The organism is Fusibacter sp. JL298sf-3 (genome assembly GCF_053842995.1).
On the sequence record NZ_CM132608.1, the window covers coordinates 2,070,283 to 2,300,968 of the forward strand.

At 46.9% G+C, this 230,686-nt stretch carries 205 protein-coding genes, 3 tRNA genes, 9 rRNA genes, 1 other RNA gene, 2 pseudogenes, 1 riboswitch and 3 other annotated features (1 of these 224 cut by a window edge); of the genes and pseudogenes, 112 read left to right on the forward strand and 108 right to left on the reverse strand.

Features of this window, described 5'->3' with window-relative positions; translation table 11 throughout:
• The 25 genes from mreB to rho form a co-directional block, all read right to left on the reverse strand.
• On the reverse strand, positions 1 to 404 hold the start of the coding sequence (mreB, locus tag ACR6HW_RS09860) for a rod shape-determining protein (RefSeq protein WP_455727564.1). Its footprint begins 622 nt before the window's first position; 404 of the gene's 1,026 nt are visible here — the first part of the coding sequence; its start codon is at positions 402 to 404; its stop codon lies beyond the left edge, outside the window.
• A 34-nt stretch (positions 405 to 438) separates the two neighbouring features.
• Complete coding sequence (gene murA, locus ACR6HW_RS09865) at positions 439 to 1,701, reverse strand: UDP-N-acetylglucosamine 1-carboxyvinyltransferase (RefSeq protein WP_455727565.1); 1,263 nt, start codon at positions 1,699 to 1,701, stop codon at positions 439 to 441.
• Positions 1,702 to 2,110: 409 nt separating this feature from the next.
• The gene (locus tag ACR6HW_RS09870) at positions 2,111 to 2,524 is read right to left on the reverse strand and encodes a F0F1 ATP synthase subunit epsilon (RefSeq protein ID WP_455727566.1); all 414 of its coding nucleotides are present in this window, start codon (positions 2,522 to 2,524) and stop codon (positions 2,111 to 2,113) included.
• Between the two features lie 14 nt (positions 2,525 to 2,538).
• The gene (gene atpD / locus ACR6HW_RS09875) at positions 2,539 to 3,942 is read right to left on the reverse strand and encodes a F0F1 ATP synthase subunit beta (protein WP_455727567.1); all 1,404 of its coding nucleotides are present in this window, start codon (positions 3,940 to 3,942) and stop codon (positions 2,539 to 2,541) included.
• A 40-nt stretch (positions 3,943 to 3,982) separates the two neighbouring features.
• The gene (gene atpG, locus ACR6HW_RS09880) at positions 3,983 to 4,849 is read right to left on the reverse strand and encodes an ATP synthase F1 subunit gamma (protein ID WP_455727568.1); all 867 of its coding nucleotides are present in this window, start codon (positions 4,847 to 4,849) and stop codon (positions 3,983 to 3,985) included.
• A gap of 22 nt (positions 4,850 to 4,871) precedes the next feature.
• Positions 4,872 to 6,383, reverse strand: a complete 1,512-nt coding sequence (gene atpA / locus ACR6HW_RS09885) for a F0F1 ATP synthase subunit alpha (RefSeq protein WP_455727569.1) — start codon at positions 6,381 to 6,383, stop codon at positions 4,872 to 4,874.
• 18 nt (positions 6,384 to 6,401) lie between these two features.
• On the reverse strand, positions 6,402 to 6,944 hold the full coding sequence (locus ACR6HW_RS09890; RefSeq protein WP_455727570.1) for a F0F1 ATP synthase subunit delta: 543 nt from the start codon (positions 6,942 to 6,944) through the stop codon (positions 6,402 to 6,404).
• Entirely contained in the window at positions 6,932 to 7,465 is a 534-nt protein-coding gene (atpF, locus tag ACR6HW_RS09895) for a F0F1 ATP synthase subunit B (protein ID WP_455727571.1), read from the reverse strand. The genes ACR6HW_RS09890 and atpF overlap by 13 nt, the downstream gene beginning before the upstream one ends.
• Positions 7,466 to 7,511: 46 nt before the next feature.
• On the reverse strand, positions 7,512 to 7,772 hold the full coding sequence (gene atpE, locus ACR6HW_RS09900) for an ATP synthase F0 subunit C (protein WP_455727572.1): 261 nt from the start codon (positions 7,770 to 7,772) through the stop codon (positions 7,512 to 7,514).
• A 49-nt stretch (positions 7,773 to 7,821) separates the two neighbouring features.
• Positions 7,822 to 8,370, reverse strand: coding sequence for an ATP synthase F0 subunit C (gene atpE / locus ACR6HW_RS09905; RefSeq protein ID WP_455727573.1), 549 nt, complete (start codon positions 8,368 to 8,370; stop codon positions 7,822 to 7,824).
• A gap of 24 nt (positions 8,371 to 8,394) precedes the next feature.
• A complete protein-coding gene (gene atpB / locus ACR6HW_RS09910) occupies positions 8,395 to 9,087 on the reverse strand; it encodes a F0F1 ATP synthase subunit A (protein WP_455727574.1) in 693 nt (230 codons plus the stop codon).
• Positions 9,088 to 9,112: 25 nt separating this feature from the next.
• Entirely contained in the window at positions 9,113 to 9,532 is a 420-nt protein-coding gene (locus ACR6HW_RS09915) for an ATP synthase subunit I (RefSeq protein ID WP_455727575.1), read from the reverse strand.
• A gap of 46 nt (positions 9,533 to 9,578) precedes the next feature.
• Positions 9,579 to 9,881 (reverse strand): AtpZ/AtpI family protein, encoded by a 303-nt coding sequence (locus ACR6HW_RS09920; RefSeq protein WP_455727576.1) that lies wholly within the window; start codon positions 9,879 to 9,881, stop codon positions 9,579 to 9,581.
• Between the two features lie 94 nt (positions 9,882 to 9,975).
• Complete coding sequence (wecB, locus tag ACR6HW_RS09925; RefSeq protein WP_455727577.1) at positions 9,976 to 11,085, reverse strand: non-hydrolyzing UDP-N-acetylglucosamine 2-epimerase; 1,110 nt, start codon at positions 11,083 to 11,085, stop codon at positions 9,976 to 9,978.
• Between the two features lie 3 nt (positions 11,086 to 11,088).
• Positions 11,089 to 12,114, reverse strand: a complete 1,026-nt coding sequence (locus ACR6HW_RS09930) for an MraY family glycosyltransferase (protein WP_455727578.1) — start codon at positions 12,112 to 12,114, stop codon at positions 11,089 to 11,091.
• Positions 12,115 to 12,127: 13 nt separating this feature from the next.
• Complete coding sequence (gene upp / locus ACR6HW_RS09935) at positions 12,128 to 12,757, reverse strand: uracil phosphoribosyltransferase (RefSeq protein ID WP_455727579.1); 630 nt, start codon at positions 12,755 to 12,757, stop codon at positions 12,128 to 12,130.
• A 10-nt stretch (positions 12,758 to 12,767) separates the two neighbouring features.
• Positions 12,768 to 13,214, reverse strand: a complete 447-nt coding sequence (gene rpiB / locus ACR6HW_RS09940) for a ribose 5-phosphate isomerase B (protein ID WP_455727580.1) — start codon at positions 13,212 to 13,214, stop codon at positions 12,768 to 12,770.
• A gap of 72 nt (positions 13,215 to 13,286) precedes the next feature.
• Positions 13,287 to 14,378 carry an L-threonylcarbamoyladenylate synthase gene (locus ACR6HW_RS09945; protein WP_455727581.1) on the reverse strand — a complete coding sequence of 364 codons (1,092 nt, stop codon included), beginning with the start codon at positions 14,376 to 14,378 and terminating at the stop codon, positions 13,287 to 13,289.
• Between the two features lie 68 nt (positions 14,379 to 14,446).
• On the reverse strand, positions 14,447 to 15,592 hold the full coding sequence (locus tag ACR6HW_RS09950) for a cation:proton antiporter (protein ID WP_455727582.1): 1,146 nt from the start codon (positions 15,590 to 15,592) through the stop codon (positions 14,447 to 14,449).
• A 100-nt stretch (positions 15,593 to 15,692) separates the two neighbouring features.
• A complete protein-coding gene (prfA, locus tag ACR6HW_RS09955) occupies positions 15,693 to 16,766 on the reverse strand; it encodes a peptide chain release factor 1 (RefSeq protein ID WP_455727583.1) in 1,074 nt (357 codons plus the stop codon).
• A gap of 11 nt (positions 16,767 to 16,777) precedes the next feature.
• Positions 16,778 to 17,629 (reverse strand): peptide chain release factor N(5)-glutamine methyltransferase, encoded by an 852-nt coding sequence (prmC, locus tag ACR6HW_RS09960; protein WP_455727584.1) that lies wholly within the window; start codon positions 17,627 to 17,629, stop codon positions 16,778 to 16,780.
• The gene (locus ACR6HW_RS09965; RefSeq protein WP_455727585.1) at positions 17,611 to 18,552 is read right to left on the reverse strand and encodes a DUF1385 domain-containing protein; all 942 of its coding nucleotides are present in this window, start codon (positions 18,550 to 18,552) and stop codon (positions 17,611 to 17,613) included. The genes prmC and ACR6HW_RS09965 overlap by 19 nt, the downstream gene beginning before the upstream one ends.
• Positions 18,553 to 18,563: 11 nt before the next feature.
• Complete coding sequence (locus tag ACR6HW_RS09970) at positions 18,564 to 19,157, reverse strand: thymidine kinase (protein WP_455727586.1); 594 nt, start codon at positions 19,155 to 19,157, stop codon at positions 18,564 to 18,566.
• Between the two features lie 200 nt (positions 19,158 to 19,357).
• A complete protein-coding gene (gene rpmE / locus ACR6HW_RS09975) occupies positions 19,358 to 19,558 on the reverse strand; it encodes a 50S ribosomal protein L31 (RefSeq protein ID WP_455727587.1) in 201 nt (66 codons plus the stop codon).
• A 137-nt stretch (positions 19,559 to 19,695) separates the two neighbouring features.
• Positions 19,696 to 21,051 (reverse strand): transcription termination factor Rho, encoded by a 1,356-nt coding sequence (gene rho, locus ACR6HW_RS09980; RefSeq protein WP_455727588.1) that lies wholly within the window; start codon positions 21,049 to 21,051, stop codon positions 19,696 to 19,698.
• A gap of 248 nt (positions 21,052 to 21,299) precedes the next feature.
• Between rho and ACR6HW_RS09985 the strand changes: the two genes are divergently transcribed.
• Positions 21,300 to 23,111: a transglutaminase domain-containing protein gene (locus ACR6HW_RS09985; protein WP_455727589.1), complete on the forward strand. Its 1,812-nt coding sequence runs from the start codon at positions 21,300 to 21,302 to the stop codon at positions 23,109 to 23,111.
• 50 nt (positions 23,112 to 23,161) lie between these two features.
• On the opposite strand, the gene kce is transcribed toward ACR6HW_RS09985, so the two are convergent.
• The 4 genes from kce to ACR6HW_RS10005 all read right to left on the reverse strand — a co-directional run bounded on the left by kce (position 23,162) and on the right by ACR6HW_RS10005 (position 28,332).
• Entirely contained in the window at positions 23,162 to 23,974 is an 813-nt protein-coding gene (gene kce / locus ACR6HW_RS09990) for a 3-keto-5-aminohexanoate cleavage enzyme (protein WP_455727590.1), read from the reverse strand.
• Positions 23,975 to 23,985: 11 nt separating this feature from the next.
• A complete protein-coding gene (kal, locus tag ACR6HW_RS09995) occupies positions 23,986 to 24,378 on the reverse strand; it encodes a 3-aminobutyryl-CoA ammonia lyase (RefSeq protein ID WP_455727591.1) in 393 nt (130 codons plus the stop codon).
• Between the two features lie 238 nt (positions 24,379 to 24,616).
• Positions 24,617 to 26,215 carry a CTP synthase gene (locus ACR6HW_RS10000; RefSeq protein WP_455727592.1) on the reverse strand — a complete coding sequence of 533 codons (1,599 nt, stop codon included), beginning with the start codon at positions 26,213 to 26,215 and terminating at the stop codon, positions 24,617 to 24,619.
• 212 nt (positions 26,216 to 26,427) lie between these two features.
• Positions 26,428 to 28,332 (reverse strand): S-layer homology domain-containing protein, encoded by a 1,905-nt coding sequence (locus ACR6HW_RS10005; RefSeq protein WP_455727593.1) that lies wholly within the window; start codon positions 28,330 to 28,332, stop codon positions 26,428 to 26,430.
• A 239-nt stretch (positions 28,333 to 28,571) separates the two neighbouring features.
• Here ACR6HW_RS10005 and ACR6HW_RS10010 point away from each other — a divergent pair, with 239 nt between their 5' ends.
• Genes ACR6HW_RS10010 through ACR6HW_RS10035 form a run of 6 tightly spaced genes read left to right on the forward strand, consistent with a single transcriptional unit; the run spans position 28,572 to position 35,313 of the window.
• Entirely contained in the window at positions 28,572 to 29,336 is a 765-nt protein-coding gene (locus ACR6HW_RS10010; RefSeq protein WP_455727594.1) for an alpha/beta fold hydrolase, read from the forward strand.
• Positions 29,333 to 30,931 carry a Mur ligase family protein gene (locus ACR6HW_RS10015; RefSeq protein ID WP_455727595.1) on the forward strand — a complete coding sequence of 533 codons (1,599 nt, stop codon included), beginning with the start codon at positions 29,333 to 29,335 and terminating at the stop codon, positions 30,929 to 30,931. The genes ACR6HW_RS10010 and ACR6HW_RS10015 overlap by 4 nt, the downstream gene beginning before the upstream one ends.
• Positions 30,932 to 30,941: 10 nt before the next feature.
• Positions 30,942 to 32,105 (forward strand): D-alanine--D-alanine ligase family protein, encoded by a 1,164-nt coding sequence (locus ACR6HW_RS10020; protein WP_455727596.1) that lies wholly within the window; start codon positions 30,942 to 30,944, stop codon positions 32,103 to 32,105.
• Positions 32,106 to 32,114: 9 nt separating this feature from the next.
• Positions 32,115 to 32,804, forward strand: coding sequence for a response regulator transcription factor (locus ACR6HW_RS10025; RefSeq protein ID WP_455727597.1), 690 nt, complete (start codon positions 32,115 to 32,117; stop codon positions 32,802 to 32,804).
• Positions 32,805 to 32,853: 49 nt separating this feature from the next.
• Positions 32,854 to 33,870: a sensor histidine kinase gene (locus ACR6HW_RS10030; RefSeq protein WP_455727598.1), complete on the forward strand. Its 1,017-nt coding sequence runs from the start codon at positions 32,854 to 32,856 to the stop codon at positions 33,868 to 33,870.
• A 15-nt stretch (positions 33,871 to 33,885) separates the two neighbouring features.
• Positions 33,886 to 35,313 carry an AMIN-like domain-containing (lipo)protein gene (locus ACR6HW_RS10035; RefSeq protein WP_455727599.1) on the forward strand — a complete coding sequence of 476 codons (1,428 nt, stop codon included), beginning with the start codon at positions 33,886 to 33,888 and terminating at the stop codon, positions 35,311 to 35,313.
• A gap of 147 nt (positions 35,314 to 35,460) precedes the next feature.
• Here the strand turns inward: ACR6HW_RS10035 and ACR6HW_RS10040 are convergent, their stop codons facing one another.
• The 8 genes from ACR6HW_RS10040 to ACR6HW_RS10075 all read right to left on the reverse strand — a co-directional run bounded on the left by ACR6HW_RS10040 (position 35,461) and on the right by ACR6HW_RS10075 (position 42,851).
• Positions 35,461 to 35,784 carry a hypothetical protein gene (locus ACR6HW_RS10040; RefSeq protein WP_455727600.1) on the reverse strand — a complete coding sequence of 108 codons (324 nt, stop codon included), beginning with the start codon at positions 35,782 to 35,784 and terminating at the stop codon, positions 35,461 to 35,463.
• A 180-nt stretch (positions 35,785 to 35,964) separates the two neighbouring features.
• Positions 35,965 to 36,984 carry an electron transfer flavoprotein subunit alpha/FixB family protein gene (locus ACR6HW_RS10045; RefSeq protein ID WP_455727601.1) on the reverse strand — a complete coding sequence of 340 codons (1,020 nt, stop codon included), beginning with the start codon at positions 36,982 to 36,984 and terminating at the stop codon, positions 35,965 to 35,967.
• A gap of 16 nt (positions 36,985 to 37,000) precedes the next feature.
• Positions 37,001 to 37,783 carry an electron transfer flavoprotein subunit beta/FixA family protein gene (locus ACR6HW_RS10050; protein WP_455727602.1) on the reverse strand — a complete coding sequence of 261 codons (783 nt, stop codon included), beginning with the start codon at positions 37,781 to 37,783 and terminating at the stop codon, positions 37,001 to 37,003.
• A gap of 14 nt (positions 37,784 to 37,797) precedes the next feature.
• Positions 37,798 to 38,940 (reverse strand): acyl-CoA dehydrogenase, encoded by a 1,143-nt coding sequence (locus ACR6HW_RS10055; RefSeq protein WP_455727603.1) that lies wholly within the window; start codon positions 38,938 to 38,940, stop codon positions 37,798 to 37,800.
• A gap of 180 nt (positions 38,941 to 39,120) precedes the next feature.
• Positions 39,121 to 39,516, reverse strand: coding sequence for a hypothetical protein (locus ACR6HW_RS10060; RefSeq protein WP_455727604.1), 396 nt, complete (start codon positions 39,514 to 39,516; stop codon positions 39,121 to 39,123).
• The gene (locus ACR6HW_RS10065) at positions 39,516 to 40,535 is read right to left on the reverse strand and encodes a substrate-binding domain-containing protein (RefSeq protein ID WP_455727605.1); all 1,020 of its coding nucleotides are present in this window, start codon (positions 40,533 to 40,535) and stop codon (positions 39,516 to 39,518) included. The genes ACR6HW_RS10060 and ACR6HW_RS10065 overlap by 1 nt, the downstream gene beginning before the upstream one ends.
• Positions 40,536 to 40,669: 134 nt before the next feature.
• Positions 40,670 to 41,179 (reverse strand): methyltransferase domain-containing protein, encoded by a 510-nt coding sequence (locus ACR6HW_RS10070; RefSeq protein WP_455727606.1) that lies wholly within the window; start codon positions 41,177 to 41,179, stop codon positions 40,670 to 40,672.
• Positions 41,180 to 41,435: 256 nt separating this feature from the next.
• A complete protein-coding gene (locus ACR6HW_RS10075; protein WP_455730851.1) occupies positions 41,436 to 42,851 on the reverse strand; it encodes an ISNCY family transposase in 1,416 nt (471 codons plus the stop codon).
• Positions 42,852 to 43,189: 338 nt separating this feature from the next.
• Here ACR6HW_RS10075 and ACR6HW_RS10080 point away from each other — a divergent pair, with 338 nt between their 5' ends.
• Complete coding sequence (locus ACR6HW_RS10080) at positions 43,190 to 44,200, forward strand: calcium/sodium antiporter (RefSeq protein WP_455727607.1); 1,011 nt, start codon at positions 43,190 to 43,192, stop codon at positions 44,198 to 44,200.
• A 76-nt stretch (positions 44,201 to 44,276) separates the two neighbouring features.
• Here ACR6HW_RS10080 and ACR6HW_RS10085 read toward each other — a convergent pair whose 3' ends face one another.
• On the reverse strand, positions 44,277 to 45,632 hold the full coding sequence (locus ACR6HW_RS10085; RefSeq protein ID WP_455727608.1) for an MATE family efflux transporter: 1,356 nt from the start codon (positions 45,630 to 45,632) through the stop codon (positions 44,277 to 44,279).
• 254 nt (positions 45,633 to 45,886) lie between these two features.
• Between ACR6HW_RS10085 and ACR6HW_RS10090 the strand changes: the two genes are divergently transcribed.
• Complete coding sequence (locus ACR6HW_RS10090) at positions 45,887 to 47,389, forward strand: CAP-associated domain-containing protein (RefSeq protein WP_455727609.1); 1,503 nt, start codon at positions 45,887 to 45,889, stop codon at positions 47,387 to 47,389.
• A gap of 80 nt (positions 47,390 to 47,469) precedes the next feature.
• Here ACR6HW_RS10090 and ACR6HW_RS10095 read toward each other — a convergent pair whose 3' ends face one another.
• A complete protein-coding gene (locus ACR6HW_RS10095; RefSeq protein WP_455727610.1) occupies positions 47,470 to 47,892 on the reverse strand; it encodes a Fur family transcriptional regulator in 423 nt (140 codons plus the stop codon).
• A gap of 10 nt (positions 47,893 to 47,902) precedes the next feature.
• Complete coding sequence (locus ACR6HW_RS10100; protein ID WP_455727611.1) at positions 47,903 to 48,778, reverse strand: DMT family transporter; 876 nt, start codon at positions 48,776 to 48,778, stop codon at positions 47,903 to 47,905.
• A 155-nt stretch (positions 48,779 to 48,933) separates the two neighbouring features.
• On the opposite strand from ACR6HW_RS10100, the gene ACR6HW_RS10105 reads away from it, so the two are divergent.
• A complete protein-coding gene (locus ACR6HW_RS10105; RefSeq protein ID WP_455727612.1) occupies positions 48,934 to 49,083 on the forward strand; it encodes a CDIF630_02480 family spore surface protein in 150 nt (49 codons plus the stop codon).
• A gap of 139 nt (positions 49,084 to 49,222) precedes the next feature.
• Here the strand turns inward: ACR6HW_RS10105 and trhA are convergent, their stop codons facing one another.
• Entirely contained in the window at positions 49,223 to 49,867 is a 645-nt protein-coding gene (gene trhA, locus ACR6HW_RS10110; protein WP_455727613.1) for a PAQR family membrane homeostasis protein TrhA, read from the reverse strand.
• Between the two features lie 132 nt (positions 49,868 to 49,999).
• Here trhA and ACR6HW_RS10115 point away from each other — a divergent pair, with 132 nt between their 5' ends.
• Positions 50,000 to 50,512 (forward strand): DUF1836 domain-containing protein, encoded by a 513-nt coding sequence (locus tag ACR6HW_RS10115; RefSeq protein ID WP_455727614.1) that lies wholly within the window; start codon positions 50,000 to 50,002, stop codon positions 50,510 to 50,512.
• Positions 50,513 to 50,615: 103 nt separating this feature from the next.
• Here ACR6HW_RS10115 and ACR6HW_RS10120 read toward each other — a convergent pair whose 3' ends face one another.
• The 8 genes from ACR6HW_RS10120 to ACR6HW_RS10155 all read right to left on the reverse strand — a co-directional run bounded on the left by ACR6HW_RS10120 (position 50,616) and on the right by ACR6HW_RS10155 (position 60,656).
• On the reverse strand, positions 50,616 to 52,376 hold the full coding sequence (locus tag ACR6HW_RS10120) for a serine hydrolase domain-containing protein (RefSeq protein ID WP_455727615.1): 1,761 nt from the start codon (positions 52,374 to 52,376) through the stop codon (positions 50,616 to 50,618).
• A 45-nt stretch (positions 52,377 to 52,421) separates the two neighbouring features.
• Entirely contained in the window at positions 52,422 to 53,225 is an 804-nt protein-coding gene (locus ACR6HW_RS10125; protein ID WP_455727616.1) for an MBL fold metallo-hydrolase, read from the reverse strand.
• 20 nt (positions 53,226 to 53,245) lie between these two features.
• Positions 53,246 to 54,091, reverse strand: coding sequence for a hypothetical protein (locus ACR6HW_RS10130; RefSeq protein WP_455727617.1), 846 nt, complete (start codon positions 54,089 to 54,091; stop codon positions 53,246 to 53,248).
• 16 nt (positions 54,092 to 54,107) lie between these two features.
• Positions 54,108 to 55,547, reverse strand: coding sequence for a hypothetical protein (locus ACR6HW_RS10135; protein ID WP_455727618.1), 1,440 nt, complete (start codon positions 55,545 to 55,547; stop codon positions 54,108 to 54,110).
• 10 nt (positions 55,548 to 55,557) lie between these two features.
• Positions 55,558 to 56,343: a hypothetical protein gene (locus ACR6HW_RS10140; protein ID WP_455727619.1), complete on the reverse strand. Its 786-nt coding sequence runs from the start codon at positions 56,341 to 56,343 to the stop codon at positions 55,558 to 55,560.
• A 117-nt stretch (positions 56,344 to 56,460) separates the two neighbouring features.
• Entirely contained in the window at positions 56,461 to 58,233 is a 1,773-nt protein-coding gene (locus ACR6HW_RS10145) for a sensor histidine kinase (protein ID WP_455727620.1), read from the reverse strand.
• Between the two features lie 12 nt (positions 58,234 to 58,245).
• On the reverse strand, positions 58,246 to 58,941 hold the full coding sequence (gene yycF / locus ACR6HW_RS10150) for a response regulator YycF (RefSeq protein ID WP_455727621.1): 696 nt from the start codon (positions 58,939 to 58,941) through the stop codon (positions 58,246 to 58,248).
• A gap of 104 nt (positions 58,942 to 59,045) precedes the next feature.
• Positions 59,046 to 60,656: a peptidoglycan DD-metalloendopeptidase family protein gene (locus tag ACR6HW_RS10155; RefSeq protein WP_455727622.1), complete on the reverse strand. Its 1,611-nt coding sequence runs from the start codon at positions 60,654 to 60,656 to the stop codon at positions 59,046 to 59,048.
• Between the two features lie 417 nt (positions 60,657 to 61,073).
• Between ACR6HW_RS10155 and ACR6HW_RS10160 the strand changes: the two genes are divergently transcribed.
• On the forward strand, positions 61,074 to 62,066 hold the full coding sequence (locus ACR6HW_RS10160; RefSeq protein WP_455727623.1) for a DnaD domain-containing protein: 993 nt from the start codon (positions 61,074 to 61,076) through the stop codon (positions 62,064 to 62,066).
• Between the two features lie 20 nt (positions 62,067 to 62,086).
• Entirely contained in the window at positions 62,087 to 63,064 is a 978-nt protein-coding gene (locus ACR6HW_RS10165) for an ATP-binding protein (protein ID WP_455727624.1), read from the forward strand.
• 61 nt (positions 63,065 to 63,125) lie between these two features.
• Here the strand turns inward: ACR6HW_RS10165 and ACR6HW_RS10170 are convergent, their stop codons facing one another.
• Positions 63,126 to 64,409, reverse strand: coding sequence for an adenylosuccinate synthase (locus ACR6HW_RS10170; RefSeq protein WP_455727625.1), 1,284 nt, complete (start codon positions 64,407 to 64,409; stop codon positions 63,126 to 63,128).
• Positions 64,410 to 64,531: 122 nt separating this feature from the next.
• Entirely contained in the window at positions 64,532 to 65,698 is a 1,167-nt protein-coding gene (locus tag ACR6HW_RS10175) for a class I SAM-dependent methyltransferase (RefSeq protein WP_455727626.1), read from the reverse strand.
• Positions 65,699 to 65,813: 115 nt separating this feature from the next.
• Between ACR6HW_RS10175 and ACR6HW_RS10180 the strand changes: the two genes are divergently transcribed.
• The gene (locus ACR6HW_RS10180) at positions 65,814 to 66,659 is read left to right on the forward strand and encodes a zinc dependent phospholipase C family protein (RefSeq protein ID WP_455727627.1); all 846 of its coding nucleotides are present in this window, start codon (positions 65,814 to 65,816) and stop codon (positions 66,657 to 66,659) included.
• A gap of 143 nt (positions 66,660 to 66,802) precedes the next feature.
• On the opposite strand, the gene ACR6HW_RS10185 is transcribed toward ACR6HW_RS10180, so the two are convergent.
• The 17 genes and pseudogenes from ACR6HW_RS10185 to ACR6HW_RS10265 all read right to left on the reverse strand — a co-directional run bounded on the left by ACR6HW_RS10185 (position 66,803) and on the right by ACR6HW_RS10265 (position 84,747).
• A complete protein-coding gene (locus tag ACR6HW_RS10185; protein ID WP_455727628.1) occupies positions 66,803 to 69,193 on the reverse strand; it encodes an ATP-dependent DNA helicase in 2,391 nt (796 codons plus the stop codon).
• A 128-nt stretch (positions 69,194 to 69,321) separates the two neighbouring features.
• Complete coding sequence (locus ACR6HW_RS10190; RefSeq protein WP_455727629.1) at positions 69,322 to 70,062, reverse strand: transglycosylase SLT domain-containing protein; 741 nt, start codon at positions 70,060 to 70,062, stop codon at positions 69,322 to 69,324.
• Positions 70,063 to 70,434: 372 nt separating this feature from the next.
• Positions 70,435 to 70,890 carry a hypothetical protein gene (locus tag ACR6HW_RS10195; protein WP_455727630.1) on the reverse strand — a complete coding sequence of 152 codons (456 nt, stop codon included), beginning with the start codon at positions 70,888 to 70,890 and terminating at the stop codon, positions 70,435 to 70,437.
• Positions 70,887 to 71,654: a hypothetical protein gene (locus tag ACR6HW_RS10200; RefSeq protein WP_455727631.1), complete on the reverse strand. Its 768-nt coding sequence runs from the start codon at positions 71,652 to 71,654 to the stop codon at positions 70,887 to 70,889. Before ACR6HW_RS10200 ends, ACR6HW_RS10195 begins: the two co-directional genes overlap by 4 nt.
• 9 nt (positions 71,655 to 71,663) lie before the next feature.
• Entirely contained in the window at positions 71,664 to 72,893 is a 1,230-nt protein-coding gene (locus ACR6HW_RS10205; RefSeq protein WP_455727632.1) for an ABC transporter permease subunit, read from the reverse strand.
• Entirely contained in the window at positions 72,890 to 73,675 is a 786-nt protein-coding gene (locus ACR6HW_RS10210) for an ABC transporter ATP-binding protein (protein WP_455727633.1), read from the reverse strand. Before ACR6HW_RS10210 ends, ACR6HW_RS10205 begins: the two co-directional genes overlap by 4 nt.
• A 158-nt stretch (positions 73,676 to 73,833) precedes the next feature.
• A complete protein-coding gene (gene tyrS, locus ACR6HW_RS10215) occupies positions 73,834 to 75,057 on the reverse strand; it encodes a tyrosine--tRNA ligase (protein WP_455727634.1) in 1,224 nt (407 codons plus the stop codon).
• A 70-nt stretch (positions 75,058 to 75,127) separates the two neighbouring features.
• Positions 75,128 to 75,334 (reverse strand) — a binding site (T-box leader).
• A 50-nt stretch (positions 75,335 to 75,384) separates the two neighbouring features.
• Positions 75,385 to 76,584, reverse strand: coding sequence for an HD-GYP domain-containing protein (locus tag ACR6HW_RS10220; protein WP_455727635.1), 1,200 nt, complete (start codon positions 76,582 to 76,584; stop codon positions 75,385 to 75,387).
• Between the two features lie 82 nt (positions 76,585 to 76,666).
• A complete protein-coding gene (locus ACR6HW_RS10225; RefSeq protein WP_455727636.1) occupies positions 76,667 to 77,545 on the reverse strand; it encodes a DegV family protein in 879 nt (292 codons plus the stop codon).
• A 33-nt stretch (positions 77,546 to 77,578) separates the two neighbouring features.
• Positions 77,579 to 78,142 (reverse strand): GNAT family N-acetyltransferase, encoded by a 564-nt coding sequence (locus tag ACR6HW_RS10230; protein WP_455727637.1) that lies wholly within the window; start codon positions 78,140 to 78,142, stop codon positions 77,579 to 77,581.
• Positions 78,142 to 79,011 carry a 16S rRNA (adenine(1518)-N(6)/adenine(1519)-N(6))-dimethyltransferase RsmA gene (rsmA, locus tag ACR6HW_RS10235; protein ID WP_455727638.1) on the reverse strand — a complete coding sequence of 290 codons (870 nt, stop codon included), beginning with the start codon at positions 79,009 to 79,011 and terminating at the stop codon, positions 78,142 to 78,144. Before rsmA ends, ACR6HW_RS10230 begins: the two co-directional genes overlap by 1 nt.
• On the reverse strand, positions 79,012 to 79,563 hold the full coding sequence (rnmV, locus tag ACR6HW_RS10240) for a ribonuclease M5 (RefSeq protein ID WP_455727639.1): 552 nt from the start codon (positions 79,561 to 79,563) through the stop codon (positions 79,012 to 79,014).
• On the reverse strand, positions 79,560 to 80,330 hold the full coding sequence (locus ACR6HW_RS10245) for a TatD family hydrolase (RefSeq protein ID WP_455727640.1): 771 nt from the start codon (positions 80,328 to 80,330) through the stop codon (positions 79,560 to 79,562). The genes rnmV and ACR6HW_RS10245 overlap by 4 nt, the downstream gene beginning before the upstream one ends.
• A 170-nt stretch (positions 80,331 to 80,500) precedes the next feature.
• A pseudogene (gene metG, locus ACR6HW_RS10250) lies at positions 80,501 to 82,441 on the reverse strand (methionine--tRNA ligase); the annotation flags it as partial.
• Positions 82,442 to 82,507: 66 nt separating this feature from the next.
• Positions 82,508 to 82,741: a binding site (T-box leader), on the reverse strand.
• 138 nt (positions 82,742 to 82,879) lie between these two features.
• Positions 82,880 to 83,197, reverse strand: coding sequence for a putative heavy metal-binding protein (locus ACR6HW_RS10255; protein WP_455727641.1), 318 nt, complete (start codon positions 83,195 to 83,197; stop codon positions 82,880 to 82,882).
• A gap of 59 nt (positions 83,198 to 83,256) precedes the next feature.
• A complete protein-coding gene (locus ACR6HW_RS10260) occupies positions 83,257 to 83,997 on the reverse strand; it encodes a hypothetical protein (RefSeq protein WP_455727642.1) in 741 nt (246 codons plus the stop codon).
• Between the two features lie 18 nt (positions 83,998 to 84,015).
• A complete protein-coding gene (locus tag ACR6HW_RS10265; RefSeq protein ID WP_455727643.1) occupies positions 84,016 to 84,747 on the reverse strand; it encodes a hypothetical protein in 732 nt (243 codons plus the stop codon).
• A gap of 308 nt (positions 84,748 to 85,055) precedes the next feature.
• Here ACR6HW_RS10265 and ACR6HW_RS10270 point away from each other — a divergent pair, with 308 nt between their 5' ends.
• The 19 genes from ACR6HW_RS10270 to ACR6HW_RS10360 all read left to right on the forward strand — a co-directional run bounded on the left by ACR6HW_RS10270 (position 85,056) and on the right by ACR6HW_RS10360 (position 101,395).
• Positions 85,056 to 85,862, forward strand: coding sequence for a response regulator transcription factor (locus tag ACR6HW_RS10270; RefSeq protein ID WP_455727644.1), 807 nt, complete (start codon positions 85,056 to 85,058; stop codon positions 85,860 to 85,862).
• 37 nt (positions 85,863 to 85,899) lie between these two features.
• Positions 85,900 to 86,087, forward strand: a riboswitch (cobalamin riboswitch).
• A gap of 116 nt (positions 86,088 to 86,203) precedes the next feature.
• Positions 86,204 to 86,563: a sirohydrochlorin chelatase gene (locus ACR6HW_RS10275; RefSeq protein ID WP_455727645.1), complete on the forward strand. Its 360-nt coding sequence runs from the start codon at positions 86,204 to 86,206 to the stop codon at positions 86,561 to 86,563.
• On the forward strand, positions 86,563 to 87,198 hold the full coding sequence (locus tag ACR6HW_RS10280; protein WP_455727646.1) for a precorrin-8X methylmutase: 636 nt from the start codon (positions 86,563 to 86,565) through the stop codon (positions 87,196 to 87,198). The genes ACR6HW_RS10275 and ACR6HW_RS10280 overlap by 1 nt, the downstream gene beginning before the upstream one ends.
• 1 nt (position 87,199) lies before the next feature.
• The gene (gene cbiD / locus ACR6HW_RS10285; RefSeq protein WP_455727647.1) at positions 87,200 to 88,297 is read left to right on the forward strand and encodes a cobalt-precorrin-5B (C(1))-methyltransferase CbiD; all 1,098 of its coding nucleotides are present in this window, start codon (positions 87,200 to 87,202) and stop codon (positions 88,295 to 88,297) included.
• The gene (gene cbiE, locus ACR6HW_RS10290; protein WP_455727648.1) at positions 88,294 to 88,917 is read left to right on the forward strand and encodes a precorrin-6y C5,15-methyltransferase (decarboxylating) subunit CbiE; all 624 of its coding nucleotides are present in this window, start codon (positions 88,294 to 88,296) and stop codon (positions 88,915 to 88,917) included. The genes cbiD and cbiE overlap by 4 nt, the downstream gene beginning before the upstream one ends.
• A complete protein-coding gene (gene cbiT / locus ACR6HW_RS10295) occupies positions 88,907 to 89,488 on the forward strand; it encodes a precorrin-6Y C5,15-methyltransferase (decarboxylating) subunit CbiT (protein ID WP_455727649.1) in 582 nt (193 codons plus the stop codon). Before cbiE ends, cbiT begins: the two co-directional genes overlap by 11 nt.
• 3 nt (positions 89,489 to 89,491) lie before the next feature.
• The gene (gene cobI, locus ACR6HW_RS10300; RefSeq protein WP_455727650.1) at positions 89,492 to 90,199 is read left to right on the forward strand and encodes a precorrin-2 C(20)-methyltransferase; all 708 of its coding nucleotides are present in this window, start codon (positions 89,492 to 89,494) and stop codon (positions 90,197 to 90,199) included.
• On the forward strand, positions 90,192 to 90,938 hold the full coding sequence (gene cobM, locus ACR6HW_RS10305) for a precorrin-4 C(11)-methyltransferase (protein ID WP_455727651.1): 747 nt from the start codon (positions 90,192 to 90,194) through the stop codon (positions 90,936 to 90,938). The genes cobI and cobM overlap by 8 nt, the downstream gene beginning before the upstream one ends.
• The gene (locus tag ACR6HW_RS10310; RefSeq protein ID WP_455727652.1) at positions 90,922 to 91,989 is read left to right on the forward strand and encodes a cobalt-precorrin 5A hydrolase; all 1,068 of its coding nucleotides are present in this window, start codon (positions 90,922 to 90,924) and stop codon (positions 91,987 to 91,989) included. Before cobM ends, ACR6HW_RS10310 begins: the two co-directional genes overlap by 17 nt.
• A complete protein-coding gene (gene cobJ / locus ACR6HW_RS10315) occupies positions 91,986 to 92,702 on the forward strand; it encodes a precorrin-3B C(17)-methyltransferase (RefSeq protein ID WP_455727653.1) in 717 nt (238 codons plus the stop codon). Before ACR6HW_RS10310 ends, cobJ begins: the two co-directional genes overlap by 4 nt.
• Entirely contained in the window at positions 92,699 to 93,472 is a 774-nt protein-coding gene (locus ACR6HW_RS10320) for a precorrin-6A/cobalt-precorrin-6A reductase (RefSeq protein WP_455727654.1), read from the forward strand. The genes cobJ and ACR6HW_RS10320 overlap by 4 nt, the downstream gene beginning before the upstream one ends.
• A gap of 1 nt (position 93,473) precedes the next feature.
• Positions 93,474 to 94,712: a glutamyl-tRNA reductase gene (hemA, locus tag ACR6HW_RS10325; RefSeq protein ID WP_455727655.1), complete on the forward strand. Its 1,239-nt coding sequence runs from the start codon at positions 93,474 to 93,476 to the stop codon at positions 94,710 to 94,712.
• On the forward strand, positions 94,702 to 95,301 hold the full coding sequence (locus ACR6HW_RS10330; RefSeq protein ID WP_455727656.1) for an NAD(P)-dependent oxidoreductase: 600 nt from the start codon (positions 94,702 to 94,704) through the stop codon (positions 95,299 to 95,301). Before hemA ends, ACR6HW_RS10330 begins: the two co-directional genes overlap by 11 nt.
• Entirely contained in the window at positions 95,288 to 97,705 is a 2,418-nt protein-coding gene (hemC, locus tag ACR6HW_RS10335) for a hydroxymethylbilane synthase (RefSeq protein ID WP_455727657.1), read from the forward strand. Before ACR6HW_RS10330 ends, hemC begins: the two co-directional genes overlap by 14 nt.
• Positions 97,692 to 98,666 (forward strand): porphobilinogen synthase, encoded by a 975-nt coding sequence (hemB, locus tag ACR6HW_RS10340; RefSeq protein ID WP_455727658.1) that lies wholly within the window; start codon positions 97,692 to 97,694, stop codon positions 98,664 to 98,666. Before hemC ends, hemB begins: the two co-directional genes overlap by 14 nt.
• The gene (hemL, locus tag ACR6HW_RS10345) at positions 98,656 to 99,957 is read left to right on the forward strand and encodes a glutamate-1-semialdehyde 2,1-aminomutase (RefSeq protein ID WP_455727659.1); all 1,302 of its coding nucleotides are present in this window, start codon (positions 98,656 to 98,658) and stop codon (positions 99,955 to 99,957) included. The genes hemB and hemL overlap by 11 nt, the downstream gene beginning before the upstream one ends.
• A gap of 75 nt (positions 99,958 to 100,032) precedes the next feature.
• Positions 100,033 to 100,416 (forward strand): YxiG family protein, encoded by a 384-nt coding sequence (locus ACR6HW_RS10350; protein WP_455727660.1) that lies wholly within the window; start codon positions 100,033 to 100,035, stop codon positions 100,414 to 100,416.
• A 154-nt stretch (positions 100,417 to 100,570) separates the two neighbouring features.
• Positions 100,571 to 101,056: a hypothetical protein gene (locus ACR6HW_RS10355; RefSeq protein ID WP_455727661.1), complete on the forward strand. Its 486-nt coding sequence runs from the start codon at positions 100,571 to 100,573 to the stop codon at positions 101,054 to 101,056.
• A 96-nt stretch (positions 101,057 to 101,152) separates the two neighbouring features.
• Positions 101,153 to 101,395 carry an AbrB/MazE/SpoVT family DNA-binding domain-containing protein gene (locus ACR6HW_RS10360; RefSeq protein WP_455727662.1) on the forward strand — a complete coding sequence of 81 codons (243 nt, stop codon included), beginning with the start codon at positions 101,153 to 101,155 and terminating at the stop codon, positions 101,393 to 101,395.
• 85 nt (positions 101,396 to 101,480) lie between these two features.
• Here the strand turns inward: ACR6HW_RS10360 and rsmI are convergent, their stop codons facing one another.
• From rsmI to murI, 12 genes are all read right to left on the reverse strand, one after another.
• On the reverse strand, positions 101,481 to 102,314 hold the full coding sequence (rsmI, locus tag ACR6HW_RS10365; RefSeq protein ID WP_455727663.1) for a 16S rRNA (cytidine(1402)-2'-O)-methyltransferase: 834 nt from the start codon (positions 102,312 to 102,314) through the stop codon (positions 101,481 to 101,483).
• A 10-nt stretch (positions 102,315 to 102,324) separates the two neighbouring features.
• Positions 102,325 to 103,107, reverse strand: a complete 783-nt coding sequence (locus ACR6HW_RS10370) for a tRNA1(Val) (adenine(37)-N6)-methyltransferase (RefSeq protein ID WP_455727664.1) — start codon at positions 103,105 to 103,107, stop codon at positions 102,325 to 102,327.
• Positions 103,108 to 104,013, reverse strand: coding sequence for a PSP1 domain-containing protein (locus tag ACR6HW_RS10375; RefSeq protein ID WP_455727665.1), 906 nt, complete (start codon positions 104,011 to 104,013; stop codon positions 103,108 to 103,110).
• A gap of 8 nt (positions 104,014 to 104,021) precedes the next feature.
• Positions 104,022 to 104,876, reverse strand: coding sequence for a DNA polymerase III subunit (locus ACR6HW_RS10380; RefSeq protein ID WP_455727666.1), 855 nt, complete (start codon positions 104,874 to 104,876; stop codon positions 104,022 to 104,024).
• Positions 104,877 to 104,884: 8 nt separating this feature from the next.
• Positions 104,885 to 105,208: a cyclic-di-AMP receptor gene (locus ACR6HW_RS10385; RefSeq protein WP_455727667.1), complete on the reverse strand. Its 324-nt coding sequence runs from the start codon at positions 105,206 to 105,208 to the stop codon at positions 104,885 to 104,887.
• 108 nt (positions 105,209 to 105,316) lie between these two features.
• Positions 105,317 to 105,877: a signal peptidase I gene (lepB, locus tag ACR6HW_RS10390; protein WP_455727668.1), complete on the reverse strand. Its 561-nt coding sequence runs from the start codon at positions 105,875 to 105,877 to the stop codon at positions 105,317 to 105,319.
• A gap of 58 nt (positions 105,878 to 105,935) precedes the next feature.
• The gene (gene lepB / locus ACR6HW_RS10395; protein WP_455727669.1) at positions 105,936 to 106,496 is read right to left on the reverse strand and encodes a signal peptidase I; all 561 of its coding nucleotides are present in this window, start codon (positions 106,494 to 106,496) and stop codon (positions 105,936 to 105,938) included.
• An 8-nt stretch (positions 106,497 to 106,504) separates the two neighbouring features.
• Positions 106,505 to 107,887 (reverse strand): aminotransferase class I/II-fold pyridoxal phosphate-dependent enzyme, encoded by a 1,383-nt coding sequence (locus ACR6HW_RS10400; RefSeq protein ID WP_455727670.1) that lies wholly within the window; start codon positions 107,885 to 107,887, stop codon positions 106,505 to 106,507.
• Positions 107,887 to 108,051, reverse strand: coding sequence for a hypothetical protein (locus tag ACR6HW_RS10405; protein WP_455727671.1), 165 nt, complete (start codon positions 108,049 to 108,051; stop codon positions 107,887 to 107,889). The genes ACR6HW_RS10400 and ACR6HW_RS10405 overlap by 1 nt, the downstream gene beginning before the upstream one ends.
• A 50-nt stretch (positions 108,052 to 108,101) precedes the next feature.
• Entirely contained in the window at positions 108,102 to 109,376 is a 1,275-nt protein-coding gene (gene serS, locus ACR6HW_RS10410; protein ID WP_455727672.1) for a serine--tRNA ligase, read from the reverse strand.
• 74 nt (positions 109,377 to 109,450) lie between these two features.
• Positions 109,451 to 109,646 (reverse strand) — a binding site (T-box leader).
• 33 nt (positions 109,647 to 109,679) lie between these two features.
• The gene (locus tag ACR6HW_RS10415; RefSeq protein WP_455727673.1) at positions 109,680 to 109,919 is read right to left on the reverse strand and encodes a hypothetical protein; all 240 of its coding nucleotides are present in this window, start codon (positions 109,917 to 109,919) and stop codon (positions 109,680 to 109,682) included.
• Positions 109,916 to 110,692 (reverse strand): glutamate racemase, encoded by a 777-nt coding sequence (gene murI, locus ACR6HW_RS10420; RefSeq protein ID WP_455727674.1) that lies wholly within the window; start codon positions 110,690 to 110,692, stop codon positions 109,916 to 109,918. Before murI ends, ACR6HW_RS10415 begins: the two co-directional genes overlap by 4 nt.
• Before the next feature lie 115 nt (positions 110,693 to 110,807).
• Here murI and ACR6HW_RS10425 point away from each other — a divergent pair, with 115 nt between their 5' ends.
• On the forward strand, positions 110,808 to 110,975 hold the full coding sequence (locus ACR6HW_RS10425) for a uracil-DNA glycosylase (RefSeq protein ID WP_455727675.1): 168 nt from the start codon (positions 110,808 to 110,810) through the stop codon (positions 110,973 to 110,975).
• 43 nt (positions 110,976 to 111,018) lie between these two features.
• Here ACR6HW_RS10425 and ACR6HW_RS10430 read toward each other — a convergent pair whose 3' ends face one another.
• The 3 genes from ACR6HW_RS10430 to ACR6HW_RS10440 form a co-directional block, all read right to left on the reverse strand.
• A complete protein-coding gene (locus ACR6HW_RS10430) occupies positions 111,019 to 112,047 on the reverse strand; it encodes a PTS transporter subunit IIC (protein WP_455727676.1) in 1,029 nt (342 codons plus the stop codon).
• A gap of 77 nt (positions 112,048 to 112,124) precedes the next feature.
• On the reverse strand, positions 112,125 to 112,634 hold the full coding sequence (locus ACR6HW_RS10435; protein WP_455727677.1) for a transcription repressor NadR: 510 nt from the start codon (positions 112,632 to 112,634) through the stop codon (positions 112,125 to 112,127).
• 9 nt (positions 112,635 to 112,643) lie between these two features.
• Positions 112,644 to 113,333 (reverse strand): GntR family transcriptional regulator, encoded by a 690-nt coding sequence (locus tag ACR6HW_RS10440; protein ID WP_455727678.1) that lies wholly within the window; start codon positions 113,331 to 113,333, stop codon positions 112,644 to 112,646.
• 167 nt (positions 113,334 to 113,500) lie between these two features.
• On the opposite strand from ACR6HW_RS10440, the gene ACR6HW_RS10445 reads away from it, so the two are divergent.
• Together ACR6HW_RS10445 and ACR6HW_RS10450 are read left to right on the forward strand one after the other, a co-directional pair.
• Positions 113,501 to 113,830 carry a DUF1904 family protein gene (locus ACR6HW_RS10445; RefSeq protein WP_455727679.1) on the forward strand — a complete coding sequence of 110 codons (330 nt, stop codon included), beginning with the start codon at positions 113,501 to 113,503 and terminating at the stop codon, positions 113,828 to 113,830.
• 16 nt (positions 113,831 to 113,846) lie between these two features.
• On the forward strand, positions 113,847 to 114,290 hold the full coding sequence (locus ACR6HW_RS10450; RefSeq protein WP_455727680.1) for a M48 family metallopeptidase: 444 nt from the start codon (positions 113,847 to 113,849) through the stop codon (positions 114,288 to 114,290).
• 65 nt (positions 114,291 to 114,355) lie between these two features.
• Here ACR6HW_RS10450 and rrf (ACR6HW_RS10455) read toward each other — a convergent pair.
• The 12 genes and pseudogenes from rrf (ACR6HW_RS10455) to ACR6HW_RS10510 all read right to left on the reverse strand — a co-directional run bounded on the left by rrf (ACR6HW_RS10455) (position 114,356) and on the right by ACR6HW_RS10510 (position 132,190).
• A 5S ribosomal RNA gene (rrf, locus tag ACR6HW_RS10455) occupies positions 114,356 to 114,472 on the reverse strand.
• 81 nt (positions 114,473 to 114,553) lie between these two features.
• Positions 114,554 to 117,467: ribosomal RNA gene (locus ACR6HW_RS10460) — 23S ribosomal RNA — on the reverse strand.
• 267 nt (positions 117,468 to 117,734) lie between these two features.
• Positions 117,735 to 117,810 (reverse strand) — tRNA-Ala (locus ACR6HW_RS10465).
• Between the two features lie 105 nt (positions 117,811 to 117,915).
• Positions 117,916 to 119,445 (reverse strand): 16S ribosomal RNA (locus ACR6HW_RS10470).
• A 290-nt stretch (positions 119,446 to 119,735) separates the two neighbouring features.
• Positions 119,736 to 119,852: ribosomal RNA gene (gene rrf / locus ACR6HW_RS10475) — 5S ribosomal RNA — on the reverse strand.
• 152 nt (positions 119,853 to 120,004) lie between these two features.
• Positions 120,005 to 122,919: ribosomal RNA gene (locus ACR6HW_RS10480) — 23S ribosomal RNA — on the reverse strand.
• A 288-nt stretch (positions 122,920 to 123,207) separates the two neighbouring features.
• Positions 123,208 to 124,737 (reverse strand): 16S ribosomal RNA (locus tag ACR6HW_RS10485).
• Together the 16S, 23S and 5S rRNA genes with 1 tRNA gene alongside form the textbook arrangement of a ribosomal RNA operon.
• 1,594 nt (positions 124,738 to 126,331) lie before the next feature.
• The gene (locus ACR6HW_RS10490) at positions 126,332 to 126,631 is read right to left on the reverse strand and encodes a hypothetical protein (protein ID WP_455727681.1); all 300 of its coding nucleotides are present in this window, start codon (positions 126,629 to 126,631) and stop codon (positions 126,332 to 126,334) included.
• Between the two features lie 356 nt (positions 126,632 to 126,987).
• Positions 126,988 to 127,139 (reverse strand): annotated as a pseudogene (locus tag ACR6HW_RS10495) (IS1380 family transposase); the annotation flags it as partial.
• 121 nt (positions 127,140 to 127,260) lie between these two features.
• A 5S ribosomal RNA gene (gene rrf, locus ACR6HW_RS10500) occupies positions 127,261 to 127,377 on the reverse strand.
• Between the two features lie 80 nt (positions 127,378 to 127,457).
• Positions 127,458 to 130,372 (reverse strand): 23S ribosomal RNA (locus tag ACR6HW_RS10505).
• A 288-nt stretch (positions 130,373 to 130,660) separates the two neighbouring features.
• Positions 130,661 to 132,190 (reverse strand): 16S ribosomal RNA (locus ACR6HW_RS10510).
• Positions 132,191 to 132,496: 306 nt separating this feature from the next.
• Here ACR6HW_RS10510 and trpS point away from each other — a divergent pair.
• Positions 132,497 to 133,483 carry a tryptophan--tRNA ligase gene (gene trpS, locus ACR6HW_RS10515; RefSeq protein ID WP_455727682.1) on the forward strand — a complete coding sequence of 329 codons (987 nt, stop codon included), beginning with the start codon at positions 132,497 to 132,499 and terminating at the stop codon, positions 133,481 to 133,483.
• A 70-nt stretch (positions 133,484 to 133,553) separates the two neighbouring features.
• Here trpS and ACR6HW_RS10520 read toward each other — a convergent pair whose 3' ends face one another.
• The 10 genes from ACR6HW_RS10520 to dnaA all read right to left on the reverse strand — a co-directional run bounded on the left by ACR6HW_RS10520 (position 133,554) and on the right by dnaA (position 146,567).
• Complete coding sequence (locus ACR6HW_RS10520) at positions 133,554 to 136,355, reverse strand: EAL domain-containing protein (protein WP_455727683.1); 2,802 nt, start codon at positions 136,353 to 136,355, stop codon at positions 133,554 to 133,556.
• A gap of 21 nt (positions 136,356 to 136,376) precedes the next feature.
• On the reverse strand, positions 136,377 to 137,180 hold the full coding sequence (locus ACR6HW_RS10525) for a SigB/SigF/SigG family RNA polymerase sigma factor (RefSeq protein ID WP_455727684.1): 804 nt from the start codon (positions 137,178 to 137,180) through the stop codon (positions 136,377 to 136,379).
• 29 nt (positions 137,181 to 137,209) lie between these two features.
• Positions 137,210 to 137,608: an ATP-binding protein gene (locus ACR6HW_RS10530; RefSeq protein ID WP_455727685.1), complete on the reverse strand. Its 399-nt coding sequence runs from the start codon at positions 137,606 to 137,608 to the stop codon at positions 137,210 to 137,212.
• Positions 137,609 to 137,632: 24 nt separating this feature from the next.
• Positions 137,633 to 137,947 (reverse strand): STAS domain-containing protein, encoded by a 315-nt coding sequence (locus ACR6HW_RS10535; protein WP_455727686.1) that lies wholly within the window; start codon positions 137,945 to 137,947, stop codon positions 137,633 to 137,635.
• A gap of 148 nt (positions 137,948 to 138,095) precedes the next feature.
• Positions 138,096 to 140,558 carry a DNA gyrase subunit A gene (gene gyrA / locus ACR6HW_RS10540; protein WP_455730878.1) on the reverse strand — a complete coding sequence of 821 codons (2,463 nt, stop codon included), beginning with the start codon at positions 140,556 to 140,558 and terminating at the stop codon, positions 138,096 to 138,098.
• A gap of 51 nt (positions 140,559 to 140,609) precedes the next feature.
• A complete protein-coding gene (gene gyrB / locus ACR6HW_RS10545) occupies positions 140,610 to 142,523 on the reverse strand; it encodes a DNA topoisomerase (ATP-hydrolyzing) subunit B (RefSeq protein WP_455727687.1) in 1,914 nt (637 codons plus the stop codon).
• Between the two features lie 11 nt (positions 142,524 to 142,534).
• On the reverse strand, positions 142,535 to 143,641 hold the full coding sequence (gene recF, locus ACR6HW_RS10550) for a DNA replication/repair protein RecF (protein ID WP_455727688.1): 1,107 nt from the start codon (positions 143,639 to 143,641) through the stop codon (positions 142,535 to 142,537).
• Positions 143,642 to 143,643: 2 nt separating this feature from the next.
• A complete protein-coding gene (locus ACR6HW_RS10555; RefSeq protein ID WP_455727689.1) occupies positions 143,644 to 143,889 on the reverse strand; it encodes an RNA-binding S4 domain-containing protein in 246 nt (81 codons plus the stop codon).
• A 13-nt stretch (positions 143,890 to 143,902) separates the two neighbouring features.
• Positions 143,903 to 145,009 (reverse strand): DNA polymerase III subunit beta, encoded by a 1,107-nt coding sequence (gene dnaN, locus ACR6HW_RS10560; protein WP_455727690.1) that lies wholly within the window; start codon positions 145,007 to 145,009, stop codon positions 143,903 to 143,905.
• 226 nt (positions 145,010 to 145,235) lie between these two features.
• Positions 145,236 to 146,567: a chromosomal replication initiator protein DnaA gene (gene dnaA / locus ACR6HW_RS10565; RefSeq protein WP_455727691.1), complete on the reverse strand. Its 1,332-nt coding sequence runs from the start codon at positions 146,565 to 146,567 to the stop codon at positions 145,236 to 145,238.
• 569 nt (positions 146,568 to 147,136) lie between these two features.
• Here dnaA and rpmH point away from each other — a divergent pair.
• The 43 genes from rpmH (at position 147,137) to rpsR (ending at position 180,594) form a co-directional block, all read left to right on the forward strand.
• Positions 147,137 to 147,271, forward strand: a complete 135-nt coding sequence (gene rpmH, locus ACR6HW_RS10570) for a 50S ribosomal protein L34 (RefSeq protein ID WP_455727692.1) — start codon at positions 147,137 to 147,139, stop codon at positions 147,269 to 147,271.
• A gap of 57 nt (positions 147,272 to 147,328) precedes the next feature.
• Positions 147,329 to 147,655: a ribonuclease P protein component gene (gene rnpA / locus ACR6HW_RS10575; protein ID WP_455727693.1), complete on the forward strand. Its 327-nt coding sequence runs from the start codon at positions 147,329 to 147,331 to the stop codon at positions 147,653 to 147,655.
• 57 nt (positions 147,656 to 147,712) lie between these two features.
• Positions 147,713 to 147,922: a membrane protein insertion efficiency factor YidD gene (gene yidD / locus ACR6HW_RS10580; RefSeq protein ID WP_455727694.1), complete on the forward strand. Its 210-nt coding sequence runs from the start codon at positions 147,713 to 147,715 to the stop codon at positions 147,920 to 147,922.
• 18 nt (positions 147,923 to 147,940) lie between these two features.
• Positions 147,941 to 148,666, forward strand: coding sequence for a YidC/Oxa1 family membrane protein insertase (locus tag ACR6HW_RS10585; RefSeq protein WP_455727695.1), 726 nt, complete (start codon positions 147,941 to 147,943; stop codon positions 148,664 to 148,666).
• A complete protein-coding gene (gene jag, locus ACR6HW_RS10590) occupies positions 148,663 to 149,298 on the forward strand; it encodes an RNA-binding cell elongation regulator Jag/EloR (RefSeq protein ID WP_455727696.1) in 636 nt (211 codons plus the stop codon). The genes ACR6HW_RS10585 and jag overlap by 4 nt, the downstream gene beginning before the upstream one ends.
• A 163-nt stretch (positions 149,299 to 149,461) precedes the next feature.
• Entirely contained in the window at positions 149,462 to 150,829 is a 1,368-nt protein-coding gene (gene mnmE, locus ACR6HW_RS10595; protein WP_455727697.1) for a tRNA uridine-5-carboxymethylaminomethyl(34) synthesis GTPase MnmE, read from the forward strand.
• 10 nt (positions 150,830 to 150,839) lie between these two features.
• Positions 150,840 to 152,732, forward strand: a complete 1,893-nt coding sequence (gene mnmG, locus ACR6HW_RS10600) for a tRNA uridine-5-carboxymethylaminomethyl(34) synthesis enzyme MnmG (RefSeq protein WP_455727698.1) — start codon at positions 150,840 to 150,842, stop codon at positions 152,730 to 152,732.
• The gene (gene rsmG / locus ACR6HW_RS10605) at positions 152,732 to 153,430 is read left to right on the forward strand and encodes a 16S rRNA (guanine(527)-N(7))-methyltransferase RsmG (protein ID WP_455727699.1); all 699 of its coding nucleotides are present in this window, start codon (positions 152,732 to 152,734) and stop codon (positions 153,428 to 153,430) included. The genes mnmG and rsmG overlap by 1 nt, the downstream gene beginning before the upstream one ends.
• A gap of 82 nt (positions 153,431 to 153,512) precedes the next feature.
• Positions 153,513 to 154,289, forward strand: coding sequence for a ParA family protein (locus ACR6HW_RS10610; protein ID WP_455727700.1), 777 nt, complete (start codon positions 153,513 to 153,515; stop codon positions 154,287 to 154,289).
• Positions 154,279 to 155,151 carry a ParB/RepB/Spo0J family partition protein gene (locus tag ACR6HW_RS10615; protein WP_455727701.1) on the forward strand — a complete coding sequence of 291 codons (873 nt, stop codon included), beginning with the start codon at positions 154,279 to 154,281 and terminating at the stop codon, positions 155,149 to 155,151. Before ACR6HW_RS10610 ends, ACR6HW_RS10615 begins: the two co-directional genes overlap by 11 nt.
• Before the next feature lie 171 nt (positions 155,152 to 155,322).
• On the forward strand, positions 155,323 to 156,222 hold the full coding sequence (locus ACR6HW_RS10620; RefSeq protein ID WP_455727702.1) for a diacylglycerol/lipid kinase family protein: 900 nt from the start codon (positions 155,323 to 155,325) through the stop codon (positions 156,220 to 156,222).
• Between the two features lie 154 nt (positions 156,223 to 156,376).
• A complete protein-coding gene (locus ACR6HW_RS10625) occupies positions 156,377 to 157,684 on the forward strand; it encodes a helix-turn-helix domain-containing protein (protein WP_455727703.1) in 1,308 nt (435 codons plus the stop codon).
• A gap of 432 nt (positions 157,685 to 158,116) precedes the next feature.
• Positions 158,117 to 158,569, forward strand: a complete 453-nt coding sequence (locus tag ACR6HW_RS10630; protein WP_455727704.1) for a hypothetical protein — start codon at positions 158,117 to 158,119, stop codon at positions 158,567 to 158,569.
• 4 nt (positions 158,570 to 158,573) lie between these two features.
• Positions 158,574 to 158,954 (forward strand): helix-turn-helix transcriptional regulator, encoded by a 381-nt coding sequence (locus ACR6HW_RS10635; RefSeq protein WP_455727705.1) that lies wholly within the window; start codon positions 158,574 to 158,576, stop codon positions 158,952 to 158,954.
• A gap of 11 nt (positions 158,955 to 158,965) precedes the next feature.
• Positions 158,966 to 159,730: a hypothetical protein gene (locus tag ACR6HW_RS10640; protein WP_455727706.1), complete on the forward strand. Its 765-nt coding sequence runs from the start codon at positions 158,966 to 158,968 to the stop codon at positions 159,728 to 159,730.
• Between the two features lie 13 nt (positions 159,731 to 159,743).
• A complete protein-coding gene (locus ACR6HW_RS10645; RefSeq protein WP_455727707.1) occupies positions 159,744 to 160,385 on the forward strand; it encodes an OmpA family protein in 642 nt (213 codons plus the stop codon).
• Between the two features lie 28 nt (positions 160,386 to 160,413).
• Positions 160,414 to 160,488, forward strand: a tRNA-Arg gene (locus tag ACR6HW_RS10650).
• A gap of 56 nt (positions 160,489 to 160,544) precedes the next feature.
• Positions 160,545 to 160,994: a nucleoside deaminase gene (locus ACR6HW_RS10655; protein ID WP_455727708.1), complete on the forward strand. Its 450-nt coding sequence runs from the start codon at positions 160,545 to 160,547 to the stop codon at positions 160,992 to 160,994.
• A 4-nt stretch (positions 160,995 to 160,998) separates the two neighbouring features.
• Positions 160,999 to 161,088: transfer RNA gene (locus ACR6HW_RS10660), tRNA-Ser, on the forward strand.
• Positions 161,089 to 161,099: 11 nt separating this feature from the next.
• An RNA gene (gene ffs / locus ACR6HW_RS10665) (signal recognition particle sRNA large type) lies at positions 161,100 to 161,363 on the forward strand.
• Between the two features lie 217 nt (positions 161,364 to 161,580).
• Complete coding sequence (locus ACR6HW_RS10670; protein ID WP_455727709.1) at positions 161,581 to 163,413, forward strand: HD domain-containing protein; 1,833 nt, start codon at positions 161,581 to 161,583, stop codon at positions 163,411 to 163,413.
• A complete protein-coding gene (locus tag ACR6HW_RS10675) occupies positions 163,410 to 165,203 on the forward strand; it encodes an HD-GYP domain-containing protein (RefSeq protein WP_455727710.1) in 1,794 nt (597 codons plus the stop codon). Before ACR6HW_RS10670 ends, ACR6HW_RS10675 begins: the two co-directional genes overlap by 4 nt.
• Entirely contained in the window at positions 165,181 to 166,857 is a 1,677-nt protein-coding gene (dnaX, locus tag ACR6HW_RS10680) for a DNA polymerase III subunit gamma/tau (RefSeq protein WP_455727711.1), read from the forward strand. Before ACR6HW_RS10675 ends, dnaX begins: the two co-directional genes overlap by 23 nt.
• Position 166,858: 1 nt before the next feature.
• The gene (locus tag ACR6HW_RS10685; protein WP_455727712.1) at positions 166,859 to 167,194 is read left to right on the forward strand and encodes a YbaB/EbfC family nucleoid-associated protein; all 336 of its coding nucleotides are present in this window, start codon (positions 166,859 to 166,861) and stop codon (positions 167,192 to 167,194) included.
• A 10-nt stretch (positions 167,195 to 167,204) separates the two neighbouring features.
• Positions 167,205 to 167,801 carry a recombination mediator RecR gene (gene recR, locus ACR6HW_RS10690; protein ID WP_455727713.1) on the forward strand — a complete coding sequence of 199 codons (597 nt, stop codon included), beginning with the start codon at positions 167,205 to 167,207 and terminating at the stop codon, positions 167,799 to 167,801.
• Between the two features lie 221 nt (positions 167,802 to 168,022).
• Entirely contained in the window at positions 168,023 to 169,135 is a 1,113-nt protein-coding gene (locus ACR6HW_RS10695) for a MinD/ParA family ATP-binding protein (RefSeq protein WP_455727714.1), read from the forward strand.
• Positions 169,132 to 170,292, forward strand: a complete 1,161-nt coding sequence (locus ACR6HW_RS10700; protein ID WP_455727715.1) for an ATPase, T2SS/T4P/T4SS family — start codon at positions 169,132 to 169,134, stop codon at positions 170,290 to 170,292. The genes ACR6HW_RS10695 and ACR6HW_RS10700 overlap by 4 nt, the downstream gene beginning before the upstream one ends.
• On the forward strand, positions 170,289 to 171,182 hold the full coding sequence (locus tag ACR6HW_RS10705) for a hypothetical protein (protein ID WP_455727716.1): 894 nt from the start codon (positions 170,289 to 170,291) through the stop codon (positions 171,180 to 171,182). Before ACR6HW_RS10700 ends, ACR6HW_RS10705 begins: the two co-directional genes overlap by 4 nt.
• 12 nt (positions 171,183 to 171,194) lie before the next feature.
• Positions 171,195 to 171,800 carry a hypothetical protein gene (locus ACR6HW_RS10710; protein ID WP_455727717.1) on the forward strand — a complete coding sequence of 202 codons (606 nt, stop codon included), beginning with the start codon at positions 171,195 to 171,197 and terminating at the stop codon, positions 171,798 to 171,800.
• 15 nt (positions 171,801 to 171,815) lie between these two features.
• Positions 171,816 to 172,049: a hypothetical protein gene (locus tag ACR6HW_RS10715; RefSeq protein WP_455727718.1), complete on the forward strand. Its 234-nt coding sequence runs from the start codon at positions 171,816 to 171,818 to the stop codon at positions 172,047 to 172,049.
• Positions 172,049 to 172,435 carry a hypothetical protein gene (locus ACR6HW_RS10720; protein ID WP_455727719.1) on the forward strand — a complete coding sequence of 129 codons (387 nt, stop codon included), beginning with the start codon at positions 172,049 to 172,051 and terminating at the stop codon, positions 172,433 to 172,435. Before ACR6HW_RS10715 ends, ACR6HW_RS10720 begins: the two co-directional genes overlap by 1 nt.
• Before the next feature lie 22 nt (positions 172,436 to 172,457).
• A complete protein-coding gene (locus ACR6HW_RS10725; RefSeq protein ID WP_455727720.1) occupies positions 172,458 to 172,871 on the forward strand; it encodes a hypothetical protein in 414 nt (137 codons plus the stop codon).
• A gap of 11 nt (positions 172,872 to 172,882) precedes the next feature.
• Positions 172,883 to 173,464, forward strand: coding sequence for a CpaB family protein (locus ACR6HW_RS10730; protein WP_455727721.1), 582 nt, complete (start codon positions 172,883 to 172,885; stop codon positions 173,462 to 173,464).
• A 70-nt stretch (positions 173,465 to 173,534) separates the two neighbouring features.
• The gene (locus ACR6HW_RS10735; RefSeq protein ID WP_455727722.1) at positions 173,535 to 175,064 is read left to right on the forward strand and encodes a response regulator; all 1,530 of its coding nucleotides are present in this window, start codon (positions 173,535 to 173,537) and stop codon (positions 175,062 to 175,064) included.
• 219 nt (positions 175,065 to 175,283) lie between these two features.
• Entirely contained in the window at positions 175,284 to 176,429 is a 1,146-nt protein-coding gene (locus tag ACR6HW_RS10740) for a THUMP domain-containing class I SAM-dependent RNA methyltransferase (RefSeq protein ID WP_455727723.1), read from the forward strand.
• A gap of 20 nt (positions 176,430 to 176,449) precedes the next feature.
• Positions 176,450 to 177,550 (forward strand): DUF5711 family protein, encoded by a 1,101-nt coding sequence (locus tag ACR6HW_RS10745; RefSeq protein WP_455727724.1) that lies wholly within the window; start codon positions 176,450 to 176,452, stop codon positions 177,548 to 177,550.
• 34 nt (positions 177,551 to 177,584) lie between these two features.
• On the forward strand, positions 177,585 to 178,304 hold the full coding sequence (locus ACR6HW_RS10750) for a CvpA family protein (protein ID WP_455727725.1): 720 nt from the start codon (positions 177,585 to 177,587) through the stop codon (positions 178,302 to 178,304).
• 83 nt (positions 178,305 to 178,387) lie between these two features.
• Complete coding sequence (gene yedF, locus ACR6HW_RS10755) at positions 178,388 to 178,987, forward strand: sulfurtransferase-like selenium metabolism protein YedF (protein WP_455727726.1); 600 nt, start codon at positions 178,388 to 178,390, stop codon at positions 178,985 to 178,987.
• Between the two features lie 12 nt (positions 178,988 to 178,999).
• Entirely contained in the window at positions 179,000 to 179,269 is a 270-nt protein-coding gene (locus ACR6HW_RS10760; protein WP_455727727.1) for a DUF3343 domain-containing protein, read from the forward strand.
• 2 nt (positions 179,270 to 179,271) lie between these two features.
• Complete coding sequence (locus ACR6HW_RS10765; RefSeq protein ID WP_455727728.1) at positions 179,272 to 179,478, forward strand: DUF951 domain-containing protein; 207 nt, start codon at positions 179,272 to 179,274, stop codon at positions 179,476 to 179,478.
• Positions 179,479 to 179,601: 123 nt separating this feature from the next.
• The gene (rpsF, locus tag ACR6HW_RS10770) at positions 179,602 to 179,889 is read left to right on the forward strand and encodes a 30S ribosomal protein S6 (RefSeq protein ID WP_455727729.1); all 288 of its coding nucleotides are present in this window, start codon (positions 179,602 to 179,604) and stop codon (positions 179,887 to 179,889) included.
• A gap of 19 nt (positions 179,890 to 179,908) precedes the next feature.
• Entirely contained in the window at positions 179,909 to 180,355 is a 447-nt protein-coding gene (locus ACR6HW_RS10775; RefSeq protein WP_455727730.1) for a single-stranded DNA-binding protein, read from the forward strand.
• 17 nt (positions 180,356 to 180,372) lie between these two features.
• A complete protein-coding gene (gene rpsR, locus ACR6HW_RS10780) occupies positions 180,373 to 180,594 on the forward strand; it encodes a 30S ribosomal protein S18 (protein ID WP_455727731.1) in 222 nt (73 codons plus the stop codon).
• A gap of 136 nt (positions 180,595 to 180,730) precedes the next feature.
• On the opposite strand, the gene ACR6HW_RS10785 is transcribed toward rpsR, so the two are convergent.
• Positions 180,731 to 181,201 (reverse strand): hypothetical protein, encoded by a 471-nt coding sequence (locus ACR6HW_RS10785; RefSeq protein ID WP_455727732.1) that lies wholly within the window; start codon positions 181,199 to 181,201, stop codon positions 180,731 to 180,733.
• A 381-nt stretch (positions 181,202 to 181,582) separates the two neighbouring features.
• On the opposite strand from ACR6HW_RS10785, the gene ACR6HW_RS10790 reads away from it, so the two are divergent.
• The 25 genes from ACR6HW_RS10790 to ACR6HW_RS10910 all read left to right on the forward strand — a co-directional run bounded on the left by ACR6HW_RS10790 (position 181,583) and on the right by ACR6HW_RS10910 (position 212,498).
• Positions 181,583 to 182,707: a hypothetical protein gene (locus ACR6HW_RS10790; protein WP_455727733.1), complete on the forward strand. Its 1,125-nt coding sequence runs from the start codon at positions 181,583 to 181,585 to the stop codon at positions 182,705 to 182,707.
• Between the two features lie 11 nt (positions 182,708 to 182,718).
• Positions 182,719 to 185,946: a DUF1533 domain-containing protein gene (locus ACR6HW_RS10795; RefSeq protein WP_455727734.1), complete on the forward strand. Its 3,228-nt coding sequence runs from the start codon at positions 182,719 to 182,721 to the stop codon at positions 185,944 to 185,946.
• A gap of 3 nt (positions 185,947 to 185,949) precedes the next feature.
• Positions 185,950 to 186,462 (forward strand): hemoblobin-interacting domain-containing protein, encoded by a 513-nt coding sequence (locus ACR6HW_RS10800; protein ID WP_455730879.1) that lies wholly within the window; start codon positions 185,950 to 185,952, stop codon positions 186,460 to 186,462.
• 196 nt (positions 186,463 to 186,658) lie between these two features.
• Entirely contained in the window at positions 186,659 to 187,642 is a 984-nt protein-coding gene (locus ACR6HW_RS10805; protein WP_455727735.1) for a DUF2232 domain-containing protein, read from the forward strand.
• Between the two features lie 4 nt (positions 187,643 to 187,646).
• Positions 187,647 to 189,638: a DHH family phosphoesterase gene (locus tag ACR6HW_RS10810; RefSeq protein ID WP_455727736.1), complete on the forward strand. Its 1,992-nt coding sequence runs from the start codon at positions 187,647 to 187,649 to the stop codon at positions 189,636 to 189,638.
• Positions 189,635 to 190,081, forward strand: coding sequence for a 50S ribosomal protein L9 (gene rplI / locus ACR6HW_RS10815; RefSeq protein ID WP_455727737.1), 447 nt, complete (start codon positions 189,635 to 189,637; stop codon positions 190,079 to 190,081). The genes ACR6HW_RS10810 and rplI overlap by 4 nt, the downstream gene beginning before the upstream one ends.
• Positions 190,082 to 190,167: 86 nt before the next feature.
• Positions 190,168 to 191,085 (forward strand): AAA family ATPase, encoded by a 918-nt coding sequence (locus ACR6HW_RS10820; protein WP_455727738.1) that lies wholly within the window; start codon positions 190,168 to 190,170, stop codon positions 191,083 to 191,085.
• A gap of 9 nt (positions 191,086 to 191,094) precedes the next feature.
• A complete protein-coding gene (locus tag ACR6HW_RS10825; RefSeq protein ID WP_455727739.1) occupies positions 191,095 to 192,222 on the forward strand; it encodes a DUF58 domain-containing protein in 1,128 nt (375 codons plus the stop codon).
• Positions 192,212 to 194,512 (forward strand): transglutaminase family protein, encoded by a 2,301-nt coding sequence (locus ACR6HW_RS10830; RefSeq protein ID WP_455727740.1) that lies wholly within the window; start codon positions 192,212 to 192,214, stop codon positions 194,510 to 194,512. Before ACR6HW_RS10825 ends, ACR6HW_RS10830 begins: the two co-directional genes overlap by 11 nt.
• Positions 194,513 to 194,571: 59 nt before the next feature.
• Positions 194,572 to 195,903 (forward strand): replicative DNA helicase, encoded by a 1,332-nt coding sequence (dnaB, locus tag ACR6HW_RS10835; RefSeq protein ID WP_455727741.1) that lies wholly within the window; start codon positions 194,572 to 194,574, stop codon positions 195,901 to 195,903.
• On the forward strand, positions 195,855 to 196,472 hold the full coding sequence (locus ACR6HW_RS10840) for a GNAT family N-acetyltransferase (RefSeq protein WP_455727742.1): 618 nt from the start codon (positions 195,855 to 195,857) through the stop codon (positions 196,470 to 196,472). The genes dnaB and ACR6HW_RS10840 overlap by 49 nt, the downstream gene beginning before the upstream one ends.
• Positions 196,473 to 196,881: 409 nt before the next feature.
• On the forward strand, positions 196,882 to 197,883 hold the full coding sequence (locus ACR6HW_RS10845; RefSeq protein ID WP_455727743.1) for a virulence RhuM family protein: 1,002 nt from the start codon (positions 196,882 to 196,884) through the stop codon (positions 197,881 to 197,883).
• A 309-nt stretch (positions 197,884 to 198,192) separates the two neighbouring features.
• Positions 198,193 to 199,095 (forward strand): 4-(cytidine 5'-diphospho)-2-C-methyl-D-erythritol kinase, encoded by a 903-nt coding sequence (gene ispE, locus ACR6HW_RS10850; protein WP_455727744.1) that lies wholly within the window; start codon positions 198,193 to 198,195, stop codon positions 199,093 to 199,095.
• 23 nt (positions 199,096 to 199,118) lie between these two features.
• Positions 199,119 to 199,784 carry a GntR family transcriptional regulator gene (locus tag ACR6HW_RS10855; RefSeq protein ID WP_455727745.1) on the forward strand — a complete coding sequence of 222 codons (666 nt, stop codon included), beginning with the start codon at positions 199,119 to 199,121 and terminating at the stop codon, positions 199,782 to 199,784.
• Positions 199,769 to 200,185 carry a YwiB family protein gene (locus ACR6HW_RS10860; protein ID WP_455727746.1) on the forward strand — a complete coding sequence of 139 codons (417 nt, stop codon included), beginning with the start codon at positions 199,769 to 199,771 and terminating at the stop codon, positions 200,183 to 200,185. The genes ACR6HW_RS10855 and ACR6HW_RS10860 overlap by 16 nt, the downstream gene beginning before the upstream one ends.
• Positions 200,186 to 200,187: 2 nt before the next feature.
• Positions 200,188 to 200,898, forward strand: a complete 711-nt coding sequence (locus tag ACR6HW_RS10865; RefSeq protein WP_455727747.1) for a GGDEF domain-containing protein — start codon at positions 200,188 to 200,190, stop codon at positions 200,896 to 200,898.
• A 75-nt stretch (positions 200,899 to 200,973) separates the two neighbouring features.
• Entirely contained in the window at positions 200,974 to 202,380 is a 1,407-nt protein-coding gene (locus tag ACR6HW_RS10870) for a sigma-54 interaction domain-containing protein (RefSeq protein WP_455727748.1), read from the forward strand.
• Positions 202,381 to 202,562: 182 nt separating this feature from the next.
• Complete coding sequence (kdd, locus tag ACR6HW_RS10875; protein WP_455727749.1) at positions 202,563 to 203,600, forward strand: L-erythro-3,5-diaminohexanoate dehydrogenase; 1,038 nt, start codon at positions 202,563 to 202,565, stop codon at positions 203,598 to 203,600.
• A 32-nt stretch (positions 203,601 to 203,632) separates the two neighbouring features.
• On the forward strand, positions 203,633 to 204,886 hold the full coding sequence (gene kamA / locus ACR6HW_RS10880) for a lysine 2,3-aminomutase (RefSeq protein WP_455727750.1): 1,254 nt from the start codon (positions 203,633 to 203,635) through the stop codon (positions 204,884 to 204,886).
• Positions 204,887 to 204,924: 38 nt separating this feature from the next.
• Complete coding sequence (gene kamB, locus ACR6HW_RS10885) at positions 204,925 to 205,950, forward strand: lysine 5,6-aminomutase reactivase subunit KamB (RefSeq protein WP_455727751.1); 1,026 nt, start codon at positions 204,925 to 204,927, stop codon at positions 205,948 to 205,950.
• A 2-nt stretch (positions 205,951 to 205,952) separates the two neighbouring features.
• Entirely contained in the window at positions 205,953 to 207,566 is a 1,614-nt protein-coding gene (gene kamC, locus ACR6HW_RS10890) for a lysine 5,6-aminomutase reactivase ATPase KamC (protein WP_455727752.1), read from the forward strand.
• A complete protein-coding gene (gene kamD, locus ACR6HW_RS10895) occupies positions 207,556 to 209,112 on the forward strand; it encodes a lysine 5,6-aminomutase subunit alpha (RefSeq protein WP_455727753.1) in 1,557 nt (518 codons plus the stop codon). Before kamC ends, kamD begins: the two co-directional genes overlap by 11 nt.
• Positions 209,112 to 209,867, forward strand: a complete 756-nt coding sequence (gene kamE, locus ACR6HW_RS10900) for a lysine 5,6-aminomutase subunit beta (protein ID WP_455727754.1) — start codon at positions 209,112 to 209,114, stop codon at positions 209,865 to 209,867. The genes kamD and kamE overlap by 1 nt, the downstream gene beginning before the upstream one ends.
• Before the next feature lie 20 nt (positions 209,868 to 209,887).
• Positions 209,888 to 211,081 (forward strand): methionine gamma-lyase, encoded by a 1,194-nt coding sequence (gene megL / locus ACR6HW_RS10905; protein WP_455727755.1) that lies wholly within the window; start codon positions 209,888 to 209,890, stop codon positions 211,079 to 211,081.
• 295 nt (positions 211,082 to 211,376) lie between these two features.
• Positions 211,377 to 212,498, forward strand: a complete 1,122-nt coding sequence (locus ACR6HW_RS10910; RefSeq protein WP_455727756.1) for a peptidylprolyl isomerase — start codon at positions 211,377 to 211,379, stop codon at positions 212,496 to 212,498.
• A 130-nt stretch (positions 212,499 to 212,628) separates the two neighbouring features.
• On the opposite strand, the gene ACR6HW_RS10915 is transcribed toward ACR6HW_RS10910, so the two are convergent.
• Positions 212,629 to 213,066: a MarR family winged helix-turn-helix transcriptional regulator gene (locus tag ACR6HW_RS10915; RefSeq protein WP_455727757.1), complete on the reverse strand. Its 438-nt coding sequence runs from the start codon at positions 213,064 to 213,066 to the stop codon at positions 212,629 to 212,631.
• A 138-nt stretch (positions 213,067 to 213,204) separates the two neighbouring features.
• Here ACR6HW_RS10915 and ACR6HW_RS10920 point away from each other — a divergent pair, with 138 nt between their 5' ends.
• Complete coding sequence (locus tag ACR6HW_RS10920; RefSeq protein WP_455727758.1) at positions 213,205 to 214,197, forward strand: YhdH/YhfP family quinone oxidoreductase; 993 nt, start codon at positions 213,205 to 213,207, stop codon at positions 214,195 to 214,197.
• Between the two features lie 379 nt (positions 214,198 to 214,576).
• Here the strand turns inward: ACR6HW_RS10920 and ACR6HW_RS10925 are convergent, their stop codons facing one another.
• The gene (locus tag ACR6HW_RS10925; RefSeq protein ID WP_455727759.1) at positions 214,577 to 215,356 is read right to left on the reverse strand and encodes a transposase; all 780 of its coding nucleotides are present in this window, start codon (positions 215,354 to 215,356) and stop codon (positions 214,577 to 214,579) included.
• A gap of 225 nt (positions 215,357 to 215,581) precedes the next feature.
• Here ACR6HW_RS10925 and ACR6HW_RS10930 point away from each other — a divergent pair, with 225 nt between their 5' ends.
• The 6 genes from ACR6HW_RS10930 to ACR6HW_RS10955 all read left to right on the forward strand — a co-directional run bounded on the left by ACR6HW_RS10930 (position 215,582) and on the right by ACR6HW_RS10955 (position 230,297).
• Positions 215,582 to 222,385, forward strand: a complete 6,804-nt coding sequence (locus ACR6HW_RS10930) for an IPT/TIG domain-containing protein (protein WP_455727760.1) — start codon at positions 215,582 to 215,584, stop codon at positions 222,383 to 222,385.
• Positions 222,386 to 222,404: 19 nt separating this feature from the next.
• Entirely contained in the window at positions 222,405 to 225,449 is a 3,045-nt protein-coding gene (locus ACR6HW_RS10935) for an S-layer homology domain-containing protein (protein WP_455727761.1), read from the forward strand.
• 20 nt (positions 225,450 to 225,469) lie between these two features.
• The gene (locus ACR6HW_RS10940; protein ID WP_455727762.1) at positions 225,470 to 227,017 is read left to right on the forward strand and encodes an S-layer homology domain-containing protein; all 1,548 of its coding nucleotides are present in this window, start codon (positions 225,470 to 225,472) and stop codon (positions 227,015 to 227,017) included.
• 164 nt (positions 227,018 to 227,181) lie between these two features.
• Positions 227,182 to 228,453, forward strand: a complete 1,272-nt coding sequence (locus ACR6HW_RS10945) for a DUF1576 domain-containing protein (protein WP_455727763.1) — start codon at positions 227,182 to 227,184, stop codon at positions 228,451 to 228,453.
• A 3-nt stretch (positions 228,454 to 228,456) separates the two neighbouring features.
• Positions 228,457 to 228,801 (forward strand): hypothetical protein, encoded by a 345-nt coding sequence (locus tag ACR6HW_RS10950; RefSeq protein ID WP_455727764.1) that lies wholly within the window; start codon positions 228,457 to 228,459, stop codon positions 228,799 to 228,801.
• Positions 228,802 to 228,887: 86 nt separating this feature from the next.
• A complete protein-coding gene (locus tag ACR6HW_RS10955; RefSeq protein WP_455727765.1) occupies positions 228,888 to 230,297 on the forward strand; it encodes a S41 family peptidase in 1,410 nt (469 codons plus the stop codon).
• Positions 230,298 to 230,686 lie beyond the last annotated feature (389 nt).

Below are 230,686 nucleotides of genomic sequence, written 5' to 3' on the forward strand. Positions count from 1 at the left end.
GCAATGGGCTCTTCAATCAGAAAAGTTTTACCGCCGCCGGCCTCCGTCGTCGCATCGACCACAGCGCGCTTTTCAACCTCTGTCACCCCGCTAGGGACGCAGATGATGATTTTGGGCTTAAAGAGTCTTCTTCTGCCGCAAGTCTTATTGATAAAATATCTGAGCATGCGCTCTGTCACATCGTAATCTGAAATAACGCCGTCTTTCAGCGGTCGAATTGCGACGATGTTCCCCGGGGTACGCCCGAGCATCTTTCGCGCTTCATTACCCACTGCTAAGACGCGGTCTGTATTTTTGTCGATGGCAACCACCGACGGCTCTCTCAATACAATGCCCTTGCCTTTTATATAAACCAGTACACTAGCTGTACCGAGGTCAATACCGATTTCAGCACCAAATCCCATGTTCACTCCATCCTTCCACGTCTACTATCGACGACTATTCGTCCACTCTCTCAATTCTCGCCCCCAGTGCGACGAGATCCTTTTCAATTTGAGGATACCCTCTGTCAATATGGTGAATTTCAGAAACTTCTGTTACACCTTCTGCTATAAGACCTGCAAGTACCAGTGCAGCGCCTGCTCTTAAATCTGTCGCTTTGACTTGAGCGCCTTGTAGGTAAGGAATGCCCTGTATCACGGCGCTGTGACCTTCAATTTTAATGTTGGCACCCATTCGGTTGATTTCTGCAACATGTCTAAAGCGGTTTTCAAAAACCGTTTCGTTGATAACGCTGGTACCTGAAGCCACCGAAAGGAGCGCCATAAATTGCGCTTGGGCATCTGTTGGAAAACCCGGGTACGGCAACGTCGTAATGTCGACAGACTTCAGTCGCCCGTTGCCGATGACGCGGATCACATCGTCCTCGTCTTCTACAGTTGCACCCATTTCTCTGAGTTTTGCCGCAATCGGCTTGATGTGACTCGACACCACGTTCTCTATGGTGATATCGCCTTGTGTCATCGCCGCTGCCACCATGTAAGTCGCTGTAATAATGCGATCGGGAATGGTCTGGTGTTTTGCCCCCGTCAAGCGTTCGACACCTTTGACGCGGATGGTATCGGTGCCTGCGCCTTTGACATTGGCACCCATTTCATTAAGGAAGTTCGCGAGGTCGATAATCTCAGGCTCTTTTGCCGCGTTTTGAATAAGTGTCGTGCCCTTGGCAAGCGTCGCAGCCATCATAATGTTCTCCGTCGCGCCGACACTTGGGAAATCGAGATAAATTTCCGCACCGGTCAAACCGTTGTCGGCTTTTGCTTCAATGTACCCGTGACCGAGGTTCACCTGTGCACCTAGTGCCTGGAAACCCTTCAAGTGAAGATCAATCGGTCTAGCGCCGATGGCACAGCCCCCGGGCATCGATACTTTTGCCACACCTTTTCTCGCTAAAAGCGGTCCAAGTACCACAAAAGACGCACGCATCTTTTGAATCAGTTCATAAGGCGCTTCACACGCCAGCGTCTCTGCCGGTTCTGTTCGAACCACTTCCCTTTCTTTGTCGTACTCTACTTTTAACCCAAGTGCCTCGAGCAATGTAATCATCACTTCGACATCCAACAATGCGGGCACACTTTCAATCGTACAAGACTCCTCAGACAATATAGAAGCGGCTAATAACTTTAGCACGGAATTTTTTGCACCGTTAACTCGGACAGTCCCTTTGAGCGGACCGCTTTTATGAACCAATAATTTTGACAAATCTTTATCCTCCATTCAAAACTGCTAAGCAACGCCCTCCGGCTTAGAGGCCTGTTGCTCAATTACAGAAATTGCTTAGAAACAATTTCCCCCTCGCGTATCTAAAATCTTAGTTGTATATCAGCAATTTCATTTCTTTAAGTATGATTTTGTAAACATGTTAAAACATCATTCTTTCTATATTATATAGAAAAAAAGCTTCATGTTCCACAACAAATTACAAATTTCAAAAGTTTTCGTAACGTTCCTCTTATAACATACACGAAAGTTTGAATTTTTCAAGCCCTAATGCATCTTTTTCACAAAAATGTCACATGGTCTGTACAGCTCCATAGGCACGATACACTGGTGACAAACACCTGATTAAAAAAAAAGAACGCCGCTTCCACAGGGGAATGGCGTTCTCCAATTACATTTTTAGTTCTCTCAAGCGAATGCGGTTAATCGCGCGCTCAAGCGCCGCTCTGGCTCTTAGCAAATCGACTTCTTTCGGGCTTTCTTTTCGAATGCGCTGTTCCGCACGTTCTTTGGCGCGAAGTGCACGCTCGAGATCGATTTCGTCAACCCATTCAGCTGAATCGACAATCACCTTGACCCCCGATTGGTCGACGGTGACAAAACCGGACGAACAAGCTGCCCACTTGAAGTTGCCGCTGTCGTCTTTTACGCGAAGGCTGCCGATTTTAAGGGGGGCTACAAGTGGTTCGTGGTCATATAAAATTCCCGTGTCGCCTTCTGTTGTCCGCACAATGACCATCGGTGTTTCATCGCTGTACATAACGCGGTCTGGCGTCACCACTTCGAGCATGAATTTTTTGCCCATCTGCGCACCTCCCCTTAAGCTTTCGATTTCTTATACTTTTCAACGACTTCATCAATGGTGCCGCAATATAAGAACATTTGCTCAGGGATATCGTCGTGCTGACCATCTAGAATTTCTCTAAAGCCTCTAATGGTCTCTTTTACAGGGACATAAACCCCAGGGAATCCCGTAAACTGCTCGGCAACCGTAAACGGCTGCGACAAGAATCTTTGAACTTTTCTCGCTCTGTTAACGACGCGTTTGTCTTCATCAGAGAGCTCATCCATACCGAGGATGGCGATAATATCTTGAAGTTCATTGTAACGTTGAAGAATTTCCTGAACGTCGCGAGCCACGGTGTAGTGATCTGTCCCGACGATGTCAGGTGTCAATATTCTCGATGAAGAATCCAGCGGGTCAACCGCAGGGTAAATCCCGAGTTCTGAAATCTTTCTCGACAAAACCGTGGTCGCATCGAGATGGGTAAACGTCGTAGCAGGTGCAGGGTCCGTCAAGTCATCCGCAGGGACGTAGACAGCTTGAACCGACGTAATCGAGCCCTTAGTCGTCGACGTGATGCGCTCTTGAAGTGCCCCCATGTCCGTTGCAAGTGTCGGCTGATAACCAACGGCACTTGGCATACGACCGAGGAGAGCAGAAACCTCAGAACCCGCCTGTGTAAATCTAAAGATGTTGTCGATGAACAACAACACGTCCTTGCCCTCTTGGTCGCGGAAATACTCCGACATCGTAAGACCGGTTAAGGCAACGCGCATTCTGGCCCCAGGCGGTTCGTTCATCTGACCGAAGACGAGCGTCGTCTTGTCGAGAACGCCGGATTCCATCATCTCGTGGTAGAGGTCATTCCCTTCACGTGTTCTCTCACCGACGCCGGCGAATACGGAAAGACCGCCGTGGTTGGTGGCGATGTTGTTGATTAATTCCTGAATGATTACGGTTTTACCGACACCGGCACCGCCGAAAAGACCGATTTTACCGCCCTTTGCATACGGTCCGATTAAGTCGATGACCTTGATGCCCGTCTCGAGCATCTCGGCAGAAGTGCCCTGCTCGGCAAAAGCCGGTGCAGGTCTGTGAATCGGCCAAAACTCGGTATCTTTTGAGTCAATTTGACCTTTTTCATCTATCGTTTCTCCAAGTACGTTGATGAGTCTGCCAAGTGTCGGCTTGCCCACCGGTACTGAAATTGGTGCGCCTGTGGATACAGCATCAATCCCTCTTACAAGACCATCTGTCGAACTCATCGCAACCGCTCTTACGGTATTGTTACCGATGTGTTGCATAACTTCTGAGACGACGTGGATGCCATTGTAATCGATTGTGATTGCATCGTAAATATTAGGCATTTCTCCGTCCTTAAACCTAATATCGAGTACAGGTCCAATGATTTGAACGATTTTACCAATCGCCTGATCCATACTCTTCACTCCTTTATCTAATCTTATCGTAAAGTTACGTTTATTTTAGTGCCTCAGCACCGCCAACAATTTCTGAAATTTCCTGAGTAATTGCCGCCTGTCGCGCTTGGTTAAACGACAGAACGAGCTCGTCGATGATGTCTTCTGCATTGTCCGTTGCACTTTCCATTGCAACACGTCGCGCCGCCTGTTCTGAGGCAGACGATTCAATTAAGCCGCCGTAAAGGGTACTTTCAACGTATTTGGGGATGATAAAGTGCAACACGGCCTCCGGAGACGGCTCGTAATTGACAAATTCAAAGACGTCCTCTTCCTTCGGCGCTCTATCCACCCTTGCAACAGGGAGCAATTGGAGTTCTGTCGCCACTTGTGAAATCGTACTGGCAAAACGCGTGTAAACAAATTTTACCGAATCGATTTCACCTTTTTCGAACAGCCCCAACACAATTTTTCTTATATCAACGGCGTGAATGTACTCAGGCTTTTCCGAGATGTACAGAAACTGGTCGACGACATCGCAGCCCATGCGCGTCATAACATCGTACGCTTTTCTACCGATTACCAAAAACTTAGGGGCTTTATAGGCCGCCGCAGACTCCAGCGCCTTTTTAATGGCGTTGGCGTTGTAGCCGCCGCAAAGACCTCTATCCGAAGTGATGACCACATAGAGCGGCTTTTCGTATGTCGCGTCTTCCGATGCCACATAGCGGGTCTTAATGCTCTTGTCTGCCCCCATCACATCTTGGACAGCTTCTCTAACGGTTTCAAAATAAGGCTTCGTAATGTCCATGCGATCTCTCGCACGTTTGAGTTTTGCCGTTGAGACCAGTTCCATGGCTTTGGTAATCTGCATCGTGCTGTTGACACTTTTAATCTTTCGCTTGATCTCGCGCGTACCGCCTGCCATCTTTAAGCCTCCTTAGCGGAAGTTACTCAACAGTAAACGTCTTTTTAAACGTCTCGATACCGTTCTTGAGCTTTTCTTCCATTTCTTCTGACAATTGCCCTGTTTCGACAATCGACTTGCCGATTTCAGGGTGATTTACATCTAAATAAGCCAACAATTCTTTTTCAAACAAACTGATGTTTTTGACTTCTACATCTGCCATATAGCGATTGACAATGGCGTAGATGCCCATAACCTGATGTTCCACAGGCATTGGCTTATATTGAGGTTGCTTAAGGATTTGCATTAGGCGCTCGCCGTGTTCAAGCGTCGCTTTGGTATCTTTATCGAGCTCGGAACCGAACTGGGCAAATGCCGCGAGTTCTCTGTACTGAGCGAGCTCCAGTTTAATCTTGCTGGCAACTTTCTTCATCGCCTTAATTTGAGCGGCGCCCCCTACACGAGATACGGAAATCCCCGGGTTGACCGCAGGTCTTTGACCGGCGAAAAAGAGTTCGGACTCTAGGTAAATCTGACCGTCTGTAATTGAGATGACATTGGTCGGGATATACGCCGATACGTCACCTGCTTGCGTTTCGATAATCGGAAGTGCCGTAATAGAGCCGGCGCCCAGTTTGTCACTGAGTTTTGCCGCGCGTTCGAGTAATCTACTGTGCAAGTAGAAGACGTCGCCCGGGTAAGCCTCACGTCCTGGAGGTCTTCTAAGTAGTAAGGACATCGCACGGTAAGCCACCGCATGCTTGGAAAGGTCATCGTAGACGATGAGAACGTGCTTTCCGGAATACATAAGTTCTTCAGCCATTGTAACACCTGAATAAGGTGCGATGTACTGGAGTGGTGCAGGATCAGACGCCGTCGCCGCTACAACTGATGTGTAACTCATAGCGCCGTTGTCTTCCAGCTGCTTGACGATTTGTGCAACCGTCGATTTCTTTTGTCCGATGGCAACGTAAATACAGTAGACATCGGTGTTCTTTTGATTGATAATCGTGTCGATGGCAATTGCCGTCTTTCCCGTTTGGCGGTCGCCGATAATCAGCTCCCTTTGTCCTCTCCCGATTGGAATCATGGAGTCAACCGCCTTAATCCCCGTTTGCAGCGGTTCGTGAACCGATTTACGGTCGATGACACCAGAGGCCACGCGCTCAATAGGTCTGAACTTGTCAGAGGCAATTGGCCCTTTACCGTCGAGGGGTTGCCCCAGCGAGTTCACGACGCGGCCGAAGATGTTCTCCCCTACAGGTACCTCCACGACGCGCTCTGTACGCTTGACGAGGTCGCCCTCTTTGATGTTTTCGTCGGAACCAAATAGAACGACACCAACACTGTCTTCTTCAAGGTTGAGTACCATACCGTATACTTCACCTGGGAACTCTAAGAGCTCCCCGGCCATACATTTTTGTAAACCATGCACTCTCGCGATACCATCGCCGACTTGAATAACCGTACCAGTATCTTCTACTTGGAGCTTAGACTCGTATTTCTTAATCTGCGACTTGATCACAGAACTAATTTCTTCAGGTCTTAGATTCATGTCTAACACGCTCCCATATTAAATAATTATTTGAGTTAAACTTTCGAGCATTGTCTCCAATTTGTATTTGATTGAACCGTCGATAACGCGATCCCCTAAAGTGACCACGACACCGCCTATCAAATCCTTGTTGATGACATTTTCAAGTGTCACTTCCTTGCCGCTGATGCGCGCCAACTTTTCTGACAGCTGTCCCATCTGTTCTGCCGATAGCGGCAGCACGGATTCCACTGTGGCGTCGATGCGGTTGTGATAAGCGTTAACCCGTTCGTCGTACGCTTTTTTAATCTGCAGGAGATCCGCTTCTCTGCGCTTGTCCACGATGATTTTAAGGAAGTTCATAAACGCCTCTGAAAACGTCCCTGAGAAAGTCTCGCTCAAGATTTGCTTCTTTTCTGTCATGCTGATTTTAGGCGTTTTAATCAGTTCAAAAAAATCGGCATTGGCTTCAAATGTCTTAGCTAAAAAGTCAAATTCTTCCTTTATAGCGGCGAGTTGGTCTGACTCAAGGGCCACTTCAAAAAGTGCTTCAGAATAAGTTTTGCTCACTAGTTCTGCCATTGCGTCTCACCCACTTCGTTGATGAATTTATCGATCAAATCTTTGTGACTGCTCTCGTCGAGATCTTTGTCGATCACTTTAGACGCCGCCATAACAGACAGTTCAGAGATTTGGTCTTTAAGCTCATTCACCGCTTTGATACGTTCTGTTTCAAGTTCGCGATGGGCGTGTAGCTTCATACTTTCAACATCGCTTTCAGCCGCTTTGATAATTTCAAATGCTCTATTTTCACCACGTTGAATGTGCGTTTTGATTAGTTCTTTTCCCTCTTCTTCGGCTTTGGCGAGCCTTGCTTCGTACTCTGCCTTAAACGCTTGAGCCTCTTCTTCCAGCTTTTCAGCCGAACTGATCTGATCCTTAATCTCTTTTTCGCGGTTTTCCATAAATGCCGTCACCGGCTTAAATAGAAAATGCTTTAAGATTAAGAACAAAATCAGCGTATTGGCCAGCTGCATTAGAAAAGTCCAATCGAGTGTTACGAGACCGAAACGAATGGTCGCCGCCGTATCGATTAAGCTCATTCTAAGCCTCCTTTCAAATTAGTATTGTCTAATTATCAACTTAGGCTTAAGTCAATGGCTTAACGAATAATAAGATGAGCGCGATAACGAGCGCGTAGATACCTGTCGTCTCGGCAACAGCCGCACCTAAAAGCATCGTTCTGACGATGTCACCTTGTGCCTCAGGTTGTCTACCGACACCCTCGGCGCCTTTACCTGCTGCGTATCCCTGACCAATACCAGGTCCGATACCAGCGATCATAGCGAGTCCAGCACCAATAGCTGATGCAGCAAGAATTAACGATTCCCCAGTGATCATATTTTCCATAATGTTATCCTCCTAATGTTCACTTAAAAATTAATTTTAGACGCCCAGACTATCTGCCAAGCGGGTTAACAAACATTAAAATCAGTGCAATAACCAGTGCATAAATGCCGGTGGTCTGAGCAACAGCCTGACCGACCAACATCGTTCTAACGATTGATTGTTGAAGCTTAGGTCTCTTGCCTATCGCCTCCGTACCTTTACCTGCAGCATAACCTTGACCAATTCCCGGGCCAATCCCTGCAATCATTGCGAGTCCGGCTCCTATTGCCCCCGCCATTATAACAATGGTGGGCCCGCTTAAATTGAGAAATGGTCGACCAAAAATCGTAATCAGGGCAACTACAAGTGCTAAAATGCCGGACGTCTCTGCAACTGCAGCGCCCAACAACATGACCATTGTCGTCTCTCTTTGATGTTTCGGGTTCCGCGCCACTGCTTCAGCGCCTTTACCCGCGGCATAACCTTGACCGATGCCGGGGCCAATCCCCGCAATCATCGCAAACCCCGCACCAATTGCTGAAGCGGCTAAAACGAGGTCCTTTGCATCAAATGTCATGAGCCAATCGAAGAAACGTACAATAAAATTACTTGTATCCATTAACTCACCCCTTTTTTAAACTTTCTATTCCATCGCACCTGCGATGAACACCATCGTGAGCATCGTAAAGATGAACGATTGTAACAGACCTGAAAACATGTCAAAGTATATGTGTAAAACAGAAGGAATACCTGCTTGTAAAATAGGAATGGTCATTCCTAGAAAAGCATTTGTGGCAGCGCCTAATGCACTATAAAGCAGTGACATAATAATCACACCCGCTACGATATTACCGAACAAACGGAAGCCGAGCGAAATTGGATTGGCCAGTTCGCCGATAATATTTAAGGGCAATAGAAATGGCATTGGTTCTAAAAAGCCTTTGGAGTAGCCGCCTAAACCCTTGGATTTAATCCCGAAGGTTTGCGTCAACACAAACGTCATAATGGAAAGACACATAGTGGTATTGAGATCTGCTGTCGGCGGTCTAAGCCCCAGCAATCCGATGATATTGGATATCCCAATAAACAGGATAATAGTCCCAATATACGGTGCCCAATAACTGTTGTGTGCACCCATGTTTTGCGACGTCAGGTTGTTGATGCTCTTTACCAGTGTTTCGACTACAAGCTGAAAGCCCTTGGCTTCCTTACGCAAGTTGCGCGTCGCCACAATGGAAAAGATCAAAAGCAGCCCCATGATCAGCCATGTAACGGTTACGGTTTCACTAATGGGGACATCCCCGATGTGAAACGCAACGCGCGGGCCAAACTCCATAGATCCCATTTTGGGTACTAGATGATCAACGCCCATCCGATTCATCCTCCTTTCTTCTTAAGATGTTTTTGAAGTATTGCTTGTCGTTAAAAAGATGTGTTGCATAAATAACCGGCTTTATAATAATGAGCCCCATAGCCGTCCCCAAGAGGTGGATATGTGGCGCACCGATTGACGCATAAAGTACGATGCCCATAATGGTAAAGCGCAGTAAATAGCGACTTGTCGCGTATTTCTGTGCTTTGTGCGGCGGCATCGTCACCGCTCGATTGAGAGTGATGCCGAGTTCTATAAAGAGAAGTGCGCTCACAATGGCGCCAAAGAATAGGCCCACTATCATGGGCTTCGGATTGTCTAATAGGATAAGGCATAGAACGGACAACAGCGCTGTGGCTATCAACATGCCTTTAAGTATTTTCTTTTGCGTTGTTCGAACTGTATTCATAAGGTACACACCTACACTTTATTACTTCAACTCAACGTCATAGACGTTATTCTTCCTCGTTATCTGCTTTGTCTTCTCTGATTTTTTTTTCGAACTCGCGGACATAGGTCTCGGGAGACTCTCGGTCTTCGTACTCTTTGGATTTTTGAAGGCCCAAGACATACAAGTTCCGAAAGGCCGCGCCAACGCCCAGAATTAGGGCAATTACCGTAGCAATCATACCGGTGCCGAGCTTCCTGTCGAGCCAAATCCCGATGAGCAAACTCCCTAAAATCGACACGAGCATCATGATGCCCACTTGAGATAGCAAAGCTAAATTTTGTAAAGAACTTTTCTTTTTACGCTTCATATTTGTACCCCTCATTCGCTTATTATATCATACTTTCTTTACTTTTAAACCGTTTCTTAAAAGCAAAAAAGGGTAAGCTATAAGCTATACCCTTCTAAAGTCCTAATTTAATTGCGTTGATAATTTGTTCACAGCTCGTCCCGTCTCCATAAGGGTTTACGGCTTCCGCCATCTGGCGATAAAACGCCTCGTCGGTCAACAGACGATGCGTGACGTCGTAAATCGTCGATTTTTCTACACCGGCAATAACCACCGTCCCCGCTTCAACAGCCTCAGGGCGCTCGGTTTCCGTTCTGAGAACCACCACCGGTTTACCCGATGCAGGTGCTTCTTCCTGAATACCGCCTGAATCCGTCATCACGAGGTATGACCTTGCGACGAGGTTGGTGAAATCCTTGTATCCCAGCGGCTCGATTAAATGCACGCGCTCCAAGTCGCCGAAGTGACGCTTGGCGAGATCGCGAATCACGGGATTGAGATGCATTGGAAACACGACTTCCACATCTTTATGTGTTTCGACGAGTTCAGCAACCGCCTCAAAAATCGCCGTCATCGGCGCCCCTTGATTTTCTCTTCTATGCGCCGTAAGCGGTATGACCTTCTTGCCCTTAAAATCAATTTGATTGAGCAGCGCTTCTTCAAAGACATAGTCTTCAGAAATAACAGAGAGTAGTGCATCGATAACCGTGTTCCCAGTCTTGTAGATGCAGTCGCGTGGTACCCCTTCGTTTAAGAGGTTCTCCACATTCCCTTCTGTCGCCGCAAAGTGCATACTCGCAAGTTTCGTCGCCAGTTGTCGGTTCACTTCCTCCGGAAATGGGCTGTAGATGTCGCCACTTCTCAGGCCCGCTTCGACGTGTCCTACAGGCACTTTGGCATAAAAAGCTGCCAACGCACCTGCAAAAGTCGTCGTCGTATCGCCGTGTACCAACACGAGATCCGGTTTTTCCTTTTCTATGACCGCTTTGACTTCCGTCAAAACACGTACCGTTATATCTGTAAGCGTCTGCCCATGTTTCATCAAAGCCAAATCGTAGTGTGGCTTTATCTGGAAGACTTCGAGCACTTGGTCGAGCATCTCGCGATGCTGTCCCGTTACGCAGACCACCGATGTCAACTCGGGGTCGCGCTCCAGTGCTATGACGAGAGGCGCCATTTTAATCGCCTCCGGTCGCGTTCCGAAAATCGACAGTACTTTTTTCATAATTTACTCCAATGTATCCTTCTTTTGAGTTAAGACAGCTCGATTAATCGGTATTAATACCACCACTGCCGCTAGTGCCAACAATATAGCCGCGGGAATCCAGTGCTTCTTCAAAAGTTCCACGGCACTGGCTCCTAAGAGTGCGCCGATGAGGTAAATGGATAAAACGGCCTTCTTTTGACCATAGCCTATAGAGAGGAAGCGATGGTGCAAGTGCCCCTTGTCTGCCTCCATAATAGGCTTGCCATTTAAAAGTCTTCTCAATATGGCAAATGCCGTATCGAAAATCGGCACGCCCAGCGCAAAAATCGGCACGATAACAGTCAACGCCGTCGCACCTTTCAGCGCCCCTTCAATAGAGACAGCGGCCAAGACCAATCCTAGAAACAGCGCCCCTGCGTCCCCCATGAAAATTTTAGCAGGGTTGAAGTTGTACGGCAAGAAACCAATGGAACTGCCTGCGAGAATAAGTGTAATCATCGCCGCGTCGTATCTGTGATTAATCAGCGCAATGTAGCTGAGCGTCACCGCTGCAATTGCAGAGATACCTGCTGCCAGGCCGTCTAAACCGTCTATTAAATTTACCGTGTTGGTCACGCCGACAATCCAAATAACGGATACCGGTATGGACAACGCCCCCAATATGATGTAACCCGAATCCCCAAAGAAGTTGGTAAAATACTTGATTTCATAACCTGAAAACACCAGCACCAACGCTGCTACAATTTGCATGAGCAGCTTGCTCTTGGCACCGAGTGGCTTCACGTCGTCGACCATCCCCGTGACGAGGACGATTAATCCCGCTGCCAAAAGCCCCAGCAGCTTGACCAATCCGATTTTAGAAAATAAGAACATGCTGATAAAAAAGCCGATGAACATTGCGAGACCGCCCCAAAGCGGTATCGGCTTCTTGTGTACGCGTCTTTCATCTTTTGGGACATCTATTGCACCAAATTTATGCGCCAACTTAATGACGAGCGGTGTTAATAGAAAGCTTATCAATCCAGCTATAATTGCAGGTATATACATAGAACACCTCTATCTATTTTGTACCGTAAAGTCTGTCCCCGGCATCTCCTAGTCCCGGAACGATATACGCGTGGTCGTTGAGTTTTTCATCGATGCCCGCAATGTAGATGTCTACATCGGGATGCGCTTTTTGTACAGCACCGATACCTTCTGGACAGCCAATTAAACAAACGAAACGAATATTGGAAGCCCCTTTGTCTTTAATAAACTGAATGGCCGCATTTGCCGAGCCTCCTGTGGCGAGCATTGGGTCTACGACAATCAGCTCTCTTTCACTGACATCTGTCGGCAGCTTACAGTAGTACTCTACCGGATCAAGTGTCTCAGGGTCTCTGTAAAGTCCCACGTGACCGACTTTTGCCGCAGGGAGAAGGTTGAGAAAACCGTCTACCATGCCGAGACCGGCTCTTAGAATCGGAACGATGCCCAATTTTCGACCGGCGAGCATTTTACACTTCGCCGTCATAATCGGCGTATCGATCTCCACTTCTTCCAGTGGTAAATCGCGCGTTACTTCGTAAGCGAGAAGCATTGATACTTCTTTTACGAGTTCTCTAAATTCTTTTGAACCGGTATTCTTGTCTCTGATTAAACTGAGTTTATGTTGAATCAACGGATGATCCATCTCATGTACTTTGCTCATTTGGGCCCCCTTATAAATTCTCTTGTTCAATAGCTCTGATTTTGTCAACGCGTCTTGCATGTCGGTCGCCTTCAAATTCTGAATCGAAGAATGCGTCGACGATTTTTAGTGCCAGTCCTTCACCTACGACGCGCTGCCCAAGTGCCACAATATTGGCATCGTTGTGCTTGCGCGCCATTTCGGCGCTGAACGTATCGCTTACAGGAGCCGCAATAATGCCTTTAACTTTGTTTGCCGCAATCGATATGCCCAATCCTGTACCACATACCAGTACGCCGAGTGTACAGTCGCCATCCACAATGGAATTTGCCACTTTTACAGCGTAGTCCGGGTAATCGCATGATGATTTATCAAATGGACCGAAGTCCACCACTTCATAGCCTCTCTGCTCAAGATGTGCTTTTACGGCCATTCTCAATTCATAGCCGCCGTGATCTGATCCTATCGCTACTTTCAAATTAACACCTCCGTCTTGTATAAAGCGCTTTTTTCCTTATACATTATAATGACTCAGGGGTTAAAAAGCAAATTAAATTTTGAAAACACGTCCCTCGCTGGCCTTGGACAACCGATTCATAATGGCACTTCCGATGCCCTCTTCGGACACCCCCCTTACATAGAGCTCGTCACAACCGTCCTCATCCGCTTCCCTGAGATGCTTAAAAAGGTGCTGCGCAAAAACCTCCGGCGCCTTTGCAGAACCTTCGTTGTAGAAGTGAACGCGCTCGCGCTCAGAATCGCCTAATGACCTTTCAAGAAGCTTCGACAAGAACGCCCAGTCCTGTTCAAAAGCCATGACGCCAACGGTATAGCCGGCGTTCACCGACTCGACCACACGGCGCTCAATTTCAGCAAGTACTTTTACCGTATCGCCTGTGAACACCGTTACCTGTGCCTCCGGTGCATAATGTCTGTACTTCATTCCCGGAGACTTGGCCACTGCCACTGAAGCGCTATTTGAGGCAATCGCCGGATCGACATCACAGCTGCCGACAACAGAGGCAATGTCCTTTTGTGTAACTTTTCCCGGCCTCAAAATCATCGGCGTTTCGCCTGTGACGTCTAAAACCGTGGACTCCAAACCATAGGAGACATCGCCCCCGTCGACGATACCGTCCACTCGCCCCATTAAGTCTTCAACTACATATTTGCCCACAGTGGGACTCGGCTTACCCGATAAATTCGCCGAAGGTGCGGCCACGGGGATTCCCGCCGTCTCAATAAGGGCTTTTGCAATGGGATGTGCCGGCATCCGAATGGCAACCGTGTCGAGTCCCCCAGTTACTTTAAGGGGTACATTTGACTTCTTTTTAAAGACCAGTGTCAAAGGCCCCGGCCAAAATGCTTCTATGAGTCGGTCTACATAAGGTTTCTTTTCAGCAATCAAGTCGTCGAGCATCGCCATCTCGACGATATGGACAATCAACGGGTTGTCGGAAGGTCTTCCCTTTGCCTCGTAAATAGCCGAAAGCGCCGTTTCATCCAACGCATACGCGCCGAGACCGTAGACAGTCTCAGTGGGAAAAGCCACCGTCTTCCCCGCTTTTAAAAGCTCAGCCGCTTCTGAAAGCTGCCCGCTGTCCAAAGCGGTTTTCATATCAAATACACGCGTTTGTTTCATTTTTCACCTCTACACTTCCAAAGTGTTTACCTTATAAAAAAAAGCAGTCGTAGAGACTGCTTACATGATTACGTGGTTTCTCTAAATGACCATTTTAGCACCGATGGTGTAATAAGCGTCGTCGCCAAGACCATCAGAATTGTGGCTGCCATATGTTTTTCATTTAAAATCGCCATTTGAAGACCTAAATTCGCAACGATGATTGCCACTTCAGCTCTCGGAACCATACCGATACCGATTTGAAGCGCTTCTCGGCTTTTGAAGCCCGTTAACTTTGCACCGAGGCCACAGCCCACCACTTTGCCCAGTGAACCGAGTACCAAGAGAATTGTACCGACACCAAGCGCTGTAGACGCTTCGAAAATGTCTATGTCCATGCCGATGCCCACGAAGAAAACCGGCGTAAAAAGAACCGATGCAATTTTGTTGATCTCATGTGAAACCTTGTGCTTATGCGATGTCATTGCAAAGATAACACCTGCAAAGTACGCGCCTGTTATCGCCGCTACACCGAACTCTTCCGACATAAACGCAAGCGAAAAACAAATGATAATCGCATACGTCACAATGGCTTCGTCAATGTCGGTATCCCCTTTGAACTTTTTAAAGAGTTTGATGAGCACGAAGCCCATGGCGTACAGTATCGCAAAAAAACCGATGATTTTTAAGAGGACAAACGCGATGGAACCCGATGCACCGGGTTTAACGGTACTCACGAGAAGTGTCAGCAAAATAATGCCGACGACGTCATCTATAATGGCAGCGCCGAGAATCATCAGGCCCTGCTTACTTCTCAAATGGTGTATTTCCCTCAGCGTTTGAACCGATATACTAACCGATGTCGCCGTCGATACAACCCCTAAGAACAGGGCTACAACAACGCTTTGATTGGGCACGAACAACATGAGCCCCCCAAAGACCAAAACCGCCGGAAAGACCACGCCCCCAAGCGCAATCATCGAGGATGAGCGTATAGACGCTATCAACTCCTTTACATCGGTTTCGAGTCCGGCCACAAACATAAGCAGCACCACACCGATTTGTCCGAACTCATGAATGATCTCTGTCTTTTCCATGAGCCCCATACCGAGTATGATGCCGACTATAATCTGCCCTAACACGACAGGTTGCTTTAGTTTTTTACTAATCATTCCGCCAAGGTGAGCCGCAAACAACACCATGGCAATTTCCAGTAAGAAAAATTCACTCGTCATAACTGCCCCCCCTATTTCTGCCAAAGCCACGGAAACAGTATACTCCTAAGCATCTTTTATTTCAAGTGTTTTCAGAATAAGTTTCTGAATTAAACTAATTTTAATATTCTTCTAATTGTTTTAAAGCTTCCGCCTGATAAAACGTCGTTAATTCATCAATGAGTTGAGTGATTTCACCGTCCATAAACTGGTCGAGCTTATAGAGTGTCACTGGAATACGGTGGTCGGTGATACGGCCTTGTGGGAAATTGTACGTTCTGATTTTAGCACTTCTGTCACCTGTGCCCACCTGAGAACGTCTTTGCTCGGCAATTTCTTCGTTTTGCTTGCTGAGTTCAATTTCGTAAAGACGCGCCTTGAGCACTTGCATCGCCTTTTCCTTGTTGCTCAGCTGCGATTTGCCGTCCTGACAGCTGACCACGAGTCCCGTCGGTAGATGGGTAATCCTAACTGCAGAGTCGGTGGTGTTAACACTCTGTCCGCCGTTACCCGATGAACGGAACACATCGACGCGCAAGTCGTTCTGCTTGATTTCCACTTCCACGTCATCGACTTCCGGAAGAACCGCCACTGTCGCTGTAGACGTGTGAATACGACCGCCGGATTCCGTCTGAGGAATTCTTTGTACGCGGTGGGTACCGCTTTCGTATTTCAATCTAGAATAGGCGCCTTCGCCTTTAATCATAACAGACGCTTCCTTAATGCCGCCCAAGCCGTTCTCATTGGTATTCATCAGTTCAACCTTCCAACGGTTGCGTTCTGCGAAGCGCGTGTACAATCTCAGGAGTTCTGCCGCAAAGAGACCGGCTTCGTCGCCACCTGCACCTGCACGCACTTCTAGGATAACGTTTCTCGAATCGTTGGGGTCTTTCGGTAAAAGCAATTTCTTAAGTTCAAGTTCGATGCCGTCGATAGAAGACTCCAAGTCGTGAAGTTCCATCTTTGCAAGCTCTCGCATTTCTTCGTCATCGCTCTCGCGAATCATTTCCTTCGCTTCATCGATACCCGTCTTCGTATTTTTGTAGAGCTTGTATTGCTCGACAATCGGCGTCATCTCCGAATGTTCTTTCATGTATTTTTGCCAGGTCTTCTGGTCGTTGATGACATTCGGATCCGAAAGCTTCAATCCGAGTTCTTCGTATTTTTCTTCTATAAAATCCAATCGATCAAACATAGTGTCCTCCATTAACCCTTTCTGCCCATAATAAATCTCTCAATCCCGTTCAAATCGGAAAACGTCGCCACATCGACATACGCGTTTTCACGCATCATCGCCGCAATTGCAGACGACTGATTATGCCCGGCTTCAAAGAGAAGAAAACCCCCGTCTTTTAAGTAACCTCGCGCCGCAGGTACAATGACCCTGTAGGCATCGAGGCCGTCTGCCCCGCCGTACAGCGCGAGATGCGGTTCGAAGCCGTCTACTTCGCGCTTTAAGTCGGCGGCATCGCCGACTTCAATATAAGGGGGGTTCGATACGACGATATCGTAACGCCTCTGCGGCACCGCGCTGAAGTAGTCGCTCAAAACAAACGACATTTTATCCGCGGCACCCAGTGTTTTGGCGTTGTGCTCAGCGACTTCAAGTGCCGCTGAACTCACATCTACCGCCGTGACGTGCTCGACGCCGGACGCCAGTGCAACGCTTACGCCAATGGCGCCGCTCCCCGCGCCCATATCCAGTGCCCTCACGTCGTTTCCAGTCATTTTGCTGTGCGCGATGTGCAGGACTTTTTCAACCAGTATTTCTGTCTCCGGTCTGGGAATCAACACCGCCGGTGTCACTTTAAAGTCGCGCCCATAGAAGCATTGATACCCTAATATATATTGTAGTGGCTCGTTTAAAAGTCGTCTTTGCAACAGCACTTCCACATCAGCGCGCCGGGCGCTCTCAATCGCAGTTTTTTGTCCCAGTACCCAACCGAGGGCGTCGAGGTTTAAAACGTGCATCAACAGCGCCCTTGCCTCCACTTCAGGACTTTCTGAAACAGCGCTTAAAGCCGCCGTCAACTCTTGCATCAACTCGTAACACTGCATACAGTCTGTTTCTCTTTTTCATCAAGGACTTCTAAAAAAGCCGCTATTGCCACCTCGAGCTGTGCGTCATCCGGTTCTTTAGTCGTCAGCTTTTGCATCATCAAGCCCGGTTTGCTCAGCCATTTCACCACAGCGTTGTCCGAACGCCCGGCCAGCTTAATCATCTCATAAGAAATACCGGCCACCAGCGGGAACAATAAAATCTTCATTCCGATTCGCATTAAAATGCTGTTCCAACTTAAAAAAGTGAATAAAATAATGCTGATAGCGAGGACAAAAAAGATGAAACTCGTTCCGCACCTCGGGTGTAGCGTTGTAAATTTCCTTGCGTTTTCAACGGTTACAGGCTGTCCACTCTCGTAGCAGTGGATGGTCTTGTGTTCTGCCCCATGGTATTGAAAAACCCGCTTGACGTCTTTCATTTGCCCGATAATGGCAATGTAAAGGAGAAAAACGCCAATTTTAACAACCCCTTCAACCGCACTTAAAAGCAAACGGCTGTCGGTGTAGTGTTTGAGAAACGACACGATGCCCGTCGGCAGAGCGCCAAAGAGCAACATGGCAAAGACAAAGGCAAAGACAATTGAAAAGCCCAGTAAGATGTCGTCAGCGCGTTTGCCGAAAACACGGTATAAAAATGCCTCAAACTTGCTTTTTTCAGCGCCTTCATCTTCCATATAAAATTCCGCAGAATACGTCAGGGCGCGAACCCCTACGATCATAGAACCTATCAGCGCAAAAATACCTCTGATAAAAGGCAGTTTGGAGAGTTTATTTTTCTCCAGTCTCAAAGGATTTTCTTCCTTAATTTCAATAACGCCGTCAGGCTTTCTAACGGCGATGGCTATTTTTTCTTTTCCGCGCATCATAACGCCTTCAATCAGCGCCTGACCGCCGATACTCGTCGGTTTGTATTCACTCATACGTCCACCTCTCAATGGCTTTGTGCAGCCTTCTTATATTCAAAATAACAGTTGGCACATAGTGATTCGTAGACGACTTCTCCGCCGTCAATCACGACTTGTTCACCCTCGAATACAAATTTCCCATTGATTTTTCTGCCGTTGAGTACCGCTTTTCGCCCACAGCGGCAAATGGTTTTAAGTTCTTCTAAACTGTGTGCCAATAGAAGCAGTCTTTCAGACCCTTCAAAGCCGCGCATGGCGAAATCGGTTCTCAAACCATAGCAAATCACCGGAATGTTCTTGATGACGGCAATTTCTAAAAATGCGTCGATGTGATCGGCTTTAAAGAACTGCACTTCATCCACCAATATGCAGTGAAGTGGTCCATTGTCGTCGACCCATCGTTCAATTTTCTTCATTATATTTTCCTCTGGTTTTACGACCATATCCACTGTTCTGTCAATCCCGAGACGCGAAACGACTTTATCGCCGCCCTTCGTGTCCGTATAGGGCTTCAAAACAATGGCGCGCATACCGCGTTCATGGTAATTGTGGACCACTTGCATCAAAGCCGTGGATTTACCGCAGTTCATAGCGCCATAACGAAAATAAAGTTTTGCCATCTTCCTCTCCCTCAAAAATAGTTAAAACGGTTCTCTCTATAGTATATCGAAATTTATTAGATATTTCACGAAAATCCTGTAACCTTTAAGAAAATGACACGCTTTTACATCTTTTTTTTCGCAAAATCTTTCATTTAATTTCGTCGTATTAAAAACAAAAAAGGTTAGGATTACCCCATCCTAACCTACGAATACAGAACTTATTTAAGATTGTATTTTTCCTTAAACTTCTCTGCTCTACCGCCTCTTTCAACGGATTTAGCCGTTCCAGTGAAGAACGGATGACATTCTGAACAGATTTCAATTCTGATTTCAGACTTTGTTGATCCGGTTTTGAACGTATTGCCACATGCGCAATGTACGTCTATATTCTCGTACTTTGGATGAATATCTTGTTTCATTGGGTTCACCTCACTTCTTTCTAATGTTTTATATTAACTTTTACAAAACACGTTAATCAAATTCAGCCTTATCATTATAACACGGCATTTTTGTTTTTTCAACTTTTTTTCTAAAATATTCTGTATTCAACATCGCACTAAGTGGACGGCATGTTTTTATTGAGTTGCAACACCAGCTCTTTGTTGTCTTTAGTTGTCAAGAGCGTGTCCATAAACTTTTCGATGATCTCCGCGTTGTTGTAGCGGTCAAATCCGCGCCTCAAACGCCTTACCGCCTCGAGTTCCTCGTCGTCAAAGAGGTACTCCTCCCTGCGCGTTCCCGACTTTCGTATATCTATAGAAGGGAAAATACGTTTTTCAGACAACTTCCTATCGAGGATGAGCTCCATATTCCCCGTGCCTTTGAACTCCTCAAAGATGACGTCGTCCATGCGACTGCCCGTTTCGATTAAAGCCGTGGCGAGAATGGTGAGTGACCCACCCTCTTCTATGTTGCGCGCGGCACCAAAAAAGCGCTTAGGCCGATGAAGTGCGTTGGGATCGAGACCACCTGAAAGCGTCTTGCCACTAGACGGTATGACGAGGTTGTAGGCCCTTGCCAATCGCGTAATGCTGTCGAGCAATACCACGACATCTTTCTTCTGTTCCACCAGTGCTTTGGCGCGACTCAGCACCATTTCAGCGACTTTTATATGATGCGACGGCAATTCGTCAAAAGTCGAATAGATGACATCTGCCGGAATGGAACGCTTCATGTCGGTTACTTCTTCCGGACGCTCGTCGATTAAGAGCACCATGAGCTCGACGTCCGGATAGTTCGTGGTTATCGCCTTTGCGATTTTCTGAAGTAAAATCGTCTTCCCCGACTTCGGTGGCGCCACAATAAGCCCCCTCTGCCCTTTTCCAATGGGCGACACGAAGTCGATGATACGCGTCGCATAATCGTTCTTATTGAGTTCCAACTTGAATCTCGACTTCGGGTAAAGGGGTGTCAGATCTTCAAAGCGCGGCCTTTCACCATTTGAAGTCGGCTTTTCACCGTTGATGGCACTGACGTAGAGCAAGGCATCAAACCGCTCCCCAGCACCGGCTTTTCGCGTTTTCCCCAACACCTTGTCCCCTGTGCGCATCTGAAATTTACGAATTTGGGAGGGCGAGACGTACACGTCTAGCTCACTTGAAAGGAAGTTTTCAAACCTTAAAAAACCATAGCCCTGCTCGATGATTTCCAGGACACCTTCTACCTCCTCGCTGTCATTTTTGCGCACTTTTGGCGCGTCGAGACTTCGAACGACTTCAGGTGGCTCACTGTTGTACGCTGTTTCAGACGCTGTCGCCTCTGGCTGTTTTTCAGCGGCTTTTGTAGCCACACTACCGGCAATCAAGTCGATAAGCGCATCTTTTTTATAGTGGGTCAAATTCTTAAACCCCATTGCCTTGGCGATTTCTCTTAAATCAGCTACTTTTTTCTGCCTTAAATCCGCTATCTCCATGTTCTCTGCTATGCCTGTGCTCCGTCGGCACAGCGCCTCCTTTCTCTGCGTATAGACAACTTAAACGTACGACCCTGTATGTAAGGCCGCTGATGGGTTCAATTTAATTTTATGTCATTGGGGGTTCGTTAAGAGTTTCAATTTCTTGAATTGATAAGATTATGTGATATCATGTGTATATGAAATGATAAACAATACCTGTGTTCATCATAACATATTTTACTAGAACAATCAAATAAGGTGATATTATGAAAAAAATTATACTTTTGTTGGTATGTACCGTGTTTTTCGCCATGCCGACCTTTGCTTTCGGCCCTCTTGCTCCAAGTATGGGGGAACCTCAACACAAAGTAACCTTTAACTTTTCAGACCGGCCCATTGCCTTTGAACACACGCCCTTTCTCCTAGGCGATCAGTTGATGGTGCCCGCCGTCGAGTTTATGGAGCAAATTAAAACCCAGTTGTACCGCGTAGAGAAAAAACAGATTTTGGCCTCATACAAAGACAATACCTTTATTAAGTACACCGAAGGCGACGCCTCCGCTTACCTCAACGGCAGTGAAAAGCGCCTTGCCGTCATCCCATTTAAGCACAAGGGCGTCCTCTACATCCCCTTTCAAGAGGCAGCAGAAGCTTTTGGCATCCACTACCGGTACGATGCAGACGAGAGCACCGTCTACGCCGATTTTAGAGATGCCGTTACCGCTTACCGCGTCTACAACAACGAGAATTACAAGAGCGTCCCCCTTCACGACCTCGGCATCAGTTTTTTTATTCCGAGTTCCTGGGACAAACTCAGTTCTTCAGCGCATCAATACGGACTCAAAAACGACTATCAAAACCACCACATCGAGTTGACCACCTTGTCTCTCGACGGCGGCTACACCCGCGCCATGCTCTTTAGCCGAATGAAAAGCGCCCTTGAACAGGAGGCCATTCAGGTCAAGGAAGTTCGCACTTACAAACCCGGTGATGTCGTCATCGACGCCATGCACTACACCACTGAGGGGCGCGCGTATACCGATCACCTCATCTATGTCATTTTAGAAGGCGACATCGGCTACATTTTTTCCGGGCATTTTAACGCCTCAGAGGCAGACCTGAAGCAGACGTTTGACACGGTGGCGAGTACTTTCCAGATCAACAGGATGAGCATCAACACTTCTCAAGAGCATTATGTGGAACTGGAACCTTTTTATAAAAACGGCCTTTCGATGAAAACCGCCCTTTATTCCAATATGCTGGTAGAGAACGAGTTGTCGCTCAGCGGTTCTGTTGAAAACGCGCAAATTAAAGGTCTCAAGGTCGGCGTGGAGCGATTAGGCGAACGCTTCGACTACTACCTCCCCGTTAAAGACGGTCAGTTTAAAGCGACGGTGTACATTCCTTTCGGCATTGGGAAACACAATCTCACTTTGGCAATAGACGCCGAATCCGACACGCAGGCGCCTGACAACACCTATACCAACGACCAGAAAGTCGACGTGGCGGTCAAACGCTTACACGCGCTATCAGAATACGTCGACGACGCGATTAAGCCGAGCTTTTCAGCTGACGACCCCAATGTCGCACTGAAATTCAGCGTGGTCAATACGGCGAGTACGCCGATAAAAGACATCTTGCCGTCTCGACATATCGACTACGACAAACCCGATGTGTACGCCACGTCAAATGGCCTGACCTACAACTTGTCCAGCGAGTACGCCAAAGCAAAAGCCATCTACACGTGGATCTACGAATCGTATGCACACATCGATTACAACGAAGACGAAGGCATAGCGTCTATGGAGGCTCTCGTGAAGCGCCGAAGCGGCAACGCACTGGAACTCAGTGCACTCAATGTAGGCCTCTTGCGCTCACTGGACATTCCCTCTCGAATTGTCCGAGGGGAAAACGCTTCTGAAACCGCGTTCTGGGTCGAGACCTATATCAACGGCAAATGGCTGATTTCAGATGTGGTTAAAGAGATAGAAAACAAAGACGGCACCCTTCGGTTTTTCAATGTCAATCGGGCGGAACACTACGCACAGTTTGAGACAACTGACATATTGCCGTTCTAATACCTTTAAAAAAGCCCAGTCGGTTCAAATCGACTGGGCTTTTCTCAACACTATTTTAATTTTAAAATCTCACGTGCTTCATCAGGCGTGGCCACTTCTCTGCCAAGCTCTTTCGCCAGACGCACCACGCGTTCGACGAGCTCCGCATTAGATGCCGCCAGACGGCCTTTAGAGTAGTAGATGTTGTCTTCGAAACCGACGCGTACATGACCGCCTAATACAATGGCCATCGCCGCAAGCGGCAGTTCTGCTCTGCCGATGCCCGCCACGGTCCACGTGCTGCCAGCCGGAAGCTGTTGCACCATGTACATAAGGTCTTCCGGTGTTCCCGGACACGCACCCGGTACCCCGAGTACAAAATCGTAATGCACCGGTTCAGCCACCAAACCCATTTTCACGAGTTTTTTGGCATTTTCAATCATACCGCGCTCAAACACTTCGATCTCAGGTTTTACACCAAGTTCTTTCATACGCGTTGCAAATTGAATCATATATTCTTGTGTATTCATAAACACATCGTCGCCGAAGTTACACGTCCCTGCACTCAGTGTGGCCATTTCTGGCTTGAGTTCAACCGGTTGAAGACGTTCTTCCGGCGTATGCCATGTGGCGCCACCTGTGGACGGCTGAAAAATCACATTGCACTTGGCTTCGACGGCTTCTTTTATCTGTCTGTAAACTTCTTTGTCCTGTGTCGGCTCGCCTTTTTCATCTCTGGCGTGAACGTGCACAATAGAGACGCCGGCTTCGTAACACGCGTGCGCCGCTTCGGCAATTTCATCTGGAGTAAGTGGCAAACTCGGTTGTTGCGCTCTCGTTACCTCAGCACCTGTTAGGGCCGCTGTAATAATCAACTTTTCCATCACTTGACCTCCTACTTCTCACCGCGTTGCTTGTCCTTAGGGACGACGCAAACGCCTTCTGCACGACAAACGACAATCGGTTCTTCTAAAACGTCACAAGCGGACTCGTTGATATCCGGTCTCGGTACAATCACCTTTCTCGCCTCAAAAACCATCTTTCGAGAAGAGTTCCCAACTTGGGTGATTTCACCAACGGCTTCAATGTAGTCGCCTGCATAAACCGGCGCCAAAAACTGAACGTTTTCGTAAGCTGCAAACAGACCCTCGTCGCCGTCTTGACGAATGAGAAGTTCTGTGGCAACGTCGCCAAATAGATTGAGCATTTTTGCACCGTCGACCAAATTCCCGCCGTAGTGCGCGTCATGCATGCTCATACGCATTCTAATCATTGCTTTTTGAGCCATTTTAAATCCCTCCGTGTAATTATTTTTTCCCTCTTACCCTTCTATTCTACACGATTCCGAGACGTATTAAAACCCCATAAACGATTTATCAGGCGCTAATTGATGATTTTGGAAATTTATTTCTGACACCACATTGTGCAACCGGTTATTCCCCCCTGGTTCCGTGCTGATAAAGTGCCTTTTTTATGGGGAAAAACAAAAAAAGAAGGGCTGTGCCCCTCTCTTTTATTTAAAAACACTATCTTTCGTTGGCCGCCGCCACGAACTCTCTAAACAGCGGATGCGAACGGGTCGGTCTCGACTTAAACTCCGGATGGTACTGTGCCGCCACAAACCACGGGTGTTCCGGCAATTCGATGACTTCTACCAAGCGCTCATCCGGCGAAAGACCACTGAACACAAAGCCGCTCTCTGAGAACGCCTTGCGGTACGCGTTGTTGAACTCGTAACGGTGTCGGTGTCTTTCGTAAATAAGCGGTTCCCCGTAGGCAGCAGCCGCTCTGGAGCCTTCGGCGAGTTTGCAAGGGTAAAGTCCCAAACGCATGGTACCGCCCATCTCCTCTACATCGTGCTGATCCGGCATTAGGTCGATTACCGGCGCACCGGTGTTTGGGTTCAACTCAGCGCTGTGAGCGCCTTCATAGCCGAGAACGTGTCGGGCGTACTCGATAACCGCCACCTGCATGCCCAAACAAATCCCCAAAAACGGGATCTTGTGAACGCGCGCATAGTGTGTCGCAAGGATTTTACCTTCGACACCGCGATCGCCAAAACCACCTGGCACCAAAATGCCTTGAGCGTCCTTTAGGCGTTCAGCGACATTTTCAGCCGTCAGTTCTTCAGAATGAACCCAGTCGATATCTACGGCGACGCCACGGTCGATGCCGGCGTGCTTCAGAGCTTCGGCAACAGATAAATACGAGTCTCGCAACTCGACATACTTGCCCACCAATGCAATTTTAACGCTTTTATCGAGGTTGTTTTCAATGTCTACAATGCGTTGCCAGTTGCCGAGTTCAGGCGTTTTGCAGTCTAAGTCGAAGTGTTCGCAAACCAGTCGCGGTAACCCCTCTGCTTCAAGTGCAAGGGGAATAGAGTAAAGTGTGTCGGCATCGAGATTTTCGATGACATTTTCCGGTGCCACATTACAGAAGAGCGCAATTTTATCCCGCATTTCCTGAGAAATTTTGTGCTCTGTGCGGCACACCAACAAATCGGGCTGAATGCCGATTTCTCTCAGTTCTCTAACCGAATGCTGTGTCGGCTTGGTCTTGACTTCACCGGCTTTTCCCAAAAACGGCAGAAGGGTTAGATGAATGTACATGACGTTTTCAGCGCCGACATCGTATTTCATCTGTCGAATAGCCTCTAAAAACGGCAGCGATTCAATATCGCCCACAGTGCCGCCGATTTCTGTGATGATGATGTCCGCACCTGTTTCTTTAGCAGAGATTTTAAGGCGCTCTTTAATTTCATTTGTAATATGGGGGATGACCTGCACGGTTGCGCCGAGATAGTCGCCCCTGCGTTCTTTCGTTAGAACCGACCAGTATATTTTGCCCGTTGTGACATTGCTGTACTTTGAGAGGTTGATGTCGATAAAGCGTTCGTAATGCCCCAAATCGAGGTCCGTTTCCGCCCCGTCGTCTGTTACGAAGACCTCGCCGTGCTGATAAGGGCTCATCGTCCCCGGATCGACGTTGATGTAGGGGTCAAACTTTTGAATGGTCACTTTGTACCCTCTCGCCTTTAACAGCTGACCTAACGACGCCGCTGTAATCCCTTTGCCAAGGGACGAAACGACACCGCCTGTAACAAAAATATACTTCGCGCTCATGCTTTACTCCTTTCGAAACGAGGGCCACCCTCTATCGGTATAACTGTGGAGCACACCTTCCCCACAACTCAAAAAAAGAGTGACAAGTCACCCCAAAAGGATGACTCAACACTCTTGTTCCTAAGGTTCAAGAAGCCACCCACATGGGTGTCACTCTTATATACGATTTAAAATACTTGAATAGTATATACAGCTTGAGCCTCTAAGTCAACTTATTTTTTTAAAGAAATTTTTGCCGCTTCGATAACGTCTGTGGTCAGCGTCTTGCCTTCGATTAAAAGGCGGTCGCCCACAGCGTAATCCGAAAGCTTCAAACCGGAATCCGTCTTAAAGACAATGGTCTTAATTTGACCGTCGTCATCGACCACCGTGAGGATACCTGCGCTTTCAAAGACTTGAGTTACCGTATAAACCGACGCTTCTTTGTCCACTTCTTTGATTTGGCCAAGCTGCACTTTATATACCCCGCTGAAGCCCGTGTAAACCGTAATGCCTTGGCTCAATCTCAAGTCGTAGATGCTGAGCTTCGGCTCACCCTCTTCATTGAGGAAAAGTGCTTTGTCTGAGACGGCAAATGTGCGCGCGCCCTTTTCTGTTTTAATAGAGATTTCCGGTTCTGCTTTAATGTGAATTCCTGTGAGCGTACCGAGAAGCGTCTCCTTTTTACCGGTGTTTTCAAGACGCGTCACCACGCCGTTTTGTAAGCGCACACTGACGATGGCATCTTTTGCAAAACCTTCTGAACGGTTGATAAGAGCGGCATTTTCTCCAATGTTATAGTTGTAGACAAAGCCGTTTTCCGTTACAAACGACAGGCGGCTGTCCTTGGTGTCGTCAAAGTCTTCTGTCATAATGCCCGACACTTCAAATTCGCCGGTGTATGCGACAACGCGCTTAATCGTATGACCGTCGTAGTAAACAAACACGCGGTCCCCCTCTTCAAGATCTTCTACTTTAGCAGGGGCTTCGTTGATGGTTACAATGGCGCCGTCATAAAGGCGCTTGTGATCAAATGTCTTGTCTTCAAGTCGCGTTCTGAACGATCTGAAACTCGGCTCAACAGTGAGTTCAGGGCCAATGTTTGAAAAAGTCCCTTCTACCACATCGTAAACTTTGTTTACTTCTACCTTCGTCACCAACCCGCTCTTAACGTAAACCGTCACATCAGACGCTTTTGCCACGTGGTTGATCCCCACTTCTTTTCCACCGAAGTAAACCGGCACGTGTTTCATGCTGAACACTTCGTTGCTGGAAGGGCCTTTAACCGTCATCGTGTTGTTGTCGGCATTGTAGGTTTGTACGCTGCCTTTAAACACGACGTCGCCCTTGTCGAGCGTCGTGTCTCCACTTGACGCCGTATCGTCTGAACCGTCATCGGCATCGTCGTCTGAATCGTCTTTGTCGTCGGCGTCGGCGTTTTTCTCAAACTCCGAAAGGGCATCGTAATACCCCTCTACAAACACGGCAAGTACAGCACGCGTCAACGGCATACTCGGGTTAAAATTTCCTTTGGTATCGCCCTTTGGCGATATAATCTCGTTTTCAATTAAAAAGTGTACGTATCTTCTGGCGCTGACGGGTACGGACTCAGCGTCTTTATACGACAACACCGCAATGCGGTTTAAATTTTCTTCTTTGTAAAAATTCAAAGCTCTACCGGCGAAGACACTCATGGTCACTTTGTTAATTTGCGTCAATTTGCCGTCTTTGACAAAAGTCTTTGCCTCTTCAGGTGTGATGACCCCATTTTCAATAGCGTAGGCCATTGCCGGGTAGACGTCGCTGCCATAAGGCGCCAACATCTTAGGAATGCCGATCTCCTCAAACATATCTTCGTAATGCGTTGTCAAAGTCCCCATGCTGAGGTCTTCTAGGTAACCGAGTTTTTCTGCTGCGCGGTAAAGCACCACCACAGCTTCTAAATGTGTAGCTTCTCCACCTGGCACGAATTTATCGCCTTCGTAAAGTGCCATTAAGTCCTCTTCCACAACCGATTCAATGGTCTCTTTTGCCCAGTAGTTTTCAGCGACGTCTTTCGCATCTGCAAACGTCGGCAATGCTGTTGAAAATGCAATGGTACCGGCTAATAAAACCGACATCATTTTCATATGCTTCATAAATGCCCCTCCATTTTCTAACTCACTATTCTATACAGGTTCAATTCGCGTCATTTTTCCCCATTATATCATGCCGACGTTTACTGTAGCATTACAATTTCTTTAAGTCCAAATAAGATTTAGACTATTGCTCAAATTACGTCAAATTACAATCCGGTGACGAGTGAATTTATGACTGCCGCACCGTGGATTATTATGATAAAATATAGGGTGAGAAAATATACGTTAAAGAGGTTGCTATGTCTAATTTTCAGTACAAAGATTTAAATATATGCTACAACCGCGTCGGCAGTGGCTCACCGGTTCTCTTGCTCCACGGATGGGGCACTAGCGGAGAGTCGTTTGCACCACTGATCGAGGGCTTAAAGCATACACACGATGTCATCTACTTGGACTTTCCGGGATTCGGCAACTCAGATGAGCCGAAAACGCCTTACAGTCTCGGCGATTATACGGATTTTACCGAAGCGTTTATAAAGGCGCTGGACTTAAAAGACCCCGTTTTAATCGGTCATTCATTTGGCGGCCGCGTCGCCATTAAACTCAGCGAACGCCTTGCCGTGACAAAGATGATTCTCATCAACAGCGCCGGTGTAAAGCCCGAGCGCCAAAAGAATTATTACCTGAAGGTCTACGGCTACAAATGTTTTCGGACACTGGCGCGTCTACCGCTGTTGTCTTGGCTTTTAAAAGAGCCGCTCGAGGCCTACAGAAGCCTCTACAGCAGTGCCGATTACAAAAGCGCTTCTCCAATAATGAAACAGGTGCTTTCAAAAGTCGTCAATGAAGACCTCACACCGCTCCTAAGCGGCATCAAGGCGTCGACGCTCCTCATTTGGGGCGATGAAGACACGAGTACACCGCTGTCAGACGCCAAGAAGATGGAGGCGCTCATACCGGATTCGGGCCTCGTTGTCTTCGAACAGACCGGCCATTTCGCTTATCTCGAACAAGCGGAGCGGACGCTTGCCGTCATCCAAAACTTTCTAGGAGGCTCACAATGATTATCAGCACCATCGTCATCGGCGTCGTCATGCTTATAACGCTGGCAAAAACCACGCTCGACGTACACAAACTACAGTTGAGCGGCTATTATATCGACCAGTACTTCAAGTGGTACAAAGAAAACCCGTCAAAATGGGTTCGCCCCTATGAGCTCCTGTTTTTCATCGGCGTTCTCCTCAGTACGTCACCGGTTCACCCGGCACTGCGCGTACTCGGCATCGCTCTCGTCGCGCTACACGGTTACTTTTTCAATTTAATAAAAGCCGCCGCCCCTGTGAAGAAGCCCCTTGTGTACACCCCCAGGGTCAAGCGCCTCCTTGTAACTTGCGGGGCGACGCTCATCGTTTCAGGTGCACTGGCATGTCTCTTTGCGCCGGCTGCAGCCGGTTTGCTCAGTGTCTTTATCTATGTGGCCAGCCCACTGTACATCGCACTGGCCAATGGTCTGAACAAACCTATTGAAGCGCGCGTCAACGCGTACTACATTAACGATGCAAAACGCCATCTGAAGGAGAACCCACACCTCACCGTGATTGGCATTACGGGAAGCTACGGTAAAACCAGCACCAAAAATGTCCTTTACGCGATGCTTTCTAAAGACTTCAACGTCTTAATGACGCCTGAGAGTTACAACACCACCATGGGAGTCACGCGCACCATTCGCTCGGATCTCAAGCCGATACACGACATCTTTATCGCCGAAATGGGGGCTAAAAAAACGGGCGATATCGCAGAGCTCTGTGACCTCACATCGCCGTCAATCGGTGTGATTACGTCCATTGGGCCCCAGCATCTCGACACGTTCAAAACGTTTGAAAACATCGTTAGGACTAAAGGGGAACTCTTTGCCCACCTCGAGCCCGGCGGGACGGCTTTTGTCAACGCCAGCGACCCCCACATTTTAAGTTTGCCCAAACGCGACGACCTCAGCTATGTACACTTTACCGCAGATAGCGATCTCGAAGGGTACGCAGTGACCCCCGACTACTCTATAGAAGCGGTCAGCGTCGGTGCAGGGGGATCGAGTTTCACACTGGTACATGCGCCGACGGACAAGCGGGTGCGCCTGTCCACCAAACTCCTCGGTCGACACAACCTGCTCAACATCGTCACCGGCGCCGCCATCGCTTTATCGCTCGGCATTAAAATGGAGCGTCTAAATACGCTCATCGCCGATCTCAAGCCGGTAAAGCACCGTCTTTCATCACGACGTGTGGGCGACACCTACACCGTATTAGACGATGCGTTCAACTCGAATCCGGTGGGCAGTAAAATGGCTCTGGAGGTGCTCAAGGCCTACGAGGGCAATAAGAAAATCGTCATCACGCCGGGAATGATTGAACTGGGCGATCGATTTTACGACCTCAACAAAGCGTTTGGCACGTACATCGCCGACAGTTGCGACTACGCGATATTGGTTGGTAAAAAACAGACAAAGCCTATTCAAGACGGCCTTTCGGAAAAACAGTTCCCGGATTCGAAGTGCTATATCGCCACATCGATTCACGACGCATTCGATCACCTCGCCACTGTTGTCGCGCAAGACGACGTGGTCCTCATAGAAAACGATTTACCGGATACTTTCAACGAATAAAGGAGCTATTATGATTCACATAGGCGTATTTTTCGGCGGCACGAGCGTCGAACACGAAGTTTCTGTTATTACAGCGCTTCAGGCAATTCATCAGCTCAAAAAAATGAACCGCTACAAAGTTGTGCCCATTTACATCTCCAAGCAGAACACTTGGTACACCGGAGATTATTTAATGGAAATCGAACATTTTAAGGATTTGAAAAAAGTCATCGATGCCACAACCCCCGTCCAACTGGTGAAAGGTGAAAAGCGCGCACAACTCGTGCACTTTAAAAAGAGCAGGGCAGAAGTTGTCGACGTCGTCGACCTCGTCTTTCCCATTATTCACGGCACCGGTGGCGAAGACGGAACGCTACAGGGCCTTATTGAACACTTAGAGCTCCCCTATGTGGGTTGCGGCGTCTTAGCCGCTGCCATGACCATGGACAAAATTGCATCCAAGCAATTTTTACGTTGCTCCGGTATCAATGTCGTCGACGGCGAATGGTTCTACAGCCATCACTGGCTCACCGACCAGTCCTCTATTTTAGAGGAACTCGAAGAAAAATTGTCCTATCCGATGATTGTCAAACCGGCGGATATCGGGTCCAGCGTCGGTATCAAATGTGCCAAAAATCGAGCGGAACTCGTGGAAGCCATTGATGACGCACGGGTTTTCTCTACGCGGGTTTTGGTCGAAAAAATGCTCTCCAAAATGCGGGAAATCAACATTGCCGTTCTCGGCGACAGCGAGAACATGCGCTTTTCCGTCTGTGAAGAGCCTATATCAGAAAGCGACTTCCTCACCTATGAGGACAAATACATGAGCCAAGGCACCGCCACTAAGGGAATGTCGGGCTCTAGACGACAGATTCCGGCAAACCTCGACCGGACGATGCAGAAAACCATCGAGCAGATGGCGGTTGAAGCCTTTATTGCATTGGACTGCGCCGGCGTGTCTCGAATCGATTTCATGATTGACGAACATACTCAGACCCCTTATGTCAACGAGTTCAATACGGTTCCGGGGTCGCTGTCGTTCTACCTTTGGGAAGCGTCCGGCGTCTCCTTTAAAGAGATGCTGGAAGAAATGATACAAGCGGCGTTTAGAACGTACAGACGCAAACAGCAATTGACGCGTTCCAACCATCTCAACTTATTATCCAGTACCGACTTAAAAGGTATTAAGAAATAGGAGGCCCATATGGCAACGGAGAAAATACTCATTGTAGAGGACGATTTACAAATTCAGACGCTTCTCAAGGACTATATCAACGCGTCGGGATATGTTGCAGTCACAGCTTCTGACGGTGAAGAAGCCCTTTATAAGTTTGAAAGTGAGAAGCCGACACTGGCGCTTCTCGACATCGTCATCCCCAAAATTGACGGGTTTGAGGTCTGCAGGAAAATTCGCAACGAGTCCAATATCCCCATTATTATGCTCAGCAGTAAGAAAGAAGATACGGACAAGATTTTGGCGCTGGGACTCGGTGCAGACGACTATGTGGAAAAGCCCTTTAGCCCACGTGTTCTCGTCGCGAAGATTCAATCTCACTTGAGACGTTCCAATGAACTCTCCGGAACCCCTGTGCACAATACACTCAGCATAAGGGGCCTCGAACTGGACATCACATCCAGAACAGTGACACTCAACGGCGAAGAAATCCCCTTTTCCGTTAAAGAGTTCGACATCTTGCACTATTTAATGGCCAACCGCAATCAGGCGCTTTCAAGAGAAAAGATTTTTGATGAAATATGGGGGTATAACGAGTACGGCGACATCAACACAGTCACAGTACACATGCGTAAAATTCGGGAAAAAATTGAAGAGAACCCGTCTGAACCGCATTTTATAGAAACGGTGTGGGGCATTGGCTACAAATTCAAAGGCTAAAAAAAGCCGCATATCGCTAAAGAACCGCATCCTATTTTTTCTCTTGAGTATGATTTTGTTTACCTCTGCGTTTATGCTGTACTTTATCATTGCCTACCGCATTGAGCTCATACAGTCCGACGCGGTGCTGAGCAGCCCACTGTTGCTGTTAAGTCTTTTAATTGTCGTCTTAATCCTGTTCTTTATGGGCATTATTCTCATCATCAACAAATACATTTTTTTGCCCATTAGCGAGATGAAGAAAGCCGCCGAACAGATTAAATCAGGCAACCTAAATTATGAAGTAAAAGGTTACGGCAACAACGAAGTCGCCGAGTTTTGTTTCGAGTTTGATCGCATGCGCCTGCGGCTGAGAGACACCATACTCGAGCAAAACGAAACTGAAAAACGCAGAAAACAACTGGTCGCTAGTATCAGTCACGATTTGAGGACGCCGCTCACCAGCATCAAAGGCTATGTAGAGGCTCTTCAAGACGGCATTGTCACCGACAAGGCCATGTACGACACGTATTTAAACACCATCAACGAAAAAACCGATTTGCTGAACCACTTAATCGACGACCTGTCTGTATACGCGAAAAAAGACGCCGGCGAATTTTCGCTGAACTTTGAACGGGTTCATACCGGCAAGACATTAAACAACTACCTCGACCACAAGATTTCAGAGTTTAGAAACAGTCCCATTCAGTTGGTGCTCAAGAAACCTTTTATTGCAACGTATATTTACGCCGACCCTTACAGACTGACTCAAATGCTCGAAAACCTCATTAGCAATGCCAAAAAATACACACACACCAAGATCGAGGTGGCCACCGAGGTTCAAAATTACCATTTAAAGATTCATATTCGAGACGATGGCGACGGTATTCCGCAAGATGTGCTTCAAAATATTTTTGACCCTTTCTTCATGGTCAATAAGAAGAAAGATCAACGAGACAAGCGTGGTACCGGATTGGGGCTTTCCATTGTCAAGCAACTTGCCGAAGCCCATAACGGCAGCATATCTGTCGAGAGCATCGTGGGCAAAGGTACTTGTTTCACACTCGACATCCCGTTAGATCGCTAGAGAAAGGAGTTTTTTATGAAATGTCCTAATTGCAGCTTCAACAATCCCTCTTCTGCGGAAATATGCAAAGTCTGCGGTTTTGAGCTGAAAGAAAAACCCATGCGTTCAAAGCCTGCCGCAGAACCACCGGCAAAGGAACCCCCTTCAAATGAAGTGACAGCTACTGAGTCTGCAACTGAGCACCCGCCGGAGTCTGTCCCAACGCCTGAGCCAGCGCCCACTTTTTCTGAAGGAGAGACTACAGGTGAAAGCGAGGTCACTGACGCCGTCAGTGCTCTCTTTGGGTCTGATGAAGCCTCACCGGAAACCTACGACATCAACCTCAATGAACGCCCGACATCTTCAAAGGACTATGAATCCTCGTATTCAAAGCCGGTGAGGGTTTTGGCCATGGTCGGGGCGGCAGCCGTTCTCGCCCTGTTCCTCGTCATCCTCGTCTGGCCTAAAATCTCAGACGGGTTGTTCGGTGACGACAGCGGTGAGATCGCCGGTGAAAATACGCCTGTAACCGACGCAGAAACGGAGAAACTCGAAGCCTTTTTCAACAGCTTCTTTAAAGATTTTTCAAATTACATCAACGATGGCGGCCTAAAAGTCGTCAACTATTTTACGGATGTTAGCGGCGCCATGGCAACATTGGAAACCTATGGTTCACTGGGAAAAGTCGTTTCATTTACACAGGACTCATTTGAATCGCTTCTCGCCTCCGATGAGAAAAAGACCTACGAAGTCAAGACGACTTTTTATCACGAAGCCGATGGCGAAGCACTTGAAACGCCTATTGTATGGACGTTTACACTAAAAGCGTCTGGGGAAACGTACAAAATCGAGCGCTATCAGACCGACTTTAAAACCTCCCAGCCGGCTTCCCCTGACGGAGAAGACACATCGGAAGACGATGGGGACAAAGACCCCGATGACGGATCTGAACCCCCTGCAGAAACTGAAGACAAAGACACTTCAGACCAAGATAAAGATAAAGACGATGACAAAGAACCCGAACCTGAAACAGAAGAACCTAAAGCGTTGCCTAGCGGTTACAAAACTTCCGGCGGCTTCTCAGGTGGCTCTGATGTCAGCGGTCTCGACATCGCTTCTATTCGATATGGAGACAATGGTGACTTTGAACGACTCGTCTTTGACTTTTCGGCAGTTGATGAAAGCGGAAACCGTACACCATCTGAAAAACCCGCCACGTACAGCGCCTCTGTTTCCGGAAACGGCAAGACGCTTACACTCACTGTCAATGGGATGAAAACACTCACTGCCACTTCGGGAAGTATCGATTTTAAAGGTGCTAAAACCGTTCAAAACGTCGCCCTCTCACATGATGCAGGGGCTCAAAAAGCGACGATTACCATTACGCTGAGCGGCGAAGGCGGCTTTAAGGTCTTTGCTTTAAAAGAGCCTGGAAAAGTGGTCGTGGACTACGTCCTCCCATAGTACGAAATTCCATCAAATTAAAAGCCTGTACAGACGTCATGAAGAATGACGTGTCTGTACAGGCTTTTTGTTTGGGCGAAGTGCCCAACACAAAAGCGCCCCCATATGGCCAAGCCAAATTGGAACGCTTTTTAAGCTTACTGCATTTTAAGTTAGAGCTTTTAACAATAAGATGACGAGCATCAGTGGGAGCAAGAGTACGGCTGCCCCGATCAAAATCCCGAGACCTCCGAAAAGCAATCCGATAACAGCGCCGATACTGCCAAACACAATGCCAATAGCGCCACCGATGGCGCCCATTACCACACCAATAATATGAAATGGCAACACGATTAAACCACCGAGTAACTTCGGTAAAAGAAATAAAATACCACCTACAATCAATAATTTAGGCAACATCTTTTCAAAAGAATAACCTTTATTGTACATTACGATTGCCATAATACCCATTACAATTAAAGCCAACGTCATAAGCAACCTCCTCTAGATACGATTTATTATAGTTACTATACCGCACTAAGAGTAAAACGCGATTAACCCATGATTAGAATTTGGTAAGGATTGCTCTCTAAAAAAGTCGGCTCCCAAGTGGGAGCCGACTCAAACTGCTGGCCAAAACTTGTATAGGTTGCGGCACAACAGCGGTGTTTATTAATCTTCAATTTGCTTTGAAGCGTTGATTTTTCTAATTTCTTCAAGTACCAGCGGCACGACTTTATCCACTTCGCCTACGACGCCGAGGTCAGCCACATCAAATATTTTTGCATTTTTATCTTTGTTAACTGCAATAATCAATTCCGCTTCTTCCATACCGGCAACGTGCTGAATCGCACCGGAAATACCACAGGCAAAGTACACATCCGGTCTAACCGTTTTACCCGTTTGGCCGACTTGTCTGTCGTGATCCATCCAGCCGCTGTCTACAGCTGCTCTTGAAGCCGATACAAGACCTTTGAGTTCATCAGAAAGATCGTAAAGTACTTTGAAGTTTTCCTTCGATCCGACGCCGCGGCCACCGGATACGAGAATAGACGCTTCTTGAATATTTTGCTTTTCACCAACTTCTTTCTCAAAAGAAATCACTTCGACGCATTGGCTGTTGCGCTCGAGTTTTAAGTCAAGTGTGACAATTTCACCGTTTCTCGCATCGTCACGCTCCATTTTTGTCATAACGCCCGGGCGAACTGTCGACATTTGCGGTCTGTGGTCTGGACACACAATGGTCGCCATAATGTTACCGCCAAATGCAGGACGCGTCATCATTAATTGTCTGTCTTCAGAAACTTCAAGCGACGTACAGTCTGCAGTCAATCCCGTTTGAACACGTGCAGACACTCTAGGCGCTAAATCGCGGCCGATTGATGTCGCACCGAAGAGGACGACTTCCGGTTTCTCTGCGTTGATGATTTGCGTCATTGCCTGAGTGTAAGGCTCAGTCGTGTAGTATTCTAAATCGGCGTGGTCTGCAACAACCACCTTATCTGCGCCAAATGCGACGAGCATCTTGCTGTGCTTGGCCACTTCGTTACCCGGAAGTGCCGCCACGAGGTGAACCCCCAGTTCATCGGCAATCTTTCTCCCTTTGCCGATCAACTCTAAAGATACATTTTCTATATGATTGAACCGTTGTTCAACAAAAACCAAAACACCTTTGTAATCCGAAATGTTCATTTTGCCCTCCTAAATCCTAAATGATAAATTTCTCTTGTAGCTTATCGACAATTGCAGTTGCAAGTTCTTTAGGCGTTCCTTCAACCACTTTGCCGGCTTGTTTAACACCTTTGGTGAAGGATTTTTTAACTTTTGTCGGAGAGCCTTTAAGCCCCATCTTTGCAGGATCTGCTTCAATGTCAGCAAAGTGCCAAGTTTCGATTTCGAGTTCGCGATGTGCTTGGATAATGCCTTTAACGGACATATAGCGCGGCGCGTTCATCTCTGTAAGTGTCGTAATCAAACAAGGGTACTGAACTTTAATCATTTGGAACCCGTCTTCAAACGAGCGCTTGATGATCGCGTGATCTTCCTTGTGCTCGTATTCGCACACATAAGAAATTTGAGGCAATGCCAAGTGTTCTGCAATTTGAGGACCAACTTGTGCCGTATCGCCATCGATAGCTTGACGGCCTGTTATAACGAGGTCGTAATCTAATTTGTTAAGTGCCGCCGCAATCGTGGTAGACGTCGCGAGGGTATCCGCACCGGCAAATACTCTGTCTGTGAGGAGAATAACGCGGTCTGCGCCCATTGCATAGGCTTCTTTAAGTGCGAGCTCCGCTTGTGGCGGTCCCATTGTAATAACCGTTACATGGGCACCATGAGCGTCTTTTAATTGCAGCGCCATCTCTAGGCCGGCTTTATCGTCCGGATTGATGATGCTTGGCACACCTTCTCTAATCAGCGTACCTGTTTTTGGGTCTAACCTTACTTCATTGGTATCTGGAACTTGCTTTATACATACGACAATTTTCATCGATTCATCCTCCATTACTTCAATTCTTGAGCCGCAATTACCATGCGTTGAACTTCACTAGTACCTTCGTAGATTTCTGTGATTTTCGCATCGCGCATCATTCTCTCTACTGGGTATTCTCTGGTATAGCCGTAGCCACCGTGCAGTTGGATCGCTTTAACTGTAACTTCCATGGCGACTTCAGAGGCCATGAGTTTTGCCATTGCAGCTTCTTGAGAGTATGGCAGTTTGTTTTGCTTTTTGTACGCCGCGTTGTAAACCATGAGGCGCGCCGCTTCGATTTTTGTCTTCATGTCTGCAATTTGGAACTGCGTGTTTTGGAACTTAGAAAGCGAGCGTCCAAATTGTTGTCTTTCTTTTACGTACTTAACCGATTCGTTGTAAGCACCTTGTGCAATACCGAGGGCTTGAGCCGCGATGCCAATACGACCGCCGTCGAGGGTCATCATAGCGATTTTGAAGCCTTTGCCGACGCCACCGAGCATGTTGGACACCGGAACGCGACAGTCTTCAAAGATGAGCTCACATGTGCTCGATCCTCTAATGCCGAGCTTGGCTTCTTTTTTACCAATTGAGAAGCCAGGGGTACCGCTTTCTACAATAAATGCTGTAATGCCCTTGAGACCCAAAGAGCGATCTGTCATGGCAAATACAACGTATATATCTGCATAGCCTGCGTTGGTAATGAATATTTTGCTACCGTTTAAAATGTAGTGATCGTCGCCGTCTTTTACAGCTGTTGTCTGTTGAGCAGATGCATCTGTTCCGGCATTTGGTTCTGTAAGGCCGAATGCACCGATTTTTTCACCTTTTGCTAGAGGCACGAGGTACTTTTGCTTTTGCTCTTCTGTTCCGAATTCGTAAATAGGTGCGCCACACAGCGACGTATGTGCGGAGACGACAACAGATGTTGTGCCGCAAGCCACACCGAGCTCTTCAACTAAGTTGATGTATTGCCAATACGTTCCGCCTGCACCGCCGTAGTTCTCTGGAAATGGAATACCCAGCATCCCCGCCTTTGCCATTTTCTTAACGGTTTCTTCAGGAAATTCTTCCTTCTCATCAATCTCTGCAGCGATTGGTTCTACTTCGTTCTTAGTGAATTGTCTAAACAAGTCACGCATCATGAGATCTTCTTTTGTGAGCTCAAATTTCATGTTTTCCCTCCATTTTGTTAAATAATTAACTCTTCATTGTAAAAAAATAGACATTATCCCCATGAGCCTATTTTAGCAAAGAATCGAAAAAAAGCATAGAGCAATCACACATTTTAATCGACTTAGACAAAAAATTAACAATTTCCTTTTCTTCTCTATTGCATGTATACAGGATACACTTTACAGTTTAAATTTAAAAAGTATTAATATTACGACAAAAATGACTGCCAATAGAATTAAGTTGCTCTTGCGCATGCGACGTATATTGTCCTTGTAAGGGTCCTCGTACAATTTGCCGTTTCGATACGCCAAATTCTCTTTGAAAATTTGATACCGCTCTTTAGGCAACGTGTAAACTGACTTAACCTCCTTATTATATAAGGCCTTTGCCACAGCGCTGTCCTTAAGCGGGACAGACAAAATCTTTTTACCGGCGTCGTCGTGTACGCGCGACCGAATGCCCAGCGCGTACAAGTGCATCTCAAAGTCCGCAAAAACCTGCGTATCATCCGTTACGCAATGGGCAACCTCAGCCCATGCATACAAATAGTCAAATCGTTCTCTCTCAGCATCCATCAATCGACCTCTCTGTATAAAGTGAATTCTTCTTTAATTTCCAGCTGGCGTGCTGTTTTGAGCCAGGCAAAATAACGTTTGAGCTTGTACTTAGAAACCTCAATAGGCGCATAATAATAATCAAAACTGTTCAAAAACTTGCCGTAGTCGAAGTTGCTGTCCACAAGGTCGAGCTTGCTCGCATAAACACTGGCAGAAGCGCTGTTCTTAGCCAGCCAATTGTTGTTCTCGATCAAGTTGGCTTCAAATGCCTTCCACACTTCGGGATAAACATCTAAAACCGTCTCCCTGACGACAAAGACATCCAGCGGCAGTCCCGATGAAAGCGACACGCTGTTTGTCACATATTGATACATATTCACCATCCGATACATGGGCACGTCTTCACTCATTAAAGCCTGATACTGTGTTGGAGAAAAGAAAGCGTTTTGAATGTCCCCTTCTCGATAGGCCGCTTTCATTTTTTCTTCATCTGTCCAGCTGACAATGTTTACATCGCGCTTGGGATCGATGTTCATATCCATGAGAAGCCCCTCGACGAACAATCGATGACTGAAATAGATGTTGATGTTTTCCCGTTGAAGGTCCGACAGTTCTACACCTGCCTTGCGCGAAACAAATTGAGGGTAACCCGACGAATTGAGTCCGACGATTTTGTACGTACCGTCTACCGATTCGTTTTCTAAGTAAAAATCAATCGGCAGTATGGCCAAATCTATTTTGTCTTCCTTTAAATCACTTTGTAGTGTCGTTTCTGAGTAATAAATTTTGTAATTCACAAGCAATGTCTCGTCTAATGTCGGCTGTTCGTAAAACTGTCTCACCGTGGTCAACGCCATGTCGGTGCCTGTCACTGCGATATTCAGTTCAATCGGTGTCGTCTCTATGGCGTGAGACACCTCGACAGTCTCCGGCGTTTCATCACTTGGGTCCACCGCAGATGTCGTGGTCTCTTTGGCGCCACAAGACGTCAGCAAGACCAATACCAAAAGGGCGTAGCCCCACATTTTAAGCTTCATTGATTAACCACCTTAACTTTAATCGTTACAGTTCATTGTAGCATAAAAAAAAACATGTCTCAATGGACATGTAAAGTGAAAAGCCTGTGTTTGTTTTACAGCGCACACACTGATTTTTCAATAGTTTTATCATCTTACCGCTCTCCGACCATCTTGTCTATTTTTTCATTGTCAGGTCGTATAATCTCAAACGACAACACGCCGCCAGGCTCGATAAAATTCTTATCGATGAGCAAATCGTAATCGCTGATAATCTGAGAAATATCGTCCATTGAGGCCTTAATGTGTGTGTTCACTGCTGTGTCGTCTTTTTTCGAAGCTAAAAAACGTTTGATAAAGCGATCGACCAAGCTGCTGCTCATTTTGTGGTAAAAGGACAGCTTAATACGGCCATTGCGCTTGAGAACGCGCTTCGCTTCCGAAATCACGAATTTCGGATTCTCTTCAAAAAATTTATTGCTATGTAGTTGAATGTAGTCAATCGATTCGTCTTCGACGCGGATTCTTTGATTGTCCACTTCGACAATGCGCAGACATTGTCCACCAAAAGTAATGCGCGGGTTGACACATGTCCATTCCATCATCACAGTCATCGATTCTATGTTTGGGGCCTGTGCTTTGCTTTTCAATTCGGAAAAAGTCATTGTACGCCTCCTTTCTTTCATATTTCTCTAATGTGTAATAAAAATATCACACGATGCTTTTCAATACAATAAAGTCCGTGTTAACTAAGTTGTACGTTTTTTTAATACCTTGAGTTAAACGTTACTTTTACGCAATATTTAAACCGAAAAACTTGTCCTTTTACAGCTGTTGTATACACGATTTTTACTGTCAATCACTTTTGAAAATGTCCCAAAATAAATGAAACATGAGCACCAGTAAAAAGCTGGTGCTTTGTTAATTAGCGGAGAAAAAGTTTTCTTGAGTGTTAATGATGTCCTCAAAAGTATAATTGTGTTGAGCATAGTGTGTTTTGATAAATTTCTTGATGGCGCTCTTCCGCCATGGATGTATCATGGAAGGGATATTGCGTTTTTTAGGCAGAGCCTCGAATTCGTCCTGAAAATCAAAGTTCTTAGATTTCCTTAGATGAGAAGGGATAAGTTCGAGTTCATAAACGTTCTCGTTTACAGAGGCCATCAAACAGCCGTTAAAAGCCTTAATAATGACAGCCGGAGTGCCTTTGTGGTAATAAATAGGGAGGCCTCTGTCGTCCATGAGTTTAAAATATTGATTTTCAAATTTAATGCAATGGCCTGTATCAATTTTGCGCTCAGCAATTACCGCAAGCGTTAGATTGATTTTTTCATCAGACGGTTGCGTTTCAAACACAGATTTGTTATTATCAAAAGGCAGAGCAAACTTGTCATTGAATTTCTTTATGTAGGAGTTCAGAAATTCGTTGGCATGCTCTACGCTTGATACGCCTGCGTTTCTTAAGTCGATCGGCAGTCGTGATTGTAGTGTTTGGAATAAGCGTTCTACGCGTCCTTTGGCCTGTGGAACGCTTGTTACTTTTATATCTACCCCTAGTTGATGGCAAGCGTAAGAAAACTGAGTGAAGGTGTCCTTTTCAAGTGAGGGGGCCTTTTTTTGTTTGTATTCAAAAACAGTTCTTCTGTCCGTGTAAAACATGTGTGGAATACCATAGGTTGTTAAAATTTGATGAAAGACATTGTAATAGCCTTTAAGTGTTTCTTGGTGGTCGAAGTAAGCCCCCACGATTCGCCCTGTGGCATCGTCTATAGCAGCGTGTAAGTGGGTTTTGACGCCGCCAAACCAGATGTGGACTGAAGCGTCCATTTGAAGCATTTCTCCAAAGTAGGCGGATCTAGGTCTTCTAGGGTGGCTTTCATCGAGTTCAACGATCTTGTGCTGAATAATTGCCATGTCCCTTTTAGAAGTAGCCTTTTTCTTTTGGGCTTCTAATTTTTTACGAAGGGCTTTCTTTGTTGACCTGTGAGCCTTGGGAGATAAAACATCTTGTTCCATAAGGATATTTTTTACAGTAGTTGGAGAAAGAAAAAGGTGTTCTTGCTCTGCTAGGATTTCAGTAAAATGAGCGAAATTCGCATCGGGATACTTGGTCCTGTAAAGTCCTAAAATCAACGTTTTAGTTTCGCTAGACAGGGCGTGAACGGGTTTCTTTCCACGGTTTCCATGGACAAAGAAGTCTTTCCCTTCTGACCGATAGCCCTGGATTAATCGATTAACCGTTCTAATACTACAGCCTAGCTTAAGTGAAGCTGTTTTTTTATTGCCATTCGTATCGACGAGCTTTTTAATGATTTCATATTTTAGATTTTCATTCATACGTAATTCTACCTTTGTCATTTAATTTACCTCGATGCTTTCATTCATTGAGGTATTATTATAGCATTATATCTTTTGGGACAAAATCACGTTTGATTACTTAAGACATTATCACATGTGAATCATATACAGCTGTTGTATACACGATTTTTACTTGACACGATTGGCCGCCTATGCTAGATTAATAATGTTAGAGGGAGTAACTGCCCATTGCGGAATTTAAGTCGTCAGAACGGATACCCATCCCGGCTTAAATGATTTTAAATCGTGTGAGACTCTACAGTCCTAGGCTGACTGTAGAGTTTTTTTGCGTCATCACTTGTATAAGGAGAGTACACATGGATGAAATGATCTTAGGTTTTTTAGAACCACTACCGACCGTCGTCCTGTTCCTGATTATCGCCGTAACGCTGTATACGCTTGGTAAAGGTGCAGATATACTTATCGACGAAGCTGTTGCAATTTCAGAAAAGCTCAGAATTCCCAAGGCCATTATCGGCGCCACTGTGGTGTCGTTGGGAACCACTTTGCCGGAAGTGTCTGTTTCTGTAATGGCAGCAGTTAACGGCAACCCGGACCTCGCTATTGGAAACGCCGTCGGGTCTATTATTGCAGACACCGGCCTCATCGTCGGTATCAGTGTTCTCATTAGCCCGATAGTTGTCGACTACGCCGCTATTCGCGTACAGAGTTGGATTCAAATTTTAGCAGGTGCGTTGCTCATCGTCTTTGCCCTTCCGATTTTTTCAGGTGGCGAAACCGGCGTCATCCGCCAATCGATGGGCTTTGTGTTAATCGCCCTTTTGTTTGCGTACCTCTACTGGTCGTTTAAACACACCAAAAAGGAGACACTGGTCGAAAATGAAGGTGAACACGAAGGCAGTAAAAATACCGTCATTGCATTCCTTTTAATGGCTGCAGGTATGGCCATCGTCATCGCGTCTTCCAAGATTCTAATCCCTTCCGTAGAGATTACAGCTACGCGTTTAGGAGTGCCTCAGAGTATCATCGCAGCGACGCTCATCGCCTTCGGTACGAGTTTACCGGAACTCACCACCAGCGTCAAAGCCGTTATGCGCGGACACGGCGACCTCGCCATCGGTAACATCATCGGTGCCGATATCTTAAATGTCCTCTTCGTTTTAGGGGCTTCTGCGGCGTTCACGCCGGCTGGCCTCGTTGTTCCAAAGCAGTTTTACACGCTCCATTTCCCGGCTATGGCGGCGATTCTATTGGCATTCAGAACCTTTACACTGAATAAGGGACACCGCTTAAATCGAAAAGAAGGGGCTCTACTTCTATTTTTCTACCTAATTTACTTGGTGTTCAACTTGAAAAGCTTTGTCTAAGCACCTTTGAGACACCATTAAAAAACGACCGCTTCCCATGGAGGCGGTCGTTTTTAATTGAATTTAAAGGCGCTCTTTAATCGACGCCGATAAACACTTCTTTTGTCTTCAAGGTGTGTTCAAACCAAATATAAACGATGATTCCCTTGAAAATACTCGAAATCGTAATGCTCCACCAGATGCCGTTGAGACCCAAAAAAGTCATCTGACTAAAATAAAGGGCCATCGGAATTCTAAGTGCATTGAAAACAATGCTCGTAACCGCTGCCGGCTTTGTCATGCCAATGCCATTAAAAGCCCCTGTTACAGTGATTTCAACAAACATAAAGAGCTGGGAAACCGAGAGAATTTTAAGGTAGTCGATCCCCAGAGCAACCGCTTCTTGTTCGCGAAGAAAAATCATGAACAGCCACTTAGAAAAGAAGAACAGCACGAACGTGTTGATTGCCCCTAAAATTAGCGCCAACCTCAAAGCAGTTCGATACCCTTTTTTGACACGTGCGTACTGCCCTGCACCGTAATTTTGGCCGACAAACGCGCCCAGCGCAACAGAGAGTCCGAGAGCCGTCATCCACGTAATAGACTCAATCTGTGAGCCCACCTTCTGAACGCCGATAGGCAACTCCCCAAACTCGGCTATAATGCGGGCAATCACCATTGAAATTCCTGTAAAAAGACCGTTTTGAAGGCCTGGCATCACCCCGAGGCGCACAATCTCGGCGATTGAACTCAACTTGGGTTTTACGAAAATCGTAAAGTGTTTGTACAACGTATGCTGCCATTTGATGCGGTATAGAAAGATCAAAAACACAATAGCTTGTGCCACTACTGTTGCCACAGCCGCACCGGTGACGCCAAAGTCAAAGATGTGAATTAAAACGGGGTCGAGGACCATATTAATGGCAAGGCCTATACCGTTGACGACAAAAGGCGTTCGGCTGTCACCCCGTCCGTTAAAAATCCCTGTGAAAACTTGATTGGCAAAAGGAAAGAGCATCCCCGCACCAACGACCGTTAAATACCTGACGGCCATGGACTCAACTTCGTAGTTGCCCGTGTTGAAAAAACCGATCAAGGGCCATCTGAAAACCACTAAAAACGCCGCATATAATAGGGAGGTAAACGCGACAAATTGAAGGCCTGTCCGCGCGTAGTGTTCAGCAAGTGTCTCTTTTCCAGCACCGGTACTTTGGGCAACGCGCACTTCCGTACCGGTTTTACTCAACGCGATCACGGCATTTGACAACCAGACGAAAAAGCCGCCGAGCCCCACTGCAGTCACTGCTCTCGACCCTAACATACCAATCCAAAACATATCGGTCATATTGTAAGCCATTTGGATAAAGCTCGTACCCATTATCGGCAATGCCATATAGAGCAGGCTCTTTAAAATATCGCCTCTGACAAGGTCTATTTTTTGATTTTTTTCCATAGTATTTTCTATCTCCAAATTGTATTCTCGAAAAACAGTATACCATCGCTTATTATTTCGGGCAACTAAATAATGAGCGGTCAATGGCATTTTTTTCAGATGTTATCATATTGTAATGTTGACGTCTGTCCTCAGCATGTATAATAAAGTTAATCGTTAGAAACACCTGTGCACGGTTTCACTGACCATTCAAATATGCCACTTATATTTAACCATCAGCGAGACCCTACAGAAGCATTTGAAAGGAGTCATACATGATTAAGGTTCTTCGTGACAAAATGCGCTTTATCGCATTTTTCATTGCCATATGCCTAGTTGTTGCCCCTCAAGTTGTCGTGCCGACATATGCCGGCGCTCTCAGTGACATCTCGTCTCACTGGGCAGAAGACCAAATAAGGGAAGTCGCTGAATTAGGGGTGATTTCCGGTTACCCCGACGGAACGTTTAAGCCGAATACCGTCGTCGACAGGGATGCCTACATCCGAATGGTCATCGGCGGCCAAGGAGTAGAAGTTCGAGAAGCCAAAGCTGGTGAATACTGGGCTGTCCCGTATCTGGAAAAAGCCTTAGAACTTCAGCTAATCGACGAGGCGTACTTCGGTACACTCTCCAGAGCCAACTACGCCGTCCCCATTAGTCGAGAAGAGATGGCGAGTATTTTGGTGCGCGCTTACAAAACTGAACGGCCGGCACCAGATGCCACTGCTATAGAAGCTGCCAGCCGAACGCTGAGCGACTTCAACATGGTGCACACGCGCTTTTTAGACGACGTGATTACCTCTGTTGCACTCGGTTACATCAACGGTCTTCCCAGCGGCACCTTTGCGCCCAAACAATCGGCGACGCGGGCTGAAGCCGCCAAAGTCATATTAAATCATCTTTACCTGACGGGAAGGGCTAAGCGCTCTTCGGATAAATTGTTTGCCGTTAGAGACATTGAACTCGGTGACTCTGAAGAAAGTGTCGTCAAAAAATTAGGCGCACCGGTGCGCAAAGATGCGAGTATCTACAATTTAACTTGGTACATCTATCACGACAACTACGAAGACTACGCTGCCATCGGCATCGCCGACGGTAAAGTTTCTGGTCTCTATACGGCATCAGATGTTCTCGAGTCCAGTAAAGGACTCAAAATCGGCCAAACCAAACAGGAAGCCACCAAGGTTCTCGGGACACCTGTAAGCGAGATTAAAAAAGGCAATACGCGGTTTACAAAGCCCGATGAAAAGGCGTTTTCAACCTACCTTTATGAAGGCACTTATGTAACGGCCTTTTACGACACCTTTAACGACAACCGCCTCTTTGCCATTCAAATTTTAAGCAAAGAAGCCGAGTTTTCTCTAAAGACACTGTATGGCACACCTTCCGAGGGCCTGCAAACTGCCTATGAACAACAGGCATTTGACCTCGCCAACGTCTACAGGGTTGCCAACGGTCTCAAACCGCATCTCTATTCAACAGACGCTGAAAAAGTGGCTTACACCCACAGCAAGGACATGGCTGTCGATGGTTACTTCGATCACGTCAACCCGGAAGGTCTCACACCGGCACACCGCTTCAAAGCCGCGGGGCTGTCGCCGAGCTTTGCTGCCGAAAATATCGCAGCGGGCTACATCACCGCTTTTGAAGCACATGCGGGATGGGTCAATTCAGAAGGGCACCGAAAAAACCTGTTGAGACCGATTAAGTACATGGGCGTCGGCGTCTACTTCGGCGGTGATTACAGCGTCTACTACACGCAAAATATTTACGAATAAACCGTGTCGAACGGCACGCTAGAGTTTAAACCAAAAGCGAACCAACTCATTCTCGAGTGGTTCGCTTTTTATAATGGCCTTTATTTTTGACATTTCGGACAAATTCCCAAAATCTCTAATTTGTGTTCCAAAATCGTATAGCCGGTCTGTTCCACCAGCTCCTTCTCATAGGCCTCCAGCGGACAGCCTTTAATCGGCTCAACACCGCCACAGTTGACACACAGAAGGTGATGACGATGCTCGTGATGATTGATTTCATATGTGGCTCGGTCCTCTAGACTTAGTACCGTCTTAATCACCAAGCCCTTTTGCGTAAACGTATCTAGCGTCCTATAGATGGTCGAGAGGTTGACCCCGCCCCCCTGCGCCATCATGTGCTGGTAAATCATTTCAGCCGATAGAGGCTCCTGTCTGTCCAAGAGCACTTGGTACACAGACTGCCTGTTGACCGTACTTTTAATACCGTGTTTTTGAAACAGTCTCTTAATCCCTTCACCTTGCATATGGGTCTCCTTAAGATTTCTTAAACTCGACTTCTATTAGTAAAATGGCCATAAAGATGAGAACACATCCGACAATCATCATCTTCGTCAGCGTTTCACCGAGCAACAAAACGCCGAGTAAAGCCGCAAAAACAGATTCCAACGACATGATAATAGAGACATGTGAAGAACTCGTATACTTTTGCGCCACCGTCTGAATAGTGAAGCACGCAAAGGTCGATACCACCGCCAAATACACAATTGCCACGAGGGCTTCTCTCGGCATCGATTGAGGTGGCGCCTCAAATATCAGAGCTGATGCCGTAAACCAAAGTGCCGCAACGGCAATTTGTATAAAAGCGATTTTAAACACGTGCATTTGCTTTGCAAAATACTCGATGGCAATAATATGAGCGGCAAAGAAAAACGCACATACCAATGTCAAAACATCGCCGATATTGAGGTGTATCGATTCATTGAGTCCGACGAGACCGATGCCAATAATGGTCAAAAAACTGCCGAGAAAAACTTTGAGCTTTGGCACTTTTCTATAGAGCATCCAATACAGAAATGGGACAATCACCACGTAGACAGCGGTTAGAAACCCTTGCTTAGAAGCGGTGGTGTACTGAAGGCCAAGCGTTTGAAACGCGAACGCCAAAAAAAGAACTGTCCCGACAATCGCACCGTTCACCCATTCTTTTTTCTCTATTTTCCCAATCCACTTGAACAGCGCCAAATACACACATGCACCCGCTAAAAGGAAGCGGAACATCATCAGGTACATCGGCGGTAAAAAGTTCAACGCGTCCTTAACAGCAACAAAACCGCCACCCCACGCAAAGGCGACAAAAAGTAAACTGAAATCCGATAGTACTCTTTTTTGCTTCATCGATAATCTGCTCATATTTCCCCCCATCGACTCTATAATAAAAATATTCTATCAGTTTACTGACGACAAGTAAAGCCAATCGTACGCATGATTACGAAGCCTATATTTGGGTAGTAGAATAATGAGGATTAAAATAAAATAGAATTCAAATACGAGAAAGGAATGGTACGATGAAAGATAAGAAAAAAGCACCTCTTGGATCGAGTAAAACTGAAGCTTGGGCAGACTCACATCACGTAGAAGAAGAGACGAACATCAGCATTCCATCTGAAGAAGCTGTCCAAGACGCCAAAGAATGGGTGGAACAAAACGAGAAATAAACAGGTTTTAACAAACGGCACATACAGACTTAACAGAAGGCTGGTAAGATGAATACAACGTTAGCCTTCTCAGCTCTCCCGTTAAATGACAACCGAGAAAAAAGCACTTTCAACCCGCGAAAGTGCTTTTTTCTTATGCTTAAAAGGTCCCTAGCATTACATAGCGGTGAATCATCACGAAGTGCGCCAGCGTTCCCGCCATAATAAACAGGTGAAAAATCTCGTGAAACCCCCAATTGCCCAGCTTGATTTTCTCCGACTTCGATGCGTAAAAGACGGAACCTACTGTATACAGAACGCCACCGAGTACCAACAGCACAAACCCCTCGATGGGAAGTGCTCTGAAAAGCGGTACAATAACCAGTATACTCGCCCAACCCATGGCGACGTATAGCCCAGCAGAAAGGGCTCTCGGCATGTTGATAAAAAACAGTTTTGACACAATCCCCAGTAGCGCAAAGGCCCAGATGCTAATTAGCAAAACCCATCCGATAGTGCCCTTTAAAACCAATAGACAAATGGGCGTATACGTCCCTGCGATTAAGATAAATATCATCGAATGATCCAGTTTGCGCAATTTTTTTATCGTGCTCTCCCGACCGTTGTACCCATGATAAATTGTCGACGCCCCATAGAGCAAAATCATACTGATGCCAAACACGATGCCCCCGAGCAGAGATAGGGGATTCTGTTTAAGAATTGCCGTAACCACCAGCGTAATTAGAGCGCCAATTGACAACAGCATCCCGATAAAATGTGTCCAAGTGTTTATAGGTTCTCTCATATCACCACTCCTTTATATAGTATTAAATACTAGATGATGTCTTTTTGATATCATAGCACACCGTTTTTAATTTTTCAATAGGTCTTTATTAAAACTTTATAAATTGTTATAATGTACAAAAAGGAGGCCCACATGAATACACTCTCGGATTTGATGACTTTTCAGAATCCCGACAGCGACCGAATACCTGATATCGCCCTTTACATGGATCAACTTATCGATTACTTAACGGAAATGCTCGGTCCGGTAAAACGCTCAGAAGACGACCCCATCTTTACAAAGACCATGATTAACAATTATGTAAAAGCACGTGTCATCGCGCCACCTGAGAAGAAAAAATACAACAAATCCACCATTATGGAACTCATTATGTTGTACCATTTTAAACAAGTCTTCTCAATCGCCGATGCCCACGCCCTCTTAACGTCTTTGAAAGCTGACGGCGACGCTTACCGACGTTTCTGCAAGCAGTACGACACCGTTAACGAAACACTTCCCACAGAACTTGTGGAAAAACTCACTGTGGATGACGCCAAACACCTCATGCTAGTGTTTTCAATAGAAAGTGTCATCAAGAAGAAACTCTCAGAACAGTTATTAGATTTTATTCAACAAGAAGAGACCAAAACTGTGGATAATTCATGACTTACCAACAGTTTATCCACATTGTATCATACTGTCCACACCTACTTAAAAAGGGTGCCGTTGCCCGTCTATTGTCTTAGACTTGCAACGGCACCCTCTCTCTTTAAACGAGTTGGTACCTGAGCAACCAAATAAAAATCAGAATGCCCATCACCCATTGAACATTAAAAATCAACCGCCTGCCACTGGACCACCTAAAATCTTCCTTCGTGCGTTTCAGTACCAAGTATGTCGGAATGACTAGGAGCAGACTCAGCCACCCAAGCCATTTGATCCACACCAAACTGGACGTTTGGTCATAGATAACGTCCCAGTAATTGTACTGCATTGAAACGACGACAATAAGACTCATCAACACCGTCGTCAAAACAGTATGTACGAGTAGAATATAGCGTGGCGTATCGTGAACGCGGTGTAACTTCATATCAGACCATTTGATTAGAACAATAAGTAAAGCGACAATATTGATAAAAAAAGCAAATCCCAGCATTAGGGCTTCTATAAAAAAGCTCTGAAAAATAGAAGCGTGTTTGTACACTTGATTGCCGTTTATCAGATAGGAGAGCTTGCCGTCTGCCTCTGTCTTAAACTCGATGATTTGATGGTCTTCAGGACTAAAAAACACCGTCTCCGACAAGGGGATAAAGCGCTTCTCATCGACGAGCAGCCCCTCTGAATCCGCCTGTATTCGGATTTGATGAATAATATGCGTCAAGCGCTCTACAGTTTCCATAGAAGCATTTAAAGGCGTATAAACCCCTTCAAACTTCTCGAGGCCATCGTGCGGATAGGGCTCTCTTTTTTCAGCGCTGTTGTCCAGAGGTAAATAATGCGCTAAAACCGAGTCCATAATGGCGTCTTTCGCCTTTAAGTTGTCACTGTTGTAGTAGATAAACAACGCAAATTGATGAGACGGTATAAAGACGAGGCGCGCGTTGGCACCTGGTACACCACCGTCTTGTATATAGATTTGCAACCCTTTGTAATCGGTCATGGAAAATCCGGCGCTTCGACCTATGGACCCAGCCGTATTTTGTGCCTTTACCGAAAACAACCTTTCCAGTACAGCCGATTGATGGGCGATGAACTTGGCCATGTCATCTCCCGTCGTCAACAAGTCGTCTGAAGCAATGTATTTCGATTTAAAAGGTGTCGCTTCAGTCAAGCCTCCTCCGAAGACGTTGTAGTTGACCGCTTTTTTTTCAGGAACTGCTCCACTGATGAGCTTAGCTGAATCCAGCATACCGATTCGCCTAAAAACGTCGTTTGCCATATACCGTTCAAACGTTTCACCTGAAAGGTTTTCAATGAGAACACCGGCTAAAATGCTGTTGACGTTGGACGGCATCATGTAGGTGTCTGCCGGCATTTGCCGCGTATGGTCATAGGCACCTAAAAAGTCGGTTGCCGCCTGCCCAAACGCCAAACGCGGCGGGTCAAAAGGCGATGCCTTTATGGCCGAATTGGCCTTGAGAGACGGAATACCTGTGGTATGCATTAAAACATTGTAAAACGTTAAATCTGAAAACACCGCCTTGCCTTTTATGTCTTTTGGTAGGTACGCTTCAATTGAGGTGCCGAGATCTATGCCTTTCTCATCTAAAAGCTGCATCAGCGCATAAGCGGTGAACACTCTGGAAATCGAACCGGTCTGAATTGCCGTATCCGTCTCCATACTTTCTTCCAGTGTCGAATTGGATTTTCCAAACGCCTCCAAATACGCCAATGTATTTTGTGTTTGAACGGCGACCACAGCACCGGGCAAATTGTACTCTATTATCTCCTTTACAATCGCATCTGTAAGCGTCTCTTCAGCATAAGCAGCCGGTAGACAGGATACGATGACGAGTAAAAAACTTATCATTAGGGCAATTTTCTTCAAAGTTCTTCTCACTTCCATTTAGAAAATTTATTTTTTCAACTGATACAGTTTCCCAACACGATCCCTATAAGTCAAATCCAAAACGATGTCTTTTCCCACTTGAATGCCATCGGCTTCTAAAATACTCCGAACGGTCTCGTATGCAAGATCCGGAAAATTATTTTCTTTGCTCAGATGTGCTAAAAGCAAATGTTTCGTCTTGCCGTAGGCAATGAGTTCTCTCGATATATAGCCGGCGTCTTCATTGCTGAGATGACCGGAATCCGAGAGGATCCTCTGCTTGAGCGCATAGGGGTATCCCCCCGTTTTGAGCATCATTTCATCGTGATTGGACTCCACCATGACCAAATCACACGTCTTAAACGTATCGATAACTGCATTGTCAATTGTCCCCAAATCCGTTGCAATGCCCATTTTAGAGTTTCCTTTTGTAAATGTGTAACACAAAGGGTCGATGGCATCGTGCTTAACGCTGACGCTCTCCACCCATAAATCGCCGATTTCCAGTCCGTCGATTTTATCGTACACATGCACCAAGGAAGCGTCGACTTGGCCGATTTTATCTTTTACAGCCGACCACGTCTTAGAAGTGATGTAAAGCGGCAACTTGTGTCGACGCATCAGCACCCCCAACCCTGAAATGTGGTCGGTGTGTTCATGGGTCAATAAGATACCGCTGACCTCGTTGATATCGACGTTTATATTTTCAAGGGACGTCTTAATGTACCGCCCACTCATGCCTGCATCCACCAGCAGCTTCGTCCGCTCAGAGCCTACGAGCTGACAATTTCCGGAGCTTCCACTCGCCAGTGAACAAAATGATAACAGCATGCACTACCCTCTTCCTAAATTTATGATTCCACCGCTTCAAAGAAGTAGACAGCGCCACTCGTTGTTTTAATACGGTAGTAAGGTAAAGCTTCTCCGGAGACAATCGTATCTGTCAAATCTGAATTGTTCAATCGATACACCAAAGCGATGTCGACGATATCCTCTTTCCTTTTAAACAGATGAATCCCTCGGTAAAGCGCTAAGTCTATTGTAATTATATCATAACTCCTCAGATAATCATTCGTTATCTTTGCAGGTTTTGAAAGTTTAAACGAAACAACTCGGTCATTTTGCACCCAAAAATAAGCCGTTACTTCTTCAATTAAAATACCCTGTGTGCTCTGTTTCGCCTCAATCACAACAGTGTTTGCCTCAGTCATCATTGAAACCGGTGTAAACTCCAGTTTAAAATCTGTTTGCTTCATAAACGCTCGCACGATTTCAAACTGCGCCTCAACGGCATCGACATCGTGTGAATCGGCCTCGTACACGTGCCCTTTCGTCTTTCTATGCCATTTCCCAGTATCTGAAATGATAAAAGTGTCACTTGTTGAAACCCGTTGCTGTTTAGGGCTGAAATAGGTTTTGAGTTTATCCATATCAAACAGCTTGTTCTGTTTTAAAGTGCTTTCACCGAAGTCGTACGACTCGAAATTGAGACGCACCGCATTGATGTTGCTTGGAAATGTCAAGCGTTCATCCAGAATTTTCATGCCGTTTTCCGCATAAAAAGCCTTGATTTCTTCAATCTTTTTATCGCCAAGCACATTAAAATTGTAATGACTTTGTATCAGCATTACTGCCAAAATGACATTGGTGAACACCAGCAACACCAGCAACACCGTTTTAATTTTCGGCCAATCCATCTCACACTCCTGCTTTTTAATTTTTAAACGTCTTCAGCAATGTGCCTTCATACGCATCAAACAGATACAGGCGCCCTGCAATATCCACTTGCCAAACCGGTTTAAAGTAGACGCCGCCGTCAAGGGCAACCTCGTAATAGCGCATGTCAATTGCGCGAATTTCACTTTGTATTTCAAAGAAATACTTAGAAGCTTCTTCATTGGAAGCGTAGATGTTTCGATCCTGAAGGTAATACGTCGTCACCTCCAGCGAATTTTTTTCAAGACTCTTGTCCACTCTGAACATTTCCGTGACACCAGTATAACTCGGCATTAAATTCATAGAACGGATATTGTTGGTAAACTCCAGCACTTGATTGTCCTTTACTTTGACGACAATGGGCTGTTGCTTAACAGGACTGTCCACCAGTTTGTAGCGCCCGATATGGTAACCAAAGTACACCGAGTACAGTGCACTGTCATCGGGATCCTGTTCTACACCGCTTAAATAGAGGCCGTAGGTATCTACATTAAAGCGCTCAAGCGCAGCAATAGCGCGGTTAACCGCCCCTTTAAACGTCATCGGTGTCGCTTCTGTGGGCTGATACTGCGCTTTGTACACTAAGGTCCCGTCGGGAGCAAGTGTTAAAATACGCTCGCCGTACCCGTACATATAAATCTTTGAACCGTTGACATCCGTCAACTCTTTTACGAAATTCATCTGAGCACCGAAGAGGGTGTCGACGATTCCAGAAGTCTTCTGTGCTTCATTGGGTGGCGTAATCTGAAACATGGGAACCACGCGCTTGTACTCAAAAGGGACTAAGACGTAGTTTTTCTGATTGTATTCAGCACTTACCGTCTGCTCTAAGCTAAAGCGATCCGATATCGTCCGGTACTCGACGTATTCTGCTGTTTTTACAGAGTCCACCACTTGGCGCACATCGTGAATCGGCACTTCAAAGTCCAGTCTGAAATAGCCGCTGACACCGTCATACAGGTAGAGTTTATTCGGCTCACCAGAGAGCATCAACACTTCTCGTATGGTGCCGTCATAAGCCAACTGGGAAGCATCTACATTTGTTAAAACAGAAAACAAGTCTTTTGCGGAAAAAGCCATGGGCATTTTAATCAAAAGACTCTCGCTTTTAAAGGCCTCTACATAGGCCGCCTGATCGATTGGCGTCACCGAGGGGTTCTTAGAAAGCGCACCGAGCAGTACCGGCCTTACTTCACCCCATATTGTTTCTTGTCTGTCCAGACCGTAAACCTTTGTATACGACATACCCCCAAAGCTGATATAAAAACTTTGGGGGATCATATAAGCACTTATAATCTTGGAATCGACCGCATCGCCGCCGGTCGATTGACTTTGTGCAAACGCATCATCATAAAAGATGGCCTGAGACATAAAGAACGCAGACACAAGCAATGTTACCAACATCATGCTCTTGAAGAGTTCTTTTTGGGCTTTCATGCGTTCACCTCTATTTTGTAATACTTACCGGCAGCACAGGCGCTGCAGACGCTTCCATTTCTATTACGTCAAATTGCGTTTCCTTCACGAGTTTCGAACTTCCGTCAAAAAAGCGCAAACTGTATTGCCCATTGTCCAACTTACCGATTTCTTCAAAGTAACTAGGGCTACTGATTTCACCACTTAATACTTCTCGCTCAAACAACTGCATATACTTGCTTTGAACACCTGAGAGCTCAGATAAAATCGCTTTTCTCGACTGCTGAGCTGCACTCCACTTCTCATAGAGTACAAAGGCTTCAAGGCTTAAATCCATTTTGGCTTCCTCTGCATTTAAGTAGCGTGAAAAGGTTTGGCCTTCCCCATAGACTTTGATGTTCTTGTTGACTTTGGTCAATTTATCTTTAAGTTCAAAGAAGCGATTAATCAGCTTTGTCTCCTCCTGATAGCGGTCAGAATAACCACTGGCAGCGGCAAAAGTGCGTTTCGGCGTAAGGCCGTCTACATGTGTCGAACGCTTCGTCAGCGACATGACAGAGACGTTTAAGCCCTCTTCAATTTCTTTTGCAAACGGCAATTTTTCCTCAACTTTCACCAATGAAAAGTCAATAGGAGCTTCGTCAATGGCAGCATTCGTTACATTGACAATTAAAAATTGGGATTTGTCGTTTGACAATTTACTTTTAATAGGCTCTGCTACGATGATCTCATCACTTGTAATCGTACTTCCCCAAGCTACCGGAAAAGTCAAAATGATGAGCACAACGAGCAATAAACCAAGACTTTTACGAACCATAGTCTTCTCGTCTCCTCAAAATTAATATAGGAAAATAAACCTATGATTTTCCTATACATAGTATACACTTTTTTTGTTACAGACACATTACGACGCCATTACGGCGTATTTAAAATGTCATGACAAGCGCTTCTGTTCAAGCGGCAACATAATAACGACTTTTGTCCCAACGTCAACTTCCGAATCAATGGCAATTTTACCGCCGTGTGCTTCAACAATTTCCTTGGCAATCGACAAACCGAGTCCGGTACCGCCTAGGGCTCTGGACCTAGCTTTGTCTACTCTGTAAAATCGATCGAATATGCGCTCGAGATCCTCTGCTGGAATCCCCATTCCCGAGTCCTCTATAACGACTTCATAATGTCCGACATCGTGTCCGGCTCTCAGTTCAACTCGTACACAGCCCCCCTCGTCGGTGTATTTAATGGCATTGGATAGGATATTGAGGACCAACTGCTCAATTTTATCGCTGTCGAGATCGGCAAATGTGATATCATCATAATAGTGCTTGACGATTTCAATGCGCTTTTGGTCTGCTGTCATTTTCACTTTGGTAATGCACATCTCTATCAGGGCCTTTACATCAGCCCGCTCAGGACGCAGTTTAATGGTATCGGCATCAAAGTTACTGAGTTCCAGCAAATCTTTTACTAGGCGCGCCATGCGGTCGGCTTCGGAATTGACCACATTCAGAAAAGAACGCTGCATCTCGCCGTCGTCCACGCCACCTTCCAAAAGCGTTTCTGTATAACTCTTTATACTGGTTAAAGGTGTTTTCAGTTCATGAGAAACATTCGCCACAAATTCACGACGCATATGGTCCAACTTTTCTTCTTCTGTGATGTCTTGAAAGACAAAAACAACCCCCACTTTGTTAGAGAGTTCGTCTAAAAATGGGGCAAAATTCACGCGTATGGTCTTTCCGTGATACGTGATGCTCTTAGACCCATTACCTTCTGAAAGCTTACCGGAGCTGTATATAGAGAGCAAATCGCCAATGAGGTCTTCGTCAAAGGCACCATCTGTGGTCAACAGCTTTAAGGCCTTCGGATTCGAGTGAATCACTTCCCCCTCCGCATTGATGGCGATGAGGCCGTCTTCCATGTAATTGACAATAGCTTCGAGTTTACTTTTTTCTTGTGAAATCTCTCCAACGGACTTTTTGAGTTCAAGTGACAAAAAGTTAAACGTTTTAGAAAGAGCGCCGATTTCATCGTCAGAACGCACCTCTACCAACTGGCTGAAGTCCCCTTCAGCGAGCAAACTGGCCTTTGCCGTTACTTCGTTGATAGGGTCGGTAATGCGCTTGGACAGCACGGCACCGATGAGAAGCGTCGCGCCGAGAGACATCAACACCGCTTGATAAATAATGGTACGCGCTCTGGACAGCGTCTCGTAAATATCGCTTAAATCATAGCGCAAATAGAGAATCCCTATTTGCTCACCGGACTTATAAAGCGGATACACCTTATCCTTGGTTCGCACCTTATTGGGCAGCTCAAAATTCTCCTCAAGTGTTTCACCTAAAAACCCCTTGACGACGAGTAAATTCTCGACGACCTCTGAAATCGACCGCCCTACGTGGCTGGTACTGCTGGCTATAATCTTTTGCTCCGCTTGATCCACGATATAAATTTCTTCTCTGAGACCGATGGCGGCGTGTTTGTCGATTATTTCCTGTACCAGCACTTGTCCTTCCACCAACGATGTATCGCCGAGTTTGTCGAGTTCAAATGTAATGATTTCAGCAATTTCGTCTAGGCGCTTGCTCACCACTTCGTGGTTGTGTTCTTCAAAGGCGAAAATGATAAAGACCCCTGCGAGCACCATGGCGATAAAAACCAAAACAAAAAATATCAGTGTAAAGCGTACGCGTATACTCTTAAACATGTGGCCTCCATGTTATTTCTTGAAATAATAGCCAACGCCTCTCTTGGTCATGATATAAGTCGGATCACTGGAATCGAGCTCAATCTTCTCCCTGAGGCGTCTTACCGTTACATCCACCGTTCGGATATCGCCAAAGTACTCATAACCCCAGACGTCTTTCAGGAGTTGCTCACGCGTAAAAATCTGATTGGCCTGTGTCGCCAAGAATTTTAAGAGTTCAAACTCGCGAAGTGTGAGTTCGATGACTTCACCGTTTTTTGTGACTTCGTACCGGTCCAAATCAATGGTCAAATGCTCCGTAACCACAACGTGTCCACCTGCACCACCTGTACCGTCGTCCACAAGCTCCATTCGCCTCAAGTTCGCCTTGACGCGCGCCACGAGTTCCCGCATGCCGAAGGGCTTGGTGATGTAGTCGTCGGCACCGAGTTCAAAGCCCAATACTTTATCGACTTCTTCTTCCTTTGCCGTCAGCATAATGATTGGCATTTTAAAGCTTTCTCTGATTTTACGGCAAACTTGAAAGCCGTCGAGTTTCGGCAGCATGACATCGAGAAGCACCAAATCCGGCTGATACTGATAGACTTTCTTGAGCGCTTCTTCACCGTCAAATCCGGTCTCTACATCAAACCCCTCTTTAACCAAATTAAATTTTATAATATCTGAAATCGGTTTTTCATCATCTACCACTAAAATCTTCTTGTTCACAGCACTAGCCTCCTTGTACACATATGAAAATGCGATAGAATCGCTATTCCCCACCTGCTCATCGCTAAATACGCCATAGAAAAAAAGCGAGTAACATCTACTCGCTAAAAATTAACATAATTGGCTGGATTTTTATAGACGCCGTTGATTCTGACTTCAAAATGAAGATGAGCGCCATAACTGTTACCTGTATTGCCCGAATAAGAAACCGTTTGACCTTGATGGACGCGCTGTCCCGTTTTAACGAGCAATTTGCTGTTGTGTGCGTATACGGTTTTCATGTTGCCGCCGTGGTCGATGATGACGTGATAGCCATAACCATCACCCCAACCTGCAAATACCACGGTACCGCCATCTGCGGCCTTGACAGGTGTCCCGCTTCTAACGCCGATGTCGATACCGAGGTGTCGACCTCTGCCCCTAGGGCCGAACGGCGAGGTAATTGGTCCCCCTGAAACCGGTCTAATTAAAATACCCGATCCCACTCTTGGCGGTGGGTTCTTCGTTCCCTTGTAGACGACTTTCGTCTGCGGTTCCGATTTCACGTCTTCTGAAAGTGTCTTTCTTGAAATCTCACGACCGTTTTGCTTCGTGACTTCTGCCGTGACAACGCGTTCTCCGTAGGCACCGTTGACTTTTGTCCGCTGCTCACCTTTGAAAAGATTGCTGTTGTCTTCGTATACGACCTCAAAAGGAATCTGGTCTGTAAACGTGGCGCGTTCCACAGTACATACGGTGATGAAAGGTTTCGGAACTACTAAGTTGATTTCCATACCGATCATTAAGCGTTCCGGCTTAATTGTAGGGTTCGCCGCTTCAAGGTCTGCCGGTGCAATGCCGTAGTAGTTGGCGATGGTCCAGTAGTTCTCCCCTTTTTCAACGACGTGTACGCGTTTTTCACGCGAACCGTTCTTTACAAAAGTTAAAGCGTCTTCAACGGCATCGTAGCCTTCGAAGTCCATAATGTCTACAAATTTTTCATTTACAGTGACATCTTCATAAAAGAAAGTGTCCACCACTTCTCGCCCAGTCTCTTCAGCACTTGGCGCATACTCTTTTTTCAAGGTCTCAAGCAATGCGTTGGCTTCTTCTTCCGATTTGAAAAAGGCGATGTCGTTACCGTTGACCGCAAGCGCATACACCCTTGCAGAAGCCGCTGATTTAACCATCAACTCCGGCATTTTAACCGTTTCTTCAGCCAATGCCGCCGGTGGCGCCTGTCCGGTTATCGCCGCATCCTCTTTAAGGGATTTTGGCTGTAAATCCGCAGCACTTATGGCGTGTGCTTTTGGTGCTGCCGCCGTTTCCACAGGCGTTTCTTCCGCGTTCAACAAGACATAAGCACTTGCTCCCGTGACAACGGCCAAAGCCGCTACGCCTGCCACTGCCCATTTCTGCTTCTTGACAAACGGCGTCACCTTTTCAAAAGTGCGGCCGATAAAAGACTTGAACTGCTGAAATTTCCCTGGTGTATTGTCAAATTGTGTTGTTGTTTTTGTCTGTTTTGTATAATCAGTGTTGCCTTTTAATTTTGCTTTCATGCCTTTAACGAGTTTCCCCGTGCCGGATACCGCTAAGTAAAAAGGGTAGAACACAAGCGCAACTGCTTTTACCGTGACGTCTGATATCTTAATCTTTCTCTCTACGCGTCCATCGCCCTTTACATAGTATTTAGCACTGGGTTTCTTATAAAGTTTTCTGTTCTTTTGCCCCATTCTATACTCCTTCTGTGTGGCCTTAAAAATGGTTTTTTTTATTCCTTTAAGCTAAAACACCTATTTTATTATAGCACAGGTTTCTCTTTTATTAAATTTTTTTTTCAAATTCAACGGTTTTTGAGGCCTATTCTTACAACAATAAACTACATATCGTGTCTTATAGGTCTATCGACCCACGGGATATTGTAAAAAAAATATTTTAAAAAAATATGAATAAAAACTGTCACGAAGGCCGTTTGATGTATCACTTTTGACGGACACGGACTCGACGACGTCATTTTCCAGACGCTACCATCCAATTGAAGCCCTGGGAAACGCCGCCGGAAAAAGCACCTCTTACGACCGCTGGTTTCCCCGACTTAAAAATGCTATAATAGAAACGTTATCACTTATTTTAGAAAAGAGGTACTCACCATGGCTTTTTATCAACGAACACCGGTCTTCGATTTAGGAGAACTGCATATTGAAAACATCTTTGTATCCGACTTTATGCCTTCTGCCAGCGGCAACTATGTCAAAGTTTACTTGATGGGCCTCATGTTTTCTCAGTCAAATGAAGACGGCGGTCGTTTGGATAATGTTCGACTCGCTCAGCAACTGGGGATGCCCCTTACAGATATCGTCGAAGCGTGGCGTTATTGGGAATCTGTCGGCGCCGTTAAAAAACACTACGCCGAAGACGGCAAATCTTTCGACGTGGAGTTTCTCTCACTGAGAGATCTCTACATTCAAAACAACTATGTGTCGAAGGCATCTGCTCAACCGCCTAAAAAGACTGCACCGAAACCCAACCATAGCTACATGCGTCTCGCAAAAGAAGCAGAGCACCTGATTGGCCATCCGCTTTCACACGCCGAGTACCGTGAAATCGGCGATTTTTACGACCACTACTACAAAGACGAGACCATCGTTCTCAAAGCGATTGCCGTCTGTTATAGAGAGCGCAATATCCGAAGCATGAAAGCTGTCAAAAAACTTCTAGTCGACTGGATGAAGGCACAGCTCACCACACTCCCTGCCATAGAGGCGCATCTCAAAGCAACCGATGCCCGGCACCAAGTCTACAAAGAAGTGATGAAGTGTATGGGGCTGTCCTTTAGAATGGCCAATGTCGCCGAAAAGGAAACCATCGATTACTGGATAGACGAATACGGCTTCGAACCGGAGACCCTTTACGCGTTTATTGTACACTTTTCCAAACGCAACAGCAACCTCAACCTCAACTACTTGAAAAAGGCTTTTGCATCGCTGCACGAAGCGGGCATTCACACAGTTGAAGCATTTGAAAAGCAGCAAGCCGGCAAAAGTGCCCCCGCAAAGAAAAACTCGAAAAAACAGTTCACAATAGAGAAAGAACGCTCTTATTCAGAAGAAGAACTCGAGGAACTGCTGCTTAATAAGCGGTGATGCGAACAGGAGAAATCACGATGATGGACAAGACGATTAAAGATATTCTTGAAACTTACAAAAGACAGCAGACGCTCAATAAACTAGAACAAAAAGAGCGCAAACGCGCACTTTACGAAGCGTATCCGAAGCTCGCGGAAATTGAACATCAAATGGGCAAAATCGGTATGGAGATTTCCAAAGCGATTCTAAAGAACCCGGCACAGACGAAGATTATGCTCGTGGAACTGGAACAGACGCTGGACATGCTCAAAAAAGAAAAAGCGCGGTTGATGCTGGACAATGGCATTCCCGTAGACGCACTGGAGATCCGCTACACCTGTCAAAAGTGTCAGGACACGGGCTTCACAGAAAATAAAAAGCGTTGCACGTGCTTCAATCAGAAGCTCATCGACCTCGGGTACGAGATGTCCAATATCAAAACCCAGCTGGAAAAGCAAAACTTTGAAAAGTTTAATCTTGACGTTTTTTCAGATGCACCACACCCTAGAGAGAAGCACTCACAGCGCGAAAACATGAAGCACATTCTGAACATCGCAGAAGAGTTTGTAGGCACGTTCCCCTCAAATCGCAACATGATGTTCTTCGGCGCCAGCGGTTTGGGCAAGACCTACCTGTGCAACTGCATCGCCAAGTCACTCCTCGACGAAGGGTTCTCGGTCATCTATCAGACGCCGTTCACCATTATCCAGCTCATTGAAAAAAAGACCTTCACCGACAAGAGCAACCCCATCGTTCAATTGGCGTACGAGCAACTGTTCAACGCCGACCTGCTCATTATCGACGACCTCGGCACGGAAAGTGCCAACACCTTCACCATCAGTGAGTTTTACAACATTATCAACACGCGGATTCTCAACGAAAAGAGCACGCTGATATCGACCAACATCAAGTTGTCCGAAATCGCCACGTTCTACAACGACCGCATCGACTCCCGCATTAAAGGGCACTATCAACTCGTTAAGTTCTACGGTCCCGATGTGCGCTGGGAGACGTAACCCCCTCACACTACGAAACCCCCTCCTTTTAAAAAAAGAGGGGGTTTTTTTACGTCATTCGCTAAAACGACAAATCTCTTACGATGGTTTGAGAACGCTTAGGGCCGACAGACACCACTTTTACAGGAATGCCCACCAATGCCTCAATACGTTCGATATAACGCTTGGCGTTCTCAGGGAGCGCATCAAACGTCTCGCACCCGGTAATGTCTTCTTGCCACCCTTCGATGGTTTCGTACACCGGCTTACATCTCGCCAAATCCTCTAAACTCGCAGGGAAATGGTGAATCAACTCGCCGTCGAGTTCATACGCTTTACAGATTTTAAGCTCGTCAAAACCCGTTAAGACGTCGAGAAGCATCAAGGCGATACACGTCATGCCGTTGACGCGCTTCGAGTAGTTGACCATAACGGCGTCTAACCATCCGCAACGTCTCGGACGCCCTGTCGTCGTCCCAAACTCATTGCCCTGAACGCGAATCTTATCGCCAATCGGATTGTTCAACTCCGTAACAAACGGGCCTTCGCCTACACGCGTCGTGTACGCCTTTGTAATCCCAATAACTTCTCCGATTTCGTTTGGACCAATCCCCGAACCGATTGTGAAACCGCCTGATGTCGGGTGAGAACTGGTGACAAACGGGTACGTTCCGTAGTCCAAGTCGAGCAAGGTACCTTGAGCGCCTTCGAGCAACACTTTTTTCCCTGCTCTAAGGGCGTCGTATACCACCACAGTGGTATCGGTGACAAATGGTTTCACCTGCTCCGCATACGCCATATAAGTGCGCACCATTGCCTCTTCGTCCAACGGCTCGCCACCATATATTTTTTCAATAATCTCATTTTTATCTTGAACGCGCGCTCTCAAAAGAGGCTCGAAAATAGACGGGTTGATGAAATCGCAGATTCGAATGCCGCTGCGCTCCACTTTATCCATGTAACAAGGGCCGATGCCCTTTTGAGTCGTCCCAATTTTAGCATCGCCTCTACGCTCTTCTGCCAAGCGGTCGAGAACCTTGTGATAAGGCAACACCACATGCGCTCTATCTGAAACGCGGATAGAAGTAACGTCGATGCCCTTTGCTTTAAGACCTTCAATTTCCTTTAAAAAACCTTCTGGGTCAAATACGACACCGTTGCCAATGACGTTTACCGCTTTGGGATTTAAGATCCCTGACGGAATCAAGTGCAGTGCGTATTTGTTATCGCCAACGACCACCGAGTGTCCTGCGTTGTTGCCACCTTGGCCTCTAACAACGACATCGGCATTACTCGCAAAGTAATCGATCATCTTTCCTTTGCCTTCGTCGCCCCACTGGGCGCCTAAAATAACTACTGTTGACATAAATTCACCTCTCTATTATATAAATGACATTAAACACATATCCTAATTAGCCACAACCATATTACCAAAGGCCCTTTCAAAAGTCAACAAAATAACGAATAATTAGCCATAAATCAAGAAAATCATTCGACTTCTGTCATGTCAACCAAAGGATCGATGCTAGAGACTACGGAAAATTCCGACTTGAGCTTATTGTAGGCCGCCAGTGCCTCGACGTCGCGCTGGGGTTTTGTCCCTTTTAAATAAGCGCGAATGAGCACATTTTTAGGGGTGTGTACCATGTCGATAAACTCCAGCACCTGCACGTGATAACCGACGGCTTTCAGCGCCGATGCTCTGAGGGTATCTGTCAAAAGTGCGGTAAACTTATCTCGCTGAACGCCGTACTCGAGCATGGGCGCAAGTGCATCGTGCTTTATAGTAGAAAACAGTTCGTGTTGGCAACACGGTACAGCAAAAATGACTTTGGCCTGCCAGCCCACAGCTTTAATAAGCGCGGCATCGGTCGCCGTATCGCAGGCATGTAGTGAGACCACCATGTCGATAGGACCATTTGCACGGTACTTGGCAATATCGCCGACTTCAAATTGAAGCCCTTCGTACTTCAAAGCCTTTGCCGTCTCGTTGCAAAATGCGATGACGTCCTCTTTGAGATCGAGACCGATGATGGTCGCACGGTAGCCGCACTGCTTTACGAGGTAATAATACAGCGCAAAGGTCAAGTAAGCCTTGCCGCAACCAAAATCCACAATGGTCAGAGGCGCCGCCTTATCAAACGCTCCCAAACTGTCTTTGACAAACTCGAGGTATTTGTTGAGCTGCCTAAACTTGTCGTAGCTTTTGGGATGCACCCTGCCGTCTTCAGACATAATGCCCAGGTGTACCATAAAGTCGCACACCTGTCCTTCTTCTATCACATACTGTTTTTTACGGTTGTGGGCCAATGTCGACGCTTGTTTGCTCGGCGGCTGCTCGATGATTTTTACCTTGCCCTTCTTGCTGACGAGGACCTGATAGTCTGCCGACGCAGTAAAAAACACCGCCTGCTTGAAGTAGGTGCCCATCTGCGTCGACACTTCTGCCATGGCCACTTCTGCCGTTAGGTTGTCGTGTAAGACTTTTTTATCGTAGTGGTATGTCAGCTGGTAGACCCGTTCTGATTTAATTAAAACCGGCTTGATCGTCAACTTTTGATAGGTTTTTTCAGACTTTTTGACAACCCCGCTTAAAACAGCTCCAATGAGGGTATCCCCATAAAAAATTTTCTTATACAATTCATCAAGTGTCATTTGAATTCCTTTCAACGCCTATGCGATTATCTGATATAATAATACCACACAACGCCTTTGCAGACCGCATGGATTTTTAACTCGTCTGCAACAGCAGATTTAAAGGAGGATTAACATGCCGGATTTCTGGTCTCACCGCCTTGCCGCGGAAACAGCATATGTCAACTCAACGCTCTCAGCCGACACGTTCAGTCCAACAGACTATAAATTTTACCTACTCGGCGCTCAAGGCCCCGATATTTTCTATTACCTCAACAAGACCAATCTGTTTAGCAAGAAGCGCTACAGCAAACTGGGGAACAGCCTCCACACAGAAGGGGTCAAAGAGCTCTTTGAAAGCATGCTCATCTACATTAGTGAAACGCCGCACCCGCAGCTGGTCGCCTATGTACTCGGTTTTTTATCCCACTACTTTATGGACGCCCACTGTCACCCGCTCATCTGCAAATGGGGACCGGACAGCCGCTCGCACAAAGTTGTGGAAATGGCACTCGACGCCAAAACCATTGCCGATTTTAAAGCGCATCCCATTAACCGCTCAAAAATCAAACAGCTGCACCCCAAGAAAAAAGAGATGCCCGCTGCATTCGGCGATTTTATCCGCCACCTCTTTGAAGACCTTTACGAGGAGACCATCGACGACAAAACACTTGCGCGCATCGATAAAGACTTCAGAATCGTCCAGTGGCTTCTCGTACACGACATCGTCGGAAAAGTACCGTTTAAAACGCGCATCGCAGACAAACTCGGTTACGATATCAAGGGCATCCGCTACACAAAAGATCTCGAAACCGTGACGCGCTCTTGGGATTACCCGCTCTACAAAGCCGCTTTTCTAGAGGGGATCGACGCCGCCACAAGGGCTATCGAATACGTCTGTTCCCACCTCGACGACCCAGAGGCGCTTCTGGCCTTTGTTCAAGAAAACATCGACAAAGACTACCTCGGCAACCCCCTCTAACCGATACCGCTACGCATGCTCTGTATCATTTACGATTAGAAGCGGGTGGTCTACACCGCCTCTTGCGGCGTTAAAAGCTCCTGTGACGATTCAGCATTTTAAATTAAATCTCAACGAGACCGTACAGTAGACGCCTGTGCGGTTTATTTTTTAGCCGAACCGTCTGACGACCAAAACGCCTCAAGCTGTGTCGCCATATTTCCGTCGTGAAGTTTCAGTTGTCCCCAAGACCGCGGGTAAAACCGCCTGTAAGCACCACCGGCATACCGACTGTCGAGCAACAGAACCACGCCTTTATCGCTTGCTGTTCGTATGACGCGCCCTGCACTTTGCATGACTTTGTTAACGGCGGGGAACTGGTAGGCGAACTCAAATCCGCATCCGGTTCGCTCGTCGAAATACGCTTTGATGAGATCGCTTTCGAAATTAAACATAGGCAGTCCCACGCCGACGACCATCACGCCGATTAACTGTTCACCGTGTAAGTCGACACCTTCGGAGAAGTGGCTCCCCATTACCACAAAGGAAAGCAACGATTCGGTACGGGGGTCTGCTGTGTCAAAACACTTTAAAAACGCCGCACGGTCGGCTTCTGTAAACTCGCGCTCTTGACAGATAAGTTCCTGTCCGTCGGGGTACAGCTGTTCATAGGCGTTAAAACAATCGCGCATAAAACGGTACGACGGGAAGAAAACCATGTAGTTGCCCTTCTTGGCACGCACCATTTCATATATGTAGCGACACACCTTTAAGAGCGATTGGTCTCGATCTTGATACTTTACCGACACATCGGTAATATAGCCGATCATCTGATTGGATGGCGGAAAAGGCGACGGCACATCGAGGGGTCTTTTCTCAGACTTCGAATACAACATATCGCGGTAATAATCAATTGGCGACAGCGTTGCCGAAAAGAAAATACACGCTCGGGCATTGGCCACATACGTCTCGAGAATAGAGGCCGGCTGTACGCAAAAAAGCTTGTACACCGTGTCCGGGGTATCGCCGTTTACAATGTACGACAAGTAGCTGTCGTTGTAAAGCTCGAAGGCACGCATGTAAGAGAGCCAGTCAAAGTAGAGGTCCAACGCCGCTTCGTGTACCGGCGACTGCTGCGAATCCGAAAGCCACTTTTCATATTTAGCCGTGCGCCGCTTCAGCCCCTCATAAAGAGCCTCAGGCGGGTATGGACTGACGTACACCCCGTCGTCATCACAACGTCGCCGTTCTTCTAGGAGCAACCGATTGACCCCGTTTAAAATCGTTTTAAGGGCCTTGTCTCTTTCCGGAATGTTTTTTATAAGTGTTGTGAATTTACGCTTTTCGAGCGATGCGGAATACATGGTACGCGCCCTGTCGACGAGATTGTGCGCCTCGTCCACGAGAAAAACGTACGCCTCGCCGATGACATCGAAAAAACGCCTCAAGTAAACACGCGGGTCAAACACATAGTTGTAATCGCAAATAATGACATCCACATAGAGCGAAACGTCGAGAGAAAATTCGTAGGGACACACGCGGTACTTCTCCGCATAATCACAAAGAATCGTCCGGTCGATGTGGTCTTCATTGTTGATTATGGCCCAGAGCGCGTCGAGTGTCCTGTCGTAATGTCCCTTTGCGTAAGGGCATTTTTCGGGAAAACACGCCACCTCATCGTTGAGGCAGACTTTGTCTTTTGCCGTGAGCGTCAAGCTTTTCACGCTAAGCGTCTGTGCGTGTCGACGCATCCGCTCCAGCGCTTCTTCTGCAACGCCCTTGGCAATGGCTTTTGCCGTCAGGTAAAAGATTTTATCCACAGCGCCTTCGCCGATGCTCTTCAGTGCGGGAAACAACGTACTGATGGTTTTCCCCGTCCCCGTCGCCGCCTGCACAAACTGGACGCCCTCGTCTTTTATGGCGTTAAAAACAGAGACTGCCAGTGCGCGCTGACCCGTCCGGTACGTTTCAAAAGGGAACGTCAGGGCGGCTGTGCTGTCATTTCGACGCTTCAGCCACTCTGCTTTAAAAACTACCCATTTTTTATAGCGCTCAACTGTCTCGTCAAAAAAAGCCGCCAACGCCGAGCAATCGTACGCTTTTTTAAAGCGCTTGATTTCACCGCTGTCAAAATCGGCATAAGTCAGTTGTATCCCCATGCCGTCCAGCCCCGCCTCCTCACAGTAGATAGCACCGTATATTTTGGCCTGTGCCCAATGCACGGGGAACGTGTTCTCCTCTATTTTATCTAGTGGGGTACTCGTCCCCTTAATCTCATCGATGATGCAACCGTCTTCCGTCTCAAGCACGCCATCGGCACGCCCGCTGACGACGAGGTCAACGGCGCCAATAGCTTCGCTTGGCACACGAATGGAAACCTTCTTTGATAAGCTGACTTCCGCCTGATAAGCTGCACCTTGGGATTTTTGTATTTTCTGATGTACTTTAATGCCGTCGGTCATTCGACTTTTGCCTTGATACCTCAAATCGAGGTCTCCTGACTGATAGACGAACTCCACCAGTTGTCTAACCGATATGCGCATTGTTTCATCCATAACCTCACCGCCCTACAGAACATATGTTCATTCTAACAGAAAGTCTCTCTAAAATCAATTTTCATGTCGTTCTCACATTGCCCCTTAACGTAAAAGAGAACGCCAAAACAGGTGGCGTTCTCTTTTTATCAGTCGTTTAGCGCAAGGTACTTTTCTTGTTTAGACAAAACCGTTCTCGAATACGAGGTCGAATAGGTGTTGTATGCTGCGTAATAACGCGCTAAATTGCCCGGCCCTCGGTTGTACTCCGACAGTATGCGGTCGTAGTCATCCCCATAGCGGTCTCTCAACATATCGAGGTACTTGATACCCAGTGCGAGGTTGTACTCCGTTTCAAAAATGCGGTTTGGGTCATAAGTCAACCCCAACTCTTCGCCGAACTGCGTTGCCAGCCAGCGTTCACTCGGCGGTATAATCTGCATCAAGCCCCTGTCATCTGAGGTTCCGACGAGATTCTTTTGAAAATTACTTTCGAGGTCGATAATGGAAAGTACCAACGAGTATGGGAGCTCGTATTGATCGGCGTATTTGACAAGTATGAGCGCGTCTTCATAGTCGAGCGGCGTCTCTTCAGAGATACGTGCGACATTTTCGAGCTTGGACATGTCAAAGGCGTCGAGATCGATAAAACTCGCCAATCTTTTAAACTCTGCAACGAGCGGTTCTTGAATTTCAATAACGTCGTTGGCGGCCTCCAGTTGTATTATTAAGTGTTCGTTTACTCTTTCCAGTTGACGCATGTTCGACTTCAGCGCCCTGTTTTCTGCTTGCGCAGCTTTGATTTCTTCTGAGTTTTGAATCGCCAGATTGCCCAGTACAATCGATGTAACCACTAAAGCGATCATCAGAAGGATCTTTTGCGTTTTCATGAAATCACCTTTCTAAATTTTACTCTCAGTATTTTTGTAACAACATTTGTCACGCCTATAGCGTATCAAACCGAGTCGCCTTGACAACCAAGTCTTCGGAGTCAACTCTCGTTGCTTAAATAAAAAATACGAACATAGCAAACGCTATGTCCAGGATGACTTTTCAAATTATAGCACAAGTCTTTGCCGTGTCAATTAAGAAATCTTAACTTATGTTGTTAACCCATAAACATGGACATGAAATGGTTTTTTTTACCACCTCTGAATGTTTTGAAAAGACTCCGTTTGGCAAACAATTATAAAATTTAGAAAGTATTGAGTTGTAGAATAACAACAAACAGAATTACATATTTTGTCAACCAACACCTTAAATCATGGCTGCTTCTTGTAAAATGCCACTTCGTAGAGCACCATCAGCTCGTAAAGGTCCGATGTGGAAATGCGATCCAATACCCAGTCGACGTCTTCGGTTTCATAGTTGGGATTGACCTCAGATAAGAGGTCTTTTACACGTTCTCGCCAATGGGCATCCATGTGAACTGTCACCACCGCCGTCGCAATTTCATCGAGTTCAGACGCGTCAGAATTTTTCATAGCTTCTCGAATACCGGCGTTTAAAGCGTCGTGATGTTCGACGACATCAAACACCCGAACCTCTTCGCGCACCTGGCTCAAAACTTTTTCTTTGTCGCTCTCCTCTGTAGGGACCTTCTCTTCTTCAACTTCTTCCGGAGCCTCAGGCAGAAGCGCCTCCGACTCTACAGGGCGTTCTTTGGCACATGCTGTCATTAAAAAAAACACGCACAGCACCCATAAAATTTTTCTCATTTTAAACCGCCATTTCGATACGCTTGCATTTTTCGCAGACGATTGGTATCGATTTGTGTTTCTTTTTTAGGCTTTTCGTCGCTTTTAATCACATTGCCCGATTTTTTCTGAAGTGCGTTGATGAGCACCCCCATAGTATCCGATACTTGTGACGCTTTGGCAACTCTGTATTCCCGCTTAATGCGCTCGATGTCGTTACCCGCAAAGCCGAGTAGGATGTTGGCCTCTTTAAAACTGATTTTTTCATCGATAAACTCAATGAGTTCATCCACCAGTGACTGCTTCTTTTCCTTTTGACTGACAAAAACGCCCTGTACACCGCTTTCTTCCCCTGAGAGCAAGTATTCGGCGAGCAATCGTCTGCGCTCTTCCTCAGTATCTTGAGGGGGCTCAGGTGCCGGCGGTTTTTCGCTTGGCATTTCTTCAACTTCTGCAGTAAAGAGCCCCTCTCTAAAGGTATCCGTAAAGTCCTCTATGGTCTTCGTCACTTCACTCACCGGTGCGCCGGATTTAATAACCGAACTGTCGTAAGAGACAGGCGGGTCTTCTTTGTAATCTTTTGTAAAGTACCCTTTGATTCTCAGGGAATCAAAAGCCCGCTTAGCCGTTACAACCCCACACCCCATGGCCGTTGACAGTTCCTCCGACGTAATGTTGATCTCCTCTTCATCTCGGCTCATTAAAACCAACAGGCACATTTTTTCATAAATATCCAATTGCTGATTGTCGAAAATTTCTTGTTTAATGGGTTCCCAAAACGACACGGCGTCCTCCTATTCAGAAAAAATGATTTTTTCATTGTTAAATAACGTTCTAATCCACAGCGTCAATGCCATAATCGCTACAACTGCATTTAATCCCGCTACTATTAATTTCGGCATTGTCATCTGAAACATTAAAATTTCTTTTATTCCGATAAGTTGTCCATAGATGGGAAGTGCGTATTTCCAAATCGGCTCTACATCAAATGCGTAAAAATTCATAAAAGAAATGACCATGACGACCATATAGATAGGCGTGACATAACTTCCAGCCTCTTTTACAGATTTGGCTATACTGCTGAGCAACACGAGAATGCCGACATAGATGCCGACGAGCATTAACATCAGCAGGAAAAGCTGTAGAAAATGCACCCAGGTATAGCCGACATTCAATTGTCCCGACAGCCCCTTAAGACCTTCTGGGAACAGCAAGCCAACGATGCCAAGTGTTCCGAATATGCCAAGAAGTGAAGACAGCGCCGTTAGAATTGATATCAGCGACAAACTGAGCATTTTTCCAATAGCAATGGCCTCGCGGTGCACCGGTGTCACAAGCATTGTCGCCAAAGTTCCCCGTTCCTTTTCCCCGGCAACAGATTCAAGCACCACGCTCATGGCACCTGCAAACAGGAAGACGGAGAGCAACATCGGCAATATGCCGCTAATGGTCTTGCCACTGGCCTTTTTCTTGTTAACCACTTCCGACGCTTCACTTAAATCCTTAACATCAAAGACCTCTGTATAAGCGATGTCGCCAAACCGGGCTTCCAGCAACCGAGACTTGTATGCCGGTAGGATGGTTTCCACAAGGAGATCGTACGCCGCTATAGAGTATTCTTCCCCATAATTGTAATACAAGTTAACTGCGGGCAATGCTTTGTCGCGATACGCTTCAACCGCTTCTTCAAACCCGCCTTCAAAAGCCATAAAAACATCTAATGTGCCGGACTTAATCGCTTCGCGATACGTATCGACGGTTTCGTTGGCGACGTATTCAAACGACACCGTAGAGGTGTCAGACGCCTCCAGCAGCCTCTGAAACCCCATTGGTGGATTTGAAACGACCACGCTGGACACATGTCCTTGTACATCCCCAATAAAGTTAAAGGCGAAGTAGGCAATCAATGTATAAATCAACATTATGCTCACTGCGGGCACGACAAAGAGCGTGGCCAACAGGCGCTTGTCCGTAAACACTCTTTTAAGCTCTTTTCTGGCAATCAAACTGATGGCGTGTATCATTTGACCACCTGCTTTCTCTCTTCTAAATTTTGATAGAGATTAAAAAAAGCCTCTTCTAAATCAGCGCCGCCATATTGGTCGGCGATTTCCTCACAAGTGCCTAGAGCCTGAGCTTTCCCGTCTAAAATGATGGCCACTCGGTCGCACAGTTTTTCCGCCACCGACATAATATGTGTCGACACAATAACGGTTTTTCCCTGCGCCTTTAAGCGTCTCAAAAACTCGATAACGCGCCTTGCTGTAATAATATCCAAACCGTTTGTCGGCTCGTCAAAAATAACCACTTTAGGGTCGTGAATACAGCTGACGACAATAGAAAGCTTTTGCATCATCCCCGTGGACAACTCGCCAACCCGTTTGTGGCGAAAGGGTTCTATATCAAAGTAACGGAACAGTTCGGTTTTTCTCTTTTCAATTGTCGGCGAATCGAGGCCGTACAAACCGCCAAAGAAATCGGCTGTATACTCTACAGTAAAGTGCTTATCAAGTCTTAACTCATTCGTTAAAAAAGCTATGTTCTTACGGACAATCATTGGGTTTCGGGTCACATCTTCTCCCATGAACTCGACGGTTCCGTCTGTGGGTTTTAGCAAGGTGGCAATGCACCTGAGCGCAGTCGTTTTTCCGGCACCATTGGGGCCTAACAGACCAAATATTTCCCCTTCGTGAATGTCCAGAGACAAATCGTTAACAGCGATGACAACTTTTTCATTTGTTTTAAGCCTTTGAATTTGTTTTTTCGTCAATTTGTACGATTTTTTAAGACCTTTAATTCGAACCATTCTTACCCCCTTTGGACAACTTTCTTCTATATTATATAATAGGGATTTTTCTTAAACAAGCGGCACACGTCTTTTAATGCGTTTTGTGCACCAGTTGATGCGTCTTCTCAGTGAGAACGTCAAAAAAAGCGGTGGCCAAAATGGTCCACCGCTAAAAACTAAAGCGCTATCTTATGGTATACTTTTTTTCCTTTTCGAATCATCAACTCGCCGTCTTTAAACGCATCGAGCCCAATGACCATATTCGGATCCCCTACGACGACATCGTTGACTGCAACGCCGTTTTGCTTAATCAACCGTCGACCTTCCCCTTTAGACGGAATCAATTCCAGTTCAAGCATCAGGTCTAAGAGTGGCATCGGCGTCTCAAAACGAGAAGCTGGCATTTCCGTCATCGGTACATTATCGCTCTTACCGCCACCGGCAAAGAGGGCACGTGCAGCATCTAATGCCTTTTGAGCTTCTTCCTCACCGTGAACAATTTTTGTAAACTCAAAGGCCAGAATTTCTTTAGCCTTGTTAATTTCTGAGCCCTCCAACGCAGAAAGACGTGCAATTTCATCCATCGAAAGGAATGTCAATAATTTAAGACAATTCTCGACGTCGGCGTCTTCTACATTGCGAAGGTACTGGAACAACTCGTATGGCGATGTCTTGTCCGGATCAATCCAAACGGCACCGCTTTGCGTTTTACCCATTTTAACCCCTGTACTCGTCAACAAGAGCTTAAAGGTCAAACCGAACACCGACTTGCTCTCCATTCGTCTGACCAAATCGACACCGGCGATGATATTAGACCATTGGTCGTTGCCGCCGAGCTCAATTTGACAATTGAGACGGCGATTGAGTTCGAGAAAATCGTATGCCTGCATAATCATGTAGTTAAACTCTAAGAACGAGAGGCCTTTTTCCATGCGCTGTTTAAAGCACTCTGCCGTCAACATGCGGTTTACAGAGAACTTGCTGCCGATTTCTCTAATGAACGGGACGTACTCCAGTGCATCTAGCCAATCGGCGTTGTTGGCAAGGTGACCTTTAACACCGTCTAAAACAAGGTACTTTTCCATCTGACTCTGAAGCCCTGCGACATTCTTCGCCAGCTCTTCTTCTGTCAGCATTTGACGCATATCTGTTCTACCTGAGGGGTCGCCGATTTTAGCCGTGCCACCGCCAATGAGAGCGATTGGGACATGTCCCGCTCTTTGCATATGCATCATCACCATAATTTGTACAAAGTGACCGACGTGTAAACTGTCTGCCGTCGGGTCAAACCCGACGTAAAATGGCACACCTGGTTTACCAAGCAGCTCTCTTACTTCGTCTTCGTGTGTCACTTGCTCTATAAAACCTCTTTCAAGTAATATATCGTAAATATTTTTCATCAGAATACCCTCCTACTCCCTAAAAAAAGCATTGCGCTTTTCAAACAAATAAAAAAGGGTCAACCCATCCGTAAAGGACGAGTTCACCCGTGTTACCACCTTAATTCATATGCTGGCCAGCATACCTCTCATCTGTTTAACGCACAGCTTACGTGGCGGTTTCCCACCAGTGCTCATGAGTCGTATTTCAAAACTTAAACGCAGTGTGTTCGCAGCCACCACACACTTCTCTGATGCTGACATCTAAATTTTTACTGTTCTCATTCATCGCTCAATTCTTTAATTAAGTAACAATTTAGCACATTAAAATGTCCTTGTCAAGCTTTATTACATCAATAATTCAACATCAATTGCACGGTCTTTTGTGAGGTCTACAAACTGATCGCCCACTTGTACAATTGGGCGCGTCGGGTAGTTTTCGTCTACAAAGATGATTTTACCCTCTTGCCCCGTCGTCAGTTTCACCTTTTTACCTACGAAATACTCTGAAAGTCTCTTGACGAAAATGTAGCAGACTTCTCCATCAAAGAGTTTGCCACTGGACCACATGAGGTAGTCGGCGGCCAATAGCGGACAGATGCCTTTTTTATACGGCCGATCGGATATCATGGCGTCAAAGACATCGCATACCATAATAATTTTAGCGTAATCGTGTATTTGACCCTCTTTTAATCGCAAGGGATAGCCAGAGCCGTCCATGCGCTCGTGATGGTGAAGTGCAGCGTATTTCATATTCGCTGTCACCCCCGGGGTTTTTAGCAAAATACTGTATCCAAACTGAGGGTGTTTTTTAATGAGCTCGTACTCATCTTGCGTTACTTTCCCCTCTTTCTTAAGAACAAAATCCGGAATATTCATCTTGCCGATATCGTATAACAATGCCGCTTCGCCAAGCTCTAAAAGCTCGAGTTGAGAGTAGCCGAGCCACTTCCCGATCATCGTCGCCAAGATGGAAACTCTCAGGGAATGTTGAAAGGTGTAGTCGTCCGATGCCTTTAATTGGTTTAAGCGCATCAACACATCGTTGTTTCGTATCATATCCGGTAACAACTCTTCTACATTGCTGCGAATGTGATCTAAGTCGAGTTCGCCTGTATTTCGAATGCGCTGAAACATTCTACGACTGTCTTCAATAGCGCGTTCATGTTTGATGTCGATGGGAATGTTTCCCTCTCCAGTGAGAATATTAACTTCCATGTTGCGGTTAACCACGTTGCGAGGTGCCGGAGGGTACACTTGGTTTTCAATTTCACTGAGATCATCTGACAATTTATCCATATCAAATGACACGCCGTTTTGTTCAGCAGACTTTTTAATTTTTTCAATATCCAGTTCTACAGATGTAATGTCTTCGTCGGCACTGTCGAGGATGACCACTTCATCAATAGCCAGTCTGAGAATCAACTCGATATGGCGTTTCGTCAGAAGCGTTCCTTGACTCAAAAGCTCGATAATACCTGTGCTATCGACGATAGGTGTTCCTAATATCATGCCCTCTTCCAACTGAGCTACTTGAATTTTTTTCACAGCGTCACCTTCCTCCGTTATAAAAATGAACAGTCGTTAAAGTATATATACCAAATATTCTTCACAAATCACACAAAATCCATTAATCCAACGATTGGCGGAAAGGATTTTTTTCGGTTTTAAAGAACAAGGTGATTAATCCCGGGCCACAATGTGCACCTACAGCACATCCCAAAGAGCCGATTACAAATTTTTGAGTACCGTATAACGTCTCAAATTGCGATTTGATATACAGCGCCTCCTCTTCGTTAAGTGTATGCGCAATGCCGATGAGCTGGTCGTCGAGCGCCTTTCCATGTGCTTCAACATACTGCATCAGCGCGTGCAAACGCTTTTTTCGCCCCTTGGCTTTATCAAATGGAACCAAAAAGCCGTCTTCGACCTTCAAGATAGGCTTGATGTTAAGCAAATTCCCAATAACCGCCTTCGACCGGCTCACGCGCCCACCTCTAAACAAATATTCGAGGTCGTCCACTGAAAAGACGTGTTCCATATGCGTCATCGCCCACTGGACGTAATCGAGGACGCGTTCCAGCGGTTGGTCTTCTTGAACCATCTGCGCGGCTTCCACGGCGATGACACCGAGGCCGAGGGATACGCACTTCGTATCGACAATGGTCATTTCAAATGACGGATAGCTCTCTTTAACACTTTCATAGGCCAACACAGCCGTTTGATACGTCCCCGATAAATTCGAAGAAAAGGCGAGGTACACATAGTGGTGTTCCGAACGCGCATAGGTCTCAAACTTCTCTAGGAAATACTGCATTGGAATCTGAGCAGTTTTAGCGCGCTTCCCCTCAATCATAGCTTCGTAAAGCGCATCTGACGTAAGCGTTACGCCGTCTTGGTACTCGACACCGTCTAAATAGACTAAAATCGGCAATACTTCTATGTCATGGTTTTCCGCCCAATCCTTCGGTAAATCTGAAGCACTGTCCGTTACGATTTTAATGCCCATATGAACCTCCTAAATTTTAAAATGAAGCCACCATTATTTTAACGAATCGTTTAGCTTTGCCAGTCTGATATGGTCTTCCCACACCCCATTGATTTTTAAATAGCGCTTTGAGAGCCCCTCGGCTTCAAAGCCCAACTTCTCCAATACCCTTAATGACGCCTTGTTCCTCGGCATCACACTGGCTTCGAGTCTATGAAGTCCGAATGCATCAAATGCCACGGGAATCACCGCTTCAATCGCCTCGGTCATGTACCCGCAATTGACGTGGCGCCAATCGGTCTTATAACCGATAAAACAAGACTGTAGAACCCCTCTAACGACGTTCGTCAGCGCCACACTGCCTATGGGGGTCTCAAAAGCGCGGTCCGACTTTAAAAAGAACCAGTAGCGCACCATCTGTCCTTTTAAAAATGCGCGCTCTTCAACTTTCAGCACGTCACTCTGGTAGCTGTCTGAGTAAAACGCCGGCGACTTTAACGCCTCATACGGCTCCAAAAACGCTGCGTTTTCTTCATAGAAACGGCAAATGCGCGCACCGTCACAAGGCTTCAATACTTTTAAAATCAGACGGTGCGTTTCTATCGTTCTGCAGTTCATCACGAGTGCCTCAACCTATAGATGGCGTTTGCCAACTTGGCAAATGCGTCAATGTCAAGTGCTTCAGCTCTTGTAGACGGATCGATGTCCGCCGTTTCGAGAACGCTTTTAACTTCGTCCTTAGTCAATCCCAAGCGTCCGCTACTCAGTGCGTTTAACAGCGTCTTGCGGCGCTTTCCGAAACCGTCTTTTACAGTTAGGAAAAATGTGCGTTCATCTTCCAACCGCACCGGTGGGTTTTCTCTAACTTTAAGTCTAATCACTGTGGAATCGACATTGGGCATGGGCATAAAACACCCTTTGGAGACCCGCGTTACAATACTCGGCTCAGTGAAATACTGCACTGCCACTGACAAGGCGCCATACACTTTGTTTTTCGGTGGCGCCATAATTCTGTCGGCCACTTCTTTTTGAATCATAACCACCAAATCACTTACCGGAATCCGCTCTTCAAGAAATTTCATAATAATCGGTGTCGTTACGTAATAGGGCAAATTGGCCACCAGTTTGGGCTTGCAAGTGCCGAACTCCGTCTGGACGAGGGAGAGTAAATCGAGTTTGAGAACATCGCTGTGAACAATCTTCAAGTTGTCGTGATGTCCAACAGTCTCCTCCAACACCGGAATTAAAGCGCTGTCGATTTCTACAGAAACGACCTTATCGGCATTTTCGCAAAGGGCATCGGTCATTACACCGATCCCCGGTCCAATTTCTAGGACGCAGTCTTCGGCCCCAATCTCAGCCCCTTCCACAATGCGGTCTATCACGCTGTCTTCAATAATAAAATTTTGTCCCAAACTCTTGCTAAAGCGAAAGCCGTAGCGGGTCATAATATCTTTTATACGTCTAGGTGACGTCAATCGGTCCATCTATGCCTCTTTCTTTACCGTTGCCACGGCGTCATAAAACTCCGCTTCTGTGACGCCGTAGCGGTTGAGTCGATTTAAAAACTGCTTGGCATTACAACAGCCAATGCCTAATATTTCGCCGACCTTTGCCCGTCTATCCGCCGCATCTGAAACGAGGAGCAAGTCGGCGTCGAGCAAATGCTGTTTGCTGAAAATGTCCACCGGATTTTCACAAATGGTGCGCACGCGTTTTAACGCTTTTAGAATGCTCTCAGGCGTCGCATTTTCTATTCCGATGTCATCGTCTTTAGTGGCTTCTTCTTGACTTAGAAAGGCGTGTTTACACCCTTTGATGCGTTTGTCAATGCGCTTCCTGATTTGCTCACCGGCGTAATCGGGGTCAGTGAAAATAATAACGCCAACGGATTTTTGCGCCTTTTCAATGCGCTTAAACGTCGATTGACGTATCCCGTAGCCGTGCGTAATAATAATCGCACAGTCCACAGCCGCCTTTACAGCCGATTCGTCGTCTTTCCCCTCTACGACGATGACTTCTTGTATCCGCGCCTTCATGCGTCTATCCCGAAAAACGCCTTGGCGTTTTCAAATGTCGCCTGCGCAACGGCTTCCACTGTGACGCCTTTAATAGCGGCGATGCGCTCTACGGTATGCGCTACAAACATCGGTTCATTGCGCTTGCCGCGCTTTGGCACCGGCGCGAGGTAAGGGGCATCAGTCTCCACCATTAAGTGCTCCAGTCCGATGGCCTCTACGACTTCCACGGTCTTTCTGGCATTCTTGTATGTCACAGGCCCTGCAATTGAAAGCTTGGCCCCTAGTTTGACATATTGCTTTGCGAGTTCGGCACTCCCCGAGTAACAGTGCATAAGCACTCCGGTCTCAAACGCGTTTTCTGATTTTAATATGGCCAGTACATCTGCATTGGCTTCTCTGTCGTGAATGATAATCGGTAGCTTCAAGCGTTTTGCCAAGCGTACCTGCTCGATAAACCACTTCTTTTGGGTTGGCCTGTCGGAGAAATCGTAGTGATAATCGAGTCCGATTTCGCCTATGGCGACGACTTTAGGCCGCTGGGTCAGAGCCTCTATCTCCGAGAGCATCTCTTCGTCCATATGCTTTGCCTCATGGGGGTGTACCCCCACTGCTGCATAGATGAAATCATGTGCCTCTGCAAGTTCGGCAGCGGCTCTACTGGAAGCCAAATCTGCACCTGGATTTAAGACGTAGCCGATGCCATTGAGTTCGGCACGTCGAATGACCAAATCTCTATCGTGATCAAATTGTGAATTGTCTAAATGACTGTGTGAATCAAAAATCATAATGGGTTTATTCGAAAAATCGAATAAGACCTCCCTTCTATAATGTGTTCTCTACTTACTATTATGCCTTAATTTGCGGTAAAAAGAAATACCCTGTGTCTTTCCGCACAGGGTATATTTCTTAAAGAGCGCATCGCCATTTCAGATGCCGCGAAACGCTATTGAAGCACTTATGAGACAACGCTGCCGTCTTTAATCTCTACAGAAGCCAGTTTGAGGTCGTCGCCGTTTGTCGCAGCGAGAATCATGCCCTGCGACAACTCACCTCTGAGTTTAACGGGTTTGAGGTTTGCCACGAGGATGACCTCACGGCCTACGAGGGCCTGCGGGTCGTAATGTCCGGCGATTCCCGAAACCACTTGTCTCTTTTCAGGACCGACTTTTAACTGGAGAATTAGGAGTCGATCGGCTTTTGGATGCTTCTTAGCCTCTAAAATCTTGGCAACTCTCAAATCTATCTTGGAAAAATCGTCAATGGTAATCTCCTCTTTGAGTTCAAGAGGGGGTTCTACCTCTTCCGGTTGTGTGTACTTGGCTTTAATCGCTTCAATTTCTTCGAGTTTGGCCGCTTCGTCCATTCGGACAAAGACGGCTTCCGCAGCGCCTACTGAACTTCCGACCGCCGTCACACCGAAAGTGGCCAAGCTCTCGAGTGACGTGACTTCGGCGCGAATTTGCGTCAGTATTTTTTCCGCAGTATCCGGAACGAACGATTTTAAAAGAACTGCCGCGAAACGAATGCTTTCGAGGAGGTTGTAAAGTACAGTCCCCAAGCGCTCTTTATCGGCAGGGTCTTTCGCCAATACCCAAGGGGTCGTTTCATCGATGTACTTGTTGCTTCTTCTCAGCAGTGCCCAAATATCCTCTAAAGCCTCTGCCACATGGTACGCGTCCATATGGGCTTCGACATTTTTTGCCGTGGAAACCGCCAGCGTCTTTAAGGACGCATCTAATGCGTCTTCAACTGTCGGCGCCGGTACGACACCGTCGAAATACTTTTGGATCATCGACACCGTACGTGTAACGAGGTTGCCCAAGATGTTGGCAAAATCCGTGTTAATTCTCGAAACCATCATTTCGTACGTAATGGTACCGTCGTTGGCAAACGGCATTTCTCTAAGCACGTAATAACGCACCGCATCCACCCCGAAAAGACTCACGAGATCGTCTGTGTAAATCACATTGCCCTTCGACTTGCTCATCTTATCTTTCCCGGTCAACAGCCACGGGTGGCCAAAAACCTGCTTCGGCAGTTCAACCCCGAGACCCATAAGGATAATCGGCCAATAGATGGTATGGAAACGCACAATATCCTTTCCGATAACGTGTAGATCTGCCGGCCACAACTTGTTAAACTGTTCAGAAGAGCCGTCCGGATCAAAGCCTATTGCTGAGATGTAATTGCTGAGCGCGTCGATCCAAACGTAGACCACGTGGCCCGGGTCGAACTCAACAGGCACGCCCCAACTGAAGCTCGTTCTTGAAACACACAAATCTTGAAGGCCCGGCTTAATAAAGTTGTTCAGCATTTCGTTTTTTCGGGATTCCGGCCAAATAAACTCCGGGTTGTTTTCAATATGTTCTTCAAGCTGCTTTTGATACTTGCTCAACTTTAAGAAATACGCTTCTTCGCTGGCCTGAGCAACGGCGCCGCCGCAATCCGGACACTTGCCGTCTACCAGTTGTGATTCCGTCCAAAAGGACTCACATGGGGTGCAGTACCAGCCTTCGTACTTGCCCTTGTAGATGTCGCCGTTGTCGTAAAGCTTCTTGAAAATCTTTTGAACGACTTTCTTATGTTGGTCATCTGTCGTCCTGATAAACTGGTCGTAGCTCACATTGACGAGGTCCCAAATGCGCTTGATTTCACCGGCGATTTCGTCGACATGTGCCTGCGGCGTCCTACCGTCTGTTGCCGCCTGTTCCTGAATCTTTTGACCGTGTTCATCTGTCCCCGTTAAAAAGTACGTATCGTACCCCTGCTCGCGCTTAAAACGCACCAGCGCATCGGATAAAATCGCCTCGTAAACATTGCCGATATGCGGTATTTTTGACGTATAGGCAATGGCCGTTGTTAAATAGTATTTCCCTTTAGACATGTTCAGACCTCCTGACCGTTTGTAAACGGCTCTTACTCATCGGACTTTTTTTCAACAAAAAAGCGACTTCTATCCCCGTCAAGGGACGAAATCGCCGTGTTACCACCCTTATTCCGAAAGGTCTCGCCACCTTTCGCTCTTGTCGACATCTGTCGAACGTACTGTAACGGGTACAAACCGACCTGTGCTCAAGCCGCTGCATTCACACAGGCTGTTCAAGGGCCATCTTCACCTGCGCCTCGTCATCGATTCACACCAGCCACCGACTCTCTTGCACAATTTACAGGGTACTCTTCCTATCACTACATTTAAAATTTGATTGGCATTATTCTACCACAGCCGTTGGCTTTTGACAAGCGTCTGTTCGCATATCACGCCGCCTTCGCCGACGACTTCTCAAATGAAAAAAGGCCGTGTCTGCACACGCCCTCATTTCTTACTTGCCATCACCTAGCCCAGCACCACAGCCGTACCAGAAGCGGTCACCATGAGCATATTGCCCTGTCCGAGCACTTCGTAATCGATGTCAACACCTACGACGGCATCGGCACCCATGGCACGCGCACGCTTTTCCATCTCTCTAAGAGCTGACTCACGCGCTTCAATTAACTCACCTTCATAAGAACCGGAGCGTCCGCCAAAGATGTTGGACAAACCTGCGGCAAAGTCCTTAATAAAATTGACGCCGCTAATGACCTCGCCAAAGACGATGCCTTTGTATTCGACGATTTGACGCCCGTCGACAGCAGGGGTTGTGGTTACTAGCATAATAGCCTCCTCGTTTATCTTTGATACCTTTATCATACAATTTAAAAGTTAAAATAGCATTAAACAGATATAAAAAATTCATAGTTTTCGTCTGTCACTGTTCTCAGCGCCTCGACGACGTCTCCGTGGACACCGTAAGTCGATATCGCATCTATTGAGAGTCCTTGGGCGTAGAGCATCGCCGCTTTAAGCACGTGGACAGGTTCCGCGGCATCTGGTGACAGCGGCTTCTGCACCTTTTCAATCAGCTGATGCGTTTCCAAGCCGTATACCGCGATGAAATCTTCGAGGAGGTTCAACGACTGCTGTGTTGAGACATTACACTTTAGAACAGCTTCGCTGTACCGTGCAGCCTGCATCAACGTATAAGCTTCTTCTCCGTGGAGCGACAGGGCTAAAATGAGCTTTTGAACGGTGGCCTTGACAACAGCTGTTCCCGTACCCACGCTTTTGAGTACTTGCATCACCCTAAGGGCTTGAATCATATCCCGCGCCGTCGCTTCATACGAGTCGCCATCGATGACATAGGTCGTCAACTCCGCGTCGGAACAGGCGTAGTACCCCTCAATTTTAGCGCGCATCGGCGGCAACGTCATGCCCGCCGTGTACAGCACACCGGTTTCCAACGCGTAAACACTTCCCGACTTCAACGTACACTTCTTAATACTGCCGCCGTTAGAAGGGTACTTCCTCATAAAAAATAACGTCCCACTTTTCCAAAATTGCGCTTCTTCCTGAATCCGAACTTTTTGCCTGTGTGCCACAGGCATCGGCAATTTGATATCTTTTGAAAGCAACATTACCGGCCTCCTGTCCCCTTAATAACCGTCGCTGTTCAGCACCCCTTCCAATCGGATGCTTAAATCGTCAATTTTTTTATAATTGTCTCTGAGATGACACATGCACCGATGGTGCTCTTCAAACTTAAAAATAGCAGCTTCCGCATCATCAGCGAGTTTTAAACCGCCCTCTGCCAAAGCCGTCAAGTTCGCCGTCAACGCCTCTTCGTGTCCCGACAACGCTTCCTTAGCGAGTTTCAGTTCCCCCCGCAGTCCCCTAATGTCGTGAACCAAACGGTGGTCATCGGTTTTAATCCCCTCTGTCTTTTCAAAAATTTGCTCAAAGGCATCGTTCATCTTACCTATAATCAACTCTATCTGCATGAGATGTGTAATGCTGTCGTCGACGCACCCCACATGCGCCTTTAACTCATTTGACACCACACGAATACCGTCTTCAAGCGCTTTTGACCGCGTGTGTGTATCGTCGGTCATCACCGCCATAGCCTCACTGGCAAGCAATACTTCTTGAGAATTCCCCGAGAGCTTCTCCATCTGCATCGACAACCTTTCTTTCATGGCGTACGCCCGTCGCCAAACCATCGAAGTCGACAGGGCTGCAAACAAACTGCCCGTAACCGCGAGGACACCGATTCTTTGCCAGCCTGTCAAGCCGCTTTTCGGACTCGTAACAAATGCCGTCCATACGATGACGAGAAAAACCCCTGTCAAATACCTGCCGAACACTTTCAACTTCCGACTTGTTTCCATTGGCCCCCTCCTTTTTAAACACTAAAAAAGTCCGCAACAAAAGAATATCTTTTGCCACGGACTCATCAAACGTTTGAATGCACAAATTTTGTGAGCTATCCATAACTTTATTTCCCAAATACAGTTCATACAAATACGGTTCATATGCTTTAATTACAGCGTATCGTTAAATATCTGAATCATTGAGCATACTGAGATTTTAACAACATCATTGTCAAATGTCAAGTTTTTATTTTAACAATCTTTACAGCGGTTGCAGATGCATATATAATAAAGTATACACTTTTTGTAATTGAAAGGAATTTTTTATGACGTATCCCAACGTGCTTTCTCAAATTAAAGTCTTGTATGCCGAAGACGATAAACTGACGCGCACCACCACAGCACAGTTGCTTAAAAAGCACGTCGGCAAACTCATTGTTGCCGAAAACGGCCACGACGCGTTGATTAAATACCACTTGTTTAAACCCGATGTGGTCATAACCGATCTCGTTATGCCAGAAGTCGGCGGTATCGAATTCGTCGAAACCCTTAGAGCTGAACACGAAAAATGCCGTGTGCTCATCACTTCCAGCTTGTGCGACGTCGAGACGCTTTTGCACTCCGTGGAACTGAAAATCGACAAATACCTCGTAAAACCCGTGGAAGAAACCACCTTAATCCACAGCTTGCTTCAAGTGACTGTCGACCTCTTTGAAACCAACAAAGACACCTTTGTCGTCCACCAGCAGTTTGCACTGACCCACGAAAACAAAGTGCACCTCGAGACGGAAATAAGAAACATCTGCGCCAAGTACCTCAAGCAGAAATTCGGAAAAGGCGCCAAAACCATCAATGTCTTTCTAGAACCCAAGGGGATTGAAATCATCTTCAACGAGGTGCTCACAACGATGGAGGAAAGCGTCTTATCTTTGGGCCCTCACCACAAGGCCATCGAAATTTTAAGACGACTGGTCTACGACAGCACCCTCCAACAAGTGGAGCATTCTATTTCAGAATTAATCGGTCGGCGCGTCCTCACAGAACGCATTGAAATCAACCCCAACCGCAACTTTGATCGCCTAATTATCAAGATATATCCGGGTTCAAAACCGAACCTCGGCACTCGGTCATAAGATTATACTTGCGCAACCTTATGAAGGTGTGATATGCTCATGTATGAAAGTGATTGGTCTTTTACTTAGAAAAAGTAAGAGTTAAAAGGGAATGAGGTTAAAGGCCTCAGCAGCCCCCGCTACTGTATGGGAGTACGAAATCTTTTAAAGCCACTGTGAAAACGGGAAGGTGAGAGATTAGGACGATCCCCGAGCCAGGAGACCTGCCAAGCACCTAAAGCACTTCAAAACTTCGGTGGGAGGTTTGGCGATAACGATTGTGTCAATTCAAAGCCCAGCGGATGTTGGGCTTTTTTTAATGGATCGAAACACCACCAACATTTTAAAAGAGGAGAACACTTATGAAAGAAGCATTGCTTATCGTCGCACACGGCAGCAAAGTTGCAGAAACCGACGAGATTATGAAAGACTACTCAAAGGCACTTTCTGCAAAGAGACCGGAACTCCAGTTTTCATATTGCTACCTACAACTCATGAATCCGGACATTCACACAGCCGTCAAAGACCTTTACAACAGCGGTGTGCGCAAATTAAAAGTCTTTCCTTTCTTTATCTTTAACGGCAACCACATTAGAGAAGATATACCAGAAGTATTAGAAGAAATCCAATCGCAGTACCCAGATCTCGAAATGACTTTCCTTGCCAACATCGGTTTTGACGACAAGATGGTAGACTTGATGCTCGAAAGGATCGAAAACTAATGGACTACATTAAGAAGCCCATGGGCATCGAAAACAAGAGTTTTGAGATAATCGATGATATCATTGCCGAAATGGGCCGTGCTTATCCCAGAGAAGATGCTGTCACACGCCATATTTACAGACGCGTGATTCACACGAGCGCGGATTTCGATTACCTCGACAATTTGAAAATCGAAGAGACCTTTCTAAAGGCCTTTGAATCGGCTCTCAATAAGCCCCTGATGGTATTTACAGATACCAACATGGCGCTGTCGGGCATTAACAAAAAAGCGTTTGAGAAGACAGGCTGGTCGCTAGACTGCCTCGTCAACAACCCCAACACTTTTGCAATCGCCAAAGAAAAGGGGATTACACGGTCCATGGTCGCCATAGATGAGGCCTTAAAGGACCCGACGCCTAAGCTCTTTGTCATCGGCAATGCCCCAACGGCAATCTTTAGGCTCCTAGAATCCCATCCGACCAATGTCATCGGCGTCATTGGCGTTCCCGTGGGCTTTGTCGGGGCAGCAGAATCTAAAGACGCCCTGTTGGCTTCTGAACTCCCGTGTATTACGGCTCTCGGTCGTAAAGGGGGCAGCAATGTGGCTGCTTCCATACTGAACGCACTCATGTATCAATTTTTAGGAAGAGATTAATATGCTATCCTCTACTGGAACCCCCCTTAGAAATGGCTATACAACCGGTAGCTGCGCAGCTGCAGCCGCTAAAATAGCAATGGCGCTATTGACGCATCACCCCTTGGAACCAGGAGACGACATCACCATTTGTCTCCCCAGTGGTGATGCGCTCACCATTCCCGTTTTCAGTGCAGAAAATCGGGAATCGGGCTCTGCCCTGGGCGCCGTCATCAAAGATGCAGGCGACGATCAAGACGTAACGCACGGGCTCACCATTCAGGCACGCGTTACTTTGACCGATCGCCCTTTTTGCGTTGAAATCATAGGTGGTGAAGGCGTGGGCACTGTCACCAAAGAAGGGCTTCAAGTGCCCGTTGGCGCACCTGCCATCAACCCCGTGCCTCTTAAAATGATTGAGGCCAACGTCAAGGAGCTCTTGCCTAAAGACAAGGGCTGTATCGTTGAAGTCATCATTCCGGAGGGCGCCGCCGTCGCCGAAAAAACCTTTAATCCAAGACTCGGCATCGTCGGCGGAATATCGGTCATTGGAACCACCGGTATTGTGCGTCCCATGAGTGAAGAAGCCTTTAAACAAACCATCTTTACAGAGCTCAATCAGAAATACGCCCTAGGCGTTAAGCACCTCGTGCTCGTCCCCGGCATGCACGGCGAAAAATACGCCAACCAGCATCTGGGGATCGACTCGAGCCGAATTGTCCACTGTAGCAACTTTGTCGGTTACGCTTTAAAGGCCAGTGAAGGCCTCGCCTTCGACAGCGTACTCCTACTCGGACACATCGGCAAACTCATCAAATTGGCAGGCGGTATCTTTCAAACACACAGCAAAGTCGCCGACGCCAAAAAAGAAATCTTAATCGCTTATTTGGCGCTTGAAAGGGCCCCATACGACGTCCTTCAAAAAATAGCGTCGTGCAACACCACAGATGAAATGTCAAACACCCTCGTCGAAACCCCCTATGCCTATGCTTTCCAAGCGCTCTGCGAGCGCGCTAGGGAAAAATGTCAGGCACATGCCCCCACTCTTGCCGCAATTGACGTCATCTTTTACGACATGGCCCTCCGAAAACTCGGAGACACGAGAAAGGAGCCTTCATGAAACTGACCATAGCGGGCATCGGCCCCGGCGACCCGCAATATCTGACGACGCGTTGCCGAGAACATTTGAAAACCGCCGGATGTGTCATCGGTGCAACCCGCCAAATCAAAAGCATGCAACACTTATTCGCGCCGGCGTCTGATATTTCAAGTTACACAGGCTCAATTAAAGAGTTGCTGACTTTAATTGAAAACGCCCGCTTACACCACGAGCACCTCACTGTGCTCGCATCAGGCGACCCCAATTTTTACGGCATTACATCCTACTTAAAAAAACATGTACAAAACGCTGACATCGAGGTGCTCTCCGGCATCAGCAGCTTACAGTACTTTTTTAATAAAATCGGCATCCCTATGCACGATTGTTACCTCACCAGTGCACACGGCCGCCACTTTGACAAAGAGCATCTGACGGCGCATAGCCGCATCGGCATCCTCACTGACAAAGTGTGGACGCCGCAAGCCATTGCCAAAGCCATAATTGAAAGTGGTCGAGACCCCCTTATGGCCATTGGTGAGAACCTGTCTTACGACGACGAATGCATCACTGTCGTCAGAGCATCTAAAATTCCCGATAAATCCTATACGATGAATGTGGTGGTGATAGATTATGAAAGATAATGCCTTTATACGGGGTGACAACCCCATGACAAAGATGGAAATACGAGGTGCCATTGTCGATTACCTCGAACTCGACGCCGGCAAAAACGTTCTCGAAATCGGTGCAGGCACCGGTTCTTGCAGTATCCAAATGGCGAAAACTTTTCCGCATATCCACCTGACGTGCATTGAGCAAACCGAAACCGGCGTCGAGCTCATCAAAAAAAATGCAGCGGCACACGGTGTATCGGGAATGACCATTCACCACGGCAAAGCACCTATTCAACTGGAGAGCGGCTTAAAATTCGACCGCGTCTACATGGGCGGTACCGGTAAGGCTTTTAAAGACATTATGACATGGCTTACAAACAGCCACCTTACAGACGGTGCTCTCCTCGTCTTTTCAACCATCACTTTAGAGAGCCTCAGCGAAATCAGCGGCATGCTCTTTGACGATGAACGATTCAGCGCTATTGAAGGCTCTCAAATTGCCGCAAGCAGGCTGGAGACCCTCGGACGCTACCATTACTTTAAACCGCTCAACCCTTGTACGATTTTAAAATGCGTATATAATGAACCTAGGAAGGGGTAACCCATGACCAAATTTTACGGTATCGGCGTCGGCCCGGGCGATCCCGAGCTGTTGACCATCAAAGCCGTCAACACCCTTGAAAAGCTGGATATTTTATTGATTCCAAGCGGAAAAAAAGACGGCAAAAGCGAAAGTTATGAAATTGCCAAACGCTACTTGAAAAGCACTGTCCACATAGAAAAGCGTCACTTTCCTATGACGCTGGACCTCGACGCCATGCACGCGGGTATCGCCCCGATAGCAGAAGAGGTCAAGGCTTGGGTACTCGCCGGCAAAAACGTCGGTTTTTTAACACTTGGCGACCCCATGCTCTACAGCACGTTCATCTACTTGCTCATGCATCTTAAAGAAAGTGTGCCTGTAGAAACGCTGGCGGGCATCACCTCTTTCGGCGCCATCGCTTCAGGCATGAACACCCCACTTGTAGACGGCGACGCTTCACTGGTGATCTGCCCGTGTACACAACCCATGGCCACCATTGAAAAAACACTGCTCGAAAACGACGCCGTGGTGCTGATGAAGCTTTACAAAAATGCGGAAGAAGTCGTCACTTTCCTGGAAAAACACGACTTGAGCCGCTATTGCATCGCCGTCAGCAATTTTGGAAAACCCAACGAAATCGTACACAAAGATCTGCGCGCCATGTGCGACGATCAGCTCTCTTACTTTACAACATTACTCATGAACAAAAGGTGGTATAAAAATGATTAAATTTGTCGGTGCCGGTCCTGGAGACCCGGAACTCATAACCTTAAAGGGACATCGCGCACTCCAAGAGGCCGATGTCGTCATCTACGCGGGCTCCCTGGTGAACCCCGAACTGCTGAAAGCCTGCAAGCCAACGTGCGAAATTCACAACAGCGCGTACCTCAACCTCGATGAAATCATCGATTTATGTGTTAAAGGCACTTCAGAAGGCAAAAAAGTCGTGCGTTTGCACACCGGCGATTTTTCCATCTATGGGTCTCTACGCGAGCAAATTGAACGCTTAAAGCAGGAGAATATCGGCTACCAACTCATTCCGGGCGTTTCGAGCTTCCTCGGCGCTGCATCGGCACTTGAAATCGAATACACGGTTCCCGAAATTACGCAAAGTGTTATCGTCACTCGGATGGAAGGCCGAACCCCTGTACCGGAAGCCGAATCCATTCGTTCCTTTGCCTCACACGGTGCCTCAATGGCCATCTTCCTTTCAACCGGACTTATGGACAAAGTCATGGAAGAGTTGCTCGCAGGCGGTATGACCAAAGATACCCCTGTTGCAGTGGTTTACAAAGCCACTTGGCCGGAACAAAAAATCGTCACCGGCTGTATCGATGACATCTGTGAGAAAGTCAAAGCCGAGGGGATCGAAAAGACGGCGCTGATTATCGTCGGCAAATGCCTCGGAAAGTCGTTTAACGACTCACTGCTCTATCACAAGGATTTTCAACATGAGTTCAGAAAATAAAACGCGCACTTACCACCTCTTTGCTTTTTCAGAACGAGGTAAACAGCTTAAAAAAGTGCTTTCCAATGCTCTAAATCTCCCTGAAATGGATGAGAACGCTTTAGAGCGGCCCCTTAAAAGGCAAATTGAAGCTATTTTTAAAGCCCATGGCAACAGCACGCCGCAAGTCGTCGTCTTTATCGGCGCCGTCGGCATAGCCGTCAGAAGCATAAAAGACGCCATCGACTCCAAGTTCAGCGACCCACCTGTTATCGTCGTCGACGATATGGGGCACCACGCCATCGCACTTTTAAGCGGTCACTTCGGCAATGCCAACGCACTGACCATCGACCTCTGCGAGCGTTTAAATGCCGCCGGTTACAAAACGCATCCCGTCATTACCACTGCAACAGACCTCAGAGGTCACGAGGGCTTTGAAAGGGTTATGAAAGAATACGCCATACCGCCGGCACCCTATAAAACGGCGCTGAAGAAAATCAACATGGCCATTGCCGACGACGCCCCCATACACCTGTATGTCTCAGAGCATCTGAAACAGCAGGTCAAACCCATGACTTACCCGAAGCTCACGGTACACGCATCTCTAGACGCGCTGCGCCAAGAGCCCGGCCTAAAAGTCGTCATCGACTACAGGGCGCATGACAGCGAAGATCCGGCTTTTTACAGCCTCATTAGCAAATCCCTTACACTGGGCACCGGTCTAAAAAAAGACCTCCCCTACGCCCAATACCGCGAAGCGTTTCTCGAGTTTTGTGCCGAGCGCCAACTGGCGCCGGACGCCTTTAGCGAAGCGGCTTCTATAGACCTCAAGGCCGATGAACCCGCGCTTGCCAAACTCGCTGAACACTATGAGATGAAGACGACTTTTTACAGCGCCGACGCCCTCATGCCTTATGAGGATCAGTACGAAGGCTCTGAGTTTGTCAAGACAATCACCGGCGTCCGCGCCGTTGCAGGACCGAGCGCTTATGCGACCACTTCTGACGCATGGGCACTTCACGTCACTAAGAAAAATGGCTGTACATTTGCAGTAGGAAGGAACACATTATGATTTATGTAATCGGAATCGGTCCGGGTTCTCTGGACGATATGACAAAACGTGCAATAAAAGCAATTGAAGAATCGACACACATCGTCGGCTACAAAACCTATATTCGTCTTATAGAGCCCCTTATTGAAGGCAAAACCATCGTTCAAAACGGCATGCGCGGCGAAGTAGAACGCTGCAAAGAAGCCATCGCCCTTTCAAGAGCAGGCCATACCGTGGCGGTTATCAGCAGTGGCGACGCCGGCGTGTACGGCATGGCGGGACTTATTTACGAACTGGCAAACGACGATGACGACATCCGTATCGTCCCTGGAGTAACAGCCTCTACAGCCAGTGCAGCCATTTTAGGTGCGCCGCTTATGCACGATTTTTGCCATATCAGTTTGAGCGACTTGCTCACCCCTTACGACGTGATTATGAACCGCGTGGATATGGCGGCAAAAGGCGATTTCGTCATTTGCTTTTACAACCCCAAGAGCCACGGCAGACCTCATCACATCGAAGAAGCCATCAAGCGCATTAGAGCTGCTTCAGGTGATCAATTGATGGTTGGCGTCGTGAAAGATGCCGGTAGAGCCGATGAGCAAAAGTTTGTTTTCCCAATCCACAACATCGACTACGGCGTCATCGACATGACCTCGATGGTCATCGTCGGAAACCGAGCGACATATGCGGAAAACGGCTGTCTCATCACCCCGAGAGGCTATAAGCTATGATGCTGATTTTGGGCGGAACACACGAATGTGTCGAGGTTGCCGATGTTTTGAAAAAACATCAGCAGCCTTTTGTCCTCTCAGTGGCGACAGCTTATGGCGCCGCACACTACAAGGCATACGCCGACCACATACAGGTCGGCCCTATGGATTTGGAGGCGCTCAAAGCGTTTATAGCACAGCGGGGTATTCAGGCGGTCATCGACGTGACACACCCACACGCCCACGTGGTGAAAAACAACGCCAAGTCCGCCTGTGATGCCGTCGGCATCCCGTATTACGGCTTTGTGCGCGAGTTGACACTACCGGAAGATTTAGACGGTTTTGTGGTCGTTCCCGACATGGCCGCGGCTATTGACGCTGTCAAAATGCGCCACCGCCAAGGCGACCGGATTTTTATTACGGGAATGAAGCACATCGCCCAGTGGTGCAATGTCTTTGACAAAGAGCACCTGTACTTTAGAGTCATGCCGTCGTACGAGTCGATTAAAGCTTGCGAAGGACACGGCGTTTTATCGGAGAACATCGTTGCAATTAAACGTGCCCCTCAACTGCTGAACAACGCGCTTCTCGAAGCTTACAACATGCGCTTTTTCGTCTTTAAAAACAGTGGTGCGGGGAGTGCGTTTAATTCCAACTATCTCGCCGTAAAGGCCCATCCGGAGACCGTTGGCATCATTGTGTCGCCAACGGTTGACACCACACTTTTAACACCGTTTAAAAGTCGTGAGGCACTTAGAACTTTAATAGAACAAAAGATTTTGGAGGCATAACATGCAAATCGGCGTTATCAGTATCCACCACGAAAATGCCACCGTGTCACAAAGAGAAAAATGTCATTTGACCGAGGCGGCACAAGCGCATTTTTTAAACGCCCTCATTCAGGAGGGAATTCTTGAAGCGACTCTGCTCTCAACTTGTGGACGCTTTGAAGTTTACTACGTCACGCGCAAAGACGACTTTGACGAGCAAACAGCCGGTCTCCTCGAAAAGCTCAGCACTCTCGTGCCCGCTTCTCTTTGGGATAAAAAACAAGGAAAACAAGCCGTTGAGCACCTGTTCAGAGTCTCTACCGGCATGGCATCGGCAGTACTGGGCGAAGATCAGATTCTCGGACAAGTTAAAAACGCACTGGTGTTTTCAAACGAATGCGGCACCAGTGGCAAAATTCTCAACAAAATCATTCGAGACGCTATTACGTTTTCAAAGCGCGTTAAAACAGAGCTCAAAATCTCAGAAGTGCCTCTGTCACTCAGCTATATCGCCATCAAAAAAGCCAAAGCGCATATGACATTTGATGCACACACGCGCATTACCATGGTGGGCATGGGAAAAATGGGCAAACTCGCCATACACTACTTACTCGAAGAACCCTTTGAGAGCCTCTACATCTGTGTCAGACACCCTCAAAAGCTACCGGAGGATCTCCTGACGCACCCACGTGTACACATTGCGCCCTTTGAGGACCGCTACACCCATGTGGAAAACAGTCACCTCGTCGTCAGCTCCACCGGTGCACCGCATACCGTTATCCGAATGCCCTATTTCAAAACAGCTGTCAAACAGCCGCTCATCATCGACCTCGCCGTTCCCAGGGACGTTTGCAACGCCGTCTATGAAGACCCGGCGGTTACTGTTTGGGATGTCGACGGTTTAAAAGAGACTTCTTCGGAAAACCAAGCGAAGCGCGCCGAGTTGGTTCGTCAAGTAGACGAATGGCTCGAAAACGAGAGCGAACTCTCCTACCGATGGATTGAAGCGACAAAAGTGGACGACGTCTTAAAGGGCTGGCATCGAGACATCGACCTCATCACCCAAGCAGCCATTGAACAATCCGGCGTAGGCAAGCAAAATCCGTCGACGTTAACACCGGAGACGCTGGAAAAAATACTGACCTCTGCTCTCAAAAAGATGATCAAGAAACCCCTTGAAAATTTAAAGCAAATGGACAACACTGTTAAGCGTGAACAAAGTGTTCAATTGCTAAAGGAGTTGTTTGAATATGACGCATAGAAAGCCGATTCTCTTACACACAGCAGCCCTTAAGGTGCTCATAGCCGGCGGTGGGAAAGTCGGCAGTCGAAAAGTAAAAAAATACTTGTCTGAGGGCGCCGAAGTTCACCTCGTCGATACCGACAAAGCCGTCGCCACCCCTTTTTTAGAAGATGAGCGGTTTCATTTTCACCTCGGCGCGACGCAGGAGCTTCAAACGGCGCACCGAGACGTATTTCAAAAATCGCATCTCGTCATTGTGGCGACAAATGACGCCGACGCCAATGCGGCACTGGAGCACCTGTGCCTCGAAGCCGGCAAGCTCTACAATCGAGTTGATGCGCCTGAAAGCAGCTTGTTTTCGGATATGCACTACCACAACGCCACCGATTACACCGTCGCGACCTCTGGGGCTTCTAAATCGCCCTATATCGCGCAATACCTACTTGAGCAAATCAAAAAACACCTCGGTGCAGCACCTGTTGCAAAGAGAATTCGGTGTCTTGCAAAAGCCACACCCATACTGAAAAAACGACGTCTTAAAGGCGATGAGGTGGCCAAATTAGCCGACGACACCTTAGAAAGGATGTACCAATATGAAGACCATTAGAGTGGGGACACGTGGGAGCAAACTCGCTTTGACGCAAACAGAGCAAACCATAGAGGCGCTACGCGCCGTAGCACCCGACCTGTCCTTTGAAGTCACTGTTATTAAAACCAAGGGCGACCTCATACAAACCATCGCCCTCGATAAGTTCGGCGACAAAGGCATCTTTGTTCAAGAAATTGAAGCACAACTGCTCGACGGCAGCATCGACATCGCCGTACACAGCATGAAGGACATGCCGAGCGACATCACTGAGGGCCTTGCGTTTTCCACACCTCCCAAGCGTCAAGACACGCGCGACGTCTTAATTACCAAAGCGCCAATTGCCAGCCTCGACGATTTAAAAATCGGTGCCAAAATTGGAACGGGCAGCAAGCGCCGCTTGTACCAACTCGGTCGCCTGAGACGCGACCTCAACTTCGTGCCGATTCGCGGAAACATCGACACCCGCATCAAAAAAATCGAAACGGAAAACCTAGATGGCGTCATCCTCGCCGCAGCGGGAATCAAACGCCTCTCACTGGATAAAGAACTTCAAAACGTGTATTACTTTTCACCGGAAGAGCTGCTTCCGGCACCGGCACAGGGCACACTGGCCGTCCAATATCGAAAAGACGACGCCTTTATAGAAGCTCTGCTGGCGCGTATAGCCGATGCCGAAACCGCCTGCTGTGTAGAAGCTGAACGCACTTTTCTCTCAGCTATAGACGGCAGCTGTCATGTACCCATCGGTGCACACGCCACTCTTAAAGGCGATATCCTCACCCTTGAAACCGTCTTCGGAGATGCACTCGGCGAAAACCTCTATCGCGCTTCGGCATCGTCAACCGCTGCAAACGCCAAAGAATTGGGCGAGACCTGCGCCCATAAGATACGAGAGCAAATGAAGGTAAACGGTTTCGTTACCCTCCTCGGCGCCGGTCCCGGAGACCTCGACCTCATTACGGTGAAAGGTCTAAAAGCCATTCAAAACTGCGACGCCATCGTCTACGACAGATTGGCGAGTCCAAAACTTTTAAACTACATTCGTCCCGAAGCGGAGAAATACTATGTGGGTAAAGCTTCCGGAAATCATTTTTATACACAGGATGAGACCAATGCCCTGTTGGTAACCTTAGCAAAGTCGGGCAAAAAAGTCGTGCGCCTAAAAGGTGGTGACCCCTATGTCTTCGGCAGAGGCGGTGAAGAAGGTGCAGTGCTGAAAGAAGCAGGCGTCGCTTTTGAGGTGGTACCGGGGATTTCTTCTTCGATTGCCGGCCTCAACTATGCCGGTATTCCTATTACCCACAGAGACCACGCATCGTCTTTCCACGTCTTTACAGCGCATTTCAAAGACGACGATACCACACTGGACTTTAAAACCATCGCCGCACTGGAAGGCACACTCGTCTTTTTAATGGGTATTGCCAACATGCACAAAATCGCCACAGCGCTTTTGGCCCACGGCAAGTGCCCGGAAACACCGGTAGCGATGATTTCCAAAGCGACGACTTACCGTCAAAAAACCATTGTCGCCACTTTGGGGACTGCTGTCGAAACGTTGCCAAACGATATGGCGCTTTCACCGGCGCTGTTTGTAGTCGGCGACGTCATCAAAGAACGCGACACCCTCAACTGGTTTGAAAAAAAGGACCTGTTTGGACAAAAAGCACTCGTTATGCGTTCAGTGGGACAGGCTTCCAAGCTTTCAGACGCTTTAAACGCCCGCGGCTGCGAGACCGTCACCTTGCCGATGATTGAAATCGTCCCTGAAAAAGTCGACGCGACACTCTCAGAAGCACTGGCAACGCCTTCTATAAACCATCTGTGGTTCACAAGTGAAAATGCGGTAACGTGCTTTATGGCTGCTCTCGACCATATGGACAAGGACGTACGCGTCCTAGCACCTTATAAAATTTTAGCAATCGGCACTTCTACGGCAAAATGTCTAAAACACCATGGCCTCAAGGCAGATATAATCCCTAAGACCTTTACACAAGAGGGGATTATCGAGGCGATGACGGGACAGCTAAGCCCTTCAGACCATGTACTCCTGCCACAGGGAAACCTTTCACGGCCGCTGCTTTTAAATTGGCTGGAAGAGAACTGTACCGTTACATCAATGACCCTTTATAAGACAGTACCGGTGGCGCACGACACTTCGGTTATCGATACGCTAAAAAAACAACTGGCGACAGAAGGCGTTGTGTTGCCGTTTACCAGCAGTTCCACTGTAGACAATTTCCACGACTTGTGTAAAGTACACAGTTTAGCAGTCGGCACAGGCGCCCGAATAATCGCCATTGGCCCTAAAACAGAGGAGACGCTCGTGAAACACGGCTATCGCGTCGCCAAAACTGCTGAAACGCATACGATTCGGGGGTTGATTGACGCCATTGTAGAGGAGGTCGTAAATGAAACGCTTTAGACGCTTGAGAACACATGAAACTTTGAGAAAGATGGTTCGCGAAACCACTTTGAGCAAATCGGACTTAATCATGCCTATCTTTGTCACCACAGGCACTGATGTCAAAGAAGAAATCGAAACGATGCCGGGAATTTTCCACTTTTCAATTGATCGACTGACAGATGAAATCCGCGACCTCGAACGCCTGGGCATCCACCAAGTCATTGTCTTCGGGATTCCGGCGTCCAAAGATGCCTGCGGCACCAGCGCCTATGCCCCTGACGGCATCGTCCAAAAAGCCGTTCGCCATATTAAAGAATTGGCGCCGTCGATGTACGTCATTACAGATGTCTGTCTGTGTCAGTACACCGACCACGGGCATTGCGGCGTACTCGACGAAAGCGGTCAAGTCGTCAACGATGCAACGCTGGACATCCTCTCTAAAGTCGCTGTCAGCCATGCAGAAGCAGGCGCCGACATGGTGGCGCCGTCGGACATGATGGACGGTCGCATCGGTCACATGAGAGCGGCCCTCGATGGCGCAGGCTTCGCGTACACGCCGATTATGTCGTACACGCTCAAATACGCCTCAAGTTATTACGGCCCCTTTAGACAGGCGGCACACAGCGCCCCTCAGTTCGGCGACAGACGCAGCTACCAAATGGACTTCCACAACAAGCGCGAAACACAGGAAATCGCAGCTTACGATTCGGAAACCGGTGCCGATATCTTAATGGTAAAACCGGCGCTCGCCTACCTCGACCACGTGGCGCGATTGAGATCTGCCACTTCAAAACCCCTGGCGGTCTACAATGTGAGCGGCGAATATGCTATGATAAAGAGCGCCCTGCTCAATGGTCTCGTCGACGAAGCCATTATCTACGAGACGCTCATTGCGTTTAAACGAGCGGGAGCCGATTTAATCATCACTTACTTTGCAAAAGAAATTGCGGAAAAATGGGAGGTATACTGTGACGCATAACCCCAAACGATACGAAACATCCAGCGCGCTCTTTGAAAAAGCGCAAGCTGTTATCCCCGGCGGTGTCAACAGCCCCGTCAGGGCTTTTGCCTCTGTCAACAGAACGCCTATCTTTGTCGAAAGCGCCCATGGCTGTAAGCTGAAAGATGTCGACGGCAATGTCTACACCGACTTCGTCTGCTCATGGGGACCTTTGATTTTAGGCCACAGTCCAGAGGGCTTTGCCGACGGCATCGAAGCCGTCTTTAAAAAAGGGACGAGCTACGGCATCCCCACAGCTGTCGAAGTGGAGATGGCAGAAATGATTGTAGCGGCCTATCCGGGTATCGACAAGGTGCGAATGGTGAACTCCGGTACAGAAGCTACTATGAGCGCCATTCGATTGGCGAGGGGCTTTACCGGAAAAGACAAACTCATCAAGTTTGAAGGCTGCTATCACGGGCACTCAGACGCCTTGCTGGTAAAATCCGGTTCGGGAACTTTGACCTATGGCGTACCGACGAGTCCAGGTGTGCCGTCTGAAACCGTACAGCACACCGTGGTCGGGCGATACAACGACATCGCCTACACAGAAGAGCTGTTTGAGCGCAACAAAGGCGAAATCGCCTGCGTTATCGTCGAGCCAATGGCGGGCAACATGGGCGTCGTTCCGGCTGACGCCGACTTCTTAAAAGCTCTCAGAGCGCTTTGCGACACACATGGCGCACTCTTGATTTTCGACGAAGTCATTACGGGTTTTAGACTGGCCTACGGTGGTGCCGCTTCTGTTTACGGCGTCAAACCGGACATTGTCTGTTTCGGTAAAATCATCGGCGGTGGCCTACCAGTGGGCGCCTACGCCGGCAGCGACGTGGTCATGTCGAAAGTTTCGCCGCTAGGACCCGTGTACCAAGCAGGAACCCTCTCAGGCAACCCTCTGGCCATGTACATGGGACTTAAGACCCTGTCCTACCTAAAAGACCACCCGGAGGTTTACGACGAACTGGAGGCAAAATCAGCGTATTTAGAAGCGGCGTTCAAACCGTTTATAGAAGCGAATGCGCTCAACGTGACCTTCGTCCGATTTAAAGGCATCCCCTGCCTCTTCTTTGCCAAGGGGCCCTTTAAAAACTACGAAGATGTAAAACGCTGTGACACAGAGGCCTATGCGGCGTTCTTCGGCGCTATGCTCGATCGCGGTTTTCTATTGCCGCCGGCTCAGTTTGAAGGGCTTTTCCTAAGCACTGCACATACACAAGCCGATCTGGATGCCTTTATTGAAAACGCCAAAGAAGTTCTGTTATCAATTTAAAAAAAATCATTGCATCACTCGGGATTATATGATATTAATATATGTGCTGAAAAGATATAAGTGAGGTGTAATCATATGTCAAATCAATTCAATCCCGTGTTGGATGCCTATTCGAGAGGCACTGTCGATTCTGTAAACATCAATATGGATTACGATATTATCTCTGTAGCTGTTCAAAGCAAAGACCACGTCGAACCCGTGGAAATCACATTTGAAGATGTAAGAGCTTTCTACTATATAGACCACGACATGACTTCAAAACTCGATATTTCGTCAGATGCGCTCAACGCCATTGTATACGATACAACCGGTTTCGGCGAGTTCACAGCTGTGGCTCAAGGTCAAGACGAAGATCACTTTGTGGCCATACCGAATTTTGCCGTCAGCATTAAAGACTCATCGCTCTACATCGATGCGCAAAAGATCCGCATCAACGACAAAGCTTACAGAGTACGCTAACTCAATACGAATGAACCATTAGGTAGTGCTGAACCGGCACTACTTTTTTTGTCCAACTTGTCCTCTCTACAAAATTAGGATATAATGTCTACAATAGCTTATTCACACTGATTCGCCATGTCTATGGCGCCAAACTAACCGTTAGGGGGCATCAATGAATAGTACAATGGTTTTCACACTAAAAGATTTGCTCATGTTTGTCCTTTGGGGTGCACTTGTAACCCTGCTCGTCTACTTAATCCTCATCTTTAGACGCGCACTTTTAACTGTTAAGCAAATCAACCTTCTCGTAGAAGAACAACGCAAGAATATTGACGCAACAATGGCTGTCGTCCCGAGCCTCACTAAGAATATCGACGACATCAGCGGCGAGGTCGCCCACGATATTCAGGCGTTCAGAAGCACGGTTGACAACATCGCTGAGACCACTGAGTCCGTCACCGGTACCATTAATGAGAACAAAGGGTTTGTCGACGGTTTGTCCTCGTTTATGCACACCGTTTCTATCGGCAAGGTCCTCTACGACAAATATTTTTCAAAACCGGTTCAAGATGTTAAAGACGCTTCCAACGATGTCTATGATACCGTTCACCCAAGCGCTGAGCAACCTGATGAAAGCGCACCGGAAGCCAACGCATAATCTGACATTCAAACGCCTCTTTAGCCATTTATGTTGACAACTGGAAATAAATATACTATGATACATTCGTGGGAACTCGACTATCAGGAGGTGCGTATGAAATCTACAGGTATTGTAAGAAAAGTGGACGAACTCGGTAGAGTCGTCATTCCAATTGAGTTAAGAAGAACCTTAACCATTGGTGAGAAAGATGCTTTAGAAATCTTTACAGAAGGGGAAACGATTATCCTTAAGAAATATGAGCCAGCTTGTATTTTCTGTGGACAAGCCAAAGGTGTTAAAAACATCAAAGGCAAAAACATCTGCCCAAGCTGTATTGACGAAATCAAAGTTCTTTAAAAGGTATTAACCATCTGGTTAGTCGTAAAAAAACCTCTTAGATCAATTCTAAGAGGTTTTTTATGTGTTGAGGTTGTATGGACAATTACTCGATGTCTTCTGATTCCAACACCTGCGCGTACACTTCAGATTTTTTACACTTAAAGACCACCGCTACTTCTTTTATGGCTTCTTTTTTAGATAGGCCGTCGGCAATCAACGCCTTCACAAGCGCCACAGGCGACCCCTCTAAAACAGCTTCTACAGGCTCTGCGCCTTCAAGGAGTAAAACGATTTCACCCTTTACGTCCTCAGACGCGTAATGTTCGATGAGTTCGGACAGACGCCCGCGCTGAAAGGTCTCGTACCGCTTGGTCAACTCTCTGGCCACAACGGCGTTACGGTCGCCAAAAAAATCGAGAAACAGCGCCAATGTCTTTTTAAGCCTAAACGGCGACTCGTAAAAAATCAAGGTACGCGTATCGGTTTTCAGCGATTCAAGATGCTGCCGACGCGTTTTTTTATCACGGCTTAGAAAACCTTCAAAAGAAAACCGGTCTGTCGGAAGGCCCGAGCCAACCAGTGCCGTGCTGAATGCCGTCACTCCAGGCACAATTTCGAAATCGAGATTCTGCTCAATACAGAGCTTGACCAACGCTTCCCCAGGGTCTGAAACCCCGGGCATACCGGCATCTGTAACCAGTGCGACGTGTTCGCCGCGCATCACTTTTTCAGCTATTTCATTTCCCGCTTTACTTTTGTTGTGTTCGTGGTAACTGTAGAGCGGTTTTGAAATATCAAAATGATTGAGCAGTTTAACAGAATGCCGCGTGTCCTCGGCGTACACGACATCACATGCTTTCAGTGTCTCCAACACGCGTAGTGTTATATCTTCCAAGTTGCCTATCGGCGTGCCGCAAAAGCTGACTTTTCCCTTCACAACGCCCTCCTCATTCTGGTTTCGTAAAACTGGTCATGTGCACCATGCGGTAAATGGCGTATATCTCTTCTGTAAAGACACCCGGCGCTTCATAGACAATTAGCGGGGGCTGTACCCTTAGCTCCGGTTTACCGCCCTTTACACACTCTATAAGGCATATGTTAGGCGCTTCTTCTCTATAGGGCTGAACCATCCGCAACGTCTTCGGTTCGATGTTGTACTGCCGAGCCAGTGCGATAATATCCACGAGCCGCGCCGGACGATGGACCATATAAAAACGCCCTCTAAAAGTGAGGAGCTTTGACGCCATTTGCATAATGTCCTCTAAGGTGCACAGCACTTCATGTCGAGAAATCGCCTTTTGGTCCGACGGATTTTTCAGGCCGGAAGTTCCCGACATATAGGGTGGGTTGGAAACCACCACGTCTACAGTCCCCGGCTGAACGTAGGACACTGCGGCTTTCAAATTGTCATGGATGACTTCTATCTTCTCCTGAAGACCGTTTAGCGCCACGCTTCTGCGTGCCATATCCGCTACTTCCGCCTGTACCTCAAAGGCGTACAACTTTTGAAAAGGGGCTTTTTCGGACAACAGCAACGGAATTATCCCCGTTCCCGTTCCAAACTCCACCATAGTATGTCCCTTTTTCGGCTTGGCAAAATCACTCAGCAAGACAGCATCAATCCCAAAGCAGAAACCTTTGGGATTTTGAATAATTTTCAAACCATTGAGTTGTAAATCGTCGACGCGCTCACCTTCTTTGAGCAACGCCTTTAAATGTGCATCATTCATTTAGTCTTCCAACTTCTTTAACATTTTAAAATCGACAGGCCCGTCTTCCAATGGATTGGCTTGTTTGTTCTTCGTACGATTGGCTCGAATAACTTTAATCTCTTCTTTGCTGTAACACACAATGTCTTCGCTGAGCTCTTCCGGCTTTTCTTTCAGTATATGGCGAACTTTTGCCTGTTCCAAAAGAATATTGGTCTCAACCACATAAGCGTCGCCATGTGGCGTCTTAACCTTATCGCCCCTGTTGGGCATTCCTACGCGTATCTGAACATAAGTGTCGTGTTCGTATTTCAAGCAACACATCAAGCGTCCGCAAAGCCCCGATATCTTAACGGGGTTTAAAGACAGATTCTGATCTTTTGCCATTTTGATTGAAACCGGTGCAAAATCTCCAAGCCAGCTGCCGCAGCAAACTTCTCTACCGCATGGGCCGAGACCTTTTACCATTTTAGACTCGTCGCGAACGCCGATTTGTCTGAGTTCGATGCGCGTTTTGAACACAGAGGCCAGGTCTTTTACGAGTTCTCTAAAGTCGATGCGGCCGTCTGCAGTGAAATAGAAAATGACTTTGTTGTTGTCAAATGTGTATTCGACATCGATTAACTTCATGTCGAGTTTATGGTGCGCAATCTTTTCAAGGCATATATCAAAGGCTTCCTGTGCCTTTTTTTTATTTTCATCATGCTTTTGAATATCGTCCTCAGTTGCTACCCGCAACACCGGCTTTAAAGGGCTTACAATGTCTGTTTCAGGAATTTCCCGCTTGCCGATAACGCATTTGCCAAACTCGACACCGCGCGCTGTTTCAACGATAACTGCATCACCTTTGTTAACTTCTGTATCCCTAGGGTCGAAATAATAAATTTTGCCCGCTTTTTTAAAGCGCACGCCCACTACTACACTCATAAAGCCTCCTAATCTATACATTCAAACAGCAACTGGTCCACTGTCAAATCGTAATTCATATTGTTTTTAAACTTCAACTGCGCCTCATCTATTGCCAAAATCATCTTGAGCAGCTCTTTTGACGAGAGTCTGTCGACCAATTTACGCACTTTTGAATGCGTATCGCACAAGATAACCTTATTTTCACGACTGATCAACGCGTCGTTCCGCGTCTCCTTTATACACAAAATATCCCTCAAGAGCACAATTAAGCGCTCGAGGAAAACCGCAAACAACACTTTGTCCTTCTTAGCAAATTGGCCGAAGTCAAACAGTGCCCCTGCATCTTTGTACTCCAAACTTAAAACAAATGTTTCGAGCTTTTCACGAACCACTTCGTCAAGTGATGTTTCGGAATCATCACTGTTAAAATCAATCCACTGTGTCCTGGATTTTACTGTTTCCAACAACTTTTCGGCGTTGGTCGTCATAAATAAAAACAATGCGTGTCCGGGCGGTTCCTCAAGGACTTTCAAAAGCTTATTTTGCGCCTGTTCTGTTATGAGTTCCGACTGGGTAAACAGGACGACTTTTCGACGACTTTCAAACGGCTTAGTCAAAATAAAGCGCCGAACGTCCTCGACTTGTGCGTTTTTTATTGAAGCGCCGTCAGGGGACACTTCCATGTAATCCGCCAAGTTCTGAGAGGCAAATTTTACGCATGACGAACAGGAACCACATGCGCTGTGTTCCTGTTTGCAAAAAATATGTTTTACAATGTCCTTGGCAACTTCCACATCGTCAAGCCCCGACAAAATATAGCCGTGGGCGAGTTTGTCGTGTAAAAGCGCTTCTTTAAAAAAATGAAGTTGCTTATCAAACATCTTGGCCTCTATAATTTCAAGTAGTTTTCAACATCGACGACAAATACTGTCGCGCCACCTACAGAGATTTCAAGTGGCATCCCCATAACGCTGTTGTCGCCCATGAGCGACGTGGTCGTCGTAATTTCCTTACGTGTTCGGCACGTTTCCTCGATGATTTTAGTCGCGTCATCAACGCGTTCTTTTGGTGTCCCAATAATCAAAGTCGTATTGCCAGACTTTAAAAATCCGCCTGTGGAAGCAAGCTTTGTCACACCAAAATCCCTTGCAGTCAACTTCTTAACGAGTGCATGTGCGTCTTCATCGTGTACGATTGCGATTATCAGCTTCATAAATTGCCTCCTTCTTGAGTTTTTTCAGATACAGAGACCATCAGCCCATGTATCTATCGACTTACGTTTTGCGCTTTTATATCTATAATTATACCACATTTGTCACATTTAATTCACAGCACCCACTCTTTTAATCGGCAGGAATCTAAACAACACTTTTCCTATGAAGTCCTCTTCGTCGACAAAGCCTAAACTTCTGCTGTCCTGACTGTAACTTCTGTTATCGCCCATCATAAAATATTTGCCTTCAGGCACTTGCTGGCGTTCGACAGTCCCCGTTATATAAGAGCTGACGTAGGGTTCATCCAGTGCTTTGTCGTTGAGATACACGACCCCGTCGCGCACTTCTATATAATCGCCCGGTACGGCGATGACGCGCTTGATTAAGTTTTTACGTTCGCCTTCTTTATGCATAATTTTTTGTATAAAATTCAAGTCGTTGTAATCCTTCGCGCTAAGGGTAAGCTCCGACTTGTAAGAGGCGATATCCCCATGGGCCATTTCGCCGATTTTCGTCATAAAGAGCATGTCTTTTTCCTGTATCGTAGGATACATTGAGGTATTGTATACGGTTGTCGTTGCAAAGAAATAATTGTAAATCATAAAAATGATGACTGTAACGAGAATGGCTTGTCCCCACTCTATCAACTCTTTTTTTAATTTATCCATTGATAAGATCACCTCAATATTCTAATTTGGTCTTGCCTGTTTTCTAAGGCGTGACGGTTTATTTCACTGTGCCGACTCTTTTAATCGGGAAGACTCTAAACTGTACTTTTCCGATGAAATCTGCTTCGTCGACAAACCCCATACTTCTGCTGTCTCTACTGTTGCTTCGGTTGTCGCCCATCATGAAATACTTACCTTTCGGCACCTGTTGGCGTTCGACTGCTCCTGTTGTATACGAGCTGACATAGGGTTCATTTAGTTTTTCATCATTTAAATAGACGATGCCCTCGTGCACTTCTATATAATCCCCCGGTACGGCGACGACGCGCTTAATAAGGTTGATGCGTTCACCTGCCTTATGCGTGATTTTTTGGGTGAAAAACAGATTGTTGTAATCCATTGCACTAAGGGTGAGATCGGATTTGTAAGAAACGATGTCGCCATGTGCCATCTTGCCGATCTTCGTCATAAAAAGCACATCTTTTTCCTGTAGTGTCGGGTACATCGACGTATTGTACACCACGGTTGTTGCGAAGAAGTAACTGTAAATCATAACGACAATTGCTGCAACGAGAATGGCCTGTCCCCATCCTATCAACTCTTTTTTTAATCTATCCATTGATTAAGTTACCTCAATATTTTAATTTTTTCTTGCCTGTCCTTCAAATAGTCGACGACGCTTTCGTCGATAACCTCCCCCTGTACAATTAGGGGAATTCCCGGTGGGTAAGGCACGACTGCTTCGCCGGCTATTTCCCCCAGTGCCTCTGTAACCAAACAGTCCGCTACCGGCGCACGCACCGCTTTGTAAAGAGGTATTTTACACCATTTTGGACTGAAGTAATGCTCTAAGCTGTTTAGAAGTTTCTCGTTTGACGGTGCCATTTTGGAGTCGATTTCACAGAGCGCCGCTATCAGTGCTTTAAAATCGGATTCACTGTTGGCAATGCTGGCCATTAAAAGACAATAGTTCTCAAGTGAAAACTCAACCTGTATACCGTAGCGCGTACGGAGCAAATGTTCCAGTGCACGACCGTTCATCTCGTTACTGCAGTACCCGGCATCTATATACAAGACGAGCTTGGTGATATCTTGGTCGGGGTACCGCATCCATTTAAGCGCTTTTAACTGCGCCGTTTCTTTGTAAACCTCTGTAATCCAGTGCCTCAGTTGACGTGTCAACGCACGGCCGCTCTTTTCCACCACCGCCATCATACCTGCCACAGAATTCATCAGCACGTACGACGGACTACTGGTTTGAAGTGCCTTCAGATGCCACAAAATCTGAGCTTCCTGTGGTGACGACAAACGATGTCCCTTTGAAAAGTGCAGACAAGCGGTCTGTGTCATCGCAGGCAACGTTTTGTGAAAGGAATGCACCACCACATCGGCACCGAGTTTTAAGACGCACTCAGGCCCTTCTGAATCCAGCAAAAGGTGTGCCCCATGTGCGGCGTCTATGAGCACCAAAATACCTCTCGACTTCAACAATCCAATCAAAGCCTCAATGTCGTAACAGACGCCTTCATAAGTCGGGTAGGTCAACAGACAGGCTTTTATAGACGCATCGGTATCCAGTTGTTTCCGAAGCGCGCCGAGGTCATACCCCGTTACCACAGGCAGATCGACATCGACCTCCGGATAGAGGTATGCCGCATCGACATGTCCTATTGCCAACGCATGGTACACCGATTGATGCGCGTTTCTGTTGAGAAGCAACTTTTCACCCGGATTCAAGGTTCCCAAAATCATAGCGAGAATCCCCGATGTACTGCCGTTGATGAGAAGTTTGCTAAGCTCGGTGTCGTAAAGGGTTCGGATACTGTCTTCCAGCGAACGGATGCAACCGGTCGGCTGGTGAAGATTGTCGGCACCCGGAATCTCCGTGATGTCAAAAGCGTAGTCCAGGGGTGCGACCGCCTCTAAAAGGCGGCCGTTTTTATGCCCAGGCATGTGAAATGAGACGAGTCCTTCGCTTCGAATGTTTTTGAGCGTATCGTTTAAGCGCATTACGGCCTCCTGTTATTGGGCTTCTTTTTCTTAAACTGTCTGACGTTTCGCGACTTTTCTACATAATAGCGCCGATTGGCAAACACGTCTTTTAATACATAAAACAAGACGGCCAAAAAGCTGATCGCTATGGCGATAACAATCGCCCATTCAATTACTGTCATCGTCTATCACCTACTTTATTCTCTCACGTATCGATTGTATCATACTTTTGCTATTTTATCACTTCAATCCCGCCCATGTAAGGTACCAAAGCTTTCGGCACTGTAACGCTGCCGTCTTCATTTTGGAAGTTCTCAATAATCGCCGCAAGGGTTCGACCCACAGCGAGACCAGAGCCGTTTAACGTATGAACGTGCTTGACTTTTTTCGTCTCTGCATCTCGGTAGCGAATATTTGCACGTCGGGCTTGGAAATCTTCAAAGTTTGAGCAGCTTGAAATCTCCTTATAGGCATCGTAGCTCGGCAAATAAACTTCGAGGTCATACGTTTTGGCAGAGCTGAAACCCACGTCGCCGCTGCAAAGTCTCACTTTTCTGTACGGGAGCTCCAAGCGCTTCAACACATCTTCTGCCGCCGCTGTCAAAGCTTCGAGCGCCGCATCTGATGCCTCCGGTTTGACAAACTGTACAAGTTCCACTTTATCGAACTGATGTTGCCTGATAACGCCTCGTGTGTCGCGGCCAGCAGAGCCGGCTTCTTTTCTGAAGCACGGTGTAAACGCTGTGTGACTAATTGGAAGTGCGTCGTCGTCGAGTATTTCATCTCTGTACAGATTCGTCAAAGGCACTTCACCTGTCGGCACCAAGAAGAAGTCTTTAGACGGCAAGTGGAACATATCGTCTTCAAATTTCGGTAGTTGTCCCGTACCGATCATAGAGTCTCTGTTTACCATATAAGGTGGCATCACTTCTGTATAGCCGTGCTCTGTCGTGTGTAAGTCGAGCATAAAATTAATCAGTGCCCGCTCGAGTCTAGCGCCCATGCCTTTTAGAACGGTAAACCGCGTTCCGGTAATCTTCGTGGCGCGCTCAAAGTCGAGGATGTCCAGTTCAGTACCGAGGTCCCAATGCGCCTTGGGTTCAAAATCAAAAACCCTCGGCGTTCCGAATTTTAAAACTTCCACATTATCGGCTTCGTCTTGTCCTTCAGGCGTATCCGCTTGTACCGTGTTCGGTATTTCAAGCAACAGTTGCGTCAGGGCCACATCGACTTCTTTTACACGTGCATCCAGTCCCTTGACTTTTTCTGAGAGCGCTTTCATTTCTGCAAATAGGGCCGTGGTATCCTCGCCGTTCTTTTTAAGCTTCGGTATTTCTTTGCTCATGCGGTTTTGTTCACTCTTTAGGGCTTCAACCTCTGTCAACAGCGCTCGGCGCTCTTCGTCCAGTTTTCGAACTTCCCCTAGATTGTAATCGCCCTTTCCCCTTAATTTAACCAATCTTTCTACGTCTTCATAATGCATGCGTATGCGTTTAATATCCAGCATGTCTGCCTCCTTATCTCTTCTTTACGATTGACGCCACAACGTCTTTAAAAAATAAAAAAACCCCTCATCCCTCAAAAAGGGACGAGAAGTTTACCCGCGTTGCCACCCTAGTTGGCCCTATGGCCCACTCGATCAAGTTAACGCCTTGAATACGTTTGGCATTACCCAAAAGCTCCGAGGTAGAATCTCACCAGTTGCCCTCCGGTTCTCACCAACCACCGGTTCTCTCAACAGCTGACTCATGCGATATGTCCTCTTCACAGCTTATAATTTTTTACATTATATCGCATCACACACGCGATTTCAAGCGATAAATGCATGCTTCTTCAAAATATTAAAAACTTTGTTATCTATTTTATCGATAATCGCTTTTAGTTTTTTTACAGGAATTTTAAGTTCTTTTGAAATGGCTTTTGGGTCCATGCGCTTGCATTTAATCCCGTAATGCCGTATAAAAACTTTTTCGGCCACTTCGTCAAATACGGCCTCTTCCAATATTAACTCGAGTTGCTCATTAACTGTATCGAGCCATTCTTTGTTCAATTCGTCCTCATTTCTAATTCTTCAAGCAACTGCTGTCCCAGCTCAATCAAGTCTTCTGACTTGGTGTTCACCACTGTTACATCGCCCTCATGTGCGTCTGAAAGCAGCTCTAAATGACTTAGAGTGTTCTTAAGTTGAAGCGCTGTCCCCATGTTGCCGTCGTACATTTCTACTGAGTCGTTATAATAAGCGCTAATCGCCTTTTTTAAAAACACAAAGTGGGTACATCCGAGCACAATGCTGTCGTGTTTCCCTATGTCGTACTTTGAAAGTACAGAGGCAACTGAGGCTCGTACGCGCTCTGTGTCACTGTAGGCGTTTTCCACAACTTCTACCCACTCAGGAGCAGGGCATTTGACGATGCGATGTGCCGTGTCCAGTTTTTCTACAAGTGCATTGAATTTTTCTTCTTTTAATGTCATCTCCGTTGCGAATACGAAGACCCTGCCTTCAGGGCGGCTCAACGCCGGCTTTATAGCGGGTTCCATACCGATGATTGGGATGTCGTATGCCCGTCTCAGCTGTTCAACTGCCGCACTGGTCGCCGTGTTACAGGCGATGACAATGGCCTTTACCCCATCTTCTATCAACCGATTGCAAATGGCTTTTGAGAGTTCAACCACGTCTTCACGACTCTTTGTACCGTAAGGTGCGTGGAGGGAGTCGCCAATATAGACAAACGATTCGTTCGGCATACAGGTTCGAATACTGCTCAATACGGATATGCCCCCCAGTCCGGAATCAAAAACCCCAATTTTGCTGTACTTATCCAAATGTTCACCACCATTTCTCTTTAAGCTTTATTATAATATACTTTCTAAAAAAGTGCCATCCCTTTACCTGTGTTGTATAATGGATGTAACGAATTAGAAATGGAGGCGTCTTGTTATGGTTGAAAAACGAATTGATTGTCGAAAGTGTCTATACTTTTACGTCACTTGGGATCCAAACAGACCCATGGGGTGCAAGGCTTTCGGCTTTAAAAGTCGCGCACTGCCTTCCCAAATCGTCTTTCGTTCTTCCGGCGAACCCTGCAAGGCGTATCAACTGCGTTAACTGGTCAAAAAAAACGGCGGGATCCCCTGCCGTTTTATACGTTTTAGTTTTTTAATGTCAAATCGCCGGACTTAATCCAACCGATGCGGTAGAGCCCCATACAAATGCCCCACGAGAGCACTGCCGGCAATAAGAAATGCATCACACCGACTTTTAACAGAAATTCGTATAGAGGCATGGCGTCGCCCATTGCGGCATAGGCGCCAAACTGGCCGACGAGACCGCTGGTGCCCATTCCCGCCCCTATGCTGTTGCTCTCCATTTTCAAAAACGCCGCCGATATAGGCCCTAAGATGGCACTGGCGACGATAGGGGGAATCCAAACCTTCGGGTTTTTAATGATATTCGGCACTTGTAACATGCTGGTTCCAAAGCCTTGTGCAACAGTGCCGCCCCATCCGTTTTCACGATGGCTCATTACGGCAAACCCCACCATCTGGCAACAGCATCCCACAAGGGCTGCACCGCCAGCTACCCCCGAAAGCCCCAGAGAAATGGCCAGTGCAGCGCTGCTAATCGGCAGTGTCAACACCATGCCCACAACAGTGGCCACGATAATGCCCATGGGCACAGGGTGCAGGGCAGTTGCTGTATTTATAATGCCCCCTAACCCCTTCATAAACGTTGCAATAATGGGCGCCAGAGAAACACCGATTATCCCCCCTACTAAAATGGTCGCAGCGGGAACTAAAACAATATCGACTTTTGTTTTACCGGCAATCAACTTCGAACATTCTGCTGCAATTAAACTGGCCACAAACGCGCCCATTGGCTCACCAATTTTAATAACCATTTCACTGCTGTCTCCAATTTGAACCGTCCCGGCCCCAATTGCGCCTGCCACCATTGCACCGACGATGCCCAAAGGTGAACAACCGACGCTATAGGCCACAGCACCGCCAATTGCCGGCCCCATCAAGACTTGTGCCATCTGTCCAAACTGAACCAAATAGGCAATGCCCGTCAGCTCTCCAACTTGCTTTAATATCAAACCTATAATTAAAGAACCGAACAACCCCAACGCCATGCCGTTGAGTGTCTTCACCAAATACGCTTTTACTTTCGATTTCACTGTTTACTCCTCGTTTTTGAATTTACACCTGTCTTGTCACTGTTTTCTAAAAAAAAGGGCAACGCCCTTTAAAAGCTTTATATAAAACCTTTTTCGCTCAGCTCTTGTACAATGAGCCGATAGACTTTCTCACTCGGTACTTCAATGGTGTGAATGTGATCGCCCTCTGTTAAAATTGAAAGCGGCCGCGCACCGGTTTCGGCAACTTTTTCAATAAACCGTTCGACCTCATCTACTGTCGACAGGTGCAATGCGCCGACAATCTCACCATACACAGGGTGTTCGACAATAACATCGATGATTTTACCGCCGTAGTCGACTATGATTTTAAGCTCTTCTTCCATTCGGTCAAAACCACTGTGCTTTGAGACAAAAGTCTTAATCAACTTCGATTTATCGGTTTCTCTTTGAAGCATATAACCGTTTGACGTCGCAATGACATGAGTACCAGACGCACGAATAATTGCAATGTCCTGTACAATAACCTGTCTGGACACTTCAAACAATTCCGCAAGCTCTGAACCGGTAATGGGGTGATTTGCCCCCTTCAAAGTCTCTATGATAGAGTTTCGTCGATCATTCGACATTGGAGCCTCCTATTTTTCAATAACCTCTTCGCTCGTTTCCTTCGCCATTTCTTTCTTGATATTGGCATTTGATTTTTGTATGTGGTATGTTAAAGCCATTCTCGTCTGTTCCGGATTGTTGTGCTTAAGACCACTTAAAATCGCTTCGTGCTCTTTCAATGCGTCTGACAATCGGCCTTCTGTTTTAAGCGAATTGTTGCGCGCCGGTCTAATAAACAATTGAAAATCTTTCAACACACTTTCTAAATAACGACTTTTAGTCGCATGGTACAATGTTTCGTGAAATTTTGTGTTCAGTTCAAAAATCTTATCTACATCATTTTTCAATGTATAAAATTCCATTAAATCGTATATTTCTTCCAATGTTTTGATTTCTTCGTCTGAAATTCTCTCTGCTGCCCATTGACCTACAAGACCTTCAATACAAAGCCTCATGGTTAAAATATCGTCGATATCGCCTTTGCTTATGCCGTTGACCACGACGCCCCTGTTGGGGATGTTTTCCACGAGTCCGTCCAATTCGAGCTGCTTGAGCGCCTCTCTTACCGGTGTCCTGCTGACGCCGAGTTCTTCTGCCAGCTTTATCTCAACCAATTTGTCACCATTGGCATAACGACCGTTTAAGATATCTTCACGTATTTGCTCAAAAATGAGGCTCGTTAAAGACTTGTTTTCTTTCTTCTGATCAAAAAGATCCATACATCCCTCCACTATCGTGTCCCATGCGTGCATACATTCTTATTTTAACAGATTTACTGACCCTGTCAAAGGTAAAAACCAAGTAAAGTTATCAATTTTCCGTCAAGATTCTTATAGAGGTTCTTTTATGGTATACTGAGTAAGAATATACTGAAAGGAGTGCAATTATGCCACAAGTTATTTTTAAAGGTGTTGAAACGGAACATCTTCTCAATATGAGTCAAAACCTCTTAAATGATCTCTCAAAGGTCACCGATACACCAAGGGATTACTTTATTCTCGAAAGCGTATCGAGTACTTTTGTCTTCGACGGCGTCGCCTCTGAAACCTACCCTCTCATTGAAGTCAAATGGTTTGATCGGGGACAATCGGTTAAAGATGCCGTCGCCACCTGCATAACCAATGCCGTTCTAAAGTGCGGGTATCAAGAAGTTGAGGTCTTTTTCACCTCATTAGAACCTAAGGATTATTATGAAAATGGAAAATCACTCGGCTAAACGTGCAATTGGTACAATGACTTTATGGGGCAAACGCAGGACTGTATACTTTGCCCCATCCGACACGACCTCGGTTACTTTTGACGGCGATATACAGGTTGCCTATAACGGTTATGACCCCGAAAAGGTCAAGGCACTGCTCTCCAAGTTTACCCATTCAACTTTAAAAACTTACCTTCATCAACAACTGGACCAATACAGCGGCACATTGCGCGTCAAGCCCAAGAAAGTCCTCATTCGAGAGAGCTATAGAACATGGGGGACTTGTGATTCAAAAGGAACTTTGACCTTTAATCTCAAACTGGTGCATCTTCCTGTCGAGTTGGTCGACTACGTTGTCGTACACGAACTCAGTCACCTCGTTCATCTCAATCACGACCGCTCATTCTGGCGCCTCGTGGGAAAAATAGTTCCCGATTACAAAGCGCGCGACCAAATGCTTTCTCATTATGTCCTCTAGCCCATCTTACAAAACTGCCTACGAAAAAAGAGCTCATTTCTGCTATCGAAATGAGCTCTTTTTTTAATCAGCAACGTTCTACTCTCCCAGGCAGCTGCCCGCCAAGTACCATCGACGCTGGAGGACTTTACTTCTGTGTTCGGTATGGGAACAGGTGTTGCCCCTCCGCCTTCGTCACTGAATTGCTTAACTATGAAACTGTGAAGGTTAGTACCTTCAAAACTGTATATATAAGAACCGATAAATCCTCTTAACTCTAAAGCGTGGTCAAGTCCTCGACCTATTAGTACCTGTCAGCTGAATGCATTGCTGCACTTACACCTCAGGCCTATTACCATATTATCTTCATGGGGTCTTACTCTATTAAAGATGGGAAATCTCATCTTGAGGGGGGCTTCGCGCTTAGATGCCTTCAGCGCTTATCCCTTCCAAACTTAGCTACTCAGCAGTGCTCTTGGCAGAACAACTGATACACCAGAGGTTTGTCCATCCCGGTCCTCTCGTACTAAGGACAGCTCCTCTCAAATTTCCTACGCCCACAGCAGATAGGGACCGAACTGTCTCACGACGTTCTGAACCCAGCTCGCGTGCCTCTTTAATGGGCGAACAGCCCAACCCTTGGGACCTACTTCAGCCCCAGGATGAGACGAGCCGACATCGAGGTGCCAAACCTCCCCGTCGATGTGGACTCTTGGGGGAGATAAGCCTGTTATCCCCGGGGTAGCTTTTATCCGTTGAGCGATGGCCCTTCCATGCGGTGCCACCGGATCACTAAGCTCGACTTTCGTCCCTGCTCGAGATGTCTCTCTCGCAGTCAAGCTCCCTTTTGCCTTTACACTCTTCGCGCGATTTCCAACCGCGCTGAGGGAACCTTTAGGCGCCTCCGTTACTCTTTAGGAGGCGACCGCCCCAGTCAAACTGCCCACCTGACATTGTCCTAGAACAGGATCACTGTCCATAGTTAGAATAACGGTATACAAAGAGTGGTATCCCAACAGCGACTCCTATAAGACTGGCGTCCTATATTCTTAGTCTCCCACCTATCCTGTACATCATATACCATTATCCAGTGCCAAGCTGCAGTAAAGCTCCACGGGGTCTTTCCGTCTAGCTGCGGGTAACCGGCATCTTTACCGGTACTACAATTTCACCGAGTCCATTGTTGAGACAGCGCCCAAATCGTTACGCCTTTCGTGCGGGTCGGAACTTACCCGACAAGGAATTTCGCTACCTTAGGACCGTTATAGTTACGGCCGCCGTTTACTGGGGCTTCAGTTCTGTGCTTCGCCTAAACTAACACTTCCCCTTAACCTTCCAGCACCGGGCAGGCGTCAGCCCCTATACATCATCTTTCGATTTAGCAGAGACCTGTGTTTTTGGTAAACAGTCGCTTGGGCCTATCCTCTGCGGCCGGATCTAGCTCTGAACCTGATCCGGCACCCCTTCTCCCGAAGTTACGGGGTCATTTTGCCGAGTTCCTTAACAATGGTTTTCTCGCGCGCCTTAGTATTCTCTACTCTCCTACCTGTGTCGGTTTACGGTACAGGCACCTGCTCCCTCGATAGAAACTTTTCTTGACAGTGTGATATCTGCTGCTTCGTTACTTAAGTTCACTCCCCATCACAGCTCATCCTCAGTAGCGCGGATTTGCCTACGCTACAGACTCGCTGCTTGGACATGCTCTTCCATTCGCATGCTCAGCATAACCTCCTGTGTCATTCCTTCTCTCAAACGGGTCTCGGTGGTACAGGAATCTTCACCTGTTGTCCATCGCCTACGACTTTCGTCCTCGGCTTAGGTCCTGACTTACCCTGAGCGGACGAACCTTCCTCAGGAAACCTTAGGTTTTCGGCGGACGGGATTCTCACCCGTCTCTCGTTACTCATGCCAACATTCTCTCTTGTGTGATATCCATAAGTCCTTGCGATCTTACTTCACCTCTCACACAATGCTCCTCTACCAATTGTCTAAACAATTCCATAGCTTCGGTAGCAAGTTTTAGCCCCGGTAATCTTCGGCGCAGGATCACTCGACTAGTGAGCTGTTACGCACTCTTTAAATGAGTGGCTGCTTCTAAGCCAACATCCTAGTTGTCTGTGCAATCCCACATCCTTTTCCACTTAACTTGCATTTTGGGACCTTAGCTGATGGTCTGGGCTCTTTCCCTTTCGACTATGAATCTTATCACACATAGTCTGACTCCTGAGTAAAAGATATCGGTATTCGGAGTTTGATAGTCTTCGGTAGCCGGTGAAAGCCCCTAGGACATTCAGTGCTCTACCCCCGTATCTCTTAACTCAAGGCTAGCCCTAAAGCTATTTCGAGGAGAACCAGCTATCTCCGGGTTCGATTGGAATTTCTCCGCTATCCACATGTCATCCCAACCTTTTTCAACAGATATGGGTTCGGGCCTCCAAGAGGTTTTACCCTCGCTTCACCCTGCACATGGATAGGTCACCCGGTTTCGGGTCTACGCCATACAACTTAATCGCCCTATTCAGACTCGCTTTCGCTGCGGCTCCGCACCTGAAGCGCTTAACCTTGCTGCATAACGTAACTCGTTGGCCCGTTCTACAAAAAGTACATGGTCGTTCTTTAACGAACTTCCACTGCTTGTAAACATAGGGTTTCAGGTTCTTTTTCACTCCCCTCCCGGGGTTCTTTTCACCTTTCCCTCACGGTACTGTGCGCTATCGGTCACCAGGTAGTATTTAGCCTTGGCAGATGGTCCTGCCTGCTTCCCACAAAGTTTCACGTGCTCCGTGGTACTCCGGATCAGTACGTTCGATCTTCCCCTTTCGCCTAAGTGGCTCTCACACGCTTCGGCGGACTTTCCCAAGTCCTTTGGCTAGGGTACCTTCTACTTGATATACTGTCCACACCCCCTCGTCCGAAGACTTGGGTTTGGGCTGTTTCCCGTTCGCTCGCCGCTACTTAGGAAATCACTTTTGTTTTCTCTTCCTTCGGGTACTTAGATGTTTCAGTTCCCCGAGTTCCCTTCCTATGACCTATGAATTCAGTCATGGATACCTAGACATTACTCTAGGTGGGTTCCCCCATTCGGACATCTACGGATCGGCGCTCGCTTGCAGCTCCCCGTAGCTTTTCGCAGCTTACCACGTCCTTCTTCGGCTCCTGGTGCCAAGGCATCCACCCTATGCTCTTAGTAACTTGACCTTACTTTTGAGTTTGAGTTTTTACTTTGGCTTACATTGTTTTCAATGCTTGCTTTTTTACTAACTTAATAGTCGGTTCTTTATATATACAGTTTTCAAGATACTAATTTACGAAGTTTGCGTCAGCAAAGTTCGCCGGATGCGTCAGCATCCTAAGACGTCAGTCTTGAATTCGTGTGAGGCACTTTCTGAAAGAAAGTGACGAATGCACGTCCAAGATTACATCTTTTCTTTTCACAATGAACAGTAAAGCGTATGCTTTACTGAATGGTGGAGACAAAGAGATTCGAACTCTTGACCCCCTGCGTGCAAGGCAGGTGCTCTCCCAGCTGAGCTATGCCCCCATGGGTAATTTTTAATTTTAACTTACGGCCATCTATTGATGACTTGTTTTGAAAGTTCCTAGAACCCTCAAAATTAAACAGTGTAAATGTCTATTTACTCCTTAGAAAGGAGGTGATCCAGCCGCACCTTCCGATACGGCTACCTTGTTACGACTTCACCCCAGTCATTGATTTCACCTTCGACAGCTCCTTCCTTACGGTTAGGCCACTGGCTTCGGGCGCCCCCAACTTCCGTGGTGTGACGGGCGGTGTGTACAAGACCCGGGAACGCATTCACCGCGACATTCTGATCCGCGATTACTAGTAACTCCAACTTCATGTAGGCGAGTTGCAGCCTACAATCCGAACTGGGATCGGCTTTTTAGGATTCGCTCCAGGTCACCCCTTCGCTGCCCGTTGTACCGACCATTGTAGCACGTGTGTAGCCCAGATCATAAGGGGCATGATGATTTGACGTCATCCCCACCTTCCTCCGTGTTCTCCACGGCAGTCTGTCTAGAGGGTTCAGCTTAACCTGTTAACAACTAAACATAAGGGTTGCGCTCGTTGCGGGACTTAACCCAACATCTCACGACACGAGCTGACGACAACCATGCACCACCTGTCTCCTCTGTCCCGAAAGACATAGCCGGCTAAGGCTACTTCAGAGGGATGTCAAGACCTGGTAAGGTTCTTCGCGTTGCTTCGAATTAAACCACATGCTCCGCTACTTGTGCGGGTCCCCGTCAATTCCTTTGAGTTTCACACTTGCGTGCGTACTCCCCAGGCGGAATACTTATTGCGTTTGCTGCGGCACCGAGCTTTGACACCCGACACCTAGTATTCATCGTTTACGGCGTGGACTACCAGGGTATCTAATCCTGTTCGCTACCCACGCTTTCGTGCATCAGCGTCAGTTACAGTCCAGTAAGTCGCCTTCGCCACTGGTGTTCCTCCTAATATCTACGAATTTCACCTCTACACTAGGAATTCCACTTACCTCTCCTGCACTCAAGCTTAACAGTTCCAAAGGCTTACATTGGTTGAGCCAATGCCTTTCACCCCTGGCTTGCTAAGCCGCCTACGCACCCTTTACGCCCAGTGATTCCGGATAACGCTTGCCCCCTACGTATTACCGCGGCTGCTGGCACGTAGTTAGCCGGGGCTTCCTCCTAAGGTACCGTCATTTTTTTCTTCCCTTAGGACAGAGTTTTACGATCCGAAAACCTTCTTCACTCACACGGCGTTGCTGCATCAGGCTTGCGCCCATTGTGCAATATTCCCCACTGCTGCCTCCCGTAGGAGTCTGGACCGTGTCTCAGTTCCAGTGTGGCCGATCACCCTCTCAGGTCGGCTACTGATCGTCGCCTTGGTAAGCCGTTACCTTACCAACTAGCTAATCAGACGCGGGCCCATCCCATACCGATAAATCTTTGTCGCTCAGAACATGTGTCCCGTGCGAAGTATGAGGTATTAATCACCGTTTCCAGTGGCTATCCCTCTGTATGGGGCAGGTTGCCCACGCGTTACTCACCCGTCCGCCGCTTTCCAAAACTTCATTTGGCCGAAACCGCATTCCATTTCTTCTCGCTCGACTTGCATGTGTTAGGCACGCCGCCAGCGTTCATCCTGAGCCAGGATCAAACTCTTAATTATAATGTTTGACGCCTGTTACCTCAAAACGAGCTAACTTGCATTTGTTTTTCCGTTTTTCATCACTCTTCTCGAATTGCTCCGAGTAGGTTTTGACGTTTGGTTTTTCTTGCATTTACACTGTTTAATTTTCAAGATTCTAGTGTGTCATCTCTCGACGACAGCTTATTTAGTATATCAGTATCGATTGTTTGTGTCAATACTTTTTTTGCTATTTTTTCATTTTCCTGCTAAGTCAAATTTTAAAAACAGCATACAAAAGGTCTCATTTTGTTTTATGAGACCTTTTGTAAAATCAGCAACGTTCTACTCTCCCAGGCAGCTGCCCGCCAAGTACCATCGACGCTGGAGGACTTTACTTCTGTGTTCGGTATGGGAACAGGTGTTGCCCCTCCGCCTTCGTCACTGAATTATCTCTTTAGCTCGTGTTTTCTCTCACCAGCGAATTATATTATATCATAATCTCTTTAGTGCTGTCAACACTTTTTTGTTGCTTTTTTTAGGGTTAGTACCCTGAAAACTGTATATATAAGAACCGATAAATCCTCTTTAACTCTAAAGCGTGGTCAAGTCCTCGACCTATTAGTACCTGTCAGCTGAATGCATTGCTGCACTTACACCTCAGGCCTATTACCATATTATCTTCATGGGGTCTTACTCTATTAAAAGATGGGAAATCTCATCTTGAGGGGGGCTTCGCGCTTAGATGCCTTCAGCGCTTATCCCTTCCAAACTTAGCTACTCAGCAGTGCTCTTGGCAGAACAACTGATACACCAGAGGTTTGTCCATCCCGGTCCTCTCGTACTAAGGACAGCTCCTCTCAAATTTCCTACGCCCACAGCAGATAGGGACCGAACTGTCTCACGACGTTCTGAACCCAGCTCGCGTGCCTCTTTAATGGGCGAACAGCCCAACCCTTGGGACCTACTTCAGCCCCAGGATGAGACGAGCCGACATCGAGGTGCCAAACCTCCCCGTCGATGTGGACTCTTGGGGGAGATAAGCCTGTTATCCCCGGGGTAGCTTTTATCCGTTGAGCGATGGCCCTTCCATGCGGTGCCACCGGATCACTAAGCTCGACTTTCGTCCCTGCTCGAGATGTCTCTCTCGCAGTCAAGCTCCCTTTTGCCTTTACACTCTTCGCGCGATTTCCAACCGCGCTGAGGGAACCTTTAGGCGCCTCCGTTACTCTTTAGGAGGCGACCGCCCCAGTCAAACTGCCCACCTGACATTGTCCTAGAACAGGATCACTGTCCATAGTTAGAATAACGGTATACAAAGAGTGGTATCCCAACAGCGACTCCTATAAGACTGGCGTCCTATATTCTTAGTCTCCCACCTATCCTGTACATCATATACCATTATCCAGTGCCAAGCTGCAGTAAAGCTCCACGGGGTCTTTCCGTCTAGCTGCGGGTAACCGGCATCTTTACCGGTACTACAATTTCACCGAGTCCATTGTTGAGACAGCGCCCAAATCGTTACGCCTTTCGTGCGGGTCGGAACTTACCCGACAAGGAATTTCGCTACCTTAGGACCGTTATAGTTACGGCCGCCGTTTACTGGGGCTTCAGTTCTGTGCTTCGCCTAAACTAACACTTCCCCTTAACCTTCCAGCACCGGGCAGGCGTCAGCCCCTATACATCATCTTTCGATTTAGCAGAGACCTGTGTTTTTGGTAAACAGTCGCTTGGGCCTATCCTCTGCGGCCGGATCTAGCTCTGAACCTGATCCGGCACCCCTTCTCCCGAAGTTACGGGGTCATTTTGCCGAGTTCCTTAACAATGGTTTTCTCGCGCGCCTTAGTATTCTCTACTCTCCTACCTGTGTCGGTTTACGGTACAGGCACCTGCTCCCTCGATAGAAACTTTTCTTGACAGTGTGATATCTGCTGCTTCGTTACTTAAGTTCACTCCCCATCACAGCTCATCCTCAGTAGCGCGGATTTGCCTACGCTACAGACTCGCTGCTTGGACATGCTCTTCCATTCGCATGCTCAGCATAACCTCCTGTGTCATTCCTTCTCTCAAACGGGTCTCGGTGGTACAGGAATCTTCACCTGTTGTCCATCGCCTACGACTTTCGTCCTCGGCTTAGGTCCTGACTTACCCTGAGCGGACGAACCTTCCTCAGGAAACCTTAGGTTTTCGGCGGACGGGATTCTCACCCGTCTCTCGTTACTCATGCCAACATTCTCTCTTGTGTGATATCCATAAGTCCTTGCGATCTTACTTCACCTCTCACACAATGCTCCTCTACCAATTGTCTAAACAATTCCATAGCTTCGGTAGCAAGTTTTAGCCCCGGTAATCTTCGGCGCAGGATCACTCGACTAGTGAGCTGTTACGCACTCTTTAAATGAGTGGCTGCTTCTAAGCCAACATCCTAGTTGTCTGTGCAATCCCACATCCTTTTCCACTTAACTTGCATTTTGGGACCTTAGCTGATGGTCTGGGCTCTTTCCCTTTCGACTATGAATCTTATCACACATAGTCTGACTCCTGAGTAAAAGATATCGGTATTCGGAGTTTGATAGTCTTCGGTAGCCGGTGAAAGCCCCTAGGACATTCAGTGCTCTACCCCCGTATCTCTTAACTCAAGGCTAGCCCTAAAGCTATTTCGAGGAGAACCAGCTATCTCCGGGTTCGATTGGAATTTCTCCGCTATCCACATGTCATCCCAACCTTTTTCAACAGATATGGGTTCGGGCCTCCAAGAGGTTTTACCCTCGCTTCACCCTGCACATGGATAGGTCACCCGGTTTCGGGTCTACGCCATACAACTTAATCGCCCTATTCAGACTCGCTTTCGCTGCGGCTCCGCACCTGAAGCGCTTAACCTTGCTGCATAACGTAACTCGTTGGCCCGTTCTACAAAAAGTACATGGTCGTTCTTTAACGAACTTCCACTGCTTGTAAACATAGGGTTTCAGGTTCTTTTTCACTCCCCTCCCGGGGTTCTTTTCACCTTTCCCTCACGGTACTGTGCGCTATCGGTCACCAGGTAGTATTTAGCCTTGGCAGATGGTCCTGCCTGCTTCCCACAAAGTTTCACGTGCTCCGTGGTACTCCGGATCAGTACGTTCGATCTTCCCCTTTCGCCTAAGTGGCTCTCACACGCTTCGGCGGACTTTCCCAAGTCCTTTGGCTAGGGTACCTTCTACTTGATATACTGTCCACACCCCCTCGTCCGAAGACTTGGGTTTGGGCTGTTTCCCGTTCGCTCGCCGCTACTTAGGAAATCACTTTTGTTTTCTCTTCCTTCGGGTACTTAGATGTTTCAGTTCCCCGAGTTCCCTTCCTATGACCTATGAATTCAGTCATGGATACCTAGACATTACTCTAGGTGGGTTCCCCCATTCGGACATCTACGGATCGGCGCTCGCTTGCAGCTCCCCGTAGCTTTTCGCAGCTTACCACGTCCTTCTTCGGCTCCTGGTGCCAAGGCATCCACCCTATGCTCTTAGTAACTTGACCTTACTTTTGAGTTTGAGTTTTTACTTTGGCTTACATTGTTTTTTCAATGCTTGCTTTTTTACTAACTTAATAGTCGGTTCTTTATATATACAGTTTTCAAGATACTAATTCACGAAATTTGCAGTGCAAATTTCGAGGGATGCGCTAGCATCCTAAGACGACAGTCTTGAATTCGTGTGAGGCACTTTCTGAAAGAAAGTGACGAATACTCATTCAAGTCTACATCTTGTTTTGAAAGTTCCTAGAACCCTCAAAATTAAACAGTGTAAATGTCTATTTACTCCTTAGAAAGGAGGTGATCCAGCCGCACCTTCCGATACGGCTACCTTGTTACGACTTCACCCCAGTCATTGATTTCACCTTCGACAGCTCCTTCCTTACGGTTAGGCCACTGGCTTCGGGCGCCCCCAACTTCCGTGGTGTGACGGGCGGTGTGTACAAGACCCGGGAACGCATTCACCGCGACATTCTGATCCGCGATTACTAGTAACTCCAACTTCATGTAGGCGAGTTGCAGCCTACAATCCGAACTGGGATCGGCTTTTTAGGATTCGCTCCAGGTCACCCCTTCGCTGCCCGTTGTACCGACCATTGTAGCACGTGTGTAGCCCAGATCATAAGGGGCATGATGATTTGACGTCATCCCCACCTTCCTCCGTGTTCTCCACGGCAGTCTGTCTAGAGGGTTCAGCTTAACCTGTTAACAACTAAACATAAGGGTTGCGCTCGTTGCGGGACTTAACCCAACATCTCACGACACGAGCTGACGACAACCATGCACCACCTGTCTCCTCTGTCCCGAAAGACATAGCCGGCTAAGGCTACTTCAGAGGGATGTCAAGACCTGGTAAGGTTCTTCGCGTTGCTTCGAATTAAACCACATGCTCCGCTACTTGTGCGGGTCCCCGTCAATTCCTTTGAGTTTCACACTTGCGTGCGTACTCCCCAGGCGGAATACTTATTGCGTTTGCTGCGGCACCGAGCTTTGACACCCGACACCTAGTATTCATCGTTTACGGCGTGGACTACCAGGGTATCTAATCCTGTTCGCTACCCACGCTTTCGTGCATCAGCGTCAGTTACAGTCCAGTAAGTCGCCTTCGCCACTGGTGTTCCTCCTAATATCTACGAATTTCACCTCTACACTAGGAATTCCACTTACCTCTCCTGCACTCAAGCTTAACAGTTCCAAAGGCTTACATTGGTTGAGCCAATGCCTTTCACCCCTGGCTTGCTAAGCCGCCTACGCACCCTTTACGCCCAGTGATTCCGGATAACGCTTGCCCCCTACGTATTACCGCGGCTGCTGGCACGTAGTTAGCCGGGGCTTCCTCCTAAGGTACCGTCATTTTTTTCTTCCCTTAGGACAGAGTTTTACGATCCGAAAACCTTCTTCACTCACACGGCGTTGCTGCATCAGGCTTGCGCCCATTGTGCAATATTCCCCACTGCTGCCTCCCGTAGGAGTCTGGACCGTGTCTCAGTTCCAGTGTGGCCGATCACCCTCTCAGGTCGGCTACTGATCGTCGCCTTGGTAAGCCGTTACCTTACCAACTAGCTAATCAGACGCGGGCCCATCCCATACCGATAAATCTTTGTCGCTCAGAACATGTGTCCCGTGCGAAGTATGAGGTATTAATCACCGTTTCCAGTGGCTATCCCTCTGTATGGGGCAGGTTGCCCACGCGTTACTCACCCGTCCGCCGCTTTCCAAAACTTCATTTGGCCGAAACCGCATTCCATTTCTTCTCGCTCGACTTGCATGTGTTAGGCACGCCGCCAGCGTTCATCCTGAGCCAGGATCAAACTCTTAATTATAATGTTTGACGCCTGTTACCTCAAAACGAGCTAACTTGCATTTGTTTTTCCGTTTTTCATCACTCTTCTCGAATTGCTTCGAGTAGGTTTTGACGTTTGGTTTTTCTTGCATTTACACTGTTTAATTTTCAAGATTCTAGTGTGTCATCTCTCGACGACAGCTTAATCAGTATATCAGCATATGCGATTGCTGTCAACACTTTTTCTGAAATTATTTTATAAAAACTAATATTTTATCAATATTATAAAAAGAAGAAAAAGCAGTTTCAGGATTTATGTGCGTGGTCATCGACTTAACTGCTTCTTCTCTGCATTACATTTTAAAAAGTGCTTATATCTATATTATCATAACTTTTGTTTTGTGTCTACTTTTTATACGATTTCCCCACATTTTCTTTAATGATGAACTCTTTACATAATTAAAAAGGATATCGAACCTTTTCAACTTGAAATCAAAGATAAAGTGCGCAAAAGTAAATAAAAATGGCAAAGCCATCGGAAGCTTCAAATAAGGTGATTATCGATAAAATCTGAAAGGCCTTTATAAACCGACTACTTATCCAAATTTCACCTTTTGAAAAAATGCTATTAAAATTTGTCACAGAATAAGATCCGACGCTAGAAATGCTCAAATAGTTTAGTGAACCATTTATGGCGAGGGAATTATCAGCTCAAATTGGTGCAGATAAATCTGAGGGTTCAGATTTGAAAAACGGTTATAGAGCTGGATATCGTCCCCAAAGATTTGATACGCGCATGAAACCATGTATTTTATAGTTCCAAGGCCTCGCAAGTGTGGGTATATTTCTTTCTTTGTAAAAGCTCTGAATGTGCTCTAATAAATGCCACTCAAAAAAAGCTTTCATAAATGGTGTTTTTACGGGAAAATTAGAAACAATGGTCATGTGAGTGTTTGTAGTATGAAGCTAGATGGAACTAAAGATATTCTTGCTGTAGAGCCTATAAAGGACTGGTAAAGGCCACAAATCGTTTCTCAGTTCATCTTGCCGGCGATACAAAGTGCATTTGTACAAAATACACTGACTCATATCCCCTCAAAACAGAATCAGGCCGAAGACTGGTTAACAGGAATAGTATTGCCCGTTCTGGTAAGCATAGACAGAGAAGAAGTGAGTATATCCATAGCTATTAATTTACCCTCACCATTGGTGGAACATCCAGACTTAGTGTACCAAGGATATAATCTTTTGCAAATGACTCAGAAACTTTTTCATGAATTAAACCAATTAAGTCCACATTTCAGCCAAGTACATCACACACTATTACACACAATTCTCATACCATGCATTAGCAGCAAGAGCATAATCAAAATCTCCACTCGGTGTTGTGACTACCTTCAAATTTACAATAGGTGGCGTATGTGCAGAATTCTTAAGTGCAGTTAAGAGGTTACCGAATGTAGTAATTGCACAACCATGAGAACCAATAGTTTTCCTAGTGTTGTAATGGGGAGTAAGGGGATCATTTTTCCACCTAGAGTCACTCTGCTTAAACATTTCGATATCATGTACAACGTAACTACTAGATGAATCTGTCTGTGTTGATTGACTTGCAGAGCTTGATTCGATCTCTTCTATAAATTCAGAAGGTCAATGACAGCCTCACTCGTATTGATAATAAAGGTGTTCATAAGGTCTCTTTTCACGTATTGATGATTGTCCACATCACCCAGTTCCCTATCAAGGTACCACTCGTATAAAACGGCTTGTCTCAGTTTTTCAACTTCTTCTGCTCTGCCATAGGGTGAAAAGTCATGAGCATTTGCAGCCTTAATATGATTCAGAATGCTATCGATATCAGGGTGCATACGGTATTGCTCGTAATCTAGGTGACCAGATTCCCTGTGGTATTGACTAGCCACTCCCTTACCCATTGTGGCTTGGTTTTCCAGTCGGAAAGGGGGGCCAGATTTCGAAAATGACTTTGTTTTTTCATATCGTAGGTAAAATCGTCTCTAAAATGTATAGCATCAGGCGCAATAGCACCTAGCATAAAATCAGATGTGTTTTTTATCTTATTGGACTTCAAAGTAATGGCATGAGCAATTGAAAGGTGTGTCATTGAAAAGGGCATCTTTTTCTCCGTTCTCCTAATGGTATCCGCTGAGTGTTTGAATAGGGCAGCCCATTATTCTCAACTAAGTTTCAAAAATCACAATGGTTGGTTCAATTAATAAACCACTCGATACACTCAAGTGATTCAAGCGCCAATTTATCAATCGTTACGACTCTAAGCGGATACATTTTTATACACCTCTTGATAAGGATATTTACTAGAGAGCTTCATAATCACAGACCTAGCTGTATCTGCTGCCTATATTCAGACACATCCAAGTAGTCAAATTTGAAGAGTAAAAACTGATTGTATGAAAGCATTAAAACTCCCGACGAACAAGGGCAACGAAGTCGTTTTCACGTAGTGAAAATGTCGAAAACAAGGCAAAAAACACTAGCATACTACAAAAAAGAGCTCATTTCTGCTATCGAAATGAGCTCTTTTTTTAATCAGCAACGTTCTACTCTCCCAGGCAGCTGCCCGCCAAGTACCATCGACGCTGGAGGACTTTACTTCTGTGTTCGGTATGGGAACAGGTGTTGCCCCTCCGCCTTCGTCACTGAATTGCTTAACTATGAAACTGTGAAGGTTAGTACCTTCAAAACTGTATATATAAGAACCGATAAATCCTCTTACTCTAAAGCGTGGTCAAGTCCTCGACCTATTAGTACCTGTCAGCTGAATGCATTGCTGCACTTACACCTCAGGCCTATTACCATATTATCTTCATGGGGTCTTACTCTATTAAAAGATGGGAAATCTCATCTTGAGGGGGGCTTCGCGCTTAGATGCCTTCAGCGCTTATCCCTTCCAAACTTAGCTACTCAGCAGTGCTCTTGGCAGAACAACTGATACACCAGAGGTTTGTCCATCCCGGTCCTCTCGTACTAAGGACAGCTCCTCTCAAATTTCCTACGCCCACAGCAGATAGGGACCGAACTGTCTCACGACGTTCTGAACCCAGCTCGCGTGCCTCTTTAATGGGCGAACAGCCCAACCCTTGGGACCTACTTCAGCCCCAGGATGAGACGAGCCGACATCGAGGTGCCAAACCTCCCCGTCGATGTGGACTCTTGGGGGAGATAAGCCTGTTATCCCCGGGGTAGCTTTTATCCGTTGAGCGATGGCCCTTCCATGCGGTGCCACCGGATCACTAAGCTCGACTTTCGTCCCTGCTCGAGATGTCTCTCTCGCAGTCAAGCTCCCTTTTGCCTTTACACTCTTCGCGCGATTTCCAACCGCGCTGAGGGAACCTTTAGGCGCCTCCGTTACTCTTTAGGAGGCGACCGCCCCAGTCAAACTGCCCACCTGACATTGTCCTAGAACAGGATCACTGTCCATAGTTAGAATAACGGTATACAAAGAGTGGTATCCCAACAGCGACTCCTATAAGACTGGCGTCCTATATTCTTAGTCTCCCACCTATCCTGTACATCATATACCATTATCCAGTGCCAAGCTGCAGTAAAGCTCCACGGGGTCTTTCCGTCTAGCTGCGGGTAACCGGCATCTTTACCGGTACTACAATTTCACCGAGTCCATTGTTGAGACAGCGCCCAAATCGTTACGCCTTTCGTGCGGGTCGGAACTTACCCGACAAGGAATTTCGCTACCTTAGGACCGTTATAGTTACGGCCGCCGTTTACTGGGGCTTCAGTTCTGTGCTTCGCCTAAACTAACACTTCCCCTTAACCTTCCAGCACCGGGCAGGCGTCAGCCCCTATACATCATCTTTCGATTTAGCAGAGACCTGTGTTTTTGGTAAACAGTCGCTTGGGCCTATCCTCTGCGGCCGGATCTAGCTCTAAACCTAATCCGGCACCCCTTCTCCCGAAGTTACGGGGTCATTTTGCCGAGTTCCTTAACAATGGTTTTCTCGCGCGCCTTAGTATTCTCTACTCTCCTACCTGTGTCGGTTTACGGTACAGGCACCTGCTCCCTCGATAGAAACTTTTCTTGACAGTGTGATATCTGCTGCTTCGTTACTTAAGTTCACTCCCCATCACAGCTCATCCTCAGTAGCGCGGATTTGCCTACGCTACAGACTCGCTGCTTGGACATGCTCTTCCATTCGCATGCTCAGCATAACCTCCTGTGTCATTCCTTCTCTCAAACGGGTCTCGGTGGTACAGGAATCTTCACCTGTTGTCCATCGCCTACGACTTTCGTCCTCGGCTTAGGTCCTGACTTACCCTGAGCGGACGAACCTTCCTCAGGAAACCTTAGGTTTTCGGCGGACGGGATTCTCACCCGTCTCTCGTTACTCATGCCAACATTCTCTCTTGTGTGATATCCATAAGTCCTTGCGATCTTACTTCACCTCTCACACAATGCTCCTCTACCAATTGTCTAAACAATTCCATAGCTTCGGTAGCAAGTTTTAGCCCCGGTAATCTTCGGCGCAGGATCACTCGACTAGTGAGCTGTTACGCACTCTTTAAATGAGTGGCTGCTTCTAAGCCAACATCCTAGTTGTCTGTGCAATCCCACATCCTTTTCCACTTAACTTGCATTTTGGGACCTTAGCTGATGGTCTGGGCTCTTTCCCTTTCGACTATGAATCTTATCACACATAGTCTGACTCCTGAGTAAAAGATATCGGTATTCGGAGTTTGATAGTCTTCGGTAGCCGGTGAAAGCCCCTAGGACATTCAGTGCTCTACCCCCGTATCTCTTAACTCAAGGCTAGCCCTAAAGCTATTTCGAGGAGAACCAGCTATCTCCGGGTTCGATTGGAATTTCTCCGCTATCCACATGTCATCCCAACCTTTTTCAACAGATATGGGTTCGGGCCTCCAAGAGGTTTTACCCTCGCTTCACCCTGCACATGGATAGGTCACCCGGTTTCGGGTCTACGCCATACAACTTATTCGCCCTATTCAGACTCGCTTTCGCTGCGGCTCCGCACCTGAAGCGCTTAACCTTGCTGCATAACGTAACTCGTTGGCCCGTTCTACAAAAAGTACATGGTCGTTCTTTAACGAACTTCCACTGCTTGTAAACATAGGGTTTCAGGTTCTTTTTCACTCCCCTCCCGGGGTTCTTTTCACCTTTCCCTCACGGTACTGTGCGCTATCGGTCACCAGGTAGTATTTAGCCTTGGCAGATGGTCCTGCCTGCTTCCCACAAAGTTTCACGTGCTCCGTGGTACTCCGGATCAGTACGTTCGATCTTCCCCTTTCGCCTAAGTGGCTCTCACACGCTTCGGCGGACTTTCCCAAGTCCTTTGGCTAGGGTACCTTCTACTTGATATACTGTCCACACCCCCTCGTCCGAAGACTTGGGTTTGGGCTGTTTCCCGTTCGCTCGCCGCTACTTAGGAAATCACTTTTGTTTTCTCTTCCTTCGGGTACTTAGATGTTTCAGTTCCCCGAGTTCCCTTCCTATGACCTATGAATTCAGTCATGGATACCTAGACATTACTCTAGGTGGGTTCCCCCATTCGGACATCTACGGATCGGCGCTCGCTTGCAGCTCCCCGTAGCTTTTCGCAGCTTACCACGTCCTTCTTCGGCTCCTGGTGCCAAGGCATCCACCCTATGCTCTTAGTAACTTGACCTTACTTTTGAGTTTGAGTTTTTACTTTGGCTTACATTGTTTTTTCAATGCTTGCTTTTTTACTAACTTAATAGTCGGTTCTTTATATATACAGTTTTCAAGATACTAATTCACGAAATTTGCAGTGCAAATTTCGAGGGATGCGCTAGCATCCTAAGACGACAGTCTTGAATTCGTGTGAGGCACTTTCTGAAAGAAAGTGACGAATACTCATTCAAGTCTACATCTTGTTTTGAAAGTTCCTAGAACCCTCAAAATTAAACAGTGTAAATGTCTATTTACTCCTTAGAAAGGAGGTGATCCAGCCGCACCTTCCGATACGGCTACCTTGTTACGACTTCACCCCAGTCATTGATTTCACCTTCGACAGCTCCTTCCTTACGGTTAGGCCACTGGCTTCGGGCGCCCCCAACTTCCGTGGTGTGACGGGCGGTGTGTACAAGACCCGGGAACGCATTCACCGCGACATTCTGATCCGCGATTACTAGTAACTCCAACTTCATGTAGGCGAGTTGCAGCCTACAATCCGAACTGGGATCGGCTTTTTAGGATTCGCTCCAGGTCACCCCTTCGCTGCCCGTTGTACCGACCATTGTAGCACGTGTGTAGCCCAGATCATAAGGGGCATGATGATTTGACGTCATCCCCACCTTCCTCCGTGTTCTCCACGGCAGTCTGTCTAGAGGGTTCAGCTTAACCTGTTAACAACTAAACATAAGGGTTGCGCTCGTTGCGGGACTTAACCCAACATCTCACGACACGAGCTGACGACAACCATGCACCACCTGTCTCCTCTGTCCCGAAAGACATAGCCGGCTAAGGCTACTTCAGAGGGATGTCAAGACCTGGTAAGGTTCTTCGCGTTGCTTCGAATTAAACCACATGCTCCGCTACTTGTGCGGGTCCCCGTCAATTCCTTTGAGTTTCACACTTGCGTGCGTACTCCCCAGGCGGAATACTTATTGCGTTTGCTGCGGCACCGAGCTTTGACACCCGACACCTAGTATTCATCGTTTACGGCGTGGACTACCAGGGTATCTAATCCTGTTCGCTACCCACGCTTTCGTGCATCAGCGTCAGTTACAGTCCAGTAAGTCGCCTTCGCCACTGGTGTTCCTCCTAATATCTACGAATTTCACCTCTACACTAGGAATTCCACTTACCTCTCCTGCACTCAAGCTTAACAGTTCCAAAGGCTTACATTGGTTGAGCCAATGCCTTTCACCCCTGGCTTGCTAAGCCGCCTACGCACCCTTTACGCCCAGTGATTCCGGATAACGCTTGCCCCCTACGTATTACCGCGGCTGCTGGCACGTAGTTAGCCGGGGCTTCCTCCTAAGGTACCGTCATTTTTTTCTTCCCTTAGGACAGAGTTTTACGATCCGAAAACCTTCTTCACTCACACGGCGTTGCTGCATCAGGCTTGCGCCCATTGTGCAATATTCCCCACTGCTGCCTCCCGTAGGAGTCTGGACCGTGTCTCAGTTCCAGTGTGGCCGATCACCCTCTCAGGTCGGCTACTGATCGTCGCCTTGGTAAGCCGTTACCTTACCAACTAGCTAATCAGACGCGGGCCCATCCCATACCGATAAATCTTTGTCGCTCAGAACATGTGTCCCGTGCGAAGTATGAGGTATTAATCACCGTTTCCAGTGGCTATCCCTCTGTATGGGGCAGGTTGCCCACGCGTTACTCACCCGTCCGCCGCTTTCCAAAACTTCATTTGGCCGAAACCGCATTCCATTTCTTCTCGCTCGACTTGCATGTGTTAGGCACGCCGCCAGCGTTCATCCTGAGCCAGGATCAAACTCTTAATTATAATGTTTGACGCCTGTTACCTCAAAACGAGCTAACTTGCATTTGTTTTTCCGTTTTTCATCACTCTTCTCAGATTGCTCCGAGTAGGTTTTGACGTTTGGTTTTTCTTGCATTTACACTGTTTAATTTTCAAGATTCTAGTGTGTCGCGCCGACTTGTTCAGCAAGTGGCGACTCATTTATAATACAATAATCGATCGTAAAAGTCAACAACTTTTTTAATTTTATAATTAAAAAGTGCTTTTAGACTTAGCTTGACTCTAAATTTCAATAATATTATAATGGGTTCAAACGGAGGAAAAATAACTATGAAGAGAGTATTTTCAGGTGTCCAGCCTACTGGGCAAATCCATCTTGGCAACTATATTACTATGAAGAACTTTGTAAAAGAACAGGACGAAAAAGAATGTTTCTACTGTGTGGTCGATCTTCATTCTATTACAGTGCCACAAGATCCAGAACAACTTAAAAAGAGTATTGTCGACTTAGCAGCTCTGTACTTGGCTATAGGCATCGACCCAAACAAAGCCACCTTATTTATACAATCCCAAGTACCGGCACATGCTGAACTGGCTTGGCTGCTCAATTGCTTCTCATATATGGGTGAACTCAATCGGATGACACAGTTTAAAGACAAATCAGCCGGCAATCAATCAGTGACCACTGGTCTCTACACCTATCCACTGCTCATGGCCGCCGACATCCTATTGTACGATACCAACTATGTCCCCGTGGGAAGCGACCAAAAACAACATCTTGAATTAACGCGCGATATCGCCATCCGATTTAACAACAAGTTCGGCGAAACATTTGTCGTTCCCGAGCCCATCATTTCAAAAGTCGAACAGGGGGCGCGTATCATGTCTTTAGATGACCCAACACAAAAGATGAGCAAGAGCAATCCCAATCCACTGTCGAAGATTACGCTTTTAGACGAACCGGCTAAGATAAAGAAAGCAATTATGAAGGCGACCACTGACAGCGACGGCGTCGTTAAGTACGATCTCGTAAACAAACCTGGGGTCAGCAACTTGTTGACCATCTATAGCCAGTTTAGTCCATATACTATAGAAGAACTCGAAGCCAAATACGAAGGCCTCGGTTACGGGCAACTGAAAAAAGACCTCGTTGAAGTCGTACAAACAGAAGTTGCCGCCGTCCAAGAACGTTTTAACAAGATTATCGCCTCTGGTGAGGTCTATGATGTTCTACGTGAAGGAAAAGAAAAGGCAGAAGCTGTTTCAGCACCTGTTTTAAAACGCGTCAAAGAGAAGATCGGCTTTATTAGCCTCTAAACAACAAGCCCCCTCTACACATAACCACTTGGTTATTGTATGTAGAGGGGGCTTGAATTATTAAGCTACATTATCCGTTTAAATCCACTTTCTTTTCATCAATGCTTTCAATAAGTGCTTCTATGTCCATTTCAGAAACCGGTTTACCAAAGAAATAACCTTGCATAAAGTCCGCTTTCATAGATGCTGCTGTTTTGTAGTAAGTGGCGTCCTCGATGCCTTCTGCAACCACTTCAATATTACTCTTATGGGCAAAGTCGACAATAGAAGTCAACAACTTGTTGACATTTTCATTATAAATTGACTCTTGTACAATGCTCCTATCCATCTTAATGCTGGAAAGAGGCAACCCAATAAGGTTTCTAAAAGAAGAGTATCCGGTTCCAAAATCGTCTAGGGCGATGCCAAACTTATGATTTCTCAAATAGTACAGCTTGGCGATAATATTTTCATTGGCCTCTAAAGTCATACTCTCAGTAATCTCTAAAATGATTTGGTCATTTGCTAACCCATGTTCTTTTGTTATGGCCATAATCTTATTGGCAAAGTGTTCTTCCATAAGCTGAACAACTGAAATATTAATGGCCACTTTATAAGCGCCAGTACCCCTTTGGTTCATTTTACTTAAAAAAGCGCAAGCCTTATCAAAGACAATTATACCGATTTCGTTGATGAGTCCTGTTTTTTCAGCAATAGGAATAAACACATCTGGGTAAATCCATGAACCGTCCTGCATCTGCCACCTGACAAGTGCCTCAAAAGAAGAGACAGCGCCCTTATCCGACGACACAATTGGCTGGTAATGTACCTTGATTTCTTTATTTTCTATTGCACTCTTTAGGTTGTTCTCCAGTTGGATTTCAAGAACAGCTTTGCTCTTTATTTCATTGTCATAGAAGTAAAAATCTTTTTTAGAAATCCGCTTTGCATAGTACATCGCGATATCTGCATTTTGAAGCAACGTCTGCATGTCTCGACCATCGCTTGGAAACAACGTTACACCGGTACTCGCCGACACTTGAAAGAACTTGTTGCCATAGTAAATGGTGCTTTTGATTTCTTTACAAAGCGCATGCATAATAAATTCAATGGTTGGCTTATCGTCAATGTCTTTTATCAACAGAATAAACTCATCGCCGCTAAAACGCGCCAATACATATTTTTTCTCATCGCTGAACAATTGAGCCAAACGCCCTGCCAATTGCTTCAGCACCTCGTCTCCAAAAGAGTGTCCGTAGATGTCGTTGATATGTTTAAAATTATCAATATCGGTAAACACCAACGCGCCTTTTCGATTTTCTTGGAGGTACTGAGTTAAGTACTGTTGAAAATACGTGCGGTTGTACAGTTGGGTCAAATCGTCTTTATAAGCCATATCCAAGATGCGCAGCTCATATTCTTTACGCATTGTGATGTCGAGATGTGATCCCGTCAACCCCAAAAATATTCCGTCATCATCGTGACGAGACTTGCCGATGACTTCAATCCACCTATACTGCCCCTGACTGTCTTTAACTCGGTATTCACATTTAAAATGATCTGTTTTCTCCAGCAAGTGTTTCTCTATGGCGTGCTGCTCCGTCATCTGATCGTCAGGATGTATCCGATTTTTCCATTCTTCATATGAAGACGCCTCTGTATCTATACCAAATGTTCGGTACCAATTAGGCGTCAAATAATAGAAGTTGTAACCTTCATCTGTATCCCAAAGACCTTCTTTTGACGCTTCAAAAATAAACTTATAGCGATTTTCACTCTTTTTAATAAACGCATTGTTCTCAAGAAGCGCGTCGTATTGCGATTTTAAAATTTCTTCTGAGGCGGTCAATTGCTCGTTAAGTGCCTGCATTTCAACGTGGTTGTTTCGAATGCTATTGAGCATATTATTAAAACCGACCACCAAACGGCCGATTTCATCGCGACTTTCAGAATAACACTGTATCTCGTAATTCCCTTTCTCTACTTCTTCAGTGGCATTGACGAGCTCGATAATGGGTCTCGTCAGCTTTTGGGAAAAGAAGTTAGAAACGATTACCGACACGATTAGAAAGATGACAAAGATGCCTGACGCCATGTAGACAATCGCAGAAAGGTCATTGAGAATATCGGCTTTAGAGATAACAGCGACTATCTTCAAACCGGAAACCTCACTGTCTTCCGTCAGCACAATGTAGTCTTTTTCTTCGTTTTCTCTTAAAAGATCTTTAAACGGTGTTTTAATCGGCGCATACGCATCAAATGCCGTTCCCAGATAATCGTACGCCGGATGTGCTATAATCTTTCCATCGGCACTTAGAAGCATTAGATAGCCGTTTTCGCCGATTGTCACATCGTCGACAATTTTGCTCAAATCGTTCAGTAAAATGTCGATGCCGACAACGCCTTGCCCCCCGTTGCTATCTATAATTTCCCTCGACCCTGTAATTGTAAGTTGTTTCGTCCCCGCATCGATATAGGGCTCTGACCACACGGTTTCAGCGGTATTTTTCATGGCGGCTTTGTACCAGTCTCTCACTGTTGGCTTGTACCCTGCGGGCATGTTGCGAGAAGGGTAGTTTTCAAATGTATCGTCTTCCATTCCAATATAGACTGTTGAGACTTCAGATGTCGTTTGATAGACGATATTGAGCAGGTGTGAGAGCTCTTTTTCTGTAGTGCTGTAAGCGTCTATGAGATGAAGCCCTTGCTGAGCGTCTTCTATGATATCGCTGAGCATCGCCCCGGTTCTATCAATACCATCATTTGCAATACTTATATATTTCTCATCGATTTCACGCGTGACAAAGATGTAAAAAAGTAGACCGATAGAAATAAAGAGCATTACAATAATGCTCATTAAAATATTTCTAAACTTTTTTTGTATACTTAACATTTTCCCCATTGTTCACCTAGATTATATTTCATTGAGTTTGTGGAGTTCTTTCCGAAACTTCTTAATGATCTTTTTTTCCATTCTTGAAACGGTCATTTGTGATACATTGAGTTCATCTGCTACTTGTATTTGTGTTTTATTATCAAAAAATCGATCGTTTACGATTTTAACTTCCACTTCATTAAGTTTTTTCAGACACATGCTGATAAAGTCTCTGTTTTCTATAATATCAAAATACTTGTCATCTCTACCGATGATATCCTGAAGCTGAATATCCTTGTCGTCCCCTGAAGCGTCGTAAGTTAAATCCAAAGATTTCGGCGTGTACACTTGAGAGGCCTCCATCGCTTCGATGACTTCTTCTTCAGAAACATTGAGATATTCTGCAATATCTTTTACCTTCGGTATACGCTGCAAATCTTGCTGTAACTTCGACTTTGCAACATTGATTTTTTTAGAGAGTTCTTGAATGCGTCTTGGGACTCTGACAGACCATCCCTTGTCCCTAAAATACTTTTTGATTTCACCGATAATTGTCGGTGTGGCAAAACTGGAAAATTCAAATCCCCTATCGACATCAAAGCGTTCAATCGCATAAATAAGTCCTAAGGATGCCACCTGATAGATGTCTTCGTACTCTATGCCCTTGTTAATATATTTCTTTGCAAGAATTTCAGTAATGTACATGTGACGTTTGATCAGCTCATTCCTCACAGTCATATCACGTGTATCTCTGTAAAGGTAGAAAAGATCTTTCGTACCCATAGCCATCAGGTCCTTTACAGTTAAATGAAACTCTTCTTTAATTCCATCTTTTTTATCCATGAACATCAGCCCCTAATTCTAGAAGATTTTTATTCAACCGTCTTTTTCATTACAATTTTGGTACCTGCGCTATCGTTTGTATTGATAACCACCTCATCCATTAACGACTGGATGATAAAAAGTCCCATACCATTTTCTTGAAGGTTTTCTATAGACGGCGCTGTATAGGCGTCGATTTCAAACCCTTTTCCTTTATCGATGATTTCAATTGTCATTTCATGTTCATCGTTGATAATATTCATCTCGTAAGTTTCATCTGTACCTGAATGCAACACAGCGTTGTTGCACGCCTCGCCAACGGCGAGTTTAATATCTTCTATCGCCTCGATATCGAAGTTCATTTGGCTTGCTATAAACGATGCCGTCAAGCGCGCAACGCTTACGTATTCTGGTTTACTTGGTAAAGAAATATTTACGATATCACCCATTTTTAATTCCACCTTTTTTATGAATTAACGTATAGTAAAAATTTTGTCTAAACCGGTTAAAGAAAAGATTTTGACAATGCTCGGCTTTAATTCTTCAAAGTAGACCGTTTTCTCGTTAATTTTGACATTCTTATAAAAGCCAATCAAAACGCCTAGCCCTGTACTGTCAATATACTCGAGCTGATTGCATTTAAAGACAAAGTCAGACTGCTTTTCTTCATTGAGTTCTGTTAATTTTTCTTTTAAAATGCCCTTTGAATGGATATCGACTTCACCAATTAATTCTACTTCCCAATTTGCATTGGACGTATTGTAGACAGAATTCATTTTTAATGACATAACTTCCCCCTCAATTCTATAGATAAGAATTTGAATACAAGCGTTTCAGAGGTAGGTCACATAATACCTACCCTGAAATCGCTAATTTTCCGTTATCTGATATTATACTACAATTTCTTAAAAAAATCATGATAAGCGGCTCAAAAGTTTACGCCTCCGCCTCATCGGTCTCCTCTGTCGCTTCATCTTCTGAATCGGCAATTTTAGCGATGGACACGAGATGGGTTTCGTCATCTACCTTCATCAATCTAACGCCGGAAGTACTTCTACCCGTTACCGAGATGTCCTCGATACGAATTCTTATAAGAACGCCGGAATCATTGATGATCATTAAATCATCGGCGTCGTCGACAACTTTAGCACCTATAAGATCGCCGGTTTTTCCGGAGAGATTGTAAGTGATAATACCGCTGCCGCCTCTCGTCTGTTGTCTGTACTCGGAAAGCTCTGTTCTCTTACCGTAACCGTTACGAGAGACAACCAACAACTTACCGGACTCGGTGACAATATCCATTTCAACCACGTGGTCGGAGCCTTTTAACTTAATAGCACGTACCCCTGTAGCCGAACGACCCATCGGTCTTACATCCGATTCGTTAAATCGAATTGACTTTCCTTTGGCTGTCACCACAATGAGGTCGTCTTCACCCTGGGTGCGCTTAACCGATATGAGTTCGTCATCGTCGTTGAGATTAATGGCAATCAAGCCCGTCTTTCTCGAGGTATCAAACTGTTCAACCGTGGTCTTCTTAATAACACCGTGCTTCGTACAGAATGCCAAATACCCCTCGGTAAAGTTCTTCACCGGCACAACCGCCGTGACTTTTTCATCGGGCTCAAGCGGCAGAAGGTTGACAATAGCCGTTCCCTTTGACGTTCTCGACGCATCTGGGATGTGGTAGCCCTTAATGCGGTACACTTTCCCGACACTTGTAAAGAACAAGAGGTAGTCGTGTGTCGAAGTGGTGATAATCTCTTTGACAAAGTCTTCTTCTCGCGTTGAGAGCCCCGTCTTGCCGCGACCGCCTCTCTTTTGTGAGACGTACTCACCGGTGGAAACCCGCTTAATGTACCCGGCATTTGTCAGTGTAATAACCACTTCATCTTCTTCGATTAAATCTTCGTAGTCGATTTCATCTGGGTTGATGCTGATAATTGATCGACGTTCATCGCCATACTGTTTTTTAATTCTAAGCAAATCTTCTCTAATGATGTTCATCAGCAACGCCTCGTCTGCAAGCAAACTGTTGAGGTAATCGATTAATTTAAGAAGCTCTTTGTACTCGTTTTCAATTTTCTCTCGTTCGAGGCCTTGAAGGCGCTTCAAACGCATGTCGACAATCGCACGCGCCTGAATTTCAGAGAGCTCAAACCGCTCCATTAAACGCGGTTCCGCGTCATCATAGGACGAGCGAATAATTTTAATAATCTCATCGATGTTGTCGATGGCGATTCTGTACCCCTCTAAAATGTGTGCGCGTTCCTTGGCCTTTCGCAAATCGTACTGAACGCGTCTGCGTTCCACTTCTTTTTGATGCGCCAAATACGCCACCAGCAGTTGTTTTAAATTCAGCACTTTCGGTTCGCCGTCTAACAGCGCCAGTAAAATAATGCTGTACGATATTTGCAGCTGGGTGTGTTTGTAAAGCTGATTGAGCACGATGTTCGCATTGGCGTCTCTTCTCAGTTCAATTACAATGCGAATCCCGTTGCGGTTACTCTCATCTCTCAGGTCTGTAATACCTTCAATGCGTTTATTTCTTACGAGATCCGCAATGCCTTCAATCAGTTTGGACTTGTTCACCTGGTAGGGAATTTCCGTTACAATAATGCTCGACTTGCCGTTTTTCATTTCTTCAATATCGGCTTTTGACCTTAAAATGACACGGCCTCTACCAGTTCTGTAAGCGCGTTTGATGCCCTCAATGCCCATTACTTCCGCACCTGTCGGGAAGTCCGGTCCCTTGATTATCTCCATCAAATCAAAGACATCTGCCTCGGGATTGTCGATTAACATAACGGCACCATCGATGACTTCGTTTAAGTTGTGCGGCGGAATAGATGTCGCCATCCCGACGGCAATACCATTTGAACCGTTGACCAAAAGGTTTGGAAAACGGCTCGGCAATACAACCGGTTCTTTTTCACTCTCGTCGAAGTTCGGCCTAAAATCCACAGTCTCTTTATCAATATCTTTTAACAATTCTCCTGAAAGCTTGGTCATACGCGCTTCAGTATAACGCATTGCCGCTGCGCCGTCACCGTCTATGGAGCCAAAGTTTCCGTGGCCGTCGACGAGTAAGTAGCGCATGGAAAAGTCCTGCGCAAAACGCACCATGGCGTTGTAAATTGATGAATCGCCGTGCGGGTGGTACTTACCGATAACTTCACCGACGATACGCGCCGACTTTCTGTGGGGCTTATCGTGTGTAAAATTGATTTCATTCATGGCGTATAGAATCCGTCTGTGGACGGGTTTAAGACCGTCTCTCGCATCGGGAAGCGCTCTACTGACGATAACGCTCATGGCGTAATCCATGTAGGATTTTTTCATTTCTTCCATAACATCTACAAGGATCACAGTTTCATTGGCATTTTGGGTCTCTACAATCTCTTGACCCGCGTCTATTTTATTTTGCTCATCACTCACTGTCGTTTCCTCCTAGATATCCAAGTTCTTAACGTATCGCGCATTTTGCTCGATAAAAGCACGTCTCGGCTCGACTTTCTCGCCCATCAGCGTCGAGAAAATCAAGTCGGCCTCTATAGCGTCGTCTATGGTCACTTGCATAATCGTCCGAACAGAAGGGTCCATCGTCGTGCTCCATAACTGTTCAGCGTTCATTTCACCGAGACCTTTGTAACGCTGAATTGAAATGCCCGTTCTACCGATTTCAGCCAAAAGGTTGTTGAGTTCTCTATCGGAATACAGATAGTGAATGCTACGACCCTTTTTCACTTTGTAAAGTGGCGGCATGGCAATATAAATATGGCCCTGCTCAATAAGCGGTCTCATAAATCTAAAGACAAAGGTTAGAATCAACGTCCGAATATGCGCCCCATCGACGTCGGCATCGGTCATGATGAAAATTTTGCCGTAGCGGAGTTTTTCGATGTCGAAATCGTCTCCAAACCCACAGCCCAGTGCTGTAATAAGCGCTCTGATTTCAGCAGAGTTAAAAATACGCGTCAAATTGGCTTTCTCTACGTTCATAATCTTACCTTTTAGCGGTAAAATCGCCTGTATGTTTCGGTCGCGTCCGAGTTTAGCTGAACCACCGGCGGACTCCCCTTCGACGATGTAGAGCTCCGACTTCATCGGATCGCGCTCAGCACAATCTGCAAGTTTTCCGGGGAGCGTCAAGCCGTCGAGCGCCCCTTTTCGTCGCGTCAACTCACGGGCCTTTCTAGCCGCTTGTCGCGCTTTAGCAGAAATGAGACATTTTTCGACAATCAACTTAGCTTGCGTCGGATTTTCCTCTAAATAAATGTGCAACATATCCGCTGTGGCCGTTTCCACGATGCCTCGCATTTCGCTATTGCCCAGCTTGGTTTTGGTCTGTCCTTCAAACTGAGGCTCCTCAAGCTTAACGGAAATAACGGCAGTAACCCCTTCGCGCACATCTTCACCGGAGAGGTTTTCATCTTTTTCCTTAATGATGTTTTTTCGCCGTCCGTACTCATTGACCACACGCGTCAGTGCCGATCTAAATCCCACGAGGTGGGTTCCCCCCTCGTGCGTGTTGATATTGTTAGCAAAAGAGAAAATATTTTCAGAATACCCATCTGTATATTGCAGGGCAATTTCCACTGTGTTTTGTTCATTAATTTGCTCAATGTAGATGCAATCTTCATGTATCGCCTGACGGTTGATGTTGAGATAAGAGACAAACTCCTTAATACCGCCTTCGTAATGAAACCTCGTCGTCTTGTCCAAACCGTTTCTAAAATCGGATATGACAATCTCTATGCCTTTGTTTAAGAAGGCGAGTTCTCTTATACGAGACTCCAAGACGCCGAAATCGTAGTCCAGTGTCTCAAAAATTAAATGGTCCGCTTTAAAAGTCGTCTTGGTACCGGTAATCTCCCCTGAACTCAATTCGTCGATGACGTGTAAAGGGGTCGTGGTTATACCGCGTTCAAAACCTATTTTATGCAGTTTGCCGTCGCGCTTAACCTCGACTTCAAACCATTCTGAAAGGGCGTTGACAACGGAGGCGCCGACGCCGTGAAGTCCTCCGGACACTTTGTACCCCCCGCCGCCGAATTTACCGCCGGCGTGTAGCACCGTGTGAATGACCTCGACTGCCGGTATCCCCATCTTTGCGTGCTTATCGATTGGCATACCGCGCCCGTCGTCCTCTACTGTGATAATGTTCTCGTCGTGTATGCCCACCTTGATGCGCCCGCAAAAACCTGCGAGTGCCTCGTCGATACTGTTGTCTACAATCTCATAGACGAGATGATGCAAGCCCCTGCTGCTCGTCGAACCAATATACATCCCCGGGCGCTTGCGCACTGCTTCGAGACCTTCTAAGACCTGTATCTGGTCAGCATTGTATGTTTCATTTGACATTTTTTTACCTCCTAATGGTCAAGCACATGTCCATTTTTTATTTGAATAACCTTGGAAGTATTAATGTAATCGTCCAATAGGTTTTGTATATCTGTGGTTGTAATAATCGTCTGGACATCTTTCAAGGTGTGTATCAGATCCTTCTGCCGTTGAATGTCCAGCTCACTCATCACGTCGTCCAACAACAAAATTGGCATTTCACCTACTTCGTTCTTAATAATCTCTATTTCTGAAAGCTTTAGAGAGAGTGCAGCTGTTCTCTGTTGGCCTTGTGAGCCAAAGGAGCGGATATTGATACCGTTGATGGTGATGGTCAAATCGTCTCTATGGGGGCCTACAGATGTAAACCCTCTTTTGATATCTCCATCGACATTTTTTTTAAGCTGCGTCATTAACGCCTCTTTAATTGTATCATAACTGGCGAAATCTTTTATAGCTGTATCGTAAGCCACTTTTAATTTTTCTTTGCCCTGTGTAATGCCACTGTGTATCTTTTGACTGATGACGTTTAGCGCCGTTATAAATTCAGAGCGCTTTTTGATGATGCGCGCCCCCTTGTCACAAAGTTGCGCATCCCATATGTCCAACGTCTCTTTGAGCCCCGGTTTGTACGCAATGGTTTTGAGCAGTTCATTCCGCTGCGCGAGTACGCGGTTGTATTCGATAATATCGAGACAATACGTCTTACTGATATGAGACAACTCTCGATTGATAAACCGACGCCTCTCAGTTGGGTTCTCTTTAATGAGTTTGAGATCGTCCGGATAAAAGACAATGATGTTCAACGTCCCGAGGAGCTCTGAGATCTTCGTGATATTGACGCCGTTGATTAAAAAGGCTTTCTTCCCCTTCATCAACCGGTATTCAATGGATTCGCAATACCCGTTGGCTTTTTCAACGTCGACTTTTACCGCGGCGTAGTCTTTCTCAAAATGAATCAGGTCGTTGTCTTTGGTCGTTCTAAAAGACTTTCCAAATCCGGAGACGTAAATGGCCTCTAGGAGATTCGTCTTGCCCTGGGCGTTTTGACCAATGATTAAATTCAGTTTGGGATCCAGTTCTATTTTGACCCCATCGTAGTTTCTAAAGCCTTCTAGTGCAATGGCTTTAATCTTCACATTTACACCTTCTTATCGACGATGAACTCAACGACTTCTCCAATAGTGCCTTCAGCATCTGGAATTGAAACTTTTATGCGATCTCCGCTGCGAATTTTCTTACCGCGTTCAAGGCAAGTGCCGCCGTTGACCGCCACAAATCCTTCTGTAATCAGCAACTTTGCCATACCGCCGGAATCGATGACCTCGGCAAACTTTAAGAGCTGATCCAGTTTAATATACTCGGTGTTTATAAGAACTGTTTGCATAAGCCTCTCCTTTTTACTTGGCAATTCGGCACGGTAAGACGAGGTAAGTGTAGTTGTCTGTATCTACCGGTTTGATAATACACGGACTCACATTGTTGACAAAGTGCATTTGAATTTCGTCGCTTTCAATAACTTTTAATGCGTCAATCAAGAACTTCGGGTTAAAACCGATTTCCAAGTCCTGTCCTTCGAGACCAATTGGCAAAGTCTCCACGGCACTTCCCATCTCTGAGTTCGAGATAATTTTAAGTTGGTCGTCCTTAATATCGAGTCGAATAGCAACGTTTTTATTTTCTCGCGCCATTAAAAAGGAACGGTCCAAACACGTAAAGAGATCGTCGGTCTTTACTGTGAGAACCGACTTGTACTCTGTCGGTAAAATTTGATTGTAATTGATGAATTCTCCTGCTAACAGTCGAGAATACACTTTGACGTTGTGAATGGTAAACAGCACTTGCTTTTCATCAAAGGCTATCTTTAAGTCGTTCTTATGTTCAAACTGGGAAACGAGCTTACTGATTTCATTGAGAGTTCTTCCGGGAACAACTACTTTTTGGCTCAAATCCGTTTTTATAACCGCATTTTTTATGGCCATTCGATAACCGTCGATGGCGACCATATTGAATTTACCGTTTTCAATCTCCAGTAAAGCACCTGTGAGAATCGGTCGCGCTTCGTCTTGAGAAATAGCAAAACTCGTTTGTCGAATCATGTTGCTGAAGAGCTCTTTGTCCATTTGAAACGCATTTTTATCCTCAATAATCGGGAGTTCCGGATACTCGTTACCCGGTAAACCAATGAGTTTGTAGCTGGAGTTCATACAGTGAATATCCACGACGTTGTTGTCATTGATGACGAACTCAATGTCTGCATCAGGTAGTTTTTTAATAAGTTCTGAAATAAGTCTCGATGGCATAACAATGGCGCCTTCTCTTTCAACTTGTGCTTCTATTTGTGTTTCGATGCTCAAGTTCAAATCGTTACCGATGAGTTTGATGCCACCTGGAATAGATTCAAAATAGATTCCAGCTAAAATAGGTAAAGTTGTTTTTGAAGAAACGGCTTTTGAAACAATATTGATGGCAGTGGATAAAGCACTTTGGTGACATTTAAAAATCATGGTGAGAACCTCCTTTTTAGATAACCAATAATAATTCAAAAAGACAGTCATAGTAATAGGGCTTGTTGATTTGTGGAAAAGGCAGAAATCCGTTGATAAATGCCCTTTCTTTCATTTGCTAACATGTGTATAAAGTCCTCGGTAGAAACGCCGTTTTCCACATGTAGAAAAAAACATGAAAAACAGATGTTATCCACATGTGGATTATCAACATACCCACATCCTGTTACTCGCCTTTAATTTCTCGGATAATGGTGTCGATCTTATTTTTAACTTCGTAATCGGAACTGATTTCCTGATTGATTTTTTCGCAGGCGTGGATTACCGTCGTATGGTCTCTCCCGCCAAACTCTTCCCCTATTTTAGGGAGTGAGAGGTCTGTTAGCTCGCGGCAGATGTGCATGGCAATTTGCCGCGGATAGGCAATCAAACGGGTTCTCTTCTTAGAATCAAAATCTTCTATTTTAATATTAAAGTATTCGGCGACCACCGTTTTAATGAGGTCGACGTCTATTTTACGCACTTTCGTAGACGAGAAAACGTCTTTTAGGGCTTCGTTGACGAGGTTGATGTCGACGTCTTTTTTGGTTAAGGTCGCGTAGGCGATAACGCGATTGAGTGCCCCCTCGAGTTCACGTATATTCGATTTGATTTTAGAGGCGATGAAATCGAAGACATCATTTGGTATATCAATGCGATCGCGTTCAGATTTCTTTTTTAAAATAGCAATTCGTGTTTCAAAATCAGGGGCTTGAATATCGGTGATTAAGCCCATTTCAAACCGAGAACGCAAGCGGTCTTCAAGGGTTGGAATTTCCTTAGGCGGTCGGTCTGACGACACGATTATTTGTTTGTTCGCTTCGTATAGGGCGTTAAAGGTATGGAAGAACTCCTCCTGAGTACGCTCTTTACCGGCGATGAACTGTATATCGTCGACGAGTAGAACGTCGACTGTTCTGTACTTATTGCGGAAAGCTTCATTTTTATCGTCTTTTATGGAGTTGATCAGCTCGTTGGTGAACTTCTCGCTGGAGACATAGTACACCCGTGCATTTTTGTTTTGTGAGAGAATATAATGGCCGATGGCATGCATTAAGTGGGTCTTGCCCAATCCGACACCACCGTAGATAAAAAGCGGGTTGTAAGCTTTAGCTGGAGATTCTGAAACAGCCAGTGACGCGGCGTGTGCAAAGCGGTTGCTGTTGCCGACGACGAACTCATTGAAAACGTACCGAGGATTGAGATTGGTGTTTTCAAAGCTGCCTGCTGCTTCAGAGGGCGTTGCTTTTTTAGGCTCAAGTGTATTCTCTTCTGGGATGATGTATTTGATGCTGTATGAAGTGCCGGTGATGTGTTTGATGGTGTTCATAATCAGGTCGTTGTAGCGGTTTTCAAGCACGTTACGATTGAGGTTCCCCGTCGTTTGCAAAATTAAAGTATCGCCGTCAATGGCAATGGGATCGATTGTTTCAATCCATGTGCTGAAGCTCACCGTCATCAGCTCGTTGCGCATAATCTCACGCGCTTCTTCCCAGATGGGAATCAATTGATTGTCCATAGAATATCCTCCTAAATAAAGCTTTTATCCACAATGAACTGTGAGTATTGTTGATAACTCATAATTAATAGTCTGACACGCCTCAATCGGGATAATGTGTGAATAGGTTAAAAAAAATAGAGTTATCAACAGAAATTATTCGAATTTATCAACAAAACCCACAGTGAAAATGCTAAAAAGTCAAAAAAAAAAGCAAAACAATACACAATTTATACTTATCCACAAGGTGTGAGTCGTCTAAATTGCATTTTGTGAGTACAAATCATTTTAACAAATTTCTAAGGGGAATTCAAACTTATCCACAAAAAAACTTTAAAAGATTTCTTGTGGATAAAAAAAATAGCTGTAAAAATAATAGAGGGGTGTGGATAAAGTTCCATCGGACCCACAATATCTTTGATAAGTACAGCTAATACTAACTAGATATAGAGGTGATACAGGAAACCGCAGAATTGAGATTTTACAATGAATAAACTTGACAATGACAGGGGTACACGTTATAATGTTTTAGCAGAGTTGCGTGAAAAATATGTTCATATATAATGAAGCTAGGTAAGGAGGTGCAGAGAATGAAAAGAACTTATCAACCAAAGAAGAGACAAAGAAAAGTTGAGCACGGTTTTCGTAAGAGAATGAAAACGAGTTCAGGCAGAAATGTAATTAAAGCCAGAAGAAGAAAAGGTAGAAAAAAATTATCTGCATAATGATTAAAAGGCCGCAGTCAGTGGTCTTTTTTTGTAAGTTTAGATTTTGGAGGGCATATGAAGTACATCAGTTTAAAAAAACCTTCAGAGTTTTCGCGCGTATATAAAAGAGGCAAATCTTATGCAGATCGGTATTTGGTTTTGTACGCTATTCCCAATAAAGTGGGATACTGTCGACTGGGCCTGTCTATCAGCAAGAAAGTAGGCAACAGTGTAACGCGGAATCGCGTTAGACGCTTAATAAAGGAAGTTTATCGTTTGCATTGTCCCGAAAATAAGAATTACGATTATATAGTGATTGCACGTGTAAATGCTTCAAAAGCAGTCTACAAGGATGTCGAAAAATCCTTTCTAAATTTGTTAAAAAAAGCGGGTATTCAATAAAGTGACGGTATGTTGGCCCAATAATAAGGAAGTCAACAGAACGGAAAGTGTGATTTTGTGAGATACATCTTTATTTATATGATAAAATGGTATCGAAAAGTTGTTTCGCCTTTTTTGGGTTCAAACTGTCGATTTGAGCCTACTTGTTCGAGGTACGCTATGCAGGCCTTTGAAAAATATGGTACATTTAAAGGCGGGTATTTAACAGTCAGGCGGCTTCTAAAATGTCATCCGTTTCATCCAGGCGGTTATGATCCATTAGAATAATATCAGGAGGATTTTAATTTGGCTATTTTCGCAAAGATTTTTGGGTATTTATTGGGACTTATCTTCAATGTCGTACATAGTTACGGCATCGCGATTGTCATCTTTACATTGTTGACAAAACTATTGTTAATGCCGTTTACAATCAAGCAATTGCAGTCTTCTAAAAAGATGGCTGAAATTCAACCAAAAATGAAAGAAATTCAGGAAAAGTATAAGAACAATAAGGAAAAACAGAATCAGATGATGCTCGATCTCTACAAGGAGCACAATTACAACCCGCTTAGCGGCTGTTTGCCTTTACTCATCCAATTTCCAATTATCATTGGTCTCTTTACCGCGTTAAGAGAGCCGATTACTTACGTGTTCGGCGGCGATACAGAGACAGCGAAACTTGCTATTGAACAAGGGTTTTTATGGGTTAAAAACTTATCTCAACCCGATTTAATTTCTAATGTTATTTCTACAGGTCCGGAATGGCTGCTGGGTTTACCGGGGATACTGCCTATACTATCAGCACTTTTCACTTATTTCCAAATGACAACGATGAGCTCAGCACAACCTGCTCCAAGTCCGGGACAGGGCAATCCTATGAAAATTATGCAAACGATTTTCCCAGTAATGATTTTATTCTGGGGTAAGTCATTAGCCTCTGGATTGATTTTGTACTGGACAGTTGGTAGTATATTCCAGCTCGTTCAACAATATATTATGAAAAGACCGTCTAAGGGGGACATGGTTTCATGAAATTTGTAGAAAAATCAGGTAGAAGCATCGAGGAAGCTCTAAGATTGGCTTTGATTGATTTAGAAGCCGATCGCGACAACGTCGAGTACGAAGTTATCGAAGAAGGGTCAAAGGGATTTTTGGGGTTTGGCGCTAAAGATTATGTGATTCGCGTTTCGAAGAAAAACAGTGTACTCGATGACGCAGAAAATTTTATAACCTCTATTTTCAGAGAAATGAACATCAAGGCGACATTGGAGATGGCACTTGAAGAAGAAGTGTTAAAAATCAATATGATTGGTGAAGACATGGCCATATTAATCGGTAAGCGTGGCCAAACATTGGATTCTCTCCAATACCTAATCAGCTTGGTGGTCAATAAAAATCAAGATCAGTACATTCGCGTCGTACTCGACACAGAAAATTACCGTTTTAAACGTAAGCAAACTTTGGAGTCCCTAGCAGAAAAGTTGGCGAATAAGGTTAAGAAGACGCGTAAAAATGTCGTTTTAGAGCCGATGAATCCTTATGAAAGACGCATCATTCATTCGGCGCTTCAAAACAATTCGAGTGTTAGCACCAAGTCGGAAGGTGACGAACCTTATAGAAAAGTCGTCATATACTACGATTACAAAAAGAATAGAGCCAACTAATACGATTATAACCCAGTATTCACTGGGTTATATTTTGATTTAGATAACAAGACTTGAATCGCGCAAAAGCTTAGATGCTCGGTTCGTCGGTGTAACGGCATGTGACGGGCGAAAATCCAGTCATATGGTGTTCACTGTGGTAAATAGATATAAAGGAGCCCATATGATATACGATACAATTGTTGCAATAGCAACGGCTCTCGGAGAAGGTGCCATAGGCATTGTACGGTTGAGTGGTACAGATGCCTTTGCAATACTAGATGGTATTTTTGAAGGGGCAGCGACGACTGAAACCGTAGATCGGAAACTGATGTACGGTAAAATTAAAGATGGTGAACGCGTGGTTGACGAGGTGATGGCCGTTAAAATGAAAGGGCCCAAAACATACACGCGAGAAGACATCGTAGAAATCTACTGCCACGGCGGCGTCGTACCGATCAAAGAGGTATTGAACCTGACGCTTAGAAAAGGCGCTCGCCCAGCTGACCGTGGAGAATTTACCCAGCGCGCTTTCTTAAATGGGCGCATTGATCTCGCACAAGCGGAATCTATAATGGATTTGATTAGTTCGAAAACGCAACTCGGTTTTGATGTGGCTATGAATCAACTGGAAGGGCACTTGTCGGGCAAGATACGCGCAGCGCGTCAGACCTTGTTGGCTTTAATGGCAGAGGTTGAAGTGAGCATCGATTACCCCGAGGAGGATATCCAAGAGATTACCTACGGTCAAATTATCGATCGTTTAACAGAAGTGCGCGAAGTGGTAGAGACACTTCATGCTTCAAGTCAGACGGGTAAGATTATACGAGAAGGTGTCAGAACAGTAATAGTAGGAAAACCCAATGTTGGAAAATCAAGTTTGATGAACGCGCTTTTAAGAGAATCGCGCGCCATTGTCACCGAGATTGCAGGGACGACGCGCGATGTGATAGAAGAACAGCTGAATATCGGTGGTATTCCGTTAAGACTCATTGACACTGCCGGTATTCGTGAGACGGTCGACGTCGTAGAGAAAATTGGCGTCGAGCGTTCAAAGGCATCATTTAACGAAGCCGATCTCGTCATCTTCGTGCTCAATGGTGCTGAACCATTGACTGAAGAAGACGAACAGTTGATGGCCCTCGTAAAAGACAAGCACGCAGTGGTCATTATCAACAAATCTGATCTCGAGCAGCGAATTGACGATTCTAAAATCCAGTCTTTGCTTAACGACAAAGTAATATTGAGAACTTCTGTTGTCAATGAAATCGGCATAGATGCTTTAGAGAAAGCAATTTCAGAAGTTGTATTTAATCGGGAAATCGCGGGTAATCACGATGAACTGGTGACAAACGCGCGCCATATTGCCTTGCTCGATACAGCTCTTACGAATGTAAGCGATGCTTTAGGAGCAGCACAAAGCGGTATGCCGTACGACTTTATAGAAGTGGATATCAAGGAAGCTATTTTTAATCTGGGGCAAATCACCGGTGAAAGCGTTGAAGCCGATTTGCTGAAAAATATTTTTGGTAATTTTTGTTTAGGAAAGTAGGCACAACATTATGGTAAGAACTTATGATGCAGGCACATTTGATTGTGTCGTCGTCGGCGCAGGCCATGCAGGCTGTGAAGCTGCACTTGCAAACGCCCGTATGGGGCTTAGAACTTTACTTCTCTCCATCAACCTCGATTCTGTGGCAATGATGCCGTGCAACCCCTCAATTGGCGGTACCGGCAAGGGACATCTCGTCAAAGAAATCGATGCGCTCGGCGGGGAGATGGGGCTGAACATCGACAAGACATTTGTACAAAGTAAAATGCTCAACCACTCTAAAGGACCGGCTGTTCACTCCTTGAGGGCTCAAGCCGATAAAAATGCCTATCACAGAGAAATGAAAAAAGTGATAGAAAATCAAGAGAACCTTTGGCTCAAACAAGCTGAAGTGACGTCGTTGATTATAGAGGATAAGTGCGCTAAAGGCGTTGTAACCGCCACGGGTGCCATCTATAGGAGCCAAGCGGTTGTTCTCGCCACGGGAACTTACCTGGGAAGTAAAATTTTCATTGGCGACGCCATTTTATCCAGTGGCCCAAATGGGTTAGCGGCATCGTATGCGCTGGTGGAAGATTTAAAGCAATACGATTTCTCAATGAGACGGTTTAAGACCGGCACACCGGCTAGGGTCGATGCGAGGACTTTAAATTATGACAACATGGAGATTCAGTGGGGCGATAAATCGGTGGAAATGTTTTCGTTTATGAACGACGCTGTTGAGATTGATGAAATGCCATGTTGGCTGACGTATACAAACGGTGTCACCCACGATATTATCTTAGACAATCTCGATCGATCGGGGATGTTCACCGGAACCATAGAAGGCACCGGACCGCGTTACTGTCCTTCAATTGAAACGAAGATTATGCGCTTTAAAGACAAAGAGCGTCATCAGTTGTTTATTGAACCGGAAGGACGAGATACAAATGAAATGTATGTCCAGGGCATGAGTACCAGCATGTCGGAAGATGTTCAGTTGGCTTTTATGCGAACGATTCCGGGGATGGAGAACTGCGAGATTATGAGACCGGCTTATGCAATTGAATACGAATGCGTGGACCCATTGACACTGAAATTGACCCTCGAGTTCAAAGAGATTTCAGGCCTCTTTTCTGCGGGACAGTTTAATGGGTCGTCGGGGTATGAAGAAGCTGCCGCACAAGGGTTGATAGCAGGCATTAATGCCGCATTGCTTATTAAGGGCGAATCGCCATTTGTGCTGGACCGCTCTGAAGCGTATATCGGCGTCTTAATTGACGACTTGGTGACAAAAGGGACAGATGAACCTTACCGTATGATGACATCGCGAGCAGAATACCGTCTCTTATTGAGGCAAGACAATGCCGACTTGAGATTAACTGAAAAAGGGCATGCTATAGGACTGGTTACTGAACCGCGATTTAAGCGCTTTTCAGAGAAAAAAGCAGCGATAGAATCAGAGCTGCAGCGCATTGAATCAGCTAAGATACGGATGGAAGACCTCAATCCTATATTGGAGCAAAAGGGGATGAAGCCGGTCACTCAAAGCTTGAAAATCGTGGATTTGTTAAGACGTCCGGAAATCTTTTATAAAGACTTAGAAGCCGTAGACAGTACGAGGCCACTTGACCTCAAACCCGACGTGGTTAAACAAGTGGAGGTTCAGCTCAAATACCAAGGGTATATAAAAAAGCAGCTTGAACAGGTAGAGAAGTTTAAGAAATTAGAAAACAAGTTGATTCCAGAAGGTATAGACTATTATCAGGTAGAAAGTCTGCGGTTGGAAGCACGACAAAAACTAGCGGATATACAGCCGGCTTCAATTGGACAAGCTTCTCGAATATCCGGTGTATCACCTGCGGATATCTCCGTGTTGCTCGTCTATATTGAGCAGATGAAACAGAGAAAGGGGCAAGCCTGATGAATGCACTATTTGAGTCCTGTGGTCTACATCTGACGCCACAACAACTTAATGATTTTGAACGCTACTACGAGTTGCTCGTATCTGAAAATGAAAAGTACAATTTAACGGCCATTACAGAAAAGCAGGATGTCTACATTAAACACTTTTTAGACAGTATTCTTGTAACAAAAATGGACTTTGATTTTAAAGGCAAGACGCTTATTGATATAGGAACAGGTGCCGGATTTCCTTCTATACCTTTGAAAATTGTTTCACGTGAAACATCGGTCACCGGATTAGACGCTTTAAAAAAGCGCATTGGGTTCTTAGAAATGGTATGTGACACACTTGAGCTTAATCAAATGTCTTTTGTTCACGGACGGGCTGAGGACTTTGGACAAAATCCAGATTTTCGCTCTCAATACGATTTTGCTGTTTCGCGTGCAGTGGCAGAGTTGAGGTTGTTACTTGAATACGTGATGCCTTTTGTTAAAGTAGGCGGGTACTTTCTAGCGTACAAAAGTCTCAAATCGAAAACAGAACTCGACGACGCGCAGAACGCACTTTCTCTCCTTCAATCCGAACTGGTTGATGAAGTTAAATTTCAGCTACCGGACAACCAAGGGGTACGCGATATTCTTATAATAAGAAAAAAAGGCGATATTTCTAAAAAATACCCGCGAAAAGCTGGAACACCTAAAAAAAATCCTTTATAAAAAGTAAAAGACACCGTATGGTGTCTTTTTTTATTGGTTTAATTCTAGTATAATGGAGATAATATGAACCGTAGGAGGCAGTATGGGTAAAGCAATCGCTATATTTAACCAAAAAGGCGGTGTCGGAAAGACGACCACTGCTATAAATTTTGCAGCGGCCCTGGCAGAAAAAAAGAAGAAGGTCCTTTTAATTGACAACGATCCCCAAGGCAATATGACCAGTGGTCTCGGTATAGACAAAACGTCATTGACGTACAGCTTATACGATGTCCTGTTACAGTCGAAGTCTATAGAAGAAGTTATCGTCGAGACGGCGTTTAAAGGGATTCATATCGTTCCCGGCAGTGTTGATTTAGCAGGGGCAGAAATTGAATTAATTGAGTTTGAACGAAGAGAATTTTTGTTGAAAAACCAACTGGATGCGGTTTCAAGCAACTACGATTATATAATTGTAGATTGTCCACCGTCACTGGGTTTGCTCACGGTTAATGCCCTAGTAGCGGTACAGAGTGTTTTAATTCCTATTCAATGTGAGTACTACGCACTAGAAGGACTCGGACACTTGATTAACACATTTAACCTCATTAAAGAAAATATAAACCCCAATATCGAAATTGAAGGCGTTTTACTGAGTATGTACGATGCCAGAACTAATCTTTCATTACAAGTACATGAAGAAGTAAAGAAATACTTTAAAGAGCTGGTGTTTAGTACAGTGATACCACGAAATATTCGGTTGGCTGAAGCGCCGAGTCACGGGTTGCCTATCATGTATTACGATAAGCGTTCAAAAGGGGCTTTGGCTTATAAGAATTTAGCCAAAGAGTTCTTGAAAGCAGAGGTGAAAAATGGCCGTTAAAAAGAGTGGTTTAGGAAGAGGCCTAGGTGCTTTGATCCCAACAGAAAAGGCGCAAAAAATTGAGATGAACATCAACGCTCAAGGAGAGCTGATACAAGAGATTGATATTGACTTAATTGTGCCGAACAAAAACCAACCGCGGACCTCTTTTGATGCTGAAGCCATAGCGGCGCTTGCCGATTCGATTGAACAACACGGGCTGATTCAACCGATTATAGTGAAACCCAATAAAGGAACTTTTCAAATTATCGCCGGCGAACGCCGATGGCGAGCGAGTAAACAAGTCGGAAAGTCAAAAATATCTGCGATTATCAAAGATGTCGACGCTTTTACAATTGCGCAATTGGCTTTGATTGAGAACTTGCAACGAGAAGATTTATCTGCAATTGAGGAAGCTCATGCTTACGAGCAGCTGATTTCAAATTACCACTTGACGCAAGAGCAACTTAGTAAGATTGTCGGAAAAAGTCGGTCACATTTAACAAACACACTACGACTGCTAAAGCTTGATAAGTCGATGCAAGAAGCCATTGCTTCCGGAGCGATTTCTCATGGGCATGGTAGAGCACTTTTGTCTATAGACGATGAGAAACTCCGTCAGCGCCTATTTGACATGATGATAGAAGAGGGCCTGAGCGTTAGAAAATCTGAAGAAATTGCAAAAGAGGGTTTCAAGTCCAGTGTGAAAAAAGTGCCGCGTTTAGAAAAGCAAAAGGAAGTTGTGGCCATAGAGAATGAATTGTCCAGTACTTTTGGAACAAAAGTTAAGATAAAAGAAAAATCGGGTAAAGGTAAAATAACCATAGACTTTTACTCCGTTGATGATTTAAACAGGATACTGGAGTTTATTCAAAGAGGATAATGTTTCACGTGAAACATCAAGGCATCATGTTTCACGTGAAACATTTTTATTAAGCCGTCATGCGTCTTAACAGGAGAAGAAAAGAACACCACTAATTCACGAGATTCAACACGGGTTTTAAAACGCAGGGGCATGTTAGAGCGTATAGAAAAGGACAAATAGAGGAAAACTATGAATAGAAAAATCGCAGTTTTAATCAATCCCGTTGCAGGAAAAGGAAAAGCGATTGAAACATTGCCGCTTATTTTAGAAATGTTTGAGCCGTATAAAGGTGAAATAGAACTGAGTATTCACGTGTCAAAGTACAAATCTGATATAACGACTTTGACGAAAATGTGTATTGAAAAGCGTATTTACGAGTTTGTCGCATTAGGAGGCGATGGGACACTTTTTGAACTCGTCAACGGTTTACCTGAAGATGGCGCTGTGTTAAAACAAATCAAAATTGCCTTACTGCCTTTGGGAACAGGGAATGATTTTGTAAAAGCGGTATCGGATAAACGCGAAATATCAGAAATTTTAAAACGTGTTATTGAAAATAAAACACAGCCAATTGACTTTGGAACGGTGAACCAACATAAGTTTATAAACAGTTGCTCATTTGGAATTGACGGGCCGATTATTCAAAAAACAGAAAAACTAAAAGATAAAGTTTCCGGATCAGCGGCCTATATGATGAGCACGCTTTCAACGGCACTACATTATAAAGCACCTATGATGCGGATTACTATAGACGATACCGTTATAGAAAAAGAAATTCTACTGCTGGCGATAGGTAATGGTAAGTACATTGGCGGCGGTATGAAAATTTTTCCCGATAGCGATTTAACAGACGACTTACTGGAGGTATGTGTGGTAGAAAAGGTTTCTCCTCTAAAGTTCTTGAAAGAGTTTAAAAAAATCTACAAGGGTCGTCTAAGTGAAATTAAAGAAGTACATTATTACAAAGCAAAGAATATTAGAGTGGAAGCCATTAATGGTGTTACATTTATCAATGCTGATGGCAATTTGATCGGCACAGATCCGGCAGATATCTCTGTGGGAAAAGAGCAAATAAACATCTTTAATTAACATATATTGTAAAATAAAAGGCGTCCGTATCGTGTTTATTTGCGCATCGAGTACCAAACATCAACAAATCGATAAAAGTCTTTAAAACGCGAAATTTAAGAGAATTAAAGGGGTGATTCCAATAGACTCTATAAAAGAAGCTAAATCGGTTTTTATGAGAACCGGAAGACTCAATAGAAATGTTATACGCGATGAAGTGGCCATTTCTTGGTATAAATGTCAGCTCAATAAAATGCGGCCGGAACACATCGTTGAACTTTTAGAAAGTGCTTTTCAGTTAGAAGCGTTTTCACTTTCTAAACGACAGCTGGATGGAATTGTCAACGAAGCTTATGATTATTATTTGCTCGATAAACAACTTAAAGTATTGGCTTCACGTACGCAGTTGTTTCATCTTAATTTTACCACACTTGAAGAGTATACAGTTGGAACGAATGCCGGAGCGCTTTCTGTTCGATATGAGAAGGTCATGGTGCTACAACCTGAAGAACATTATTTAGATATTTTATCCGCTCATTTTACAAGTGCTTTTCCGATTGTTTGCAACGAATCGGTAGAAGGGTGCTTGGTTTTGGTTTCGGATTTTGAACCGAGTCCCTATGATATTGGCCAGTTCCGATCGGCAGTGAGCAGTATGCCGTTGCTCAACAAGCAAGTTAAGACAACCAACTTGGTGCAAGATGTTTTTCATTCACCTCTCTTTCATTCGAAGGAACAGTTTGATGTCGTCGATGAAAAAGTCAGGTCCTTTCTTTCGACTTCAATGCCGCTACTGATTACCGGTGCTAAAAAAACCGGTAAGACAACTTTGGCCTGGCATATTTTTAAACATTTAGGTGAATGGCCGTACTACTTAAATCTAGCTCAGATGCCAATGGGATATTTAGAAGATGTGTTTAAAGAGCTCGCGGCTGCGCACCGTTGTTTGATCATCGATCACTTGGAGTTGGCCTCTGAGAAATTGTTTGGCGTCATCACAGGTGTCATCGATCGACAGCTGATGAAAACCGACGAGAAACACCACATTGTATTTACTCGAGAAAACATCGGTAACTCTTTGCCATCAAAGCTTTATGAGCGGTTAAAAGGACAGGAAATAATCCTTGAGGATTTTGATACCTTATCGTCAGATGCGCGCGTAGGTGCCCTTAAGTTTCTCTTGAGACAACAGGGATATACTTATGACGACGCCGAGCTTTTGATGATTGAAGAGGGGTTATCAAACGATACTTATGACGATGTCATCGATTTAATAGAGGGTCTTAAGGAAGAGTGTAAACCGTTTACAAGAGATTCTATTACCCACTATAATGCAGAGCTGTTTGGATCATTGGCGCATTGCGAAAAGCAGTATATTGAAGAAGTCTATCAAAAGTTACACGGCAACGCCACATTGACTTGTGAGGTTTTAAACATCAGCAGAAGTACTTTTTATAGAAAAATAGATAAACAATCAAAATGAGACATCTCACTCAAAAATGAGGTGTCTCATTTTTTAAAACCGTTGTAAGTGTCTTATTATCAAACAAAAAAAGGGTGTTCAAATTTAAAACGGCAAAGTCTTACGTCGTTTAAAACCTAGTGTTTAAAATGATTTAATGCCATAATAGTAAATGGGTATACGAATAAAGTGCGGTGAAAAATAAGTGTAAGTGCTTACAGAATTAAATCTTAAACATTTAAATAAGATGATTTATAAACAATAGTAGATATATGAAAATAGTATTTGAAAAGCCCTATGAATTTCTGTAAAATAGAATAAATGATTGAAAAATGAGTTTTTATAATGTCTAGAACATTTACAGTTAATTAACTGTAAACAGAAATGTCGATAAAATGCTGCCGATGGTATACGGGGGAGTCGACAGCCTGTTTTATTTTGTAGGGGGGATACATGTATAAAATAAGCGAAGTTGCAGAACTGTTGCTCGTAGAGAAAACAGAAATTTTTGCCAAGCTCATTTCCCATAAGTCTTTGCTCGAGCCTAACATTAAAAAGATAGATGGGGTTACTTATTTTGATCAAAGAGGGGTAGAAATTCTAAAGACGCTGCTCAACAAGCCGGCGTCTATGGAAGAACAGCCACCTGTGCCGGAAGAAGCAGAGGCCGAGGTGCTAAGTGAAGAACCGGTTCGCAAGCAACCGTTGACGCGTTACGAAAAGGAACGCAAGGTCTATATGGACCAAATTGAGATTTTAAAGGCCGAGTTGTTGCGTCTCGATGAGGAGTTGGCAGTAAAGGATGCACTTATCGAAGACTACCAAGACAAGCTGGATAAGACTTTAGAGACGTTTAACGCGCATCAACTGGTCTTGTTGAAAAAGATTAACAGTGTAACGGGGTGATTAGATGTACCGTGTAATTGAAGTGGCGAGAATGCTTGGGGTAAGCAAGGTCACAATTTATAAAAAAATAAGTAAAAATAAAAAGGCCCTTAAAAATCATGTGCATACGCGTAGCAACATCACGTATATAGACGATGAAGGCATCGATATTATCAAAGAGACCATTGAACAAAATGTCCGTCACGGGGACTCGACAGATTTGGAAATCAGGCAGATGGCACTCCAAGATTTGTCCATGATGGTCGCTTTCTTAAATCAACAAGTTGCATCCAAAAAGAAGCAAATACAGCGCAAAGACGAGGTCATCGATCAATACAAAGGCAATCTCAAGCGCTACAGGGGGAAAGTTCAATACTTGGAAAGTAAAATGAATCTGTTTAATTAGGAGGTAGTCAAGTGGTTGCAAAGAAATCGATTTTTGAAAGATTGGGGATTATAGAATCGACAAACCCCGATGAAGAATTGTTAAATGAAGATCTCGTGTCAAATGAAGAGACAGAAGTCCCTGAACCTGAACACGTCCCAGATTTGACGAAGATGACAGACTATGCGTCTCAGAATGAAACACAGGGTGAGACTCTAGACGAGCCAACAAGCGATGCGACAGACGAAATACAGAGCGATGAGACACCTATTGTGGAAGATGTGGCAGTAGAGAAGCCTAAACCTTCTATTGCAAAAGAAGATATTCCAAAAGATATCGGTGACAAACTCGATTTGATTATTGGTGCGTACGAAAAAAATAAGCTGATGACAATAGAAGAAATTTACCGCAACTCCAACTTGAATGCAGATGTCAAAAAGACGATTTTCATGACCGATGTGTATTTAAAGGCCATACCGGAGAATTTACCATTGGATGTAAAGCGTGAAACGGTGCTCAATATCATGCAGGTCTCCAATATAAGTTTAGACGATTTGCTTAACGATGCCTACAAGCGCATCGACTCACTTAATACGGTACTTGAAGAGACGGTTTCCACAACACAGGACGTGTTTGAACGCAATGAAGCCACCATCAATGAGTTGCAAAAGCGCATAGAAGACTTAAAAGAAATCAACGCCAATAGACGCAAGTTCCAAGAAGATCAAAACACCATGATCGAGTATGAGATTCAGAAAATTATCAACCTCGTTGAATTTGTCAAGCCAAAGAAGTAGAAGGTGAGGCGACATGGAGTATCGATTGACACGAAGGGGAAAAGTGCTGGTTGGTGTAGTGATGTGTGCACTTTTCATAGGTATGGTTTCATCGGGAACATACATTGTTCGTTACTTTGGTGACCAAAGAGCTGTAACGGTCGAAAGTGAGGCGCCACCGGTCGTCGATGCGACACCTGATAAGGTTACCAATGAGGAAGACCCCGGCGGGGAAGCACCTGTGCCAGAAACACCGGAACCTGTTGAAGTAACTGAGTTGCCGGAAACGCCTTCAGGACACTACAGCACGCTTCAATTAGATGATTTAAAGAACTTTGAGCTGATTCTCCCGTTTGCATCCGGTGAAACGCACCTGTCTGAAGAAGCACATCGGGAGTTGGTGTATCTTATGGAAGTGCTCAAACGTTACAAAGATGAGCCCATAGCCATTGTCAGTTATGTAGACACCGCATCGGGGACTTGGACATCGGAACAAATTCGTAACATAGGTGACAAACGTATTGAATCCGTTGCACAGGCACTGATTGAGCTTGGACTTGATATCGAGCGCATTCAAGTTCAAAATGGTACGCAGGCTTTTGATGACGAGATGTCAGATGACCGCGTGGCCGTTTTCTTTTCCAATCATTATGGGATTGATAAAAACTCAAAATAAAGTTATAATAAAATAGTGTTCGAAGTGGGCCCTCATAGTTAAATGGATATAACATGCCCCTCCTAAGGGCAAATTGCAGGTTCGATTCCTGCTGGGGGTGCCATTGTTTTGAACGCTGAGCAGTACCGAACGTTCTATTTCGGTGAAAGGCAGTGCAAAATGACTAAAGAAACATTTATGGCCATGGCGCTTGAAGAAGCGGCTCAGGCAGCACGTATTGGAGAAGTCCCCATAGGTGCCGTTATCGTTAAGGACAATCTGGTAATCGGTCGCGGACACAATACGCGAGAATCAAGTGAATGTGCTTTGGGCCATGCAGAGCTCAACGCCATTAAAAACGCGTCAAAGTCAATAGGCGACTGGCGATTGACGGATTGTGATATCTATGTTACAATAGAGCCCTGTCCCATGTGTAGTGGGGCATTATATCAGTCTAGAATTAGGACGATTTACTATGGCGCCCAAGATTTAAAAGCCGGTGCCTGTGGTGGTCTTTTTAATTTGTTTGAAGTCGATGGACTTAACCATTATTGTCAGATCGAGTCGGGCATAATGGCAGAGGCGTGTCGAGAAATTGTAAAGGCGTTTTTTAAAAGAAGACGTCGATAGATGAGGAGAGGTGTCCGAGTTGGCTAAGGGGCACGCCTGGAAAGCGTGTAAGGCTGTCATGGCCCCGCGGGTTCGAGTCCCGCTCTCTCCGCCATTCAACTTACGCCATGCTAGACGGGGAGGTAGCGGTGCCTTGTAACCTGCAGTCCGCTAAAGCAGGGTTGATGCTTAGCTGAGGGTGAATTTTGTGAAGTCAGTCGCAAGTAAGTGATGTTGAGAATTGGGTCCTACGCAATAGGTACCTGTGAACTCCGTCAGGGTCGGAAGGCAGCAGCGGTAAGCAGGCCCATCTATGTGCCGTGGGGGTTCCTGGTTTGAGTCAACTGCTTGAGGTACGTTTATAAAGTTCATTCGAAGCTAAGTGCATGGCTTACATAATAAAACACCACTCGTATGAGTGGTGTTTTATTATGTAAGCCATGCTGTGCCACAGCGCCGCATGGTGGACAGGGTGTGTTTTCTGTCTCATTTTGACCCTATAAATCATTTCATCACATAAAAGTACAAAAAAAATCAAATTTTTATTGTACTTTTAGAAAAATTCAAATAACATATATTTAAGACTTTGTGATGAAAGGAGTTTCTCATGAAAGTTTTTGGTGTGAAAAAACTTTTTGTTCACCTTTTAATATATATGGGCATTCAATTTCTGGTGGTGATGCTCTCTATAGCCGCATTGATACACCTGATCCCTGTTCGTTTAACGACTCTACTAACCGGCGGTGTTTTTTTTGTTTTTACAAGCTTGGCGGCGATGGCGCTATACGGCATGATGTACATACAGGAGCAAGAGCGGGTGTACGGCTGTTTGGGAGATGTGACGCTCATCGATCAAACCTATTTTTTTAAAAAGCCGGTAACGCAATACGCCTTGCTTAAACAGCATTTAACACAAACCACAGGGTTTTTAAAAGCGCTTAATCAGGCATTGACTCTAGAGGAAGAAAAAGTGAAGGTTCTAGAGGAGACCTTGACTTCTCAAAGCGTTCAGCTGGAATCACAACAAGGCTTTTACGCCAGTGCATCAGGCACTTTTAACGCCTTTTTAAAGCATCTGGATTACGGCTTTGTGGTCATAGATACCTCCGGTAAAATACGCTGTATGAGCGACAGTTTTAAACGTTATTTTGAAAAGCCGCCCCTATTTATCTTTGAGTTGATGGCCATTGATTTTCACGGTATCGATTTATTCATAAAGCGCGACATCGATCGCATTAAGTTTCACCTTAAATTAAACGGCAAAGAAACGCCGGTTTTTGGGCGCACCGTTCGACAGATGAAAGCGGGCGAGGTTCAACACATCTATTTGTTTCTAGAGGATTTACCGGCACTTCAGGCTATTAAAGACGCTCACTATAAAAAGAGCAAGGTCATTAATTTGCTCTACGAACTCAGTCTGGTCGTTTCCGATCAAAATACAATTCAGACGGTGCTTCAGGAGGCACTGGAGAAGCTGAACTATGTGGCGGCATTAGAAGAAGCTGGCGTCAGGCTTTACGAACCGGACAAAGGCTTGGTGTTGAAAGCCACTAACGGCCTGAAATCGATCGAATCGTTTAAAAGGATAAAATCTGTGACGCAATCCCACGCCGGGTACGCTTTTTTAAACAACAAAATGCACATCATCAACCGTAAGAGCGATTTGTTGCTCAGAGAGGCGGGGGTTTTGGCGTGTCTCGAAAAGGGACAGTACATCGCTTATGTACCTCTGGTGAGCAACGACAAGAAAATAGGGCTCTTCAGCGTGGTGACCACACAACCTATTGACGAAAATGATACGGTCTTTTACGAGTCCATTGCCATTCAGTTGACGTTGGCTATTGAGAAGATTATGTTAATTGAAGAAGTAAAGAACAACTACTTTAAGACTGTGGAGGCTTTTGTAACCGCAACAGAAATCAAGTCCAGACGATTTGGCGGTCACTCTAGACGCGTGGCGGAACTTTGTAAAATCATAGCAGAGCGCCTCTATTTTAGCCAATCAGAGGTGGACGAAATCTATATTGCCGGCCTGTTGCACGATGTGGGCAAACTCGCTTTTTCAGATAACGCCCTCGACAATTACGTCGATGTGCATACCCATGGGCGCCTCGGTCGCCAAATGATTGAGAAAGTTGGTCTCAGTAAAATGATATTAGAGGGGATTGAGCATCACCACATGGATTACAACGACAAGGCCATGGCGACAATGGGGCTTAAAGAACAGCCGTATTATGCACAAATTATCAGAGTTTGTAACGATTTAGACATGTTTTTGACCTATTCTAAAAGAGAGGCTTTTTACAAGACGTTTATGATGGAAATGGCCCTTTTTGAAGGGGAAAAATACGCGCCGAACTTTATACGCATTTTGACCAGCATGTTTGAAGACCCCGACAATATAATTTTTGCACTTTACGACGAAGAGGTGGCTTCATGAAGACGTCTAAACTCTCTTGGCTGCTCTTCGGTATTTTGGCAGTCCCCGGCATGCTCTTCTGGAGTGTCTTGGCGATTTTTCAGTGGACGCTGTGGACGACAAAAGAACGTACAGTTTTTGTGTTGGCTTTTTTTGTATACTTCATAATCAGTTATTATCTTTATTATGTTTGGTCGGTTTGGAGCAATCGGAAACGCAGCGCTAGTGAACCGATTCATCAAGCCACTGCAGGACTGGTGGATGACAGTTGTACACACGACTTTCTCGAAAAGCTTCCCGAGTCCAACGCCAGAGAACGCCTTGTAAAAATCGGAAAAGCACATCGCTTTTTTGAGCAGACACAGTTTAAGTTTTCGAAAGACTTTGAGTACCTGCGCAATTGTTATGACGCAAAAAGTTTACAACTTCAAGAAACAACTGCTGAACTTGAAAAGACCCTTGAAAAGACCAAAGAGAAGGTGGCGGAAAATCGCTTGGTCATGACGCGCGTCTACGACCCGATGGCGTTGCTAGATGAAAAGGAACAAGTTGTTTGGAGCAATGACCGTTTTAAGTACAACTTCATTGAGTTGGTGGAAAGTGGCGTGATTCCACCGGATAAGATTGAGCATCGTCTATCGTATGAAGGGCGTCAACTGGTGGTTTTGAAAGACAAGGCACTGAGGCTGACGAAGGCAGAAGATCTCAAGCTGAGCAAAGACGTTCATTTTAAGCACATCACCCAGCGCAACCTCGACTTGAAAGGCAGCATCGGCATCGACTTTCTCATTGGCAAAATTTTAGAGAGTATCGATGAAATTTTAGGGCTGGACGCCTACGACCTGCACTTTATAAAAAGCGATCGTACCCTCGTGCGCAGGGCCCTCAAGCAGGTATCGATTTATCAAAATGCCGACGAGGCGTTTACACCGATGATGTATTTAAACGACGATTGGATTAAGCATCCTAGACTCGTCTTTATCGATTACAGGGAGCGCGGGCTCAAGAGCTTAGTCATTGCACCACTAGAAGTCGACGGGCGCCTAGTGGCCGTTTACAGTTTGTTTCTTCGGAGTCGCTTGAAAGAAGCGGACAAACAGACCATTAAGTTGTTTAACAATCAGTTTACAATGGTAGTGCAGCGGGCAGTCATTTACGACACACTGAGAAACCAGTATTTTAACACCATTCAGGCGTTGGTCAATGTTATTGAGGCAAAGGACAAATACACCGAGGGGCATTCGCGGCGCGTTTCGAGATTTGCGGTTGAAATTGCAAAAAAAATGGGCTATAGTAATGAAGAGGTTGAACGCATTGAAATTTCCGGCTTACTTCACGATGTCGGCAAAATCGGCATCCAACAGTCCATCTTAGTTAAAGAAGGCAAGTTGACCCAAGAGGAATACGAAGAAATGAAACTGCATCCGGAGAAGGCCATACAAATATTAGAGGCCATCGATTTGGAAACCGATATTATGGACGGGATCCTCTACCATCACTTGCGCTATGACCTCAAAGGCTACCCCAAAGTCCGATTGGACCGTTTGCCTGAGTTCGCTTCTATTATTGGTGCCGCAGATGCGTTTGATGCGATTACGTCTGCGCGCTCTTATTCGGGAAAACGATCTATTGAAGAAGCTGTTCGCGAACTGGAGCGATTCAGTGGTAGCCAGTTCGACCCCAAAATTGTCGAGGTCATGCTCAAATTGATACAGGAAAATCGAGAGCGTGTAGAATTGATTATTGAAGATTATGCCGTGGAAAAACGCGATATTAAAGGAGAATACGATGTCATATCAGGCGCTTTATAGACAGTGGCGACCTCAAAATTTTGATGAAGTCATCGGTCAAAACCATATTATTACGCCGCTTAAAAACCAAATTGTATCGGGAACCTATGGACACGCCTATATTTTTTCAGGTACGCGGGGAACGGGGAAAACATCTACGGCTAAGATTTTTGCTAGAGCGGTTAATTGTTTGTCGCCTGACGCCGGTAACCCATGTAACCAATGTGAGAACTGCCTCAGTATTTTAGAGGACCAGTTTATCGATGTGGTGGAAATGGATGCGGCGTCAAACAACAGTGTGGAAGATATTCGTGAACTGCGTGAACACGTTAAATTTTCGCCGTCAAAAGGCAAGTACAAAGTGTATATCATAGATGAGGTCCACATGTTGTCCCAAGGGGCTTTCAACGCCTTATTGAAAACACTTGAAGAGCCACCGTCTTACGTGATGTTTCTACTCGCCACAACCGAACTTCAAAAAATTCCGGCGACCATTTTATCAAGATGCCAAAGATACGATTTTAAAAGAGTGTCGTATGACGCCATTTTAAAGCGGTTAAAACATGTTTGTAACAGTTTGGGTGTCGATTATGAAGACGATGCCCTGCGACTGATTATTGAAAAAAGTGACGGTGCCGTGAGAGATTCGCTGTCCGGCCTGGACCAGTGTCTCGCAACAACGGAACATATGTTACGAAAAGAAGATGTGATAGATATATTGGGCATTGTGGAAAAGACGCAGTTGTTAACACTTGCACAGTTTATTGCTCAAAGTGAAGTGGAAGAGGCGCTTAAAATTCTCGATCACATGGTACAAGCGGGCAAAGACTTGACGCAGTTGCTCAACGGCATGATTGCCCTTTACAGAGATTTGCTCGTCGTTAAAAACACCTCTGTTGAACACCATCAACTTTTGATCCCCTCTTCAGAAGCTTATATCGCTTCGCTCGTTGAGCTTTCTGAGGCGATGACGCCGGCACATATCAGCCGTGCACTGGATTTGTTTATCGATTTGTCTAAGCGCATTAAGTTCTCATCCAATAAACGGATACTCATAGAAGCTATTGTGTTCAAATTGACCAATCCCGTTTACGACAATTCCTTTGAGGCACTTCTCGAACGCATTGAAAAACTTGAAAAAGGCGTGGTCGTACAAACCCCTGTCACAGCGCCGACTAAAATGCCTTTAAGGGACACTGCTGCACCTGTGCCATCGGCGCCTCAAGTAGCAACAGTTGAACACACTCGGCCTAGTTCGGAAACAAATGGGGAACAGACCGTAGAGACAGTGCCTTCTGAAGTGGAGACCTTTGTGGAATTTGCAGAGGGCGATTTGACTTTAGAGGCGGTTGAAACCCATTACAATGCGTTTTTATCCGAAGTTTCTGAAAAGAAAAAAGCCTTGTCGCCGTTCTTCGACAACTCTAAACCGGTTGCCGTGAAGGGGACGCAATGCACCATTGCTTTAACCGGTGAAAACAAGCTCTTTATTGGTGTGTTGACCAACCCGAGCAATTTAGAGGCACTTAACCACATCATGAGCGCCCATGTTAAAAAAAATGTTCAACTTACTTTTATCGTGTCTGATGAAGCTTCAAAGCCTTCTGACATGAAAGAAGAAGTAAAGAACTATTTTGAAGCTTATAAAAATGTTTTAGAAATTAAGGAGGACTAAAATGGCAAAAGGAAAACCTATGATTCCGGGAAATATGAACAATATGATGAAACAAGTTCAAAAGATGCAGAAGGATATGCAAGACGCACAAGCCAAGATAGAAGAGCAAGAGTTTGAAGCGACAGCAGGTGGTGGCGCCATTAAGGCCGTCGTCAACGGTAAAAAAGAGGTCATCAACATCGAACTCAAACCTGAAATCGTCGATCCGGATGATATCGAAATGCTTCAAGACCTGATTATTGTCGCCGTCAATGAAGCCTTAAAAACTGCCGATGAACAAATGAATGCCACAATGGGCAAATTCACAGGTGGCTTGAATATTCCGGGCTTATTCTAGGAGGCCGTGATTGAAGTATATACCTGCCATCAGCCGTTTGATAGACGAGTTCGCTCAGTTGCCCGGCATCGGGAGAAAAACGGCTCAGAGATTGGCGTTTTACATTATTGACCAAGATCTTCAAAAGGCGGAGTCCTTTGCAAAAGCACTGGTCGATGCCAAACGCAATGTCCACTTTTGCGACATTTGCTTTAACCTTACAGAAGAAGAGACTTGCGACATCTGTCGAGATGCCAAGCGAGATGCTACCACGCTATGCGTCGTCGAAAGTACGCGGGACTTATATGCCATAGAGGGAACCAAAGAGTTTCACGGCAAGTACCACGTGCTACATGGGGCCATTTCTCCAATGGATGGCGTGGGACCAAATGAAATTAAGTTGAGGGAACTCATTGTCAGACTGCAAAATGAAGCGGTAGATGAAGTCATACTGGCGACTAACCCAACCATAGAAGGGGAAGCAACCGCCATGTATATCTCTAAACTATTGAAAGGCACCGATATACGCGTGACCCGATTGGCACACGGTATACCGGTGGGCGGCGACTTAGAATATGCCGACCAAGTGACTTTGGCGAAAAGTCTTGAAAACAGAAGAGTGTTGTAAGCTATAAAATTTCCTGTGAGACAGTTGTCTTGCAGGTTTTTTATTTGGCAAAAACCGGGGGTATCGCAAGAGTCGCTAAAACTTTTCACTCTATAAGTGTTTAAAAATGAAACAGTGGGTTGCTTGCGAGGGTCTCGAAAGAAAACATCAAAAAAGCCTTTACAAAAATATGGAAATGTGTTATTTTAATACCATAAAGTGGAAAAGAAAGGATGTAATGGATGAACGGCTACATATACTACGACACCTTCCAAGAAGCGTTTTTAAAGACACTCTCCGGCAGAGTCCCGCGCTACACCCCGACAACAGAGCCGGATAGTATTCCGGAAAGTGCGTTTAGGCATACACCGATTGTACTGGTTGTCATTGCACAGCCGTCGGAAACCCAAATGGCGCATCTTGCAGAAAGACCTTGGAGTAAAATCTTCATTAGAAAGGGGGTTCGGTTTCCAGTAAAAGATGTTGTGTTGTTTACAGACGTGTCCGATTTTGACACAAAATTGGCCGCCTTCTACAAAGCATTTGAACACGCGCTGAAAGAGAGCTACCATCAGCTTCACGACAAGGAACCCATTCCTCGACCTCAAAAGCGATGGTTTAGGCGAGAGAAGCAACCCATTGTCTTAAAAGGTCTCTACACCATAAGCGGAAACAGCGAAGTGGCGGCAGAACTTGCAAAAACTTATGCACGTCAGGCGGTTGCACAAAAAGTGCTCCTTGTAGATGGGGATCTGCACAAACCGTCACTGGATCGCATCTTTGGTATCGATACGATTTTTACCGGTGTCAAGTCACATCTTAAGGGCATTGACAACACAGGGCTCAATATTTTCTTAGATGCCATTGGAAAAAGAGCCCCTCTTGAACCGGTGCTCAATGAAGTGGTACACAGACGTAGCGAGGGATTAGACGTTATGCTCGGCAACTACAACCTCTACAACATCGAACACTATGAAGACGTCGTTTTAAAAAATGGTCTTGAGAGCTTGACTAAGTTTTACGACGTGGTATTTGTAAGTGTTAACACAATTGTGTATGATACATTGTCTCTACTTGCTTATCATGTTTCAAATAAAAATATTTTTATCTGTGATGACCAAGTTGAAAGCATTCGGTTTGTCAAAAATATATTGGAAGTTTTACAGTTTAAACAACATCTGGCGAACACCAAGCAATTGGTGGCTGTGCAAAAGAGTAATAGAATAGAAAACTACAACAAATCAATGTCTAAAAAGATATTTGGTAAACAGTTTACAGAGTGTTTGCCCCCAAGAGATAAGAAGCGTAGACACCACACTAAGCTCCTTAGACAATTAGAAGGAGGTCGACAATGATACGAAGTATTTACGAAACGGTGGCACTTGAAAAACTTCCCGCCTACAATTCGAAAAGTGACATTGTCCAGACCATAATTGACGAAATTCTCCTCGAGTATACGAGCCTGATTGCAGATATTGAGGATCAGCGCGTCGACGCGAGTCTTTTAAAAAAAGAGATTTCCAAGAAGGTCGACCAGAGAAAAGGCCTCTACGATGCCGAAGGCGTTAAAACGCAAATCTTTGACGCCATTTACGGTTACGGCATTTTAGAACCGTTTATAAAAGATTCGAGGTATACGGATATCGACGCGCCGAGGTACGATTTTGTAACGGGAAAGTGTAACGGAAAGATGGAAGTGCTTCCAATTGTCTTCGATAATGAGCGCGTCTTCGAGCGCTTTTGTCGATTGATTATCGTTCGACACGGTGGCGTAATCAACGCCGTCGATACGCATTGTCGAGTGAGCGACAGGCAAAACAAAATGCGAATCAATGTCTGTATAGCGCCGCGCAATGCGTCGGGTACATCGCTGAACATAAGAAAACATCGGGAAAAGGCGTACAGCTTCGACGCTTTAGTGGACTTGGACTTCATGACGCCGGAAGTCGTATCGATTTTAGAAGCCGCCAATAAAAACCGAGAAAGTCTTTTAATTTGCGGTAAAGGCGCATCGGGGAAAACGACCTTGCTCAGGACGTTAATCGATGGCGGTGCACCAGATGAGCGAGTACTCATCTGCGAAGCCGATACCGAAATTTACCCTGAAAAGAAAAACACCATCGTACAGCAAATTCAAAAGCAACGTGCAGCGGTGACACTGGAAACGCTTATACGCGAAGGGCTTACAATGTCTTTGGATACCTATTGTATCGGGGAGATTACAGGCAGCGAAGCCTTTCCGTTTGTTAGAGCGGGGCATACCGATCACCGCGTACTGGCCACCTTACACGCCAGTGGTGCAGCAGATGCTCTCGACCGGTTGTTGATGCTCATTGAAAACGAGACCGATATGAGCGAGTCGGCTCTCAAAAAAATGATTGCGCACAGTGTCGATAAAATTATTTACCTTAAAAGCTTTAAGGTAGAGGAGATTCTCGCCGTGAAGCCCTATCGCAAAACAGTAGAAGATTTTGAAACGACCTGTGTATACAAAAGGGCAGGTGCGCTATGAGTGTGCTGATACTGCTCAACTTTTTAACACTTGTAGGGGCCGTTTATCTGAAGCTGCACAGCCATTCTTTTAAACGGTTGTACCAGACGACGCAGTCAAAAGAGTACGAAAGCCTTAAGACGGTGCAGCTGAAGATGAGTCAGATACAAAAGCGGTACTACAGCTACACGTATCTAGATGATTTCATGACGCCCAAAACCTTTGAGAAACTTATTTGGATTTGGTTTTTCGTATCGGCAACCATTGCCCTTATCGCATTCGGTACAAGCCTTAGAGCGCTTTTGCTCTTTGTCTTTTTAGTGTCTGTGCCATTTGCCTATTTGGAAATGCGCATACACCATATCGTGTCTCAAATTGACAAGGATCTGCTGGATTTTTTCACGACGATTAACGCCAACTTAATTCAGAGTCAGGATTTAATCAAAGCACTTGTCTACGCTCAGGCACAAGTGGACAACCCTTATATTTTAAAGGGGATTGTCCGATTTAACGTCACCATCAAAGCCGGTCTGTCGCCGGACATAGCATTCTCTATGCTGCACGAGAGCACGATTCACCCCTATTTGAAATACGTGTACTTAAACATAGAGCAGGCACATTTAAAACGCGGCGACGTCATTAAGTTGATGGGGGCATTAGAGGAAGAATACAGTTTGATACAAGTTGAGCGCAACAAGCGGCAGATTGAACTCAGCCAGTACCGAAAGTTCACTTGGATCAGTCTGGGAATTGTACTGTTGACGGCGCTGAAAGTCATCCGGTCTCAAGATTACATCTTGAATTATTACAGACAAAACGATGTCGGCGGCATCGTCGCCCTTCTTTTGTTCTGTTTGACCGTGCTGGGCTTCATCGCTCTCATCCACACGACGGCGAAAAAAGTCGATTAGAGAGGGGGCATCATGGTCTTTAAGTTAATTGTCGCCAACGCCGTGGCGATGGGGGTGCTGTCTGTGTGTTGGCACAGGCGGCGCCTCTATAGAGCGGCGGTGCCGGCGACACCGCACAAGCCCTTTTCATTTTCGACAGGCAGTCAAATGAAAAAAGATGAGAAAGCCATCTCCAAAAACTTCTACAGGCTCTATAAGTACATTCATTTGCAAATTTCGGTAGGCACGCGTGCAGAAGAAATTTACAAGAGCCTTTATCGAGTCGTTGAAAACAAACGGTTGAAATCTCAGCTTAGACAAATGTCTGTAATCATAGCTCAGAGTCACGACATCGAAAGGGGCATCGATTACTTAAAACAGACGCTTACGACACAAGAGGGCAAGACCTTTGTCAACGTCATCGACAACATGAAGGGGTTCGGATTGGCAGAGAGCTCGTTTATGCGCTTGGATCACATGTTGTTTCAAAAGTATTTGTCCAATATCCGCAACGAGACAGAAAAAATTAAAAAGCGTTATTTTCGAATTGTGGTTTTATTCACCATTGTAACGACATTAATGCTGCTGTTACCGATTATCAATCAGATGATAGTTTCGGCCAAAAATATATTTTATTAGCGAGGGAGGCATCATATGAAAAATGAAATGAACAAAACGTCGCAGAAGAAAAGGGCAAAGAGCGCGCCAAAATTCTTGGCGTGCGAACGGGGGGAGTTTGGAATGAACGCCATCATAGGTATAGCCATCGGCCTTATTGTCGCCGCTTTTATCTTGATTCCGGGGATTCAGAACTTCGCCACGCAAATTATGACCGATATGCAGAATTGGTGGACGAACGCCATCAGTTCAAAGGTGTTTATTAGGTAATGGGCGTCAGTCAAATTGTCGTTACGGCCGTTAGCCTCGTATTGGTCATCGTCTTGTGCGTCGGCATTATCGAGCTGGTACTGCCGATGTACAAACAGTATCAGTTTTCCGGCATCTGCAGAGACTACGGTTTGGTCATGGAGAGTGAAAACGGCCTGTCGGCAACACGGAGAACGGCGCTTAAACAGGCGCTTCAAGACATTGGGTTAACCGATGTCGCCATTGATGCACCGGCACCTTACAGCGTGCAGTGGCGAGGCTTTATGGGGTTTAGAGTAGAAGGGAAGTATGAAAAGTATGGCTTCACAAGTTTGTTTGAAAAGGAAAAGCAGTGGCTTACGCTCTTTTACGAAACCGATGTCATGGCGCGAAAAGTGGCCAACTAGTCGGCGCCGAGGTGGCGCAGAAATGGGGATTCTCATCGCCCTTTTCTGTATAACGCTCTTTGTCCTCTTGCCCTTGCTGACACATTACATTGAAATGAAAGAAGTGCAGCAGGTCAAAGAGCGGCTAAAGGCCGCCTGTGACTTGGCGTTGAGTGAGATGGTGCTCGAGATGGATGTCGAAGCGCTCAGCATGGGCACGCCCATGGTACATTCAGCGGTGGAAGGCACCTATCGCCAATTGCTAAAAGAGAAGATGGCACTTTCCGGGCTCGGTGAAACCGTCGACAACTTGTCGATGGGCTACGCTCAAGGTGGTGGTTACTACGAGATAGAAGTGGCTTTTCAAACCCCCTATGTGCCGAAGTTTGTCGACACTGCCTTTTTTAAGCGACCGCTGCACATTCGTTATACGTATCAGTTCCCCATCAACCATTAAGGAGTTGTATTTTGAAGAGAATTGCAATCGTAATAGGATTTATATTGCTGGGCGTTTTAATTACCGGTCTCGAGGTCAACGCGATACAGGAGGCCAAGGCGGCGTCTTATGTAGACGTGACAGCGGTAAAAGCCGACACAAAAGCGGGAACGCTTTTAGAAGAGCGCCATTTGATGAAAGTCGCCGTATTAGAGGAAACGTTGAGCAAAGAGTATTATCAGAACACCGCTTCTGTCATCGGCAAGCGCCTCGTCGACGATGTCGGGCAGAAGACCATTTTAACAGCTGCGATGCTCACTCATTTTGAAGAGGATGCCGTTCTTGAAGAAGGTGCGCTGACCAGTATCAAGTTGTTGCCGGAATCGGCACTGTGCTGGGACCTTAAAATCGGAGATGAAGTCGAAGTCGTGGCTAAAAATTTAGACGGTCCGGGGATTGTTCCCCTCGGCAAAGTGACGGTGAAAGGCATATACGATCACCTGCTTGAGGACGACGCCGTTCCGACGTATTTACTCGTTAGAGGAGAGGATGCCGTCATCGGTGCAATTATCGGCCATAAAAAAGACGGTCAGCTGGAAATCATCAAGCGTTGATTAAAAGCCCTCTGACATTCGATTTGATATTTGGTATAATAAGACTATCAAAGAGAATGAGAGGTCTTCAATGGATTACAGTCGATTGTCGAGAGAAACATTGATTCACGAAATTGAAAAACTTAACCGCGCCCTTGAGAGGGAGCGCATGCTCTCAAAAAGTGTGGCACTTGGCCTGGACAATATTTGCGACGAAGTGGCGTTGCCGGTTTACTGTGTGGGTCAGGACTACAGCATCTTGTGGGCGAATACATACGCCCTGAATCATTTTGAAAATGTAGGTAAGTTCAAGTGTTATCAAGTCTTTTTCGGAAGAGACGACATTTGCCCGGAATGCCATTTGACGCATATCATCAACAAAGGCGCAGTGAACAAAATCCAAGTAGTTGAGGGGGGCGATACCAAGCAAGTTGTTCAACTGCCCATCAGCCCACTGGAAGGGGTCTTTGAATACCATTACAAAGCCACCGAAGGCTTGACGGAAAAAGAACGCTTAAAAATAGCGCTAAAAGAATCGGAGTTGCTTAGCGACTCGCTTAAATTGACCCTTGAAAATCAAAAGGCGTTTACAGAGCAACTGATAAAAGTAATACGAACGCCGCTACGCGCTTTAAACGGCTTTTTTCAAATGGATCCTGCACTCCGCCCCAACTACCTCGATACCCTTAAGAACACATCGCATCAGCTCTACGAACTGTTGAACAAAATGGTTTTTTACAGCGCCAAAGACTTGTCTGACAGATTGCGTGAAGAAGAGCCGATGAACCTAAAGCGGATCGTGGAACTCGCCGCCAATCAGTCCCGTCTCAACCGTTCTTATAAGAGCATCGACCAAGAGATACAAGTGGTATTTTCACCGACGATTCCCGATGTCGTTCTCGGCGACTCGCTTAAGAATCAATTGCTTTTCACCTATTTGTTTGAATGGCTGATGTACACCTGTAAAAGTGCCTTGATTAAATGTCAAATTACCGAAATTAAACAGACGCACGAAGACATGTACATCGCTGTGAACTTGTATGGCGTCGACAACGAAGGCGACGACGAAATGGAAGACAGTTTGAACGCCATCGACCACTATGCGGCCAAAATCGGTATGGACATCGTGCAGCAAATCGTAGATGAACTGGACTTTAGAATGGAGATTAACCGCGGCCTGAAAGGCGAGCAGACAGTAGAGCTTATCGCAGGTTATAAAAAGTACATCCCCAAGAAAGAGTCTGAAACTGTGGCGACAAAGAAAGAACAGCGTCGAAAGCGCATTTTAATTGCCGATTACGAAAAGCCCAATATCAGTTTGGATTTTTTTGAAAACTACGAACTCTACATTGCAAAGACGGGAAAAGAGGCCATTGAACTCTACTTTGGGGCAGAGCCTGAGTTGACGCTTTTGAACATCGCCATTGAGGATTGCGACGGCTTTGAAGTCTTCGACGAAATTCAAAGGCGGCGTCGGACATTCACTCCGGTGGTGGCCATGTCGTATCCGCTGATCGACGGCGAGAAGGCGTTTATGAAGGATTACGGCTTTGACGACTACTACCCGAAGCCCCTGGACATGCTCGTCCTCAAAGAAATCGTCAAACGCTACCTGCGTTAGTGTACAGGCCCGTTCACAAGTTAGAAAACCAAAGCGCTGTTATAACGCCTTGACTTGGCGCCGGCCTATGCTTTTGCCGAAATCCAGTACGATACCTCTACAGGCATGAGGTGCGGACTGGATTTTTTATGGCTTACAGCGCAGGGGAATTTATTAACTTTCGGCGCATGCTTTTGTGTTATAATGTCTTATAGCGAATGAATAGAGATTGGAGAACTTATGAAATTAAGATTAGTTGCCACTTCGGTTTTCGGTATGGAAGCCATTGTGGCCAATGAAATAAAAAGCCTCGGGTACGAAAACATCGTGACTGAAAACGGCCGCGTCCTCTTCGACTCGGACATAGAGGGGCTTTTAAAAGCCAATATGTGGCTGCGCACAGCAGAGCGGGTTTTCGTGGAAATCGGTGCGTTTAAGGCCAAGACTTTTGAGGCCTTGTTCGAGGGCATACACGCTCTACCTTGGGAAGCGTATATTCCGAAAGACGGTGCTTTTCCCGTCGATGCCAAGTCTGTTAAGTCTACACTTTTCAGTCTTTCGGACATTCAGAGTATTTCGAAGAAGGCGGTTGTCAAGCGCCTTAAAAAGCTCTACAAAACCGAGTGGTTTGAAGAAACGGGCGCCACATACAAAATCCTCGTATCCATTTTAAAAGACGAAGTAAGCGTCATGCTCGACGCCTCGGGCACCGGTCTACACAGACGGGGGTATCGCGAGCGCGCCAACCAAGCGCCTTTAAAAGAAACACTTGCGGCGGGACTGCTTATGATTAGCCGATGGAAGCCGACGATGCCACTTATCGACCCGTGCTGCGGCTCGGGAACGATTGTTATTGAGGCGGCACTTATGGCGAAAAACATCGCGCCGGGTTTAAATCACAAGTTTGCCTGTGAAGCGTGGCACTGGGTGCCGGAAGCGCTTTCAAAATCCGTTCGAAAAGAGGCGTATGCCGCCATCCGACACGATGTCGACATGCCGTCCATTCAAGGGTACGACATCGATGAGCGATCGATTGACATCGCCAGAGACAACGCTGAAATAGCAGGTGTCGACGACATCGTTCACCTTCAAGTTAGAGATATCAAAGACTTCAGCACCGCCAAACCATATGGTCATATTATTGCCAACCCGCCTTACGGCGAACGTTTGGAAGAACAGGCCTCTGTAGAGAAGTTGTATAAGCTCATGGGGCGCGTATTTTCGCAGTACCCAAGATGGTCGAAATACATCATCACTTCCTATGAGGATTTTGAAAAAGTATTCGGTTCTAAGGCGACTAAAAACAGAAAGCTTTACAACGGTAGAATCAAGACGTACTTTTATCAGTATTACGGTGAAAAGCCGAAGAAATCCGCATCAAAATAAGAAAAGGATAGGTCTGGAGAATGAAGCGTTTAGGAAAGAAAGTCTCTTTGCTTCTCTTGGTCGTATGCCTTATCGTGTCCTTGCGCTTTGAAGGTATCGCCGCCGATGTAAAGGGCGAAGGGTATCTGTACAAAATCGGGATGCCCCTCAATCAAAACAACAACTTCGAATACCGAGCCCAAGTGTTTCAAATGGACGACGCCTACGTCATCGTAGACCCTTCGGAAATTATCTACATCGACGATCGGGGAAAGCCCATTTGGAAAAAGCCGCTTGCGTCTCAAAACGTAGGCGCATCAGTAAGCGACAAATGGATGGCGCTCTGCGAAAGAAAGTCCGGTGATGTATTCGTCATTGACAATTCGGGAAAATTATTGGCGGAAAAATTCGGTCTCGGACCGATAGAAACCCTTAAGGTCCTTAACGACAAATACCTCGCTGTTCTAAAAAAGAACAGAGAGCTTCTCGTCATGGACAAAGACCTCAAGGTTCACAGTACGACGATGCTGCCCAAAGGGAAAATCGTAGACTTCGGTCTAAACCCTCAGAGCAGTGAAATCGTATTGGGTCTACTGGATCTGAGCAGAAGTGATTTCAATACGAAAATCTTGTTTACCGACATGCAGGGCAATATCAAAAGCGGCAGTCATATTTACGAGGCAATTCCCTACGATTTGCAACTCAATCAATCGTCTATTGCTATGGTTGTCGACACGGGATTTTTGTTCTACAATTATAGAGGTGAAAAAATAAGTGAGGCGCCCGTCGACCGAACCATTCAAAATTTTATGTTTCACGAAAGTGGCGACATCTATGTGCACCTTTTAGACGAGAGCGGTTCGCTGGACAGCAATAAGCCGGAAAGTCAAATCGTCTCATACGATGCGTCGGGCAATGCTTTGTTCGACTTTATACCGCCGTTTAAGGACATAGTGGGAATGCGCTCTTTCGGAGACGGTCTCCTGCTTTACAATCGCCACAACATCGCCGTGTTAAACACACAGGGCAAAGTGGTTCAGACCTACGCATTTAAAGAAGAAATCGAATCGGTACTGTCGGCAGACGGCAACAGTTTTTCAGTGGCGTTTGTCAATCGATTGGATATTTACGTCAAACAGTAGCTGTACACCAAAGATTACGAAAGCGAGTGAGCGCATGAATTGGATTGACATAGGAATCATCATCGTCGTGGGATCGAGCATATACTGCGGCTATAGAAAAGGTTTTTTTGTCACGGCCATCGAGTTGGTCAAATGGGTGGCGTCGATGGTACTGGCGCGTTTGTTTTACAAACCCTTTACGGCGTTTGTCACGGCGCATTTGTTCGACCCTTCGGAGCGTATATCGGGACATGTGCGCACTTATCTCTACGACTTTTTTCAGTACGACCCACTCACCGGCCAAAGTATGACCGGTGGCGAAGTGGCGGCGGCACTTGATCAACTACCGCTTCCAAACGCTTTTGCAGAAGGTCTGAAAAACACCTTAGGCCAGCAGATGGTTTCCGGCACCATTGAGTTTGTCGACGTGCTTACACAGCGTGTGACGGAACTGATTCTCTACGGCATCGGTTTTCTTTTATTGTTTGCCCTCCTCATCGCTCTCTTTGGTGTCTTACAGTGGCTGGGTGTCTTTTTATCCAAGTTACCGCTTCTCAAAGAACTCAATCAAGGCGGGGGGCTAATTATGGGGGCGATCATCGGTGTCCTCATGGTCTACTTCTTTATGACAGTTGTCAATTTCTTTCCGACATTTGAATGGCGCAACAACGTTGTAGAGGCTATAGAGAGCTCCCAAATCGGTATTTATTTTTACAAGTACAACTTGCTCCAGTACGCCTTTAAATCTGTACTGGTTCAGGGGAAAATTCTATAAATCCTCAATTTGAAGCAGCTGCGGTGCATTTGTGGAACGACAGCCGCTCGTTGAGAGGGAAAAAACTTAAAGGAGGCACAATCGTGGAAATTAGAGTGAACGCAGTGGGACTGCCTTGTCCAAAACCCGTTATCGAAACTAAAAAAGCCTTGGCTTCAATCAATGAAGGCAACATCATCACCATAGTAGACAACGACATTGCCAGAGAAAATGTGAGCAAGCTCGCGAAGAGCATGAACTTGCATTATTCGGTGAGCGAGGTCGGTGAGCACTTTGAAATCAGCATTTTTAAAGGCGCTTACGCACAATCTCCGGAAGATTTCTTACAAAAGCGTCCCGACCTTTCTAATACAGTGGTGCTCATCGGTAGCGAGTACATGGGTAGTGGCGCGCCGGAACTTGGGGAAATTCTTATGAAAGGCTATCTGTACGCCCTATCGGAAGCAGAGCCCTACCCAAAGGCGATTTTACTTGTCAATTCAGGCGTCAAGCTCAGCACAGTTAACGAAGCCACCATTCAGTCTTTGATTAAACTCTCTGAAATGGGCACTGAAATTTACAACTGCGGCACTTGTCTCGACTACTACCAACTTAAAGACTTGCTTAAGGTCGGTGAAATTACCAACATGTACAGCATTGTCGAGTACATGAACGAAGCCGGTAACACCATCGTGTTGTCTTAAGCGGGGGCGTCAATGGAGAATACAAGTATGCTGATAACCTTTGAATCGACCCATCAGGCGATTCACTACGAGAAGTTAATCAAAGCGCAGTTTGCCGTGGAGCTGATTCCGACACCGAGAGAGATCTCTGCCAGTTGCGGACTTTCTCTACTCTTTGAAGTCGAAGACTTTGAGGCGATTCAGACGCTGCTCACTGAGGAGGATAAGCGGCATTTAACGCTTTACGAATGGGTGAAAAGTGCTCAGGGCAAAAAGGCAGTGCGCGTAGAGTGGAGGGTATAAAAATGCCTTTAAAACTGGAAATAGGCGATATTATCACGACGAAAAAACAGCATCCCTGCGGTTCGAAAGAATTTATAATAACACGTGTTGGCGTTGACTTCGTCATCAAGTGTCAAAAGTGTAGCCGCGAGATCTGGATACCGCGCGTTAAACTGGAAAAGCGCATTAAACAGATTGTCCGAGGGGAAGAGATTATAAAAAAGTCTTAAATAAGACTTGCAATTGACAAGTGATAGTGATATAATCCATGTGTTGAAAGTGCGGCATTGTGTCGCAACTTCTCTGCTCTTCAAGTCAGAAGAGCCATTATGTCCACAGGGAGGTGTAGGAAAATGAGAAAATACGAAACGATCTTTATTTTAAAGCCGTCTATCGAAGAAGAGAAACGTAACCAGCTTATCGCGAAGTTTACGGATATCATCGCTGCTGACGGTGAAGTAGAGAAAGTGGAAGAATGGGGTAACAAGAGATTAGCTTACGAAATCGAAAAGTTAAGAGACGGTTACTACGTACTTGTTAACTTCAAAGCAAATACAAGTCTTCCAAAAGAATTAGAGAGAAACTTCAGAATTACTGACGAAGTTATCCGTTATATCGTTGTAAACCTAGAAGAAAAGTAGTTGAAGGGCGGGGCTCATTATGAATAGTGTTGTATTAATTGGACGTTTAGTAAGAGACCCAGAGTTACGATTCGTACCCGGTAGTGGTATGGCAGTAGCAAATTTCACCATGGCAATCGACAAAGGCTTGACTCGAGAAAAGAAGCAAGAATTTGAGAGCCAAGGTAAGCCCACAGCTGATTTTGTTCGTATTGTGGTTTGGGGCAAGCAAGCCGAAAACTGTTCTCAGTATTTATCCAAAGGGAAACTCGTTGCCATTAATGGATCGATTCAAACGGGAAGTTACAAATCTCAGACAGGAGAGACCAGATACACAACAGATGTATTGGCCAATAGAGTAGAGTTTCTCGAATGGGGAGAGAAGACACAGTCATCCTCAGCTCGAAATGATGATTTCAGCTTTGGTGGCGGGAATCAGTTTGAAGATTTTCAGTCCATTGAAGACGATGATGACGTTCCATTCTAATAGAAGGAGGGAAGACTATGATTAAAAAGCGTAGAAAAAGAAAAGGATGTTCTTTTTGTCAAGAAAAAGCAACATCAATCGATTATAAAGACACGAAAAAGTTACAAAAGTACTTAACGGAAAGAGGCAAAATTCTTCCTAGAAGAGTAACTGGTAACTGCGCTAAGCATCAAAGAATGCTTACAAGTGCAATCAAGCGTTCAAGAATCATCGCGTTATTACCATTCGTAAACGACTAAGAACGCGTTGTTGAATGTTCCAACAAAAATAGAAATGGAAAAGTCATCTGATTTTCAGATGGCTTTTTTGTATGGTCTTATTGATGAAAACATATAGGGTTGACAACAAATATCCAGGCGCTTGCGCCTGGATATTTTAATTGTACTGAACAAAAATAGCCATATCAAAATCTGTATAACCATTTTGTTTAAAGAATAGATTGTTTGACTCAATCAACATGATAAAGTATTGATTCTCATATTCATGCATGTTTAACCCTAAGTCACGATATTTTTTTACATCGACTTCTTCCTTACTAATGGAATATACTTTGCATCTAAGAAGGAAAGCTTCATTATTAAATAGTATTGTGTATTTTTCGTTCCAATTCTCAATGATTTTTGGCATGTTGCTCTCTTCAACAATAGTCCCATTAAATCCAATTACCTCTTCAATCGTATTATGATTAATAACACGCTCTATGCCTTTTTCATCTATGACTTGAATGGATTGTGCTTCATAAATTTTCAGCGCATTTAATGTGGGACTTTCTATATAGTGACTTAGCACTAGAAAAATAACGACTGCTGCTAAAACAGTAAATACAATTTTAAAGTTTAATTTCAAAGTGTCCTCCTTAAACGCATTTAATGTAGACTAAAAAAATTCTCCAAAGATTTGTTCAATATTATACCATTATTATCATAATCAGTCGATTTTCAATTAGACCAAACAGTATAATTTCTTACTCTCTCAGCAAAGTACTATTTTTGAGCCTAAATCTTAGCATTTTGAGTATTTGCCCATTGAACATGATACTTATCAAGAATTGCCTTCTTAAGAAAGGCGTGTTACATAAACGTTAAAAAATAGGCACTAGGCGCAAGAATTTATAAAGTATAAAATACCCTTATTTTATTTACAACCCCATACAAAAAAGCTATACTACCAAAGATTAAATGAGAGCAATTCTCGGTGGGATGCTCTTTAAAGAGAGTGGAGGTAGATATGGCAACAACATTTCGGGTAAAAATACTGGCAATGGTCTTGGGCCTGTTTTTAATGTCAGGAGCGGCATTTGCCGCTTCAGAGGAAGCGGTAGCTCGGTGGGCGGGCTACGACATTATTAAAGGGGACGCACAGGGCAATTTCACACTTGATAAGAATATGACCAAGGCGGAGTACATCACCGTTTTAAACCGTCTTCTCGGCTTGAAGGCCGTGGAAACGGATGAAATTGTCTTCGGCAATGTCGATGCCCGTAGCTGGTACGCCGTGGAGTTAAAGCGCGCTTTAACTGCAGGGTATTTGGAGGGTGTTGAGAAGAACGGGAAACTGTACATTGACGCCAAAGCACCGTTGACAAAAAAGGCGGCTGAGGAGCTGTTTCAAAAAGCTTTTCAGTACGACGATACCGCAGCGGTCTTTGCAGAGGCGTCTTTTGATAAAAAGGCGCTCAACAGAGGCGATGTGTTTGGACTTCTCGACGGTGCCATCGCCAATTACTACGACGCTCCGGGCGTCTACACCGATGTGGCAGCGGGGCTTACTGTTGTCAACAGTCCCGGTGTGGAACTCAAAGATACCGTTGTGGACGGCGTATTGGTAGTGACGTCAAAAGGTGTGGAGAAACTGAATTTACGCAACAGCACAGTAAAGGGCATCTGTCACCTTTTTCCTTCTGAAAAGGCAGATGTACGGTTGTTAGAAGGGGCGCGTGTAGGAACACTTTCTGCACTGGGGAATCTTTCAATTTATTTGGATTCAACAGCAGAAGTCGGTACGCTGGCCATATCCAATCCCCGTGCAAAAGTAGCGGTAAAGGGCGGTGGACGCATCGGCAAATCGGATCGTTTCGCTGGTGCAACACAAACTTCTGAAACACCTGAAGTTCGCCAGACGGCGCACACCTATAAGGTACAGGAAAGCTTTTTAGGTGCGCCGACATACACGTGTCACGTCTACAAGGACGGGGTACTCCAAAGGGGTTACACCTTGTATGTGAACGGATACAAAGTGTCAGAAGATAAAGATTTAGATGGAAAAGTGACAACTGTTAAAAACTACTTTAACGGCGGTTCAATCGGGTATTCAACAGATGGTGGTCGTACCATAGTGCCACTTGTTCAATAGAGGGGGAAAAAATGCATAAGAAATTGTTAAGTGTAATTTTATCATCGACACTTATTGTGTCGAACTTGGGGACTGTACATGCGCTCTCAAAAGTTGAGGACGCTGCTATCCCGGGAAATACGGTCTTAATAGGCGAGCATCTGTTTCAACTTGACGATGCCCCTGAAGCGTTTAAATTGGATAACTTTATGAATGCCGTTAGAAGCATTGGAGAAGGTGCAGAAAATACCGTTTATTACAAAGACCACAAACAAAATTGGTACGAACTCATTGCCGATGAACACATGAAGAGCGCTGTTGAAGCGGAGAAAATAGAAAACACCGTGTCTTATCTCAACGGCAACCCGATTGGTGAGCTGCGCGAAACGCTAAAGAACGGTGACGTCATCACCAGTGCCGATGCTTTTGTGGAATCCATCCACCGACAAGGTGCTTTTGAGACGGTCATTGACTTAAAGCTTTCCAAAGAAACATCGGCTACTTTTGCAGACTTTAAAGGTGGCGACGTCGATGCTATTTCCGGTGCCAGCCTTGTGAACACCGTACCGCAGGGGGTAAAGGCCACCTTGCATAAAACCGGTGAAAAAGAAGCCACACTGCGTTTAACCGGTACGGCGTCCGCTCATGAAGCGGCGCTGAACCAAGCGCAGTCAGAAGACACCGACTACAACGGCAATGGCGTCTACGGCGATCTCAAGCTCTTAATGTTACCGGAGTTGTTTAACGGCGTGCAAGAGGTAGAAAACGGCGGCGTGTACGCGACCTTTGACCTCGTGTACAACGACGGTGTATCTGCTGCAGTCATTGACAAAGCTAAGAGCCGCGTGTCCAACGTCGAACAGGTACACTACGGTGTTGTCGCTTTGACACAGGGAACGGCGAGCGATTATCAGTTCCGGTTTAACGGTCAGGTGATTGTGCCGACTAAAGTCAACGACAGCGGCACAGTGGTGAAGTTTGAAATAAACCCTTTTGAAGTGGCGCATTTAGAAATCGTGACAAAAGAAGGCACTAAAGTGGATGAAATTCAATTGGGATCAGGTCGTAAACCCTTTACTCAAGTGATACAAAACCAAGATCCGGACAGAGTACTGATATCCGGTCCTATGTCGAAACTCGACTACGCTTTGGCGCCTTACGACAGCGCGGGAATGGTTAGAAGTGCGCTGGAAAAAACCACATTTAACACAGAATCAGAAGGTGAGATTCCGGTGGATGAAACACTTCCGGTATTGACTTCAGATAAGACCGCCCTAGGCGACGCTGTTGTCATCTCATTTGACAAAAGCGCATCAAAATGGGCAGAGGGCCTATACGAAGTCTGTGTCGACAGTGGCCTGAGCGAAGGCCTTAGACAGCCAATTGAGTTCAAGTTGCGAGAAGGTGCTCTCGTCATTCCGGCAGACGCAGAACCCCTTGCAGGTCGAAACGGCAAACACGCTCTTATTGTCAAGTCTCAAGGGTTTAACGATGCGCGTCACACTGTAGAGATCGTAAAGCCAGCGGGTAAGTTGATGCTCAGCCCTAACTTCAACTGGTGGGCACACAACGAGTTGCTGTTTGAGCTCAAAGATTTTAACTATGCCGTGACCAACCCGATACACACAGTTGAACTCGATGGTGTCGCTCTACCGAGTGACCATTCGGCATACCACGTCATCTCGAGCCTTGTCAGACTTGAAGGTACAGTTCTTGAAAAGCTTACCGTCGGTCGACACACCCTCGTGGTAAAAGCGACGGGATTTGAAGATTACACAGCGACCTTTGACCTCGAAAAGGCACCTAACGGCCATAAAAACCCGACGCTGGAGACTTCTGAAACACCATCTACAACCCGTCGCGCAGTTGTGGACGCAATTGCCGGCGCTTCGACAATCGGCGGTGGCTCAGGTTCTGGTGACGGCGAGGGCTCCGGCTCTGGCGGTGGCATGATAAGAGCCAACGTCATGGTGGATTTCGACCACCTCGTCAATGCACGCATTCTCACGGAACTGGGGATGAACACCCCTTATGTAGACGCTGTACTCAGCTGGTGGGGCGCGTTTACCAAAGACGCTGTGGTAACGGACAACAGCGAGAAACTCGTGCGCTATGCGTCTATGAAACACGCTGTGGGCATCGACTCCGAGCAGGGGTACACGACGTTTAAAGCCTACTACGACCAGTTGCCGGAGATGCCGAGTACAGCAGAGATTATGGATCCGAGTGCATCTATTCACGAGGCCCTTTACCTCGACAAACCGTACCGTGTGAAAAATCTTTTACACGACGGCGTCCTTGGGGACACGTATGCCTACGGCGAAGCCATTGCCAAAGAAAGCCCTTCTTTTGAATCGGTGGAAGCGATATCGGAAGAGCCGATACAGTGGACTTACGAAGACACTGCTGCTGCACGGGATTGGGCGGCCAATCTGATGCACATAAAGCTGGGGACTACGTACCTGCGCTACACCCACGACGCGGCCAATCGCACCCTCACACTGACGTCAGAAGTACCTTATGGCACCTCTCAGCTCTCAATGGGCTCAGACGGGTACAAAACCGTTGTGACCACAGTCGACCGATACAAAGCTGCACCGGCGTCACTCAGCGCTGAGTCAAATGAAAGCGGCGTCATTATCAACGGACTCAACGCGGATTTTATCGCACATTTGAACGGCGTTTATTTAAACGAAAAGCCGCTTTACACCAATGAGGCAGTGGGCTCAGGCGGCCACTATGCCGTTGTGGGTCAGCAAATTGTCCTAGGGGAAACGCTCTTTTCAGAAGTGGAAAATGCACAAGTTCTCAAGTTGACAGCTGACACCTATAGAGACCTTTATTTCAGATTTACACCAAGTGCACTGGGGACGGGCACAGTAGCCGGTGCAGACGTACCGGAGTGGGTAGCCCTATCGGCTCAAACGCCGATTAAACCTGGCACGTCGATGACGGTAACTGTTGCGACACCATTAAACAGCCGTTACCAGTCGGCACTTACAGAAGTCACTGTCAACGGACGAGCAGTTGCCTATGAACCTAGTGGTTTTTACGCCATAACACTGGCGGGCGACCTCTTTAACGATCATGGCCTAACCGAAGTTGTTTTAAAGGCAAAAGGCTATAAAGATAAAGTGTTTACAGTGGAGGTTAGCGACGCGCTCTCACCTGTTCCCGCCTTTGTCACAATGGAGAGCGCAGGGGAAACGGTGGCCTTTGGAGCGCCGCTTAAAATTCAACTTGCCGACGCTTATCAGTAGTCCATTTCCGACTATGGAAAAGCGGTGCGTGCCGTGGAGATTTCAGGTGTAAGCTATACGCCTGAAACCCTCGGTATCACCGGTAGTACCACAGCGCTGGATGTGGCACCCTTTATGAGCATCGGTGCGCAAACAGTCGTGCTGAAAGCAGACGGTTACGAAGACCAGACGTTTGCAGTAACGGTGAAAAAGGGTCAGGGACTCGTTCGCTTTATCCAAAGCGACAGCCTTGTATACGGCGATGCGTTAACCGTGAGCCGCGGTGAAGCTGTGCGCTTGGCACTTGGCGATTCTAAAAAATCGTACAAGGATATCGTCACCGATGTGTCTCTAGACGGCAAGCGCTTGTCGTCGGGCTATATGGCTGAAGAAACTGTGGGCTACGGGACACACTATGTGCTCACTGTGGACGCCGCGCAGCTTGAAACAGGTGTTCATACCCTCGTCGTTCAGTCCGAATACTATGAAGACGTCGTACTGACCCTCGATGTCACAGAAGAAAAAGCGGTTCAGTAACGCGGTTGTGCAAACCGTGTTGTCAGCGGCACCTTTGACACAGAATGCAAGCATTTATACAGAAAAGCGCCACCTTTTAACAAGAGGGGGCGTTTTTTATCTTATTTTTGTAACAAATGCTTAAAAAGTCGCGCAAATGGTGTATAATCTATATTATAGCATCATTAAAATTGTTAAGATGGAGGCATGTACCCTTTTGAAAACAACAAGAAAAATTACAGAATTCGGTATGTTTGCAGCACTCTTTGCCCTGCTTATGCTGGGGGGCTTTTATATACCGGTGGCCGGCAACTTGTTTTTACTCGCATTGCCGTTGCCCCTCGTCATTATGGTCATTCGAAACGGCTACAGCCATGCGCTGGCATCCGGTGTCGTCGGTGCCCTCGTCGCTGTTCCCCTCGTCTCTCCAATTGTCTCACTGACCTTTCTCGTTTTTGGCGTTTGTGCCGCTATGCCCATCGGTTATGGTTTGAAAACGAATAGAAATCCGCTCCTGACGGTATTTTTAACTTCCGTAGGGATTATGGTGGTTATTTTTGCAGTGAACACAGGCCTCGTTATGACGACGGGACAGGGGATACTTGAAATGACAGCCGCTGTCTATCAGGAAGTCTTTGAAGGCAATGCTGCGTTAATTGAAAAGATGAAGAGCGTTACCCCTGAAGCTGCAGAGCAGCTGGATGCGCAATTGGAGGCCATAAAGGTCATTGAGGAAAACTTCACAAACAGTCTCAATTTGCTGTTTCCAAGTTTGCTTATTGTCACGTCCATGTTGCTTGCAGTAGTGGTCTACATGATTTCAGGGGCGGTTATACGAAGACTTCCCGGCGATTACGGCGTAACGCCTAGAAAGTCCTTCGGCGCCTTTACCTATCCCAAACACTTTGCCTACGGCGCGGCGCTGATGATTGCACTCGCCTATGTGCTTTCGGGGATAGACGGACTCGATCAAACGTTGGTTCTCGCCAACTTTATGTATTTGTTCAACATCTTGTTTTTGGTTCAAGTTGCCGCATTGATTTACGGCATCCTATTAAAGCGCCACAAACAAGGTTTGGCAGTCTTTTTGTCGGTACTCGTCTTTTTTGCCGCAAGTCTTCTATTCGGGGCGTTTTTACCGCTATTGGGCTTTATAGATGTGTTGTTTAACTTTAGAAAAAGGATGAAACAAGTGAGGTAAACCTATGGGCAATCACAAAATGAGTAATCCCTTTAAAGAAACGATTCCGATTTATCTAGTGGTCATCGCACTACTCGCCGGCGCATTGGCGTATTACAACTACAAACTGGGCATCGTGGGCATCGTTTTGCTGCTCTTGATGGTCTTTTACAACTGGAATCAAAGTCGACTCAGGGCAAAAAAATGGCGGAGTTACATGGACGAAATGTCCAGCAGCATCGACAGTGCGGCGCGCTATGCCGTCTTTAATCTGCCGGTGCCGCTGACTGTACTCGACTTAGAGGGGCGCATCAACTGGTACAACTCTAAATTCACCGACATGGTGGGGGAAAAGAGCGTCATCGGCAAGCCGATTAAACAGTGGGTCGACGCTTTTCCAATGGATCAGATTAAAGACGGTCAAAAAATCAGCCAACTCAAAGTGGGCGGCGGCTTATACAACGTCTATGTCAATGTGGTCTCCCTAGAGGGCAGCAATCCGTCGGACCTCGTGTTTATGCTCTACTGGTTCGACATCACTGAACTCACCGAACTCACCAACAAGCTCAGGGACGAGCGGCCGGTGATGGCCATGATCAACGTCGACAACTACGAAGACGTGTTAAACGAAACCAAAGAAGAACACATCCCGTTTGTCAAATCGGAGATTGAGAAAAAAATCAACCTCTGGTCCACGCGGATGAACGGCATCATAAAGAAGTATCAAAACGACAAGTACATCGTGCTCTTTGAAGCGCGCTACCTCGAACATCTGGAAGCCAAGCGCTTCTCCATATTGGACGACGTCAGGGAAATCGACGTCGGCAACAAGATTTCGGTGACTCTGAGCATCGGCATCGGTGTCAACGGCGCTTCGTTTATGGCCCTTGAAGAAGACGCCAGTGCGGCGCTTGAGCTGGCACTTGGGCGCGGCGGCGACCAAGTGGTACTCCGAAAGAAGAACGCCTATGAGTTTTACGGCGGCAAAACCAAAGCTGTTGAAAAACGCAACCGGGTCAAAGCGCGGGTCATTGCACACGGCTTTAGAACCCTCATCGACGAAAGCGCCAACGTCATCGTCATGGGACACCGTTCACCGGACATGGATTCCTTCGGTGCGGCGATGGGCGTCTACCGTTCGGTCATCAACCGCGGAAAAGAAGTGGTCGTCGTGCTGAACGAAGTCACCGACGCCATTAAAAACGTCTACGAGACCTTTGCAGACAACGAGTTTTACCGATTTGTGGACTCAAAGACAGCGCTTGAAATGGTGGACGACAGCACGCTGGTGGTGGTCGTGGACACCCACAAACCGAGCCTGACAGAATGTCCGGAGCTGTTACAGGAAACCCCTAGAATTGCGTTAATCGACCACCACAGACGCAGTACAGAATTTATTGAAAATGCGACGCTCAAATATTTGGAGCCTTACGCCTCCAGTACTTGTGAACTCGTCGCCGAACTGATACAGTACATGGAAAATCGCCCTAAAATCGAAAAGGAAGAGGCGGATGCCATGCTCGCGGGCATTTCAGTGGACACGAAGAACTTTTCACTTAAAACCGGTGTGCGCACATTTGATGCCGCCGCTTATTTGAGGCGACATGGCGCCGACACCACCCGGGTTAGGCAATTGTTCCAAGACGACCTCAACACTTTTATCGAAAAAGCCAACATCGTCAGCACGGCGATAAGACATCGGGAGGTCGTCGCCATCTCCACATCAGATGTGGAAAGCGAAAGCATTCAGCTGATTGCGGCGCAGGCGGCAGACGACCTGCTGAACATACGCGGGATTAAAGCGTCTTTTGTCATCGCTCAAAAGAGCGACGGCATGGTGTTTATCTCCGGTCGCTCCCTTGGCGAGGTCAACGTACAGGTGATTTTAGAATCCCTAGGCGGTGGCGGACACCTTGAAGTGGCAGGGGCTCAGTTCTACGACACCGATATTCAAACAGTTAAACAACGGTTGATTGAGTCAATCGACGAATACTACACGGAAGGAGAACCACAATGAAAGTCATACTCTTAAAAGACATTAAAGGAACGGGCAAGAAAGGCGAGATCATCAACGCCAGTGACGGCCATGCGAGAAACTACCTCATTCCGAGAGGCCTTGCAAAAGAAGCGACAGACGGCAATGTCAAAGAGCTCGACCACCAAAAGAAGGCCAAGAAGAAAAAAGCAGATGAAGAGTTGGCCGAAGCAAAAGCTCTGGCGGCAGAGCTGGATAAAGTGGAAGTGAAGTTTACGGCGAAAGCCGGCGAAGGCGGTCGATTGTTCGGTTCCATCACCAGCAAAGACGTGGCTGAGGCCATTAAAAAAGACTTTGGTATCGCCGTAGATAAAAAGAAAATTGTGCTCGAGAGTCCTATTCGCGCACTGGGTTCCACAAAGCTCACCGTAAAAGTTTACCCAAAAGTAACAGCGCAAGTTAAAGTGACTGTCACAGAGGCATAAAACAAATGAGAAGATAAGCGTTCTGCGTTCATCTTCTTTTTTTACAAACTCAAAAATTCAGAATAATCAGAAGTATGGGAGGGGTTATGTTAGAAACCATCAAAGGGGAAATTAAAAAAAGCGTCGTCGGGAAAGAGGCGGCTATTGAATCGATTATGATTGCGCTGCTCACCGGCGGACACATTCTAATAGAAGATTTGCCGGGAACGGGGAAGACGACCTTGGCAAAGAGCTTTGCAAAGGTTTTGAACTGCACCTTTAAGCGCGTCCAGTTCACACCGGACCTCATGCCTTCAGACCTGATGGGCGTTTCCATCTACGACAAAGAAAAGCAGAGTTTCGTGTTTCAAAAAGGCCCGCTCTTTACCAACATCCTTCTCGCCGATGAAATCAACAGGACATCGCCTAAAACCCAGTCCAGCTTGCTGGAGTCCATGGAGGAAACACAAGTGACCATCGACGGCAAAACCCATGTGCTGGAATCGCCGTTTCTCGTCATTGCCACAGAGAACCCCATCGAACTACAGGGGACATTTCCACTGCCCGAAGCGCAGCTCGACCGCTTTATGATGCGGATTGCCCTAGGGTACCCGTCACCGGAAGAGGAAATGGCCATACTCACCATGAAAGAAGCGGCGGCACCGCTGGAAGGGGTAGTGACCTTAGAAGCGCTGAACAAAGCACAGCGCACCATGTCCAAGGTGTTTGTAAAAGAAGCGGTTAAAGCGTATATCGTAAAACTCTGTGCAGCGACGCGGACGCACCCCAGCGTCAAACTGGGCGCCAGTCCCAGAGCGTCGGTCCATCTGTTCAGCGGCGCCAAAGCAAAAGCCTATCTCAGTGGCAGAGACTACGTGCTTCCCAGCGATATTAAAAGCATTTTTAAAAGCGTCATCGCCCACCGGCTGATTTTAAAAGGCGAAGCGGTGTACAAGGGCATTGATGCAGAAAAAGTCGTCGACGAGGTACTGGCCACAACAGAGGTGCCTAAGGTCACAGAGTAGGAGACGCTCATGCATAGATTTTTTAAATGGACACTTTATCTGACCACTGCGCTCCTAGGGGTTTTCGCCCTGTCGTCAGGTGGCGCACACCTCTATTTCCTATTTGCCGTCTTCTTTACTGCCACGGCGGCTTCCTTTCTCATGGTGCGCACATACGCCAAAAACCTTTACGTCGTCCATTCGGTGAACAGTAAAACCATCGAAACCGGCGACGGCCTCGGCATCGATTACCGAGTGTACAACTCCAGCTACTTGCCGTTGCTCCACGCGGAAATCGTCTTTGAAGTGGATAAAAAAATGAAGACAGATGCGGCAGTACGGGAGATTGCAATGATTGGGATACAGGACTTTTTGCCATATGAAAAAGAGTTTATCTGCCCCTATCGCGGCTTCTACGAAGTCGGGCAGGTGCGCGTCACCTTATACGATCCGCTGATGTGTCACGTACGGGAAGTGGTTTTTTCAAAGGCGATACGCGTGACAGTACGTCCTAAAATTCATCCGATTGTCTGCCCGCTCATAGAACCCAAAGACGCTTACGGCACATTGAAAGCGGATAAAAAGACATTGACCGATGAAACCAACATCGCCAACATAAGAAAATACGAGCGCGGCGACGCCCTTAAAAATATTCACTGGAAACTCAGTGCGAAAAAAGACGAGCTCTTGACCAAGGAGTTTGAAGACACGGTGCTCACGCGGCTCGTCGTCGTTTTAGACGCTTACAAGGGGAACTTTGAAAGCGGCATGACGCTGGCTTTAGAGGAACAGATGGTGTCCTTTTGCGCGTCCTTGATAAACAGCTATGTTCAGCAGGGGACGCGCCTGCGCCTCGTCTGGTCGGCGAAAGAACCCGTGGCGATGGACGTCCATACTTTGGCGGACTTCGATGCGGCAATGGACGCTTTAACGCGATTTGAGTCCATAGGCACTCAGGGGATTGAGGAGACGCTGTCGTCTCTGCCGGAGACCGATTACGTCCTCGTCATCACCCCTGTGGTTTCAAAAGCCTTGGTGTATGAGGGACAGCGCGGCCGTGAAATGACCGTGTACACCTTCCGAAACAACTCAGAGTCCCTCGATAGAACAACTTTTAACTGGATTGACGATTTGATGGATGTGACTTATGAATCATAAATGGATACCGGGCTATATGGTGGCTTTGGCCGTCGCCCTATTGGTACAATTTTTCTTAGTGAAGACGTTGCCGTTTGTAGCGGTGGTGGGAATCGTCACCGTCGCATACGCCCTTGTCATGCTCTGCCTGCTCAAGCGAAAAGTGGCCAAGTGGCTGTTGTTTGGGCTCATTGCCTTTGTGGTGTGCGTCTATATTCTCGACTTGTCACTGACGGTCATCCATCAGTTTTCTGATGACGGTCTAGTGGTCAAAGACTCTGAAACGCTCTTCGATTATGTTAGAGAAGGCGGCACCCACGACATCGCATGGGTGAAGACGTTAAAGGCGCGGTTGGACATTCGACCGTTTATCCAGTGGTTCAGAGAGGGCATGCCTGAAAACTTGCTCTTCGAAGGGCTGTTTTTCGGTCTCTTATGCCTCGTCATCACAGCGGCAACGGTTGTGATATGCGCCTCTAAATGGCTTAAAATAGCGCTATTGCTACCTCTAGGGGTCTTTGTGGTCGCATGGTACCAATACATTGAACTGCCGAATCGCATCTTCTTTTTCTACTTTGTCGGATTGGCGTGGTTCTTTATGGTGGAAAACCACCATCGGCTCATCGAAGAGAAGGCCTCTTACAGCACCACGTACTTTTCAAGAACCAAAGTGACCGCATACAGCTTGCTTTTGTCTTTAATGCTGTTTGTCGTGGCTTTTTTAGGCTACAAGCTCCTGCCCGTCGAAAAAATCAACGAGGGCGTGGGCGGCCTCGTCCCCAACATCTGGGGCATTCGAACGGGCTATAAAGCCGATGACCTCGGCGTCTTTTCCCTGTTGCAGACCCCCTATGCCGGTGAAAGCGGTTACCTCGGCGGGAGCATCTTAGATTTAGACGACGAAACGCCGCTTTTTTGGTTAACAGTTGACGCGGTGCCGAACACACCGATTTATTTGAGAAGTGTGGTCAAGGACTTCTACACAGGCAAGCGTTGGGTCAATCAGACCAAAGTGTATCGCAACAATTACAAAGCCTATACAGAAACGCCTGAAAACGCCTTACTCGTGGCACATGAAGAACTGACGCCACTTTCCGGTCTCGTGGTCATGGATAAAATGAAAACACTGTCTCTATTTACCCCGTTGGGCTTTTACGACGCCAGCTTAAAGGCTGAAAACGTGTTTGTCTCAGGTGAAAACGACGCATTTTATAAGAAGGGACTCTTTAGACAGCAAGTGAAGCAGTACCGCTACAACGCCACCGGGTACGACTTTGGCTACCCCGACGATGTGGACTACTTGCAAATTGGCCCGAGCATCGGCGAAGACATCTACCAGCTGGCTGAAGAACTGGGTCGTTTCGGTGAAAGCGATGAGGAAAAAATGCAGTTGCTCACACAGTACCTCGTCAAGAACTACAGCTACAGTCTCGAGGTGGATGAAACAGGGGTGACTGGCGACTTTGTTACGAACTTTGTCAGGAATATGTCAGAGGGGTACTGTACTTATTTCGCATCGTCACTGGCCATTATGGGGCGCATCAACGGCATCCCGACCCGTTATGTCGAGGGCTTTGTGTTGAGTCCAAACGACGTGGTGGTCGGCGAACCTCACAAGGTGACAGAAACCCGCGCACACGCTTGGGTCGAGGCCTACATCGAAGGCAAAGGTTGGGTGACTTTTGAAGCCACACCGCCGTACTCAGATGTCGTAGTAAGTGTAGAGACGCCAAACGGCGAGGGCGAGACGCCCGAGGTGCCTACAGAGACAGCGCCTTCAGAAGAGACGCCGCTTTCAGAAGGCGACGACAACCGCCTCGGTATGATTGACAGCGGTGATGGCGACGGCACCTATGACCCGGATGCTTTTTTAGAAGAGCGCCGGCGGGAAGACGTAGCCACTCAGACCGCCGTCCCTTATGTCCGCTACGCCCTTTGGGGTGGTGGCGCACTGCTTGTACTTGTCATCGCAGTGATGGCCGTCTTTGCAGTGCCGAATGTTCTGTACCTCTACGTGCCCAATCGGCGAAAGCGCACTTTGAGAAAGCTCTACTTTCTCGCGTATATGGCGACGAAAAACAAAGACCTCAAAAGTTTTGATGTGCACCAGAGTCTGGTTTCGGCCAATGTTCCCGGAAAGCTTATAGACAAGTGGGAAGCCTTCTTATACGCTAAAACAGACGACGACTTCCATCTCGAAGAAGTCAACCACTATCTCAAGCGAGAGGCCCGCGTCTACCGCTACAGATTTGGCGTTCTCAGCTATTGGCGACTGAAGCTCTTTAAAATTAAAAAGACCTTGGGCAATTAACCGTCATCCGTGCTATAATGGTAAAGCCATCTATATTGAATTGAAAGGAGCGCTGATTCATGAACATCAAAACGATGCCCCACGACATAAATGCAGAGCAAAACGTGCTGGGCTCTCTATTGCTCGACAGCGATTGTATCGGCGATGTAATGGAGGTTATTGTTCACGACGAGGCCTTTTACAACGAAGCCCACCGAGAAATTTACAGAACGGTTCGCCGCTTGTTTTCCGAAGGCAAGACCGCTGACCTCATTACCGTGTCCGATGATCTCACGAAGAACCAATTGCTCGATGCCGTAGGCGGCTTCGAGTACCTTACCGAACTCACCGGTGTCGGCACGCTGATTTCAAACGTGACGACACACGCCAGAATCATACAGGACAAGTACATCTTAAGGCGGTTAATTCGCGCGTCGACTTCTGTTGTCGAACAAGGGTACGAGTCCAAAGACCCCGAACAGCTTATTGAAGAAGCTGAGGCCAGTATTTTTGAAATCTCTCAAAATCGAAACAAAAAGAGCTTTCAAAACATGTCCGACATTCTTCAAGTGACTTACGATAGAATCGTTAAACTCCACGACGACCCCGACGCCCTCACCGGCGTCTCAACGGGCTTTGAGTCGCTGGATGAGATGACCACAGGCCTTCAGCGGTCGGACCTCGTCCTCGTCGCCGCCCGTCCGTCAATGGGGAAGACAGCGTTTGCCCTCAACCTCGCACAACACGCGGCAGTTAAAGAAAACAAATCCGTGGCCATTTTCTCACTGGAGATGGCGGCGGATCAGTTGGTGACGAGAATGCTTGCGGCGCAGTCGTTGGTATCCATCGGGGACATTAAAACGGGCAACATCGCCGATGACGACTGGTACAAACTGGCGCGCAGCAGCGCGCAACTCGCCGAATCCAAAGTCTTTATCGACGACACGCCGGGGATTACTGTTGCGGAACTGCGCAGTAAGTGCAGACGGCTGAAGATGAACCACGGTCTCGACATGATTATGATCGACTACCTTCAGCTGATGTCCGGTGGCGGCAAGCAGGAGAACAGACAGCAGGAAATTTCGACGATTTCCCGATCCCTCAAAGGCATCGCCAGAGAGCTTGAATGTCCGGTTATCGCCCTTTCCCAGCTTTCCCGTGCCTCGGAGCTCCGCGCCGACCACAGACCAATTCTCTCCGACCTTAGAGAGTCCGGCGCCATTGAGCAGGATGCCGACCTCGTTATGTTCCTCTACAGGGACGAGTATTACAACCCCGAGACAGTAGACGAGAACCTCAAAGGGATTGCCGAAATCATTATCGCCAAACAGAGAAATGGTGAGACAGGTAAAGTCTATCTCGCATGGCTCGGCAAGTTCCAAAAGTTTGCCAATACGTCTCAAATGAGGTGATGCATTTGACACTTGAGTTTAGAAAAATGAAGCTTAAGGACGTCTACCAGTTTCGACACTGGGGCGTCCATCAAGATTTAAGATTCTATCAATACAATTTCAACGAACACGATACAGCCGATCTCTACACGTGGTTTCGCGTCAAGCAGCGTCTGTTGTTCAGAAAGGTGTATGGCCTTTTTTTAGAGGAGTACCCACTGGGATTTGTCACGCTGAAACACATACGACTGCTCAAGGGAACGGCAGAACTGGGCATCGCCGTCGATCCCAATTACTTAAGTGAAGGCTTTGGCACGGAACTTCTCAAGCGTTTTTTAACCTATGTGTTCACGCACTTCCCCATCCGCACCATGACGCTTAGGGTGGCGCATTTTAACGAGCGCGCCAAGAAGAGCTATGAGAAGGTGGGGTTTGTCAAGGTGTCGGAGAAGTCAGAACCCTATGAAGAACAGCGGTTTAAAAAAGTGCTGCTTACCCAGTACCCCGAGCTCTTTACGGAGAAAGACGGTCTTCTGTACACGACCTTTATCAAAATGGCCATTGAAAAGGAAGCTTTTTTAAAAGAATAATGGCGTCCGGTTTCCCCCACCTTTAAAAAGGGGCATAAGACGGGACACCGAGCACATACTTTAGAACAAAAAAACCCTTAAGAAGGGTTTTTTTAGTTGACGAAAAAGGTGTTCACCTTTTGTGAAACTTAAATAAATAGCAGAAGAGCGCCAACTGTTAATCCGTACATTTCCAGCCTACTTTAATGAAAAGATGATTTCGGAAAAGAGTTCATCAAAATCAAAGTTCGTTTGGAAATAAAATACAAAACAAAATGAGGTTTATGTGGTTAAGCTTTGACCACTATGGTAAAATCAAAATGATGATTAGGAACATAGATGAACTATCCGGAATTACTGGATAGTTCACTTAAAAACGTCAGACGATGTCTGATGAGTTTGAAGCTATATATGGAGAAGGAGGGTTAAATTGGGATACAACAACGATTTACTCATTTATCAGACAGAAGATGGAAAAACAAAAATAGATGTAAGACTTGAAAATGAAACCGTATGGATGACACAGAAGGCGATTGCTGAGCTTTACCAAACAACGCCTCAAAATATAACACTTCACATAAAAAATATTTATGAAGAAGGTGAATTAGAGGAAAATTCAACTTGTAAGAATTACTTACAAGTTCAAACCGAAGGAAATAGAACGGTTCAGAGAAATTCACGCCACTATAACCTTGAAATGATCATTGCCGTTGGTTACCGTGTGCGTTCTAGCCGAGGTACCCAGTTCAGACAATGGGCAACAGAACGATTAAATGAATACTTAGTTAAAGGCTTTACCATGGACGATGAGCGTCTTAAGGGGATGCGTAACATTGGTGATGATTATTTTGATGAGCTTTTAGAACGTATACGTGATATTAGAGCCTCAGAAAAAAGGTTTTATAAGAAAATCACGGATATCTATGCTTTGTCTATAGATTATGATGGAAAATCAGAAGAAGCTAAAAAGTTTTTTGCAACGGTGCAAAACAAGCTTCATTTTGCTATTCATGGTCATACAGCAGCAGAACTTATTGAACAAAGAGCTGATGCCTCAAAAGACAATATGGGTCTTACAACTTGGAAGGGGGACAAGGTACGTAAAGGCGATATTACCGTTGCCAAGAATTATTTGACGGAAAAAGAAATGAAGTCACTGAATAGAATTGTAACCATGTATCTAGATTATGCAGAAGATCAAGCTGAAAGACGTAACCCAATGTACATGAAGGACTGGGAAGAAAAGCTCAATGCCTTCCTAAAATTTAATGAGCGAGACATACTAACTGGAGCAGGGGCTATTTCTCATGAAGTAGCCAAGGAACTTGCTGAAAAAGAATATGAGAAATTTCATCAAAAGCGTTTAAGTGCACCTGAAAAAGATGATTTTGATGTGTACTTAGAGGCACATGAATGGACACATAAGAAGTAATGAATGGACACACTATTGATAAACGCTTTGGTTTTCAAGAAATGATTCGCGATGCCATGGCAGGAACGTTTGATTTAGTCATTACAAAGAGTATTTTTAGTGTACGGTCTCGTTGAGATTTAATTAAAAGTGCTAGATACTTTGTATCCGTGTGGGACATTGTCGAGAAGATTATATTAGGTGGAATTAATGATAAAGGTCAAAAGGACACACATCGAACCGTTTCCACGCCCACAAAAATAACAAATGAAATAAGGGGAACCTATAGATTATTTTATGCAAATGTCATATAATAGGGATGTATTTATAATGTATTTTGTATCCAAGATTGAGGCGATTATGAACTTACATTCTGAAATGAAATTAAAAGCGCGTGCGAAGATTAATCTCACGTTGGACGTCATTGGCAAGCGGCCGAACGGCTACCACGACGTTCAGATGATTATGCAGCAGATTAGTCTCGCAGACGACATTCACATTAAAAAACGAACCGACAGCCAAATCCACATCACGTGTACCGATCCCTACTTGCCGGTAGATGGCTCGAACATCGTCTACAAAGCGGCGGCGCTTATGCAGCAGACCTACGGTCTGAAAACGGGTTTTGACATTCACATCGTTAAAAACATTCCCGTTTGCGCCGGCCTGGCAGGTGGCAGTACCGATGCTGCGGCAACGCTAAAGGGCATCAATGCTCTGGCGCAGTTAAACCTCGATTTGGACACATTGATGGCCCTCGCCTTTAAGCTCGGTGCAGATGTGCCCTTCTGTTTATTAGAAGGGGCGGCATTGGCGGAAGGCCTAGGGGAGAAACTGACGCCGATTAACGGATTGATAGGCTTTTTTCTCGTCCTCGTCAAACCGAATTTCGGCGTCTCAACACAAGAAGTGTATCAGGCACTCGATTACAAAAACGTCCCTGAGAGACCGGATACAGCGGCGATGCTGGCGGCGATTGAAAGAGGCGATAAGCGCAAAGTGGCGGAAAACTTGTGCAACGTCCTCGAAAGCGTCACCTGTGTCAAGTATCCGGAAGTGGCGGCGGTTAAACAACGTTTGGTGAGCTATGGTGCTCAGGGCGTATTGATGAGCGGTAGCGGACCGACTGTGTTCGGGATTTTCAAAGACAAAGCCAGAGCCGACAAGGCGCATAAGGCGATTAGAAAACAGTACCCGCAGTCCTACAGCGTTGTGACGTACAGTGGCCGATAGGTTAAAGCGAAAGGGAGGTTAAGATGGATTTTCATTCAATGGAAATAAAAAATTACAAACCACTTGGCGAAGTGGTGTTTGACTACTTGAGAAACGCCATCCTCAGCGGTGAACTCAAACCGGGTGAACGCTTGATGGAAGTGGCCATAGCAGAAAAGCTCGGTGTCAGCAGAACGCCGGTTAGAGAGGCCATTCGAAAACTGGAAAAAGAAAAATTCGTGATTATGATACCGAGAAAAGGCGCCTATGTGGCGGATTTGACGAAAAAAGACATCTTGGAGGTACTCGAGATTCGAAAGGAGCTCGAAGGCTTTGCAGCGCAACTCGCCGCCAGCCGCATGGAACCCGAAGAACTGGAGAAACTCGGCACCATCTTAGAGGATTTCAACACCTGTCTCGAAGACATGGACAAAAAACGCATGATCGAAGTGGACAACGCCTTTCACTCGACGATTTTCGACGCGTCGAAGAACAGCCGCCTCATGCATATGATTTACGACCTGCACGATCAATTTCAGCGGTTTCGCTTAATTTACTTCAGCGAGTTCAACAACTTTAAGGAAATACAGGCCTCACACATTAAAATTTACGAAGCCTTAAGCGCTAAAGACGAACAAGGGGCGCGACGGGAAGCAGAAGCACATGTGGACTTAATCAGAGAGTTGGTCAATAAATGGATAGCGGAATAGTACTCAAAATAACTTCGGAAGTTCGCGAGGCGGACGGCGCGTCAGAGCGTACGGAGTTTACAACCTTGGCGACACTAACTGAAAAAGGCGGCAAGATGTACATTCGGTACGACGAAAGCGAAATGACGGGAATGGCGGGGACAAAGACCATGGTCGTCGCCTCCGGCGGCACCGTGACCATCAAGCGTTACGGCAGCATCGACAGCACCCTCCGCATCGAGCGGGGCGCTTCTGTTGAAAATCGCTACAGGACACCTTACGGCTTTCTCTTTATGACCACTGTGGGCAAGACGTTTACCCTGTCACAGAATCCTTTTAAACTGAATTTTACCTATGAGTTGATTACTGAGGACGGCGGCATTCAGTCTATGACGCTGGAGCTTTTAGAAGTGGGAGGTTAAATTTGGAAAAAACGAGCGGTAACAAAAAGCGTTTGCTTAAAGGCGCATGGCTACTGGCAACTTTACCTCTTAGTTTTATCCCTTTACTTATTATCAAACAGTACCATTTAACCGATACATTGAGGTTGTTTGCCGTTTTATGGCCCTACACATTCCTCATTATCGGCATCGGAACGACGTATTATCGGCGCCAAATGGAAGAGAAGCGGCTGGAAATGAAGGCGTTGGTTAAGCAAGAGCGTCTAATTAACAGCAGCCTCGTTCTCATTAACACAGAAGAAAAACTTAAAAATGTTCTGTCGCTTGAAATCGAAAGATGCTCTGACAAACGCGAGCGATCGGCGCTTATCTTCTTCGACATCGACGAACTGGGTGAAATCAATCAGCGCTTTGGTTACGATGTAGGAGATGCCGTCATTATAGAAATTATCAAAGCGTCAAAAGCGCTTATTGACGACATCGATCACTTTGGTCGCATTAAGGGGGACACCTTTGCCGTGGTTTTCCCAAGTAAGACCAAAGACCACGCCTACGCTTTTGCAAAAGCGTTGAACAGCGCCATAAAGGACATCGAAAAACGCTTGGGGGTTCTGATTACTTGCCGGTTCGTGGCCATGACCATCGACGGCTGGAACACCGACGACCGCGTTCTTGCTGCAGCATACGAACAGTTAGAGACAGCAAAAGAATACGGTAGAGGCGTCATTATGTAGACGAAGTGCTCAAATTTCGGCATATGCCTAAAATTGGGCACTTTCCATAATCGGATACGAAAACGAGAGGTACGCATGGAGGCTTTTTTAACACCGGAACAAACGCAGAAAATGCTCGATCACATTAGCGACGGCATTCAAATCATCGATGCCAGCGGCCGGCTCATCTATTGCAACAGGCATTCGGCAATGCTGGACGACATCAACATTTCAGAAGCCATCGGGCGGCATATTACCGAAGTCTACCCGTCGTTGATTAAGGAGGAGAGCACGCTTTTAAAAGTGCTCAAAACCCAGTCGCCAATCTACAACCGCGAACAGACCTATCGCACATACAAGGGCAAAGAAATCGCCACGGTGAACACCACCCTCCCCATAGTCAAGTCGGGTCAGATACAGGGCGCCATAGAGATATCGCGCGACGTCACCGCGTACAAAGAACTCTCCGAGCGGTATTTGGACTTGCAGTCGTCTATTCGCCCTCAAAAAGGCGATGCCGTGGAGCCGGCGCGGGCACAGTATAGATTTCAAGACATCATCACCGAAAACGCCGAGTTCAACCGCGTGAAGAGCATCGCCATGAAAGCGGCGCGCACCGATATTCCCATACTGATTTACGGGGAGACCGGAACGGGCAAAGAGCTGCTCACCCAGTCCATTCACAACGCCAGCAAACGCGCCAGTCGGCCGTTTATCGCGCAAAACTGTGCCGCATTGCCCGCCTCGCTTTTAGAGGGCATTCTCTTCGGAACCGTTAAAGGCGGTTTTACAGGCGCCGTCGACCGCATGGGGCTCTTTGAACTGGCGGACAGGGGCACGCTCTTTCTCGACGAAATCAACTCCATGCCCATGGAGCTTCAAGCGAAACTGCTCAGAGTGCTCCAAGACGGTAAAATCAGACGTATCGGCGACACCAAAGAGCGTAGAGTCGACGTGCGCATTATCGCCGCCACCAACGTCGAGCCCAATGCAGCCATTGAGAAGGGGTACATCCGCCGCGACCTCTACTACCGGTTAAACACCGTTTTGCTTTGGATTCCCAAGCTTTCCGACAGGCGCGAAGACATTCCCGTCCTCACGGCGTACTTTATAAAGAAATACAACGGCATCGCCTACCGCCACGTTAAAAGCGTCAGCGCCGAAGTGATGGACTTGTTTCTAAACTACCCGTGGGAAGGCAATGTCAGAGAGCTGGAGCACGTTATCGAGGGGGCCGTCACCTTTTCAGAAAGCCCAGTTATCGAACTTGAAGAACTGCCTTACGCCATGCGCAAATCGGCGCCACAGGCTGCGCGCACAGAGCTGTGCGTATCCATAGACGCCGACAAGAGCCTAAAAGCCATTTTGGAACAGGCGGAAGAACAGGCGGTGAGAGACGCCTTTCAAAAAACGGGACAAAATGTCTCACAAACGGCGAAACTGCTTAAAATGCCGAGACAGACCCTCCAGTACAAACTGAAAAAATACAATCTCGTCCCCTAGAGTGCCTAAAATTCGGCACTCTTTTTTAATGTCATCAAAAGCATCGAAACTATTAAAACTATATATAGTGGGGTGTATCGAGTTAGCCACGACATATTGAACAAAATGCCTTGTTAAAGTTTTGGCATAGAAATTGCTTTTTATATGGGCACACTTATTAAAAACTTTTGGGAGGCACCTATATGAAAAAAGGATGTAAATTTGGTACACATCGCGTTATCGAACCGAAAGGCATTTTGCCGCAACCGGCACTTAAAATTTCAAACGACATGGACATCTACGACAACGAAGTGTTAATAGACGTCCAAACGCTCAACATCGACTCGGCGTCTTTCACGCAAATTAAAGAAGAAGCCGGCGGTGACGAAGCCAAAATCAAAAGCATTATGACGGGGATCGTCGAAAAGTTCGGCAAGCACAAAAACCCTGTTACCGGTTCAGGCGGCATGCTTATCGGTACTGTTGCAAAAGTGGGCGAAGCTCTCGAAGGGAAAACAGACCTCAAAGTCGGCGACAAAATCGCAACCCTCGTATCGCTTTCACTGACGCCACTGGTTATTGAAGAGATTTTAGAAATCAGAAAAGACATCGACCAAGTGGACATTAAAGGACAAGCCATCTTATTTGAAAGTGGCATCTACGCCAAATTGCCTTCAGACATCGCTGAAAACCTCGCACTTTCAGTGCTCGACGTCGCAGGTGCTCCGGCGCAAACAGCCAAACTCGTCCGCCCGGGCGATACGGTTCTCGTTATCGGCGGCGCCGGAAAATCCGGTATGCTCTGCCTTTACGAAGCGAAGAAGCGCGCAGGCGTCACAGGCAAAGTCATCTGCTTACAGCATTCTGACAAAGCCAAAGACCGCGTGATGGACGCAGGTCTTGCAGACGAGTTTATCGTCGTAGACGCGACAGACGCCGTGGCCACAATGAAAGCTGTAGAAGCGGTAACAGATGGCAACATGTGCGACCTCGTCATCAACTGCGTCAACATTCCGAACACAGAGATGTCTTCAATCCTCGCCACTAAAGACCAAGGTACCGTTTACTTCTTCAGTATGGCGACCAGCTTTACAAAAGCGGCACTGGGCGCAGAAGGCGTGGGCAAAGACGTGGAAATGATCGTCGGCAACGGCTACACCAAAGACCATGCTGAAATTACGCTTCAAATTATGAGAGAAAGTGAAACGTTAAGAAAAATCTACGAAGAATTGTACGCGTAAGCGGCGGCTCGGCGCGAATGAAAGGAGTTCTGATGAGACATTTTAAAGACATCGAGATGTGGCAAGATGTAACCGAAGAGCAATGGAATTCTTGGGAATGGCAAGTGCGAAACCGCATCACCACACTTGACGCCCTTAAGAAGATTGTCAACCTCACACCAGAAGAAGAAGCCGGCGTCGCCAAGTCGCTGGAAATCTTGAGAATGGGCATTACGCCGTACTACGCGCTGCTCATGGACGAAAACGATCCAAAGTGTCCGGTGAGAATGCAGGCAGTGCCGACGGCGCTTGAAACGCATATGAGCGACGCCGACATGGACGACCCGCTTCACGAAGACGGCGACTCGCCGGTACCGGGGATTACGCACCGTTACCCGGACCGCGTGTTGTTCCTCATCACCGACATGTGCTCTATGTACTGTAGACACTGTACCAGAAGACGTTTTGCCGGCCACAACGACGCCGGTGTACCGAGAGACAGAATCGACGCAGCGATTGACTACATCAGAAAAACCCCAGTCGTTCGAGACGTGTTGCTCTCAGGTGGCGATGCACTCCTCGTCTCCGACGACTTACTCGAGTACATCATCAGCCGATTGAGAGAAATCCCACATGTGGAAATTATTCGAATCGGTTCGAGAACACCGGTGGTTCTCCCGCAGAGAATCACGCCGAAACTTGTGGAAATGCTTAAAAAATACCACCCGATTTGGCTCAACACGCACTTTAACCATCCGAAAGAAATTACGCCGGAGACGAGACGCGCTTGCGATCTCATGGCCAACGCCGGTATTCCGCTGGGCAACCAGTCGGTACTGCTCAAAGGCATCAACGACAGCGTACACATTATGAGAGACCTCGTACATCAGCTCGTCGTTATGCGCGTGCGCCCGTACTACATCTACCAATGTGACCTTTCCACAGGCATTGAGCACTTCAGAACACCTGTGTCTAAAGGGATTGAGATCATCGAAGGTCTCAGAGGCCATACGTCTGGCTACTGTGTGCCGACATTTGTCGTCGACGCACCGGGTGGCGGCGGGAAGATTCCGGTTATGCCGCAGTACATGATTTCCCAGTCACCTGACAAAGTCGTACTGAGAAATTACGAAGGCGTTATCACCACGTACACGCAACCGGCGTCTTACGATGCGAAAAAAGAAGGTGCTGTGGAAACCACCGAGCAAAAAGACCACAAAGTCTTTGGCGTCGGCGGTCTCTTACAGGGCAACCGCGTTTCAATCGAACTCAAAGAACTCGAGAGAAGCAAGCGCACACACAAATAGAAACGGACAACGTATTAAGGAATGAAAAGGGAGCGTCGATGGACATCTATTCGTTAATTAAAGACCGGTACAGCATCATATCAATTGTGGGCATGGCAAAAAACGCCGGAAAAACCGTTGCACTGAACCACCTCATCGACTGTATAGAGGCGCCGATTGGACTGACGTCCATCGGTAGAGACGGTGAGCGACAGGATCTTGTAACGCAGACGGATAAGCCGATGATCTATGTAGGTAGAGGGACCTATGTGGCGACAGCAGAAGCCTTGTTTCATCTTTCTGAGGCGAAGATGGAAGTGGTGGAAATGACGCCGTTTGAATCGGCAATGGGTCGTATCGTCATCGGACGGACATTAAATGACGGCTACATCCAAATTGGTGGGCCATCGACAAACAAAGCCGTACGCGCAGTAGCAGAAAAAATGCTGGCGTACGGTGCGGCTTATGTCTTAGTCGACGGGGCGCTGGACCGGACGTCTTCCGCGTCTCCGGCGATTACCGACGCCTGTGTGCTGGCCACAGGTGCCGTGCTCAGCCGCATGATGGACAAAGCGGTAAAAAAAACCGTCCATCAGGCGACTTTGCTAAAACTCGACTACCACGGCGATGCGGCGCTTTCAGAGGTGTACCGCACGTACGAGGCCACGCACCGCGTCGTCCTCTGTGACGAGGACGGCTGTCCGACGCCGCTTTCAGGGATTAAAACGGCGCTGGACAAAGGGCGTGAAATTGCACAGCACATTACTGAAAAGACAAGGGTCGTCATCGTGTATGGCGCTCTTGTCTATCAGACTGTTTTTGACATCATCCATTCGACACAGCACTACAAACAGCTCACCTTTGTCGTCGGCGATGCCACTAAAATCTTCATCGACGAACAGAAGTGGGCCTATCTCGCGCGCATCGGCATCAACGTGTGCGTCGAGACCCCGATCAACCTCATTGCACTGACAGTCAACCCCTATGCACCTGCGGGCTATTTCTACGACAGCAGCTTGTTTAGAGAGCGCCTGTCGAAAGCACTGGCGCCGCTGCCGGTGCTCGACGTTATGGAAGGAGCGTAGCGGTGTTTTTAAAAGATAAGCACTTTGAAGACCTCGACATGAACTTCGTACTGGAGAGGCTGCTGGTGGTGACCCCCTACGGTCAAGAGGCAAAAAACGCCTTGAAACCCCTTCGCGGAAGCGAACTGGATTACGCCTACAACTTGCTGGAGTGTGCTCTTGAGCGCTTTACATCACATCGGCAAGCGGTTTTACAGCTCAAGACGCTTTTCAAAGAGATCAAGCAACTGAGACGGACATTTGACCGCCTTTCGGCAGGTGAGACGCTTTCGGTTACAGAACTCTACGAAATCAAATACATGGCCATCTATATGAAGCGTATTAAAGACGCCATGGACGCCCTCTACTGGGGCGAAACCGTAGGCGCTTATGAACTCAGGTCTATCCACCCCGTTATAGAATTATTAGACCCTGAGGAAAGTTCTGTGAACAACTTTCACATTTACAGTTGTTATTCACAGGCGCTTTACGACATACGACTGAAAATAGACGGTCTTGAAAAGGCGCTTAAAACGGCGTACGACGCGTCGGCCAAGCGTTTGGAGCAGGCGGGTTTTAAAGTGGCGTCAAACGGTGACGTGCGCATCAAACAGAGCGATTCAGAGCGCTTAGAGGCGGCGCGCAGTCAAAAGGAACTGGTCTACCAGATGGACATCCCCATGTACAGCCTTTTTAAACTGAAGCGCGATGTGGCTATAGAATCGGAAATAGAAGTGCTGAAACGAGCAGAAGAAGCAGAGGAAGAAGCCGTGCGCGTGGAACTGTCTACGGCGCTGAGACAACAGTTGCCCCTTTTAAAGGAAAATGTGGTGCGCATCGGGGCAGTCGATCTTCTCATTGCCAAGGCGCAGCTCACAGCGGCGTTTCACATGACGCGGCCGGTGGTGTCAGAGGCGGGCGTCATCGAACTAAAGGGCGCCAGACACCTCAAACTGGAAAACAGTCTGGAAAAAGAGAACAAGGCCTTTGTCCCCTTGGACATCGTGCTTAAAACCACTGTCACCGTCATTACAGGTGCCAACATGGGCGGCAAAACCGTGTCGCTCCGGACACTGGGACAGACGTTGGCGCTGGCGCATTACGGCTTTTTCGTGCCGTGTGCCTCAGCGACGTTTTACCCCCTCGATTACATCTTCGTCTCCGTCGGCGACGCCCAGTCTGTAGACATGGGGCTGAGCACCTTCGGTGCCGAAGTCGTGAGCATTGCGGAAGTACTGACGCGCATCGACGAGAAGGGCTTGATCCTCATCGACGAACTGGCGCGTGGAACCAACCCCAAAGAGGGGTACGCCATTTCGAGGGCGCTTATAGAGCACCTGAAAACAGGAAGCGCAAAAGCGGTGATTACCACGCATTACGACGGCCTCACAAGCGGTGAGGACATGACGCACTACCAAGTGAACGGCTTAAAGGACGTCGCCCTTGAAACTGTTCGGGAGTCGGTTCGACGCGAGGGGATGAAACCCCTTCACGAACTCATGGACTACCGGCTCACAGAAGTGAAAAAGAACAAAGCGATACCGAAGGAAGCCCTGAGAATAGCAGAGATAATGGGTCTTCAACAAGAAATAACGATGCGGGCAAAAGAGATATTAGGAGGATCACATGATGAGTAAACTGAACCTCGATTTTAACATCGTGGAAAAAGCGCGGCATTCGGCGCGCGTTATCGCCGAAGACACACAGGCGTTTATCGACAAGCACACCACTGTTACTGTAGAGCGTACCGTGGTGCGTCTGCTCGGCGTCGACGGCATCGACGAACTAGAGAGACCGCTCCCGAATGTGGTGGTGGACAACATCAAAAACGGCGGCGGCCTTGCAGAAGGCGCGGCATTTTGGCTCGGCAACGCCATGGTAAAGTACGGTGAATCGGCACAGACCATCGCCGAACGCGTTTCAAAAGGCGACCTCGACCTCACCAAAGTCGAGATTCAAGACGATGCAAAAATAAAAGCTGCCGTGGAAGACGTGGCGCAAAAGACAGTGACGCGCATTCGAGAGAACAGAGAGCAAAGAGACGCGTACCTTCAAAACCTCGGTGAAGGCCCGAAACCGTATCTGTACGTTATCGTGGCAACGGGGAACATCTACGAAGACGCCCTCCAGGCTCAGGCGGCGGCGCGACAAGGTGCAGACGTCATCGCCGTTATCAGAACCACGGCGCAAAGCCTTCTCGACTACGTGCCATATGGCCCGACCACAGAGGGTTTCGGCGGCACCTATGCCACACAAGAAAACTTCAGAATCATGCGAAAAGCGCTGGACGAAGTCGGCGAAGAAGTGGGGCGCTACATCCGCCTTTGCAACTATTGTTCAGGGCTTTGTATGCCTGAAATCGCCGCAATGGGCGCCTTAGAAAGATTGGACGTCATGCTCAACGACGCCCTGTACGGCATCCTCTTCCGCGACATCAACATGCAGCGGACACTGGTCGACCAATATTTCTCAAGAGTCATCAACGGCTACGCCGGCATTATCATCAACACCGGCGAAGACAACTACCTCACCACATCAGATGCCATTGAAGAGGCGCATACCGTTCTGGCCTCACAATTTATCAACGAGCAGTTCGCTCTGTTCGCCGGCTTGCCGGAAGAGCAAATGGGTCTGGGACACGCTTTTGAAATGAACCCCGATACAGAAGACGGCTTCTTAATGGAACTTTCCCAAGCGCAGATGGCGCGCGAAATCTTCCCGAAGGCGCCGCTGAAATACATGCCGCCGACGAAATTTATGACCGGCAACATCTTTAAAGGCCATATTCAGGACGCGTTGTTCAACGTTGTTTCCATTATGACCAACCAGGGAATTCAGCTGCTGGGCATGCTCACAGAGGCGATTCACACGCCGCTGTTGCAAGACCGTGCGCTGTCTATTGAAAACGCCAACTACATCTTTAAAAACATGCGCGGCATCAGCGACGAAATTCAGTTTAAGCCAGACGGCAAAATTCAAAAACGCGCGCAATTCGTGCTCAACGAAGCGGCGGAAATGCTTTCAGAAATCGAACACCTCGGCATTATGAACACCATTGAACAAGGCAAATTTGCAGGTGTCACACGTAAAATGGACGGCGGCAAAGGCCTTGAAGGCGTCACTCAAAAAGGCGTGCGCTACTTCAATCCGTTCATTCCAATGATGTTAGGAGGTGCCGAATAATGTCAGCGAACAACCAACTGGATTTAACGAAAATCAAGCCGTATGGCGATACCATGAACGACGGCTTAATGCAGTTTTGTTTTACCCTGCCCGTACCGTGTTGCGACGAGAGCAAAGAAGCCGCCAAGCAGCTTTTGATAAAAATGGGTATGGAAGAACCTCAAGTGGTCCACGCAGAAGACCTGGGGGTTGGCTACACGATGTTTATGATGTATGCTAAATGTATGCACACCGTCGACTACACGCAAATCGAAGTGCCGAAAGTCGACTCCGACGTCATGGACAAATACGAAGTCGAGGCGTTTATACAAGCGAACTTCGACCGCGACATCGTCATCGTCGGCGCGTGTACAGGTACCGATGCACACACAGTGGGCATCGACGCCATTATGAATATGAAGGGGTTTGACGGCCACTACGGCCTCGAGCGCTACGAAGGCATCGTCGCGCACAACCTCGGCGCGCAAGTGCCAAACGAAGAACTCGTGGCGAAAGCCATCGAGCTGGGCGCAGACGCCATTATCGTTTCACAAATCGTCACGCAAAAAGACGTTCATATTCCCAACATGACAGAGCTGATCGAGCTTTTAGAATCCGAGGGCATCAGAGACAAGCTCGTCGTCTGTGCCGGCGGGCCGAGAATTTCTTATGAATTGGCAAAAGAACTGGGATACGATGCGGGCTTTAGCACCGGTAGCTACGCAGAACACGTGGCGTCGTTCATCGTTCAGGAAATGAAAGCGAGAGATTTATAAAAAGCGAAGGGAGCACGACTATGAATCACGATGCAGTAAAGAAAATGGGATTTGCCACAAAAACCATCCACGCAGGGTACAAAAAGAATGAGATGGGAGCCCTTGCAACACCGATTTACCAAACGTCGACATTTATGTTCGATTCGGCGGAACAAGGCGGTAGACGCTTTGCCGGCGAAGAAGAGGGCTACATCTACACAAGACTCGGCAACCCAAGCAATACACCAGTAGAAGAAAAGCTCGCCATGCTCGAAGGCGCAGAAGCGGCGATGTCCATGGGATCGGGCATCGGTGCCGTAAGTTCCGCCGTTTGGACTGCGGTAAAAGGCGGCGATCACATCGTAGCTGCAGAGACATTGTACGGCTGTACTTATGCCTTTTTAGCACACGGCGTCACACGTTTCGGCGTGGAAGTGACGTTTGTGGATACAAAAGACCCTGAGAACGTGCGCAAAGCTATGCGCCCGAACACCAAAGTGGTCTACCTCGAAACGCCGGCGAACCCGACACTGGACATCGCCGACATCGAAACCATTTCCAAAATCGCACACGAAAACGAAGGCTGTCTCGTCATGGTGGACAACACATTTTGTACCCCATACATCCAAAGACCGCTTGAACTGGGCGCAGACGTGGTCATTCACTCGGCAACCAAGTACTTAAACGGCCATGGCGACGTCATTGCGGGCTTCGTAGTGGGTTCAAAAGAATACATCGACCAAGTGCGCTTCTTCGGCGTCAAAGATATGACTGGTGCCACACTGAGCCCATTTGACGCATTCCTTATTAACAGAGGCATGAAGACACTCCACATCCGCATGGAGAGACACTGCGAAAACGCCATGACCGTGGCGCAGTTCCTCAAAACCCATCCGGAAGTGACCAATGTCGTGTACACGGGTTTTGAAGACCACCCGCAGTACGACCTCGTGAAAAAGCAAATGAGCTTGCCGGGCGCCATGATAACATTTGAAGTTAAAGGCGGCCTCGAAAAGGGACGCCGCGTCATGAACAACGTACACCTGTGCGTTCTCGCGGTGAGCCTTGGCGATGCTGAAACGCTCATCCAGCATCCGGCCTCTATGACGCATTCGCCTTACACACCTGAGGAAAGAGAAAAAGCGGGGATTTCAGACGGCTTAATCCGCCTTTCTGTGGGCCTCGAAGACCCGGCGGACATCATCGCCGACCTCAAGCAAGCACTGGAAGCCTAATACACGTGCAGTTTAATTAAAATGAAGTTCTGAGCTGTGGCAACGTCAGTCGTCTCCCATCCATGCGGTGGGGGGCGCGTACTGTGGGGCCGCAGCTCTTTGCATGTTGCCAGTGTCCTGTAGCGTTCACAATTAAAAAAACTGCACGAGACAGGACACTAGAGCCGTTCCGGTAGAAAGCCCGCAGAGCTTTGGTTTTATGTGGGAAAATTTAGAAAGAAGTTCTTAAAACGTTTACAGCTTATTAATAAAAAATCTGTTATAATAGAGGTGTTATTAATTTTAGGAGGCGAATATGATAAAGTTCAAAAAATCAATTGCAGCAGTTGCATTGGCATCCGTGCTGTTTGTAACAGGCTGTTCTGCAAAAAACACAGGAGACGCATCTGGCGCAGCCATTAAAGTCGGCGATGTAGAAGTGAGCAACGCTTATTTTGACCAATACGTTGACTTTTCAAACATTATGATGAAACTGCAATACGGCGAAGCCGCAATGGAGCAAGAGTTCAAAGGTTACAGCATGAGCGAAATTGTAGAGGCCAATGCCGCCGATCTTTTGACTACTGAGAAACTCATCGAAAAGCACATGGCAGACAACGGGTATGTTGTCGATGAAGCAAAAGTTAAAGAAGATTTAAGCACCATGATGGAAAACATCAACTCCAATGAAGAAGTCAAGAAGCAATTTGACGAAGCGGGCATCGACGAAGCGTTCTTCGAATCACAAGTGAAATCGACGCATCTCAACACAGCCCTCAGCGAATGGCTCAAATCAGAAGTCGAAGGCGACGCAGCGAAAAAAGAAGCTATGGAGAAATACTACGCTGAAGAAATCGTTGAAGTAAAAGCGCGCCACATCCTCGTTCAAAGCGAGGCACAAGCCAAAGAAATCGTCGGCAAATTGAAGCAGGGAGAGGACTTTGCAGAACTCGCTAAAATTCACTCAGGTGATACGGGCTCAGCAGAAAACGGCGGCGACCTCGGTTACTTCGGAAAAGGTGCCATGGTACCGGAATTCGAAGAAGCGGCGTTCTCACAAGCTGTAGGCGAAGTAGGCGAGCCGGTACAATCTCAATTCGGCTTCCACATCATCTTAGTTGAAGACAAGAAGACCATCAACCAACTGCTCGAATCAGATAAAGAAGAAGACAAGCAAAAAGCAGAGCGTTATAAAGCCGAGTACCTGAACCCACTTATGGGCGCATTGTACAGCGAAACCGTTGAAAAACTCAAAGCAGAAACGCCTGTAGAAGTACTCGTAGACGTTGTAGATCCAAACGTCCCTAGAGAAACAGAGGAAGATAAAGCTGGTGAAAACGCAACAGAAGGGAACCAAACAGAAGGCGACCAAACAAAAGACGCTAACAAAGATGCCGAAGCAGAAAACGGCGCTGAAGAAAGCGGCGAAGGTGCGTAAAGCATTTAGCGTGAAATCGAACTAATATAGAAGAAAAAATAAAACCTCTTAAGACCCAGTTGATAACTTGTGGTCTCAAGAGGTTTTTTAGCAGTTTAAGCCGAGCGCGCCGCCCTGAGGCGGCCGGCAACTATGCCTCCGTATCGAAATTGCCTTGCATTTTTTTAAGCAACCTCAAAAATTCCGTTTTTTCGGCCTCCGAAAAGCCCCTGTAAGCCGTCGCCTGAACCGCATTTGAAATTTCCGCAAACGGGGTTTCCAGTGCACGGCCCTTTGGCGTCAGCGACACGTAAGTCACGCGTTTGTCCACCTCGCACCGCACCTTTTCCACATAGTTTAGCGCCTCCAGCTTGGCCACGAGCGCCGTAACCGTGGACTTCTCCTTGCCGATTTTCTCCGCAATCGCCTTCATACTCAGCGCGCCGCCGGCATCGTACAGCGCCGTCAAAATATTCCCGTACGACGGCACCACATCCTCAATGCCCCGCGCCTTCAGCGCCTGCTCAATAAAGCGCACCATCTTCTTGCGCGTCTTGCTGATAAAATAAACAATGTACTTCTCCTTCATCGCACATCCCCTCACGTTTTTCTTCTATTATTTATCATAAGGGGTTTGCGCCCCGCGCGCAAGGGCAACTTGACAAAATCCGCCGACACCGATACAATTAGTTCGATAACGAACTATTTAAAAGGAGGAAATTGAATTATGGAAAAAAGATTTAAAGCCCTTTGGGTAACAGAAGCCTCTGATGGCCGCTTCGAACAGGCCATTGTGTCTCGTCGCCTCGAAGATTTGCCGGCAGGCGATGTGCTCATTGAAGTGGCGTTTTCGTCGCTCAACTACAAAGACGCACTCTCGGCGTCGGGCAACAAAGGTGTCACCCGCAATTACCCGCACACGCCGGGCATCGACGCCGCCGGTACAGTGGTTTCCAGCACCGACCCGCGTTTTGCTGCAGGTGAGGCGGTACTGGTTACCGGTTACGACCTCGGCATGAACACCTCCGGCGGTTACGGCGGCTACATTCGCGTGCCGGCGGACTGGGTGGTCAAATGTCCCCAGGCGCTTTCACCCGAAAACGCCATGGCCTACGGGACGGCGGGCTTTACCGCCGCGCTGTCCGTCTACAAAATGATGGCCGCCGGCGTCACGCCAAGTGACGGCACCGTCCTGGTCACAGGCGCCACCGGAGGCGTCGGCAGCATCGCCGTGGCACTCCTCAGCCACCTCGGCTACACCGTCGCCGCTTCAACGGGCAAAGCCACCGAAGCGGATCGACTCAAAGCCCTTGGCGCCACAGAAATTGTCTCTCGTGCGGCACTGGACGACACCTCGGGCCGGGCAATGCTCAAAGGTCAATGGGCAGGCGTTATCGACACTGTCGGCGGCAACACTCTCGCCACTGCCGTTAAAACCACACAGTACGGTGGCAGCGTCACCACTTGCGGCAACGTCGCCGCGCCGACGTTCACTTCTTCGGTGTACCCGTTTATTTTAAGAGGCGTTAATTTGCTCGGCGTCGATTCCGTTCAATGTCCAATGGCGCTTCGCACGGAGATTTGGGAGAAGCTTGCGACGACGTGGCGCGTCCCGGCTGTTGAAGCCGCTGCGGAAAAGGTGACACTAGAGAACCTGCCGTCTAAAATAGAGGCAATGTTGGCTGGCCGTCATGCCGGAAGAACCGTGGTCGTCCTATAATAAAATATCTGAAACCCCTTGCAAATGCAGTTGTTTCAATTGGTTTTTTATACAGGATATCGGCGAAATCGTTCATAATCATTCAAAAAACGGTTTACACAATATTCACAAAGACGACATAAGCTATACACAACTCCCCCGTATAATAAAAGCATGTTAAGGATACACCTTAACAGATTGTAAACCCCCAAAATATTTACCCTAAATGAAACAAAACCCAATGAATGTGCGAGTGGGTTCCCCCCCAATGTACCCACTCGTGTGATTCCCCCCCTCTTAAAAACACAAACCCGAGTTTGTGTTTTTTTTTTCGCTTGTTCCAAGGGGGACGGTTCTTTTGTGCCAGAATCCTATAAAATTTACCATAAATTACAACTGCTCATTTGATTTTGACCCGCTTGATCGCACCGATACTGATGCCTGTTAAGCGGGCAATTTGCTTAATTGCTAAGCCTTTTTGACGACAGATTCGGATGATGTCGTCGCGTTTTAGGATGCCGAATTTTTGCATTTCTTCAGGTCTTTCGACGCCGGCGCTTTCGTTAATAATATGTGCGGCGTCTTCATCTAAGATGCGGTTCTTTTTTCCGATGACCTGTGCGTCGCACAAGTCCTCTACGGCGACGCGGTGGCGGATTTTAAAAACGTCCATAAAGGCTTTTGGCTTTAAGTTCATAATGTCCATGGCGACGTCTATGTTGCATAAAGCCGGTTCATTGACGTATTCGTGGTAGCTGCTCCAAGGGTAGTCTTTTAGATTTTTGACGACGGCTGCCTCGGTGGGATTCTTATGAATATACACGAGTAGGTCGAAAAAATACTTGGTGTCCTCCACTGGGATGCTGTTAAAGCGATCTTGGAATAAATGTCCAGAACGTTTGTATTTTCGGTTAAAATAGCAGGCATAAGTGTTGAGAAGACGTGCAAAATAAAGCGATAAGTTGCGTGTTTCCATACATTCTTTTATAAGAAAGTGTGCATGATTATTCATCAAGCAGTAGGCGTAAAGCTCCATGCCAAGTGCTTCGTTGAGCTGATGGACCCATCCCAAAAAGATGCTGTAATCCTTAGGGGCTTCATAAATCAACTGTCGGTTAATCCCGCGTACATACACGTGATAGACACCGGTGTAACTCCTCTCTCTCCTTTTTCTAGGCAAATCAATCCCTCCTTCAATATAAAATGATGTTTTAATTATAATGGAATATTCTGACATATTCAATATAAAAATGGAAAATATTAGGATTTTCCGGCACAAAAGAACCGTCCCCTAAAGAATGGTGCTGGATATGCCGATATAACATCTGTAAAATGCTTTTAATCTATATCAGAAGGGCTTTACGGTATAATAGCAATAGATGAATAAGACAAAAGGGGTTTGCATATGAACTTAAAACGAAAACTGGCATGGCTGATGGCCCTCATGGTCATCATCGTCAACATCCCGCTCAGCGGCATCGTTCATGCGCTGGAAGTGGGCACCAACAACACACAACCGATCACCGTCGACGACATCAAATACGCCAGAACGCACAACGTATTTGAAATCTCAAGCGGCTTCCTCGAAATCTTCGGGGACAACCTCAAAGACGTCGACGTCCGTTTCAACACACCAGATGGCTACGAAGCCATGGGAACGCGCACCGTCAACGAGGGCAGCTTCGTTAAATTCGTCCTCACCGCCGAAGAAACACAGCGTTTCACAGGTACCGTGCGCATTGGGAACAAAAACGTCAACCTCAACACGGGGACGTTCCCGAACATCACCAGCTCCGACAAACAGACCGTCAACAAAGACGACGCGGCGTACAGCATCACCTTCACCGGTAACCGCCTCGACCGAATCAACCAAAACATCGGCGGCGTCACCGTAGAGGGCTACTACGGCGCGGGGATTTCCCAAGAGACCCTCGGTACCGCAGGCAGTGCGAGCGCCCTCACACTGAACAACCCAGTCAATCCGGGCGACCTCGGGAACCAAAACATCACCCTTAAAAAGGAAGAAACCATCACACACGCCACAGGCGATTACAACATCAGCGTTGAATACAGCTACGTCAACGCCTTTAGAATCATCGAAGACCTGCCCATAACAAACGTCGAAATGTTCCCGAACACCGGGGCAAAAGGCGACGAAGTGTACTTCACCGGACAGGGCTTCACCGACACGAGAAACTACCAAGTGTACTTCCTCACTGCACTCGACGGCTCAGACCCTTACACCAACGTCAACAAAGCCGAATTCGTATCGCTGGGGAAAGACGGCACCGACGACGTCCTCATCGTCAAAGTACCGAACCACCCGGACTTCGAGCGTCGGAACTACTACGTCATGATTACAGACGTCCAGAATGGCCAAGTCGTCGCAGAGCATCTCGTCCAGTTTGGCGGCTCACCTGACCAGTACACCGTCATACAGGCCGACTTCAAACCGTCCATCGTCAGCATTTACCCGAACATCGGACCGGACACCGGCAGCGACGTCGAAATCAAAGCAAACTATGTCTTAACCCTTAACATACCGGACCTCAGCACCAACGGGAACTTTAAAACAGGCTTCCCGCAAGGTGAAAACAGCAACGAAACCCTTTATATAGAGTACGATGACACAGGCGCCACCTACAAAGGGCAGCCCGTGGAAATCGAGCGGCGCATCAACATGCAGATCGGTAAAAAAGTCACCTTTTCCGAAATCGGCGGCGAGTTCCAAGTCGTCAAAGGTAAGCCCGATCAAATCATCGTCACCACACAGAGCATCAACGACGCCGAAATCGACCCGAAAAAAGACGTCGTCATCGAAATGGAAACCAAACTCACCGTCACAGCCGGGCCAAATGCCGGCAGAACCTACGTGTTCAATCAGATACTGTCGGAGCCCAAGGGCTACGAGTTCGAACCGAGTACCTATACACCGGAAATCGACACCATCACACCGGACATCGTCCAAGTAGATGACACCTCCGTGCCGGCGGGCTTCCAAAAGCTTAAAGACGACTTGCTTATTTCAATAGAAGGCAAACAGTTCCTCGTGGACCGCGTCGTCGAACCGAGTGGCAATGTCATCACCAGAAAACCCACCGTCCTCATAAAAAAAGACGACGGCAACACATTTAACGACCGCTACCAGTTGGGCTTCTTCCCAAATGAAGAATACACCGCAGGCGGCGTCACCGTCAGAGGCATCATCCGGTACAAAGACACCGAGACAGACGCCACCAGTGAAGTGCTCCTCGACGCAGACGGCAAACCCGTACCGCTGGACATGGTCATCCTAGACGACAGCGGCGCAGTTGTCGACGGCACAGGCGGCAAAGAACTGGGAACCCGCCTGCTCATTAGAATTCCGAGACAGGCCGTCATCAAAGACGCGGGCATCAAACACGTCCAAGTGACCAACCCGGTGCGCCAGTCGCAAGCCTACGGGAAATCTGCCATTAAATCGGACTTCCTCGAATTTATCAAGACCACAGACATTCCGGTTATCGAAACCATCAAGCCGACCATCATCACCGTAGAGGGCGGCGAGGAAATCGTCATCACCGGATCCAACTTACAAAACGGCATGAAACTTTACCTCGACGGGAAAGAAATCACGAGCTTCACCAGAGAACTCGACCCCGCGGGCAACAAAACCGTAGTCACCTTTACCGCACCGCCGGGCAGAGAAGGCGTCACCCAGATTGCCATCGTCAACCCGAGCGGCGGAACAGCCGTGAGCGACTTCACCTATGTCAGCACCTTTAACCAGGACCCCGAGTTCCACAGTTTCACACCGGAATCCGGGACAGCGGGCACCCTCGTCGTCGTCAACGGCGACAACTTCCTCAGACCGGACCCCACAGCCGTCACCGAGAGAGGCGTCGACGCCTTTAGACTCATCGGGACGCGCATGTTGATTGACGGCAGAGAAGTCAATACCTACAACACCGACGCCATCGGCACGATTTTATTCCCTAAGTACAGCGTGCCCGACGCACAGGCGCTTATTGACAAAGACGTGGCAAAAGCCATCTTCTCGCCATTTTATAAAAATGCCACCGTCACCGAAAACGGATCAGGCGACGTCGTCACCTTGACCAACGACGCACAGGGCAACCCGGCGTTCCAAATCGGCAGTGAGACCTACAGCTTCCGATACAACAGCTCGGACAGCAAATACGAAGCCTTTGACGCACAGGGCTCTCTCATCGGTGACGCCAACATCACCTTTACGGCAAACGGCGAAAAAGGCACCACGCAAATCGCCATAGCAGGTGGCCCGAGTTTCACCGCAGAAATGGACAACAGCCTCGTGCGCATCGGTAGAGACCAAGACGGCAACCAAAAAGTCTTCCTCGCCGACTACGCCGATTCCATCACCTTAAAAGCGGGCCTCGACGAGCGTTTCGTCATCAGCACCGACCTGCTGGGTCGCGTCGTCCTCACCAACGGGAAGGATCAGACGTACGAACTCATCGTCGACGGCAGCGGCACAGGCATCATCGCCAAAGACGCCCTCGGCTTTACCAAACCCGTCGCCACAGAAAACGGCGGCACACTGGTGAACGGCATCGACCTCGACGGCAAAATCCTCGAGATGATTACCCCGTACAAATGGGATGTCAACACCGGGGAAATCACAGGGCACCGAGCAAAAGTCATCAGCAAAGAGCAGATTATTTTCTACGTGCCGACATTGACCACGGGTAGAGGGTACAAAGACCTCGTCATCATGAACCCGGACACCAAAAATGCAGCAAAAACCGGCGACGACGGCTTCTTCTACATCACACAGGCGTCGTCCAAGCCGATTATCACCACCATAGAACCCAACGAGGGCTCCGTCGACGGCGGCTATTTCGTCACCATCTCAGGAAGTGGATTTGAAGACGACGTACGCGTGTTTATCGATTCGGTGGAAGTGCCGAAAGCGGACACCACCGTCGCACTGGACGGCAGCTCTATCGTCATTAAAATGCCGGCGTCCATTAAAAACCTCAACGAAGACTTCGGGGTCGACGCCATGTCGGTACCTGTGGTCGTCCTCAACCCGGACGGCGGCAACGACGCGAGGGAAAAGGGCTTCACGTACATCATTCCCAAGTCGGAGCCGTTTATCGAGAACATCATCCCCACAGGGGGCTCCAGCAACGGCGGTGAAATCGTGGAAATCCTCGGTTACGAGTTCCGCTACTACGAGCCGTACGACGACAAAGTCGGCGGACAGGGCTACGACATCGGCGACCCTTTTGAAGACCTGAACAAAAACGGTAAGTGGGACGACCTCTTGGCACGGCCGCTGGAAGACTTGATTGCAGAGGGCATCATTCAGAGACACGACGAGCTCACCAACCCGTACCACGACTACTACTACACCTCAGAGGTGTTGCCTAAAGTGTACATCGGCGAAAACGAAGCGCGCATTGTGGAGTTTGCCAGAGGGTACATCAAAGTCATTACGCCGACGCACAAAGCCGGCGCCGTCGACGTCTACGTCATCAACAACGACTCAGGCGTCAGCAACAAAGTCAAGTACACCTATTCCACCACCACACCGGTCATCGATAGAATCGTGCCGGACTTCGGTAGACGACAAGGACAGGAGCCTAAGGATCTCTACGGCTCAAAACTCTACCCGTCGCAGGTATACGGTTACATGAATGACGACGCAGACAGCATTCAACTGTTGCCGCATGTAGAAGCCCTCGTGCGCTTCGGCGACATCGACAACAGAGACATCGGCAGAACCGAGCCGAATTCCGGTTTAATCAACAACCAGAGAACCACCGTCAACTTAGAAGGCGGTCTCACAGTGAACTACATCGGCTCTGATAATAAAGTCCGCGTCACGTTAACAGAAAACAACGTCATCTACCAGCGCGAATTTACCTACAACAACAGCACCGTCTACGTGCCGCTGGGGATGCTTCAAAACGCCGCGGGCGAATACTACGTGCCGTTTGGCCTCAAAGGCGTGAACCCGGCTGTTTACAGCGGCGACGCCTACGAGTACATCAAGCTCGAAATCGCCGAGAGGCGCCTGTACGTCGAAAGGGGCCATGCGCCGAAAGTCGACTACAACAACGAGAACCACGTGGTGGTGTACACGCCGTCTTACCACACCATCGGCAAAGTGCCGTTGACGTACTGGAACAAAGACGGCGGTAAAGTGGAGAAGACCTTCACGTACACCAACCCCGCCAGTGAACCGAAAATCTACAAAGTCGAACCGCAGGAAATCAGCTTCGACGAGAGCAAATGGCTCGTTTACTCGTCCATAGACGGGGGCGTCGACATCGAAATCATCGGTCTCGACTTCAGAGAAAATGTCAAAGTCAACATCGGCAGCTATCAGGCCACTGTAAAAGAAGTCACCACCAAGACCATTGGCGGTGTGGAATACGACGTCATCGTCGCCAACGTGCCGAAAGCCACCGTTAACGACGTCGACCTCGAACTGCCGGTAATGGTGCTCAACGAAGACTCGGGGCTCGCCACATCGAGCAACCTCGCGGACATCATCGGGCCGAACTATTCGGACAAGACCATTCCGATTTACTTCGTCTACAAAAAGCCGCTCTCGGGGCCGAGAATCGACACCATCACGCCTCAGAAGACCTCTGTGGCAGGGGGCAACGAAGTGACCATCATCGGTAGCGACTTTAGAGACGGCGCCTACGTCATCATCGGGACGCGTGCGGGGATTCCGATTCTCAACGTGCCGATTACAGAGCGTGGGACGAAAATCGTCTTTACCACACCGACGAACATGACCCTCGGCTCCAAGACCGTACAGGTGCTCAACGACGACTACGGTATCGCCGTGAAAGAAAACGGCATTATCGTCGTGTCTGCGCCGACAGTGTCCGGCCAAGTGCTGGATTTAGAGGGCAACCCCATCAGCCGTATCCACGTCACCGGCGGGCAGGAAATTCTCCTCAAGGGGACGGGCTTCCAAGAGGGGGCCAGAGTTTACTTCGGCGGCGAGTATCTCGAAATGAAAGCCGGCGACACCGTGCCGGAAGACGAACAGGGGCTCTACAGAGACGACAGCACCCGCTACGTGAAAGACGGCATCGTCGCACCGAAAGTCGAGTTTATCGACTCTGAAACCTTAAAAGTGACCACGCCGGAAGTGACCTTTGAAGGCGACGTCACCGTCGTCGTTCGCAACCCGGACTCCGGTATTACAGACGGCGACACGGTCATCGAGTACACGGTGCCGATTCCGACAGACCCACTGGGCCTCAAAGTTACCGTCGTCGACAACCGCTACATCAAACTTTACGATTACGTCTCCGAGGCGGCAGACTACTTTGAAATCTACGTGTACATCGGCACCAAGACCAACGCACAGCTGATGAGCGCGAACTTCAAAGACTTCAGTTACCTCGGTATCACCGACATCGAACCGTATAAAATCATCGATTTGCCGGGCCTTGAAAACCGCAGCACCGCCGACCGCGTGGTGTTCGTCGTCAAGGCGGCAAACAAGTTCGGGCCTTCGGGGTATTCCAACCTCGCAGCGCTCACCCATGAAGACCTGAAAGACGTCGAAGAACTGGGGCCGCCGAACATCGACGGCGACATCGGCGTACCGGAGGGCGAGGACTACACCACCGACCAAAACGGCGGCGTCCTCCAAGTGGATTTCGCAGAAAAAATCAGCGCGCCGCTGCTAACCGTGGACATGAGTTACGACCTCCTCAAGACGACGACAGTGAAGCGCTTCGTCCTGCCGGAGAAACTCGTCCAAAGGGGCATGACCAGCATCACCGTGGATCTCGGAACATCCGGCTACCGCTTTACGCCGGTGGCGCTGAACACCCAGACGTTCCGAACCGTGGCACAGCGGGAAGACGCCTACGCGCGCATCACCGAAGACACGACCATGAGCCGCGAACGCTCGTACCTCGTGCCGAACATTCGGGGCAAAAAGCAAGTGTCTAAAGTCCACAGCATCTCGTTTGACGCCAGTGGCAACAGGGGCGTACAGCCGTTTAACACGCTGTCCGGCACCTTGGATTTCACCATCAGCTACGCAGACGCACCGCTGACACAAGCGGAGGCGCTTCAAATTAAACTTTACAAATACGATTCGGCAAAGGGCACTTATGTGCCGGTGACCGCCACTGTCGACCGCACCAACAAGCGCGTGACAGCGCGACTGAAGACCAGTGGCCACTACGTGCTGATGACGAACCGATAAAGCCAAAAGGAGGAACAAGATGCTTAAGAAAACCACAGCCGTATTATTACTCATCTGCGTCATGATGACTCAAATCGGCTTTACCAACCCGCAGCCCTTCGATGCCTTAGTGCCGAAGCTCACGCCGCTGGACGTCGATGCGTCAGAGGCGAACACGCTTAAAGGGTCTGCCAAAGGGAAGGAACTCGTCATCGGGGCGAACTTCCTCGACGGCGCCAAAATCTACGGCGACGACGACATCGCCAAACTCGCCGCCCTCGGGGTAATCAACACGTTTGGCAGCCGAAAATACAGACCGTCAGACAAGGCGACGGGCTACGAAGCCCTGACCCAGCTTTTGTTTATGAAAGGGCAGGAGGCCGCCATTATGACCGCGGTTTACGCTCAGGCGGGGTCGTCTACGACCCCTGCCGCTTTGCAAAAAGTGTTGAAACAAGAAGTGCTGGCACAAGCGCAGGCACAGGGCATTCTCACCAACGACGAAGTCCTGGGGCTCAACGATCCCGTTATGCGCGAGCGCCTCGCCGTTTGGACGGCGCGCGCCATTGGCAAGCAGCCGTCGTACACCCAGCGCACGACGTTTTCCTTCACCGACTGGGCGTCGGTGAACCCGACGTACAGAGGGCTGATTGAAGACCTCATCACCGACGGCATCATGCCGCTGAAGAACACCGGCGCCTTTGGGCCGAAAGAATCGGTTTCCAGAGCGGAACTGGCGGTAATCGTCTCAGCGGCGACGGAAACGCAATACGGCGCAAGGGGCATTCAGACCGCCTTCGGTCTCATCGTCTCCGACCGCACCGACGTAGACAAAGCGCCGGGCAACACCACAGAGACCCGAACCCTCACCGTTAAAAACGCCGACGGCACCATGACGAAACTCGTTTCAGAAACCCAGACCAAGGGTTCAAAGCGTTTCGACTACGTGGTGCACAAAGGCGGCGTGACGTCCAGCAACAAACTGCTGGCCGTGGGCGACGAAATCGAATACCTCACCCAAGACGGGGCATTGGTGTTTGCAGAAGTTATGCCCGACCATTTGATTCTCGAGAAAATCAACGCGTCGGCAGAAGCCGATGCGTACAACCGCTTTCAGTTCGGTAAAGTAGCGGACATCCGCACCAACACCGAAGTGGTGGCGGGTAAAAGCGTTATCACAGAAATCTACCGCATCGTCGACGTCAGCGGCGACGTGTTCGACATCGAAGTAACAGAAGACACGTACACCGGACAGCGCGACGACATTCTCACGTATAAAAACGGCAAAGTGCGCGGCGCCAACGTCCTCAAAGTGGACGATATGATTCAGTACCTCGTCACAGACAAGCGCCAAGTGGTGTACATCAAAGTCACCGACTTGACGCCTCAGAACATCGCCGGAACCGTTAGAGAAGTGGCGAAGGCCACTGCAGAGGCGCCGGCAAAAGTGACGATTTTCGGCTACGACGACAAAGTGTACACCTTGCCTTTGGCGCCGTATGCCAATCTCACCATCAACGACCGACTGGCGACTATAGAAGATTTCGTCTACGGCATGCCGGTGACCGTGGAGCTCACCAACAGTTCCGTTATCACCATGAGTGGCACCAGCTACGACACCGAGCCGGGCTATATCCCGAAATACGGGAAAATGCGCATCGGCGAAGTTACCAGCGTCTACAAAAAGAGCTTTACCATCACCTTAAACGGCGGCATCAAAGAGTTTTACGAAGTGACGCCGCAAACAGTGTTCGTCAAAGACGGCAACGTCGTGTCCATTGAGGCGCTTAAAGCGGGGACGCCTGTAAAGGTGTACTTCGACGACATCGCGTCAAACCAAGTGTCCCGCGTGGAAATTGAGTCGCCGGAAGTTCTCTTTGAGACCATTTACAAAGGACAGCTTCAAACCATCAACAACATCAAAGGTGAAATCGGCCTCACCGGCGTGGACGGCCTGTCGAAACCGGAGTACATCTCCAACAACGACTGGGAACAAGCCGACGCCTTTAACGTATCGCTGAAAGTCAACACCGAGACCGACATCTACGTGGGCAACGAGAAACTCGACATGAAAGAACTCGACCGCTCGTACTCGGGCTATCCGGTATACGCCGTGGTCAAAAGCGTCTTCGGCAAGCCCACAGTGGTTAAAATGTCTGTGATGACCGGTGGCGAAACCATGCATCAGAGCAACATCCGAAAACTGGACAACACCATCGGCACCTTTGAACTCAGCACCCGTGAAAACTTCAACATCACTGACGGCACAATTATCATTCGAGACGGTCTCGTGGTACCGAACAACAGCTTAAATATCCGAGACACCGTGTTCGTGGTCTCAGAGAGTCCAAGGGGCACATATGAGAAAAACGCCATGGTGGTGAAAGTCATCACGCCGTTTGACGACATCTTTAACGGCATTCGCATTGGGGCGATAGAAGACGTTAACCCGTCAAACTTCACTCTTCGCAACCACACGCAGTATTTTAACAACTTCTTAAACGACGTGAACAAGAACGAGTCCGGCTATTACAGGTTCTACACAGGCTCACTTATTCAAGACATCACCGATAGAGAAAACATCTTGACCATCAAGCCGAGGGATTTCTTCCACAAAGACTATGCCCGCCTTGAGAATCCGGATAAGAACTACCAGTCGAACCAAAAGGGGCTCCCATACGACCGCTACTACGCGTTTATGGTGGTCAATCCGGCGGACAACTCGATTATCGCCATGAAGATGCGCCAAAAAGGCCTCGTCTCCGGTCAGAACATCGACGACAACCTCTACAAAGAAGAGGACATCGCGAAGGAACTGGAAAAGACCTTTGACAACGCCGTGTTGACGCGGGGTATCGTCACCGATCTCGACGAAACTTGGGACCGTGTGAAACTCACCGACTCCCACGACTGGACGGACTACACCGGCAGATGGACGGCAAACCGCGCAGACATCTACGTGCGCTACACCGACGCCATCATTATTAAGAACAACCAAGTGAAGACCGTGGACGACATCAAACAGGGGGATTACCTCTACATTATGCGTATTAAAGACCAGGGATTGGTCATCTTTATCGATTAAAAAGGAAATCAGGTGACGACATGTTAAAGTTTAAAACAGGGGTGCTGGTGTTATGCGCCCTCATCGTATCGACTTTCTCTTTTCAGGCTTACGCTGAAATCCTTTGGTTAGACGGCGGCCTATTGGGCGCAAAGCAGGTCTCCGGTACTTACGAGTACCAGGAGATGTGCTTTATCACCGGCGAGCCGGTGATGCTGAAAGGGCTGGTCACTCTGCCGAAAGTCGATAAAACAGCCGATGCGTATCAAGAGAAGTACGCGTTTGAGCTCTCTAATGCCGATAAAAACATCGTCCTATCGAGAACGGTGACCTTTGATGTGGTCAAAGAGAACTCAGGTGCGCTGTCTCAGACGCGCTACAAGCGCACACTTAAAGATTATCAAGAGACGATTACCACAGCAGGTGGCACGTACACGCTGGCGGAGCAGGTGTTTACCGACAGCCGCCTCTACGACAACACGCTGGCGGTAAGCTATTACAACGGCAACATCAACGCCAGCCGCAAGTACTACAAAAACGGCGGTTTTGCCGCCAACGAAGGCTTTGTCACTTACGACATTGAGACGATTCCCGTGGTGGGCTACAACCACCAATGGGGCAACAGTGAGACGCAGAAAATCGCGTACACCATAAAAAGTTATGAACCCAATGAAGACTACGACCCACAAAAGGTGGGGTCGGATCAGTTCAAGGTGGTTTGGGACGGCAACGTGGAAGTGGGCATGAGCAGTACGCGCCGCGTGGTGTTTGACTACCAGTACACCAACCCGCAAAACATCAGTTTTAGGGGCAGTTACCACAAGGTGACCCGCGCTGAAAACGTCCTCACTTACGACTACACGTTACCCCATGTGAAAGACGGCGCCATTGACACGGCGAAAAAGGGGCGCAACATCGGCAGTAAGAGCCTGAGCAACGACGTGCTCCTCGAAACTGTGCCGCTGATTGCACCGCGTATTCGCGACATCAAAGGGCACTGGGCAGAGGAAGACATCACTTTGCTCACCAGTCTTGAACTGTTCGCCATTGACAAGGAGTACTTTGTGCCGACGGCGTTTATCTCGCGACGAGACTTCGCCAAGGCCATGGTGGGCGCTGTACACGGCAAATTGCCGCCGTCCACAAAAACTGACGAAATCAGACGGCTGAGACCGGGTGTAGAGACGCCTTATCTCGACGTGTTGCCTACAGATCCCGATTACAACTACATGACTTTCGTCAAAGAAAATGAAGTGATGTACGGGAAAAACGGTTATTTTAAGGGCGACGAAACCTTGACCCGCGCAGAGGCGATTGCCATTATGATTCGCGCACTGGGCATTCAGTACCTCGCACCGGCGCCGCCGTACAAGACGCAGTTTGTCGACGACGCACAGATACCGGAGTGGGCAAAAGACCACATCTATATGGCCAACGAAATCGGTCTCGTCACGGGGACACCTGAAGGGTACATCAACCCAAACGCCCTTGTGACCAAAGCCGAAGCGGCTAAAATGCTCACCGACTTTATCAACCATCTCAAAGACGTTATCAATTACGACTACCGAGAAAAAATATTGGCACAATAAGGGATTGCCGCAGCGAATCAGCTGCGGCAATTTTTTGTTAGTGATGCCGGAGAGACTTTTCGAAAAAAAAATGAAAAAAGTTTACATTTTATGGTTTACTTTTTTCCCCGATGTATTGTAAAATATTAAGGATTATATATTTTTTGAGAAAAGGAAGTGAATGAGTGGTCTATACAAACAGGTATGAAGAAATGGAGCTCCACAAGGAGCATAAACGCAATATTTTAAGTATTTTTCCGACGGCTTTTTTAATCTTTGGTCTCTTTTTCAGCTTTTACGAACACCTCTCCATTATGGATGGACTGAAGAAAATCGTCACCTCGCCTACGACGCTTTTAACCGATTTCCTCGTCGTCGGCGGTATAGGCCCGGCTTTTATCAACGCCGCATTGATTGGCTTTTTCAACATTTATCTATTAAGGCGCTTCAAAATGCGCATCAACGGACTTCTAATCGCCGCATTGTTTACAGTTCTCGGCTTTTCTTTCTTCGGTAAAAACATCATGAATATCCTGCCGATTTACTTCGGCGGCTATCTATACGCCAAACATCAAGGGATACAACTGAAAAACATCCTCCTCGTGATTATGTTCAGCACGGCGCTGTCGCCGCTGGTGAGCGAGATTACCTTCGGCGGCATTTTCGCAGACGGTTTCAACTACTTTATGGGCATCGTCGCAGGGACGCTTATCGGCTTTACCATTGTGCCGCTGTCCTCGCACATGCTGCGTTTTCACGACGGGTACAACCTCTACAACATCGGCTTTACGGCGGGGATTGTCGGGACGGCTTTTGCCAGTGTCCTGAGAAACTTCGACATTGAAATTCTCACGGTAAATCTGCTGTACACGGAGCGCAACTACGCCATTATCGCGCTGTTCTATCTGCTCTTTCTCTATTTGATTGTGGCGGGTCTCGCGGTGAACCGCGACAGCATTAAACAATACAAGACGGTTTTAAAGTACAAAGGTCGTACCATCACTGACTTCACGACGCTGGTGGGTTACGGTCTCACATTTGTGAACATGGGGCTCATGGGGACAATCGCCCTCACGTTTGTCCTCGTCCTCGGCGGCCCCGTCAACGGGCCTATTATCGCGGGGATTATGACGATTGCGGGTTTTGGGGCTTTTGGTAAGCACCCGAAGAACTGTATGCCTGTGGTCCTCGGGGTGTTGCTGGGCGGTTTGTTTTTCGGCTACGACTATTCCAGCACGGCGTTTATTATCTCGGCGCTGTTCAGTACGACGATTGCACCGGTGGCGGGAACGTTTGGGCCTATCGCCGGTGTGGCGGCCGGTCTTTTGCACTTGACCCTTGTGACAAACATTGGTATAATTCACGGAGGCATCAACCTCTACAACAACGGCTTCGCAGGCGGTCTGGCGGCGGGGATGATTGTGCCGATTATTGACGCATTCAAAAAAGGAGACTAGGGCATGAGACATGAAGTTAAGAAAATCTGTCGCATCGTCGATGAGCTGACGACACTTTTTTTAAGGGACGACACCAATGAGGTGGATTTTAAGATTAAGCGCACGAAAGACAGCTCGATGATTACGATTATCGACTACGACACGCATTTTAACGCGGCGGACATCGCTCATCTCGAGGAGATGCTCAGCGGTCAACGACAGGCGGAAATCGAGGAATACTACTGGCAGCTCGCAGGCGAAACCGATGAAGGCGACGAACTCACTTTGGTCAGTGCCATGATCGACGAAGCGGTGGTGGAGAAGAAGGACGGCAATTTATACGTCAAACTTGTGCGCCTCAATCGATAAGAACGCTTGATTTTTGTTCAAAAAGGGCATACTATTATAGGGCGACCCATATATATAAGAAGAAAAGATTTTAAAAGGAGGACGCCATGCGCGAAGAAGTAAGAGAACAACGATTGGCACGGAAGAGGAAAAAAGAAAAGAAACGCCTGATACTGAAAAGTGCGCTGGCGATTATTCTCTCGGTGCTTTTGGTGGGCATGGCGATTGCGCCGATTTTCGCTGAGACGACTGGAGAGGTCACTGAGGATTACGAGGCGTTTATCAGCTTTATGCTCAGCCGCATTGAAAAAGACTATTACAAAGATGCGTCGAAACGCGATATGCTCGACGGCGCTTACAAGGGGCTCTTTAGGAGCCTCGATCCATACAGCACGTACTTTACACCGGAAGAATTTTCAAAGTTCAACGAGTACACGGAAGGGACGTTTACCGGTATCGGGGCGTCTATTATCGAGAGTGCGTCGGGGTACATTCAAATTGTGGCCCCTATAAGACGCAGCCCTGCTGAAGCGGCGGGTCTTTTGCCCAACGACGAGATTATAAAAATCGACGGCAAGGACATCAACGGCTATTCGTCTGAACAGGCGGTTGCCGAAATCAGAGGGAAAGAGGGCACCGACGTGACCCTCACCATCTACAGGGACGGCGAGACGTTTGACGTCACCATCACCCGGGCGGTTATCGAAGTTTTAACGGTTTCGTATGAAATTCTCGACGGGGGCATCGGCTACATCGAGCTCACCGGCTTTAAGGAGATTACCAGCAAGGAGTTCGACGAGGCCATGGCGTATATGGTGAACCACGATGTGAAAAAACTCATCGTCGACGTGCGTTACAACCCAGGTGGCCTACTGGACGTCGCCATCCACCTCAGCGATTACTTTATCGAAAAGGGCGATCCCATCGTCAAGATAGATTATAAGAGTGCCAAAGACATCACCTACAAGGCGACGCGCGCCAAAGCGCCAATGGACCTCGTGGTGTTGGTCAACGAAGGCTCTGCCAGTGCCAGTGAAGTGTTTGCCGGTAGTGTGCAGGCAAACGGCGCCGGTACGGTTATCGGAGCCAACTCTTTCGGCAAGGGGACGGTGCAGACGCTCGTTCCGCTGAACACCGGCGGCGGTCTCAAGATGACCATAGCGGAGTACCTGCTGAAAGACGACACCCATGTCCACGGCGTGGGCATCAAGCCCGACATCGAAGTGGGCAAGCTCTACCCGAAACAAGGCCTTGCACCGCTGAACCCCTCAGTGGGCGCCAACAGCCTCAATGTCTTTGCCGCACAACAGCGCCTTCAAAAGCTGGGCTATGACGTGAAACCCGACGGCAGCTACACGGCGCAAACGCGCGAAGCGGTACTGGCGTTTAAAAAGGCAAAGGGTCTCGGCGACAATTCGGTACTGGATGTAAAAACGTTAGAAAAACTGGAGCAAATGGTGATGCGCCCTGACGAAGTTCAGCTGGAAGCCGCTATTGAGTTCCTTAAAAACCGTTAATTAAGGTGTCTGCTAACGCCTTTCAGATTTTTTTTTACTTGTTGACTTCCACCCATAAAAGTCACATATAAGTCTTCTGAAAAGCAGCGCCTTGATTATATAGAGCGCCGGAGAGGTTTTCTCCGGCGCTTGTTTTATATCTGTCATAAGCCTTTTGGGCTGTTTTGAGGGGCTGAATTAAGTGGGGGTTGTTACACAGCGGCTACCGGTGGCGCTGTTTTCATGGGGCTTAAGCGAGAGGTGTCACTGACTTGTAACGAAATGTAATGGCGCTGTAACAGACATTTCGGGGGATTTGCGGTATAATAACCGTGTAGTGATAGAGGTGTCTAAACATCGGAAATTCGGTAAGGTTGTATTAGTAGAACCAAGATGTTTTACAGTTCTAT

What these genes read in the sequence shown, in the direction of transcription:
- ACR6HW_RS09870 (WP_455727566.1), bottom strand. Translation starts at nt 2,524, where the DNA reads ATGGGCAAAAAATTCATGCTCGAAGTGGTGACGCCAGACCGCGTTATG.
- atpD (WP_455727567.1), bottom strand. Translation starts at nt 3,942, where the DNA reads ATGGATCAGGCGATTGGTAAAATCGTTCAAATCATTGGACCTGTACTC.
- atpG (WP_455727568.1), bottom strand. Translation starts at nt 4,849, where the DNA reads ATGGCAGGCGGTACGCGCGAGATCAAGCGAAAGATTAAAAGTGTCAAC.
- atpA (WP_455727569.1), bottom strand. Translation starts at nt 6,383, where the DNA reads ATGAATCTAAGACCTGAAGAAATTAGTTCTGTGATCAAGTCGCAGATT.
- ACR6HW_RS09890 (WP_455727570.1), bottom strand. Translation starts at nt 6,944, where the DNA reads ATGGCAGAACTAGTGAGCAAAACTTATTCTGAAGCACTTTTTGAAGTG.
- atpF (WP_455727571.1), bottom strand. Translation starts at nt 7,465, where the DNA reads ATGAGCTTAATCGATACGGCGGCGACCATTCGTTTCGGTCTCGTAACA.
- atpE (WP_455727572.1), bottom strand. Translation starts at nt 7,772, where the DNA reads ATGGAAAATATGATCACTGGGGAATCGTTAATTCTTGCTGCATCAGCT.
- atpE (WP_455727573.1), bottom strand. Translation starts at nt 8,370, where the DNA reads ATGGATACAAGTAATTTTATTGTACGTTTCTTCGATTGGCTCATGACA.
- atpB (WP_455727574.1), bottom strand. Translation starts at nt 9,087, where the DNA reads ATGGAGTTTGGCCCGCGCGTTGCGTTTCACATCGGGGATGTCCCCATT.
- ACR6HW_RS09915 (WP_455727575.1), bottom strand. Translation starts at nt 9,532, where the DNA reads ATGAATACAGTTCGAACAACGCAAAAGAAAATACTTAAAGGCATGTTG.
- ACR6HW_RS09920 (WP_455727576.1), bottom strand. Translation starts at nt 9,881, where the DNA reads ATGAAGCGTAAAAAGAAAAGTTCTTTACAAAATTTAGCTTTGCTATCT.
- wecB (WP_455727577.1), bottom strand. Translation starts at nt 11,085, where the DNA reads ATGAAAAAAGTACTGTCGATTTTCGGAACGCGACCGGAGGCGATTAAA.
- ACR6HW_RS09930 (WP_455727578.1), bottom strand. Translation starts at nt 12,114, where the DNA reads ATGTATATACCTGCAATTATAGCTGGATTGATAAGCTTTCTATTAACA.
- upp (WP_455727579.1), bottom strand. Translation starts at nt 12,757, where the DNA reads ATGAGCAAAGTACATGAGATGGATCATCCGTTGATTCAACATAAACTC.
- ACR6HW_RS09945 (WP_455727581.1), bottom strand. Translation starts at nt 14,378, where the DNA reads ATGAAACAAACGCGTGTATTTGATATGAAAACCGCTTTGGACAGCGGG.
- ACR6HW_RS09950 (WP_455727582.1), bottom strand. Translation starts at nt 15,592, where the DNA reads ATGACGAGTGAATTTTTCTTACTGGAAATTGCCATGGTGTTGTTTGCG.
- prfA (WP_455727583.1), bottom strand. Translation starts at nt 16,766, where the DNA reads ATGTTTGATCGATTGGATTTTATAGAAGAAAAATACGAAGAACTCGGA.
- prmC (WP_455727584.1), bottom strand. Translation starts at nt 17,629, where the DNA reads ATGCAGTGTTACGAGTTGATGCAAGAGTTGACGGCGGCTTTAAGCGCT.
- ACR6HW_RS09965 (WP_455727585.1), bottom strand. Translation starts at nt 18,552, where the DNA reads ATGAGTGAATACAAACCGACGAGTATCGGCGGTCAGGCGCTGATTGAA.
- ACR6HW_RS09970 (WP_455727586.1), bottom strand. Translation starts at nt 19,157, where the DNA reads ATGGCAAAACTTTATTTTCGTTATGGCGCTATGAACTGCGGTAAATCC.
- rpmE (WP_455727587.1), bottom strand. Translation starts at nt 19,558, where the DNA reads ATGAAACAAGATATTCATCCAAAGTACGAGAATATAGACGTACATTGC.
- rho (WP_455727588.1), bottom strand. Translation starts at nt 21,051, where the DNA reads ATGGAGATAGCGGATTTAAGGCAGAAAAAAGTAGCTGATTTAAGAGAA.
- ACR6HW_RS09985 (WP_455727589.1), top strand. Translation starts at nt 21,300, where the DNA reads ATGAAAAAAATTATACTTTTGTTGGTATGTACCGTGTTTTTCGCCATG.
- kce (WP_455727590.1), bottom strand. Translation starts at nt 23,974, where the DNA reads ATGGAAAAGTTGATTATTACAGCGGCCCTAACAGGTGCTGAGGTAACG.
- kal (WP_455727591.1), bottom strand. Translation starts at nt 24,378, where the DNA reads ATGGCTCAAAAAGCAATGATTAGAATGCGTATGAGCATGCATGACGCG.
- ACR6HW_RS10000 (WP_455727592.1), bottom strand. Translation starts at nt 26,215, where the DNA reads ATGAGCGCGAAGTATATTTTTGTTACAGGCGGTGTCGTTTCGTCCCTT.
- ACR6HW_RS10005 (WP_455727593.1), bottom strand. Translation starts at nt 28,332, where the DNA reads ATGAAGCATATGAAAATGATGTCGGTTTTATTAGCCGGTACCATTGCA.
- ACR6HW_RS10010 (WP_455727594.1), top strand. Translation starts at nt 28,572, where the DNA reads ATGTCTAATTTTCAGTACAAAGATTTAAATATATGCTACAACCGCGTC.
- ACR6HW_RS10015 (WP_455727595.1), top strand. Translation starts at nt 29,333, where the DNA reads ATGATTATCAGCACCATCGTCATCGGCGTCGTCATGCTTATAACGCTG.
- ACR6HW_RS10020 (WP_455727596.1), top strand. Translation starts at nt 30,942, where the DNA reads ATGATTCACATAGGCGTATTTTTCGGCGGCACGAGCGTCGAACACGAA.
- ACR6HW_RS10025 (WP_455727597.1), top strand. Translation starts at nt 32,115, where the DNA reads ATGGCAACGGAGAAAATACTCATTGTAGAGGACGATTTACAAATTCAG.
- ACR6HW_RS10030 (WP_455727598.1), top strand. Translation starts at nt 32,854, where the DNA reads ATGATTTTGTTTACCTCTGCGTTTATGCTGTACTTTATCATTGCCTAC.
- ACR6HW_RS10035 (WP_455727599.1), top strand. Translation starts at nt 33,886, where the DNA reads ATGAAATGTCCTAATTGCAGCTTCAACAATCCCTCTTCTGCGGAAATA.
- ACR6HW_RS10040 (WP_455727600.1), bottom strand. Translation starts at nt 35,784, where the DNA reads ATGACGTTGGCTTTAATTGTAATGGGTATTATGGCAATCGTAATGTAC.
- ACR6HW_RS10045 (WP_455727601.1), bottom strand. Translation starts at nt 36,984, where the DNA reads ATGAACATTTCGGATTACAAAGGTGTTTTGGTTTTTGTTGAACAACGG.
- ACR6HW_RS10050 (WP_455727602.1), bottom strand. Translation starts at nt 37,783, where the DNA reads ATGAAAATTGTCGTATGTATAAAGCAAGTTCCAGATACCAATGAAGTA.
- ACR6HW_RS10055 (WP_455727603.1), bottom strand. Translation starts at nt 38,940, where the DNA reads ATGAAATTTGAGCTCACAAAAGAAGATCTCATGATGCGTGACTTGTTT.
- ACR6HW_RS10060 (WP_455727604.1), bottom strand. Translation starts at nt 39,516, where the DNA reads ATGGATGCTGAGAGAGAACGATTTGACTATTTGTATGCATGGGCTGAG.
- ACR6HW_RS10065 (WP_455727605.1), bottom strand. Translation starts at nt 40,535, where the DNA reads ATGAAGCTTAAAATGTGGGGCTACGCCCTTTTGGTATTGGTCTTGCTG.
- ACR6HW_RS10070 (WP_455727606.1), bottom strand. Translation starts at nt 41,179, where the DNA reads ATGACTTTTTCCGAATTGAAAAGCAAAGCACAGGCCCCAAACATAGAA.
- ACR6HW_RS10075 (WP_455730851.1), bottom strand. Translation starts at nt 42,851, where the DNA reads ATGAATGAAAATCTAAAATATGAAATCATTAAAAAGCTCGTCGATACG.
- ACR6HW_RS10080 (WP_455727607.1), top strand. Translation starts at nt 43,190, where the DNA reads ATGGATGAAATGATCTTAGGTTTTTTAGAACCACTACCGACCGTCGTC.
- ACR6HW_RS10085 (WP_455727608.1), bottom strand. Translation starts at nt 45,632, where the DNA reads ATGGAAAAAAATCAAAAAATAGACCTTGTCAGAGGCGATATTTTAAAG.
- ACR6HW_RS10090 (WP_455727609.1), top strand. Translation starts at nt 45,887, where the DNA reads ATGATTAAGGTTCTTCGTGACAAAATGCGCTTTATCGCATTTTTCATT.
- ACR6HW_RS10095 (WP_455727610.1), bottom strand. Translation starts at nt 47,892, where the DNA reads ATGCAAGGTGAAGGGATTAAGAGACTGTTTCAAAAACACGGTATTAAA.
- ACR6HW_RS10100 (WP_455727611.1), bottom strand. Translation starts at nt 48,778, where the DNA reads ATGAGCAGATTATCGATGAAGCAAAAAAGAGTACTATCGGATTTCAGT.
- ACR6HW_RS10105 (WP_455727612.1), top strand. Translation starts at nt 48,934, where the DNA reads ATGAAAGATAAGAAAAAAGCACCTCTTGGATCGAGTAAAACTGAAGCT.
- trhA (WP_455727613.1), bottom strand. Translation starts at nt 49,867, where the DNA reads ATGAGAGAACCTATAAACACTTGGACACATTTTATCGGGATGCTGTTG.
- ACR6HW_RS10115 (WP_455727614.1), top strand. Translation starts at nt 50,000, where the DNA reads ATGAATACACTCTCGGATTTGATGACTTTTCAGAATCCCGACAGCGAC.
- ACR6HW_RS10120 (WP_455727615.1), bottom strand. Translation starts at nt 52,376, where the DNA reads ATGATAAGTTTTTTACTCGTCATCGTATCCTGTCTACCGGCTGCTTAT.
- ACR6HW_RS10125 (WP_455727616.1), bottom strand. Translation starts at nt 53,225, where the DNA reads ATGCTGTTATCATTTTGTTCACTGGCGAGTGGAAGCTCCGGAAATTGT.
- ACR6HW_RS10130 (WP_455727617.1), bottom strand. Translation starts at nt 54,091, where the DNA reads ATGGATTGGCCGAAAATTAAAACGGTGTTGCTGGTGTTGCTGGTGTTC.
- ACR6HW_RS10135 (WP_455727618.1), bottom strand. Translation starts at nt 55,547, where the DNA reads ATGAAAGCCCAAAAAGAACTCTTCAAGAGCATGATGTTGGTAACATTG.
- ACR6HW_RS10140 (WP_455727619.1), bottom strand. Translation starts at nt 56,343, where the DNA reads ATGGTTCGTAAAAGTCTTGGTTTATTGCTCGTTGTGCTCATCATTTTG.
- ACR6HW_RS10145 (WP_455727620.1), bottom strand. Translation starts at nt 58,233, where the DNA reads ATGTTTAAGAGTATACGCGTACGCTTTACACTGATATTTTTTGTTTTG.
- ACR6HW_RS10155 (WP_455727622.1), bottom strand. Translation starts at nt 60,656, where the DNA reads ATGGGGCAAAAGAACAGAAAACTTTATAAGAAACCCAGTGCTAAATAC.
- ACR6HW_RS10160 (WP_455727623.1), top strand. Translation starts at nt 61,074, where the DNA reads ATGGCTTTTTATCAACGAACACCGGTCTTCGATTTAGGAGAACTGCAT.
- ACR6HW_RS10165 (WP_455727624.1), top strand. Translation starts at nt 62,087, where the DNA reads ATGATGGACAAGACGATTAAAGATATTCTTGAAACTTACAAAAGACAG.
- ACR6HW_RS10170 (WP_455727625.1), bottom strand. Translation starts at nt 64,409, where the DNA reads ATGTCAACAGTAGTTATTTTAGGCGCCCAGTGGGGCGACGAAGGCAAA.
- ACR6HW_RS10175 (WP_455727626.1), bottom strand. Translation starts at nt 65,698, where the DNA reads ATGACACTTGATGAATTGTATAAGAAAATTTTTTATGGGGATACCCTC.
- ACR6HW_RS10180 (WP_455727627.1), top strand. Translation starts at nt 65,814, where the DNA reads ATGCCGGATTTCTGGTCTCACCGCCTTGCCGCGGAAACAGCATATGTC.
- ACR6HW_RS10185 (WP_455727628.1), bottom strand. Translation starts at nt 69,193, where the DNA reads ATGGATGAAACAATGCGCATATCGGTTAGACAACTGGTGGAGTTCGTC.
- ACR6HW_RS10190 (WP_455727629.1), bottom strand. Translation starts at nt 70,062, where the DNA reads ATGAAAACGCAAAAGATCCTTCTGATGATCGCTTTAGTGGTTACATCG.
- ACR6HW_RS10195 (WP_455727630.1), bottom strand. Translation starts at nt 70,890, where the DNA reads ATGAGAAAAATTTTATGGGTGCTGTGCGTGTTTTTTTTAATGACAGCA.
- ACR6HW_RS10205 (WP_455727632.1), bottom strand. Translation starts at nt 72,893, where the DNA reads ATGATACACGCCATCAGTTTGATTGCCAGAAAAGAGCTTAAAAGAGTG.
- ACR6HW_RS10210 (WP_455727633.1), bottom strand. Translation starts at nt 73,675, where the DNA reads ATGGTTCGAATTAAAGGTCTTAAAAAATCGTACAAATTGACGAAAAAA.
- tyrS (WP_455727634.1), bottom strand. Translation starts at nt 75,057, where the DNA reads ATGAAAAATATTTACGATATATTACTTGAAAGAGGTTTTATAGAGCAA.
- ACR6HW_RS10225 (WP_455727636.1), bottom strand. Translation starts at nt 77,545, where the DNA reads ATGGGCATTAAAATCGTAACGGACAGTGCTTCAGATTTACCGAAGGAT.
- ACR6HW_RS10230 (WP_455727637.1), bottom strand. Translation starts at nt 78,142, where the DNA reads ATGAACTGCAGAACGATAGAAACGCACCGTCTGATTTTAAAAGTATTG.
- rsmA (WP_455727638.1), bottom strand. Translation starts at nt 79,011, where the DNA reads ATGGACCGATTGACGTCACCTAGACGTATAAAAGATATTATGACCCGC.
- rnmV (WP_455727639.1), bottom strand. Translation starts at nt 79,563, where the DNA reads ATGAAGGCGCGGATACAAGAAGTCATCGTCGTAGAGGGGAAAGACGAC.
- ACR6HW_RS10245 (WP_455727640.1), bottom strand. Translation starts at nt 80,330, where the DNA reads ATGATTTTTGATTCACACAGTCATTTAGACAATTCACAATTTGATCAC.
- ACR6HW_RS10255 (WP_455727641.1), bottom strand. Translation starts at nt 83,197, where the DNA reads ATGCTAGTAACCACAACCCCTGCTGTCGACGGGCGTCAAATCGTCGAA.
- ACR6HW_RS10260 (WP_455727642.1), bottom strand. Translation starts at nt 83,997, where the DNA reads ATGTTGCTTTCAAAAGATATCAAATTGCCGATGCCTGTGGCACACAGG.
- ACR6HW_RS10265 (WP_455727643.1), bottom strand. Translation starts at nt 84,747, where the DNA reads ATGGAAACAAGTCGGAAGTTGAAAGTGTTCGGCAGGTATTTGACAGGG.
- ACR6HW_RS10270 (WP_455727644.1), top strand. Translation starts at nt 85,056, where the DNA reads ATGACGTATCCCAACGTGCTTTCTCAAATTAAAGTCTTGTATGCCGAA.
- ACR6HW_RS10275 (WP_455727645.1), top strand. Translation starts at nt 86,204, where the DNA reads ATGAAAGAAGCATTGCTTATCGTCGCACACGGCAGCAAAGTTGCAGAA.
- ACR6HW_RS10280 (WP_455727646.1), top strand. Translation starts at nt 86,563, where the DNA reads ATGGACTACATTAAGAAGCCCATGGGCATCGAAAACAAGAGTTTTGAG.
- cbiD (WP_455727647.1), top strand. Translation starts at nt 87,200, where the DNA reads ATGCTATCCTCTACTGGAACCCCCCTTAGAAATGGCTATACAACCGGT.
- cbiE (WP_455727648.1), top strand. Translation starts at nt 88,294, where the DNA reads ATGAAACTGACCATAGCGGGCATCGGCCCCGGCGACCCGCAATATCTG.
- cbiT (WP_455727649.1), top strand. Translation starts at nt 88,907, where the DNA reads ATGAAAGATAATGCCTTTATACGGGGTGACAACCCCATGACAAAGATG.
- cobI (WP_455727650.1), top strand. Translation starts at nt 89,492, where the DNA reads ATGACCAAATTTTACGGTATCGGCGTCGGCCCGGGCGATCCCGAGCTG.
- cobM (WP_455727651.1), top strand. Translation starts at nt 90,192, where the DNA reads ATGATTAAATTTGTCGGTGCCGGTCCTGGAGACCCGGAACTCATAACC.
- ACR6HW_RS10310 (WP_455727652.1), top strand. Translation starts at nt 90,922, where the DNA reads ATGAGTTCAGAAAATAAAACGCGCACTTACCACCTCTTTGCTTTTTCA.
- cobJ (WP_455727653.1), top strand. Translation starts at nt 91,986, where the DNA reads ATGATTTATGTAATCGGAATCGGTCCGGGTTCTCTGGACGATATGACA.
- ACR6HW_RS10320 (WP_455727654.1), top strand. Translation starts at nt 92,699, where the DNA reads ATGATGCTGATTTTGGGCGGAACACACGAATGTGTCGAGGTTGCCGAT.
- hemA (WP_455727655.1), top strand. Translation starts at nt 93,474, where the DNA reads ATGCAAATCGGCGTTATCAGTATCCACCACGAAAATGCCACCGTGTCA.
- ACR6HW_RS10330 (WP_455727656.1), top strand. Translation starts at nt 94,702, where the DNA reads ATGACGCATAGAAAGCCGATTCTCTTACACACAGCAGCCCTTAAGGTG.
- hemC (WP_455727657.1), top strand. Translation starts at nt 95,288, where the DNA reads ATGAAGACCATTAGAGTGGGGACACGTGGGAGCAAACTCGCTTTGACG.
- hemB (WP_455727658.1), top strand. Translation starts at nt 97,692, where the DNA reads ATGAAACGCTTTAGACGCTTGAGAACACATGAAACTTTGAGAAAGATG.
- ACR6HW_RS10350 (WP_455727660.1), top strand. Translation starts at nt 100,033, where the DNA reads ATGTCAAATCAATTCAATCCCGTGTTGGATGCCTATTCGAGAGGCACT.
- ACR6HW_RS10355 (WP_455727661.1), top strand. Translation starts at nt 100,571, where the DNA reads ATGAATAGTACAATGGTTTTCACACTAAAAGATTTGCTCATGTTTGTC.
- ACR6HW_RS10360 (WP_455727662.1), top strand. Translation starts at nt 101,153, where the DNA reads ATGAAATCTACAGGTATTGTAAGAAAAGTGGACGAACTCGGTAGAGTC.
- ACR6HW_RS10370 (WP_455727664.1), bottom strand. Translation starts at nt 103,107, where the DNA reads ATGAATGATGCACATTTAAAGGCGTTGCTCAAAGAAGGTGAGCGCGTC.
- ACR6HW_RS10375 (WP_455727665.1), bottom strand. Translation starts at nt 104,013, where the DNA reads ATGAGTGTAGTAGTGGGCGTGCGCTTTAAAAAAGCGGGCAAAATTTAT.
- ACR6HW_RS10380 (WP_455727666.1), bottom strand. Translation starts at nt 104,876, where the DNA reads ATGTTTGATAAGCAACTTCATTTTTTTAAAGAAGCGCTTTTACACGAC.
- ACR6HW_RS10385 (WP_455727667.1), bottom strand. Translation starts at nt 105,208, where the DNA reads ATGAAGCTGATAATCGCAATCGTACACGATGAAGACGCACATGCACTC.
- lepB (WP_455727668.1), bottom strand. Translation starts at nt 105,877, where the DNA reads ATGGATAAATTAAAAAAAGAGTTGATAGAGTGGGGACAAGCCATTCTC.
- lepB (WP_455727669.1), bottom strand. Translation starts at nt 106,496, where the DNA reads ATGGATAGATTAAAAAAAGAGTTGATAGGATGGGGACAGGCCATTCTC.
- ACR6HW_RS10400 (WP_455727670.1), bottom strand. Translation starts at nt 107,887, where the DNA reads ATGCGCTTAAACGATACGCTCAAAAACATTCGAAGCGAAGGACTCGTC.
- ACR6HW_RS10405 (WP_455727671.1), bottom strand. Translation starts at nt 108,051, where the DNA reads ATGACAGTAATTGAATGGGCGATTGTTATCGCCATAGCGATCAGCTTT.
- serS (WP_455727672.1), bottom strand. Translation starts at nt 109,376, where the DNA reads ATGCTGGATATTAAACGCATACGCATGCATTATGAAGACGTAGAAAGA.
- ACR6HW_RS10425 (WP_455727675.1), top strand. Translation starts at nt 110,808, where the DNA reads ATGGTTGAAAAACGAATTGATTGTCGAAAGTGTCTATACTTTTACGTC.
- ACR6HW_RS10435 (WP_455727677.1), bottom strand. Translation starts at nt 112,634, where the DNA reads ATGTCGAATGATCGACGAAACTCTATCATAGAGACTTTGAAGGGGGCA.
- ACR6HW_RS10440 (WP_455727678.1), bottom strand. Translation starts at nt 113,333, where the DNA reads ATGGATCTTTTTGATCAGAAGAAAGAAAACAAGTCTTTAACGAGCCTC.
- ACR6HW_RS10445 (WP_455727679.1), top strand. Translation starts at nt 113,501, where the DNA reads ATGCCACAAGTTATTTTTAAAGGTGTTGAAACGGAACATCTTCTCAAT.
- ACR6HW_RS10450 (WP_455727680.1), top strand. Translation starts at nt 113,847, where the DNA reads ATGACTTTATGGGGCAAACGCAGGACTGTATACTTTGCCCCATCCGAC.
- ACR6HW_RS10490 (WP_455727681.1), bottom strand. Translation starts at nt 126,631, where the DNA reads ATGGGTAAGGGAGTGGCTAGTCAATACCACAGGGAATCTGGTCACCTA.
- trpS (WP_455727682.1), top strand. Translation starts at nt 132,497, where the DNA reads ATGAAGAGAGTATTTTCAGGTGTCCAGCCTACTGGGCAAATCCATCTT.
- ACR6HW_RS10520 (WP_455727683.1), bottom strand. Translation starts at nt 136,355, where the DNA reads ATGTTAAGTATACAAAAAAAGTTTAGAAATATTTTAATGAGCATTATT.
- ACR6HW_RS10525 (WP_455727684.1), bottom strand. Translation starts at nt 137,180, where the DNA reads ATGGATAAAAAAGATGGAATTAAAGAAGAGTTTCATTTAACTGTAAAG.
- ACR6HW_RS10530 (WP_455727685.1), bottom strand. Translation starts at nt 137,608, where the DNA reads ATGGGTGATATCGTAAATATTTCTTTACCAAGTAAACCAGAATACGTA.
- ACR6HW_RS10535 (WP_455727686.1), bottom strand. Translation starts at nt 137,947, where the DNA reads ATGTCATTAAAAATGAATTCTGTCTACAATACGTCCAATGCAAATTGG.
- gyrB (WP_455727687.1), bottom strand. Translation starts at nt 142,523, where the DNA reads ATGTCAAATGAAACATACAATGCTGACCAGATACAGGTCTTAGAAGGT.
- ACR6HW_RS10555 (WP_455727689.1), bottom strand. Translation starts at nt 143,889, where the DNA reads ATGCAAACAGTTCTTATAAACACCGAGTATATTAAACTGGATCAGCTC.
- dnaN (WP_455727690.1), bottom strand. Translation starts at nt 145,009, where the DNA reads ATGATTTTTAAATGTCACCAAAGTGCTTTATCCACTGCCATCAATATT.
- dnaA (WP_455727691.1), bottom strand. Translation starts at nt 146,567, where the DNA reads ATGGACAATCAATTGATTCCCATCTGGGAAGAAGCGCGTGAGATTATG.
- rpmH (WP_455727692.1), top strand. Translation starts at nt 147,137, where the DNA reads ATGAAAAGAACTTATCAACCAAAGAAGAGACAAAGAAAAGTTGAGCAC.
- rnpA (WP_455727693.1), top strand. Translation starts at nt 147,329, where the DNA reads ATGAAGTACATCAGTTTAAAAAAACCTTCAGAGTTTTCGCGCGTATAT.
- jag (WP_455727696.1), top strand. Translation starts at nt 148,663, where the DNA reads ATGAAATTTGTAGAAAAATCAGGTAGAAGCATCGAGGAAGCTCTAAGA.
- mnmE (WP_455727697.1), top strand. Translation starts at nt 149,462, where the DNA reads ATGATATACGATACAATTGTTGCAATAGCAACGGCTCTCGGAGAAGGT.
- mnmG (WP_455727698.1), top strand. Translation starts at nt 150,840, where the DNA reads ATGGTAAGAACTTATGATGCAGGCACATTTGATTGTGTCGTCGTCGGC.
- rsmG (WP_455727699.1), top strand. Translation starts at nt 152,732, where the DNA reads ATGAATGCACTATTTGAGTCCTGTGGTCTACATCTGACGCCACAACAA.
- ACR6HW_RS10610 (WP_455727700.1), top strand. Translation starts at nt 153,513, where the DNA reads ATGGGTAAAGCAATCGCTATATTTAACCAAAAAGGCGGTGTCGGAAAG.
- ACR6HW_RS10615 (WP_455727701.1), top strand. Translation starts at nt 154,279, where the DNA reads ATGGCCGTTAAAAAGAGTGGTTTAGGAAGAGGCCTAGGTGCTTTGATC.
- ACR6HW_RS10620 (WP_455727702.1), top strand. Translation starts at nt 155,323, where the DNA reads ATGAATAGAAAAATCGCAGTTTTAATCAATCCCGTTGCAGGAAAAGGA.
- ACR6HW_RS10625 (WP_455727703.1), top strand. Translation starts at nt 156,377, where the DNA reads ATGAGAACCGGAAGACTCAATAGAAATGTTATACGCGATGAAGTGGCC.
- ACR6HW_RS10630 (WP_455727704.1), top strand. Translation starts at nt 158,117, where the DNA reads ATGTATAAAATAAGCGAAGTTGCAGAACTGTTGCTCGTAGAGAAAACA.
- ACR6HW_RS10635 (WP_455727705.1), top strand. Translation starts at nt 158,574, where the DNA reads ATGTACCGTGTAATTGAAGTGGCGAGAATGCTTGGGGTAAGCAAGGTC.
- ACR6HW_RS10645 (WP_455727707.1), top strand. Translation starts at nt 159,744, where the DNA reads ATGGAGTATCGATTGACACGAAGGGGAAAAGTGCTGGTTGGTGTAGTG.
- ACR6HW_RS10655 (WP_455727708.1), top strand. Translation starts at nt 160,545, where the DNA reads ATGACTAAAGAAACATTTATGGCCATGGCGCTTGAAGAAGCGGCTCAG.
- ACR6HW_RS10670 (WP_455727709.1), top strand. Translation starts at nt 161,581, where the DNA reads ATGAAAGTTTTTGGTGTGAAAAAACTTTTTGTTCACCTTTTAATATAT.
- ACR6HW_RS10675 (WP_455727710.1), top strand. Translation starts at nt 163,410, where the DNA reads ATGAAGACGTCTAAACTCTCTTGGCTGCTCTTCGGTATTTTGGCAGTC.
- dnaX (WP_455727711.1), top strand. Translation starts at nt 165,181, where the DNA reads ATGTCATATCAGGCGCTTTATAGACAGTGGCGACCTCAAAATTTTGAT.
- ACR6HW_RS10685 (WP_455727712.1), top strand. Translation starts at nt 166,859, where the DNA reads ATGGCAAAAGGAAAACCTATGATTCCGGGAAATATGAACAATATGATG.
- ACR6HW_RS10695 (WP_455727714.1), top strand. Translation starts at nt 168,023, where the DNA reads ATGAACGGCTACATATACTACGACACCTTCCAAGAAGCGTTTTTAAAG.
- ACR6HW_RS10700 (WP_455727715.1), top strand. Translation starts at nt 169,132, where the DNA reads ATGATACGAAGTATTTACGAAACGGTGGCACTTGAAAAACTTCCCGCC.
- ACR6HW_RS10705 (WP_455727716.1), top strand. Translation starts at nt 170,289, where the DNA reads ATGAGTGTGCTGATACTGCTCAACTTTTTAACACTTGTAGGGGCCGTT.
- ACR6HW_RS10710 (WP_455727717.1), top strand. Translation starts at nt 171,195, where the DNA reads ATGGTCTTTAAGTTAATTGTCGCCAACGCCGTGGCGATGGGGGTGCTG.
- ACR6HW_RS10715 (WP_455727718.1), top strand. Translation starts at nt 171,816, where the DNA reads ATGAAAAATGAAATGAACAAAACGTCGCAGAAGAAAAGGGCAAAGAGC.
- ACR6HW_RS10720 (WP_455727719.1), top strand. Translation starts at nt 172,049, where the DNA reads ATGGGCGTCAGTCAAATTGTCGTTACGGCCGTTAGCCTCGTATTGGTC.
- ACR6HW_RS10725 (WP_455727720.1), top strand. Translation starts at nt 172,458, where the DNA reads ATGGGGATTCTCATCGCCCTTTTCTGTATAACGCTCTTTGTCCTCTTG.
- ACR6HW_RS10735 (WP_455727722.1), top strand. Translation starts at nt 173,535, where the DNA reads ATGGATTACAGTCGATTGTCGAGAGAAACATTGATTCACGAAATTGAA.
- ACR6HW_RS10740 (WP_455727723.1), top strand. Translation starts at nt 175,284, where the DNA reads ATGAAATTAAGATTAGTTGCCACTTCGGTTTTCGGTATGGAAGCCATT.
- ACR6HW_RS10745 (WP_455727724.1), top strand. Translation starts at nt 176,450, where the DNA reads ATGAAGCGTTTAGGAAAGAAAGTCTCTTTGCTTCTCTTGGTCGTATGC.
- ACR6HW_RS10750 (WP_455727725.1), top strand. Translation starts at nt 177,585, where the DNA reads ATGAATTGGATTGACATAGGAATCATCATCGTCGTGGGATCGAGCATA.
- ACR6HW_RS10760 (WP_455727727.1), top strand. Translation starts at nt 179,000, where the DNA reads ATGGAGAATACAAGTATGCTGATAACCTTTGAATCGACCCATCAGGCG.
- ACR6HW_RS10765 (WP_455727728.1), top strand. Translation starts at nt 179,272, where the DNA reads ATGCCTTTAAAACTGGAAATAGGCGATATTATCACGACGAAAAAACAG.
- rpsF (WP_455727729.1), top strand. Translation starts at nt 179,602, where the DNA reads ATGAGAAAATACGAAACGATCTTTATTTTAAAGCCGTCTATCGAAGAA.
- ACR6HW_RS10775 (WP_455727730.1), top strand. Translation starts at nt 179,909, where the DNA reads ATGAATAGTGTTGTATTAATTGGACGTTTAGTAAGAGACCCAGAGTTA.
- rpsR (WP_455727731.1), top strand. Translation starts at nt 180,373, where the DNA reads ATGATTAAAAAGCGTAGAAAAAGAAAAGGATGTTCTTTTTGTCAAGAA.
- ACR6HW_RS10790 (WP_455727733.1), top strand. Translation starts at nt 181,583, where the DNA reads ATGGCAACAACATTTCGGGTAAAAATACTGGCAATGGTCTTGGGCCTG.
- ACR6HW_RS10795 (WP_455727734.1), top strand. Translation starts at nt 182,719, where the DNA reads ATGCATAAGAAATTGTTAAGTGTAATTTTATCATCGACACTTATTGTG.
- ACR6HW_RS10810 (WP_455727736.1), top strand. Translation starts at nt 187,647, where the DNA reads ATGGGCAATCACAAAATGAGTAATCCCTTTAAAGAAACGATTCCGATT.
- rplI (WP_455727737.1), top strand. Translation starts at nt 189,635, where the DNA reads ATGAAAGTCATACTCTTAAAAGACATTAAAGGAACGGGCAAGAAAGGC.
- ACR6HW_RS10820 (WP_455727738.1), top strand. Translation starts at nt 190,168, where the DNA reads ATGTTAGAAACCATCAAAGGGGAAATTAAAAAAAGCGTCGTCGGGAAA.
- ACR6HW_RS10825 (WP_455727739.1), top strand. Translation starts at nt 191,095, where the DNA reads ATGCATAGATTTTTTAAATGGACACTTTATCTGACCACTGCGCTCCTA.
- ACR6HW_RS10830 (WP_455727740.1), top strand. Translation starts at nt 192,212, where the DNA reads ATGAATCATAAATGGATACCGGGCTATATGGTGGCTTTGGCCGTCGCC.
- dnaB (WP_455727741.1), top strand. Translation starts at nt 194,572, where the DNA reads ATGAACATCAAAACGATGCCCCACGACATAAATGCAGAGCAAAACGTG.
- ACR6HW_RS10840 (WP_455727742.1), top strand. Translation starts at nt 195,855, where the DNA reads ATGGCTCGGCAAGTTCCAAAAGTTTGCCAATACGTCTCAAATGAGGTG.
- ispE (WP_455727744.1), top strand. Translation starts at nt 198,193, where the DNA reads ATGTATTTTGTATCCAAGATTGAGGCGATTATGAACTTACATTCTGAA.
- ACR6HW_RS10855 (WP_455727745.1), top strand. Translation starts at nt 199,119, where the DNA reads ATGGATTTTCATTCAATGGAAATAAAAAATTACAAACCACTTGGCGAA.
- ACR6HW_RS10860 (WP_455727746.1), top strand. Translation starts at nt 199,769, where the DNA reads ATGGATAGCGGAATAGTACTCAAAATAACTTCGGAAGTTCGCGAGGCG.
- ACR6HW_RS10870 (WP_455727748.1), top strand. Translation starts at nt 200,974, where the DNA reads ATGGAGGCTTTTTTAACACCGGAACAAACGCAGAAAATGCTCGATCAC.
- kdd (WP_455727749.1), top strand. Translation starts at nt 202,563, where the DNA reads ATGAAAAAAGGATGTAAATTTGGTACACATCGCGTTATCGAACCGAAA.
- kamA (WP_455727750.1), top strand. Translation starts at nt 203,633, where the DNA reads ATGAGACATTTTAAAGACATCGAGATGTGGCAAGATGTAACCGAAGAG.
- kamB (WP_455727751.1), top strand. Translation starts at nt 204,925, where the DNA reads ATGGACATCTATTCGTTAATTAAAGACCGGTACAGCATCATATCAATT.
- kamD (WP_455727753.1), top strand. Translation starts at nt 207,556, where the DNA reads ATGATGAGTAAACTGAACCTCGATTTTAACATCGTGGAAAAAGCGCGG.
- kamE (WP_455727754.1), top strand. Translation starts at nt 209,112, where the DNA reads ATGTCAGCGAACAACCAACTGGATTTAACGAAAATCAAGCCGTATGGC.
- megL (WP_455727755.1), top strand. Translation starts at nt 209,888, where the DNA reads ATGAATCACGATGCAGTAAAGAAAATGGGATTTGCCACAAAAACCATC.
- ACR6HW_RS10910 (WP_455727756.1), top strand. Translation starts at nt 211,377, where the DNA reads ATGATAAAGTTCAAAAAATCAATTGCAGCAGTTGCATTGGCATCCGTG.
- ACR6HW_RS10915 (WP_455727757.1), bottom strand. Translation starts at nt 213,066, where the DNA reads ATGAAGGAGAAGTACATTGTTTATTTTATCAGCAAGACGCGCAAGAAG.
- ACR6HW_RS10920 (WP_455727758.1), top strand. Translation starts at nt 213,205, where the DNA reads ATGGAAAAAAGATTTAAAGCCCTTTGGGTAACAGAAGCCTCTGATGGC.
- ACR6HW_RS10930 (WP_455727760.1), top strand. Translation starts at nt 215,582, where the DNA reads ATGAACTTAAAACGAAAACTGGCATGGCTGATGGCCCTCATGGTCATC.
- ACR6HW_RS10935 (WP_455727761.1), top strand. Translation starts at nt 222,405, where the DNA reads ATGCTTAAGAAAACCACAGCCGTATTATTACTCATCTGCGTCATGATG.
- ACR6HW_RS10940 (WP_455727762.1), top strand. Translation starts at nt 225,470, where the DNA reads ATGTTAAAGTTTAAAACAGGGGTGCTGGTGTTATGCGCCCTCATCGTA.
- ACR6HW_RS10950 (WP_455727764.1), top strand. Translation starts at nt 228,457, where the DNA reads ATGAGACATGAAGTTAAGAAAATCTGTCGCATCGTCGATGAGCTGACG.
- ACR6HW_RS10955 (WP_455727765.1), top strand. Translation starts at nt 228,888, where the DNA reads ATGCGCGAAGAAGTAAGAGAACAACGATTGGCACGGAAGAGGAAAAAA.